Source organism: Brevibacillus aydinogluensis, assembly GCF_961514395.1.
In the GTDB taxonomy this organism is placed as follows: domain Bacteria; phylum Bacillota; class Bacilli; order Brevibacillales; family Brevibacillaceae; genus Brevibacillus; species Brevibacillus aydinogluensis.
Map to the genome: position 1 here is coordinate 2,994,620 of NZ_OY569118.1, position 229,566 is coordinate 3,224,185.

General features: G+C 58.1%; 214 protein-coding genes, 1 tRNA gene, 1 pseudogene, 2 riboswitches and 1 other annotated feature (1 of these 219 running past the window's edge). Of the genes and pseudogenes, 37 read left to right on the plus strand and 179 right to left on the minus strand.

The window, feature by feature from the left end; translation table 11 throughout:
- The 12 genes from ilvB to Q7F15_RS14760 all read right to left on the minus strand — a co-directional run.
- A protein-coding gene (ilvB, locus tag Q7F15_RS14705) for a biosynthetic-type acetolactate synthase large subunit (RefSeq protein WP_171566660.1) crosses the window boundary here: on the minus strand, window positions 1–1,023 show its 5' portion. 714 nt of this gene lie to the left of the window's left edge; only the first 1,023 of its 1,737 coding nucleotides appear in the window; the start codon lies at window positions 1,021–1,023; its stop codon lies off the left edge, out of view.
- Between the two features lie 632 nt (window positions 1,024–1,655).
- On the minus strand, window positions 1,656–2,822 hold the full coding sequence (gene sat / locus Q7F15_RS14710) for a sulfate adenylyltransferase (protein ID WP_171566661.1): 1,167 nt from the start codon (window positions 2,820–2,822) through the stop codon (window positions 1,656–1,658).
- Window positions 2,823–2,842: 20 nt separating this feature from the next.
- Complete coding sequence (locus Q7F15_RS14715; RefSeq protein ID WP_230076647.1) at window positions 2,843–3,544, minus strand: phosphoadenylyl-sulfate reductase; 702 nt, start codon at window positions 3,542–3,544, stop codon at window positions 2,843–2,845.
- Between the two features lie 380 nt (window positions 3,545–3,924).
- The gene (gene rplT, locus Q7F15_RS14720; RefSeq protein ID WP_171566663.1) at window positions 3,925–4,284 is read right to left on the minus strand and encodes a 50S ribosomal protein L20; all 360 of its coding nucleotides are present in this window, start codon (window positions 4,282–4,284) and stop codon (window positions 3,925–3,927) included.
- A 97-nt stretch (window positions 4,285–4,381) separates the two neighbouring features.
- Complete coding sequence (rpmI, locus tag Q7F15_RS14725) at window positions 4,382–4,579, minus strand: 50S ribosomal protein L35 (protein WP_171566664.1); 198 nt, start codon at window positions 4,577–4,579, stop codon at window positions 4,382–4,384.
- 29 nt (window positions 4,580–4,608) lie between these two features.
- Window positions 4,609–5,136 (minus strand): translation initiation factor IF-3, encoded by a 528-nt coding sequence (gene infC / locus Q7F15_RS14730; RefSeq protein ID WP_171566665.1) that lies wholly within the window; start codon window positions 5,134–5,136, stop codon window positions 4,609–4,611.
- Between the two features lie 252 nt (window positions 5,137–5,388).
- Window positions 5,389–6,408, minus strand: coding sequence for a GTP 3',8-cyclase MoaA (gene moaA / locus Q7F15_RS14735; protein WP_171566666.1), 1,020 nt, complete (start codon window positions 6,406–6,408; stop codon window positions 5,389–5,391).
- Window positions 6,409–6,680: 272 nt separating this feature from the next.
- Complete coding sequence (gene thrS, locus Q7F15_RS14740; protein ID WP_171566667.1) at window positions 6,681–8,594, minus strand: threonine--tRNA ligase; 1,914 nt, start codon at window positions 8,592–8,594, stop codon at window positions 6,681–6,683.
- 365 nt (window positions 8,595–8,959) lie between these two features.
- The gene (ytxC, locus tag Q7F15_RS14745; RefSeq protein WP_171566668.1) at window positions 8,960–9,880 is read right to left on the minus strand and encodes a putative sporulation protein YtxC; all 921 of its coding nucleotides are present in this window, start codon (window positions 9,878–9,880) and stop codon (window positions 8,960–8,962) included.
- A 144-nt stretch (window positions 9,881–10,024) separates the two neighbouring features.
- A complete protein-coding gene (mqnC, locus tag Q7F15_RS14750) occupies window positions 10,025–11,131 on the minus strand; it encodes a cyclic dehypoxanthinyl futalosine synthase (protein WP_304414542.1) in 1,107 nt (368 codons plus the stop codon).
- 83 nt (window positions 11,132–11,214) lie between these two features.
- Window positions 11,215–11,433 carry a hypothetical protein gene (locus Q7F15_RS14755; RefSeq protein ID WP_230076646.1) on the minus strand — a complete coding sequence of 73 codons (219 nt, stop codon included), beginning with the start codon at window positions 11,431–11,433 and terminating at the stop codon, window positions 11,215–11,217.
- Window positions 11,434–11,510: 77 nt separating this feature from the next.
- Window positions 11,511–12,464: a spore coat protein gene (locus Q7F15_RS14760; protein ID WP_212132695.1), complete on the minus strand. Its 954-nt coding sequence runs from the start codon at window positions 12,462–12,464 to the stop codon at window positions 11,511–11,513.
- Window positions 12,465–12,784: 320 nt separating this feature from the next.
- Between Q7F15_RS14760 and Q7F15_RS14765 the strand changes: the two genes are divergently transcribed.
- The 3 genes from Q7F15_RS14765 (at window position 12,785) to gerQ (ending at window position 14,385) form a co-directional block, all read left to right on the plus strand.
- Window positions 12,785–13,348 carry a YqaA family protein gene (locus Q7F15_RS14765; RefSeq protein WP_171566672.1) on the plus strand — a complete coding sequence of 188 codons (564 nt, stop codon included), beginning with the start codon at window positions 12,785–12,787 and terminating at the stop codon, window positions 13,346–13,348.
- A 164-nt stretch (window positions 13,349–13,512) separates the two neighbouring features.
- Entirely contained in the window at window positions 13,513–13,935 is a 423-nt protein-coding gene (locus Q7F15_RS14770) for a cell wall hydrolase (RefSeq protein ID WP_171566673.1), read from the plus strand.
- A 15-nt stretch (window positions 13,936–13,950) separates the two neighbouring features.
- A complete protein-coding gene (gerQ, locus tag Q7F15_RS14775; protein WP_171566674.1) occupies window positions 13,951–14,385 on the plus strand; it encodes a spore coat protein GerQ in 435 nt (144 codons plus the stop codon).
- Window positions 14,386–14,441: 56 nt separating this feature from the next.
- Here gerQ and Q7F15_RS14780 read toward each other — a convergent pair whose 3' ends face one another.
- From Q7F15_RS14780 to Q7F15_RS14835, 12 genes are all read right to left on the minus strand, one after another.
- Window positions 14,442–14,903: a PilZ domain-containing protein gene (locus Q7F15_RS14780; RefSeq protein ID WP_230076645.1), complete on the minus strand. Its 462-nt coding sequence runs from the start codon at window positions 14,901–14,903 to the stop codon at window positions 14,442–14,444.
- 451 nt (window positions 14,904–15,354) lie between these two features.
- Window positions 15,355–15,525 (minus strand): hypothetical protein, encoded by a 171-nt coding sequence (locus Q7F15_RS14785; protein WP_171566675.1) that lies wholly within the window; start codon window positions 15,523–15,525, stop codon window positions 15,355–15,357.
- 122 nt (window positions 15,526–15,647) lie between these two features.
- Window positions 15,648–16,916: a glutamate/aspartate:proton symporter GltP gene (gltP, locus tag Q7F15_RS14790; protein ID WP_171566676.1), complete on the minus strand. Its 1,269-nt coding sequence runs from the start codon at window positions 16,914–16,916 to the stop codon at window positions 15,648–15,650.
- 417 nt (window positions 16,917–17,333) lie between these two features.
- Window positions 17,334–18,641, minus strand: coding sequence for a (Fe-S)-binding protein (locus Q7F15_RS14795; RefSeq protein WP_212132694.1), 1,308 nt, complete (start codon window positions 18,639–18,641; stop codon window positions 17,334–17,336).
- Complete coding sequence (locus tag Q7F15_RS14800) at window positions 18,628–20,049, minus strand: FAD-linked oxidase C-terminal domain-containing protein (RefSeq protein WP_171566678.1); 1,422 nt, start codon at window positions 20,047–20,049, stop codon at window positions 18,628–18,630. The genes Q7F15_RS14795 and Q7F15_RS14800 overlap by 14 nt, the downstream gene beginning before the upstream one ends.
- Before the next feature lie 216 nt (window positions 20,050–20,265).
- Window positions 20,266–21,228 carry an ABC transporter ATP-binding protein gene (locus Q7F15_RS14805; protein WP_304414543.1) on the minus strand — a complete coding sequence of 321 codons (963 nt, stop codon included), beginning with the start codon at window positions 21,226–21,228 and terminating at the stop codon, window positions 20,266–20,268.
- On the minus strand, window positions 21,225–22,199 hold the full coding sequence (locus tag Q7F15_RS14810) for an ABC transporter ATP-binding protein (RefSeq protein WP_171566681.1): 975 nt from the start codon (window positions 22,197–22,199) through the stop codon (window positions 21,225–21,227). Before Q7F15_RS14810 ends, Q7F15_RS14805 begins: the two co-directional genes overlap by 4 nt.
- A 19-nt stretch (window positions 22,200–22,218) precedes the next feature.
- Window positions 22,219–23,436 carry a serine hydrolase domain-containing protein gene (locus Q7F15_RS14815; RefSeq protein ID WP_304414544.1) on the minus strand — a complete coding sequence of 406 codons (1,218 nt, stop codon included), beginning with the start codon at window positions 23,434–23,436 and terminating at the stop codon, window positions 22,219–22,221.
- A gap of 13 nt (window positions 23,437–23,449) precedes the next feature.
- Window positions 23,450–24,283 (minus strand): ABC transporter permease, encoded by an 834-nt coding sequence (locus tag Q7F15_RS14820; RefSeq protein WP_212132692.1) that lies wholly within the window; start codon window positions 24,281–24,283, stop codon window positions 23,450–23,452.
- A gap of 16 nt (window positions 24,284–24,299) precedes the next feature.
- The gene (locus tag Q7F15_RS14825; RefSeq protein WP_171566684.1) at window positions 24,300–25,241 is read right to left on the minus strand and encodes an ABC transporter permease; all 942 of its coding nucleotides are present in this window, start codon (window positions 25,239–25,241) and stop codon (window positions 24,300–24,302) included.
- Between the two features lie 71 nt (window positions 25,242–25,312).
- Window positions 25,313–26,860 (minus strand): ABC transporter substrate-binding protein, encoded by a 1,548-nt coding sequence (locus tag Q7F15_RS14830; RefSeq protein ID WP_171566685.1) that lies wholly within the window; start codon window positions 26,858–26,860, stop codon window positions 25,313–25,315.
- 22 nt (window positions 26,861–26,882) lie between these two features.
- Entirely contained in the window at window positions 26,883–28,100 is a 1,218-nt protein-coding gene (locus tag Q7F15_RS14835; protein WP_256379895.1) for an anhydro-N-acetylmuramic acid kinase, read from the minus strand.
- A gap of 543 nt (window positions 28,101–28,643) precedes the next feature.
- Between Q7F15_RS14835 and Q7F15_RS14840 the strand changes: the two genes are divergently transcribed.
- Complete coding sequence (locus tag Q7F15_RS14840; protein ID WP_171566686.1) at window positions 28,644–29,000, plus strand: hypothetical protein; 357 nt, start codon at window positions 28,644–28,646, stop codon at window positions 28,998–29,000.
- Between the two features lie 551 nt (window positions 29,001–29,551).
- A complete protein-coding gene (gene bluB, locus Q7F15_RS14845; RefSeq protein ID WP_171566687.1) occupies window positions 29,552–30,229 on the plus strand; it encodes a 5,6-dimethylbenzimidazole synthase in 678 nt (225 codons plus the stop codon).
- Window positions 30,230–30,339: 110 nt separating this feature from the next.
- On the opposite strand, the pseudogene hrpB reads toward bluB, so the two are convergent.
- The 3 genes and pseudogenes from hrpB to Q7F15_RS14860 form a co-directional block, all read right to left on the minus strand.
- Window positions 30,340–32,852: pseudogene (gene hrpB, locus Q7F15_RS14850) on the minus strand (ATP-dependent helicase HrpB).
- A gap of 130 nt (window positions 32,853–32,982) precedes the next feature.
- Window positions 32,983–35,334, minus strand: coding sequence for an RNA polymerase recycling motor HelD (gene helD, locus Q7F15_RS14855; RefSeq protein WP_304414545.1), 2,352 nt, complete (start codon window positions 35,332–35,334; stop codon window positions 32,983–32,985).
- A gap of 369 nt (window positions 35,335–35,703) precedes the next feature.
- The gene (locus Q7F15_RS14860; protein ID WP_171566690.1) at window positions 35,704–36,357 is read right to left on the minus strand and encodes a glycoside hydrolase domain-containing protein; all 654 of its coding nucleotides are present in this window, start codon (window positions 36,355–36,357) and stop codon (window positions 35,704–35,706) included.
- 319 nt (window positions 36,358–36,676) lie between these two features.
- Between Q7F15_RS14860 and Q7F15_RS14865 the strand changes: the two genes are divergently transcribed.
- Both Q7F15_RS14865 and Q7F15_RS14870 read left to right on the plus strand, forming a co-directional pair.
- A complete protein-coding gene (locus Q7F15_RS14865; protein ID WP_171566691.1) occupies window positions 36,677–37,135 on the plus strand; it encodes a hypothetical protein in 459 nt (152 codons plus the stop codon).
- 227 nt (window positions 37,136–37,362) lie between these two features.
- Window positions 37,363–38,046 carry a hypothetical protein gene (locus Q7F15_RS14870; protein WP_171566692.1) on the plus strand — a complete coding sequence of 228 codons (684 nt, stop codon included), beginning with the start codon at window positions 37,363–37,365 and terminating at the stop codon, window positions 38,044–38,046.
- Between the two features lie 138 nt (window positions 38,047–38,184).
- Here the strand turns inward: Q7F15_RS14870 and Q7F15_RS20595 are convergent, their stop codons facing one another.
- From Q7F15_RS20595 to Q7F15_RS14880, 3 genes are all read right to left on the minus strand, one after another.
- Entirely contained in the window at window positions 38,185–38,445 is a 261-nt protein-coding gene (locus tag Q7F15_RS20595; protein ID WP_368509240.1) for a VanZ family protein, read from the minus strand.
- Between the two features lie 175 nt (window positions 38,446–38,620).
- A complete protein-coding gene (locus Q7F15_RS14875; RefSeq protein WP_304414546.1) occupies window positions 38,621–39,253 on the minus strand; it encodes a hypothetical protein in 633 nt (210 codons plus the stop codon).
- Window positions 39,254–39,606: 353 nt separating this feature from the next.
- Window positions 39,607–39,682 (minus strand) — tRNA-Ala (locus Q7F15_RS14880).
- A 295-nt stretch (window positions 39,683–39,977) separates the two neighbouring features.
- On the opposite strand from Q7F15_RS14880, the gene Q7F15_RS14885 reads away from it, so the two are divergent.
- Window positions 39,978–40,610, plus strand: a complete 633-nt coding sequence (locus Q7F15_RS14885) for a YdcF family protein (RefSeq protein WP_304414547.1) — start codon at window positions 39,978–39,980, stop codon at window positions 40,608–40,610.
- Here Q7F15_RS14885 and dnaI read toward each other — a convergent pair.
- From dnaI to nrdR, 3 genes are all read right to left on the minus strand, one after another.
- Window positions 40,592–41,530 (minus strand): primosomal protein DnaI, encoded by a 939-nt coding sequence (dnaI, locus tag Q7F15_RS14890; protein WP_171566696.1) that lies wholly within the window; start codon window positions 41,528–41,530, stop codon window positions 40,592–40,594. The two genes, Q7F15_RS14885 and dnaI, sit on opposite strands and share 19 nt — an antisense overlap.
- A gap of 6 nt (window positions 41,531–41,536) precedes the next feature.
- Window positions 41,537–42,988 carry a replication initiation and membrane attachment family protein gene (locus tag Q7F15_RS14895; RefSeq protein WP_029097706.1) on the minus strand — a complete coding sequence of 484 codons (1,452 nt, stop codon included), beginning with the start codon at window positions 42,986–42,988 and terminating at the stop codon, window positions 41,537–41,539.
- Between the two features lie 480 nt (window positions 42,989–43,468).
- Entirely contained in the window at window positions 43,469–43,945 is a 477-nt protein-coding gene (gene nrdR / locus Q7F15_RS14900; protein ID WP_029097707.1) for a transcriptional regulator NrdR, read from the minus strand.
- 138 nt (window positions 43,946–44,083) lie between these two features.
- Here nrdR and Q7F15_RS14905 point away from each other — a divergent pair, with 138 nt between their 5' ends.
- The 3 genes from Q7F15_RS14905 (at window position 44,084) to Q7F15_RS14915 (ending at window position 46,477) form a co-directional block, all read left to right on the plus strand.
- On the plus strand, window positions 44,084–45,214 hold the full coding sequence (locus Q7F15_RS14905; RefSeq protein WP_304414548.1) for an HD-GYP domain-containing protein: 1,131 nt from the start codon (window positions 44,084–44,086) through the stop codon (window positions 45,212–45,214).
- A gap of 103 nt (window positions 45,215–45,317) precedes the next feature.
- Entirely contained in the window at window positions 45,318–45,614 is a 297-nt protein-coding gene (locus Q7F15_RS14910; RefSeq protein WP_171566349.1) for a helix-turn-helix domain-containing protein, read from the plus strand.
- 17 nt (window positions 45,615–45,631) lie between these two features.
- Window positions 45,632–46,477 (plus strand): IS3 family transposase, encoded by an 846-nt coding sequence (locus Q7F15_RS14915; RefSeq protein ID WP_230077258.1) that lies wholly within the window; start codon window positions 45,632–45,634, stop codon window positions 46,475–46,477.
- Window positions 46,478–46,609: 132 nt separating this feature from the next.
- On the opposite strand, the gene Q7F15_RS14920 is transcribed toward Q7F15_RS14915, so the two are convergent.
- From Q7F15_RS14920 to ltrA (Q7F15_RS14930), 3 genes are all read right to left on the minus strand, one after another.
- On the minus strand, window positions 46,610–47,497 hold the full coding sequence (locus Q7F15_RS14920) for a sigma-E factor regulatory protein RseB domain-containing protein (protein ID WP_304414549.1): 888 nt from the start codon (window positions 47,495–47,497) through the stop codon (window positions 46,610–46,612).
- Window positions 47,498–47,798: 301 nt separating this feature from the next.
- Window positions 47,799–48,845, minus strand: a complete 1,047-nt coding sequence (locus Q7F15_RS14925) for a glyceraldehyde-3-phosphate dehydrogenase (protein WP_212133732.1) — start codon at window positions 48,843–48,845, stop codon at window positions 47,799–47,801.
- Window positions 48,846–49,083: 238 nt separating this feature from the next.
- Window positions 49,084–50,343 (minus strand): group II intron reverse transcriptase/maturase, encoded by a 1,260-nt coding sequence (gene ltrA / locus Q7F15_RS14930; RefSeq protein ID WP_230077222.1) that lies wholly within the window; start codon window positions 50,341–50,343, stop codon window positions 49,084–49,086.
- A 612-nt stretch (window positions 50,344–50,955) separates the two neighbouring features.
- Here ltrA (Q7F15_RS14930) and Q7F15_RS14935 point away from each other — a divergent pair.
- Window positions 50,956–51,762, plus strand: a complete 807-nt coding sequence (locus tag Q7F15_RS14935) for a hypothetical protein (RefSeq protein ID WP_304414550.1) — start codon at window positions 50,956–50,958, stop codon at window positions 51,760–51,762.
- Here the strand turns inward: Q7F15_RS14935 and Q7F15_RS14940 are convergent.
- Genes Q7F15_RS14940 through polA form a run of 4 tightly spaced genes read right to left on the minus strand, consistent with a single transcriptional unit; the run spans window position 51,680 to window position 56,390 of the window.
- A complete protein-coding gene (locus Q7F15_RS14940; RefSeq protein WP_212132262.1) occupies window positions 51,680–52,243 on the minus strand; it encodes a lytic transglycosylase domain-containing protein in 564 nt (187 codons plus the stop codon). The genes Q7F15_RS14935 and Q7F15_RS14940 overlap by 83 nt on opposite strands.
- Window positions 52,240–52,842, minus strand: coding sequence for a dephospho-CoA kinase (gene coaE, locus Q7F15_RS14945; protein ID WP_171565720.1), 603 nt, complete (start codon window positions 52,840–52,842; stop codon window positions 52,240–52,242). Before coaE ends, Q7F15_RS14940 begins: the two co-directional genes overlap by 4 nt.
- A complete protein-coding gene (mutM, locus tag Q7F15_RS14950; protein ID WP_171565721.1) occupies window positions 52,839–53,699 on the minus strand; it encodes a DNA-formamidopyrimidine glycosylase in 861 nt (286 codons plus the stop codon). Before mutM ends, coaE begins: the two co-directional genes overlap by 4 nt.
- Before the next feature lie 39 nt (window positions 53,700–53,738).
- Window positions 53,739–56,390 carry a DNA polymerase I gene (gene polA / locus Q7F15_RS14955; RefSeq protein ID WP_304415540.1) on the minus strand — a complete coding sequence of 884 codons (2,652 nt, stop codon included), beginning with the start codon at window positions 56,388–56,390 and terminating at the stop codon, window positions 53,739–53,741.
- Between the two features lie 153 nt (window positions 56,391–56,543).
- Between polA and Q7F15_RS14960 the strand changes: the two genes are divergently transcribed.
- A complete protein-coding gene (locus Q7F15_RS14960) occupies window positions 56,544–57,329 on the plus strand; it encodes a divergent polysaccharide deacetylase family protein (protein WP_304414551.1) in 786 nt (261 codons plus the stop codon).
- Here the strand turns inward: Q7F15_RS14960 and Q7F15_RS14965 are convergent.
- Window positions 57,319–57,474 carry a hypothetical protein gene (locus Q7F15_RS14965; protein WP_171565723.1) on the minus strand — a complete coding sequence of 52 codons (156 nt, stop codon included), beginning with the start codon at window positions 57,472–57,474 and terminating at the stop codon, window positions 57,319–57,321. The two genes, Q7F15_RS14960 and Q7F15_RS14965, sit on opposite strands and share 11 nt — an antisense overlap.
- Before the next feature lie 99 nt (window positions 57,475–57,573).
- Between Q7F15_RS14965 and Q7F15_RS14970 the strand changes: the two genes are divergently transcribed.
- Window positions 57,574–58,515 carry a DMT family transporter gene (locus Q7F15_RS14970; RefSeq protein WP_230076637.1) on the plus strand — a complete coding sequence of 314 codons (942 nt, stop codon included), beginning with the start codon at window positions 57,574–57,576 and terminating at the stop codon, window positions 58,513–58,515.
- Window positions 58,478–58,615 carry a hypothetical protein gene (locus tag Q7F15_RS14975; protein ID WP_171565712.1) on the plus strand — a complete coding sequence of 46 codons (138 nt, stop codon included), beginning with the start codon at window positions 58,478–58,480 and terminating at the stop codon, window positions 58,613–58,615. The genes Q7F15_RS14970 and Q7F15_RS14975 overlap by 38 nt, the downstream gene beginning before the upstream one ends.
- A gap of 34 nt (window positions 58,616–58,649) precedes the next feature.
- Here Q7F15_RS14975 and Q7F15_RS14980 read toward each other — a convergent pair whose 3' ends face one another.
- The 12 genes from Q7F15_RS14980 to citZ all read right to left on the minus strand — a co-directional run bounded on the left by Q7F15_RS14980 (window position 58,650) and on the right by citZ (window position 72,413).
- A complete protein-coding gene (locus tag Q7F15_RS14980) occupies window positions 58,650–60,227 on the minus strand; it encodes a DHA2 family efflux MFS transporter permease subunit (RefSeq protein WP_171565725.1) in 1,578 nt (525 codons plus the stop codon).
- 14 nt (window positions 60,228–60,241) lie between these two features.
- Window positions 60,242–61,459 (minus strand): efflux RND transporter periplasmic adaptor subunit, encoded by a 1,218-nt coding sequence (locus Q7F15_RS14985; protein WP_230076635.1) that lies wholly within the window; start codon window positions 61,457–61,459, stop codon window positions 60,242–60,244.
- A complete protein-coding gene (locus Q7F15_RS14990) occupies window positions 61,460–62,119 on the minus strand; it encodes an HlyD family secretion protein (protein WP_171565727.1) in 660 nt (219 codons plus the stop codon).
- Window positions 62,120–62,128: 9 nt separating this feature from the next.
- The gene (locus Q7F15_RS14995; protein WP_212132270.1) at window positions 62,129–62,554 is read right to left on the minus strand and encodes a MarR family winged helix-turn-helix transcriptional regulator; all 426 of its coding nucleotides are present in this window, start codon (window positions 62,552–62,554) and stop codon (window positions 62,129–62,131) included.
- 527 nt (window positions 62,555–63,081) lie between these two features.
- Window positions 63,082–64,005, minus strand: coding sequence for a VanW family protein (locus tag Q7F15_RS15000; protein WP_171565729.1), 924 nt, complete (start codon window positions 64,003–64,005; stop codon window positions 63,082–63,084).
- Window positions 64,006–64,077: 72 nt separating this feature from the next.
- Window positions 64,078–65,169 (minus strand): PRK06851 family protein, encoded by a 1,092-nt coding sequence (locus Q7F15_RS15005; protein ID WP_304414552.1) that lies wholly within the window; start codon window positions 65,167–65,169, stop codon window positions 64,078–64,080.
- 150 nt (window positions 65,170–65,319) lie between these two features.
- Window positions 65,320–65,976 carry a phosphate signaling complex protein PhoU gene (gene phoU / locus Q7F15_RS15010; RefSeq protein ID WP_212132274.1) on the minus strand — a complete coding sequence of 219 codons (657 nt, stop codon included), beginning with the start codon at window positions 65,974–65,976 and terminating at the stop codon, window positions 65,320–65,322.
- Between the two features lie 145 nt (window positions 65,977–66,121).
- Window positions 66,122–67,891: a two-component system histidine kinase PnpS gene (gene pnpS, locus Q7F15_RS15015; protein WP_171565731.1), complete on the minus strand. Its 1,770-nt coding sequence runs from the start codon at window positions 67,889–67,891 to the stop codon at window positions 66,122–66,124.
- 15 nt (window positions 67,892–67,906) lie between these two features.
- On the minus strand, window positions 67,907–68,602 hold the full coding sequence (locus Q7F15_RS15020; RefSeq protein WP_171565732.1) for a response regulator transcription factor: 696 nt from the start codon (window positions 68,600–68,602) through the stop codon (window positions 67,907–67,909).
- 258 nt (window positions 68,603–68,860) lie between these two features.
- Window positions 68,861–69,799, minus strand: a complete 939-nt coding sequence (mdh, locus tag Q7F15_RS15025) for a malate dehydrogenase (RefSeq protein ID WP_171565733.1) — start codon at window positions 69,797–69,799, stop codon at window positions 68,861–68,863.
- 71 nt (window positions 69,800–69,870) lie between these two features.
- The gene (gene icd / locus Q7F15_RS15030; protein ID WP_171565734.1) at window positions 69,871–71,154 is read right to left on the minus strand and encodes an NADP-dependent isocitrate dehydrogenase; all 1,284 of its coding nucleotides are present in this window, start codon (window positions 71,152–71,154) and stop codon (window positions 69,871–69,873) included.
- Between the two features lie 146 nt (window positions 71,155–71,300).
- Window positions 71,301–72,413, minus strand: coding sequence for a citrate synthase (gene citZ / locus Q7F15_RS15035; RefSeq protein WP_212132276.1), 1,113 nt, complete (start codon window positions 72,411–72,413; stop codon window positions 71,301–71,303).
- Window positions 72,414–72,766: 353 nt separating this feature from the next.
- On the opposite strand from citZ, the gene ytvI reads away from it, so the two are divergent.
- Window positions 72,767–73,891 (plus strand): sporulation integral membrane protein YtvI, encoded by a 1,125-nt coding sequence (gene ytvI / locus Q7F15_RS15040; protein ID WP_171565736.1) that lies wholly within the window; start codon window positions 72,767–72,769, stop codon window positions 73,889–73,891.
- A gap of 44 nt (window positions 73,892–73,935) precedes the next feature.
- Here the strand turns inward: ytvI and Q7F15_RS15045 are convergent, their stop codons facing one another.
- From Q7F15_RS15045 to Q7F15_RS15100, 12 genes are all read right to left on the minus strand, one after another.
- Complete coding sequence (locus Q7F15_RS15045) at window positions 73,936–74,334, minus strand: FxsA family protein (RefSeq protein WP_371808889.1); 399 nt, start codon at window positions 74,332–74,334, stop codon at window positions 73,936–73,938.
- Between the two features lies 1 nt (window position 74,335).
- A complete protein-coding gene (locus Q7F15_RS15050) occupies window positions 74,336–74,767 on the minus strand; it encodes an acyl-CoA thioesterase (RefSeq protein WP_171565737.1) in 432 nt (143 codons plus the stop codon).
- A gap of 152 nt (window positions 74,768–74,919) precedes the next feature.
- Complete coding sequence (gene nrdJ / locus Q7F15_RS15055) at window positions 74,920–77,175, minus strand: ribonucleoside-triphosphate reductase, adenosylcobalamin-dependent (protein ID WP_171565738.1); 2,256 nt, start codon at window positions 77,173–77,175, stop codon at window positions 74,920–74,922.
- A 368-nt stretch (window positions 77,176–77,543) separates the two neighbouring features.
- Window positions 77,544–79,298, minus strand: a complete 1,755-nt coding sequence (pyk, locus tag Q7F15_RS15060; RefSeq protein ID WP_171565739.1) for a pyruvate kinase — start codon at window positions 79,296–79,298, stop codon at window positions 77,544–77,546.
- A gap of 42 nt (window positions 79,299–79,340) precedes the next feature.
- Window positions 79,341–80,300, minus strand: coding sequence for a 6-phosphofructokinase (gene pfkA / locus Q7F15_RS15065; RefSeq protein ID WP_171565740.1), 960 nt, complete (start codon window positions 80,298–80,300; stop codon window positions 79,341–79,343).
- Window positions 80,301–80,547: 247 nt separating this feature from the next.
- Entirely contained in the window at window positions 80,548–81,504 is a 957-nt protein-coding gene (accA, locus tag Q7F15_RS15070; RefSeq protein WP_212132279.1) for an acetyl-CoA carboxylase carboxyl transferase subunit alpha, read from the minus strand.
- A 2-nt stretch (window positions 81,505–81,506) separates the two neighbouring features.
- On the minus strand, window positions 81,507–82,415 hold the full coding sequence (accD, locus tag Q7F15_RS15075; RefSeq protein WP_171565742.1) for an acetyl-CoA carboxylase, carboxyltransferase subunit beta: 909 nt from the start codon (window positions 82,413–82,415) through the stop codon (window positions 81,507–81,509).
- 21 nt (window positions 82,416–82,436) lie between these two features.
- Window positions 82,437–82,619: a glutamate decarboxylase gene (locus Q7F15_RS15080; RefSeq protein WP_171565743.1), complete on the minus strand. Its 183-nt coding sequence runs from the start codon at window positions 82,617–82,619 to the stop codon at window positions 82,437–82,439.
- 104 nt (window positions 82,620–82,723) lie between these two features.
- Window positions 82,724–83,395: a FadR/GntR family transcriptional regulator gene (locus Q7F15_RS15085; RefSeq protein WP_171565744.1), complete on the minus strand. Its 672-nt coding sequence runs from the start codon at window positions 83,393–83,395 to the stop codon at window positions 82,724–82,726.
- Window positions 83,396–83,491: 96 nt separating this feature from the next.
- Window positions 83,492–84,736, minus strand: a complete 1,245-nt coding sequence (gene ystJ, locus Q7F15_RS15090; protein WP_171565745.1) for an NADP-dependent malic enzyme — start codon at window positions 84,734–84,736, stop codon at window positions 83,492–83,494.
- A 157-nt stretch (window positions 84,737–84,893) separates the two neighbouring features.
- Complete coding sequence (locus Q7F15_RS15095; protein WP_304414553.1) at window positions 84,894–88,322, minus strand: DNA polymerase III subunit alpha; 3,429 nt, start codon at window positions 88,320–88,322, stop codon at window positions 84,894–84,896.
- A 275-nt stretch (window positions 88,323–88,597) separates the two neighbouring features.
- Window positions 88,598–88,678, minus strand: a complete 81-nt coding sequence (locus Q7F15_RS15100) for a putative holin-like toxin (protein ID WP_256379878.1) — start codon at window positions 88,676–88,678, stop codon at window positions 88,598–88,600.
- Between the two features lie 176 nt (window positions 88,679–88,854).
- Here Q7F15_RS15100 and Q7F15_RS15105 point away from each other — a divergent pair, with 176 nt between their 5' ends.
- Window positions 88,855–89,166, plus strand: coding sequence for a YtpI family protein (locus tag Q7F15_RS15105; RefSeq protein ID WP_171565747.1), 312 nt, complete (start codon window positions 88,855–88,857; stop codon window positions 89,164–89,166).
- Between the two features lie 183 nt (window positions 89,167–89,349).
- On the opposite strand, the gene Q7F15_RS15110 is transcribed toward Q7F15_RS15105, so the two are convergent.
- The 3 genes from Q7F15_RS15110 to Q7F15_RS15120 form a co-directional block, all read right to left on the minus strand.
- Window positions 89,350–89,961 carry a DUF2087 domain-containing protein gene (locus Q7F15_RS15110; RefSeq protein WP_212132281.1) on the minus strand — a complete coding sequence of 204 codons (612 nt, stop codon included), beginning with the start codon at window positions 89,959–89,961 and terminating at the stop codon, window positions 89,350–89,352.
- A gap of 417 nt (window positions 89,962–90,378) precedes the next feature.
- The gene (locus Q7F15_RS15115) at window positions 90,379–91,689 is read right to left on the minus strand and encodes a DRTGG domain-containing protein (protein ID WP_171565749.1); all 1,311 of its coding nucleotides are present in this window, start codon (window positions 91,687–91,689) and stop codon (window positions 90,379–90,381) included.
- A 287-nt stretch (window positions 91,690–91,976) separates the two neighbouring features.
- Window positions 91,977–93,134, minus strand: a complete 1,158-nt coding sequence (locus Q7F15_RS15120; RefSeq protein ID WP_304414554.1) for a DUF445 domain-containing protein — start codon at window positions 93,132–93,134, stop codon at window positions 91,977–91,979.
- Window positions 93,135–93,228: 94 nt separating this feature from the next.
- On the opposite strand from Q7F15_RS15120, the gene Q7F15_RS15125 reads away from it, so the two are divergent.
- The 5 genes from Q7F15_RS15125 (at window position 93,229) to Q7F15_RS15145 (ending at window position 99,400) form a co-directional block, all read left to right on the plus strand.
- The gene (locus Q7F15_RS15125) at window positions 93,229–94,638 is read left to right on the plus strand and encodes a YheC/YheD family endospore coat-associated protein (protein ID WP_304414555.1); all 1,410 of its coding nucleotides are present in this window, start codon (window positions 93,229–93,231) and stop codon (window positions 94,636–94,638) included.
- A 6-nt stretch (window positions 94,639–94,644) separates the two neighbouring features.
- Window positions 94,645–95,724 carry a YheC/YheD family endospore coat-associated protein gene (locus Q7F15_RS15130; RefSeq protein WP_171565752.1) on the plus strand — a complete coding sequence of 360 codons (1,080 nt, stop codon included), beginning with the start codon at window positions 94,645–94,647 and terminating at the stop codon, window positions 95,722–95,724.
- Window positions 95,725–95,738: 14 nt separating this feature from the next.
- Window positions 95,739–97,115 (plus strand): YheC/YheD family endospore coat-associated protein, encoded by a 1,377-nt coding sequence (locus Q7F15_RS15135; protein WP_171565753.1) that lies wholly within the window; start codon window positions 95,739–95,741, stop codon window positions 97,113–97,115.
- A gap of 40 nt (window positions 97,116–97,155) precedes the next feature.
- Window positions 97,156–98,475 (plus strand): YheC/YheD family endospore coat-associated protein, encoded by a 1,320-nt coding sequence (locus Q7F15_RS15140; protein WP_304414556.1) that lies wholly within the window; start codon window positions 97,156–97,158, stop codon window positions 98,473–98,475.
- A gap of 160 nt (window positions 98,476–98,635) precedes the next feature.
- Complete coding sequence (locus tag Q7F15_RS15145; RefSeq protein WP_304414557.1) at window positions 98,636–99,400, plus strand: hypothetical protein; 765 nt, start codon at window positions 98,636–98,638, stop codon at window positions 99,398–99,400.
- Window positions 99,401–99,502: 102 nt separating this feature from the next.
- On the opposite strand, the gene Q7F15_RS15150 is transcribed toward Q7F15_RS15145, so the two are convergent.
- From Q7F15_RS15150 to Q7F15_RS15165, 4 genes are all read right to left on the minus strand, one after another.
- On the minus strand, window positions 99,503–100,051 hold the full coding sequence (locus Q7F15_RS15150; RefSeq protein WP_304415541.1) for a hypothetical protein: 549 nt from the start codon (window positions 100,049–100,051) through the stop codon (window positions 99,503–99,505).
- A gap of 88 nt (window positions 100,052–100,139) precedes the next feature.
- On the minus strand, window positions 100,140–100,703 hold the full coding sequence (locus tag Q7F15_RS15155) for a peroxiredoxin (RefSeq protein ID WP_171565756.1): 564 nt from the start codon (window positions 100,701–100,703) through the stop codon (window positions 100,140–100,142).
- A 35-nt stretch (window positions 100,704–100,738) separates the two neighbouring features.
- Window positions 100,739–100,987 (minus strand): glutaredoxin family protein, encoded by a 249-nt coding sequence (locus Q7F15_RS15160; protein WP_171565757.1) that lies wholly within the window; start codon window positions 100,985–100,987, stop codon window positions 100,739–100,741.
- A 31-nt stretch (window positions 100,988–101,018) separates the two neighbouring features.
- The gene (locus Q7F15_RS15165; protein WP_304414558.1) at window positions 101,019–101,942 is read right to left on the minus strand and encodes an NAD(P)/FAD-dependent oxidoreductase; all 924 of its coding nucleotides are present in this window, start codon (window positions 101,940–101,942) and stop codon (window positions 101,019–101,021) included.
- A 209-nt stretch (window positions 101,943–102,151) separates the two neighbouring features.
- Here Q7F15_RS15165 and Q7F15_RS15170 point away from each other — a divergent pair, with 209 nt between their 5' ends.
- A complete protein-coding gene (locus Q7F15_RS15170) occupies window positions 102,152–102,340 on the plus strand; it encodes a helix-turn-helix transcriptional regulator (RefSeq protein ID WP_171565759.1) in 189 nt (62 codons plus the stop codon).
- Between the two features lie 14 nt (window positions 102,341–102,354).
- Window positions 102,355–102,750: a hypothetical protein gene (locus tag Q7F15_RS15175; RefSeq protein ID WP_304414559.1), complete on the plus strand. Its 396-nt coding sequence runs from the start codon at window positions 102,355–102,357 to the stop codon at window positions 102,748–102,750.
- A 71-nt stretch (window positions 102,751–102,821) separates the two neighbouring features.
- On the opposite strand, the gene Q7F15_RS15180 is transcribed toward Q7F15_RS15175, so the two are convergent.
- From Q7F15_RS15180 to Q7F15_RS15225, 10 genes are all read right to left on the minus strand, one after another.
- Window positions 102,822–104,726: a beta-N-acetylhexosaminidase gene (locus Q7F15_RS15180; protein ID WP_171565761.1), complete on the minus strand. Its 1,905-nt coding sequence runs from the start codon at window positions 104,724–104,726 to the stop codon at window positions 102,822–102,824.
- Window positions 104,727–104,757: 31 nt separating this feature from the next.
- Window positions 104,758–106,800 (minus strand): alginate lyase family protein, encoded by a 2,043-nt coding sequence (locus Q7F15_RS15185; RefSeq protein ID WP_171565762.1) that lies wholly within the window; start codon window positions 106,798–106,800, stop codon window positions 104,758–104,760.
- Between the two features lie 57 nt (window positions 106,801–106,857).
- A complete protein-coding gene (locus Q7F15_RS15190) occupies window positions 106,858–107,649 on the minus strand; it encodes a sugar phosphate isomerase/epimerase family protein (RefSeq protein WP_171565763.1) in 792 nt (263 codons plus the stop codon).
- Complete coding sequence (locus Q7F15_RS15195) at window positions 107,646–108,644, minus strand: Gfo/Idh/MocA family protein (protein ID WP_171565764.1); 999 nt, start codon at window positions 108,642–108,644, stop codon at window positions 107,646–107,648. Before Q7F15_RS15195 ends, Q7F15_RS15190 begins: the two co-directional genes overlap by 4 nt.
- Before the next feature lie 40 nt (window positions 108,645–108,684).
- Window positions 108,685–109,509 (minus strand): carbohydrate ABC transporter permease, encoded by an 825-nt coding sequence (locus tag Q7F15_RS15200; protein ID WP_171565765.1) that lies wholly within the window; start codon window positions 109,507–109,509, stop codon window positions 108,685–108,687.
- 31 nt (window positions 109,510–109,540) lie between these two features.
- The gene (locus Q7F15_RS15205; RefSeq protein WP_171565766.1) at window positions 109,541–110,461 is read right to left on the minus strand and encodes a carbohydrate ABC transporter permease; all 921 of its coding nucleotides are present in this window, start codon (window positions 110,459–110,461) and stop codon (window positions 109,541–109,543) included.
- 12 nt (window positions 110,462–110,473) lie between these two features.
- Window positions 110,474–111,808 carry an ABC transporter substrate-binding protein gene (locus tag Q7F15_RS15210; protein ID WP_171565767.1) on the minus strand — a complete coding sequence of 445 codons (1,335 nt, stop codon included), beginning with the start codon at window positions 111,806–111,808 and terminating at the stop codon, window positions 110,474–110,476.
- 195 nt (window positions 111,809–112,003) lie between these two features.
- Window positions 112,004–113,353, minus strand: a complete 1,350-nt coding sequence (locus Q7F15_RS15215; RefSeq protein ID WP_171565768.1) for a helix-turn-helix domain-containing protein — start codon at window positions 113,351–113,353, stop codon at window positions 112,004–112,006.
- A gap of 32 nt (window positions 113,354–113,385) precedes the next feature.
- Window positions 113,386–114,447: a dihydrodipicolinate synthase family protein gene (locus Q7F15_RS15220; protein ID WP_212132291.1), complete on the minus strand. Its 1,062-nt coding sequence runs from the start codon at window positions 114,445–114,447 to the stop codon at window positions 113,386–113,388.
- 1 nt (window position 114,448) lies between these two features.
- Window positions 114,449–115,465: an NAD-dependent epimerase/dehydratase family protein gene (locus Q7F15_RS15225; RefSeq protein ID WP_212132292.1), complete on the minus strand. Its 1,017-nt coding sequence runs from the start codon at window positions 115,463–115,465 to the stop codon at window positions 114,449–114,451.
- 319 nt (window positions 115,466–115,784) lie between these two features.
- Between Q7F15_RS15225 and nhaC the strand changes: the two genes are divergently transcribed.
- A complete protein-coding gene (gene nhaC, locus Q7F15_RS15230; protein WP_212132293.1) occupies window positions 115,785–117,131 on the plus strand; it encodes a Na+/H+ antiporter NhaC in 1,347 nt (448 codons plus the stop codon).
- A gap of 4 nt (window positions 117,132–117,135) precedes the next feature.
- On the opposite strand, the gene Q7F15_RS15235 is transcribed toward nhaC, so the two are convergent.
- From Q7F15_RS15235 to Q7F15_RS15280, 10 genes are all read right to left on the minus strand, one after another.
- Window positions 117,136–118,347 (minus strand): sensor domain-containing diguanylate cyclase, encoded by a 1,212-nt coding sequence (locus Q7F15_RS15235; RefSeq protein ID WP_212132294.1) that lies wholly within the window; start codon window positions 118,345–118,347, stop codon window positions 117,136–117,138.
- A 64-nt stretch (window positions 118,348–118,411) separates the two neighbouring features.
- On the minus strand, window positions 118,412–118,738 hold the full coding sequence (locus Q7F15_RS15240; protein WP_171565773.1) for a DUF3870 domain-containing protein: 327 nt from the start codon (window positions 118,736–118,738) through the stop codon (window positions 118,412–118,414).
- A gap of 266 nt (window positions 118,739–119,004) precedes the next feature.
- Window positions 119,005–119,913 carry an N-acetylmuramic acid 6-phosphate etherase gene (murQ, locus tag Q7F15_RS15245; protein WP_171565774.1) on the minus strand — a complete coding sequence of 303 codons (909 nt, stop codon included), beginning with the start codon at window positions 119,911–119,913 and terminating at the stop codon, window positions 119,005–119,007.
- Window positions 119,894–120,883, minus strand: coding sequence for an N-acetylglucosamine kinase (locus Q7F15_RS15250; RefSeq protein ID WP_171565775.1), 990 nt, complete (start codon window positions 120,881–120,883; stop codon window positions 119,894–119,896). Before Q7F15_RS15250 ends, murQ begins: the two co-directional genes overlap by 20 nt.
- On the minus strand, window positions 120,870–121,694 hold the full coding sequence (locus Q7F15_RS15255) for a carbohydrate ABC transporter permease (RefSeq protein ID WP_304414560.1): 825 nt from the start codon (window positions 121,692–121,694) through the stop codon (window positions 120,870–120,872). Before Q7F15_RS15255 ends, Q7F15_RS15250 begins: the two co-directional genes overlap by 14 nt.
- A 25-nt stretch (window positions 121,695–121,719) precedes the next feature.
- Window positions 121,720–122,661 (minus strand): carbohydrate ABC transporter permease, encoded by a 942-nt coding sequence (locus tag Q7F15_RS15260; RefSeq protein WP_171565777.1) that lies wholly within the window; start codon window positions 122,659–122,661, stop codon window positions 121,720–121,722.
- A gap of 76 nt (window positions 122,662–122,737) precedes the next feature.
- The gene (locus Q7F15_RS15265) at window positions 122,738–124,030 is read right to left on the minus strand and encodes an ABC transporter substrate-binding protein (protein ID WP_212132297.1); all 1,293 of its coding nucleotides are present in this window, start codon (window positions 124,028–124,030) and stop codon (window positions 122,738–122,740) included.
- 36 nt (window positions 124,031–124,066) lie between these two features.
- Window positions 124,067–125,110 carry a serine hydrolase domain-containing protein gene (locus tag Q7F15_RS15270; RefSeq protein ID WP_304414561.1) on the minus strand — a complete coding sequence of 348 codons (1,044 nt, stop codon included), beginning with the start codon at window positions 125,108–125,110 and terminating at the stop codon, window positions 124,067–124,069.
- 14 nt (window positions 125,111–125,124) lie between these two features.
- Entirely contained in the window at window positions 125,125–125,976 is an 852-nt protein-coding gene (locus tag Q7F15_RS15275) for a MurR/RpiR family transcriptional regulator (protein ID WP_230076619.1), read from the minus strand.
- 714 nt (window positions 125,977–126,690) lie between these two features.
- Complete coding sequence (locus tag Q7F15_RS15280; RefSeq protein ID WP_230076618.1) at window positions 126,691–127,911, minus strand: IS256 family transposase; 1,221 nt, start codon at window positions 127,909–127,911, stop codon at window positions 126,691–126,693.
- 414 nt (window positions 127,912–128,325) lie between these two features.
- On the opposite strand from Q7F15_RS15280, the gene Q7F15_RS15285 reads away from it, so the two are divergent.
- Window positions 128,326–129,618: an amidohydrolase gene (locus Q7F15_RS15285; protein ID WP_304414562.1), complete on the plus strand. Its 1,293-nt coding sequence runs from the start codon at window positions 128,326–128,328 to the stop codon at window positions 129,616–129,618.
- A gap of 124 nt (window positions 129,619–129,742) precedes the next feature.
- Here Q7F15_RS15285 and Q7F15_RS15290 read toward each other — a convergent pair whose 3' ends face one another.
- The 7 genes from Q7F15_RS15290 to Q7F15_RS15320 form a co-directional block, all read right to left on the minus strand.
- A complete protein-coding gene (locus tag Q7F15_RS15290; RefSeq protein WP_171565782.1) occupies window positions 129,743–129,943 on the minus strand; it encodes a type II toxin-antitoxin system antitoxin in 201 nt (66 codons plus the stop codon).
- Window positions 129,944–129,964: 21 nt separating this feature from the next.
- Window positions 129,965–130,807 carry an SPFH domain-containing protein gene (locus tag Q7F15_RS15295; protein WP_304414563.1) on the minus strand — a complete coding sequence of 281 codons (843 nt, stop codon included), beginning with the start codon at window positions 130,805–130,807 and terminating at the stop codon, window positions 129,965–129,967.
- Window positions 130,808–131,047: 240 nt separating this feature from the next.
- Window positions 131,048–131,740: a metal-dependent hydrolase gene (locus Q7F15_RS15300; protein ID WP_171565784.1), complete on the minus strand. Its 693-nt coding sequence runs from the start codon at window positions 131,738–131,740 to the stop codon at window positions 131,048–131,050.
- 79 nt (window positions 131,741–131,819) lie between these two features.
- Window positions 131,820–133,295: a sodium:solute symporter family protein gene (locus tag Q7F15_RS15305; protein WP_171565785.1), complete on the minus strand. Its 1,476-nt coding sequence runs from the start codon at window positions 133,293–133,295 to the stop codon at window positions 131,820–131,822.
- The gene (locus tag Q7F15_RS15310; RefSeq protein ID WP_171565786.1) at window positions 133,292–133,492 is read right to left on the minus strand and encodes a DUF3311 domain-containing protein; all 201 of its coding nucleotides are present in this window, start codon (window positions 133,490–133,492) and stop codon (window positions 133,292–133,294) included. The genes Q7F15_RS15305 and Q7F15_RS15310 overlap by 4 nt, the downstream gene beginning before the upstream one ends.
- Before the next feature lie 140 nt (window positions 133,493–133,632).
- On the minus strand, window positions 133,633–134,811 hold the full coding sequence (locus Q7F15_RS15315; RefSeq protein ID WP_171565787.1) for a M20 family metallopeptidase: 1,179 nt from the start codon (window positions 134,809–134,811) through the stop codon (window positions 133,633–133,635).
- Between the two features lie 247 nt (window positions 134,812–135,058).
- A complete protein-coding gene (locus tag Q7F15_RS15320; RefSeq protein ID WP_304414564.1) occupies window positions 135,059–135,352 on the minus strand; it encodes a DUF3139 domain-containing protein in 294 nt (97 codons plus the stop codon).
- A 145-nt stretch (window positions 135,353–135,497) separates the two neighbouring features.
- Window positions 135,498–135,775 (plus strand) — a binding site (T-box leader).
- 69 nt (window positions 135,776–135,844) lie between these two features.
- Here Q7F15_RS15320 and trpS point away from each other — a divergent pair.
- Together trpS and Q7F15_RS15330 are read left to right on the plus strand one after the other, a co-directional pair.
- Window positions 135,845–136,831 (plus strand): tryptophan--tRNA ligase, encoded by a 987-nt coding sequence (trpS, locus tag Q7F15_RS15325; protein ID WP_304414565.1) that lies wholly within the window; start codon window positions 135,845–135,847, stop codon window positions 136,829–136,831.
- 224 nt (window positions 136,832–137,055) lie between these two features.
- Entirely contained in the window at window positions 137,056–138,747 is a 1,692-nt protein-coding gene (locus Q7F15_RS15330) for a hypothetical protein (protein ID WP_304414566.1), read from the plus strand.
- A 208-nt stretch (window positions 138,748–138,955) separates the two neighbouring features.
- On the opposite strand, the gene Q7F15_RS15335 is transcribed toward Q7F15_RS15330, so the two are convergent.
- The 4 genes from Q7F15_RS15335 to Q7F15_RS15350 form a co-directional block, all read right to left on the minus strand.
- Window positions 138,956–139,465, minus strand: a complete 510-nt coding sequence (locus Q7F15_RS15335) for a Gmad2 immunoglobulin-like domain-containing protein (RefSeq protein WP_304414567.1) — start codon at window positions 139,463–139,465, stop codon at window positions 138,956–138,958.
- Window positions 139,466–139,629: 164 nt separating this feature from the next.
- Window positions 139,630–140,439: a (2Fe-2S)-binding protein gene (locus tag Q7F15_RS15340; protein ID WP_304414568.1), complete on the minus strand. Its 810-nt coding sequence runs from the start codon at window positions 140,437–140,439 to the stop codon at window positions 139,630–139,632.
- 297 nt (window positions 140,440–140,736) lie between these two features.
- Window positions 140,737–141,225 carry a ferritin-like domain-containing protein gene (locus Q7F15_RS15345; protein ID WP_304414569.1) on the minus strand — a complete coding sequence of 163 codons (489 nt, stop codon included), beginning with the start codon at window positions 141,223–141,225 and terminating at the stop codon, window positions 140,737–140,739.
- 202 nt (window positions 141,226–141,427) lie between these two features.
- On the minus strand, window positions 141,428–142,726 hold the full coding sequence (locus Q7F15_RS15350) for an NCS2 family permease (protein ID WP_304414570.1): 1,299 nt from the start codon (window positions 142,724–142,726) through the stop codon (window positions 141,428–141,430).
- 142 nt (window positions 142,727–142,868) lie between these two features.
- On the opposite strand from Q7F15_RS15350, the gene Q7F15_RS15355 reads away from it, so the two are divergent.
- Window positions 142,869–143,753 carry a LysR family transcriptional regulator gene (locus tag Q7F15_RS15355; RefSeq protein WP_171565794.1) on the plus strand — a complete coding sequence of 295 codons (885 nt, stop codon included), beginning with the start codon at window positions 142,869–142,871 and terminating at the stop codon, window positions 143,751–143,753.
- 90 nt (window positions 143,754–143,843) lie between these two features.
- Here Q7F15_RS15355 and ltrA (Q7F15_RS15360) read toward each other — a convergent pair whose 3' ends face one another.
- The 4 genes from ltrA (Q7F15_RS15360) to Q7F15_RS15375 form a co-directional block, all read right to left on the minus strand.
- Entirely contained in the window at window positions 143,844–145,103 is a 1,260-nt protein-coding gene (ltrA, locus tag Q7F15_RS15360) for a group II intron reverse transcriptase/maturase (RefSeq protein WP_304414571.1), read from the minus strand.
- Window positions 145,104–145,740: 637 nt separating this feature from the next.
- On the minus strand, window positions 145,741–147,069 hold the full coding sequence (locus Q7F15_RS15365) for a GntP family permease (RefSeq protein WP_212132302.1): 1,329 nt from the start codon (window positions 147,067–147,069) through the stop codon (window positions 145,741–145,743).
- Window positions 147,070–147,084: 15 nt separating this feature from the next.
- The gene (gene gntK, locus Q7F15_RS15370) at window positions 147,085–148,641 is read right to left on the minus strand and encodes a gluconokinase (RefSeq protein WP_304414572.1); all 1,557 of its coding nucleotides are present in this window, start codon (window positions 148,639–148,641) and stop codon (window positions 147,085–147,087) included.
- A 159-nt stretch (window positions 148,642–148,800) separates the two neighbouring features.
- A complete protein-coding gene (locus Q7F15_RS15375; RefSeq protein WP_249178935.1) occupies window positions 148,801–149,670 on the minus strand; it encodes a MurR/RpiR family transcriptional regulator in 870 nt (289 codons plus the stop codon).
- A 210-nt stretch (window positions 149,671–149,880) separates the two neighbouring features.
- Between Q7F15_RS15375 and gnd the strand changes: the two genes are divergently transcribed.
- Window positions 149,881–150,777: a phosphogluconate dehydrogenase (NAD(+)-dependent, decarboxylating) gene (gene gnd / locus Q7F15_RS15380; protein WP_171565798.1), complete on the plus strand. Its 897-nt coding sequence runs from the start codon at window positions 149,881–149,883 to the stop codon at window positions 150,775–150,777.
- A gap of 160 nt (window positions 150,778–150,937) precedes the next feature.
- Here the strand turns inward: gnd and Q7F15_RS15385 are convergent, their stop codons facing one another.
- The 8 genes from Q7F15_RS15385 to Q7F15_RS15420 all read right to left on the minus strand — a co-directional run bounded on the left by Q7F15_RS15385 (window position 150,938) and on the right by Q7F15_RS15420 (window position 157,804).
- Window positions 150,938–151,381 (minus strand): 2-thiouracil desulfurase family protein, encoded by a 444-nt coding sequence (locus Q7F15_RS15385; RefSeq protein WP_304415542.1) that lies wholly within the window; start codon window positions 151,379–151,381, stop codon window positions 150,938–150,940.
- A gap of 104 nt (window positions 151,382–151,485) precedes the next feature.
- Window positions 151,486–152,421 (minus strand): type I pantothenate kinase, encoded by a 936-nt coding sequence (gene coaA / locus Q7F15_RS15390; protein WP_171565799.1) that lies wholly within the window; start codon window positions 152,419–152,421, stop codon window positions 151,486–151,488.
- 230 nt (window positions 152,422–152,651) lie between these two features.
- Window positions 152,652–153,497 (minus strand): IS3 family transposase, encoded by an 846-nt coding sequence (locus Q7F15_RS15395; RefSeq protein ID WP_230076700.1) that lies wholly within the window; start codon window positions 153,495–153,497, stop codon window positions 152,652–152,654.
- A gap of 17 nt (window positions 153,498–153,514) precedes the next feature.
- Window positions 153,515–153,811, minus strand: a complete 297-nt coding sequence (locus Q7F15_RS15400; protein ID WP_230076701.1) for a helix-turn-helix domain-containing protein — start codon at window positions 153,809–153,811, stop codon at window positions 153,515–153,517.
- A gap of 100 nt (window positions 153,812–153,911) precedes the next feature.
- Complete coding sequence (locus Q7F15_RS15405; RefSeq protein WP_304414573.1) at window positions 153,912–154,382, minus strand: Dps family protein; 471 nt, start codon at window positions 154,380–154,382, stop codon at window positions 153,912–153,914.
- Between the two features lie 167 nt (window positions 154,383–154,549).
- On the minus strand, window positions 154,550–155,482 hold the full coding sequence (locus Q7F15_RS15410; protein WP_212132304.1) for a S66 peptidase family protein: 933 nt from the start codon (window positions 155,480–155,482) through the stop codon (window positions 154,550–154,552).
- A gap of 75 nt (window positions 155,483–155,557) precedes the next feature.
- On the minus strand, window positions 155,558–156,244 hold the full coding sequence (locus Q7F15_RS15415) for a response regulator (protein WP_304414574.1): 687 nt from the start codon (window positions 156,242–156,244) through the stop codon (window positions 155,558–155,560).
- On the minus strand, window positions 156,245–157,804 hold the full coding sequence (locus Q7F15_RS15420; RefSeq protein ID WP_304414575.1) for an ATP-binding protein: 1,560 nt from the start codon (window positions 157,802–157,804) through the stop codon (window positions 156,245–156,247).
- 127 nt (window positions 157,805–157,931) lie between these two features.
- On the opposite strand from Q7F15_RS15420, the gene Q7F15_RS15425 reads away from it, so the two are divergent.
- A complete protein-coding gene (locus tag Q7F15_RS15425; RefSeq protein WP_304414576.1) occupies window positions 157,932–158,981 on the plus strand; it encodes a DctP family TRAP transporter solute-binding subunit in 1,050 nt (349 codons plus the stop codon).
- Window positions 158,982–159,124: 143 nt separating this feature from the next.
- Here the strand turns inward: Q7F15_RS15425 and Q7F15_RS15430 are convergent, their stop codons facing one another.
- Together Q7F15_RS15430 and Q7F15_RS15435 are read right to left on the minus strand one after the other, a co-directional pair.
- Window positions 159,125–159,505: an ArsR/SmtB family transcription factor gene (locus Q7F15_RS15430; protein WP_171565805.1), complete on the minus strand. Its 381-nt coding sequence runs from the start codon at window positions 159,503–159,505 to the stop codon at window positions 159,125–159,127.
- 1 nt (window position 159,506) lies between these two features.
- Complete coding sequence (locus Q7F15_RS15435; protein WP_171565806.1) at window positions 159,507–159,932, minus strand: SRPBCC family protein; 426 nt, start codon at window positions 159,930–159,932, stop codon at window positions 159,507–159,509.
- A gap of 394 nt (window positions 159,933–160,326) precedes the next feature.
- Here Q7F15_RS15435 and Q7F15_RS15440 point away from each other — a divergent pair, with 394 nt between their 5' ends.
- Window positions 160,327–161,394 (plus strand): anthranilate phosphoribosyltransferase, encoded by a 1,068-nt coding sequence (locus tag Q7F15_RS15440; protein WP_230076613.1) that lies wholly within the window; start codon window positions 160,327–160,329, stop codon window positions 161,392–161,394.
- A 213-nt stretch (window positions 161,395–161,607) separates the two neighbouring features.
- Window positions 161,608–162,864 carry a dicarboxylate/amino acid:cation symporter gene (locus Q7F15_RS15445; RefSeq protein ID WP_171565808.1) on the plus strand — a complete coding sequence of 419 codons (1,257 nt, stop codon included), beginning with the start codon at window positions 161,608–161,610 and terminating at the stop codon, window positions 162,862–162,864.
- Window positions 162,865–163,250: 386 nt separating this feature from the next.
- Here the strand turns inward: Q7F15_RS15445 and lplA are convergent, their stop codons facing one another.
- The 51 genes from lplA to Q7F15_RS15700 form a co-directional block, all read right to left on the minus strand.
- The gene (gene lplA, locus Q7F15_RS15450; protein ID WP_230076612.1) at window positions 163,251–164,237 is read right to left on the minus strand and encodes a lipoate--protein ligase; all 987 of its coding nucleotides are present in this window, start codon (window positions 164,235–164,237) and stop codon (window positions 163,251–163,253) included.
- A gap of 245 nt (window positions 164,238–164,482) precedes the next feature.
- On the minus strand, window positions 164,483–164,797 hold the full coding sequence (locus Q7F15_RS15455; RefSeq protein ID WP_304414577.1) for a DMT family transporter: 315 nt from the start codon (window positions 164,795–164,797) through the stop codon (window positions 164,483–164,485).
- Window positions 164,797–165,147, minus strand: a complete 351-nt coding sequence (locus Q7F15_RS15460; RefSeq protein ID WP_304414578.1) for a DMT family transporter — start codon at window positions 165,145–165,147, stop codon at window positions 164,797–164,799. The genes Q7F15_RS15455 and Q7F15_RS15460 overlap by 1 nt, the downstream gene beginning before the upstream one ends.
- Before the next feature lie 71 nt (window positions 165,148–165,218).
- Window positions 165,219–165,318: riboswitch (guanidine-I (ykkC/yxkD leader) on the minus strand.
- 41 nt (window positions 165,319–165,359) lie between these two features.
- Window positions 165,360–166,235: an HpcH/HpaI aldolase/citrate lyase family protein gene (locus Q7F15_RS15465; protein WP_171565811.1), complete on the minus strand. Its 876-nt coding sequence runs from the start codon at window positions 166,233–166,235 to the stop codon at window positions 165,360–165,362.
- Complete coding sequence (locus tag Q7F15_RS15470) at window positions 166,232–166,804, minus strand: Fe-S-containing hydro-lyase (protein WP_171565812.1); 573 nt, start codon at window positions 166,802–166,804, stop codon at window positions 166,232–166,234. Before Q7F15_RS15470 ends, Q7F15_RS15465 begins: the two co-directional genes overlap by 4 nt.
- Before the next feature lie 39 nt (window positions 166,805–166,843).
- Window positions 166,844–167,686 carry a fumarate hydratase gene (locus tag Q7F15_RS15475; protein ID WP_171565813.1) on the minus strand — a complete coding sequence of 281 codons (843 nt, stop codon included), beginning with the start codon at window positions 167,684–167,686 and terminating at the stop codon, window positions 166,844–166,846.
- The gene (gene sdhB / locus Q7F15_RS15480) at window positions 167,683–168,426 is read right to left on the minus strand and encodes a succinate dehydrogenase iron-sulfur subunit (RefSeq protein ID WP_171565814.1); all 744 of its coding nucleotides are present in this window, start codon (window positions 168,424–168,426) and stop codon (window positions 167,683–167,685) included. Before sdhB ends, Q7F15_RS15475 begins: the two co-directional genes overlap by 4 nt.
- A 16-nt stretch (window positions 168,427–168,442) precedes the next feature.
- Window positions 168,443–170,239 carry a succinate dehydrogenase flavoprotein subunit gene (gene sdhA / locus Q7F15_RS15485; RefSeq protein ID WP_171565815.1) on the minus strand — a complete coding sequence of 599 codons (1,797 nt, stop codon included), beginning with the start codon at window positions 170,237–170,239 and terminating at the stop codon, window positions 168,443–168,445.
- Window positions 170,240–170,255: 16 nt separating this feature from the next.
- Window positions 170,256–170,873, minus strand: coding sequence for a succinate dehydrogenase cytochrome b558 subunit (locus Q7F15_RS15490; protein WP_171565816.1), 618 nt, complete (start codon window positions 170,871–170,873; stop codon window positions 170,256–170,258).
- Window positions 170,870–172,222, minus strand: a complete 1,353-nt coding sequence (locus Q7F15_RS15495) for an MmgE/PrpD family protein (RefSeq protein WP_230076610.1) — start codon at window positions 172,220–172,222, stop codon at window positions 170,870–170,872. Before Q7F15_RS15495 ends, Q7F15_RS15490 begins: the two co-directional genes overlap by 4 nt.
- A complete protein-coding gene (locus Q7F15_RS15500; protein WP_304414579.1) occupies window positions 172,223–173,134 on the minus strand; it encodes a succinate--CoA ligase subunit alpha in 912 nt (303 codons plus the stop codon).
- Between the two features lie 25 nt (window positions 173,135–173,159).
- Window positions 173,160–174,380, minus strand: a complete 1,221-nt coding sequence (locus Q7F15_RS15505; RefSeq protein WP_171565819.1) for a succinate--CoA ligase subunit beta — start codon at window positions 174,378–174,380, stop codon at window positions 173,160–173,162.
- Window positions 174,381–174,484: 104 nt separating this feature from the next.
- Window positions 174,485–175,150 carry a GntR family transcriptional regulator gene (locus Q7F15_RS15510; RefSeq protein WP_171565820.1) on the minus strand — a complete coding sequence of 222 codons (666 nt, stop codon included), beginning with the start codon at window positions 175,148–175,150 and terminating at the stop codon, window positions 174,485–174,487.
- Between the two features lie 96 nt (window positions 175,151–175,246).
- Window positions 175,247–176,521, minus strand: coding sequence for a TRAP transporter large permease (locus tag Q7F15_RS15515; RefSeq protein WP_171565821.1), 1,275 nt, complete (start codon window positions 176,519–176,521; stop codon window positions 175,247–175,249).
- Window positions 176,509–177,000 (minus strand): TRAP transporter small permease, encoded by a 492-nt coding sequence (locus Q7F15_RS15520; RefSeq protein ID WP_171565822.1) that lies wholly within the window; start codon window positions 176,998–177,000, stop codon window positions 176,509–176,511. Before Q7F15_RS15520 ends, Q7F15_RS15515 begins: the two co-directional genes overlap by 13 nt.
- 95 nt (window positions 177,001–177,095) lie before the next feature.
- Window positions 177,096–178,118 carry a TRAP transporter substrate-binding protein gene (locus Q7F15_RS15525; RefSeq protein WP_212132314.1) on the minus strand — a complete coding sequence of 341 codons (1,023 nt, stop codon included), beginning with the start codon at window positions 178,116–178,118 and terminating at the stop codon, window positions 177,096–177,098.
- A gap of 141 nt (window positions 178,119–178,259) precedes the next feature.
- The gene (locus tag Q7F15_RS15530; RefSeq protein ID WP_171565824.1) at window positions 178,260–178,787 is read right to left on the minus strand and encodes a MaoC family dehydratase; all 528 of its coding nucleotides are present in this window, start codon (window positions 178,785–178,787) and stop codon (window positions 178,260–178,262) included.
- Window positions 178,788–178,901: 114 nt separating this feature from the next.
- Complete coding sequence (locus tag Q7F15_RS15535) at window positions 178,902–180,371, minus strand: SLC13 family permease (protein ID WP_212132315.1); 1,470 nt, start codon at window positions 180,369–180,371, stop codon at window positions 178,902–178,904.
- A gap of 212 nt (window positions 180,372–180,583) precedes the next feature.
- On the minus strand, window positions 180,584–181,579 hold the full coding sequence (gene pdxA / locus Q7F15_RS15540) for a 4-hydroxythreonine-4-phosphate dehydrogenase PdxA (RefSeq protein WP_304414580.1): 996 nt from the start codon (window positions 181,577–181,579) through the stop codon (window positions 180,584–180,586).
- A complete protein-coding gene (locus Q7F15_RS15545) occupies window positions 181,572–182,882 on the minus strand; it encodes a four-carbon acid sugar kinase family protein (RefSeq protein WP_304414581.1) in 1,311 nt (436 codons plus the stop codon). The genes pdxA and Q7F15_RS15545 overlap by 8 nt, the downstream gene beginning before the upstream one ends.
- A 187-nt stretch (window positions 182,883–183,069) precedes the next feature.
- A complete protein-coding gene (locus Q7F15_RS15550) occupies window positions 183,070–184,032 on the minus strand; it encodes a 2-keto-3-deoxygluconate permease (protein WP_212132317.1) in 963 nt (320 codons plus the stop codon).
- 113 nt (window positions 184,033–184,145) lie between these two features.
- Window positions 184,146–185,954 carry a sigma-54-dependent Fis family transcriptional regulator gene (locus tag Q7F15_RS15555; RefSeq protein WP_304414582.1) on the minus strand — a complete coding sequence of 603 codons (1,809 nt, stop codon included), beginning with the start codon at window positions 185,952–185,954 and terminating at the stop codon, window positions 184,146–184,148.
- 121 nt (window positions 185,955–186,075) lie between these two features.
- Complete coding sequence (locus Q7F15_RS15560; protein WP_212132319.1) at window positions 186,076–186,714, minus strand: precorrin-2 dehydrogenase/sirohydrochlorin ferrochelatase family protein; 639 nt, start codon at window positions 186,712–186,714, stop codon at window positions 186,076–186,078.
- 6 nt (window positions 186,715–186,720) lie between these two features.
- Window positions 186,721–187,479, minus strand: coding sequence for a uroporphyrinogen-III C-methyltransferase (gene cobA / locus Q7F15_RS15565; protein ID WP_304414583.1), 759 nt, complete (start codon window positions 187,477–187,479; stop codon window positions 186,721–186,723).
- Complete coding sequence (gene cobT, locus Q7F15_RS15570) at window positions 187,476–188,528, minus strand: nicotinate-nucleotide--dimethylbenzimidazole phosphoribosyltransferase (protein WP_304414584.1); 1,053 nt, start codon at window positions 188,526–188,528, stop codon at window positions 187,476–187,478. Before cobT ends, cobA begins: the two co-directional genes overlap by 4 nt.
- Window positions 188,525–190,042, minus strand: coding sequence for a cobyric acid synthase (locus Q7F15_RS15575; RefSeq protein WP_304414585.1), 1,518 nt, complete (start codon window positions 190,040–190,042; stop codon window positions 188,525–188,527). Before Q7F15_RS15575 ends, cobT begins: the two co-directional genes overlap by 4 nt.
- The gene (locus Q7F15_RS15580) at window positions 190,035–191,423 is read right to left on the minus strand and encodes a cobyrinic acid a,c-diamide synthase CobB (protein ID WP_304414586.1); all 1,389 of its coding nucleotides are present in this window, start codon (window positions 191,421–191,423) and stop codon (window positions 190,035–190,037) included. The genes Q7F15_RS15575 and Q7F15_RS15580 overlap by 8 nt, the downstream gene beginning before the upstream one ends.
- The gene (locus Q7F15_RS15585) at window positions 191,396–192,562 is read right to left on the minus strand and encodes a cobalt-precorrin 5A hydrolase (protein WP_171565834.1); all 1,167 of its coding nucleotides are present in this window, start codon (window positions 192,560–192,562) and stop codon (window positions 191,396–191,398) included. The genes Q7F15_RS15580 and Q7F15_RS15585 overlap by 28 nt, the downstream gene beginning before the upstream one ends.
- The gene (gene cobM / locus Q7F15_RS15590; RefSeq protein ID WP_230076600.1) at window positions 192,559–193,341 is read right to left on the minus strand and encodes a precorrin-4 C(11)-methyltransferase; all 783 of its coding nucleotides are present in this window, start codon (window positions 193,339–193,341) and stop codon (window positions 192,559–192,561) included. The genes Q7F15_RS15585 and cobM overlap by 4 nt, the downstream gene beginning before the upstream one ends.
- Window positions 193,338–194,054, minus strand: a complete 717-nt coding sequence (gene cobI / locus Q7F15_RS15595; protein ID WP_212132322.1) for a precorrin-2 C(20)-methyltransferase — start codon at window positions 194,052–194,054, stop codon at window positions 193,338–193,340. Before cobI ends, cobM begins: the two co-directional genes overlap by 4 nt.
- A complete protein-coding gene (cbiE, locus tag Q7F15_RS15600) occupies window positions 194,051–195,283 on the minus strand; it encodes a precorrin-6y C5,15-methyltransferase (decarboxylating) subunit CbiE (RefSeq protein WP_230076598.1) in 1,233 nt (410 codons plus the stop codon). The genes cobI and cbiE overlap by 4 nt, the downstream gene beginning before the upstream one ends.
- The gene (locus Q7F15_RS15605; protein ID WP_212132324.1) at window positions 195,267–196,382 is read right to left on the minus strand and encodes a cobalt-precorrin-5B (C(1))-methyltransferase; all 1,116 of its coding nucleotides are present in this window, start codon (window positions 196,380–196,382) and stop codon (window positions 195,267–195,269) included. Before Q7F15_RS15605 ends, cbiE begins: the two co-directional genes overlap by 17 nt.
- 3 nt (window positions 196,383–196,385) lie before the next feature.
- The gene (locus Q7F15_RS15610) at window positions 196,386–197,036 is read right to left on the minus strand and encodes a precorrin-8X methylmutase (RefSeq protein WP_171565839.1); all 651 of its coding nucleotides are present in this window, start codon (window positions 197,034–197,036) and stop codon (window positions 196,386–196,388) included.
- Window positions 197,037–197,129: 93 nt separating this feature from the next.
- The gene (gene cobK, locus Q7F15_RS15615) at window positions 197,130–197,909 is read right to left on the minus strand and encodes a precorrin-6A reductase (RefSeq protein WP_212132326.1); all 780 of its coding nucleotides are present in this window, start codon (window positions 197,907–197,909) and stop codon (window positions 197,130–197,132) included.
- A 12-nt stretch (window positions 197,910–197,921) separates the two neighbouring features.
- Window positions 197,922–198,881 (minus strand): sirohydrochlorin chelatase, encoded by a 960-nt coding sequence (locus Q7F15_RS15620; protein ID WP_304414587.1) that lies wholly within the window; start codon window positions 198,879–198,881, stop codon window positions 197,922–197,924.
- 51 nt (window positions 198,882–198,932) lie between these two features.
- Window positions 198,933–200,624 (minus strand): precorrin-3B C(17)-methyltransferase, encoded by a 1,692-nt coding sequence (gene cobJ / locus Q7F15_RS15625; RefSeq protein ID WP_304414588.1) that lies wholly within the window; start codon window positions 200,622–200,624, stop codon window positions 198,933–198,935.
- A 26-nt stretch (window positions 200,625–200,650) separates the two neighbouring features.
- Window positions 200,651–201,619 (minus strand): adenosylcobinamide-phosphate synthase CbiB, encoded by a 969-nt coding sequence (gene cbiB / locus Q7F15_RS15630; protein WP_304414589.1) that lies wholly within the window; start codon window positions 201,617–201,619, stop codon window positions 200,651–200,653.
- Window positions 201,620–201,723: 104 nt separating this feature from the next.
- Window positions 201,724–202,350 carry a histidine phosphatase family protein gene (locus Q7F15_RS15635; RefSeq protein WP_304414590.1) on the minus strand — a complete coding sequence of 209 codons (627 nt, stop codon included), beginning with the start codon at window positions 202,348–202,350 and terminating at the stop codon, window positions 201,724–201,726.
- A gap of 11 nt (window positions 202,351–202,361) precedes the next feature.
- Window positions 202,362–203,102, minus strand: a complete 741-nt coding sequence (gene cobS, locus Q7F15_RS15640; RefSeq protein WP_230076596.1) for an adenosylcobinamide-GDP ribazoletransferase — start codon at window positions 203,100–203,102, stop codon at window positions 202,362–202,364.
- Window positions 203,099–203,638, minus strand: a complete 540-nt coding sequence (gene cobU, locus Q7F15_RS15645; protein ID WP_171565871.1) for a bifunctional adenosylcobinamide kinase/adenosylcobinamide-phosphate guanylyltransferase — start codon at window positions 203,636–203,638, stop codon at window positions 203,099–203,101. The genes cobS and cobU overlap by 4 nt, the downstream gene beginning before the upstream one ends.
- The gene (gene cobD, locus Q7F15_RS15650; protein WP_304414591.1) at window positions 203,635–204,744 is read right to left on the minus strand and encodes a threonine-phosphate decarboxylase CobD; all 1,110 of its coding nucleotides are present in this window, start codon (window positions 204,742–204,744) and stop codon (window positions 203,635–203,637) included. Before cobD ends, cobU begins: the two co-directional genes overlap by 4 nt.
- The gene (cobO, locus tag Q7F15_RS15655) at window positions 204,744–205,292 is read right to left on the minus strand and encodes a cob(I)yrinic acid a,c-diamide adenosyltransferase (protein ID WP_171565847.1); all 549 of its coding nucleotides are present in this window, start codon (window positions 205,290–205,292) and stop codon (window positions 204,744–204,746) included. Before cobO ends, cobD begins: the two co-directional genes overlap by 1 nt.
- A gap of 201 nt (window positions 205,293–205,493) precedes the next feature.
- A riboswitch (cobalamin riboswitch) is annotated at window positions 205,494–205,706 on the minus strand.
- 91 nt (window positions 205,707–205,797) lie between these two features.
- Window positions 205,798–206,316 (minus strand): hypothetical protein, encoded by a 519-nt coding sequence (locus tag Q7F15_RS15660; RefSeq protein WP_304414592.1) that lies wholly within the window; start codon window positions 206,314–206,316, stop codon window positions 205,798–205,800.
- Between the two features lie 217 nt (window positions 206,317–206,533).
- Entirely contained in the window at window positions 206,534–208,069 is a 1,536-nt protein-coding gene (locus Q7F15_RS15665; protein WP_212132336.1) for an MDR family MFS transporter, read from the minus strand.
- Window positions 208,070–208,188: 119 nt separating this feature from the next.
- Entirely contained in the window at window positions 208,189–208,755 is a 567-nt protein-coding gene (locus Q7F15_RS15670) for an FAD-dependent oxidoreductase (RefSeq protein WP_304414593.1), read from the minus strand.
- 162 nt (window positions 208,756–208,917) lie between these two features.
- Window positions 208,918–209,241, minus strand: a complete 324-nt coding sequence (cyoD, locus tag Q7F15_RS15675) for a cytochrome o ubiquinol oxidase subunit IV (protein ID WP_171565851.1) — start codon at window positions 209,239–209,241, stop codon at window positions 208,918–208,920.
- A 1-nt stretch (window position 209,242) separates the two neighbouring features.
- Entirely contained in the window at window positions 209,243–209,845 is a 603-nt protein-coding gene (cyoC, locus tag Q7F15_RS15680) for a cytochrome o ubiquinol oxidase subunit III (RefSeq protein ID WP_230076591.1), read from the minus strand.
- Entirely contained in the window at window positions 209,845–211,815 is a 1,971-nt protein-coding gene (locus tag Q7F15_RS15685) for a cbb3-type cytochrome c oxidase subunit I (protein ID WP_304414594.1), read from the minus strand. Before Q7F15_RS15685 ends, cyoC begins: the two co-directional genes overlap by 1 nt.
- A gap of 31 nt (window positions 211,816–211,846) precedes the next feature.
- Window positions 211,847–212,854: a cytochrome c oxidase subunit II gene (gene coxB, locus Q7F15_RS15690; RefSeq protein ID WP_171565853.1), complete on the minus strand. Its 1,008-nt coding sequence runs from the start codon at window positions 212,852–212,854 to the stop codon at window positions 211,847–211,849.
- A gap of 346 nt (window positions 212,855–213,200) precedes the next feature.
- The gene (locus tag Q7F15_RS15695; protein ID WP_230076590.1) at window positions 213,201–213,413 is read right to left on the minus strand and encodes a hypothetical protein; all 213 of its coding nucleotides are present in this window, start codon (window positions 213,411–213,413) and stop codon (window positions 213,201–213,203) included.
- A gap of 307 nt (window positions 213,414–213,720) precedes the next feature.
- Entirely contained in the window at window positions 213,721–214,614 is an 894-nt protein-coding gene (locus Q7F15_RS15700) for a LysR family transcriptional regulator (RefSeq protein WP_304414595.1), read from the minus strand.
- 144 nt (window positions 214,615–214,758) lie between these two features.
- Between Q7F15_RS15700 and Q7F15_RS15705 the strand changes: the two genes are divergently transcribed.
- The gene (locus tag Q7F15_RS15705) at window positions 214,759–215,979 is read left to right on the plus strand and encodes an MFS transporter (protein ID WP_171565855.1); all 1,221 of its coding nucleotides are present in this window, start codon (window positions 214,759–214,761) and stop codon (window positions 215,977–215,979) included.
- 210 nt (window positions 215,980–216,189) lie between these two features.
- Here the strand turns inward: Q7F15_RS15705 and Q7F15_RS15710 are convergent, their stop codons facing one another.
- On the minus strand, window positions 216,190–216,789 hold the full coding sequence (locus tag Q7F15_RS15710; RefSeq protein ID WP_171565856.1) for a TetR/AcrR family transcriptional regulator: 600 nt from the start codon (window positions 216,787–216,789) through the stop codon (window positions 216,190–216,192).
- Window positions 216,790–216,922: 133 nt separating this feature from the next.
- Here Q7F15_RS15710 and Q7F15_RS15715 point away from each other — a divergent pair, with 133 nt between their 5' ends.
- Window positions 216,923–218,335 (plus strand): MDR family MFS transporter, encoded by a 1,413-nt coding sequence (locus Q7F15_RS15715; RefSeq protein WP_304414596.1) that lies wholly within the window; start codon window positions 216,923–216,925, stop codon window positions 218,333–218,335.
- Window positions 218,336–218,510: 175 nt separating this feature from the next.
- Here Q7F15_RS15715 and Q7F15_RS15720 read toward each other — a convergent pair whose 3' ends face one another.
- Both Q7F15_RS15720 and Q7F15_RS15725 read right to left on the minus strand, forming a co-directional pair.
- Window positions 218,511–219,935, minus strand: a complete 1,425-nt coding sequence (locus Q7F15_RS15720) for a SpoVR family protein (RefSeq protein ID WP_171565857.1) — start codon at window positions 219,933–219,935, stop codon at window positions 218,511–218,513.
- Between the two features lie 163 nt (window positions 219,936–220,098).
- Window positions 220,099–220,281 (minus strand): hypothetical protein, encoded by a 183-nt coding sequence (locus Q7F15_RS15725; protein WP_171565858.1) that lies wholly within the window; start codon window positions 220,279–220,281, stop codon window positions 220,099–220,101.
- Between the two features lie 189 nt (window positions 220,282–220,470).
- On the opposite strand from Q7F15_RS15725, the gene Q7F15_RS15730 reads away from it, so the two are divergent.
- A complete protein-coding gene (locus Q7F15_RS15730; protein WP_304414597.1) occupies window positions 220,471–220,845 on the plus strand; it encodes a DUF423 domain-containing protein in 375 nt (124 codons plus the stop codon).
- Window positions 220,846–220,856: 11 nt separating this feature from the next.
- Window positions 220,857–221,702 carry an arylamine N-acetyltransferase gene (locus Q7F15_RS15735; protein WP_304414598.1) on the plus strand — a complete coding sequence of 282 codons (846 nt, stop codon included), beginning with the start codon at window positions 220,857–220,859 and terminating at the stop codon, window positions 221,700–221,702.
- Between the two features lie 65 nt (window positions 221,703–221,767).
- Here the strand turns inward: Q7F15_RS15735 and Q7F15_RS15740 are convergent, their stop codons facing one another.
- The 8 genes from Q7F15_RS15740 to Q7F15_RS15775 form a co-directional block, all read right to left on the minus strand.
- A complete protein-coding gene (locus Q7F15_RS15740) occupies window positions 221,768–222,175 on the minus strand; it encodes a DoxX family protein (RefSeq protein WP_304414599.1) in 408 nt (135 codons plus the stop codon).
- 167 nt (window positions 222,176–222,342) lie between these two features.
- Entirely contained in the window at window positions 222,343–223,173 is an 831-nt protein-coding gene (locus tag Q7F15_RS15745; protein WP_212133514.1) for an undecaprenyl-diphosphate phosphatase, read from the minus strand.
- A 296-nt stretch (window positions 223,174–223,469) separates the two neighbouring features.
- Window positions 223,470–225,254, minus strand: a complete 1,785-nt coding sequence (locus tag Q7F15_RS15750; RefSeq protein ID WP_171565863.1) for a M3 family oligoendopeptidase — start codon at window positions 225,252–225,254, stop codon at window positions 223,470–223,472.
- Between the two features lie 333 nt (window positions 225,255–225,587).
- Window positions 225,588–226,097 (minus strand): molybdopterin-guanine dinucleotide biosynthesis protein B, encoded by a 510-nt coding sequence (mobB, locus tag Q7F15_RS15755; protein ID WP_304414600.1) that lies wholly within the window; start codon window positions 226,095–226,097, stop codon window positions 225,588–225,590.
- Between the two features lie 3 nt (window positions 226,098–226,100).
- On the minus strand, window positions 226,101–226,853 hold the full coding sequence (locus tag Q7F15_RS15760) for a molybdopterin molybdotransferase MoeA (protein WP_304414601.1): 753 nt from the start codon (window positions 226,851–226,853) through the stop codon (window positions 226,101–226,103).
- Entirely contained in the window at window positions 226,793–227,359 is a 567-nt protein-coding gene (locus tag Q7F15_RS15765; RefSeq protein ID WP_304414602.1) for a MoeA family protein, read from the minus strand. Before Q7F15_RS15765 ends, Q7F15_RS15760 begins: the two co-directional genes overlap by 61 nt.
- 230 nt (window positions 227,360–227,589) lie before the next feature.
- A complete protein-coding gene (locus Q7F15_RS15770; protein ID WP_171566619.1) occupies window positions 227,590–227,955 on the minus strand; it encodes a Na-translocating system protein MpsC family protein in 366 nt (121 codons plus the stop codon).
- Window positions 227,956–228,003: 48 nt separating this feature from the next.
- Window positions 228,004–229,275, minus strand: a complete 1,272-nt coding sequence (locus Q7F15_RS15775; RefSeq protein ID WP_171566618.1) for an L-lactate MFS transporter — start codon at window positions 229,273–229,275, stop codon at window positions 228,004–228,006.
- Window positions 229,276–229,566 lie beyond the last annotated feature (291 nt).

Genomic DNA, 229,566 nt, shown 5'->3' on the forward strand with positions numbered 1-229,566 from the left:
CACGTCGCCTGCCACCTTGACGGCGGTGGCTACGTTTTTGCCCAATTCCGCCGGGTCGATGTCGACGTGGACGATCCGGGCCTTGGGGGCAAACTCTCTGGTGCGTCCCATCGTGATCCGGTCGTCAAAGCGGGCGCCGAGGCCAATCACACAGTCTGCGTTGAGCAGCGCCTGGTTGGCGGTGTAACTGCCGTGCATCCCCGGCATGCCCAGCGCCAATTCGTGTACGCCAGGGAAACCGCCCAGTCCCATGAAGGTGTTGATCACCGGAATCCGCGTCTTTTCCGCGAAAGCGAGCAGTTCCCGGTCGGCCCCCGCCGATATGATCCCGCCGCCGGCGAGAATGACCGGACGCTTCGCTTCCCGGATCGCCGCGACGAACGCCTGCACGTCCTCATCGCTCGGCACCTGAGATGCCTGGTAGCCGCGAATTTCCACAGTTTCCGGATAGCTGAACGGCGCCTTGGCGTTGCTCACATCCTTGGGGATGTCGATCAGGACCGGTCCGGGCCGCCCCGTCGTGGCGATGTGGAACGCCTCTTTGACGATGCGCGGCAGGTCGCGGACGTCGCGAACGAAGTAGCTGTGCTTGGTAATCGGAATCGTGATCCCCGTGATGTTGGCCTCCTGGAAGGCGTCGGTGCCGATCAGGTTCTGGGCCACGTTGCCGGTGATGCAGACCAGCGGCACGGAATCCATCTGCGCGGTGGCGATGCCGGTCACCAGGTTGGTCGCCCCCGGGCCAGAGGTGGCGATGACGACGCCCGGCTTTCCGGTCGCCCGCGCATACCCGTCGGCGGCGTGAATCGCGCCCTGCTCGTGACGGGTCAGGATGTGCTTAAAGTAGCTGCCGTACAGGGAGTCGTAAATCGGCAGCACCGCACCGCCCGGATAGCCAAAGATGTACTCCACCTGCTCCAGGATGAGACATCGCAGAAGCGTCTCCGCTCCCGTCAACTCCTCACCGAACCGGACCGGCGGCATGCCGCTTTTTCCCTGCAATTCGGCGATCTGAACACTCATTTTCTCTCCTCCTCCACTCCCATATTGAAAAAACCTATTGGCTAATAGAAAAACCCTTTCGCCCCGACACGGTTCTGGTTCCATGTCTGCTTGGGGCGAAAGGGTTCGCGGTACCACCCAACTTCATCGGCGCCTCACGGTCAGCCGATCTCAGCCAGTCATTTCGTCGACTGCAACACGCTAACGGGTGTCATCCGGTCTTGCCTACTGATTGACGGACAGGAGCAACGTTCGGCAAGACGGCTCGGAGGTGAGCAGTGCGATCGCATTCTTTACCCATTCTCAGCTCCCTGGGCTCTCTGTAAAAGAAGAGGCGGGCACCATCCTCGTCACAGCCTGTGATTATACCAATATTGCCAATTTTGAAGTTGTCAGAAAATAAAGTGTTATGTCTGATTATAGTCACGCGCCCAAGGGGTGTCAACGAGATCAAAAACATTTTTCCAGACTTTTGTCCGAACGAATGTTCAGTCAAAAACCGCGAAACGGCGCGGTTTTTACGTGTAAGCGGATACATGAAAATCGCTTTCTGTCCCCGCTTTTCTGCCCGGCATAGACCTAAAGCAGGACGAAGAAAAAAGCCCGGGAAAATCCCCGGACCCGCTGCCTCAGAAGATTGGTTTTCTCCTCCGTCACGATTTGGCGCAGCCTGCTTCAGCCAGCCCGGCGATCAGCACCTGGGCCACCTCGGGCCGGGTAATCTCGGGCGGCGGCGTCTGCCCGCTCTTCAGCATTTGCCGCACCTTGGTCCCGGACAGCGCCACGTGCCATTCCGCTCCGTGCGGGCAGGTCTTGGCTGTGGCCATCCCCTGGCAGGCCGTGCAGTAAAAGCTGTGTTCAAAAAAGAGCGGCTGGATGCCCAACTCACCCGGCGAAAATGCGGAGAAAATGCGCTGGGCGTCGTAGGTTCCGTAAAAGTTGCCCACGCCGGCATGATCGCGGCCGACGATAAAATGGGTGCAGCCGTAATTTTTGCGCACGAGCGCGTGGAACACCGCTTCCCGCGGACCGGCGTAGCGCATCGCGGCGGGAAAGGCAGCGAGGAAGACGCGTTCCGGGGGGTAATAATGGCGGAGCAGCACCAGATAACTTTCCATGCGTACGGCGGCCGGCACGTCGTCCGCCTTCGTTTCGCCCATGAGCGGATTGAGGAACAACCCGTCGACGATTTCCAGCGCCGTTTTCTGAATGTACTCATGCGCCCGGTGGATCGGATTGCGCGTCTGAAACCCAACGACCGTCTTCCAGCCCCTTTCCTTGAACGCAGCCCGCGTCTCTGCCGGCGTGCAGTAATAGGCGGCAAACTGCCGGGGGATCGGCCGCTGCATTAGCTCGATGGGACCGCCCAGATAGAGGGCGGGCTTGGCAAAGAGCTTGCTCACGCCGGGATGGGACGGGTCTTCGGTGCCAAAGACGAGCCTCGCCTCCCGCCGTTTGTCTGGACGATACCGGCTTTCGACGGTGAGCACGGCGTATGCCTTTCCGTCTTCTCCGCGCAAGAGCAGGCGCTCACCCTCCCGCACATCCGCGTATTCCTTCTCATCAACGGCAAGCGTAACCGGCAGCGGCCAAACCGTCCCGTCGGCCAATCTCATCGTCTCCACGACGGCGTCGTAATCGCGCTCCCCCAGAAACCCGGTCAGCGGAGAAAACGCCCCGATCGCCAGACAATCGAGATCGGACAACGTCCAGCGGTCGACCGTCACGCTTCGCAGCCGCTCGTCAACGCCATCCTGACAGGCATTTTCCGCGAGCCGATTGACCAGCGTACCGCCGTGCGGCAGGATCGTATGGCTCATGCTCATTCCTCCCTTGACATTCATTTGTGCAGCCCGCACTCAGTCTTGGCGAAGCCCGACCAGCGGCCGGCACGCAGGTCTTCTCCCGGACGAACAGGCCGCGTGCAGACACGGCAGCCGATGCTGGGATAATTCCGGTCGTGCAGCGGGTTGTACGGCACGTCGTGCTCCCGGATGTACTGCCAAACCTGTTCGTGGCTCCAATCGGCGAGGGGATTGACCTTGACCAACTGAAACTTTTCGTCCCACTCTGCCTTTTTCGCACCGGCCCGCGTCGGCGCCTGCTGCCGGCGAATCCCGGTGATCCAGGCGTCATACCCGGCGAGAAACTCACCCAGCGGTTCCACCTTGCGCAGTTGGCAGCAGAGATTGGGCTCCCTCTCCCACAGGTTGTCGCCGTATTGTTCCGCCTGTTCAGCCAGCGTCAGCTTGGGCAGCACGCGGATAAACTCGATCCCGTACCGTTCCCGGAGACGGTCGCGGACACCGTAGGTTTCTGCAAAGTGAAGTCCGGTATCCAGGTAAAACACGGGAGTGGCGGGTGCCAGCTTGTGCAGCATGTCGATCAACACCACGTCCTCCGCGCCGAAGCTGGAAGCCAGCGCCAAGCGGTCGCCAAACTGTTCGACCGCCCACGCCAGTGCGTCCTCAGGCCGCATGTTCTCCAACCTGCTGGCTGTCAGATTCAACTCGTCATCCGTTATCCTGCGGCGATGGTTCATGCTGATTCTCCCTTCTTGCTAGGCGTTACCCCAACATCATATGAGCCGCCGAGGCAAGTGGAGATTCGTCCACGGTGGCGATTGTCGTTACTTTGACGCAAAAAAGAAGTAGACCTCCCTTGAGCCTGCCAGCCAGGAGGTTCACTGGTTGTACTGAGCCGTCCCTCTGCAGCGATCAAGTCCGTATTTGTGTGTAAAATTCCCTTGATCCCCACCGTTGGCTGAAAAAATCGCTTGTATGGTTTTTGGGAATATAGGCCCAATCACGACCAATGCCCCCAGACTCCGGGCCCCAGGTCGCAGGCCGCATCTCCAGCGCGATCAGCGCATAAAAAAAGCACCCGATTGCTCGGATGCTTTGTCGTGCGCAGCAAAACAGCTTACGCGTTCAGTTTGCTTTTAGCCAGTGCTGCCAGGTCGTTGAATGCAGCCTTGTCGTTAACCGCCAGGTCAGCCAGCATTTTGCGGTTTACTTCCACGCCGGCTACCTTCAGCCCGTGCATCAGACGGCTGTAGGACAGACCGTTCAGGCGAGCTTGCGCGTTGATACGGGTGATCCACAGTTTGCGGAAGTCGCGCTTTTTCTGACGGCGGTCACGATATGCATACAGCAGGGATTTCATTACCTGCGCATTTGCAGTCTTAAACAGGCGGTGTTTGGAACCGAAGTATCCTTTCGCCAGTTTCAGGATTTTCTTGTGACGACGGCGTGTAACAATGCCACCTTTTACTCTTGGCATACGTAATTCCTCCTGGTCATTCCAGCATGGCGGCCCCGCTTACGAGGCGCTTAGGGAGCGCATGCTGCGTAATAGTGTATGGTAGTGCGAAACAATCTTACAGGTACGTAACGAGTTGTTCGATACGTTTTTGGTCGCCTTTGGACACCAGAGAGCTTTTGCGCAGATGGCGTTTTGCCTTGGTGGATTTGTTGGCGAACAAGTGGCTGGTGTAGGCGTGGTCACGCTTCAGTTTTCCGCTACCGGTTTTTTTGAAGCGCTTCGCTGCGCCTTTATGGGTTTTCATTTTCGGCATGGTAGAAATCCTCCTGTCCTAAACGCTGATTACTTATCCGATTTCGGCGCCAGAATCATGATCATGCTGCGTCCTTCGATCTTCGGCTTACGCTCTGCGACAGCGATGTCCTCGCAAAGGGATGCGACACGCTCCAGGACCTGTTGACCGATTTCGGCGTGGGTGATTTCACGTCCGCGGAAACGAATGGAGCACTTCACCTTGTGATGGTCCTCCAAAAACTTGCGGACGTTGCGAAGCTTCGTCTGAAAATCGTGTTCCTCAATGTTGGAAGAGAAGCGCACTTCCTTCAGTTCGATGATCTTCTGGTTGCGGCGCGCTTCCTTTTCCTTTTTCGCCTGTTCGTACTTGTACTTGCCGTAGTCCATGATCCGGCAAACAGGCGGCTTGGCTGTAGGAGCGACGTTCACCAGATCCAAATCAGCTTCTTGCGCAATGCGCAGCGCTTCCCTGAGGGGCACGACACCCAACTGGTTTCCGTCCGGTCCGATCAAGCGGACTTCACGGGCACGAATCGCTTCGTTGACTAACAGTTGATCCTTGCTAATACTTGCCACCTCCGTCAATTTCGAGAAGGAACAAAAATGTGCGAACGCTGACGCGCCCGCACATATCTCACCTAGCAAATTCAACAGATCCACAGTTTGCTATTGCGTAAGAGTGACCTGTCAACAGTCAGGATGACGTCGAACCAGGTGAGAAGCTGGGCGCTTCTGCTTGTTTCTCGAAGAATGAAGTTTTGCACTGAACATTATGATACCGTGCAGATTTTGTCCTGTCAAGGATTTCATGACTTTGGGCCTCCAAAGTCACCCGCCGATGTGCGACATCTCCACCTTGGACCGATGGGACAGGCCCGGCGTCTGCTTCAGCCGCTGCTCCGAGTAACGGTCGTCGCGGCGGACCCAGATCGATTGAATGAGCTCCCGAATCTCTTCGTCGCTTTTTCCCTCCCGCAGCGGGCCGCGCAAATCTTCCCCGGACGAGGCGAACAGGCAGTTGTACATTTTCCCTTCCGCCGACAGCCGGGCACGCGTGCAGGTGGAACAGAAGGCCTGCGTAACGGAGGAGATGAAGCCGATCTCTTGATTCGTCCCTGCATACCGGTAGCGCGAAGCCACTTCTCCAAAGTAATTGGGCTCAATTGGCATAAGCGGCATCTCCTTGTGGATCATCTGCACAATTTCGCTGGAGGGTACTACCTGATCTAGTTTCCAGCCGTTGCTGTTGCCCACATCCATGAACTCAATGAAGCGCAGGATGTGCCCTTTTTCGCGGAAATAACGAGCCATCGGCAGGATGTCCTGGTCGTTGACGCCGCGCTGCACGACCATGTTGATCTTGACCAGCATGCCGGTTTCAGCCGCCGCATCAATGCCGCGCAGGATGTCCTGCACCCGATATCCTCTGTCGTTGATCCGGCCGAACCGCTCGTCATCCAGGCTGTCCAGGCTGACGGTCACTCTGTCCAATCCCGCCTGCTTCAGCGCCTTGGCATGTTTGGCCAAAAGCGAACCATTGGTGGTCATGGCGATGTCGCGCACGCCTTCCACCTGGCGAATCATCCGTATCAGTTCGGGCAGGTCTCTTCGCATCAGCGGTTCCCCGCCGGTGATGCGGATTTTTTCCACTCCAAGCGATGTGAAAATTCCGACGAGGCGCGTAATTTCTTCGAACGTCAACAGCTTGTGCCGCGGCAAAAACGGGTAATCCGTGCCGAAAATTTCGGCTGGCATGCAGTATCGACAGCGAAAATTGCACCTGTCCGTCACAGAAATTCGCAAGTCTCGGAGAGGACGTTTGCGTGCATCCAATACTTGTTCAGGCATATCGGATCACTCTCCTGATTCCATACTAGACCTGCAGCCTGCCAAGATCAAGCCGGAACAATGGCAGAAGTGTGACGCGGATATTGAGTGTCCGCAAAGAAACGGTCTTTCATCGTTTCCAGGCAAAAAGGCCTGCGCATTGATCAACCGAAGGTGGAGAAAACGTACGAGGCATGGATCAAGAGAGCGAGCGGGTGCTATCACCCATGCGCAACGGACTTTATCTACACGCTGAGGGCCGTCCCAATCGGGAACGGCCCTTTTGCAGCAGCTTACTTCATCTCGCTGATTTCCTGTTTGATTTTGGCGATGAACTCATCCACCGGAAGCGCCCCTTCGTCGCCTACGCCGCGTTTGCGGACGGACAGGGTGCCCTCCGCCACTTCTTTTTCCCCGATGACCAGCATGTACGGAATCTTTTGCACCTGGGCCTCGCGGATTTTGTAGCCGATTTTTTCGTTGCGGGCGTCCAGTTCCACGCGGATGCCGGCCTGTTCCATTTTCGCGAGCACCTCTTCGGCGTACGGCACGTGCGCGTCACTGATCGTCATCAACCGCACCTGTACCGGCGACAGCCAGGTCGGGAACGCACCCGCGTAGTGCTCGATCAGGATGCCGATGAAGCGCTCCATGGAACCGTACATGGCGCGGTGCAGCACGACCGGACGGTGCTTCTCGTTGTCCTGGCCGATGTAAGACAGGTCAAACTTCTCCGGCATCTGGAAGTCAAGCTGGATGGTGCCGCACTGATGGCGACGTTTCAGCGCGTCGGTGATCTGGAAGTCGATCTTCGGTCCGTAGAACGCGCCGTCCCCTTCCTTGATCTCGTACGGCATGCCGGACTCCTCCAGCACTTTTTTCAGCGAGCTTTCCGCGATCTCCCACAGTTCGTCGGAGCCCATCGAATCCTCCGGACGGGTGGAGAGCGCCACGCTGTACTCGAAGCCGAACACCTTGTAGATGCGGTCGATCAGCTGGATCATGCTTTTGATCTCGCTCTCGATCTGATCCGGACGAACGAAGACGTGCGCGTCGTCCTGGCAGAACGTCCGCACCCGCAGCATCCCGTTCAGCGCACCGGAAAACTCGTGGCGATGCACCTGACCGAATTCGGAGTAGCGGATCGGCAGATCGCGGTAGGAGTGAATCTTGTTTTTGTAAATCAGCATGTGGCCTGGACAGTTCATCGGCTTCAGGGCGTAGGTGGTGTTGTCCACCTCAGAGAAGTACATGTTCTCGTGGTAGTGGTCCCAGTGGCCGGATTGCAGCCAGAGGCGCTGGTTCATGATAAACGGCGTGCGCACCTCGGTGTAATGGGCCAACTGCTGCAAACGACGGGAGAACTGTTCCAGCTCGTTGCGGACAGTAAAGCCCTTCGGCAGGTAGAACGGCATGCCCGGCGCCTCTTCGGAGAACATGAACAGCTCAAGCTCTTTGCCCAGTTTGCGGTGGTCGCGCTTTTTCGCCTCTTCGATGAAATGCAGGTATTCGTCCAGCTCCGCCTTTTTCGGCCACGCGGTACCGTAGACGCGCTGCAGCACCTGGTTTTCCGCTTTGCCGCGCCAGTACGCGCCAGCCACGCTCATCAGTTTGAACGCCTTGATGTAGCCGGTGGACGGCAGGTGCGGCCCGCGGCACAGGTCGAAGAACTCGCCCTGCTCGTAGATGGTGATCACAGCGTCTTCCGGCAGGTCGCGGATCAGCTCCAGTTTCAGATGGTCGTTGATTCCCTGAAAGATCTGAATCGCTTCTTCGCGGCTGACCACCTTGCGGCGAATCGGCAGGTCTTCCTTGATGATCTTTTCCATCTCGGCTTCAATTTTGCCCAGATCGTCAGGGGTGAGCGTTACCGGAATGTCCATGTCGTAATAGAAGCCGTCTTCAATGACGGGACCGATCCCCAGCTTCACCTCTTTTCCGTAGAGGCGCTTGACGGCCTGTGCCAGCAGGTGGGCGGTGCTGTGGCGGTACACTTCCAAACCTTCCGGGCTGTCCAGCGTCACGATCTCGATCGCCGCGTCGTCTTGCACCGGCGTGTACAAATCCACCACCTTGCCGTTCAGCTTGCCGGCGACGGCCTTTTTCTTCAGGCTCGTGCTAATGGAGCCCGCGATGTCCTCGATGGTGATGCCGGATTCGTATTGGCGTACGGCCCCATCCGGGAACGTAATGTTGACTTGTGCCACGATCCATACGTCCTTTCTGCGTAAAATAATAAATAATGGATTTGGAAAAAATAAAAACACCCATCCCAAAGGGACGAGTGTTTCTTACCCGTGGTACCACCCTCATTTGATTCGGCTTGACAATTGCCGTCGGGACATCCTCCCGACCAATCGGACGAAAGCCGAATCCTTCCTTGCCATAACGGTATGCCCGGCGTGCCGATACTGAAAGCGCGTAGCTTTGTTCCCGGCCGCTACTCGAAGGGGGTAGAGCGATACGCGTTCGCAGCGGGCTTCCAGCCAGCGGCCCGCCTCTCTGCAGCGACGTGGATATCGTCCATGTCCTTCTCATCGTATTTCAACACATCTGCAGTTGTTGTCTGTCATTATAGAGGAGTCGGCTTGTGTCCGTCAAGTGCACGTCTGCCCGCCAGGCAGAGCGGACAGGAATGGCACGACATCACCTTGCCGTCAAAGATGCTGCGGACGGTCTGGAGCAGTGCGGGCCTGTCCTGCGCCAGATGCATCACGATGCGCTCTGGAGCGAGCGTTACCAGCGCGCTCACCAGGTAGTCTTCTTCGCGGCTGTTCTGCTCGCCAATGCTGAATATGGCATCGAGCTGGTCCAGCCGCAGCCGTGTGCCGTGTTTGTCATAGAGCAGGAACGGTTTGTCTACACTAGGAACGACGTGAACCACTTCCTGTTTGGTCTCCTGCGCGGCGATATAGTACCGCAGCAGCTCGACAAATTCCTGGTACTGCTTGTCTTCCAGATAATCGTCCAGGCCGGTTTCCACCAGTTCAAACAGTTCGTTCCAATGATCTTGCAGACGGAAACGGACGAAGCCGAGTACATTCAGCTCCCGCTCCTCTTCCAAATAAGCGAATACTTTGCGGTAGACGGCTGCCTTGCGGGCGGTGGCATGGAGCAGGTCCGTGTCGCCTTCTTGCTGGTCTTGACAAATCCGCTGCACATACGGAAGGATCAACGGCCACTCCTCTTCCAGAGCTTCCGCTGCGAGCAAGTCGGCGGCGATTTCCTCCAGCACTTCCGGTTCCTTGACCCGGAGAATCCATTCAGCCACTGCCAGGGAAACAAACGCACGGGCCCACTCAATCGTCTCCGCGTTGTACTCCTCGGTAGACGTGCTCTGAAAGAGGAACAAACGGTAGTCGCCCTGCTCCTGTTCCCTGTATGTAATGCGCACCGGCTCCATGTTGACCCGCTTCTTCAGCTCGGACACGATGGAGCGAAACGCGTCACAATGTGCAGGGACATTTTCCAGCCAGACGGCAAAACGCTGCATATCCATCCCCCCCATCCGCAGTGTAGTTACAGTATATGTCCCACCTGGGGCGATATACTTTTAAACGGTTGGAAACAGGGGAAGCCGCTTGCATAAAACAAACACGAAGCCGTCACGGCTCCGTGTTTGTTTGTGTCGGATCGGTCAATTCTGCATGACAAAGTCGTGTTCCGCCATCTCGCCTTCGCGGAAGATGCGCAGGATTTCATAGCGGGTATTGCGCTGCGCGGGGATTTTGCCCGCTTCGCGGATGAGTTTCAGGATCAGGTTGGTGTTCACCTTGTAGGTGCATGCGGCAGCGGAGACGACGTTCTCCTCCATCATCGTCGAGCCGAAGTCGTTGCAGCCGTAAGAGAGCGACAGCTTGCCGATCTCCGGTCCCATTGTCACCCAGGACGACTGAAAGTTTGCGATGTTGTCCAGCATCAGGCGGCTGATCGCCAGTGTTTTCAGGTATTCCTCCGGGGTGTTGTTGACCGCCTTCATGTTGGTGTTCTCCGGCTGGAACGTCCAGACGATAAAGGCCGTGAAGCCCTTGGTCTCGTCCTGCGCCTCGCGGATGCGCATCAGCGACAGCACGCGTTCTTCCATCTCCTCGCCAAAGCCGATCACCATCGTCGCCGTCCCCGGCAGGCCGACGCGGTGAGCCGCCTTTTGCGTCTCGATCCAGTCTTTCCAGGAACCCTTGAGGCGGGAAATCTTGCGCCGCGTGCGGTCGTCCAGGATCTCCCCGCCCGCGCCCGGCAGCGAATCGAGCCCGGCTTCCTTCAACTGCTTCAGCACTTCCTCCACAGGCAGACCGGACACCTGCGCCATTTTTTGCACTTCCGCAGTGGAAAACGAGTGCATCGTGATTTGCGGGAAGCGCTGCTTGATGTTTCGCAGCAGATCCAGGTAGTACTCAAACGGCAGGTCCGGGTTGGTGCCGCCCTGCATCAGGATTTCCGTGCCGCCTACATCCACCGTCTCCTGAATTTTTTGGTAGATGACTTCGTTGGGCAGCACGTATCCTTCCGGGGAACCCGGAGGGCGGTAAAAGGCGCAGAACCGGCAGTAGGTGTCGCACACATTGCTGTAGTTGATATTGCGCCCGATGACAAACGTGGTGATCGGCTCCGGATGCCACTTCTTCATGACCAGGTCGGCGTAGTGGCCCATTTTCTCGATCTCGTCACTCGCAAACAGGGTGAGGCCGTCTTCCAGACCGAGGCGTTCACCGGCGAGCGCCCGCTCCAAAATCTTATCGATCAAAAGGATCACTCCTTCTATACTGCGTCCACGATTCATCGTAACACAAAAAAACAACCCTGCCTATTGGCAAGGTTGCGCCAACACTATTCAAAACCGATTTCCTCGTACACTTCCGGCTCCCAGTAAATGACAGTCTGGACGAGCGGCAGATTCGTTTCCCGCGCGCCGTTTGGCCTTCCGTTGAAATAGATAATCTCCGTGACGGCCACACGGTCCCCGCGAACGTCGATTTCCCCTTTCAGCTCCAGGGTTGTCCCGTCCGGTGCATAGAAGATGACTTTCCCCGATCCCAGCGTTTTCATCCGGTACCTCCCGTTGTATGGACTGCACCTCTATAGTAGTGGACAATCTTTCCTACCGTCAACGCCCAAATTGGAACTTAATGACCAATTGTCGGATCGGATGGTGCATCCTTTTTGCGCCTTTTTACCTGGCGACCCTCCGTATCACGGGACATTTCTCCCATCAGATCTGCCGTCATCGAAGCGTCCTGACCGGCGATCATCGTCGTTTCTCCTGCCGGTACGCCGGCATGTGCCTGTCGATAGGCGGGGGAGGAAAAAATCTGGCTGGCATTGACCGGCTGGCCCGCTGCTCCGCCTGCTTGCAGGGACGACGACAGCGGCGTCTGCTGGACCGCCCCTCCGGGATTGACCGCATTCGTCAGCGTGCTGTCATTGGACGGCGGCGTCTGCAGTTGACCGGACGCGGCGGGCGGGACCTGTGCGGACATGGCCGTCTGTCCGTTCACGGCAATCGGCTGATAGCCGCGCAGCAGTTGAGCGCTCGTCTCCTGCGGCAGCGTCGCCAGCGGATAGTAGCCTTTCCGCTGCATGTAGCTCCACATGTCGTAGGCCTGTTGGGCACAGTTGACCGCCCCTTGCAGGAGCATGCCGCGCAGATGAGGATGGGCCGACTCCAGCGCTGCGGCCATTTTTGCTTTGGCCCCCGCCTTGTGCAGGCCGAGCACCGCTGACGCTACGTCGTGATCGTCCATCTGATCCGGGCGAGCATTGGGCTGGTGAGATGCAGCCTGCTGTGGAGCTGCCGGCGGTTGGGCAGCGGCGGTAGTAGGCAGGGCGCGCGTCTGCCACACCTGCGTGCTGGGCCGGTACGGCAGGCATTCCCCCACTCCCAGCCCGTGCACGGTATGTACCATGCTGTTGTATTCGTTTTGCATAAACTGCATCTGGTAACCGACCAGCTGGACCAGTTCCGGGTCGCGGATATAGGGGGTGTACAACTGCATCGTATTCAGCGCGTCAATCGTGCAGGTGAGCGCCTCGTGCAGTTCCATCACTTCATGAGCTGTGTACGAATGAGCTTGCAACATGATGGTTTCCTCCTTTTTTCCAAATCCCTAACAGTATGTCCGAAACGGCCGACAGATAGAAGCGCACAGGAAAAAACCCTTGCTTCGTACAAAAAATGGGGGAGAAACCTTTTGACATGTGACGCGTATTACCTTGTCAGAAAAACATCGCTCCACTCCACCAATAATCATTCTGTTTGGCAAGAGCCTGTCATAGGATATCACTACAGAAACCTTTTTGTTTCCGGTATAATGAAGAAAAACGCCGGATGAAGTCCTTTCGCAGAAGCTGGCTCTGCTCAAAGCGACAGACGAGGAAAACCCTCCTGAAGGAGACGCTCATGTTCGATCAAATTACACAAATCTTTATGCAGTACGGTATATGGGGATTGTTTGGCCTCGCCTTTCTGGACTCATTTATTGTCCCTGTCCCGCCCTTTTTTCTGCAAATCGGGATGAGCCTGATCGATCCCACGTCCGCCATGCGGTACGCCACCGTCGCGTTTACCGGTTCCATCCTCGGTGCACCGGTGGGCTACATGCTGGGCAAATGGCTGGGCAAACCGCTCTTGCAAAAGCTGCTTCCTGAGAAGTGGACGGCGATGGCGACAGAGCAATTTGCCAAAAATGGCGATGCCGCCGTACTGATTGGTTCATTTACCCCCATTCCGTTCAAAGTCTTTACCATTTTGAGCGGCGTGTTCAACTACTCGCTGACCAAGCTGATGCTGTTTGCCATCCTGGGACGCGGCATCAAGTTTTACCTCATCGGGTTGTTGTTCCACCTCTACGGCAAACACGCCAAGGAGCTACTGGACAGCTACCTGGAAGTGACCGTACTCGGAATTGGCGCCCTAGTCGCCATCGTCTGGCTGATCTGGAAAAAGCGAAAAAAATCGGCGTAACGCCGCTATTTCTCATGTAATGAAAGACGCGCCTCGCAGAGCTGCTGCGAGGCGTGTTTTTTTGCTGCCGGAGATGACGGCGCCGACAAAAAATTGGCGGGACATTCACCTACCGGCGTGCCGTCCGTATATTGTAAGTGTGAGTTTTCGGAGGAGGTGAAGCAATGGCCGTTATAAAAGCGAACAGCAGGGATGTAGACATGCTGGCGAGACTGATGCGTGCCGAAGCGGAAGGCGAAGGGGACTTGGGCATGCTGATGGTCGGCAACGTCGGCGTCAACCGCATCCTCGCCAACTGCCTGGACTTTCGCGGCATTCGCACGATGAGACAAATGGTCTTCCAATCGCCGGGCGGCTTTGAAGCGGTGCAAAAGCCGTATTTCTATCAACGCGCCCGCGACAAGGAAAGGCGCTTGGCCAGACGCGTCGTTAACGGCGAACGCCAACACCCTGCTTCAAACGCGCTGTGGTTCTTTCGGCCAGCCGGAAACTGTCCGCCTCAGTGGTATAACCAACGAAATGTAGGTCGCTATAAAGCGCACTGCTTTTTTGTACCCAACCCACAAGATTGTCCACGAGTTTACTAAAGGAGAGAGTTCATCATGAGCCAGCAATTTCCTTATCCGCCTTATGTGAATCCGTACGTCGATCCGTATGCGTCGTCGTCTTATCCGTATCCGGCGGCACAGCAGCCGACGATGCCAATGCCAACGCAAATGCCGATGCCGCCCAGCGGGTCCTTCATCCCCGGAACGCCGTTGGCACCGGGGCAAATAGTGGAGGAGTCCTACATCGAAAACATCCTCCGCTTAAATCTGGGCAAAGTGATCACCGTCTACCAAACGTTTGAGAACAACACCCAATGGAACGCCAAAATCTTCCGGGGCCGCCTGGAAGCAGCGGGACGGGATCACATCATCCTCAGCGATCCGCAAACGGGCCGACGCTATCTGCTGCTGATGGTCAACACGGACTACATCACCACTGACGAAGAGCTGAACTACGTGCCGCCGGCGCTTCCGCCCATGCCTCGGTGACAGCACGACTGCTCCACCGCACAACCTCATCCGCCAGGGATGAGGTTGTGTTCTGTTTACAACTGCTCCTCCCTTAAGCGGACCGCAGCCAAAAACTCTCTTCTGTCCCCCTGCAAAAACGAGCCGGCGGGCAATGCCCCTTTCTGCCTCAGGCGAATGGCCAGGCGATTGACCACCCGGTTGATCTCCCGGTGCATCGCCTCTTCCATCGTCAATTTGACCGCGTACTCGTTGATCCCGACGTCCCACTGCGCACTGCGCACGATATGTCCGTACATTTTCAGGGATTGGGAAAATACGTTCGTCTCAAACTGCAGGACGAGCTGATCGTGGACAGGCAGCTTCAAGTGGGTCAGAAAGCGAAGTCCGCCTCCGCTGATGTCTTCAATCAGCACACTGGTGCTGCCCACTTCCATCGTCTTTCCCTTGATCATGACGATAGTCATGTCCGCGCACAAAGGCGGGGCCAGTTTCAGGCGAAAATATTCCCGTTGGTGCATAGTGACCAAACGATCCACGAAGTTCACTCCTGTATAACGGTATGAAAGCGATCATGTGAGACTTCCTTTGCCGACGTGCAGGAAAAGAGCGCCGCAAAACCGGCGCTTCAGCGTGTAGACAAAGTCCGTGGCGCATGGGTGATCGGGCCCGCTCGCTCTCTTGACGACCAGCAAAGAAGTTGGCGGCCTCCGCTTCAAAACGCGACGCGGGCAGGGGGCAAACATCTGGGTATTTCAATGAAGTGAGACTTGTGCCCCCTGTATACCCCGCGTCTAGCGTTTTTCCGCTGAGCAGGTCGTCAAAGGAGCTCGCTTGGCCCATCACTCCATGCCATGTCCTTTTTCTCCACCTTCGTTGATCAATGTGCAGGCCTTTCGGCCTGGAAACGATGAAAGATCGTTTCCATGTGGACACTCGATAAACAAACAGTTTGTCTTCAGTCTGGAGGGCCGAAAAACCGGCGCTTCCTTATTTTTTCTTTGTCGGATAGTGCATGTCCTGCAATGTAACCGAAAACTTATCCCACAGCTGGTCTGTGTCATAGCTGATCGAATCGCTGCGGATAAACCAAAAGAGGAGCTCCACCACACCCCACACGATGAGCATGAAAAAGAAAAACACGTACAACGAAGCCCACACGCTACATTCCCCCTCCCATTTTGTACCACTATATGGGAGAGCGGCAGTAATGATGCCCGGCAGCGCGTGTGCACCAAAAAAGCCTCCCGCAGCATCGATTCCTGCGGGAGGCTTGTAAGGTGTTACGCCACTTTTGTCGTAGCTTCACGGATATACGCTTTTGCTTTGTTTTGGTCAAACTGCCCTTCCCAGCGAGAGATGACGACAGCCGCCAGCGAGTTGCCGATGACATTGACCACCGTGCGGGCCATGTCGAGCAGACGGTCAATACCGGCGATAAAGGCGAGCCCTTCAAGCGGGATGCCCACCGAACCGAGGGTGGCGAGCAGGACCACGAAGGAGACCCCGGGAACACCGGCAATGCCTTTGGAGGTAACCATCAAGACTAGCACCAGGGTAATCTGCGCGCTGATCGGCATGTCGATCCCGTACATCTGGGCGATGAACAGGGCCGCCAGCGCCTGGTACAGCGTGGAGCCGTCCAGGTTGAACGAGTACCCCGTCGGAATCACGAAAGAGGTGATAGCCTTCGGACAGCCGAGGCGCTCCATTTTTTCCATGATTTTCGGGAGAACCGTCTCGGAGCTGGCCGTGGAGTATGCCAGCAGCAGCTCGTCCTTCAAGATTTTGATCAGGTTGAAGATGGAGATGCCGCTCATGCGGGCGATTACGCCCAGCACCACGATCACGAAGAAGAGCATCGTGAAGTGTACGAGAATCATCAGTTTCCCCAGCGGAACAAGCGACGAGAGACCGAATTTGGAAACGGTTACGCCAATCAGGGCAAATACACCAAACGGTGCAAATTTCATAATCGCGTTAACCACCCAGAACATGGCGTCGGCCACACCCTGGAAGAAATTCAGCACCGGTTTGCCTCTCTCTCCGGCTGCCGCTACCCCGAGCCCAAACAGGACGGAGAAGAAGATAATGGCCAGCATGTCCCCTTTGACGATAGCCTCGAAGACGTTTTTCGGCACGATGTTGACAAAGGTCTCAATAAATCCGTGGCTTTGGGAGGTTTCAGCCGTTTCCACGTACTTGTTGATATCGGTCTTGGTCAATTGCGTCATGTCCACCCCGACACCGGGCTGGAACAGGTTTGCCGAGAGCAGACCGACAATAATGGCAATCGTGGTAACGATTTCAAAATACAGAATTGTTTTCCCGCCGATTTTCCCCAACTTCTTCACATCGCCCACACCGGCTACACCCACAATCAGGGTGGCAATAACAATGGGCACGACGATCATTTTGATCAGGCGGATAAACACGTCACCAATCGGCTGCAGGAAAGTCTCCACTGCAGGATTCCCGTAGAACAGAGCACCCACGAGAATACCGAGTACAAGACCAATCACAATTTGAATGGCCAGTCCAAAACGTTTCATCCTGACACCTCGCTATCCTTTCTTCATAATCTATCTGGCACAAAAATTCGACTAAATGTCGAGTTTTGCCGATTAACCATTCCTGATCGTAAGGCACATCTCGACTGCGCAGTGAAATTGGAGCGCTTCATTAAAGCGGTTACGTAGCGCAGTAAGATGTGAACCGTGGATTTTATAGTAACATGAAATTTTTTAAGTGCCCCAAATTTCTATTCTTTTTTATTTTGATACTATTTTTGATTTTGGGGATTGTGTTGAACATTGTCGAATGATCGTGTGTGGACTGACCGTTAGACCCGCCTTGCCGGACATGCAAAAGCGGTCTGTTCGGCGCGTGCCGATCAGACCGCTTTGTTCTGGTTTTCTGCCGTGTCCGGCTGTCTATCATTGTAGCCTCACAGCCTCGATGGAAGGGGGCTACCCTTCCGTTTCCGCGTCACGCCGAACGCGCGACAACAAATCGACGAGATGGACTGCCTCCATCCGGTCCTCCAGTCCCGCCTGCTTGATGCCCGCTTTCATCTGCAGGAGGCAGCCGGGATTGGACGTGACCAAAATGTCCGCTCGCGTCTCAGCCACGTGGCCCATTTTTTCCTCCAGAATCCGTCCTGCCATGTCCGGCTGCACCAGGTTGTAGATGCCGGCAGATCCGCAGCAGCGATCCGCTTCAAACAGCGGAACAAACGTTGCCTCCGGTATGGATTGCAGCAGCTTCACCGGCTCTTCGGTCACCTTCATGCCATTGCGCAGATGACAGGAGGACTGGTAAGTAATGCGTTTGGGCAGCGGCTGCAAAGGGAGTGTCTCCGAAAGCCCGGCCAGCACTTCGCTGATGTCCCGCACGCGCCGGACAAACCACTCCGCATCTGCCTGCCAATGGGGATCATCCTGCAGCAAATGGTGGTACTCCTGCAGCATGGCTCCGCACCCGCCCGCGTTGGAGACAATCAGCTCCACGTCTGCCTGTTTGAATGCAGCGATGTTTTGCCTGGCGAGCTGACGCGCCTGCTCCCGCTCCCCGCTGTGGGCGTGAAGGGCACCGCAGCACGCCTGGCCGGGCGGAATCACCACTTCACATCCGGCGTCCGCCAGCAGAGCGACCGTGTTCACATTGGTCTCGTGAAACAATACGTCCATGATGCAGCCGCGAAACATGCCGACCCGCAGCTTCTTCTCCCCTCTGGCGGGCACGACAGTTCCCACTGCCTCTGTCAATCCCTTTCCTGCCGCTTTGGGGAGAACTGCTTCCATCGTCCGCATCTGCTCGGGCAGGAGGCGAAGCAGGCCCAGCCTGCGAGCCAGCCGCTGCAGGCCTGATCGCTGGTAGAAGCGGAGCAGCCTGCCGGCAAGGTAGAGGCGTTCCTGCCGCGGAAGGAGCTGGCGAAACGCCAGCCAGCGAAGCAGCCGCACCGGCCACGGATGGACGCGCTTCCGCTCGATCGCTTCCCGCGCCTGCTCGATCAGCCTCCCGTACTTCACCCCGGCCGGACAGACCGGCTCACAGGCGCGGCAGCCCAGGCAGAGACTCATCTGGTCGACGACGTCTTGATCCGGCTCCAGGATGCCGTCGGCCACCGCCTTCATCAAGGCGATCCGGCCGCGCGGCGAGGCTGCTTCGTAGCCGGTCTGCCGAAACGTGGGACAGGCCGGCTGGCAAAAGCCGCAGCGCATGCAGTTGGACAGTTCCTCGTAATCAAGTGCCGCTTTCCAGTCAGCGCTGTGCATGGTTGACCACCACTCTGTTCCGGCGCTCCCGGGCAAACATTTTGCCCGGATTCAGCAGGTTGTTCGGATCAAACGCCCGTTTGATCGCCTTCATCACCTCGACGCCCGCTTCCCCCAACTTCCATTCCAGATAAGGAGCCTTGACAATGCCTACGCCGTGCTCTCCCGTGATGGTGCCGCCCAGTTCAATGGCGACGGCGAAAATCTCTTCAAACGCCCGTTCCACCCGTTCGATCTCGTCGGGATTGCGGGCGTCCGTCATGCAGGTGGGATGCAGGTTGCCGTCCCCGGCATGGCCAAACGTGCAGATGTGTACATTGTGTGCGGCGGCAATCCGCTGAATCGCTTCCACCATCGGCGTGATAGCGGCGCGGGGGACAGTAGCGTCTTCGAGAATCGTCGTCGGCCTGAGCCGGGAGAGTGCGGCCAGCGCACTGCGCCGCGCTGTCATCACCTCGTCCGCCTCCTCGGCATTCGTCGCCACTTTTACCTGAACCGCCCCGTTTTGCCGGCAGATGGAGGCAATCCGCTCCACGTCCCGGTGCACCGTTTCCGGATCTCCGTCCTGGCCGATCAGCAGCATGGCGGCCGCGTCCGTGGGCAGGCCAATCTGCTTGAAGTCCTCCACTACCCGCAGCGTCCCCTGATCCATAAACTCCAGCGTCGCCGGAATGATCCGGCTGGCGATGATGTCGGAGACCGTTCGGGCTGCGTCCGTCAGGTTGGCAAACGTCGCCAGCATGACGCGCTGCATGGCCGGTTTGGGAATCAGCTTGAGAATGGCTTCGGTAATCACTGCCAGCGTGCCCTCGCTGCCGACCAGCAGCTTGGTCAGGTCGTATCCGGCCACGTCTTTCATCAGTTTCCCGCCGGTGCGGATCACCTCGCCGTTTGGCAGCACCGCCTCCAGGCCGAGCACGTAATCCTTGGTCGTCCCGTACTTGAGTCCCCGCAATCCTCCGGAGTTGAGCGCGATGTTCCCCCCGATGGTGGAGACGACCATGCTCCCCGGGTCCGGAGGGTAAAACAGACCGCGTGCTTCCACCGCCTGATGGATGTCGGACGTGCGCACGCCCGGCTGCACGGTTATCGTCAGGTTTTGTTCGTCAATCTCCAAAATGCGGTTCATCCGGTTGAGCACCAGCACGATTCCTCCACCGACCGGAACCGTCGCCGCGCACAAATTGGAACCGGCTCCCCGCGTGACAACGGGGATGCCCGCTTCCGCCGCCAACTTGATCACCTGCTGCACTTCTGCCGTGTCTTTGGGCATCACGACCGCGTCCGGCAGTGCCTGGTGCATCGGCGTGGCGTCATAGGAATAGGCGACGAGCGCTTCCGGTCTGTCGAGGCAGTAGGCCTCCCCGACGATCGCCCGCAGCCGCTCGCGCACATGTTGAGGCAGCATGGCCATCCTCCCTCCCGCTTTTCATCATTGTGAAATCATTGTGCCAACCCGCCGGGAATGGCCCAGCCCATCCAGCACATCCCTGGGCACAATTTCCCGCACCGAGAGTCGATCCAACTACTGCGTTTCTTCATTCGGCAATTGAGTGGTCAATCCCTCCAGTTCTTCCATCATCTTCTCTGTTCCTCATCAAACGGCTTCCTCTCCTGCTGTCATTTACCCCAGATGGCAGGCGACCAAATGCCCGGGCTCTGCTTCCTTGAGCGGCGGCACGGTCGTCCGGCACACCTCCATGCAGTGGCGGCAGCGCGGATGAAACTGGCAGCCTGCGGGAGGATTGGCCGGACTGGGCAGGTCCCCTTCCAGGAGAATCCGCTTTACCTCCCGGGTGGGATCGGGAACGGGGACGGCGGAGAGCAGCGCCTGCGTGTAGGGATGGATCGGCCGTTCGTACAGAACCGTCTTGTCCGCCACCTCCACCACTTTTCCCAGGTACATGACGGCCACCCGGTCGGAGATGTGGCGCACCACGCTCAGGTCGTGGGAGATAAACAGATAGGTCAGCTGAAACTCCCGCTGCAGGTCTTTCAGCAGATTGAGAATCTGCGCCTGGATGGAAACGTCCAGTGCGGAAACGGGCTCGTCGGCGACGACCAGCTTGGGCCGCAGAATCAGCGCCCGGGCGATGCCGATTCGCTGTCGCTGTCCGCCGGAAAACTCGTGCGGAAAGCGGTGCAGATGCTGTCTGGTCAGCCCGACAATCTCGATCATCTCCTCCACCCGCTTGCGCCGCTCGGCTGGCGTGCCGATGCCGTGAACGATCAGCGGGTCCAGCAGGATTTGGCCGACGGTCTTGCGCGGATTCAACGAGGCGAACGGGTCCTGAAAGACGAGCTGCATGTCGCGCCGGGCTGCGCGCAGCTCGGCGGCGTTCAGCGCGCGGATGTCCCGACCCTGAAACAGAATCTCCCCTTCCGTCGGTTCAATCAGCCGCAGAATGCAGCGGCCGGTCGTCGACTTGCCGCAGCCGGACTCGCCGACGATGCTGAGCGTCTCTCCCGGATAGACGGTCAGATGCACGCCGTCTACGGCACGCACGACCTTTTCCTTGCCCCAGAAACCTGATTTTACCGAAAAATACTTTTTCAGCCCCTTCACTTCCAGCAGCGGCTGACTCACGCTTCTCCCCCCTCCCGGTACAGCCAGCAGCGGCATTTCTGCGTCGCGGAGACGGGGAACAGCTCCGGCACCTGCTCACGGCAGATCGCCATCGCCTTGGGACAGCGCGGCGCAAACCGACAGCCGGCGGGCATTTCGTGCAGCTGCGGCACTGCTCCCGGTATCGCCTGCAGACGTTCCTGTCCGCCGCTGATGCTCGGCATGGAGGCCAACAGGCCAATCGTGTAAGGGTGCCGGGGGTCGGCAAACAGCCGCCGTACGTCCGCTTCCTCCACGATCTGACCGGCGTACATGACGACGACGCGGTGGCACATCTCGGCGACCACCCCCAGGTCGTGGGTAATCAGCAGGATGGCGGTACCGTGCTCGCGGCGCAGCTTTTTCATCAGCTCCAAAATCTGCGCCTGAATCGTCACGTCCAGCGCCGTGGTCGGCTCGTCAGCGATCAGCAGTTGAGGCTGACAGGCCATCGCCATCGCGATCATCACCCGCTGCCGCATGCCGCCCGAGAGCTGGTGCGGATACTCTGCGGCGATCTCCTCCGCCCGCGGGATGCCCACTTCCTTTAACAGATGGACGGCCCGCATTGCCCCCTCCCGCCGCGACAATCCGAGGTGGCGGCGCAGCGGCTCGGCGATTTGTCTGCCGATCGGATGCAGCGGATTAAGCGCGGTCATCGGCTCCTGAAAAATCATCGCAATCCGGTTGCCGCGGATCGACTGCATCTCCTTTTCCGACAGCCGCAGCACGTCCGTTCCGGCAAACCGGACGCTGCCGTCCAGCTTGGCGTTTTTGCCCAACAGGCGCATGATGGACAGGCTGGTGACGCTTTTGCCGCAGCCGGATTCGCCGACGATGCCCAGCGTCTCCCCTGCTTCAACGGAAAAGCTGACATCCTCGACAACCGTCAGCGTGCGGCCGGATTGGGCAAACGTGGTGCGCAGGTGTTCCACTTCCAATATAGGTGGCATGGCGTCTCCCCCTTTCTCCTCAGGATGTTCGGGCCGGTCCGCTGACGAGCGACATGACCCGGTTGTGAAACGTTTTTCGCCAGCGCGGCATCAGCGGACTGACTGCGGGATGAACGCGGTTGGTGAGCACGATCAGCGTGGCTCCCCGGATTGGATCACACCAGATCGACGTGCCGGTAAACCCGGTGTGGCCAAAGGCGTCGGGAGACAGCAGATCCCCTCCCGTGCAGCCGGCGGACGCCGCCTCCAAGGGCCCCGCCGCGGCGGACGCCTCCCAGCCCAGTGCGCGCGCCGGAGCCAGCCGGCCGGTCCGGCAGCCAGCCGCAAACGTGCGCAATACCGGGTCCAGGCGCACCGGGGTGTCAGCAGACGTCCACATCCGCATGTAGCGCTCTACGTCGCGCGCGGTGGAAAAGAGGCCGGCGTGGCCGCTCACGCCGTCCAGGCCGTAGTGGCAGTTGCCGTCATGGACCGTTCCGCGGATCATCCCCTCCCGCCAGGCGAAAGAGTCCAGACGCTCCTGCAGCTGCCCGGCGTGCGGATGGCCGGCCGCCATCATCTGCTCCGCCTGCTGGCGGGACTGTTCCCGCTCGTACGCGTTGCCGTCCTCCGTCGGGGCGATCTTCCGGATGTCGACCCCGCGCGCCAGCGGACGGTACCCTGTCGCCGTCATGCCCATCGGCTGAAAGATCAGCCGCTCGGCCAACAATTCCAGCGGTTCGTCCCAGACGCGCTCCAGGAGAAAGCCCAGCAGCATGAAGCCCGGATCGCTGTAGATCACCTGTTTACCCGGCTCGCCGATCAGCGGTTCGGCGGCGATCAGGGAGAGGTAGTCATCCCTCCCGTGCCCCAACAGATAGTACGGACGCCATGCCGGCAGGCCGGAGGTGTGGGTCAGCAGGTGCAGGAGGGTGATCCGCCGTTTGCGGGCGTCTGCTGTCCGCTCCCACTCCGGCAGGTGAATCTCCAGCGGATCGCTGAGCGACAGCTTCCCCGTCTGCATGCTCAACAGCACGAGCGGCAGAGTGACGATCACCTTGGTCAGCGAAGCCAGATCGTAGATGGTATCCGCTGACGGGAGCGACGTATGTTCTCCTCTCCCGATACTTCCGCGCGCGACCACCACCGGCGGCTCGCCTCCGATCGTCAAGCTGGCGACGCCTCCGGGGAAAATCCCCCGGTCAATGCCTTCGTCCAAACTTTCCGTCAACTCACACCGGATGCGTTCCGCGTCCATCCGCGCTCCCTCCTTATCTGTTGCGATGCTTCGGATCGAGTATGTCGCGCACCGCGTCGCCAAACATGTTGAAGGCGAGAATCGTAACCGTCATGGTGACGCACGGCCAGACGATCATTCCTGGCGCCAGCTCCATGTAGCGGCGCGCTTCGGAAATCATCCCGCCCCATGACGGGTCGGGCGGCTGAATGCCCAATCCGAGAAAGCTGAGAGCCGATTCCGTCAGGATGGCGCCGGAGATGGCCAAGGTCGCCTGCACCAACAGCGGCGCTGTGACGTTCGGAAAAATCTCCAGAAACAGGATGCGCGGCGTTCCTGCCCCGATCGCCCGGGCGCTTTCCACAAACTCCAGGTTTTTCACGGACAGGACGGCGCTGCGCACCGTCCGGGTAAACACCGGAATGTTGACGATTCCGATCGCCAAAATCGTATTGCTCGTGCCCGGTCCCAGCGCCGCCACGATCGCCAGCGCCAGCAGGATTTCCGGAAAAGCGAACAACACATCCATCACCCGCATGATCAGTCCGTCCATCCAGCGGCCAAAATACCCCGCGATCAGCCCGAACAAGGTGCCAAACCCGGCGCTGAGCAGCACGGACAGCAAGCCCACCGTCAGCGATACCCGCGCGCCGTAAATGATTCGGCTGAACAGGTCGCGGCCAAACTGATCCGTCCCCAGCCAGAACTGCCCGGAGCTGCCCTCCATGCGGTGGTCCGGAAACATCTGCGTCGGATCGTGCGGGGCGATGACCGGCGCCAGCACTGCCGCGGCAGTCAACACGGCAAGAACGGCGAGACAGACGACAGCCGTTTTGTTTTCCCAAAAGCGTCGGCGGTATGTGCTCATGAACGATTTCTCCTCGCTAGTACTTGATGCGCGGGTCAATCCAGGTGTAGATGATGTCGATCAGCAGGTTGACCAGGACAAACACCAGCGCCACAAACAGCACGCCTCCCTGCACCACCGGATAGTCGCGCTGATAAATGCCCTCCAGCACGTACTGCCCCAGGCCGGGTATGGAAAACAACTGCTCCACGATCACGGAACCGCCGAGCAGGTAGCCGATCTGCATGCCGGCGATCGTCACGATCGGAATGGACGAGTTGCGCAAGGCGTGGCCGAAGACGACCGTCCAGATGCTGTTTCCCTTGGCCCACGCGGTGCGAATGAAATCCTTTTCCATCGTCTCCAGAAAGGCAGAGCGCGTCATCCTGAGCACTCCGGCGGCAATGACGATGCCCATTGTGATCGCCGGCAGCAAAAACACCTGCAGCGCCTCCCCCGGGTCTTCCCAAAAGCTGACGACGTCAATCGGCGGAAACCAGCCGAAATACAGCGACAGCACGAGCAGCAACAGCGTCCCGACAGCGAAGTTGGGAACGGAGATGCCAAGCAGGGCGGCGATGCGCACGACGATGTCCGTTTTCGAGTGGACGCGGATCGCTGACAGAATGCCCAGCGGGATCGCGATCGACCAGCCGATCAGCACGGCGAACAGCGTGAGCTGCAACGTGATCGAAAAACGCTTCAAGATCTGCGGCAGAATCGCCTCGCCGGTGTGGACGGAAACGCCAAAATCCCCTTTTACCAGGCCGCCCAGCCAGGACAGGTACTGGGTGATCAGCGGCTGATCCAGCCCCATGCTTGCGCGCAGGGCGGCAATCGCTTCCGGCGTGGCATTGGTCCCCAGCATGATGGAAGCAGGGTCGCCCGGCACGAGATGCAAAATGGTAAAGACGAGCACGGAGATGCCGAACAGGATGGGAACAAGGCCGACGAGGCGTTTGATGACATAGCTTCCCACGTATTACTCCTCCTTAAGAGACGAAGAAGCGGGGAGACGGCTGCTCCCCGGCTTCCCAGGCGTTTCCTGTGCTATTGGACGGTCGCTTGCAGCAGCGCGATGGATTCGCCCGCCGCCGTCGGCTGGAACGACACGTTGTCGCGGACCGCGTAAAAGTTTTTCGGGGAAGCGAGGAACAGATTGGGCGCGTCCTCCACCAGCAGCTTCTGCGCCTCGTCGTACAGCTTTTTCCGCTCGGTCTGGTCGACAGTCTGCAGCGCTGTGACGACCAGCTCATCAAACCGCGGATTGGAGTAGTTCCAGACGTTGGCGGAGCCCTCCGTATGGAAAAAGAAGCGCAGGGAGCGGTCGGAATCTGTCCCGGACGTGTTGCGGCCGACCAGAAGCGACATCTCCTTGGACTTCCAGGTCTCGATGTAGTTGCCCCACTCCAGTTGGTTGATCCGCGCATTGATGCCGATGGCCTTTAACTGCTGCTGCAGCACCTGCGCCGTCTCCACCATGTCCGGATAGGTGGAAGCCGTCTCGATCACAGTGTCAAAACCGTTGGGGTAGCCGGCTTCCGCCAGCAGCTGCTTTGCTTTGTCCAGGTTTTGCTTGTAGCTGTCGTAGGCGGCAGGATCAAGCGCCCAGTTTGCTGCGGCCGGCGAGATAGGACCGGTCAGCGACGCCTGTCCCTTCCACACCGTCTGCACGATCTGGTTGCGGTCCACCGCATAGCTGATCGCCTGACGCACGCGCGGGTCGTCAAACGGCTTTTTCTTTACGTTGATGCCGAGGTAGCTGTACTCCAGCGACTGGTAGCTTTTCACCTGCACGCCCGGCTTGCCTTCCAACAGCGTGGCCGAGTCGGCGGAGATGCTCGCGATGTCCACCTTGCCGGAGCGGATCGCGGCCAGCCGCTCCGCTTCGTCCTTCATGATCTGGAACTTGATCGCGTCCACTTTCGGCAGCCCGGTTTTGAAATAGTCGGGATTTTTCTTCAACAGCACGTACTGCCCCGGTTCGTTTTTCTCCAGGATGAACGGTCCTGTCCCCACCGCTTCCTTGTTGAGGTCGGCCACTTCCTTCGGCACGATCGCGGCAAACGAGCTGGCCATGTTCGTCAGCAAAGCGGCGTCCGGGTGTTTTAGCTTGAACACGACCGTGTGCGGATCTTTCGCTTCGATCACGTCCACGCTGGCGAAGTACGACTTGGCGATGGAACCCGTCTCGGGATTGAGAATCCGCTCAAAGCTGTACTTGACATCGTCCGCCGTCATCTCCCGCCCGTTGTGAAACGTCACGCCCTTGTGCAGCGTGAAGGTAACCGTCTTGCCGTCCGGGGAAATCTCCCATTTCTCGGCCAGGCTGGGGGTGACGTTCAGGTTCTCGTCCAGCCGGGTCAAGCCATCATACACCAGTGCGTAGATGCGGGCGCTGGACGCCGCCGGCACCTTGTGCGGATCCAAGCCGACAGGGTCCTGATCCGCCGCGACGACCAGTTCGGTTTTGCCGCTTCCGCCCTGCTGCCCCGGTTGTGGATTCGCCGTATCGCTTGCAGAACCACCTCCGCCGCTGCAGGCGGAAAGCAGCAAGGAAAATGACAGGAAAATCGCTGCCCATGCCCGTTTTTTCACATTGATTCCCCCCTGTATCTGTTTAATAACAAATGGTCCCCAAGACGACCGCCCGTTTGGCCCCGGTGACAGACGGCACGTTGCTCGGCCGTCCCATCAGTGTTTCGTGGCCCAGAATGGCAAAGGCGATCGCCTCCTTGGCTTCGTCCGGGATGCCGTACGCGTCCGTCGTCATCAGCTGGATGCCTGCCGGCAGACGGTCCCGGAGCATCTGTAGCAGCGTCTTGTTGCGGGCGCCGCCGCCGGAGACGATCACTTCATGCACCGGCGTGGACGGCAGCACAAACGATTCGTACGCTTCCACAATCGTGGCCGCCGTCAGCGCCGTCGCCGTCGCCACCAGGTCGGCAGCGGAGAGGCCGCGCACATCCTTTTCGGCCCACAGCTTCTCGGCAAACGCCCGGCCGAACATCTCCCGCCCCGTGCTTTTCGGCGGCACCAGCCGGTAGTACGGATCAGCCAGCAGCTCCTGCAGCAGTTCGGCGCAGACCGTCCCTTCGGCTGCCATCCGGCCGCCCTCGTCAAAGCGCTGCCGGCCGTTCGTCGCCATCTGCACGATCTGGTCGATCACCATGTTGCCCGGACCCGTGTCAAAGGCAACCAGATCGTCGATGGAGGCGCCCGGCGGCAGTACCGTCACATTGGCAATCCCGCCGATGTTTTGCAGCAGCCGCCCTTTTTCGCCGTGCCGAAACAGGACGTAATCGGCGTACGGAACGAGCGGCGCCCCTTCGCCGTCCGCCGCCAGGTCGCGCGAGCGGAAATTGCCGACGACGGGAATCCCGGTCCGCTCCGCCAGCGTCGACAGCTCGCCGATCTGCAGGGAAGCCCGGATATTTGCCGTGCCCGCCGGACAGGGAAACGGCGCCCGGCCGGCGACATGCCAGACAGTCTGCCCATGCGTGCAGATCGCATCTACTTCGCCGGGAGCGACAGCGGCCGCTTCCAGCAGTTCGCCGACCGCGTGGGCGTACCATTCCGCCAGTCCAAAATGGGCCAGGGTCAGCCGGTCAATTCGGGCCGTTTGCGGACTGCACAGCTCGGCCAACCACTCCCGCAACTCATCCGAGTACGGCAGATAGTAAAAATGTTGGAGACGGACGGCGGCAATGTCGCCCGCCTGGTCCGTTTCAATCGCCACCAGTGCGGCATCCACTCCGTCGAGCGACGTCCCCGACATCAACCCGATGACCAAATGTTCCCGTTTCTCCCGGTAGCGCCGCTGTACCTGAACGTTCAAGGGGCCACCTCCTTGCAAGCATTCTTCAATCAGAATGTTGAAAAGATACTGACGATAATCGTTACCACCATTATATGTAACAAAATTTCTTGGGTCAATTAATGATTACTAAATTTTATTACTACAATGTAAACAAAAAAGGGCCGCCAGTCAGGCATGTCCGCCGCCGCCCTTGGGCATCACAGGACACGTGTATGAAATGAGCTCCGACAGCAGTTGGGTGTACAGCGGATTGCTCGCAGGCCGACAGGTGATGGAAGACGTGTCGAACGTTCTCGTGAAATAAACGCGCAAAAAAAGCCGGACACCCACCATAAGGTATCCGGCTTTTTTCGTTGGGCACACTGCAGCTTGGACGACCTTTGGAACAGCCGTGAACGCCCGCAGAGCTGAGGATGCGCCTTTTTTGTACACGCTTGCGTCCCTGTCAATCGTGACTTACACTGATGCGTAGAAGTGATTGGCCGGCAATGCCGACAGCAGGACATTGCCCGCCGGGGACGCCTGTCCCCAAGCGCACCGACAAAGGAGTGGCAGCCCTTTATGCTAATCGTGGAAGACCAAAACCGGGAGCTGCTGGACAGCCTGCGTGTCCATCTCGTAGATGCGCTTAGGCGGCACAAGCGCAAACCGTATCTGCCCGTCTGGGGTGAACTGTTTTGGGCGTTGCGGGAGATTGCCAAAACCGGACAACGGCTTGGCCAAGACATCCTCATCTACCCGATCCAGCCGATCGGAACCCTTCTGTACCGCTATCAATCCGACAAGTTCCAGGTCGACATCCCCGATCCCGGCATCACGATTTCGCTGACCGCCGAGCAGTTGATTGACGCACTGATCAACGGCAGCTTTGCGCCGATCGAATCCTTTCCCGTTCACAAACCGCCCTCCCTCGGCTAGACACCTGTCTGCCAGCTTTTGGAGGGGTTTTGACAACGAAACATAAAAAAGAGGCGGTCCCTCCTGCACAGTTTTGGACCGCCGTCACGAACTCCCCAAGTTCGTACATACTAGGAATTGTACTATGCTTTTCGCTTATCGAAAAGTGTCGTCTTTTGTTTTCTTCGTAATTTGTAAAAAACTGCACCATGGCAGGACGCGATTTTCAGGCGCGTGCTAACGTTTATCTTGCTTCTGCTCTGCTCCCGGCAGGATGTACAGGGTTTGATTTCCATTTATTTACTTTTTCTGTATACTATTTTTTCCTATCTGTCCGTACACCGCGGATGGGAAGACTGCCCTCTCCGCCAGCATGAAGATAAAAAAAAGCTGCCTGTATGGTACAGGCAGTCCCTAGAAAGGGAGGGGTAATACGTGATGAATCAACTTTACAGACGGCAATACGGTCAAAAGGTTGCTGGAACTGGCTTTTTTACGAGCCTGGACCTATGCAAATGGTACAATCATCACAGCACAGTTTGTCCACAATATCAACAAGGGGGAAGTCATTCGTGAATCGTTTGTCGGAGGAAGAAAAACGTGGCGTGTACAAGGCCATCGTAAATCGCAGGGACATCCGCACTTTTCTGGACAAACCGGTTCCAGACGAAAAGCTGTTTGCCATCCTGCAGGCCGGCCACCACGCTCCGTCTGTCGGCTTCATGCAGCCGTGGAATTTTGTCATCATCCGCGACGCGGCGACGAAACAGCAGCTGGCAGAGATCGTGCAAAAAGAGCGGCGGGCGCTGGCCATCCACTACGAGGGGACGGACAGGGAACTCGCCTTTTTGGACCTAAAAATCGAGGGGATCAAGGAAGCGCCGATTACTCTCTGCGTCACCTGCGATCCCACCCGAGGCGGGGACCACGTGCTGGGGCGCAACTCCATACCGGAAACGGACATCATGTCCGTAAGCTGCGCCATCCAAAACATGTGGCTGGCCGCTTATGCGGAAGGCCTGGCCATGGGCTGGGTCAGTTTCTACAAAAAGCCGGATGTGCGCCGCATCCTCGGCATCCCGCCGCATGTGGAACCAGTTGCCCTGCTGTCCATCGGCTACACCGACCACTATCCGGAACGGCCGCTGCTGGAAATCTTCCAATGGGAGCGCAGGCTTGACCTGGAGAAGCTCATTTTCGAGGAAAAATGGGGTCAGGTGCCGGACAGCGTGAAGATTGGTCAGAAGTAAGTACCGCACAAACACAAAAGACAGGGCTGTCCCGTCCAGCAGCATCTGCCACCGACGGGTACAGCCCTGTTTTTCGTAGATACACATTTGTCATACGCGATGCTTTGGCTTCACGAACGAGGCCGTGTCCGGTTCGTCGGGAGCGCCTCCAGCGGATTGTCAGGCCAGTAGTGTTTGGGGTAACGCCCTTTCAGATCCTTCTTCACTTCAAAATAGGCGCTGCGCCAAAAGCTGGCCAGATCGCGCGTCACCTGCACGGGGCGATGTGCCGGCGACAGCAGGTGGAGCGTCAGCGGCACCCTCCCCCGGGCAATCCGGGGGTTTCCTTCAACCCGAACAGCTCCTGCAGCCGCACAGCCAGCACCGGAGCCTCGTGATCGCTATAGTCGACGGGGATGCGCGAGCCGCTGGGCACGACGATATGCGTCGGGGCGTATTCATCCAGTTCGCGCCGCTGCTCCCAGGAGAGCATCCCGGCGAAGATGTCGGTCAAGGAAAGGCGCTGCAAATCGTCGCGGCTTTTCAAACCGTACAGGTGCGGCCCGAGCCAGTCAGGCAGCGAAGCCGACAGCGCCTCCTCCGACACGTCCGGCCAGCCCTCCTCGTGCCGGCTCATGAACAACAGCCGCTGCCAAAACTGGCGGGCCTGCTTGGTCCACGGCAGGATGTCCAGCCCTTCTTCGGCGATCCCGCGAAGCAGCGCAGCCGCGGTCGCTTCCGGATCGGGGTCGGCCAGCGGTACGTCTTTCAGCACCAGGGCCCCCAGCCGTTTCCGTTGTCTCGCCCGCACGGCCTGCGCCTCGCGATCCCAGTATACGGCCGTCTCCGCCTCGATCTGGTCGGCGAAGTGCCGCTCCAGATCGGATATGTCGACCGGAGCAGCAAGATGCACACGTCCTTCCGTTCCCAGATCGTCCAGTTCGGCTGCCACCAGCCAGGGAGCCTGGGCCAACGTCTGCTGCCCGGCCAGTGCTGCCCCGCGGCCGTTGCGCAACAGAAACCGCCCGCTGTCGCGCCTCCGCGCGATTCGATCGGGGTAGGCGAAAGCGAGCAAAAGTCCGCACGCGTCTACGTCGTCGCCGCTGTTTTCAGCAATTCCCGCCTCACGCTTCCAGTGGTTCGCCTCAGCGAGAATCCGTCGGCAGGCAGCCGCATCCACCGTGTACCCTGGCGGTGCGGCATCGCCGGGCCGCCCTCCCGCCGCTGCCTGTCGCAGCGTCTCCACCCGCAGGCGCAGATCGGCGTCGGCCGGATGATGACCGCTGCGCAAAATATCCCGTTCGCTCAGAAGTGCCGCCAGTTCGCAGGCCAATCCGCCCAGACCGAGGGGAATGGCCTTTAGGATCATGTGCGCAAGACGGGGATGCAGACCAAGCTCTGCCATTCGCCGTCCGTGCGTGGTAATCGCCCCGCTTTTCTCCAGCGCGCCGAGCTGCACGAGCAGGTCACGCGCCTGCGCAAGGGCGGCAGCCGGAGGCGAGTCGAGCCAGCGCAGCTCAGCCGGGTCCGCGACGCCCCAGGCAGCCAGTTCGAGCGCCAGCGGAGCCAGATCCGATTCCAGAATCTCGGGCGTGTTTCGCAATGCCAGGTGCCGATGCTCCTGCTCTGTCCACAGCCGGTAGCATACGCCGGGGCCGAGACGGCCTGCCCGGCCCCGCCGCTGCTCGGCCGACGCCTGCGACACCCGGATCGTTTCCAGCCGGGCCATGCCTGTGCGCGGCGAAAAGCGCGGCACCCGCGCCAGGCCGCTGTCAATCACCACCCGGACCCCTTCCACCGTCAGGCTGGTCTCGGCGATGGAAGTGGCGAGGACAATTTTGCGCTCACCCGGCCGCCCCGGAGCAATCGCCCGGTCCTGTACCTCCTGCGGCAGATTTCCGTAGAGGGGGGCCACCCGGACGGAGGCGCCCAACTCCAGCTCGGCGAGCCTTTCTTCCACCCTGCGAATCTCTCCCGCTCCCGGCAAAAAGACCAGGATATCTCCCGGTTCCGACGCGAGCGCTTCCTGAATCCGGCGGACGACGACCGGCTCGATCGCCCCCTCCACCCGGCGATCCAGATAGCGCGTCTCCACCGGATAGGCTCGTCCTTCGCTCGTCAGCACCGGCGCATCGCCCAACAGCGCAGCCACCGGCTCGGCATCCAACGTGGCCGACATGACCAGGATGCGCAGATCGTCGCGCAGTACGGACTGAGCCTCCAGGCACAGGGCCAATCCCAGGTCGGCATGAAGGCTGCGCTCGTGAAATTCGTCAAAAATGACCAATCCCGTGTCCTCAAGTGCCGGGTCGGCCTGCAGCATCCGCGTCAGCACGCCCTCGGTAACCACTTCGATGCGCGTGGCAGGCCCGACCCGGGTATCCAGGCGCACCCGGTATCCCACGGTGTCTCCCACCTGTTCCCCCAGCGAGGCGGCCATGTAGCGCGCCGCCGCTCGCGCAGCCAGACGGCGCGGTTCCAACATCAAAATGCGTCGTCCGGACAGCCACGGCTCGTCGAGCAGGGCAAGCGGCACCCGGGTCGTTTTCCCCGCCCCGGGCGCAGCCACCAGCACCGCGCTGCTGCGGGTGCGAAGCGCCTCTTTCAACGCCGGGATGATCGAATCGACGGGCAATGTATTCATGCGATCACCTCATGTTTGTTTCAGCCGCGAACATCCTGTTCCACCTCTGCTATTATAGCCGCTTCGCCGGCGGTCGGCACGCGTTTTGACGCACACTGGGGATGCGGGTGGGCCAGGCGGCCTTATGCTGTCAGCGCTCCGTAACGTAAGTATCGGAAGACAGCGCGGTCACAAACGGGCTCACCTCGCCGACAGCATACAGGTGCAGTTCATGCATCGCCCGCGTACAGGCAGTGTAAAACAGCCTGCGTTCCGCCTCCCGCCCGTACGTCACCCGAGACGCATCGTAGATGATGACCGCGTCGAATTCGACGCCTTTGGCCAGATAGGACGGGATGACGAGCACGCCCGGCTCAAAGGAGACCGTCTCCTTGCTGATCAGGCGCACCGGCAGCCGGCTGCTGAGTGCTGCGTACGCGTCCCGACTTTCCCGGGCGGTTTTGCAGATGACCGCAATCGTCCGGTGTCCCGCGTCTTGAAGCGCGCGGATGCGGGCGACAATCTTTTCCGCCAGATCGCTCGGATCGGCAGCTTGTGTCAAGGTTGGCTTTACGCCGTCCCGGTTAAACGGCTGAATCACTTCGCCCCCGGCGATCAGCCCGCGGGTAAACTCGACGATCTGCCGCGTGGACCGGTAGCTCCGCGTCAGCACGATCATCTCGGTCTGTCCGTCTTCGTACAGCGATGCGAGCGGGGAAAAGTCGGTTTGCGCATCGACGTGGGCGTAAATCGCCTGGTTCAGGTCGCCGAGCACGGTCATGCTGCTGTGCGGAAACAGCCGCCGGAGAAAAGCAAACTGAAACGGCGAGTAGTCCTGTGCCTCATCGATGAACACGTGCCGGACCGACGTGTTGGTGTGAAAGCCTTCGATCAACTCTTTTGCATACAAATACGGCGTGGCGTCCTCCCAGAACAGCTCGGACCGATCCAGCATCTCCACGGTCCTGGCGCATATCTCCGCCCACTGCTGCGGCCAGGGGAGATCGTTTGCTAAACGCATCGCGTACTGCGGATCGGCAAACAACTGCCGGTACACGGCCTTCATGTTGACAAATCCAAACTGCTTCACCCACCGGCGCAGCGGCTCGAAGTGCTCGTTGACGACCGTGGCGGCAAGCAATTCCCGTTCGCGCTCAAAGTCGTCAAACGACTCGGCGGTAAAGCGCTTTTCCCGCCGAAGCTGTTGATAGGCGCGGTAATACTCCTCCCGATCAAGCAGGTCGATCTCGTCTTCCACCCACGGCTGCGTCCGCTCCTGGCGCTCCTGCTTTCGCAGTTCTTCCAGCAGCCACTCTGCCGTCAGCCTCAAGCGGTTGGGGAGGCGCAGCGAGGGATCGAGCGAGTAAAAATGCTCCCGGATTTGCTCGGCGTCAATCAGGGTCCTGCCGCGGAAGGTCACATCCGCAAAGAGCAACCCCGCTTGCCGGAGCGATTCCACGTAGCGCTCGATCACCTGCTTGAAGGCGGCAGACGCCTTGAAGCGAATGCCTTCCATGCGGGCGTCATACCCCGGCTCGTCCATGGCGGTGTAGGCGTATTCCATCTGCGCAAACGGATCTTCGATGCGAAACGTCTCCCCCAGCCTGTGCTCCACGTACTCCTGAAACGTCGTCTGCTGCATGTTTTCCTCACCCAATTCGGGCAGGACGGTGGACACGTAGCTGTTAAACAGCGGATTGGGGGAAAACAGCACGATCTGCTCCGCCCGCAGCGTGTTCCGGTACCGGTAGAGAAGATAGGCCACCCGCTGCAGAGCGGCAGACGTCTTGCCGCTTCCCGCTGCTCCCTGTACGACGAGCAGCCGGCTTCGCTCGTTGCGGATAATGCGGTTTTGTTCTTTTTGAATCGTGGCCACGATGCTTTTCATCTGCCCGTCCGCCTGTCTGCCGAGCACTTCCTGCAGCAGTTCGTCGCCGATGGTGACCCCCGTGTCAAACATGCTCTGAATCCGGCCGTCACGGATGATGTACTGCCGCTTCAACTCCATCGTGCCGGTAATCGTACCGCCAGGAGTCTCGTACTGCGCTGGTCCGGGCGGGTAGTCGTAATACAGGCTGGACACCGGCGCGCGCCAATCGTAGATCAGAAACTGTTCGTCCTGTTCGTCGAGCAGGGAGGCGATTCCCAGGTAGATGCGCTCCGGAGTTTGCTCCCCGTCTTCGACAAAGTCGATTCGCCCGAAATACGGCGACTGTTTCAGTTTCTTCAGCGTGGCAAGCTGCCTGCTCGCATGGCGGTGGCTGCGTTCCCGCTCCGACAACACCTCAGCCTGCTGCTTGATGCTCGCGTACGTCTCTATCGCTTCCATCATATCGTCAACGTTGACCGTCACATCGTCCCAAAATTTTTTTCGTATCTCCACGATGTCCGCCCGCACGTTGCTGACATGCTCCTCAAGACTGTTGATTTTCCGGTCAATCACGCCGATGACACGTTCAACACGTTCATTTTCTTCCCGCCACTCTCTCTCCGTCACGCTCATCGTATCGCTCCTCTTCAGCAAAATTTTGGACCACAGTGTTTGACAATCCACATCATTTGTGATAAGATTATATTGGGATATATTATTCAGTTTTTGCTGGTAGGTAGTGGCCACTCCTCATTCTAACACAGACGGATGCAAAACACAATGCGGGCGGCGCCAGAGGAACTTGTCCCATTCCCACGGCGATGAAATGAACGGAATATCAGATAGAAAGCGATAGAGCAAACGGAGACGCGTGAATCGTCTCCGTTTTTCGTAGATGCTGCCAATACTAATACCATAAATTTCCATGATAGAGCAAGCAACTTTCTCGTGAACTTTTGGAGGATGGACGAGGATCATACAAAATCGGTGAACGCATCCAATTTACCAGAGCAATTGAAACAGCCGGCGGTCCATGAGATTGGTGTCGATCGGACATTCCCTCGCGTTTTCGCCGTACTGCCATGCCCACACCTGTGCCGGGCAGGGGGGACGGACGGGTGCATACGCCGGTGCTTGACGCGAAGATGACGGGCCCGGCGTAGGCTCCTGGCTCCACAGTACGGTTCGCGTTCGCACCCTTTCGCTCCTTTCCTGCGCGAGACAATACGCTCGGGAAAAGGCGGGTTGACTCGGATCACAGTAAATCCCCGGACGATATCCTCCCTGATCGATTGCATCCACCCACCCGCGAATCCACGCTTCATCGACCTGAAACCGTTTCTCGATGTTGGCAAACAGGATGGTTCCCTTGGGAATCCCGAGCAGTTGAGCGTAGTACATGCTGTTTCTCGCAATGATTCGCCCCTGGTCATAGCCGACCGCTCGGGTGAATTTACTGTAAATCGGCAGGATTTTCACGCCGTTGCGATGCAGAAAAGACGCTTCCGCCTTCGTCAGTCCGTCGGCTGCATTGGGAACCGTTGCCAAATACCTTCCCCAGTAGGCAGGTTTGCCGAAGTTGCGCACTACACATTGATACAACTCATTTCCCACTCGGGAAGCTGAATCTACTCCCCACAGCATTGGTTCCGGCATGTGCGCTGTCCTCCCTCACACGTTGTTACCTTCATGTATATGGAGACAGCAGGAGAAACGCCAGCCCTGCAATCATTGCAAGCCCTCTGCCCACGTTGCATTTTGAGCGGACGCGATCCGCTGCTTTACCGGTCGTCAAAAGAGCGAGCGGGAACCAACACCCATTCCACCACGGACTTTGTCTGCACACTGAAAAATATCACTGACTTTCCCCTCGAGCAGTTTACAATATATGTAACAGACTGCCTGGTTTTCCTGTTCGTTTTATAGGAGTGCGCTCCCTACATAAACAACATCATGCAAGGGGGGGAGAGAAATCTTGCGAAAACCGATCCTTCTAACCTTTCTGTTCATTTTGGTTGTATGCGGCGTTTATTTGATCGTTGACAGAATGACATACACGTCGTTTGCAGACATCGTAGAGGATCAAATACAACCAAATGACGAGGTTACAATCAGAATGGAGAGATATTCGGACGACGCAACCACAAAGATCGTTGATCAGGACAAGGTCAAAAACATACTTGCAGCGCTCTCAACCTTGAGGTTGCAAAAGGTTAACGACTTCACGTCTCGTGGGGCTTATGCCATAAGGTTATATGTGAACGGTTCATATCGGTTTGGCATGGAACTTCTTGAAGATCACAACTACATACGGATCAGTCATGACAAGCGTGTAAATGTTTATAAAATCGTCAACGATGTCGATCCATTGACCGTACTTAAAATGCATCAGCTTGAGTTTCATACACTCGATCAAAAAACAAGTCAGCCATAAGCACGTGCGCCTGTCAGAAGCGTACTTTTGGCTGACTGCAAATGTCGTGGGCACAGCCCGTAAAAGAGTTGTGCTTGTTTATTGGCCCAAAAAAGTTATCTAACGGCGTAATGACTTTCACCTGACATAATGATTTTCCCCCGAAGCCATTTACAATTTTTTGAAACAAAACGTGTTTTCTGCCGTCTCCTATATGTGAGTAGCGAATCGTATTGGCGGTGAATTGGGTGTTTAATAAAATCGCAGTTGTGTCTTGTGCAGCAGTCAGTCTTGTAATCGGCATTTCCGTTTTCACATCTCAAACATTGTTTTCGTCAGATGTGGCACATAGTCAAAGTAATTCTTCAATTGGAAAAGACCAGATAAAGCAATGGATACAAGCGCAAAGCAAAGAGAAGAATCACTACTTTGAGCATCTTGCTTTCCAAGAAGTGAACATCGACCATGACGTTGATGTGGAAATTGCAGCAACCTTGACTGGCGGCACCAACATTGGCTCGTTTTTCATTTTTGACAAACAGAAAAATGAGGAATACAAGCTGATTACCGAACGGAAATGGAAAATTGATAATCTTACGGTACAGGAACCTGTTACGGTGATGCAAGATAAGAAGATATACCAAACTGTCTATCGTTCTGGCGGGACAGGTGCTCATACCGAAACCGTTGTGCTCTGGCATTTGGATGATAACGGGAATTTTGTTGAAGCTTGGGAACATCCGATGAAAGAGATATCTACTTTTCAAGATGAATACTACGCCAAAATAAGCACCTTTCACATCGATGGCGATTATCTCTATGACTTTTCCACCGAATATAAGCGCCCGCTTGACAGCACAATTACACCTCAGTTTAAACACACAACCACAATGTATAAATTTAATGGCACATTGTTTGAGTCTGCTGAATAAAGAAACAATGAAAAAAGCCCAAGAATGCGGAAATACCAACATTCTTGGGTTTATTAAATTCAACTTTTTCTCGGAAATTCGCAGTTTTCGGGGATGGCCACGTGTAATCGCACTCTTTTGTACGTTTTCATAGAGTTGTTAATTTCGAAATTCAAGTTTGCTATGATTCCTGGTTAAGATTCTAAGCCCACCATATATAAGATATCCAATTATATAACCTGTCATATTCAACATGATATCATCAACATCAAAAAAACCCAACATTGTAACAAATTGAAAAACCTCAATTCCAATTACACTGATGAAACAGATCAACAACGTCTTGGAAACTTTCCGGAACTTTGTAAAAATAGCAGGGATTAAGAACCCTAATGGACAGAACGCAATAATATTCCCCAAAATATTTCTGTAGGCAAAGTGTTCCCTCCGGTGTCATTTTTGCTTTCCATGCTTGCGAGACTTGGAGCGACATTGATCTTTTTCCTGTTTCCTAATACCAAAAACAATAAGGAAAGGTAAACATGGTATCCACCTTTCCTTATTTATTAAATAATCAAATACATTTTGTAAATTATCAGCTAACCCCACCAGTCGCACTGCAATAAAATTCTACAGTTATATTGTGATTTGAAGTAATGCCATTCAGGGTTAATTTTCCCCCAACAGTAATCTCATAAGTACGACCGCCATCGATTAGTCTCGGCACATACCCTGTTTGTGTCCAAGTTCCTTTTGATGCTTTCGAGGTGATAGAATTAATTCCAGCAAACACTTGTCTATTCGCATAAGGATTATATTCTGTTTCAAACGAACCCGTAATGCTTATCGTTACAGCCGTACCGTTAGCATCAATCGTTGCTGATTTCGTTTTTGAAACAACTTGAACACCAAGGGATGGTCCTTCAGCGGGCACAGATTCAGTTATCGTTACAGTTGGATTTGCCCTCGCAATTGCTAATTTTCGAAATTCATCGGGTTCAACCCAATCTTCCTCAGAAAACTTATGCAAAGGTACAACTTCCAAATTTGCATTAGGATACTCCGCATTTACCTCTTTGACGATTTCAACATATTGCTTGTGATACGCTTCTTTTTGTTTTTGTGTCAATTCTGAAGAATAAGCGGATACCCCTCCGCCTGCCCCAAATACGAGTATTAATGCAAGTAGAGATGATACGAAGTTTGACACCTTACCAAACGATTTCATATTATCCCTCCTTTGTTAACACACTTCCAAATCATAGCGGAAATTGTAATATACTTCAAGTGCTTACAGAAAATTATTTGCATATTTCTATTCATGCACGCTGAAAGGTGTCTGTTGATGCCAGAAAGATATTGCCATTCGACTAGGGATTGCAAAGAATTTTGAGCAAATATGCATTCAAAGGGGTGCTTCCTGGTCCATTGCAGCTTCGTAACTGCTTGACATTCCTTTGAGGACTGTCTGTTTCGCTTCTTTTGCTCGATCTAATACGAATTATTGACATCCTCAATCCCCCAACTCCCGCGGAAATAACAAAAACCCTTGATTTCTCAAGGGTTCTGGCGTTCGTTGTATGGTGGAGCATAGCGGGTTCGAACCGCTGACCTCTACACTGCCAGTGTAGCGCTCTCCCAGCTGAGCTAATGCCCCGTATCTCGTTGTTTTCTTTGGAACATCTCGTTCCTTACCACGAGATTGATTATAGCACATGCTGTCTTCAAAGATCAATAGGATTTTAAAAAATTTTTCACCCTGACGAAACGCACTGCCCTGCATGCACCCACCAAGCGTAACGGACGGGCCATCTCTTCCGTATATGTACATAGGAACACACTCGGCTGACTGCTGCACGGCATACGCACACCGACCGAGAACACGATGGACAAGCGGATTGCGAACAGATCATCCGAAACGCTCACAAATCCTTGGCAACCGGAGGATACTCATGATACCGACATCATCCATCCCAATCGTACACCCCTGGAAAAAACACCTGCGCATCTGGGCAGCCGTCTGCCTGGCGGCGGCCGCGCTGTGGGCGGGTTACGTTTTGTGGCGGATCGATCAGACGAGCCGCAGCGCTGCACCGCAAAAAGCGGACGTGGCCATCGTGCTGGGAGCGGCCGTGTGGGGAGACCAGCCCAGTCCGGGGCTGCGGGAGCGGCTGGATTTGGCACTGCAGTTATACCGGGAAGGATACGTGCCCACCCTGATCGTCTCGGGCGGACTGGGTGACGGCAAAGGCGTGACAGAGGCTCAGGTCATGCGCAATTACCTGGTGGAGCAGGGCGTGCCGGCCGACCGCATCCTGATGGAGTCCGAGGCGACCAACACGTATGAAAACCTGCTGTTCAGCCGGCAGATCATGCAGCAAAACGGCCTGCACAGCGCGCTCGTCGTCAGCCACGACTATCACCTCGCCCGGGCGATGGACATGACGCGAGCGCTGGGCATATCCGCCCACCCCGTCGGGACGAAGTCCAACGTGATGTACAGGCCGTATCACTTGGTGCGAGAGGTGCTGGCGTACACCAAATGGCGGCTTACGTATCTGGGGAGTCAGCTTTCGATGCGCTGATTCTTGCGCATGATCAAATACACGTCCACGTAATGGCGGATCCGCTCCATGATGCGGGCCGCCTTTGTTCGTTCAATCCGGTTGCCGTTGGAGATGGAAAGATGCTCCTCCAATTCCTCCAGCGAGTAGTTGGAGGTGAACAGCGTCGGCAGGTGGTTGTTGACACGCTGGTTGAGGATGACGCCCAGCACTTCATCGCGCACCCAGGGGGTGAGGTTTTCGGCGCCGATGTCGTCCAGGATGAGCACGGGCACCTCCTTTAAAAGCTCCAGCTTGCCGGCGTATGACTGATCGGACAGCGAATCCTTCATCTCACGGACAAAATCGGGCACGTACACCATGAGCGAAGCGATGTTGCGCTCCGACAGCTCGCGGGCGATCGCCCCCATGATGTAGCTTTTGCCCACGCCAAACGGCCCGTGCAGATACAGTCCCTTTACCCGTTCGCCGCTGCCGACCGTCTGGCAAAACCGGATGGCCGCTGCCACAGCCGCCCTGTTTGCCTGGTCCAGTTCCAGCCGGTCAAAGCTGGCGGCCATCGTCTCCTCGGAGACGTAGTAGCTGCGCATCAAGCGGCGGCGGCGCATGTCTTCCTCATACGCCTGCTGCTTGTCGCAGGGAGAGATGGCGCTGACGATGGCCCCGTTTCTCACGCTGAGCTGGCTCCGGTGGCCCTTGACCAGGTTGGGGCACTGTTCCAGTCCCGGACAGTGCTCACACCAGTACTGCTCCTTTACCGCCGTGTAGACGCCGGACAGGGCCCGCAGGTAGTCGTCGCGGGACAAGTCTGGGTGTGCCTGTTGAAACGACTGCAAATAGGCGGAGGAGCGAAACATCTTGTCCAACTGCTGCTCCGGCGTCAGCAGGTGGCGCGGCGTCCGCTTGGCCAGTTCCTGCATGAATTGGCTGATCGATTCCATCCCTCATCACACTCCTCTCTGCCGTCTGCGCAGCGATTCCAACATGGTTTTCAACTCGGGATCGTCCTGGATGGACTGTCCTTTGACCGTCTCCTGGGGCTCGCGCTCCTGCGAAAGCTGCCATTCCACCGAAGCAGGCAGCTTGTCCTGCAGGATGGGGCGGCCGCCACGGCGAACGGCGGTGTCCGTTTCCCGCTTCGGCCGCTTCGCCTTCTCCGCGTGCTGCGCCCGCTGGTCGGCGCGCTCCAGGATCTGCCGCACGGCTTCGTCCACGGTCGTGATCCGCTTCGCCTTCCAACTGTCGCGGATCGTCTCCATGTAGGCTTTGGGCAGTTCCATCTGCATGCTCTGCAGCGTGTGAAGCAGCAGCGCATTGGCCACCTCGACGGTCAGGCCGTCGCCAAACACCAGGTTTTCCGCCCGTTCCAAAAAGACCCGGCTCACCCGGCCGCCAACCACCCGCTCCAGCAGGGAGAGGGGCGAGAGCTGCCGGCAGGCGCGGGCAAACGCTTCGCTGCCCGGTTCCGGCAGGCGGCCCGGCCCCCACTCGTCGTCGCCTGGGGCAGGGGCCGCCGGCGTGCGGTGCAGCTTGTCGTCCGTGTAGCGCTGCACCAGCCGCTTGCGCAGGACGTCCATGTCCAGGCTGCCGTCCGGCTTGTACAGGGTCCAGTCGCGCAGTTCCTGCCCCAATCCCCAACTGTCCAGTTGGTAGAAGTGGTGCAGCTTGTACAAAAACTCCACGCTTTCCCCGGAGAAGACCTTGTCCGGGGAGGCGTTGTCCGGCAGGTAGTGGCGCAGGGACGAAGCCCCGAGCGGGTGATGGACCGCCGCTTCAAAGCCCGACTGCATCGGAGACGCCGGATAGCGGGTCTCCATCTGCGCGAGAAACTGTTCCCGCTCCGATCCTTTGTGCACTTCCAACTCGGACGGTTTCAACGATTGGAACACTTCGTAAAAATCCTTGGTCACCGTCTCCGCCACCGGGTACTCCTGTTCCAAAGCTGCCCCCAGCGGGTCGGCGTACCGCTGCCGCAACTGCTGGTAGCGGACGTTTTCGATTTTGTTCAGCAGCATCACGGACAGCACGTAGTCGGCAAAAAACTCGTTTGGCGTCAGCGGCGGTTTTACCAGGTATTCGTAAAAGTAGTCCCGCTGCCGATTCTCCCGTCTGCGGACGGCCAAAAGGCCCAGTGCCTCCAGCCGCTCCCGCGCCGCCAGCAGGCGGTCCAGCGAGAGATCGGTCATCAGCATCAGGCTGCGGTGCGTGCTTTCCACCGCCGCTCCGTTCGCCTCCTGCACCTCGTGCACCAGCAGTTGGTAGAGGGAAAACGACTCCACACCGATGATCGGCAGGTAGAGCTGGGTGACGAAGCCCATTTCGGCAAAGCTGAGCGGACGCGCCAGCCGCACCAGATATCGATCTTTCGGCAGTAATTCGTTCCACACGAGACGAGGCATTGATCCTTTTCCTTCCTGACTAGTCTGGTTTCCCTATTATATCATGTCCGGCCGGCGATAGATACGACAGTGGCTGGAAGAGCACGCGCCGCCGCCGTACCCGAAACGGCGGGACGCGCGTAGGGGGGTGAAGCAGTTCGTCCCCGCTCCAGAAGAACGGAGCGCGTTGGCCGGACACGACGACCTCCGGCTCGCCAACGCGGAGCCAAAAAAGATCGCCTCCTCCGCCGTCCGGCCCTCCGCGGATGAAAGCAGGACGTGCTCGCGGCTATCGGGAAAGGGGCTCTCTGAAACCCGAACGAATGGGGTTTGAAGACAGCAGGAAAGACGCTCTTGCACATCGCAAGGGCGTCTTCTTGGCCTGATGACAACCCAATTGTATCAAAGGAGAAGCATGTTTCCAGACAGAGCGACTGGCGAATCCCTACCAAGCGACGCAGCGATTTGCGGGAAAGGCTTGTCCTCCCCTTCCCCGCTGCCTTACTCCGCCTGACCCGAGCCGCGCGCCTGGGCCAGCAGTTCTTCCAGTTCCTTCATGAACACGTTGATGTCCTTGAACTGGCGGTAGACGGAAGCGAACCGGACATAGGCCACTTCGTCGACGTGGTACAGCCGCTCCATCACTTTTTCCCCGACGTCCTTGCTGGGGATTTCTGACTGGCCGCTGCTGCGCAGTTCCTTCTCAATCTCGTTGACGACGTTCTCCAGCACCTCCAGCGGCACCGGCCGCTTTTCACAGGCCCGCACCAGGCCGCGGAGCACCTTTTCCCGACTGAATTCTTCGCGGGTTCCGTCTTTTTTAATGATCAAGAGCGGTGTCTCCTCCACCACCTCAAACGTGGTAAAGCGGCGTTCGCACTTTTCGCATTCGCGCCGGCGGCGAATCGACTTGTTATTGTTAAAGGGGCGGGAATCTAGTACCCTGGTCCCATTGTAATCGCAAAACGGACAGCGCATCGCGGAATCAACTCCAATTATGACGGTACTTTCATTCAGTGTCCCTCAATTTCCCGCCGGAAGTCAAGTCAATCCTTGTACCTATTTCACGTCTAAGCCAAATGGAGTACAATTTGGGTACAGGTTGGAGGGATTCCTATGCGGTTAGTTTCAATAAAACAAGCCCGCCCCGGGATGAAGGTGGGCCGCACGATCTTTACCGAAGACGGGAAAACGTTACTGGGGGTAGGCGTCACCCTTACCGAACGGCTGATTCAGGGGTTGACCCGCTCCGGCATCGACTCGCTCTACATTGAAGACGAGCGTACGGAAGACATCGTCGTGGAGGACGTCATCCGGCCGGAAACCCGCCAGACAGCCGTCGAAGCGATTGTCAAAACAGTCAAGCAGATCACCAACTCGAACAAGCTGGCCCGGAAGGTTTCGCTCAACGAAATGGGGCTTCTCTTTCAGCAGGCCTGTAATTCCATCTTGGACGACATGATGGGCAACCAGCAGCTCTTGCTCCATCTGACCAGCATCTCCACCCATTCGCCCTCGCTCTACCATCACTCGGTCAACGTGGCGGTACTGGCGGCCGCGGTCGGCATGTCGCTCGGCTACAGCCGCAGCCAACTGATGGAGTTGAGCATCGGGGCGATGCTGCACGACATCGGCAAGGTGCAGCTTCCGCCGGAGCTGTTGCAAAAGCAGGAGCGCTGGAACGAGGAAGAGCAGGAGATCGCCAAGCAGCACACGATGCTGGGCTTCAACCTCCTGCGCAAGCAGCACGACATCTCGCTGTTGTCCGCCCACGTCTGCCTGCAGCACCACGAGCGGCTGGACGGCAGCGGTTACCCGCAGGGGTTGAAAGGAAAGAACATTCACGAGTACGCGCAGATCGTCGGCATCTGCGACGTCTACGATTCGCTCACGTCTCCCCGCCCCTGGCGAAAGCGGTACATGCCGCAGGACGCGCTGGAATACCTGTTCGGGGCGGGCGGACACCTGTTTGAGCACCATCTGATCAAAGCCTTCAGCAAACACATCGCCGTCTTCCCGATCGGCAGCAGCGTCGTGCTGAACACCGGCGAGGTGGGCGTCGTCTGCCGGGTCGACCCGGACTACTGCCACCGCCCCACCGTCCGTGTCTTGAAGGACGGCCGCGGCAACGACGTGCGCGTGCCGTACGAACTGGATCTGAAGTCGCAGATCAACCTGTTCATCGTCGGCTTTGAAGACGAAGAATTGTTCTCGCTGGAAGGGCTTGTGCAGCCCAGTGCGAATTGAGTCACATAATAACCCCGCCTGGCTGTGTAGAGTGCACCCCTTAAAGTAGACATTGGAAAAACCCCTTGGGATAACCGATGTTACTTTAAGGGGTGAATTTTTTATGGCTATCAAAGGTCAAAAGTTCAAGCATTATCCTTTGTCGTTGAAAATGGAGGCAATACGATTGCATGTAGAGGAGAAGTGGACATACAGACGTATCACTGAGCATTTAGGAATCCAGGATAAGGATCGAGTAAAAAAATGGATGCGGAAATACAAACAACTTGGGGAGTTCGGTCTTTTGGATCAGCGTGGACGACGTCCAGAGTACATCGATCAAGATCGACATGTGAAAAAATTGAAACGGGAGAACGAAATTCTAAAAAAGTGTTTGGAAATCTGGATGCGGGAGGTGTAAGAAAAAAGTATCGTGTGATGGAGAATGTGGCAGCATTGTACCCGATTACCGAACTCTCCAAACTTCTTGGTGTATCGAGGAGTGGGTATTATCGATATCTTGCACAGAAGGAGTGGGATAGAGACGGAGAACTGAAACAGCAGATTCAAACCATCTATGATGAACGAAAAGGAATATATGGGTATCGAAGAATTCAAGCGGAACTCCTTCGTCAATACGGCAAGGTTGTGAATCATAAGAAGGTGTTACGGCTCATGCAAATTCTTGGGCTGAAAGCCATTATTCGTGGCAAACGAGCGTATCGGAGCACGTATCGAGCGGCTGAATCAGATGGTCGTGTTGCCGAAAATTTGTTGAAGCGTGACTTCACAGCCGAGAAACCGAACCAGAAGTGGGTCACCGATGTTACCCAGTTTCGTGTAGGAGATCAACGTATCTTCTTATCTACGATTAAAGACTTGTTTCACAACGAAATCGTGGCGCACCATGTGAGCTTACACAATGACAATGTCCTTGTCCTAGAGACGTTTCGGAAAGCATTTGAAAAGCATAAGGACGTGACTGGACTGATCGTACACAGCGATCAAGGCTTCCAGTACACGTCCCATGCATACCACGACATGCTGCAAAAGGTTGGCGCCCGAATCAGCATGTCCCGAAGGGGCAATTGTTTAGACAATTCCCCTATGGAGAGTTTCTTCTCGCACTTAAAGGCAGAAGCTCTCTATCCTTATGATATTCGAAGTTTGGATGAGGCGCAAAGACGAATTGAGGAGTACATTCGTTTTTACAATGAGGAGCGTTTGCAAATCAAATTAAATAAGCTGACGCCAGTCGAGTACAGGCGTCAGCATGCGGCCTAACGGCCGGGGGTTTTTTAAGTGTCTACAAAATGGGGTCTTGACCAGTGCCTGACACTGCGCCGGGCGGGGTCTTCTTCTTTCTTCCGACTTCGAAAGACAGGGCGTTTCACGCTACTTGGCTTCCTTGTCACTCTAATCCGCTCGTACCTCCCTCTTCTTGCTCAAATCAGGACTGATATCCTTCCATCCCTTCGGCTCAATGATCTGAAACTTGGAAGTGTCAATCTCTTTGTCAATGGCCAGCCGAAGCACTTCGATCTGATTTGAGACGGTACCTTTATCATCGGTCTCAAGCAGTTTCAACAACACGCCCGTTTCCTGATCAACCCACATCTTGAATCTGCTGGCCTGGTGTTTTTCGGCCAGTATACCGGATAACGTACCTACCAGGACGACTGCCGTTCGATCCAGATAAGGTTCCGTTCCCACCACTTTGTGCGGATGCCGATAAAGCCAAAAGCCGTAAGCCTGCGGAAAAATGACATCGTGAGCCTCATGTGCATAGGAGGGATCTTTTCTGTATTCATAGACAGGGATTCCCTCTTCATCGATATAGTAACGGGGGCCTTTCTGGATTTTGCTTTCCTTCGTCACCGTTTTTATTTTCTGCTGTTTGACAAATGCCTTTTCCTGTTCGTATAAATGGATCATGGTCTCGCCGTTTGAGATGTGCTCACTTTGCTTCCCTGTCACGTTGCTTTTTACCTTTACATAGCTTCCAGGTGTATCGCCCACAGATACGTCAAATTCCACCACATCATCGACGCCAAGCGGCTTTTGCATGATCCGGTACGTCCCTTGAATGGTCGTGTAATAATCAATGGCATTGAGCATTTTATCCCGAATCGCTTCAGCAGTGATCTGTTGGCGTGCCGATTGCATTTCTGCATGTTGCTGAACTGCCGCTTCATTTGAAGTCTGCGGCAAAACCTTTCCTGCATCTCCACCAGCGCCATGGGCGACTGACGTGAGGAGTAAACAAATACCTGTGCAGCCTGCTATCATCATTTTTTTTGACATGATCTGCCCTCCTTGTCCCATACCTTCCACCTTTCACTCGCGGTGTATTGATTGACAGTCTCCACATATTCAGACGTGTATGGAGCCGCAGCGCTTCACTTTCATCCATAATTTTTGCTTATTATGGCAAAAATTTCTTACACACAGGATGTCAGTTCCCATTTGTTGTTCACCAGCGGCGGTTTGCATCCGGCCTGCGAATGCTTGCTGGTTGGCCGATATGCGCGGCACGCGAAATCGCAAAAAACCCCCTGGACCACCGCAAGGGTCCCAGGGGGGTTGTTGTCTGTTTACGGGTAGGTTAGTTTGCGGCTACGGCTGCCGCCTCTTTTGTCCGGGCGCGGTTGGCATCCTCGGACACGTGACGCACCAGATCGACCACGCGGCAGGAGTAGCCCCACTCGTTGTCGTACCAGGCGATCACTTTTACCTGGTTGGTGCCCATTACCATCGTGGAGAGGCCGTCGATGATGGACGAGTGATCGTTGCCATTGAAGTCGCTGGAGACCAGCGGTTCATCGCAAAATTCGATGTAGCCCTTCATGCTGCCCTCGCTCGCTTCACGCAGCACGCGGTTTACCTCTTCCACGGTTACCGGCTTCTTGGTGTTGATGACCAGGTCGACGACGGAGACGTTCGGCGTCGGGACGCGCAGGGCGAAACCGTTCAACTTGCCGTTCAGCTCCGGCAGCACCTTGCCCACGGCACGGGCGGCACCGGTCGTGGTCGGAATGATCGACTCACCAGCAGCGCGTGCGCGGCGCAGGTCCTTGTGCGGGTTGTCGATGTTTACCTGGTCGTTGGTGATGGAGTGAACCGTCGTCATCAGGCCCTGTTCGATGCCAAACGCTTCATGCAGCACCTTGGCCACCGGCGCCAGGCAGTTGGTGGTGCAGGAGGCGTTGGAGATGATGTGATGCTTCTCGTGGTCGTAAATGTCTTCGTTGACGCCCATGACAATGGTCACATCTTCTTCCTTCGCCGGTGCAGTGATGACCACCTTTTTCGCGCCGCTTTTCAGGTGCTTGCCGGCGCCTTCGCGGTCCTTGAACTTGCCGGTGGCCTCCACGACGATCTCCACGCCCAGTTCGCCCCACGGCAGATTGAGCGGATCGCGGTCGGACAGCACGACAGTCGGCTTGCCGTCTACGATAATCTTGTTGTCCTGTACTTCTACTTTATGAGGAAAACGCCCGTGAATGGTGTCGTATTTCAACAGATGAGCGAGTGTTTCAGGGGGATAACTGGCATTGATCGCAACGATCTCAATGTTGGGGTCTTGAACGGCGCGGCGAAAAACCATTCGTCCGATACGTCCGAAACCATTAATACCGATTTTGATTGTCATAATAAGAAACCCCTTCCTGCATTAAGTTACGCTATTCCTTACTTTCATTATAATAAGTATGACACAATTATCAATGTGTTTTACTCAAAAAATAAATATTTGGACGATTTGTCATCCTGTTTTTGGCTCGGTTATGGAGGACGAGCAGCGGCGTGATCGCTGCAAGCAATCGAGTAGGAGGGGGTGGTTAACCCCCGTCCTCTCACACCACCGTACGTACCGACCGGTATACGGCGGTTCACCAAGCTTGACGAAGTGTGAAATATCGCTGTATCAAACTCATCAGCCCTTGTTGTTGCCAGTAGGCAATACCAAGGGCTTTGTGCATGTGCGGGGATTTTGTTGTCCGCCACGCCCCCTTTCGGGTGTTTGCGATTTCCAGTGCTCTGTTGTGAGAAAATCCAAGCGAACGAAGTTCGCGGTACCTCGTACGAACTCGTTTCCACTGCGTCCATAGACAGAGCCGGAGCCTTCGGCGAATCCATTCCTCTATTCGCAGAAGATGGGTTTTCGCCTCGGCCAGCGCAAAATACCCGATCCATCCCATGAGGTATTGGTTGAGTTTTTGAATCCTCTCCTGCATGGCCATGCTTCGATGTGGGTTGGTTAATTGGCGAATTCGTCCTTTTAACCGGGTGATCGATTTGGGATGCAGACGTATCCGCGCTTCCTTTCCCGGAATAAAGCTAAAGCCGAGGAACTTCCGGTTGCACGGGCGGTCCACCGCACTTTTCTGTTGATTTACCTTGAGTTTGAGAACCCTGGTCAAGTATCGCTCCACACTTGCCTTTACACGTTCACCCGCACGTTTGGAGCGGACGTAGATGTTGCAGTCGTCCGCATAGCGGCAGAAACGGTGTCCCCTTTTCTCCAACTCCTTGTCCAGGTCGTCTAGCAGAATGTTGGCCAACAGCGGACTTAAGGGGCCACCTTGCGGCGTGCCCTCTTCCGTCGTGACACACACTCCGTTGACCATGACTCCGGATTGCAGATAAGCGCGAATTAGTTTAAGAAGGCGCTTGTCCTTCACCTTGCGGGCAACCCGGCTCATTAGGATATCATGGTTGACCCGGTCGAAGAACTTCTCCAAGTCGATGTCGACCACATACCGGAATCCTTCGTTGATGTACTGTTGTGCTTTCCGCACAGCACTGTGAGCACGGCGGCCTGGACGGAACCCGAAGCTGGAGTCGGAGAACTCTGGGTCGAATATGGGAGTCAATACCTGCAGGATGGCCTGCTGGATGAAGCGATCTACCACGGTAGGGATGCCTAGCAATCGTATTCCCCCGTCAGGTTTCGGGATTTCGACCCTGCGGACAGGAGACGGCTTGTAGGTTCCCTTCTCGATTTGCGACCGGATGGTCGCCCAGTGCTGACGAAGGTAGTCGCGCAGTTGTTCGGTTGAAACACCGTCGATTCCCGCAGCACCTCTGTTGGCCTCCACTCGTTTGAGAGCGGCCATGAGGTTGTCCCGTGACAGCACTTTCTCCAGCATGCCCCTGACGATACTCCTCTCTTCGCACACATGTTGCTAAGCTTGCCGTACGATGCTCAGCCCTTCTCTGTACCCTCGGGGCTTCACCCCTACTATTCAGAGGAAGTTCCATTTCGGAATTCTGCTTCGACGCACCGTATCGAAAGGGATTAGAACATGTGTTGACTTGATGTTCGGCCCTTCCTCCTTCGAGCGTCCTCTATCGGAGTACTATGGCCTCTGCTGACTTCTGCATGTTCAGCGCCCCCTCGCGGAGACGGTTGCCAACGGTAGTAGGCGTATCATGCAGACCTCCCCGGGTAAGGGCGGTAACTTTCGTCCCATGTACCTGCCCAATTTACTGCTGCACTCCTTGGCTGTATGGGGCTTCACCTTGTTCGGCAGGCTCGCCCGAGTACAACAGCCTCAAATTGGGTTCGTGTACCTCAGGTCAGGACTTTGCCGCCGACTTCCTTCAGATTCCGCCTCACGGCGGACACCCTTGCCTTAAGCTAACGGTTGGTACAGCCAACCCCCGTTCGGGACTTTCACCCTATAGCTACCGCCCATGCCGGGCGCACCGACAAAAGCCGCTTTCCCCCAAAGGAGAAAGCGGCTCTGACTGAAGACAATATGTACTTCGTGATCAATGAGATTCCGCAAGGAAACCTTTCCATCATTGTCAGGCCGAAAGGCCTGCATATTAATCAACCGAAGGTGGAGATAAAGTTCGGGCATGGAGTGATGGGCCAAGCGAGCTCCTTTGACGACCGGCTCAGCGGAAAAGCGCAGACGCGGGGAAAAACAGGGGGCACAAGTCTCACTTCATTGAAATACCCAGATGTTTGCCCCCTGCCCGCGTCTCGTTTTGGAGCGGAAGCAATCAGCTTCTTTGCTGGTCGTCAAGAGAGCGAGCGGGCCGATCACCCATGCGCCATGGGCTTTGTCTACACGCTGAGCCGCTTTCCCCCAAAGGAGAAAGCAGCTCTGACTGAAGACAATATGTACTTCGTGATCAATGAGATTCCGCAAGGAAACCTTTCCATCATTGTCAGGCCGAAAGGCCTGCATATTAATCAACCGAAGGTGGAGATAAAGTTCGGGCATGGAGTGATGGGCCAAGCGAGCTCCTTTGACGACCTGCTCAGCGGAAAAGCGCAGACGCGGGGAAAAACAGGGGGCACAAGTCTCACTTCATTGAAATACCCAGATGTTTGCCCCCTGCCCGCGTCGCGTTTTGGAGCGGAAGCAATCAGCTTCTTTGCTGGTCGTCAAGAGAGCGAGCGGGCCCGATCACCCATGCGCCACGGACTTTGTCTACACGCTGAGCCGCTTTCCCCCAAAGGAGAAAGCGGCTTTACTGCATTTCTTTGGAATAGATGTTGCGGTATCGGTCGTGGTAGTAGAGCACCCGCTGTACGTACAGGCGCGTTTCGCTGAACGGGATGTCTCCGAGCGTATCTCGCTCTCCGTTCCACTGCTCGCGCGTGAGCCATGCGTTTACCTTGCCGGGACCGGCGTTATAGGCGGCAATGGTTTTGACCACGTCGCCCTGAAACCTCTGCTGCAAGTAGGACAGGTACCAGGTCCCGATGTGGATATTCATCTTGGGATCGTACAGGTAATCCTTTTGCTTTGGCTGAAAGCCCGCCTGTTCCACAATCCATTTGGCCGTGTCGGGCATGATCTGCATCAGCCCGATCGCTCCCTTTTTCGAGACGTTGTCCGGCTTGAAGCCGCTCTCCGAACGGATGATGGCCAAAATCAGGAAGGGGTCTACCTGGTAGCGACGGGACGCCTCCAGAATCTCGTTTTGATACTTGATCGGATACATCCACTTCCAGACCAAGGGGGAGTTGATCAGCAAAAAGACGCCCATCAGCACGATCAGGACGCCTGCGGCTCGCCTGCCTCGCTTCATCCCGACAGCTCCGTCTTCAATTCTGCCAGCAGGCGCTCCACCTGCCGTTCCGTCTCTTCCCGCGTCCCGGTGTTGTCGATCAGAAAATCGGCGAGCTGTTTTTTCTGCTCAATGGGCCACTGCGCCCTCAGCCGCTTGTGCGCCTGTTCCTCATCCAGCTCGTCCCGCTCCAACATCCGCGCCAACTGTACAGAGGCCGGCGCGTACACCACGACAATTTTATCCACCAGATGCTGCAACTTGCTCTCAAACAACAAGGGAATATCCATAAACACGATGTCAGCGCCGTTCCGTTCCGCTGCTTCCGCCTCTTCCCGCATCACCCGGCGGACTTCCGGGTGGACGATGGCGTTCAGCTTCTGCCGCTCCGCTTCGTCGGAAAAGACGATTTCCCCCAGCTTCTTGCGGTTGATCTGGCCGTCAGCCAGCAGGATGTCCCTGCCGAAGTGACGAACGATCGCCTCGTAGGCAGGTTTGCCTTTCTCCACAACTTCGCGGGCGATCTGGTCAGCGTCAATGACAGGAATGCCGCGCTCCCGCAGCATGGCCGTCACCGTACTTTTTCCCGTGGCGATGCCTCCTGTCAACCCTAGAATCATGCCCGTTTTCCTCCTCGTCTGATGGGCTTGCCAACTTTTTGACAGGCGGGACAGATGTGCGTCCCCCTGCCGCCGACCACGAACCGGACGATCTCCGTTCCACAGCGGGTACACGGCTGCCCTTTGCGTCCGTATACCAACAGCGACTGCTGAAACATGCCCATCTCGCCCTGGCCGTTGACGTACGACTTGATCGAACTGCCGCCCTGTGCCACCGCCTCTTTCAGCGTGGTAACGATGCTTTCGTGCAGCTTGGCCACCTGTTTGGCGGTCAGGCTGCCTGCCGGCAGTTCCGGGTGGATGCCTGCCCGAAAGAGGGATTCGTCCACATAAATATTCCCCAACCCGACAATACATTCCTGATTCAACAGCAGCGGCTTGATCTTGGTCGTCCGCCCCTTGAGCAGACGGCCCAGCACGTCCGGCGTAAAGCTGTCCTCCAGCGGTTCGACGCCCAGTTTGGCCAGCGGCCCTTCACTCGTTTCCATCCCAATCGGAAACAGATCCATCGTCCCGAACTGGCGAACATCCCGGTAGCGCAGTTCGGTGCCGTCGGTAAAATGGAAAATCACGTGCGTGTGCTTCTCCACCGGGTCCTCAGCCTGGTACAGGCCGTAGCGCCCCTCCATGCGCAGATGGGAGACAAGCACGTCCTTGTCCAGAAAAAACTGGATGAACTTGGCCCGCCGCTTGATCTCACGAATGGTCTGGCCGGCCAGCTGCGCCTTGAACGCTTCCACGTCGTCCGGGCGGCGCACAATCCGCGGCAGCGTCACGCTGACGCGTTCGATCGTCTTGCCCAACACGAGGGTGCGCAGGGTGCGGACGACCGTTTCCACCTCTGGCAGTTCCGGCATGGGTCTCCTCCTCTCGTTTCTCTCTTGATGCTGTTCCGGTTACTTCGCGTCGTACCAGGTGCGTCCGTAATGCACGTCCACTTTCAGCGGCACGTCCAACTTGAGCGCGTTTTCCATCACGTCCGGCACCAGCTTCTGCATGACGGCCAATTCCGCTTCCGGCACTTCGAAGACCAGTTCGTCGTGCACCTGCAGAAGCATCCGGCTCTTCAGGCCTTTTTCGCGGATGCTCTCTTGCATCCGGATCATCGCCAGTTTGATGATGTCGGCGGCCGTTCCCTGGATCGGGGTGTTCATGGCCGTCCGCTCCGCAAACGAGCGCAAATTGAAATTGCTGCTCTTGATGTCCGGCAGGTAGCGGCGTCGGTGCAGGAGCGTGGTGACGTAGCCGTCCTGCTTCGCTTGCTTCACGATCTCTTCCATGTACCGTTTCACGCCGGAAAAGACGGCGAAGTAGCGTTCGATGAAGTCCGCTGCTTCCTTGCGCGTGATGTTCAGGTTTTGCGACAAGCCGTAGTCGCTGATCCCGTAGACGATGCCGAAGTTGACCGCCTTGGCCTGACGGCGCATCAGCGGCGTGACCTCCGCCTCGCTCACCCCAAACACGTCCATCGCCGTCCGCGTGTGAATGTCCATCCCCTTGCGGAAGGCGTCAATCAGGTTTTCATCCCCGGAGATGTGGGCGAGAACGCGCAGTTCGATCTGCGAGTAGTCGGCAGCCAGCATGTACCAGCCTGCTTCGGAAGGAATGAACGCCTCGCGGATTTTCCGGCCTTCCTCCAGACGGATGGGAATGTTTTGCAGGTTGGGCTCGGTGCTGGACAGGCGGCCGGTCGCCGTGGTGGCCTGGTTGAACCGCGTGTGAATCTTGCCCGTCTTGGCGTGAATCTCCTTGGTCAGCCCCTCGATGTACGTGGAGCGCAACTTGCCCAACTGGCGGAAGTGGAGAATTTCCCCGATGATCGGATGATACGGCGCCAGCTTTTCCAATACGTCGGCACTGGTGGACGGGCCGGTCTTCGTCTTCTTCAGCACCGGCAGATCCAGTTTGTCGTACAGGATCTCCCCCAACTGCTTTGGCGAATTGATGTTGAACGGCGTCCCGGCCAGCTCGTGAATCTTTGCCGTCAACGTCTCCAACTGGCTGTCCAGCTCTTCGCCCATCTCCAACAGCCGCTCGCGGTTGATTTTGACTCCCTGCTTTTCCATCGCGGCCAGGACCAGACTGAGCGGCGCTTCCAGATCGGTGAGCAGTTCGTTCAGCTTGTGCTGCGCCAGCTCATCCCGCAGTTTTGGCACGCTCTGCCAGATCGCAGCCGCTTTGCGCGCCACGTGTTCGCTGAGGACGCTCGTCTCCGGCACCTGCCGCTTGGCTCCTTTGCCAAACACCTCATCGTCCGGCAGCACGCCTACCTCGGCGTACTGGGCCGCGACACCGTCGAGGGTGGGATTGCTCTCCGTCGCATTCAGCAGGTAGGAGGCCAGGTAGACGTCAAAGCCGATGCCGGCTGCCTCCATGCCGTGCCAGGACAGTCCCACCGTGTCCCGCTTGCCGTCAAACACCCATTTTTCCTTGGTGTCGTCGGCCAGCCATTCGCGAAATGCCTGCCATTCCACGGCCACGTCGTACGGCACGTAGAACGAGATGCCGTCTGCGGCCAGACCGAAGCCGAGGATCGGCGCATGGTGGTAGTTGTCTCCGTCCATCTCCACGTACAGCGCCATGGGCGACGTCAGTTTTTCGGCATAGCTGTCTGTTCTGCCGCCCTCCACTACCTCGAAGGAAAACGGCGCGCGCTCTTGTCCCGACTGGCCCCCATCTTTCGGGGCGGCCGTCTTTACCTTGGACAGCAGCGACTTGAACTCCATTTTTTTGAAAAACTCGGTGACAGCCGCCGCATCGTAGCCGGAATACACCGTCTGTTCCACGTCCAGATCGACGGGGGCGTCCCGCATGATGGTCGCCAGCGCCTTGCTCATCCTGGCCTGCTCCACGTTTTCACGCAGGTTTTCCTGCAGCTTTTTGCCGGAGATCCGGTCGATGTTCTCCAGCACCGCTTCCACCGATCCGTATTCGCGCAAAAGCTTCAGCGCAGTCTTTTCCCCCACGCCGGGCACGCCCGGGATGTTGTCCGAGGCATCGCCCATCAGCCCCTTCAGGTCGATGATCTGAAGCGGCTGCAACCCGTACTTGTCCGCGATCTCCTTGGGCGTATACAGCTCCATCTCACTTACGCCCTTGCGCGTCAACGCTACGGATACATTGTCGGAGACCAGCTGGAGCATGTCCTTGTCCCCGGTAATCACCGTCGTCTTCCAGCCCGATTCGTCCGCCTGCCGGGTGAGCGTCCCGATGATGTCATCTGCTTCGTATCCTTCCAGTTCAAAGCGCCGGATGGAAAATGCGTCCAGCAGCTCGCGAATCAGCGGAAACTGCTCCGACAGCTCCGGCGGCGTCTTGGCCCTGCCGCCCTTGTATTCGGCAAACTCGCTGTGGCGAAACACGACTTTGCCCGCGTCAAACGCGACCAGCATGTGCGTCGGCTGCATCTCTTCCAGCACCTTGAGCAGCATGGTGGTGAAGCCAAGCACAGCGTTGGTATGCAGTCCCGCCGACGTGGACAGCAGCGGGAGCGCGTAAAACGCCCGGTTGGCGATGCTGTTCCCGTCAATCAACACAAAGTGGCTCAACTCGTACGACTCCTCTCGTTCCATCACTATTCCTTCAGTTTACCACAGGGGCACACCCCTGGCAAAACAAGTCTCCATCAGCGGCAGGGCCTGCGGGTAAGCATTCCTCTGCTTGAACAAACTAGGAAAAAACAGCGGAAAGAAGGCGATCACATGCGCAAACGAACCTGGGGGGCAGCCCTGCTCGCCGCTTGTCTGTTCTCCTGCACGGCAGGGGCGCACGCCCTCGCTCCCGGTGCTACCCCGGCGAAAACGGCCGCCAAGAAAGTGGCAGTAGTCATTGACGACTTGGGAAACAACATGGCGGGCACGGACGACATTCTCAACCTGCCCGTTCCCCTGACGGTCGCGGTGATGCCGTTTTTGCCCAGCACCAAACGGGACGCGGAGCTGGCCCATCGAAAGGGACACGACGTGTTTGTCCACCTGCCGATGGAGCCGGTAAACGGAAAGCGTTCCTGGCTGGGACCCGGAGCGATCACCACTGACCTGAGCGACGAGGAGATTCGCGACCGCGTCCGCAAGGCGATTGACGATGTTCCGCACGCGATCGGTTTGAACAACCACATGGGCTCCAAGGCAACAGCCGACGAGCGCGTCATGCGGGCGGTGCTGAGCGTGTGCAAGGAACGCGGCATGATCTACCTGGACAGCAAAACGACCCATCGCAGTGTCGCAGCCAAAATTGCCAAGGAGCTGGGCGTGCCGTTTTTGGAAAACGAACTGTTTCTGGACTCCGTCTACACCGTCTCGCACATTACCCGCCAAATGGAAACGCTGTGCCAGCGCATGAAAGACCGCCCCGTCAATATCGCCATCGGCCATGTCGGGCCGCCCGGCAAGAAAACGGCCTCTGTTCTGCGCCAGTACATTCCGCGCATACAACAGGAGGCCTCGATTGTCACCGTCTCTGGGCTGTTGAACAGCGTTACGCCTTAGCCGTTTCCAACCGGCTGATCTCGTCGCTTGCGGCTGTTGGCCTCCGCTCATCGCCTTGCACCTCGCCGGTGAGCGGACGGTCTTCATCGCTTCCGGCGTTCTCCCAGGAGTTTGTTGGAGCGGCCAGGCGATCGGCAGGCCCCACGCTTTGTTCGTGGCCTCCCAATGTCTAGCGATTGTGAATGTTTCGATAGACCTGTAAAATAGAGAGCATGCGATCTCCTTAGGACAAGAAGGTGTAGGCATGAACACTCCAAACGAAAAACCCTGGATACCGCCCTATCTCGCCCTCTTTTTCGGCGTGGCGGCCGTCTCCACCTCGGCCATCTTCGTCAAGCTGGCCAGTGCGCCGGCGCCTGTAATCGCCACGTACCGGCTGGTATTTTCCGTGCTGCTGACGCTGCCGCTGCTGTTCTGGAACCGCGGTGCCATCGGCGAAATGGTGCGGATGCCGAGAAGGCAGTGGCTGCTCTGTCTCCTGTCGGGGGCCTTTTTGGCCAGCCACTTCCTGCTCTGGTTTGAATCGCTCAACTTTACGTCCGTCGCCAGCTCTACCGTGCTGGTCACGTTGCAGCCGCTGTTTGCCTTCGTCGGCGGGTATTTCTTCTTTGGCGAGCGAATCCGCCCCCTGGCCCTGACGGGAGGGTTGCTGGCCATCGCCGGCAGCTTCGTCATCGGCTGGGGAGACTTTCGCGTCGGCGGCATGGCGCTGTGGGGAGACTTTCTGGCGCTGATGGGCGCCGCCACCGTCACCGGCTACTGGCTGGTTGGCCAGTACGTGCGGCAGCACCTGTCCTCGTTTTCCTACACACTCGTCGTCTACACGATCACCAGCGTGCTGCTGGTGGCGTACGATCTGGTGCTGGGGTACCCGCTGGCCGGTTACCGGGCCGAGGACTGGGGCTGGTTTTTCTGCCTCGCCTTGTTTCCGACGCTGCTCGGCCACTCGATTTTCAACTGGGTGATCAAATGGCTGAACACCACGACGATCTCCATGGGGATTTTGGGGGAACCGGTCGGAACGGCGATTCTGGCGTACCTCATCCTGGGGGAAGGGGTTACCCTTTCGCAATGGGTCGGCGGCCTGATCATTCTCACCGGCATCTACCTGTTCATCCGCTGCAATACAGCCAAAGGAGTGGAGTCTGATGAAGCAACCGCCGCATCGTCGGAAAAGCTTGCGTGAATTCGTGAGCGGTCTTGGCATCTGGGCCAAAATCGGCTGGACCATCCTGCTCGGCTACATCGTCGGCCGGATCATCTACTGGCTCAGCAAACTGTTCTAAAGTGCGTCGAAAATCCAGCAAAAACAGCAGCCGCTCAGGCTGCTGCTTTTTGCTGCTCTTGTGCCGCCTCTTTCTTGGGCGGCTTTTTGTGCATAAAGAAAATAAACGGGATGGACAAAAAGATTGGAATGGCCGACACGAGCAGGGCGTCGGCAATCCCCCGAACGACTGCCTCCTTGGCAATCATCCCGGCCAAAACGGATGCGGCTCCTCCCTGGGCGGTCGCGGCGTCCACCCCCGCCTGCATGAACAGCCCGGTCAGACCCTGGAGCGCCTCGCTCGCCGTGGTGGACGTCACAGACACGCTGTCCGAAATCGCCGCGGCGTGAAAGGACTGGCGCGAGCTCATGATCGTCGTCAGGATGGCAATGCCAAACGAGCTCATCACCTGCCGGATCACGTTGGACAGGGAGGATGCCTTCCCGACGCTGGCGCGGGGAATGGCGTTCATCCCCGCCGTGGACAGCGTCTGCATGCACAGCCCGATGCCGATCCCGCGAATCGTCAGCACCGTATTCAACCAACCGTGCGGCGTGTCGGCGGTCAAGGTGTGCAGTTCATAAGTGGTCACCCCCATGACCAGCATGCCCACCAGGCCGACGGGACCGATCCCGTACTTGTCAAACAGCTTGCCGCTGATCGGCATCATCAACGCCATGGCAATCGACTGCGGCATCAGCAGAAGCCCGGAGTCCACCGCCGACATGCCCTGAATGTTTTGCAGAAAGATCGGCATCAGGAATATCCCGCCCATCATCCCCATCATGACAAAACTGGAGCTGATGACGCTTAACGTAAACACCGGGATTTTCAGCAGGCTGAAGTCTAGCAGGGGAGACTCCCTGCCCGTCTCCACCCAAACGAACAGCACCAGGCTGCTAATTGCGACAAACAGCAAGCTGACGATGAAAAATGAGTCCCATCCTTCCGACTGGCCCTTGCTCAGCGCGAGCAGCAGCGTCCCGAAGCCGATGATGGAAAGAATCGCTCCTGGAAAGTCAAACTTCAACTCCGGCTTTTTCGGCGTTTCCTTCAACAGGGCACTGCTCATCACCACGGCGAACACGCCAAAGGGAACGCCCAGCAGGAACAGGAACTGCCAGTTGAGGTATTCGACAATGTACCCGCCCAGCGTCGGCCCGACCGCCGGCGCCACCATCGCGGCGATGCCAAACAGCCCCAGAGCCAGTCCCATCTTCTCCCGCGGGACAATCATGTAGATCATCGACATCCCGATCGGCATAATCATCCCGCCGCTCAAACCCTGGATGACGCGGAAGGCGATCAGGCTGGTGTCGTTCCATGCCAGCGCGCAGAGGACGGACGAAGCTGTAAATGCGATCAGTGAGAGCAAAAAGATCCGCTTGTACCCGTATTTGTCGCCCAGCAGGCCGCTCATCGGGATCATGACGGCGTTGGCCAGCATGTAACCGGTCAACACCCATTGGATCGTGTCCGTCGTGGAGCCAAACACGTTTACCAGCGTAGGCAGGGCGACGTTGATCAAACTGTTGTTCAAAATGGCGACGAAGGTGCCCATGAGAATGGCCAAAAGCGAAATCCACATCTCGCTTCCGCTGTTCCCATGGCGCTGTGCCGCTGCTTCCGCCATGATTCTCCCTCCCGTCAGTTGACGATCACTTTGCTGCCCTCGGCCAAATCGTCACCAGGATTCAGCACGAGCTGGTCGCCAGCGGCTACCCCTTTGGTCACTGCAACCCAATCGCCCTTGATTTCCCCGACAGTTACCTCTACCTGATGCACGATGTCGCGGTCCACTTTGTACACGAATTGCTTGTTCTCCTTGGTCACGACGGCCGAGGAGGGGATTTTCACTTCGCTGTCGGTCGCCTGGTTTGGCAGGTACACCTCCGCCAGCATCCCTGCCCGCAGCGCGCCATCCTTGTTGTCCAAACGCACCTTGATCGGGAAAGAGCTGCTGTTGGTATCGGAGATCGGGCTGACGAACTCCACCGTACCCTTGAGCGTACGATTGTCCACTTTCACATCAACTGCCGAACCGACTTTCACCTGGTTGATCTGCTCCTGGGGCACGCTGGCCTCTACTTTGACCTGATCCATCTGGACCAGCACCAGCAGCGGAACGCCCGGCTGGGCCATCTCGCCGGGATCGATGCTGCGGCGAGCCACGATGCCGGAGATCGGGGCGACAATCTTGGTATTTTCATAAGTGCTTTTGGCCAGTTGCAAACCGGATTGCAGACGTTTCACTTCTGCCTCCAGCGCGGCCACGGAATTGGCTGTCGGTCCCGCCTTGGCCAAATCGTATTGAGCCTTGGCCTGATCGTACCCCGTCCGCGCTTTTTCCAGCTCCAGCGTCACCTTTTCCAGATCGGCCTGGGAGATCGCGCCGGAATCGTACAACGCCTTCATCCGATTGTAGCTGCTCTCGGCTACCTCCAGCGCCGCTTTTGCCTGCTCCACGCCGCTCTCCAGACGCTGCAGCTCCTGGCTGCGCGCGCCGGCCTGGGTGTCGAGCAGACGCGCCTGGGCGCTGGCGATGGCGGCTTCCGCCTGTCTGATTTGCTCCAGGTAATCGTTCGCTTCCAACGAGACGAGCACGTCGCCCTTCTTCACGACCGAGCCTTCCTTCACATGCACCTGCTCCACTTTCCCTGCCAGTTTGGAGACCACCTGAATTTCTTCTGCCGGTGCGATCTTTCCGCTTGCGATCGAGCCGGCCTGATTCGATTCCAGCTTCCACACTTTCACGACCGGCTGGCTTTCTTCCGGCCCGGCTGTCGTTTCACTGCAACCTGCGGCGAGCAGCGAACAGGCCGCCACGATTATCCCCACTTGTTTCCATTTCATTGTCTTCATCACTTACATCCCCTTTACGTGCACTTTGATTTCCGCATTCAGACCAGGGGTCAGTTGGATTCCGGCGGCATTGTCAATCGCCACCTTTATCGGAATCCGCTGCGTCACTTTGGTAAAGTTGCCGCTGGTGTTAACAGACGGCAGCAGCGCAAAGGTGGAGTTGGTGGCTTGGCCGATTTCGGACAGGTGACCGGTCAGCTGTTTGCCCGGGTAAGCGTCCAGCGTGATGTCCACTTTCTGCCCCAGCTTGAGGCGGCCAAGCTCCGTCTCTTCCACATTGGCGGAAATGTACAGGTTATTCTCGTCCACCACCATGGCTACTGCCTGACCGGGAGAGACAACCTCTCCTTCCTTTGCCAGCGTCTTGATCACCGTGCCGGTAATGGGTGCCCGCAGCACCGCGTTTTCCAACAGGTTGGTCGTCAGATTGGTCGTATCCTGCTGTCCGACGATCTGATCCGCCACGACGACATCCCCCTCGTGAACCTTCAGCGACGTCAGCTTGCCGGAAATCCGCGGCATCACGCGGTAAATGTCACCGGCGACGCGGGCGTCCTGTGTGGTGACGTAGTGGCTCCCCTGATACCAGTAGTAGTAACCGATGCCGCCCCCTCCTGCTACCATCAGGAGCAGGATGATGTACAAGACAAGTTTTCGCTTCATGGTTTCTCCTCAACTTTCTCTTTCCAGTTTTTCGATCAGCGTCTCGAGTACATGGACGATTTGATCCATCTCCTCATCGGAAATGTCTTTGAACAACTTGTTGAAATACTCTTCGGAAAAGATCGGGATCTGATCGACCTTTTCCTTCACCTTGCCCGTGCCGCGAATCCAGACTACCCGCCTGTCCTTTTTGTCGCGGACGCGTTCAACCATTTGTTCCCGCTCCAGCCGGTCGATAATGCCCGAGACCGTGCTGTAGGACAGGTCGACCGCCTTGCTGATCTGACCGATCGTCTTGGGCTCGCATTGGATTTGCTTGAGCACCATCAATTGCGGCACAGTCAATCCGAATTTCGCCAATTCTTTGGTCGCGATAGTAGTCAGCGTTTTGTTAAGCCGCTTTAACAGATCTCTCACCAAGATCGGCTTGCTCATCATGCGCCTCCTTTCGTTCAGAATTATTTCGTACCCGAAATTTTAAACACGAAATATATATTACGCCTTTTTCAAATCCTTGACAATACGTTTTTCGTGCGCACAGCACATCCGACAAGCCGCCTCGGGCGCAGCGGCCCAAACAAAAACAGCACCTCGCAACGGGTGCTGTCCGGACTGAAGCCAATCGTTGAAGTTCCGCGAGGAAACGCTCCTCCATCGTTTCCAGGCCGGAAGGCCTGCACATTGATCAACCGAAGGTGCAGAAAAAGGACATGGCATGGAGTGATGGGCCAAGCGAGCTCCTTTGACGACCTGCCCAGCTTTGAAAAACGAAAGACGTGGGGGATACAGGGGGCACAAGTCTCACTTCCTCGAACTACCCAGATGTTTGCCCCCTGCCCGCGTCGCGTTTTGAAGCGGACGCTGCCAACTTCTCTGCTGGTCGTCAAGAGAGCGAGCGGGCCCGATCACCCATGCGCCACGGACTTGTCTACACGCTGACAGCATCTCACAACGGGTGCTGTCTAGTCCGGAAGCTGCGGATCTGCCGGCGTTTCTTCCGGCATGTGATTGCGCACACTGGGCACATGCCTGGGTTCGTATTCGATTTCCGGGAATGAATGGATGGTAACCGTGATCTGTCCGTTTCCGGAATAGGCGCGAATCAGGATGGGATACGCGTACTTGTTCTGAAACACAAAATCAGGCCCGTTCCAGCTCACTGTGGCGTCCCGCCCGGGCGGGACGTACGCGACGTGGCGGCTGTGGGAGTATCGCTGCAAAATGTGCATGCCGGCGCGATCGACAGCGTTGTACAGGGTAGACGACACCTGACAGATGCCCCCGCCGATCCCCTCGGACAGTTCTCCCCTGACAATGATCGGCGCTTCCAGATACCCCTTTTGCCGAGTGCGTGGGCCAACCACCTTGTTAAAGGAAAAGATTTCTCCGGGCAGGACGACGTAATTGTTAATCGCCTTGGCAGCCAGCATGATGTTATGAGAACGGTTTTTGTTCCGGGGATTGTAATAGGTGGAGTAGCCTCCGATGAACTTTTGCCGCACCTGGTTCAGCAGTTCGCGGTCCACCTTGGGCATCACCTCGCGGATGGCGGGCGTGATGCTTTTCGAACCGCTTCCGTAAAAGTAGTCGTAGACCTGTTCGGTAAACGCTTTTTCATGCAGCGCCCGTCCCCGCTTTTCGGGAACGATCCTGCCTGCTCCGTCAATCGTGGCGTTCACCGGTGCCTGGTACACCTGTTCCGCCACGCTTTTGATAACCCTCTCCAGCTTTGCTTCGTCCACCAGGGGAACTCCTGAAAACGGCAGCGTATAGTCGGCGCGGTCGAGTATGGCAATCGTCTCTTCTCCCCATTCGACCCGCAAAAAATCAGTCGCATCCAGCGGATTGGCCATCAAGAGCAGTGCCAACACAACAGGGAAACCCATCCGGACTGCTCACCTCCTCCGCATAGTATGAGCAGCCGAACGGGTTTCATGCGCACGGGCGGCAGCCGAACGTCAGGCCAGCCGCGCGGTCAGTTCACGCACAATGGACTGATGAACAGCCTCCACTTTATAACGGTCGGCCGCCTGTCCGTAGATGTCAGCCAGGCGATGGCGGCATATCTGCGCTTCGGCCAGGCTGGCGGTTCCCTTTTTCATCGCGGCGGCGTAGCGCCCCCTGATCTCGGCAAGTTGGTCGGCAAACACCTCGTCAGTGCCCGGCTCGATGGCCCGGGCGTACATGTCGATCACTTCGTCACTGCTTCGGTCGGGGAAGTACTCATGCGGCGCCGTGCTGTCAAAAATGGCGATGCTTTTTTCGGGCAGGATCACCATGTCCAGGCTGTTCGGGTCCAGTCCGCAGTGGTACACTTCGGCGTCGAAACCGCGCCGCTTTGCTTCCGCCACCAGTTTGTTCAGCATCGTCGACTTGCCGGAACCGGGTCGCCCTTTGATAAAGTAGCGTTTGCCGATGTCGGCGGTCAGATTGGCGATGTGATCAACCGGTCCGGACGGTGTGGCTGCGCCCAGATACATGTGCCGGATGCGGGCGTTCTTTGGCAGGGTTTCCTCTCCAAAAAACAGCTCCGTCACTTCTTCTGCGACGCGGTTGGCTTTTTCCCGATTCAGGCGAGAGATGTAGATTTCCTCCCACTCGTCGTGGATGGCAAGCGCCTGGGCAAAGGCTTCGTACGCTTCCTGCGTCTTTTGGTACAGCGCTTCGAACCAGGTCGCAATCAGATTCCTGCGGGGAGCCAGGCGATTTGTGTCAATCACAGCCTGCAAGTTGACATAGGACTCAATCAGCCCCGGCGCCCTCGGCTGAAGCACACGCGGATAGCTCCCATCCACCACGGCGGCCCGCAGATCAGAAAAAATCACTCCGTCAAAGGCGCCGTTGACAAACGGGGAATGAATCCACTCCACGCTGCCGGCGCGGGGGGCAAGTTCGTCACCAATCTGTTTGATCAATGTTGAAGCCAGGCCTTCCACTCCGCCAGTCAGGACAAACAGGCAGTCCATCTCCGCCAGGACGGAATCAAAAAAACAACGGTATCCTCTGGCCGTATTGCCGCCCGCGAATATATGTCGCTCCTTTGTATTCATTGACAACCCCTCCTGGATGTTGTGTGTCATGTCGGATCGGTTTATCCTATGCGATCATGAACCGATAGGCTTCTGCCCACGGCAAGAAAATGTGCGCCTTGCAGCCGTAAAAAAACCGGACAGCCCGCGGACTGCCCGGTATGATGGGCGTTACTTGTTCAGATCGGTCATCTTGCCGGTGTTGAGGTAAAAGATCCACTCGCAGATGTTGGTGACGTGGTCGGCGATCCGCTCCAGGTACTGGGCCACAAACAGCAGGTGAGTGCCCTGGTTGATGGACTGCTTGTTGCTGCTCATCACGTCGATCAGATCGCGGAAAATCGTCGAAAACAGCTTGTCGACGGCGTCGTCGCGAAGGGCAACTTCTCTGGCCGCTTCCTTGTCGCGGGTGATGTAGGCGTTCAGGCAGTCTCGCACCATGGCCTTGACGTGGTCTGCCATCAGCGGAATGTCGATCAGCGGCTTGACGTACGGCTCCACCATCAGCCGGCGCGTCGTCCTGGCGATGGCAACAGCGTGGTCGCCCATCCGCTCCAAATCGGTCACCAGCTTCAGCATCGTGCCCAAACGGCGCAGGTCGCTGCCCACCGGCTGCTGCAGCGCGATCAGGCGAAAGCAGCCGATTTCGATCTGATGCTCCAGTTCGTTGATCATCGTGTCATGCTCAATAACCTGTTGGGCCAAATCCGCGTCCCGTTCGACCAGACTTTTGATCGCCTTGTGGATGGCTTCCTCCACCAGCGTGCCCATGGACATCAGGCTGCGGTGCAGGACATCCAGTTGTTCCTCAAATGCGTGCCGTGCCATACCTTCCCCTCCATTCTGTACACCCAATGCTACAAGGGGATTGTATACAGGGAGTGAAGAGATTGTTAGCGTAGTGTAAAGTTGTAAAATATCAGCAAACAGCATGGCGGCCAAAAGAAAAAGCGAGAGCCCTTCGACTCTCGCGTTACGTTGATCCTTCTGACGGCAGCGTCACCGTAAACGTGGTTCCCTTTCCTTCCACGCTTTCCACGCTGATCTGGCCATGCAGGTTTTCCACCAGGTGCTTGACGATGGCAAGCCCCAGGCCGGTGCCGCCGGAATCCCGGCTGCGCGCCTTGTCCACGCGATAAAACCGTTCAAAGATGCGCGGGATGTCCTGCTCCGGGATGCCGATGCCGGTGTCCTCCACCTGAATCTGCACCTGCGCCCCCAGCTGTTTGACGCGCAGCGTGATAGAGCCGCCTTCCGGAGTATAGGCCAAGGCGTTGGACATGAGGTTGAGCACGATCTGCTGCAGGCAGTCCTTGTCCGTCGTCAGCCAGACCGCCGGCTCCGGGTCCGGCAGGGTGAGCGACAACCGCTTGCGGTTCACCTGCTCCTGCACGATTGCGGCCGTCGAGGCGATCAGCTCCTGCACATGGACCGGGGTCATCTGCAGTTGGATGCGCTTCTGCTCGATCTTGGAGAGGTCGAGAACATCGCGGATCATGCGGTACAGCCGCTCACTTTCGTCGTAGATGATTTGCAGGAAATTGCGGCAGGTTTCCTTATCCTGCATCGCGCCATCCAGGAGCGTCTCGGTAAACCCCTTGATGGACGTGATCGGCGTCCTGAGCTCGTGCGAGACATTGGCGACAAATTCACTGCGCATCTTCTCCAGGCGGCGAATCTCGGTGATGTCGTGCAGGACGACAACCACACCTTTTGCCTCTCCCTTGAAGTTGATGTACGGCGCAAAGCTCACGTCCAGGATGCGTTCCTGCGGGTAGTAGATGTGCACCTCCTGGCGGAACTTTTCCCCCGTGTCCAGGCAGCGGTCGATGTACTGGCTAAGCCCAAAACTTTTGCTCGCCTCAATGTGCAGCCGGCCGACGAGATCGTGTCCGGACGTGCCGAGCAGCTTCTCAACGGCCGGATTGACCAGCATGATCCGCCGCTCTTCGGAGATGAAGATCACCCCGCTGGTCATGTTGGTAAGCACGCCGGTGAGGCGTTGCTGATTTTCGGAGATTTCGTACATCTGCTGTTCCAGGCTGGAGGCCATGAAGTTGATGGCACCCGCCAATTGGCCGATCTCGTCATTGGACTTGATCCGCACCCGGCTTTCGTAGTGGCGCTGGGTAATATTGCGGGCCACCCGGGTAATTTCCTCAATCGGGCGAATGATGCTGTAGGAGATGCGCGAGACGACAATCGCCCCGACTACCAGCGTCACCAGTAGTCCCGTAAGCAGGCTGTACCACATGTTGTGGACGGTGTCGGTGATGTCTTTCATCGACATGGAGGAACGGACGGCCCCGATGGTCTTGTCTCCCTCTTTGACAGGCACGGCCACGTACATCATGTCGTAGCCCATCGTTTCGCTGTAGCGGCGGGAAATGCCAATGTCCCCGTTCAGCGCCGCGACATATTCCGGCCGGTCGGCGTGATTTTCCATCTCCTCCTTATGTGTGCTGTTGTCATAGAGCACCCTCCCCGTCCGGTCGATAATCGTAAGGCGCACCTCTTCCGGGGCTACCTGGCTCACACGGTCAGCCAGCATCTTCACGTCGGAAAAGACCTCGGGAGAGCGAACTACCTGGGCCACCAGTTTGGACTCCCGGGAAAGCAGTTCATGCAGCGTCTGCAGGTAGGATTGCTCCAACACCTTCGCAAAATAGGTTCCCATCAGCACAAGGACCAGCGAGATGAGTCCGAGAATGGTCATGGTCAGTTTGATGCGAAAGCGCGTCAAGGAAATGGCCTCCCGTCATCCTTCCAGTTTGTAACCCAACCCGCGCACCGTTTTGATGTAGCGGGGATTTTTCGTGTCGTCCTCCAACTTCTCGCGCAGATGGCTGACATGGACGTCGACAATGCGCGAGTCCCCGATGAAATCGTAGTTCCAGACCGCGTTCAGCAGTTGATCGCGGGTCAGCACGCGGCCGGGATGGCTGGCCAGGTAGTGGAGCAGTTCAAACTCCTTGGGCGTCAACTCCACCTTGTCGTCCCGCCGGTACACCTCGAATTTTTCCGGATAGATGCGGATCTCGCCAAACTGCAGCATCACTTCGTCCAGCGCCGCCGCCGATTCGTTCCCCGTCTGGACGCGTCGCATGATCGCCTTGACGCGGGCGATCACTTCCCGCGGGCTGAACGGCTTGGTCAGGTAATCGTCCGCTCCCAGTTCCAGGCCGAGAATTTTGTCCAGTTCGTCGTCCTTGGCGGTCAGCATCAGAATCGGCGTGTTGTTCCGCTCCTGCCTAAGCGTCTTGCACACATCCATGCCGTCCATTTTCGGCAGCATCAAGTCCAGTATGATAAAATCGGGCTGTTCACTTCTGATCACGTCCAACGCCTGTTTGCCGTCGTACGCGGTCACTACCTGAAACCCCGCTTTTTCCAGATTAAACTGCAGCAGCTTCACAATCGACACTTCGTCGTCTACAACCAAAATTTTGGTCACAAGCCAGTACCCCCCAGGTTTTTGCGTCCTTCTCTCGCTAGCTAGCTTTACCAAAACAACGAAAAAACTCAATTTTAGTCTGCCAGATGCCCAAACAGCTTTACAAGTTAATTTTCAGTAAAGAATAACCGCCTGGAGTTTGTCTGCAAAAAATAACCTGAGCCCGGTACAATACCGAGCTCAGGCATCTTGAGGGCTTGTTTACCTTCTGTCACTTGACAGGGGAATACCGGTTTGCCGGACGTACTGCTCACTTAGTTAGTTGAGCACGTTCATCACGTTGCGAACCGATTGGACAGATTTGTCGAGCGCCGCTTTTTCTTCTGGCGTCAGATCCAGCTCGATCACTTTTTCCAGGCCGTTTCCGCCCAGCAGGGTCGGTACGCCCAGATAGAGGTCGCTGTATCCGTATTCGCCTTCCAGGTAGGCGATCGCCGGCAGAATGCGCTTCTTGTCTTTCAGGATCGCTTCCGCCATTTGCACCAGGGAAGCGGCCGGCGCATAGTAAGCGGAGCCATTACCCAGCAGATTGACGATCTCGCCGCCGCCTTTGCGGGTGCGTTCCACGATGGCATCCAGACGATCTTTCGGGATCAGTTTTTCCAACGGTATGCCGCCTGCGTAGGAGTAGCGCACCAGCGGCACCATGTCATCCCCGTGACCGCCCAGCACAAATCCGGTTACGTCTTCTACGGAGACGTTCAGTTCCATCGCCACGAAAGTGCGGAAACGGGCGGTGTCCAGCACTCCGGATTGGCCGATGACCCGCTCCTTCGGGAACCCGGACGTTTTGAAGAAGGTGTAGGTCATCGCGTCTACCGGGTTGGACAGCACGATCACGATGGAGTTGGGCGCATAGGTTTTCACCTGTTCAGCCACGGAGCGCATGATGCCCGCGTTGGTGTTCACCAGGTCGTCGCGGGACATGCCCGGTTTACGCGCAATGCCTGCAGTGATGATCACGAGGTCGGCATCTTTGATGTCAGCGTAGTTGGCCGTACCGGTGATGTTGGCGTCAAAGCCCAGCACCGGCGAGGATTCCATCATGTCCAGCGCTTTCCCCTTGGTCGGGTTTTCCAGTTGCGGAATGTCAACCAGCACGATGTCTCCCAGTTCTTTTTGCGCCAGGATGAATGCCGTGGTAGCACCGGTAAAGCCGCTGCCGATGACAGCGATTTTTTTGCGTTGGAATGCCATATTGGTTCGCCTCCAATTATTTTGAAGTGCAAAAGCCGGTGATCGTCTCGCTTACATCTCTGTTGGATTGATTACATGTTTTTGATCAGGGCATCGGCAAACTCGGAGCATTTCAGCTCAGTTGCGCCTTCCATCAGACGAGCGAAGTCGTAGGTTACGGTCTTCGCGGAGATGGTTTTTTCCATGGAGGAAATGATCAGGTCTGCCGCTTCGTTCCAGCCCAGGTGACGCAGCATCATTTCGCCGGACAGGATGACGGAAGACGGGTTTACCTTGTCCAGACCTGCGTATTTCGGAGCAGTACCGTGGGTTGCCTCAAATACGGCATGGCCGGTCAGGTAGTTGATGTTGGCGCCAGGTGCGATACCGATGCCGCCCACTTGCGCTGCCAGTGCGTCGGAGATGTAGTCGCCGTTCAGGTTGAGTGTAGCCACGACATCGTACTCAGCCGGACGGGTCAGGATTTGCTGCAGGAACGCGTCGGCAATCACGTCTTTTACGATGATTTTGCCTGCTGCTTCTGCTTCTTTTTGCGCCTTGTCAGCGTCGCCGCCTTCCGCTTTGATGCGGTCGTATTGTGCCCAGGTGAACACTTTGTCGCCAAATTCGCGCTCAGCCAGTTCGTAGCCCCAGTTTTTGAACGCGCCTTCGGTGAACTTCATGATGTTGCCTTTGTGCACCAGCGTGACGGATTTGCGCTTGTTGGCCAGCGCGTAGTTGATTGCCGCGCGCACCAGACGTTCGGTCCCCTCTTTGGAAACCGGCTTGATGCCGATACCGGAGGTTTCCGGGAAGCGGATTTTTTTCACGCCCATTTCCTTTTGCAGGAATTCGATAACCTTTTTCACTTCCGGGGTGCCTTCCGCCCACTCGACACCGGCATAGATATCCTCGGTGTTTTCGCGGAAAATGACCATATCAGTCAATTCAGGATGTTTCACCGGAGACGGAACGCCTTGGAAGTAGCGAACCGGACGCACGCACGCGTACAGGTCCAGCTCCTGGCGCAGTGCCACGTTGATGGAGCGGATGCCGCCGCCGACCGGCGTGGTGAGCGGACCCTTGATTGCGATCAGGTATTCGCGAACAGCAGTCAGGGTATCCTCCGGCAACCACTCGCCGAATTGGTTGAACGCTTTTTCTCCTGCATATACCTCAAACCAGGCGATTTTCTTTTCGCCTTTGTACGCCTTTTCCACGGCCGCATCCAGTACGCGGACAGCCGCTTTCCAGATGTCGGGACCGGTACCGTCACCTTCGATGAACGGGATGATCGGGTTGTTGGGAACCACCAGTTTTCCGTTGTCTACCGTGATTTTTTCACCGGCAGCAGGCTGCGACAGGGTTTTAAACACAAGAATCCCTCCAGTGTGAAAAAGTAGTGAAAGATATTTCCAGACGTAGGAGAACTACCACGCGACGTGGTAGTTCTCAAGCTTGCGCTCAGGAGTGTCGCACCGCTTTGGCGGCCGCCTCCTCCACGCTCGGAAAAGCAAAGGTCTTAGCGCTGGTCGATCGGCACGTAATGCCGGTTGACCGGTCCGGTGTAGTCAGCGCGCGGACGGATCAGGCGGTTGTTTTCATACTGCTCCATGATGTGCGCGGTCCAACCGGACATGCGGCTGATGGCAAAGATCGGCGTGAACAGGTCGCTTTCCAGTCCGAGCGAGGTGTAAACAGACGCGGAGTAGAAATCGACGTTCGGCTTCAGGCCTTTTTCGCCGGTTACCATTTCTTCGATTTTGACGGACATCTCGTAGAGGTCGGAACGGCCCACTTGTGCCGTCAGCTCTTTGGACATTTGTTTCAGCCACTTGGCACGCGGGTCGCCGTCCTTGTACACGCGGTGTCCGAAGCCCATGATCTTTTCCTTGTTGTCCAGTTTTTTGCGGATGTAGGATTCCACGTTGTCGATGGTGCCAATTTCCGCCAGCATGGCTGCCACCGCTTCGTTTGCGCCGCCGTGGAGCGGCCCTTTCAGCGTGCCGATGGCAGAGACGATGCCGGAGTAGATGTCAGTCAGAGTTGCGACAGTGACGCGCGCGGAGAACGTAGACGCGTTGAACTCGTGATCTGCGTGCAGAATCAGCGCAACGTCAAATGCCTTCACGGCCGTCTCCGACGGTTCTTCCCCCGTCAACATGTACAGGAAGTTTTTCGCGATGCTGTAAGACGGATTGGGGGCAACCGGCTCCAGTCCCTTGCGGATTCGCGCAAACGCTGCCACCAGGGTAGGAGTTTGTGCCACCAGTCGAATCGACTTGCGGTAGTTGGCCTCCGGAGACATGTCCTGCGCCTCTTGGTCGTAGAGCGCTAGCGAAGAGACAGCTGTGCGCAACGCCGCCATGGGGTGTACGCCTTTCGGATAAGTGCGGATGCTGTCGATGACTTCTTTCGGCACCGCAGCATTTTCACCCAACTGCTTTTTCAAAGCCTCCAGCTGATCGCGCTTCGGTAGGGCTCCATGCCAGAGCAGGTATACGACTTCTTCAAAGGTAGCGTTTTCAGCGAGTTCGTCGATGTTGATGCCTCCGTAGCTGAGCACACCGTCGACGATGGAACAGATCGAAGATTGAGCGGCAACAACGCCTTCCAGTCCACGAGTAGCTGTCATGTAACTCTCTCCTTTTCCACTCTAAGCTATTATGAAGTTGTCAGGATGAAGTAGGGGCGGTTCTTTTTACTACCCCCTCCGCTGTGAATGAAGTGCTGAGGTTCATCATTCGCTTTCTCGTCGGGCCGAAAGAGGAGGAGAGACCGGATGGCCTTGCAACTGCATGGCAATAAAAAGAATCCAACCGTAATTCGACACAATTATAAAAGATTATAGCGATTTTGTGAATGAAAAAAGTACAACTTGCCCGGAAAGCGCAAGGTCCAGCCAAAACTTGTCAGCCCCGGAAAGCATGCTGCATAATAGGTACATGGAAGTTCGCCGTCCCCTTGGGGCCAGAAAGGAGAACGCGTTTGAATCGGGAAAACTGGGTGGAACGCCTCTTTCAACTGCTTCGATTAATCTGGGTCTGTCTGCTCGTGTACGCGGGCTTCAAGCTGACCCAATTTGCATTACCCTTACTTTACCCATTTCTCATCTCGTTAGTCATCGCGCTGATCATCCACCGACCGGTCACCTATCTGACGAAAAAGGCTCGGATCCCCCGTTGGCTGTCGGTGACCGTCGCGCTGCTTCTGCTGATGGTGCTTACCGCCGGCGTCGTCACCCTGGTCGTCACCGAGACGGTCGTCGAGATCGGGGAACTGGCCAGACAGCTGCCCGGGTTTGCCAACGAGCTGGGCACGTACCTGCAGCGGACGATCTCCCAAGACTTCCTGATGGGGTTGTACAACCAGGTGCAATGGTTCTACGAGCAGCTAGACCCCAGTTACAAGGAAAAGATCGACAGCACCGTGGGCAAAGGGATCACCTCGATCACCCAGGCCGGTCAGCACCTGATCGTGCAGTTCCTGGAAGGGCTGAAAAACCTGCTCCTCTCGCTGCCGAACCTGGCGACTGTGCTGGTGATTTCGATCTTGGGCGCCTTCTTCATTGCCAAGGACTTCTTCCTCTGGGAAGCGCGCTTCCGCCGCCTTATGCCAAAGGGCGTAAACAAACGGCTGAATCAGATTTTCAAAGACCTGAAAGCCGCGCTGTTCGGCTTTGGCAAGGCGCAGCTGACGCTGATTTCGCTCACCGCCGCGATCGTGATTGTCGGCCTGTTGATCCTGCGCGTCGAATACGCCATCACCATCGGGCTGATCACCGGTCTGGTGGATCTGCTTCCGTATCTGGGCACAGGGACGGTCTTTATCCCCTGGATTGTCTATCTCTTTTTCAAAGGCAACTACAGCCTGGTGATCGGCTTGTCGATCCTCTACGCGATTGTGTTGATTTTCCGTCAGATCATCGAACCCAAGGTGGTGGCGGAAAACGTCGGTCTCGACCCACTGCTGACGCTGGTCGCCCTGTTCGTGGGCCTGAAACTGTTCGGCTTTCTCGGGCTGATCATCGGTCCCGTCTCACTTGTGCTGATCAATGCACTGGTGAAGGCGGACGTCTTTTCCGACATCTGGCGATACATCAAGGGCACGTAAAAAGGAGGCGCCATTCCTCCTTTTTTTCGTGTCTTGGCGCCGATTTACCTGCGGAAAAGGATGTGCACGCGGCCGCTGGAGATGAGCGACCAGAGCCAGCGCTTCAAGAGATGGCGCACGATTAACCGCGTGTAGGGGATGAGAAACAACAGCCCGAACAGGTCGGTGAAAAAGCCCGGCGCCAACAGCAGCACTCCACCCGCGAGAATGAGCGCGCCGTCGATCAGCGCTTCCGTCGGCATCTGGCCGCGCGAGAGCTGGAGCTGCAGCAGCCGAAGCACCTGCATGCCCTGCCGTTTGGCCAGCCAGGCGCCAACCAGTCCGGTCAGGATCACCAGCGCCACCGTGTTCCAGCCGCCAATCACTTTGCCTACCGCGATCAGACCCCACAGCTCAATCGCCGGCACGACGACAAACAAGACCACAAGGATGCGAAACAGCATGCTACGCTCCTCCTTCGTACTGAGCCAGGAGCCAGGCATAGACGTCCGGTTCCGCACGGGAGAGACGAATCGGTTTCATCGTCGGCGTCGTGAAGGCGTGCATCGTTTTGCCGGACACCAGCAGCGTCTCGTCCGGGATGCGGTACACCTCGTAGGCAAATGTCAGCCGCACCGGCGTCAGCTCTTCGATCCGCGTGCGTATTTCCACCCAGTCATCGTACCGCGCCGGCAGCTTGTACCGAAGCGTCGCCTCCGCGACCGGCAGCAGCACCCCTTTTTCCTCCAACTCGCGATAGGTTAGCCCCGAGTGGCGAAGAAACTCCGTCCGCCCCACTTCAAACCAGGTCAGATAGTTGGCGTGATAGACCACGCCCATCTGATCCGTTTCGCCGTACCTCACCTGCAGTCGGTGAGTATGTACAACCGCACTCAATGCAACCGCCCCTTTCTCCTGTTATTGTACCACAGTCCTGCGATAAAACCTGCTTTCCGCCGCCTCCTTTCCCTTGCGGACGGACAAAAAAACCGGCGAAGAACGAAGCAGTTCGTTTCTTCTCCGGTTTTGGTTGCTGTAATACGGGGGCGTTAGCGGATCGGGCACGCGCCGCCTTCGCACGATTCCGCCGTCACCAGGTCGGAATCGCCGCCGTTCTCAAACTGCTGCAGGATGGCCGGGTCAAACGGCTTCATCGACGCTTTCAGCGCTTCGTACTCCTCTTTGGTGCAGGCTTCGTACGGAGCAAGCTGGTACGTGCCCCCGTCGAGCTGCAGGAACGACACACCGACGAAGTTGTCCCAGTTGGAGTAGACGATCTCTTCCACCTCGCCCCACTCTTCCGGCCGAACCGTAATCGTGTTGGAGGAGTTGTGCTCCGTATACTCTTTCTGGAAGCGGAAATAGGTCTCAAACTGCCGTCTGGCGCTGACCTGTTCCTTGGTCTCCTTGGCTCCGGAAGCCACCGGAAAGTCGATCACCAGCGTACGGGCGTTGGCCATGCGCTCCTCGTGGGTGTCGCCCGGCGTGCCCACTTCCGGATGGACTCTCCAGCCCAACGCCTGAACCGCTTTTGCCAGCGGATCTTCGGCGTTGATCCGAATGCGGCGGATGTAGTACGGCGAGTGGGACCAGTGCAGACCGCTGGATACACCGCCGGCCACCTGGGAGAGCGTGCCCTCCGGCTTCACCGTGGTCACCAACAGCGGCGCGTTGACGCGCAGCTCGTATGCGTAGCGATTTGCTTCCTCACGCGCAGCTTTACCGAGCAGACGAAGCAGTTCCACCTCCTGCTCCTCGGTGTATCCGAGCGAAGCGATGGCGTCCTTTACTCCGGTCAGCGACGTGCCGAGCAGACGGTCACGCTGCTGCACCCTGTCCCAGTGAGGCAGTTCCAGCGTCACCAGCGTCATGCGCAGTCCGGCGCGGGCCGATCTGCGCTGCGCGTCCAACAGGCCGTCCAGATCCAGGTATTTGGAGCCATCCGGGCTTTCCTTGACGAACTGCACCAGATTGACGGTGGTCAGGTTGCACACGCCGTAGGAGTCGAGCAGAATTTCCGCACACGGGTTGAGCCCCTCCGCGTTGGGACGGCGCCGGTTGGCCTCTTCCAGGTTGATGAAGCCCGGCTCGCCTTCCATCTGCATCATCGTAAAGACGAGGTGCAAAAATTCCCGGCTCGGCTGTTTCGTGAAGGCAATGGAGTTGTTGGACATGCGGCGATGATCCAGTCCAAAGCGGCCGTCTCCCACCTTTTGAATCGTGTCAAACCAGGACGGCTTCCGATCGCCCAACAGTTCGCCCACCATGCGGTGATGAGCGAGCTGCTCTTCTGTCCAAAATCCGTTGATGCCGTATTTGGCAAACAGGCACTCATAGTCGTCATGGTCAAACAGGAAGATCTCCGCCGTACGGCGTACGCCCCCCACCACGACGTTGGCTCCGATCAAGTTGCCGATGTCGAGAATGTGGATCGGACGCACCTTTCCGTAGCCCTTCTCGTCGCTTTCAATTGGCTCCAGATACGGATCGATTTTGTTTTTCAGCACCTTGTCGATGCCCTCAAACATTTCGCGAAGCGGTTCGTGGCCGCTGGCCGTACCGCCGAAGCGCTTCAGCCGCTCCCCTTTGGGGCGGACGCTGTTGTAGGAGATTTTCACAGTATGGATGTGCTCATATTCCTTTTTCGTCAGGATGTCCAGGTAGAGGCGCAGCGACTCGACCCAGCCTTCCTTGCTGTCACCGACGTAGATTTTGGCAAAGCCGTTTTCCAGCACTTTCAGTTCGGAGCGCTCCAGCCGCTGGTGTTTGGGCAGGGGCTTGTACTCCGAGGAAAGCAGGGTAACATTGGTGCGGATCGGCGAGAGTCCTGCCGCCATCTCCTTCGTGCACTTGAAGCCGACGCCTGTTCCCACCAACAGCAGGTAGAACAGGTCGCACAGATCCTCCCAGGATTTGATGTTCAGGAATGAACAGTTGAAATTGGCCAGCGGATACAAATCAGCTACGCCGTTTTCCGCTCCGCCCACCCAGAGGGTGCGGCCGGACAGGAACTGTCTGAGATTGAACATGTTGTCAAACAGTCCTTCCGCTTCCTTCTCCAGTTCCTGCAGATCAGGGGTCAGCCCGATCTTTTGCAGATGCTGATAGGCCAGCTTGATATTGTAATCCACCGAACGGCGACAGGTTTCTTTCCAAGTCTCCCGTCTGCCTTTTTCCGGAAGAAAACGGGAATACGTCCGATAATAAACGAATTGTCCCAGTGCATTCATGTGCGGCGGGAAATCGGGGTAACGGTCCAGAAATTCATCCCGCAAAAAACGGGTTCTCGTCTCTGTAGCCAACATGTCGGTTCCTCCTTCAATACTATCATCTCTAGTTAACCCCTTTTCCCGCAAAAACTCAATAGTTTTTTCTATATGTTGTGTGCAATATTTTTCGACAACACAATATGTAGTGTTTTTGTGAAAAAAGGGACTTGACAAGGCTGTTCGCCTGCCGGGAGAAAACACGCTCACGAAGTCCTCATTTTAGCAGATTTTTTGTCGTTTTTCAGCCCCCCTCCTGCACTTAGCGTGCCCGAAAAGAAAACCGCCCTGTCCACCGTGCAGTATGGACAGGGCAGAACGATAAGGCATATCGAAAAAGCGGCATGACAAAACGAGGGGGACGCGTTCCATCCCCCTCCCAGATTCAGGGTATTTATAGCAATTCTTTACAGCACCCTGGCATGTCCAGTGTAAATGTGGCCGCGTTCGGAGTCGACTGTGACGATTTGACCGTCTTTCAGCAGTTCCGTAGCACGCGTGACGCCGACGATGACCGGGACGTTGAGGTTGAGCCCGACAATGGCGGCGTGAGAGGTGAGTCCGCCCTCTTCGGTAATGACCGCGCCCGCCTTTTCAAATGCGCCGATCATGTCCGATTCCGTTCCAATCGTCACGAGGATGCTGCCTTCCTGCATCTTCTCCAGCGCTTCCTTCGCCGAGCGTGCAACCACGACCCGGCCGGTCACCACCTTGCGCCCGATGCCTTGTCCCTTCGCCACAATGTCGCCGATGACGTGAATTTTCATCAGGTTGGTGGTGCCTACTTCACGCACCGGCACGCCCGCCGTGATGACCACGAGATCACCGTGGCGGACATACCCCGCCTCCAGCGACTGCTGCACGGACAGCTCCAGCATTTCGTCAGTCGTATTGGCCATTGGTCCAAGCACCGGGTAGACCCCGTTGACGAGCGCGAGACGGCGCACCACTTCAGCGTGCGGCGTAACTGCGACGATCGGCGCTTTGGGACGGTACTTGGAGACCATGCGCGCGGTATGACCGCTCTCCGTCGCCGTGATGATGGCCGCCGCATCCAGGTCGAGCGCGGCGTTGGCCACGGCCTGGCTGATCGCGTCTGTAATGGTCATCTGCTTTTGCACAGCCTGGTTGTACAAAATCTCCCGGTAATTCAGTTCCTGCTCCGCTCTGAGCGCAATCCGGTTCATCGTCTCCACCGACTCTACCGGATATTTGCCGGCTGCCGTTTCGCCGGAGAGCATGATCGCGTCCGTGCCGTCAAAGATGGCGTTGGCCACGTCGCTTGCCTCCGCCCGGGTGGGGCGAGGATTGCGCTGCATCGAGTCGAGCATCTGCGTCGCGGTGATGACCGGTTTGCCTAATTCGTTGCACTTCTTGATCAGTTTTTTCTGCACCAGCGGCACTTCCTCCGCCGGAATTTCCACGCCCAGGTCGCCGCGGGCCACCATCAGTCCGTCGGAAACGGCGAGAATTTCGTCTACGTTGTCCACGCCTTCCTCGTTCTCAATCTTGGCGATGATGTCAATGTGAACGCCGTGGCGTTCCAGAATTTCGCGAATCTCCAGGATGTCGGCGGCCTTGCGCACAAACGAGGCGGCGATAAAATCGACGCCCTGCCGGATGCCGAATTCGATATCCTGTGCATCCTTTTCCGTAATCCCCGGCAGGTTGATCTTGACGCCCGGCACGTTGACGCCCTTTTTGCTTTTCAGCGTGCCGCCGTTCTTGATGCGGCAGATGATCTCATGCCCCTCTACCGCTTCCACGGTCAGACCGATCAGCCCGTCGTCGATCAGGATCGTGTCGCCCTTCTTCACGTCGCGCGGCAGATCGGCATAGGTGATCGAGATGCGTTCCGCCGTGCCGGGCACGTCCTCTGTGGTCAGCACGATCGTCTGGCCCTCCTGCAGTTCCACTGCATCCACGGCCAGCGTGCCGGTGCGGATTTCCGGTCCCTTGGTATCCAGCAGGATGGCCACCTGCTTGCCCGTCTCCCGGGCCGCCTGCCGGATGTTGGCGATCCGGGCGGCATGCTCCTCGTGGGAACCGTGGGAAAAGTTGAGCCGGGCCACGTTCATGCCGGCGTGGATCAGTTTTTTCAGAGTCTCGACCGACTCGCTCGCCGGTCCGATGGTACATACGATTTTCGCCTTACGCAGCACTGTGCGTCCCTCCTATGAAACAAGCTGTCAATATACGCCGTACTAAATGGACAGCGTGCGCGCCAACTGATAGATGGACAAGTCGAGCTGGTGCTTTTGCGCCAACGCATCCTTGAAATCGACGTCGACGATCTGGTTGTTGCGGATGCCGACCATTCGGTCCCGCTTTCCTTCCAACAGCAGGTCAACGGCCGCCGCCCCCATGCGGCTGGCCAGCATGCGGTCAAACGCAGTCGGCGAACCGCCCCGCTGGATGTGGCCGAGCACGGTCACCCTGGTCTCCCAGCCGGTCCGCTGCTTGATTTCCTCTGCGTAGGTGGCAGCGCTGCCGACGCCTTCCGCCACGATGATGATCGAGTGCTTCTTGCCGCGGCGGTTTCCGGCGTGCAGCCGTTCGATGATGTCGTTCATGTCATGGTCTGCTTCCGGAATGATAATCGATTCCGCACCTGCCGCCAGACCGGCCCACAGCGCCAAATCTCCGGCGTCGCGCCCCATTACTTCGATGATGTAGGTGCGCTCGTGCGAAGTGGCGGTGTCGCGGATTTTGTCGATCGCTTCCACAATCGTATTGAGCGCGGTGTCAAATCCGATGGTGAAATCGGTACACGGAATGTCGTTGTCGATGGTGCCGGGCACGCCGATGGTGGGAATGCCTTTCTCCGTCAGCTTCTGCGCGCCGCGGAAGGAACCGTCGCCACCGATCACGATCAAACCTTCGATGCCGTGCTCGTGCAGTTGGCGTACCGCCTTCTCCTGTCCTGCCTCTGTTTTAAACTCTTCACTGCGGGCCGAAAAGAGGATGGTTCCTCCCCGATGGATAATGTCCCCGACTGACCCCAGCGTCATCTCCTGGATATGGCCGCGCATCAGCCCTTCGTACCCGTGGTACACTCCGTACATCTGCACGCCGTGATAGGCGGCACGTCGAACGGCGGCGCGAATCGCCGCGTTCATCCCCGGAGAATCTCCGCCACTGGTCAATACTGCGATTTTCTGCATGGAAACCACCTCTCCTGTCCTAAACAAAGGCCCAACGACCCTTCTTATCGTCATTAGCATGTCTTGAAACAGAAACAGTATGTGCCAAAGAGCCTTTGATACATGCTGTATCAGTTCCGGATTTATATCTGTTACACTCATTGCGGAATATGTGCCATACTTTTTGAATGATCTGACAAATTCCGCGTCCGAATACGATTTTAGCAGATTTTTCGCGCAGAAAAAAGCAAAAAACGCCTCCTCTGGATCAGAAGGAGGCGTAGGCACCAATCTGTTTAAACTTCTCGTAGCGATCCTGTATCAGTTGTTCCGGACTCAACCGGTCGAGCTGTTCCAGTCCTTCCAGCAGCTTCGCCTTGACCCGGCTGGCCTGCTGGACCACATCGCGGTGTGCCCCACCAAACGGCTCCTCGATGATCCCGTCGATCACACTCAGCTCCAGCAGGTCGGGCGCGGTAATCTTCATCGTTTCCGCCGCACGCATCGCCAGGCTGGCGTCCTTCCAGAGAATGGCCGCCGCCCCTTCTGGCGAAATGACCGAGTAGGTGGAGTTTTCCAGCATGTAGACGCGGTTGCCGACGCCGATCGCCAAGGCGCCGCCGCTGCCGCCCTCGCCGATCACGACGCAGATGATCGGTACGCGGAAGCCGGCCATCTCCCGCAGGTTGCGGGCAATCGCTTCACTCTGGCCGCGCTCCTCAGCCGCTTTGCCGGGATATGCCCCCGAGGTGTTGATAAAGCAGATGATCGGGCGGCCGAATTTGTCCGCCTGCTGCATGATCCGCAGCGCCTTGCGGTAGCCTTCGGGATGGGCCATGCCAAAGTTTCGGCTGATGTTTTCCTTGGTGTCTTTTCCTTTCTGGTGGCCGACCACTGTGACCGGACGGCCGTCCAGTTTGGCAATGCCGCCGACAATCGCCAGATCGTCGCCAAAACAGCGGTCACCGTGCACTTCCAGAAAATCTGTGAAAATATGATGAATGTAGTCCAAAGTCGTGGGCCGCTCGGGGTGGCGGGCGATCTGCACGCGCTGCCAAGGCGTCAGATTGCCGTAAATCTGCTCGGCCAGGTCCTTGGCCTTTTTCTCCAAACGAACAACTTCATCGGAAAAATCAATTCCTTTTTCCTCGGTAAACCTGCGCAGTTCCTTGATCTTTTCCTGCAGTTCCACCAGCGGCTTCTCAAAGGGAAGTTCGCCTGCCATTTCTACACTCCCTCCCGAATCGTGTGCAGCTCGACGATTTTTGCCAGCGTGGTCCGCATGTCCTTGCGATGCACCACCATGTCGAGCTGTCCGTGCTTCAGCAGGAATTCCGCCGTCTGAAAATCTTTCGGCAACTCCTGGCGAACCGTCTGCTCAATCACGCGACGGCCGGCAAACCCGATCATTGCGCCCGGTTCGGCGATGTTGTAGTCGCCGAGCGAGGCGAAGCTGGCGGTCACCCCGCCGTATGTCGGGTTGGTGAGCACGGAGATGAACAACAGCCGCTCCCGGTCCAGCCGGGCCAGCGCCGCGCTCGTCTTGGCCATCTGCATCAGGCTGAGCACGCCCTCCTGCATCCGCGCACCGCCGGACGCGGAGAAAAGGAGAAACGGCAGTCGCCGCTCCACGGCCCGCTCGATCGCCCGGGTGATCTTCTCGCCGACGACCGAGCCCATGCTGGCCATCCGAAAGCGGGAGTCCATCACGCCGATGACGATGCGGTTGCCTCCCAGCACGCCCTCGCCGGTGATGACCGCCTCGTTGAGATTGGTGTTTTTCATGTCTTGTTCCAGCTTCTCCAGATAACCGGGAAAGCCGAGCGGATTGGCGGTGATCAGGTCCGCGTCGAACTCCTCGGTCAGCTTCCCGTCATCCAGGAGCGACTGGATCCGCTCGGGAGCGGACATGGGGAAATGGTACTGGCAGCCTTTGCAGACGCGCAAATTTTTCTCCAGGTCCTTGGAGTAGTGGATGCTCCCGCAGTGCGGGCATTTATTCATCAGTCCCTCGGGAACTTCCTTTTCCTTGGGTCCCGTCACAGTGGCGCCGTCCGCGCCGGCGGGAACGCGCGCAATCGTCTCCGCAGGGACAGTCGCGAACTTTCGCTTCTTCCCGAACAGGTCTTTAAGCACAGTTACACCTCACCTTTCTGGTCAGTGAAGGATCGTGCCGAGTATTTCCTGGACTTCGTGAACTTCGCTTTCGGGCACGAGAATTTCGTACTGCTTGGAAACCTTCGCCTCGCGTACCTTGACCAGGAATCCTTCATCTGTCAATCGTTGCTGTATCCGTTCCGCTATTTTTGCGCTAGGAGCGATGTAGATGACCGTCCACATGCTGGCAACCTCCTTCAGCGTCCAAAACAGGTCTGCCTCATCATATCACAGCGCCAGCGCTCGTCGCAAATCAGCAGAGGGAACGGACTAGGCGGGACGCACGACTAGAGCTTGCTGTTTTCCAGGTGCTCGCGCATTCTCTCCACCGCCAGTGCTTCGTCTCCCTCGCGAATGGCTTCCATGATCCGACGGTGCTCCGCCAGCGCGGTGCGGGCCCGACCTTCGCGTCCCAGCGATTCGCTGCGGACGCTGTCGCTGTACTCGACGAGCGGTGCCCAGATGCGATGCAGAATGGAGTTGCGGCTGGAGCGGCAGATCACGCGGTGAAACTGGTAGTCTTCCTCGGTGGGAACCTCGCCGCGCTCCACGCGCTCCTCCGCCGCCGCCAAGATCCGCTCCATCTCGTCAAAGTGCTTGTCTGTGGCACGCCGGCAGGCCAACCGCACCGCTTCCAGCTCCAGAATTCGGCGCATTTCGATCAGGTCTTTTTTCGTCTTGTAGTCCCGCAGGATAAAGTAGCCGAGAATGTCAATCAGGCGGTTGTGTCGGTAGTGCTTCAAAAAGGTGCCTTCTCCCCGGCGGGTTTCAATCAGTCCCAGCAGTTCCAGGGCTCGAAGCGCCTCCCGGACGGAAGAACGGCCCGCTCCCAGTTGTTCGGACAGCTCCCGTTCGGACGGCAGCTTGTCGCCGGGGCGCAGGTTTTTTTCCCGAACAATTTCATGGATCTGCAGCAGAATGCCTTCGTACACTTTTCGTTCTTGCGCAGAACCGAGCACTTTTCACCCTCCTCATTGACTGTCTACGGCGAAGCACCCTCCTGACCGCGCACACGGTTGGGAGGGTGTTCTTCGTTGTTTCCCGTACGGCCGGGATTACGCCTTTTGCAGCGAGATGGCGGCCAGTTTTGCCGTTCTTTCCTTGACCTCTTCGGGATCGACGGTAATGCGGGCCACGCCGCTTTCCATCGCCGCCTTCGCCACCGCCGCTGCCACGTGGGGAGCGACGCGCGGGTCGAACGGTGCCGGAATCACCTTGTCAGCAGACAGCTCTTCCGGCGAGATCAGATTGGCGATGGCGTAAACCGCCGCTCGTTTCATCTCTTCGTTGATGTTGGTGGCGCGGGTATCCAGCGCACCGCGGAAGATGCCCGGGAACGCCAGGACGTTGTTCACCTGGTTGGGGAAGTCGGAACGGCCCGTGCCCACCACGGCAGCACCCGCCGCTTTTGCTTCGTCCGGCATGATTTCCGGAACCGGGTTGGCCATCGCAAAAATGATCGGATCGCGGTTCATCGACCGGACCATCTCCTGGGTAACGGCACCGGCCACGGATACGCCGATGAACACGTCGGCGCCCTTCATCGCTTCAGCCAGATCCCCTTGCTTTTTGCTGCGGTTCGTAATTTTCGCCATTTCTTCCTTGACCGGGTTCATGCCAAAGGTGCGGCCTTCGTACACGATCCCCTTGGTGTCGCACATGATCACGTCTTTGACGCCCATGGACAGGAGCAGTTTGATGATGGCGATGCCTGCCGCTCCCGCCCCGTTGGTGACCACGCGGACATCCTCCAGCTTTTTGTTCACCACGCGCAGAGCGTTGATCAGACCGGCGGCGGTCACGATAGCCGTACCGTGCTGGTCGTCGTGGAAAATCGGGATGTTGGTTTCCTTTTTCAGGCGTTCCTCAATCTCAAAGCACGCAGGCGCGGCGATGTCCTCCAGGTTGACGCCGCCAAACGTCGGCTCCAGCAGTTTCACCGTCTCCACGATCTTGTCGACGTCAGTGGTGTTCAGGCAGATCGGGAAGGCGTCGACGCCGGCAAACGACTTGAACAGAACGGCTTTGCCTTCCATGACCGGCATGGCCGCTTCCGGACCGATGTTGCCCAGTCCGAGCACGGCGGTACCGTCACTGACCACGGCCACCAGGTTGGCTTTCATCGTGTAGTCGTATACTTTGGACACGTCGTCAAAGATTTCCTTGCACGGCTCTGCCACACCCGGCGAATACGCCAGGCTCAGGTCGCGGGCATTGCGCACCGGCACCTTGGTAACCGCTTCCAGTTTCCCTCTGTGCTTCCGGTGAAGTTCCAGTGCATCCTCTCGCAAATTGGACACAAGTACCACTCCATTTCATGTCTATCTGGTATCGCTCTGATTCACTTATCTATATCGAACCTAAGTGGTCAGACCACTTTTTTGGGTATGTCCCCATTATAACAAAACCCATTCTCCTGTAAAGCCGCCGAAAACGGCGAAAAAGGGAGGACTTGGTTCATCCTCCCCAGTTTACTGGCAATTCTTTTTGAATTACGCTGTCACTTCCCACAATTTCTCGCGCTTGCTCCAAAAAGGCAGCATCCACCTCTACGCGAATCGCGTCCGGCAGGCGGATTGTCTGCTTTTTTCCTTCGTAGTACAGGACGACGGGAATCGTTCCTTTTTTTTCGACAAACAAGCGCTGCAGCCGGTGCAGTGTCGAATCGCGCTCCTGTTCCGGCGTAATTTTGACAAACAGCACGGGCTCTGTCGACGGCCTGGGCAGTGCTTCAACATCCCACATGCGGGAGACCAGCAGCTTCACCGCATCGTCCTGATGATCCACCCGCGCTTCCACGACGACGATCCGCTCCCGCTTCAGCAGGTCGATGTATTTGGCGTACACCTTTGGAAAGACGACCATCTCCACCTGGGCGGTTTTGTCCTCCAGCGTGACGAAGGCCATCGGTTCCCCTTTCTTGGTCTGAATCCGCCGCTCTTCGACGATCATGCCCACCACTTTCACCGTCTGGTCCCGGGCGCACTCCGCCAGCGCAGAGACGGCGTGCACCTCCGGCCGGTTGAGCAGGTGGGCGAACTGGTCCAGCGGATGTCCGGACAGGTAGACACCAAGCAGTTCCCGCTCTTCTTTCAACTGCTGGCTGCGCGAAAACGGTGGCACATCGGGGTACTCGGACGGCAGGCGCACAGGCTCTGCTCCGTCTTCGCCGGCAAACAGGTTGAGCTGGTCGGCGTCCCGCTCCTGCCGCCTGCCCGTCGCTTTACCCATCGCCTCGTCCAGCAGCACCATGAGCTGGCTGCGGTGACCGGGCAGCGAATCCAGCGCGCCGCACAGAATCAGCGATTCGACCACCCGCCGGTTGACCAGCCTGCCGTCAACCCGGGCGCAGAAGTCAAACAGGTCGCGGTACGGACGTTTGGCCCGCTCCTGCACGATCGACTCGATGGCGCCGTAGCCGACGTTTTTGACCGCCGCCAGTCCGAAGCGGATCGCCTCCTTTTCCACGGTAAAAAAGGCCTGACTCTCGTTTACGTCCGGGGGCAGCACGGTCAGCCGCAGCCGCCGCGCCTCTTCGGTGTACTCGGCGATGCGCGTCTGGCTGCCGATGGAAAGCGACAGCAGCGCGGCCATGAAGGCGAGCGGGTAGTTGGCCTTCAGGTAGGCCATCTGGTAGGCGATGATCGCGTAGGCGACCGAGTGCGCCTTGTTGAAACCGTAGTCGGCGAAGCGGACGATCAGGTCGTAGATTTCGTTGCCGAGCCGCTCCCCGTAGCCCTGTCTGACGCAGCCGGCGACGAACTTCTCCCGCTGCTCGGCCAACAGTTCCCGTTTCTTCTTGCCCACCGCCCGCCGCAATATGTCCGCCTCGCCCAGGCTGAACCCGGCCAGCTTGGAAGAGATCTGCATGATCTGCTCCTGGTAGATCATGAAGCCGTGCGTTTCTTTCAGGATCGGCTCCAGATCGGGGTGGGCGTAGTGCGCCTGGGTTTCGCCGTGCTTGGCCCGGATGTACTGCGGGATAATCTCCATCGGCCCCGGCCGGTAAAGGGCGAGCACGGCGACAATGTCGGCCAGGCTGGTCGGCTTCAGCTCGCGCAGCACGCTGCGGAACCCCGCCGATTCCAGTTGAAAGATCCCCGTCGTCTCGCCGCGGCTGAGCATCCGGAAGGTCTTGGCGTCGTCGGGGGGAATCCGCTCCAGGTCGAGGTCGATCCCCTGTTCTCGCAGATGGCGCAGCGTTTCCTGAATGATCGTCAGGTTGCGCAGGCCGAGAAAATCCATCTTTAACAGACCGATCTCTTCCAGCGCTTCCATCGGATACTGGGTCAAAGCCAAGCCTTCGCTGCCGGTCTGCAGCGGCACGTACTCGGTCAGCGGCTCCGGTGCGATCACTACGCCGGCCGCGTGCGTGGAAGCGTGGCGGGGCAGCCCCTCGACGCCCCTGGCCGCTTCGATCAACTGCTTCGCCTGGCCGTTCGTCTCGCACAGCTTGCCCAACTCTGGATTGAGCTGGAACGCCTTGTCGATGGTCATGCCGGGAGACTGCGGGATCATTTTGGCCACCCGGTCCACCAGGCCAAGCGACAGCCCCAGTGCCCGCCCCGCATCGCGGACAGCAGCCCGTGCCGCCATCGTGCCAAACGTGATGATCTGCGCCACCCGGTCATGACCGTACTTGTCGGCCACGTAACGGATCACCTCGTCCCGCCGCTCAACGGAAAAATCAATGTCGATGTCCGGCATCGTCACCCGCTCCGGGTTGAGAAACCGTTCAAACAGCAGGCTGAAGCGAAGCGGATCAACATTGGTGATCTTCAGCGCATAGGCCACCAGGCTGCCCGCCGCCGAACCGCGTCCCGGCCCGGTCGGAATGCCCTGCTCATGGGCGTGGCGCATGAAGTCCCAGACGATCAGAAAGTAATCGGTAAAACCGGTCCGCGTAATGATCGCCAGTTCGTGTTCCAACCGCTCGCGCACCTCGGGCGTGATCTCGCCGTAGCGCTCGCGGCAGCCTTGTTCGCACAGTTCGCGCAGGAAAGTTGTCGGTTCCTGTCCGGCAGGCAGGGGAAACCTGGGCAAAATGTGCTGGCCAAACGACAATTCCCACTGACAGCGTTCGGCGATGGCGGCCGTGTTGGACAGCGCTTGCGGCGCATAGGCAAACAGGCGGGCCATCTCGTCGCCGCTTTTCAGGTAGTACTCGTCGGTCTCGTAGCGGAATCGGTTCTCCTCGTCCACCGTCTTGCCCTCGCCAATTGCCAGCAAAATGTCATGCTGCCGGTGCTGTTCCCGGTAGACGTAGTGCACGTTGTTGGTGGCGACGAGCGGAATGCCCGTCTCCCGCCCCAGATGGAGCAGCCGCTGATTCAGCCTGCGCTCGATCTCCAACCCGTGATCCTGCAGTTCCAGGTAAAACCGGTCAGCGCCGAACACCTGCTGATACCAGAGCGCCGCCTGTCGGGCTCCCTCGCTGTCGCCGGCGAGCAGCAGCCGGGCCACCTCCCCCTCCCGGCAGGCGCTCAAAGCGATCAGCCCCTCGCTGTAGTGGGCCAGCGCCTCCTTGTTCAGCCGGGGGAGGATGAAGTGGCCCTCCGTGTTGGCCAGCGTTGCCAGCTTGAGCAGGTTGCGGTAGCCGCGATCGTTCTCCGCCAGCAGCACGAGATGGTACGGTGCGGGGGCATTGCGCACGCGATCCTGCAGGTTTCCTTCGATGACGTACGCCTCCATGCCGATAATCGGCTTGATGCCTACGTCCCGGCAGGCCTTGTAAAACGGCACGGCGCCGTACAGGTTGGCGTGATCGGTCATCGCCAGGGCCGGCATGCCCAGCTCCGCCGCCCGGCGCACCAGTTCCTCGATGCGGGCCGCGCCGTCGAGCAAACTGTATTCCGTGTGCACATGCAGATGGACAAAGGGGGTCATCGCGTTCCTTCCTCTCTTGTTCCGTCCCGTTGTCGTTTTCTTTCATTATACTTCATCCCGCCCCTGTCAGGGCAGGCGTGGGCTTTACAATCCCTTGCCGCATGGGTATAGTGAAGATAGGGATTCCCTTGCCAGCAACGGCCGTCGAACGGGAATCAAATGAAAGAGACCGAAGCGTTGCCGCGCTCCGGTCATCGCACAATAGACGTTGCCGCAAAGGGAACGGCCCGTTGGGAAGAGGAGTAGGTCGCGGAGCTGTCGGACTCACGCGCGGCCTACTTCTTTTTGTTCGTCAGGAGCATGACAACCAGGCTTCCAAACGCCAGCATCAGACTCAACGCTTGGTATACGGTCATCGCGTCACCCCCTTTCTTGCAGGGATGGAAGTGCCCCCTTTGCGAACTGATGTGCTATTGTACAAGAAAATTATACCACAAAACCATATGAGAACAAACATTCCCCTGTCCAGATTGCCCGCTTTCGCAAACTTTGGTAGGATAGTACCAGATCGCAGGAGAGGATGAATCCATGCATGTGGTTTGCGACCTATGTAACCGGAGTGCTGGCTTCCCTGGTGGCCAGCGTGTACTACAGCATTACCGCTCGTCAGCGTGGGATGCACCCGTTGGCGTCGCGCATGACCCTGGGCAAGATGAACATGTCGCTCGGCGTGTTGGTCACGCTGCTGGGACTCAATCAGTTGACGTTTGACCAGCTGGACGTGATCCGCGTCGTGATCGCCCTGGTGCTCCTGTTTGTCGGCGGTGTCAACCTGATTCTCGGCACACGCAACTTCCTCCGCTACCGCGCTGCGTGGCAGGCGGAACTGAAAAAAGGCTCGTAGCCGTCAGGGGCCGAGCCTGCCATGGGAACGTTTTTCCTCCGTTCCCATTCGTTTTTTCTGGCCAAAATCGCTGTTCCTGCGTATAATGAGCCTGTGTGACATTCTTGCTTCAGACAACCGAAGCGGCAGGTGCCGACGGTTGTCCTTTTTTTGTTTATGCTGCTTTTGCAGCCGCTCCGCTCTTCAGCGCAGGTCTTCCGCCTTGGCCCACATCTCCGGGGGATTCAACTCGTAGATGCCGTTCTCCCGGTACATATAGTGGTTCATCACAAATTCGCGCCGGATCGTGGCGTAATCGTCGTGGAAGCGGCGGATGTACTCGTTGATTTCCCGCTCCTCGTACTTTCGTCCCCGCTCCAGTCCCCGCACCATGTGTTCGAAGACGATCAGCTTTTTCTTTCGCTGCGTCGGGATGTGCTTCAGCCTGCCGTCCGCCGTGAAGAAATGGCGGATCACCTGCATTTTCTCCGCCGCCCACTTCTCGTCCGTTTCCTCCATCTCTGCCGCTCCTTCCGTTCCTTTCGCCTTGTCCAGCAGGGTCAGAAGCGCCTGCGATTTGCGCGTCAGATTGGTCTCGTGCAGGGTAAAGTAAATCGTGTTTTTTTCCCGCCGCTCATAGACGATCCCGGCCTCGCGCAGCTTTGCCATGTGGTGCGTGATGGTGGGCGGGGTGACGCCCAGCTTGCCGGCCAGCGCTTGGCCGTGCAGCGGACCGTTCGCCAGGAGCGCGACGATGCGCAGACGGGTCGGGTCTCCCAGCGCTTTGTAAAAGGTGACCAGCTTTTCCAGCTGCATGGAAACCCCCTCCTTCCGTTTCAATCGTGTATATCGTGTCCATTACATTAGATGATTGTCTAATCCTAAACATAAGCCGCTTTTTCTCCGCTGTCAATGCGGACCGCGAAACGTCCGGGCCGGTCAGCACGTATATACCAGTAAGAACTGGAAAGGTTCAATCGGCAAAGAAAGAAAAAAGGGAGGACAACCATGCGCGATCAATCCCCCTACCGAATCATTCTGTATATCGGTTATTTCCTGATTGGGATGCTCGGTTTTTTCGTTGCAGTCGGACTGCTCAACTTTTTTCTGTCTTCGTACAGATAACCTCACCAATTGACATTGTACAGGTCAGCAAGCCAAAAAGGCCGTCCGCGGCACTGCCGTCCGGACGACCTTTTTTGTGTGTAATTCCGTTTGCGTGATACCGATTGATTAGCGATCGATGATCTGCGCCGTTACCATCGCCTGTCCCACCTGCTGGTCGCCGTGGTACACGCAGACTTCCACCTTTCCGAAGCGGCGGCTGATGTCCATGAGGCGCGGCCGCACCTCGATCTGGCTCTCCATCTGCACCGGCTTCAAAAAGTAGACGGTGATGTTCTCCGGCACCATGTCCCCGCGCCGCTGCAGCCGCAGCAGGTTGCACGCCGCTTCCACCATGACGGTGGTCATGATGCCGCTGGCAATCGTCCCCAGGTGATTGGTCATCTGGGGTGTCACTTCCCCCTTGTAGACGAGCTGGTCTCCCTGCCGCTCCTCACGGAAGTGGGACATGATCAGGTTGGGGAACGTCTCGCTCATCTGCGGCTGCTTGGCCGTATACTGCAGCGCCTTCAGCACGTCGTTGCGGCTGAGCACGCCGACCAGTTTGCGGTAGTTGTCCACCACCGGCAGCAGTTCGATCCCCTCCCACACCATCAGATGCGCGGAGGAGGCCACGGAGACGCGCGGCGACGTGGTGATCGGATTTTTCGTCATCACCTTGTCGATCGTCGCTGTCTCCTCGTGGCCGATGATGTCTTTCGACGTGACGATCCCAATCAGCCGCATCTGCTCGTCGACGACGGGAAAACGGGTGTCCTGATACAATTCCGTATACTGGTGCCACTTGGCGACCGTGTCCGTCGGGAGCAGCACGGGCGTCTCCGCCAGCGGTTTGAGGATGTCTTCCACCATGACGATCTCTTTTTTGATCAGCCGATCGTAAATGGCCCGGTTGATCATGGAAGCGACGGTAAACGTGTCATAGCTGGACGAGATGATCGGCAAGGCCAGCTGGTCGGCCAACCGCTTTACCTCTTCACTGGTGTCAAAGCCGCCGGTAATCAGGACGGCCGCTCCCTGCTGCAGGGCGATTTTGTGCGCCTGATAGCGGTTCCCCACGATCAGCAGGCTGCCCGCGTCGATGTAGCGCATCATCGCCTCCAACTGCATGGCGCCGATGACGAACTTGTTCAATGTCTTGTGCAGCCCCTCGCGGCCGCCCACGACGTGACCGTCGACGATGTTGACCACTTCGGCGAACGTCAGCCGTTCAATGTTTTCCTTTTGCTTTTTCTCGATCCGCACCGTTCCGACGCGCTCGATCGTGCTGACGTAGCCCTGCGTTTCCGCTTCCTTGATCGCCCGGTAGGCGGTGCCTTCGCTTACATCCAGATCCTTGGCGATCTGGCGCACGGAGATCTTCGTACCGATCGGAAGACGGTCAATATATTGTAGAATTTGTTCGTGTTTGGTTGCCATCTGCTTGTACCCACCCTCCATCCTATGCTTCCACAGCGGTATCGTTGCCCCCGGCTCGCGCTGCAGCCGGGACCGGCCAACCCGGGATGTTCAGGTACTCTCCTGGGTTCACTATACCCGATGGCCGGGTAAAAAAAAGAGTAGCTTTGCGGCTACTCCGGCAGAAAGTATATCATTAAGGGGGTTTTCATCGTGTCTTTATCTTACCCCGGGAATATTACAGAAAGATTACAACGGCTTTACAGTTTCGTTTCAGAGTACCATGGCCCAAAAAACAGGCCGCATCGCTATCTCCACAAGGCGGCCAACAGCCCCTGCACCAGTCCGATGACACCTCCCAGGATAAACCCGAGAATGGTGATCATGCGAAACTCCCGTCCGGAAATCCCCACGATCATCTCCTCGATCCGTTCGATCGGGAAGCCCTCCACCTGCCTGGTGACGATGTCGCGGACGGAGAGTTTGTGAAACAGCCGTTCCACATTGTGCTCCACTGTCTCCACCATCCAGCGCGCCAGCCGGGGAATCACCTGGTCCGCCACCGTCTGTCGCAGCGGGGAGAGCAGTTGGCCCAGCGGCTTGTCCAGAAGCCGGACGCCCTGCTCCTCCAGCTTGGCAAACAGGGCAGACGACCACGCTTCCACCTGCTGCGCTCCGATCCAGTCATACACGTCCCGCACGGTTTTGTCCAGCCATCTGTCTGCTTCCTGACGCAAAAAGCGGTTCAGCCGATTCACCAGTTCCGGATGGGCCAGCAGGTCGTCCAGGTAGGGAAGCAGTTTGCCGACGATTTTTTCCTCCGTCAGAAACATGCCGACCAAGCCGCCAAACATGCCTCCTCCGCCGAGCATTCCGCGCATCATCTGCTGCACTGTCTGCTGACCGTCGGGTGAGTGCAGATAGGCGCGAAAACGCTCCAGCAGGAGACGGCTGGCATCCTCCAGCGCCGTGTCGATCCGGGCCATGCCCTCTGCGGGGATCAGTTCGCGCAGCCGCTTCTGTTCATGATGATGAATCAGTTCGTTGACAAACGCCTGCCACCGTTGCTGAAGCGGACGGCGCACGCTCTCGCTTATCCCGCCTTCTTCGGCCAACAGTTCGGGAGCGGCAGCGTGCAGAAACTGGCGCAGGGTGCGGCCGTCCGCACACCATCTGTCGACCACGCCGGTCAGCCAGGTGTTCAACGTTTTCTCCATTCCGCTTTGAGCCAGCGCCCGTTTGATGCCCTCGGCGGTCAGCAGGTACTCTTCCACCAGCCGACCCATGTGGACGGCGATCTCATCCCGCCGGCGGGGAATCAATCCGGGTGTAAACGGCACCCGCCAGCCGCCGATCTGCCACGGTTTGTGCGGGCGAAACAGCATGCGGATCGCCAGCTCGTTTGTCATGCCGCCAATGGCGGAACCGACCGCCACGTTCATCAGCAACACTAACCACGCATTCATCTGGCCAAACGCCCTCTCTTCTCCTCAATGGAACCAAAGTTTATGCCTGCTCATAAAATAGACTAACTTCATGTCTGATGGGAAGGGGATTGCCATGTCTTACGTTCCAACGGTTCTGCAATCGTACGATCCCAAGACGGACAACGATTTGTATCTGCCCCAAGCGTGTCTTCGCAAGTGGAAGCTGGACACGTCGACGCTTACTGTCCAGTTTGGCAGCAAGACTGCTTGCGCCCGCGTAACGGGCATGGAACGAAGCGGCCTCACCCTGATTCGCCCCTCACTGGCCCACACGCTGCATCTGCCTATGGGAGTTCCCCTGCTGGCACGTTATTACGCGAGCCAGCAGCGTCTTGTTTTTGGCCCCTATCTGGGCGTTCTGGTCTCCCGCTACAACCCCCAGTCCCCAGCCGCCCCGTTTGGTCCGTTCACCTCGTTCTTCGACGAGATAGCGGACGTCTGCCTCCGCCGCGGCGGAATCGTCTGTGTATTTCGCATGCAGGACGTCAACTGGAAACAACAGATCGTCCACGGCATGGTTCGCCACAACGAAAAGTGGCGGCAAACGGTGCTGCCGTTGCCTCAATGCATCTACAACCGGCTTTCCCGAAAGCGGGAGCAAAGCGAGGCCATGGGTGAATGGATCGAGCGGTGCAAGGAATTCAACATCCCGTTTTTCAATGAACAATTTCTCAATAAGTGGCACGTTCACACAGCGCTGGAAAACGAGCCGGCGGCTGCCGAACACCTGCCGCAGACGGTATGCTATTCCGGTCTGACGGATCTGAAACAGATGCTGGAGCAGCACAAAACCGTCTACGCCAAGCCGGCAAACGGCAGCATGGGCCGCGGCATCATCCGCCTGCGGCGCACCGCCGGCGGGTATCAGACAGCCCGGCTCGGCAGCGCGACCCGATCATTTTCCAGTATTTCCGGCCTGCATCGATACCTGCAGAACCGGACAAACGGAAAGCCGTACCTGCTGCAGCAGGGGCTACCGTTGATCGGCATCCAGCAGCGCCCCGCCGACTTTCGCGTACTGGTGCAAAAAAACCGCAAAGGCGAATGGGCCGTCACGTCGATGGTCGCCCGTCTCGGCCAAAACAGCATCGTCTCCAACGTCTCCCGCGGCGGCGTGATGATCGGTGCCGCCCAGGCTCTGCGCGTCTGCGGCCCCTGGGCAACGGGTACACGTCCGACCGTCGCGACACTGCGAAGCGTTGCGCTGAAGCTCTCCCGGCTGCTGGAGCAGTCGCTCTCCGGCCGGTACGCGGAATTTGGCGTGGATCTCGGCGTCGACATTCGCGGCCGGGTCTGGCTCCTGGAAGTGAACAGCAAGCCCTCCAAAACGGCCAGCGCGATACCTGAGGCGGCCAGGGAAGACAGCTCTGTCCGGCGCGTACGTCCATCCGTTCTGCGCATGCTGGATTACGCCGCCTATTTGTGCGGGTTTCCCCGGACAGCCAAACGGAAACAAACCGGCAAGAAAATCAGACGAAGGTGACCCTCCATGACGGCAAAGCAAAAAAGCCTGGGCATTATGACCCGATGCCACGGCCCGCATTTTCAGGAAAAATCGTACTACAAAAAACTGACGCTGATCGGACGCAAGGCAGGCATTCACGTCTTTGTCTTTTCACCGCGCCAGGTTGATTTTGAGTCCCGTACCGTCGCCGGGTTCGAATATCGTAACGGCGCCTGGCGCAGCGGAATCTTTCCGCTGCCGGACGTCATCTACGACCGCTGTTTTGTCGGTCCGTCATACCGCCACTATAAACCATTCGTGAAGAAGTTGCAAAACGACCCGCAGATTACGTTTTTGGGCCACGGTCTCTCCGGCAAGTGGCAGGTGCACCAGATGTTGAGCAAGTCGCCGGAGTTGGCGGCGTGGATTCCTCCGACCGAGATACTGACCATTGCCGCGCTGCGGGAGATGCTGGTAACGTACGGTGCTGCCGTAATCAAACCGTCTGCCGGCACGCACGGTGCCGGCGTGGTGCGGATCGTTCCCACTCTCAACGGCTTCGAGATTGTCGGGCGGGATCGGAAAAACGAGCCGTTTTCCCGCATGATTCGCACAGCGCAAGGGCTGAAGAGCTTCATCGCCAGCTTTACCGCCGGGCGGACGTTTCTGGTCCAGCCGTATCTGTCGCTGCACGCACCGGACGGAACGCCTTTTGACGTGCGCGTTCTGGTGCAAAAGAACGGCCTCGGTACGTGGGAAATCACCGGAAAAGCCGTCCGGCTGGGCGACAAGCGCAGCATCACGTCCAATCTCCACGGCGGCGGCAAGGCTGTGCCGCTGGGTCCTTTTCTCGCCCAGCATTATCAGCCGGAAGTGCAAGCCCGCATCGAACAGGAAATCGACCGCCTGGCGACTGAGCTTCCTCCCTATCTCGAGAAGGTGCACGGCCGGCTGGTTGAGCTGGGGATTGACGTCGGCATCGACACGGCGGGCAACGTCTGGATCATCGAGGTAAACAGCAGACCGGGACGGACCGTGTTCCGCCTGATTGACGATCCAAAGGCCCGGCTCCGCTCCATCGCGCATCCGGTTCGCTACGCCCGCTATCTCATGAAAAGTATGTAGGAGGTACACAACGCATGGAATCGATCATAGTGCGGCTCCGCTTCCTGTCCTACCCGCATGTCTCCGGCATTATCCTGCCGTCCCACCTGTTCCAAAAGCTGCAGCTGCGTCCCCGCCAAAAGATCAAGGTCTCGCTGGGAAAACGGGAAGTGGTCACGACCGTCTTTCAGGACCGGCGAAATCCGGACAGCAGTATCGTCAAGGTCACGAGCCTGTTGAAAGCCGATCTGGGCATTCCGCACGGCGGGCTGATCCACATCAAATGGGAAGATGACACCCTGCGCATCGGCCCCTCCATCGGTATTGTCACCACTGGGCTGCGCAGCAATTCCCGCCAGCCGATCGGAGCGCGCACCTCGTTTTTTTACAACCTGCTGCAGGCTCAAGAGGGGAAAGGCGTCTTTTACTTTATCTTCTCTCCGCACGACGTAAACTGGAACGATCACCGCGTGGACGCCTGGTTTTTGCGCCCGTCGAAGCGAGGCGGATACGTCTGGCGGAAAATGAACACCGCCCTGCCCGACGTCGTCTACGACCGCATTCCTTCCCGGATGATGGAGCGTCAGGAAGCGGTTCAGGAATTTAAATTCAGGCTGGCTCACTACGTAAATCTGCCGATGTTTAACCAGGGGTTTTTCGACAAATGGACTGTGCATCAGATCCTCTACCCCAACCCCGAAGTGAATGAACACATCCCGGAAACCTATTCCTCGCCGTCGCTGCAGACGCTCCGCACGCTTTTGCGGAAATACCCGCTCGTCTATCTGAAGCCGAAAAACGGCAGTCTGGGGTACGGGATCGTCAAGATCGTCCGCCATCCGGGCCGCGGCTTTGACGTCACCTACCACTCCGGCAGCAAAATCGTCAAGCGGCGCTTTGCCAAGCTCTCCTCGCTGTACCAGCACGTGTTTCGCACCCGCCGTGTCGGCTCCTATCTGGCTCAACAGGGCATCTCGCTCATGACGTTTGACGGCCGGCCGTTTGACTTCCGCGTCCACCTGCACAAGAACCAGCAAAACAAATGGGTCGTCTCCTGCATGGCAGCCAAAGTGGCCGGCTCCGGCAGTGTCACCACCCACGTCCGCACCGGCGGAACCGTCATTCCAGGCGATGAACTTCTGACATACCTGTTCGGCAGAAAGAAAGACCTGATGGTTGAACGCATCACCCGAGCCGCCATCCTCATCGCCACTGCGCTCGAACAGGCGAGAGGGACAGACATGGGCGAACTGGGGCTGGACATGGGGATTGACACCCACGGCCACGTCTGGATGTTTGAAGCCAATTCCAAGCCGGGGCGGTCCATCTTCAAACACGCCAGGTTGAAACAGGCGGACCAGGAATCCAGCCGCCTGCTTGTCGACTACAGTTGCTATCTGGCCAACTTTTAAGCAGCGAGGCGAACCACCGTACAGGAAGGAGGAAACACCCATGCTCCAACAGCGCTCCGGGTGGCTGACCATCCTCCCCAGCGGCCGATGGTTTTTGCACGTCCCGCGACAAGCGCTCACGCCGAACAACCCCCGGCAGTTGATTGCCCACCTGGGGCCGTTTGACTGCAAAAAACGGCTGCACCTGGGCAAACCAAAGCCGAAGCCGGGCCGCATCCGCACCCGCATCAACTGCAAGACCGTCGACAACACTTTGAAGATCGGACCGTTGATCGGCATTCTGACTGTCGGGGACGGACCGACCTTTCTCGGCAATCGTGACCATTTCAAGGACCTCTCCCTCTCCGGCAAAAAGTTGGGCGCGTTGGTCTACGTATTTACTCCACAGGGGATCAACTGGGAAAAGAAACACGTCCGCGGCTATCTGTACGACGATCAGCAAAATCAGTGGCTGGAAACCGTGCTGCCGTTTCCGCACGTCGTCTACAACCGCGTCCCGTCGCGCCAGGCGGAAAGACGCTCGGACGTGAAGCGAGCCCTGGATCAGATCGAGGACTTGCAGAACGTCACGCTTTTCAACCGCTGCTTTTTTGACAAGCACACGCTGTTTCGCATGCTCAGCAGCCACGCAGAGGTAGCCCCCTTTTTGCCGGAGACGAAGAAGCTGGATACGTTTGCCCATTTTCGGACCTTCTGCAACAAACACCGGTTTGTATACCTGAAGCCCGTTCGGGGCAGGGCCGGTCAGGGCATCATGCGGGTGGAGCTAAACAAGAACGGCTGGTTCCTGCAGCGACTGCAGGAAAAACGCGCGATTTCCCGCCGCTTCTCCTCGCTGTACGCCGTCTGGAAACACGTCAAATTGCACATGCGGAAACAGGGGTACATCATGCAGCAGGGAATTCATCGGGCGCTGTATCTGGGAAAGCCGTTTGACGTGCGCGTCCTGGTACAGAAAAACGGCAAGGGCGAGTGGTGTGTCACCGGAATCGGCATCCGTCGCGCCGGATCGCAAAACATCACCACCCATGTGCCGCGCGGCGGCTCGATTCACCCCCTGTCCACCGTGCTGAACGCCCTGTTCCAGGAAGATGCTGCGGCTGTTGAAACGAAGATCAAGGAGACCTCGCTGACCATCGCCCGCGCCCTGAACGAAGAGATCAAAGCCTTGGCGGAAATGTCGATGGATCTGGGACTGACCGCGGAAGGACAGCTTTGGTTTTTCGAGGCCAATGCCAAGCCGGAAAAGTTTGACGAACCGTCCATCCGCCGTTCCTCCCTGTCCAACCTGATCCGTTACGCACAATACGTCTCCCGCCTTCCCGGCGGCAAGGGAAAGGCGGCGGGATCGAGGAGCTAAATCGCCGGCTGATTGAGGCCGGCATGTTTTTTACCCATGTGCAATTGTAGGCATAGGACCGAGCATCCGTTTTCTTCCAAATGAGAATTCTCTTGAATTGACGTTGCGTGCATGAGCTTCTAATCCTTGGAAATGATAATGGCAGGAGGTGTAAACACACATGAATCACTTCACACAAAACCAACAATATCAGCAGTTTCCGTCCATCGGTGCCCCTGCCAGCGCCATGTTTCAACCTGGTTTTGCCGGGACCAACGTGCAGGAGGTGCGCCAACTGAACCAAGGCGGTTATTCCGCATCCCTGAGCGGCGGGTACGCGCAGCAAACTCAACCTCAGCAGCCGATCAGCCATTCGTTCGGCAGCGCTCAAGCCATTTTCCAACCCGGTTTCGCCGGGACTAACGCACAGGAAGTCCGCCAGCAAAACCAAGGCGGCTATTCCGCATTCCTGGGCGGCGGGTACGCGCAGCAAGCTCAGCCGCAGCAGTCGATCAGCCCGTCGTTTGGCGGCGGTGTGCAGGCCGTGTTTCAACCCGGCTTTGCCGGCACCAATGTACAGGAAGTGCGCCAACTGAACCAAGGCGGCTATTCCGCATCCCTGAGCAGCGGGTACGCGCAGCAGGCTCAGCCGCAGCAGTCGATCAGCCCGTCGTTTGGCGGCGCCCAAGCCATTTTCCAACCTGGCTTCGCCGGCACCAACGTGCAGGAAGTGCGCCAGCAAAACCAAGTTGGCTATTCCGCATCCCTGGGCGGCGGGTACATGCAGCAGGCTCAGCCGCAACAGTCGATCAGCCCGTCGTTTGGCGGCGCCCAAGCCATTTTCCAACCCGGCTTTGCCGGCACCAATGTGCAGGAAGTGCGCGCCCTCAATGCAGGCCAGCCCGCTCCGCAGCAAACTGGCTCCATCTTCCCGAGCAGTTTCTGATGTCGGCACAACCGGCTTACATGAAAAACGTGACCGTCCCAAAACGGGCGGTCACGTTTTTTCGTGTTGATTGCAAGCATGTCCTGCGCCGGGCAGATTGCCTCAGCCGGAGACGGTCGGCGCAGCGGAGGGTTGGGCTTCTCTTGCGGCCATGATCGCCGCATACAGGTCATGCAGGTCTTTCAGGCTCTGCTCGTCCACGGTAAACGTCACGTCTCCAAACGTGTATCCGTCCCTCTCGACGCACGCCAGACCAGGGCCGTCATGCTGCCACTGCGCCTGGACGCAGGCCTCTGTCTCATCCAGCAGCTCCCGCACCTTTACGTGCTTTTCCAACGTTTCGCGGAAGCGCTCCATTACCTCCGCCTGACGCTCGTCCTGCCGCGCCAGCCGATAGAGAGCCATCTCTATTTGCAGCCAGCAGGTGACGTAGAAGTGAAACTCCAGAAACAGCGTGGTCATCGCCTGCCGCAGTGCCGCGTCGCTGTCGCTCTCCCCTCTTTGCAGCCAGGCTGCCCTGACGTCCGCCTTTTTCTCCTGGATTAGATCGTAGTGGCTGACCGCTCCCCGGTAAAACTTGCGCACGATGTTGTACAGCATCTCCGGCGTGCGGGGCGGCAGTCCCCGGTAGCGATGTTTGACATCCCGCATCGTCACGTCGCCTCTTCCTGTGGTTTCTCGTGCTTTCATTGTACCGCAGAACCGGCGATCGTGCGCACCAAAAACCTCTGATTACAATTTACAATGTCTTCATGCCGGGCTTCCAGTTGGCCGGGCAGAGACCGCCCGCCTGCAGTGCCTGCAGCACGCGGAGCGTTTCGTCGACGCTGCGGCCGACATTCATGTCCGTCACGACCTGGTAGCGCAGCACACCTTCCGGGTCGATGATGAACAGACCGCGATGGGCCGCGCCGGTTTCTTCGTCAAGCACGCCGTAAGCCCGGGCCGTCTCCTTGGTAAAGTCGCTGGCCAGCGGGAACTTCACGGGCCCGATGCCGTTTTGGTCGCGCGGCGTTTGAATCCAGGCGCGGTGCGTATAGACGCTGTCCGTCGACACGCCCAACACTTCGCAATCCAGGTCGTGGAATTCGTCCAGGTGATCGCTGAACGCGGTCACTTCCGTCGGGCAGACAAAGGTAAAGTCAAACGGCCAGAAGAACAGGACGAGCCACTTTCCTTTGTAATCGGCCAGGGTGACGCGCTCTTCCAGCGTCTCCAGGTTTTTCGTCGTCAGCATGTTAAAATCGGGGGCCGGTTTGCCTACTTTCAGTTCCACTTGCGGTGCTGTCACGTTCGTTGTCATGATGATGTCTCTCCTCTCCGGGTATGGGTATTGGGTTACTGGGCCTGTTCTTCTAGGCTGGCCAGCGCTTTTTTGATGCGGTTGGGGTTAAATCCGAGAATCTGCTTGTCGCCGATCAGCGTCAGCGGCACGGACATCACGCCCAGACGTCCCAGCTCCTCGCGATATGCCTCGTTTTCGTCAATGTTGCGCTCTTCGTACGCGATGTTTTGCTCCTCCAGATAGGATTTCAACTGCTTGCAGAAGCCGCAGTTGGTGCTGGAATACACGATTGCTTGTGCCATGAAATGATCGCTCCTCTTCTCTTTGGAATGCTTATTTGTACTGTGGTACGATTTTGGACCGCTTGTTGATGTACTTGTCGGCAGCCATCGCCGCGATGGCGCCGTCAGCGGCTGCAACGACCGCCTGCTTGACCGGTGTTTTCCGCACTTCGCCGGCGCCAAACACACCCGGTACGGCAGACTGCATGTACTCGTCGAGAATCATGTACCCTTCTTCATCCAGCGGGACCTGATCCTCGAGAAAATCGGTGCCTGGTTTGCTGCCCGACAGGAAGATGAACACGCCGTCGACAGACAGCAGCTCCTCTGCGCCGTTCGGCCGCCGGATGCGGACGCCTTCCACCTTCTGTTCGCCGACGATCTCCAGCGGACGTGTGCGGAACATTACCTCCGTATTGGGCAGCTCCGGCATCTCGTCTACGCCCTGCAGGTCGCCGCGCGGGATGATGAAGGTGATCTTGCCGGCAAATTTGGTCAGCGCCATGGCTTCTTCCAGCGCCTCTTCCGTGTCGCCGATGACCGCGACGTGCTTCCCTTGGTAAAACGCGCCGTCGCAGGTGGCGCAGGTGCTGACACCTCTGCCCAACAGGCGTTCCTCGCCGGGCAGCATGCGGTTGCGTCCCTTGGAGCCGGTGGCGACAATCACCGCTTTGGCTTCAAACGTACCGTGCGCGGTGTAGATGCGTTTCACCTCGTCCTCCACATCCACGGCCGTAATCGTCGTCTGCAGGAACTCGGCGCCAAAGCTCTTGGCCTGCCGATTCATTTTGTCCAGCAGTTCTTTACCCGTCAGCTCACCTTCCACGCCAGGGTAGTTGGCGATCTTATGGGTCAGGGCAAGTGCGCCGGTGCCGGGCGCTTTGTCGATCACCAGTGTCTTCAGGTTGCCCCTCGCCGTATAGATGGCTGCGGATGTGCCTGCCGGACCTGCGCCGATCACAATCACATCGTACATTCCAGCTCCCCCCTCTTTCCCAAATCAAATTAAAATAATTATCAACTAGGAACAGTTATCATTATACTTGATACAAAATGAAAGTCAATATCTATTTATAATTATTTTAAATAAAAACACGTATGTAAAACATGTTTGATATTTTTCCATATGATTGGTACGCTGTATATGTAAAACATCTTTTACATTTCCCCAATGGAGAGACCGCCATGGAAAACAAGATCAAGCAGCTGCGCAAGCTGAATAACATCTCCCAGGAAGAACTGGCCAAGATGTGCGGCGTCTCCCGGCAGACCATCAACGCCATTGAAAACAACAAGTACGATCCCAGCCTCAAGTTGGCGTTTCAGCTTGCCCGCGCGCTTGGAGTGACCGTCGACGAATTGTTTCACGCGTAAGGAGGAGATGTAAGATGAAGATGACGGCACGGATATGGGGTGCCGCAATAATCGGAACGGCCACTGTCATCATTGCGGGGTTTACCGCATATAAGTTGCTGATGGGCCAGCCCGTCGGCTTCAATGAGTTGATGCCCACGGCTGTTCTGCTCGGTTCGTTTTTTACCGCAATCACCTGGGGATCGCCTGAAGAGGGCGACGGCCCAGCCCAGGATGAAGAACTGGGTCGGTATATCACGATGAAAAGCGCCAAAATTAGTTACTTTATCCTCATCGGCCTGCTGTTCGCTGCGCTCGCCGTGGAAAAATGGGCGTTCGACCGGGAAAACATGGCGCTGATCGTGGTCACCTGCTTCGCGATGATCGTTTTACCCTTTACGGAATGGATCGTGTCCAGGCAGTACCGCTGAAAGGAAATCTCCCCAACGCCCACAAGCCCGAGCTGTCCCGCCCGGGCTTGTGTTTTTTCTCTCCTATAAACCTATAACACGTTGGCTGTGCAGATGTGCCGGTAGCGATTGCAGCGGCCCATCCCCTCCGCGTCCGCTCTCTTTCGGCCGTCAAAGAACAGTCGCTCCGCTTCCAGTTCCTCGATGCGTTCGATCGTTCCCTGCAGATAGTCCGTGACGCGCCGGATCGCGGTGTCAATCCGCGCAAGCAGTCCGCCGTAGCGGATATCGAGCACCTCCCAGCCAAACGGCTTGTAGATGCGATGCCACTGATCGCGATGCACCCGCCGCAGTTCATCGACGCGCCGGTGCAGTTCGGGCAGATCGCGGGTGCACAGCCGCTCCAGCTGATCCCGCCTGTTTTCCTCGTACGAGCGCTTCAGCCTGATGCCGATCTCGCTTTTCACGCTCAAGACTTCACACAGCCTGACCGGCACCTCAAATACGTGCCGCCACGCCTCGTTTTGCCGCGCCGCCTCTGCCAGCGCACCGGCCAGCCAGCGATAATGGGAAGCGACGTCCCGCCCCTCCACGTGCCGGTCAAACAGACCAAGCAAGACGTCCTGCCAGAGCAGGTACCGGCCGGGATTGTCCGGCTCCAGCGGCTGCCGCCACTCGGCACCGGGGGGCGTGTCAATCGAGCCGAGCAGCCTGAACGCATCGGGATCGGCGCCCGTGCAAAAGCGAAATCGCCTGTTCAGCTTGCCCTCGTCCAACTGCCGGGCGTAGCCGTGTTCGGCAAACAGCTGCAGGCCGAGCAGGCTGGAAAACAGGTGATTCTCCCCTCCGTCGTCCATCCAGATCGTGGCAAACACATCCCTGATCCCCTCCCGCTTGCACGCCTCAAGCGCTGCGTTGGTGGCGAGGAACGTTTTCTCGTAATGGGTCCCGATCCCGGAAAACGTCCAGATTCCCCCGGCAAAGACGGGCGGGGAGCCGAACTGCTTGTGCAGGCGAATGTACTTCTCGTAAAAGGCCGGGTCGGTGTGGTAGTAGTCCCAGTAGACATACCTGACGTCCTGCGGCATGCCGGTGATCACGTCTTCAGGGATGACGGCGGCCTCATCGTAATAGTCACCTGTCTTTGACCCGATCCGGATGTACATGTCGCTCCAGATCATCGGCGTAAGGCCCAGTCTGCGCGTAATCGCCAGCACGCTGTTCAAGTGCTGCGTCATGATGTCAAACCGGGACCGGTACCCGTGCAGATCTAGATACCTCCCTCTCCCCAGCCCGTGCGCTTCGTCCATCCCGATGTGAATGTTCTTGCTGCGAAACGGCCTGGAGGCTGCCGTGATCATCTCTTCGACAAATTGATAGGTTCGCTCGTCCCCCGCCAACAGCACGTCCGACGTGTCCCGCAGTCCGTCAGCCGCCTTCCACTTTAAAAACGTCTCCAGGTGAGCCAGGGTCTGGATGCACGGGATGACCTCTATGCCAAACTGATGGGCGTAATCGTCGATCTCCCGTAGTTCCCAAGGCGAGTATCGGCCGCGCATGTAGCCGAAGTAGGGTTGGCTGTCGACAGTGTACGTGTCTTCCGTGTACAGCATCAGCACATTCAGGCCCATGACTGCCATGTGCCGCAGCAGCGTTTTCACGCTGTCCACGGTCGGCACGGCATTGCGCGACGCGTCCACCATCACGCCATTCATGGCAAACTGGGGTTCCTCCCGTATCCGGACCGGCCTGGTTGGCCCCTCCCGCAAAGCCTCTGCGAGCAGGCCAAGACCGCGGAAGAAGTGAATCGGCTGATCGTAGCGAATCTCGCCCCGTCCGTTTTCCCACGATACCGTCAAGTCACCCGGCGTGCGGATTGCGCGAACGGGTATGCCGTCCGGCGCGAGATACACGCCCAGCTGCCCGCCAAGCGCTTCCACACCCGCCGCCAACTCCGCCAGTTCTCCGTCCAGGCAAATGCCAAGCCGTGTGCTCATCCGTTTCTTTTCCTCCCCTTCGCATAAGCACTCACACCTTCACCACATACGCCTGCCCGCCCTGCCCCGCATCGCGGCGAATCAGTATTACCTCACCGCTCATGTGCGTTCCGGCGAATTGATAGCTGTCCGGTCCTTGATGAGAGAAGAGCGCCACCGCCGACCGCCCCTCCCGCCGGATCTCCAGCGCCGTTACCTGCTTTGCATCCAACAGGCGGTCCCGCGTATCCCTCACCTCCAGTTCCCGCACGAAAAGGCCGGCTTCCTCCCGCCCCAGATGGGTGGTCAGGACAGTTACAAAGGCGTGAAACCCGTGTGCCGCCTGCCGATAGACCAGCTTCTTCGCCGCCCGCTTCTGGTTGTAGTGGCGGGAAATCCAGCAGGGCTGCATCGTCCATTCGCCTTGGCCGAGCTGTATCAGGGTCAGATTGGCGCCCTCGGAAAAGGCGGTACGGGCCGTATTTGTCTCCCGATCGATCTGCAGCGGGACGTCCTCGGCAAAGTGAAAGTGCTGCGCGTATCCGTGAGCGCCTTCGGATCGGAAGGTATCCACCACGATCCAGCAGTCCGGCGGCACGTACAAAATCCGCCGCAACACCTGCACCGGCTGGCTGAGCGACAGGTACCCGTCGTGCCCCGCCTGCGCGTACGCATACGCCTCGTGAATGCGACAGTACCTGTCAACGGGCAGCGCCGTCCTGCCCCACAGCCACGAGTCGATGTAAGCGGACATCGGCAGGCCGTCCACGGTGACGACGTTGTGCTGAAACGTTTCCTTAAAATATTTGCGCTCGTCGTTTTCCATGTAGGTATAGCGGCCGGCATCGACGAGAAACTCGCGACCGTAGGCAGACAGCTCGATGTGCAGCAGATCGTCGTGACCGTGCGCTTTTCCCGTCAGGGCCATGTGTCCGGCGTCAAACAGCAGATAATGGGCGTCCGGCGACCACTCGCTGCGCATGGCGACATACCCCGCCTGTTCGAGATGAACCGAAACAAACGCAGGCGGTTCGGCCGGGAGCCGCTCGTACGCCTCCACCCCCTCGCGGCCAAAGTACCAGATGCCCTGATAGTCCAGCACGGGATAGGCCTGCGATTTCAAGTCTCCCCGGGAAAACAACACGGCGCCCTGGCAGAGGATGTCGCGAATGTCGGTATCGTCGCTGTCGCTGGCCATCGGCTGGTGACCGTTTGGTTTCATGAGCGCGAGCGAAGCAGTGTACATGTTATGGAGCGTCCGCTTCAGCTCGTCGGGATACGCCACTCCGTTTTTCTCCGCCAACCAGACGCATTCAAACAGACACTGCAGCACTTCGTGGTGATACATCGGAGACTGTTCGTTGTGCATGCCGTCTTCAAACACCTGCAGGCGGACCATCGCGGACAGTCGCTCGATGGCCGCGCGCAGCCACGTCTGCGCCTCAGCCAGGTCAGGAAACAACAACCCGATTTGAAACAATCCGTTTGTTTCCAAAAATCCCCAGTTGCTCTGCCGATCGTGCGGCACGTAGGCGATGTGCAGATACATGCCGTGCAGCCGCAGCGCCTCCCAAAACAGCCGCTCTTCGTCCCTTCCCCATGCGGGAGAGCTGCGGACACAGTGATAGCCCTTGATCCAGTTGACGATCCGGATGCCGCTGTCCAGTTTGCGCCACGTATCCTTTACGTTGTAATAACGTTCTCGGCTGGCGTGCACCTCTTCTTCCGTCAGCGGGTTTTGCTCCAACCAGTCCTTCATCAGCCGAACAAAGCCGGCCGCGTACTTTTCGTCGCCGGTCAGCCAGTACGCCTGCCCCAGTTCCGCCATGTACCGCGCCCGATTGAGCATGACTGTCCACTCAAAATCACCGTTGTGCCGGTACGTCCAATCGATGCGTCCGGGAAAGGTGACCGGCGTGTCGCAGCGCTCCATGTCCCAGCGGTGGGTAAAGATAAAGGTGTTTTCGCAGGCGAGGTCCGCCCGTTTCAACACCTCGTCCACCTCCTGCGGCCAATGGGATCGGCAGGCGGCAACCACATAGTCCCGGTCCTGCTCAGACCAAAAATACGCAGGCGTTGTCCTGTGTTCAGCCATGATTTCTCCTCCTCGCGAAGCGGGACGTCCTTTACGCGTGACTCGTCCCCGCTCCGTTCATTCTGTACGCGCGATCATCTTTACCTCGTCGAGCGATTGCCTGACGCACGACTCCGCCTGCTCGCCGAAGTATTCGAACGAGACAAAGCCCCGGTAGCCGCGCCTGACCAGCTCAGCCAACAGCTTCCGATTGTCCACGTCCCCCGTAAAGACGGAGACGGGAACGCTGTCGGCCCACCGCTGCGGCTGCCAGCGGTAGTTTTTGAGATGGACGTGATCGATCCAGCGGTACAGGCGATCCAGCGCGACCAACTGGTCCCGTCCGTCCACGTACAGGTTGAAGCCGTCAAAAATCAGGCGCAGGCGCGGATGATCGGCCGCAGCCAGCAGCGTTTCCACTCCCTCGATGCTGTCGGCGTAGGTGTTGTTGTGCAGCTCCACGGCCACGGTTACACCGTATTGCTCCCCTCGCTTCGCCGCCTGCTGCAGGGCGGCAATCATCCGCTCCCGCTCTTCTGCCGTCGACTGAGCAAACGGCTTCGTGCCGGCAAAGACGCGCACGGCCGGACAGCCCAGCGCGACCGCCTGCCGCATCGCTGCCTCCGTCTCCGCCAGACTCTCCGCTTCCCTGCCGGGAGAAAAATTGGCATACGTGCTGAGCATCGGCACGGCCATCCCCAAGCGGTGCAGCAGGTCGCGCACCTGCGTCAGCGTCCTGTTACGTCCTTTTTCTTCGGCCAGATGTCCCGTCCAGATTTCGAGCCCGTCCAATCCCAAGCGTCTGGCGACAGCGACTGCCTCTTCCAGCGAGTGTTCCTTCCATCCCGTCGTGCACATGCTCCATTTCACCGCGCTGACCTCCCCTGTGCGACTTCCACTTCCGCGCCGAGGTGATGCGAGCGATACATCGCCTCCACCACGCCGACGACACTTTTCCCATACGCCCCGGAGCACTCCGGTTCGGAGCCGGTGCGGATTGCCGCAAGCAGCGCCGCAAACTGCAGGGCGAACGGATCAGCTTCCTCTTCCACCTCGACGCGCCGGTACTCCCCGCCGTCGCTCATCCACAGCCCTTTGCCGCTGACCAGTTTCAGCATCCCGCCGGTAAAGATCAGCTCGGTTTCGTCTTTCGCCGCTCCCTTGTATCCGGACTGTGAAATCGTCGCCACCACGCCGCTGTCCGTCTCCAAATAGGCCAGGCCGCTCCCCTCGACGTCTCCCCTCGGGCCGAAGTGGCTGACAGATGCCTTCACCCGGACCACCCTGCTGTCCGTCAGCCACTGCAGCTTGTCGACGGAATGGACGCCCAGATTCATCAGTATGCCGCCGCCCGCCTTGGCCTTATCCAAAAACCAGGCAGGCCGCTCTTCACGGAAGTAGTGGAGGTGGCGCGTGTCGTTGACCATCACCAGCCGGCCCAGCGCCCCGGTTTTCATCAGCGCTTTGGCTTTGCGGTTCTCCGGCTTGAAGTGCTGGGTATGCCCCACCATCAGCGTCACGCGGTGCTGCTGCGCCGCCCGGATGATCGCATCGCACTCCGCTTCGTTCCTCGCCATGGGCTTTTCCAACAAGATGTGGCAGCCGTGCTCCGCAGCGAGGACGGCGGCCTCCCGGTGCAGGTGGTGCGGCAGGGCCACAACCGCGATATCAGGCTGTTCCCGTTCCACCATCTCCCTGTAGGACGTGTAGGGAGTGACGCCGAAGCGTCTGCCAACCGCCTGTGCCCGCCCGGCGTCGATGTCGGCGACCGCGACCGCCTTTAGCTCGCTGCTCGTTTTGATCGCCTCCAAATGGCTGTTGGCGATTTCGCCCGCCCCGATGACGACGACCCGGTACATGTCCATCACCCTTTCCGCTTGCCGCAGGGAGCTGTCCCGCGGCCGTTTACTTCAAACCGGAACTGCCTGCTCCGTGGACAAAGTACTTTTCTCCGATGAGAAAGACGATGAGAATGGGCAGGAGACTCAACAGCGCGGCCGCCACCAGGTACTGTTCGTTTCCGAACCACTGCCCCTGCAGCGCCAGGATGCCGATCGGCAGCGTGTACTTTTCTTTGGACGTCAGGTACAGCACCGGCATCAGAATTTCGTTCCACTTGGTCATGAAGGTAAAGATGGCCAGCGTGGCGAGAGCCGGCTTGCACATGGGCAAAAATATCCGCCAGTAGATTTGGAACGGATTGCAGCCGTCCAGCTTGGCCGCGTCTTCATATGCCGTCGGGACGCTTAAAAACGCCTGCCGCATCAGGAAGATCCCGAACGGCTGCCCGAGCCACTCGATAATCCACAGCGGCATCAGGGTATCCAGCATCTTTAGCTCCTTGAAGATGATAAACTGCGGAATCATCGTCACAACAGCGGGAATCATCATCGTTCCCAGCACGATCAGAAACAGCGTGTTTTTGAAGGGAAAATCCAGTCGGGCAAACGCGTAGGCGATCATGGAGTTGGACAGAATGGCCCCGATGACAGACAGGATCGCGACGATCAGGCTGTTCAGCGTGTAGGTGCCAAAATCAGCCATGTTCCAGACTTCGGCGTAGTTGCTCCACTGCACGGGATCGGGCAGCCACGTGGACGGTACGGCCGTGTACTGCTGATACGTCTTCAGCGAGTTGAATACGGCGGTGACAAAGGGCACAAGCATCACGAGCGAACTGAACAGAATCACAGCGTAGCCGGCTGCTTTTTTCAATCGGAAGTAGTTCATGGAACGCCTCCTTTCACTCCGGGACCCATCCTTATTTCTCGTAATACACCCAGCGCTTTTGCAGTTTGACCTGGATCAGCGTAAGCACGAACAAAATGATGAACAGCACCCAGGCGATTGCCGAGGCATAGCCCATATGGAGGAAGGAAAAGCCTTCGCGATACAGGTACACCATCAGCAGCAGGCTGGCGTTGTTGGGGCCGCCGGCCGCCGTGGCGTCCACCGATCCGCCGGTCATCACGTAGATTTGCTCAAACGCCTGAAACGTGGAGATGGTGCTGAGGATGAGGACCAAAAAGGTCGTCCCGGAGATCATCGGCATGGTGATCTTGAAAAACTTTTTGACTGTTCCCGCTCCGTCGATGTCGGCCGCCTCGTACATCTCCTGCGGAACGTTTTGCAGACCCGCCAGAAAGATCACCATGATGTAGCCGACCCCCTTCCAGACAGCCACCAGCACAAGGATGGGGATGACCAGCAACTCGTCCTGCAGCCATTTCTGCGGCTCCAGCCCCAGCCGCATGAGCAGGGAGTTGGCCATGCCGAAACGCGGGTTGAAGATCGCGTCGGCCACGTAGTAGATCACCGTCCAGGAGGAGATGACCGGCAGAAAATGGGCCAGCCGGATCAGCTTCAACCCCCTCAGCTTCTGGTTCAGCGCGACCGCCAGCACCAGTGCCAGAAAGGTCTGGGCCGGCACGAACAAGACGGCGAAATAAACGGTGTTCCACAGCGCTTTCCAAAACACCGGGTCCTGCACCAGCTTCTCGTAATTGGCCAGACCCACCCACTTTGGCGGATTCAGGATGTCATAGTCCGAAAAACTGAAATAGAGCGAGGCGAGAAACGTCACCGCCACAAACACGACGAAGTGGACGATGTAAGGGGAGACCATTAAAAGTCCCCATCTCCCCTCGCTCTTCTTTAGGGCATTTTTCTTCACCGTTTCCATCTCGACGCGCCCTCACTTTTTGTAAAATGCGTCCAGCACCTGCTGCACTTCTTGATCCGCCTTGGCCATCGCTTCCTCTACCGACATCTCGCCCAAGAAGGCACGGTTCATGTTGTCGTTAAACTTGCTCAGCCACTCTTCCCACACCGCGTTGTCGTCCAGCCGGCCGGCGAAGGCGAAGCTGTCCAAAAACGCCTGCTTGTTTTGCGGCGGAGTGCCGGTATCGAGGAACAGCGGGGAGTTCGCCACCGATTTTTTCACCGGCACCGCTTCGCCCAGACGGGCCCATTCCTGCTGCACCTCGTCGTCCGTCACCCAGTACTTGATCCACTCCCAGGCAGCCTGTGCCTTCGCGTCGCTCGTCTTGCTGTTGATCACCCAGGAATTGGCGATGATCGGGGCAAACCGCTTGCCGTCCGGCCCTTTGGGCAGCAGGGTAACGTCGTAGTTCAGGCCCGCTTCGTTGGCCGCCAGCACCCTGGCGTAAATGCCGATCCGCATCGCTGCCTGCCTGCTGGGGAACGGGGCGACCGGGCTTTTAAAGCTTTTCAGATCGCTCGGATCGGTAAACAAGTTGCGCTTCATCCCGTCCACGATCCACTCCAGCGCCTGCTTGTTTTCCGGCGATTGGATGATCGATTTTTGCATCGTCTCGTCCAATACGCCACCGCCGTAGGACTTGAGCACGCTCATCCAGCCCTCGGTGATGCTGAAAAAGGCCAGGCCGAATTGATTGACAGCCTTTCCGTCAAAGGCCGGGTCGCGGGCATTGCGTCCGCTGCTGTCAAGCGTAAGCACTTCAGCCGCTTGTTTCAGATCGTCCCAGGTCCAGTTTTCGTTCGGGTACGGCACTCCCGCTTTGTCAAACATCTCCTTGTTGTAAAACAGCACCGCGATCTGCAGCCCCTGCGGCACTCCCCAGTAGCGTCCGTCGGCGTCCTTGTTGAACTCCAGGCCGTAGTAGTCGTCCGTGTTCAAGTCCCTCATGACCCAGTCGGTCAGATCCCTGGCAGCCCCCCGCTCGGCAAACTTGGCCACGTAGACACCGTCGGAGAGCCAGACGTCAGGCGCGCTGCCGGCGGCAATCTGGGTGTCCAGCTTTTGAAAGAACTTGCCGTATGGCGCCGATTCTGTCGTCACTTCGATGTTGCGGTGCTTTTCCATGAATCGCTTCACCAGCTCCTGCATTTTTGCATCCGAGGAGCCGGACGAGTAGTAGCCGAGTTTTATGGACACCTTTTCGCCGGTCTCTCCAGCGGCGTCCTGGCTGCCCGAGCAGCCGCTGATGAGCAGCGTTCCGCTAAGGCCAACGGCTGCCAGCCATTTGATGATGCGGTGTTTACGCATGCGAATCCCCCGTTTTTTTCCGTTACCAATCGGATGAGCCGGGTCTGCCGTCAGGACGGTGGACCGCTCATCCAGGTCCAAGCCCCATTCGGCAATAATATTGAAAACATTCAGATAAATGCTGCTGTACTTCAACTGTACGCAATCCCCAGATAATGGGTCAATGTCGAAAACCCGTCTGAAATTCCTTCCCGCTCACTCGGCCGAGGCCCGCTCATGCTCGCTGTGGTTGATCGGAGAGGCGGCAAAAGAGAGGCGGTACACCTGCCGCGGCCTGCCCCGCGACGTGATTTTTTCCACCCCGACGATCTCCACCAGCCCGGCGTCGAGCCACTGCAGCAAGATGCGGTGGGCGCTGCGGACGGTCACCCCGAGAATCGAGGCCAGCTCTTGCGCGGTGTACTCCGTTTTCCCCAGACGCGTCACCTGTGCCATCAGTTTGCTCATGTAGGCAGCGGTCATGCCCGCCTTTTCCGCCTTTTGCAGCAGGTCCTTGTCGGTGATGGACAGCCCGTACACCATCGGATGCGCCATTTCGACCGGTCCGATGACGCTCCTGTCTTCCAGCACGATGAAGCAGATGTCCCCTCCGAACTCTTTGGACTGGCGGAGCGCCAGCCGGGCGTGGGTTCCCGCTTCGTTGGCCGACTTGCCAAAGCCGACGCCAATACTGAGCGAAACGCCCAGGGCGGATTTCGCGTCCGTCAAGAGCGGAATGAATTTGTACCCTCTCGTCTCCCGTTCGAAAATTCCCCGGGTGGTGACAAACTGGTACTCTCCCCCGCCCAGGCTGGTCAAATAGCCGTCCAGGCAGCCCACGTAATCGAGAAACATCCGGTGAATCTCCAGTTTTCGCTTCTGCACGTCGTACTCGGACGAGCTCCGCTCTACCCACTGCGTGTAGCCGTCGATCTGAATCAGTCCAAAGACAATTTGCGACTCCTTGTTGCGCCGCTTCTCCGTGGACAGCAGCGCCCGCTCCAGGGATACGGTGATGTCCTGGATGGTGGGCGTCACCCACTCGTTGGGAATGCCAAGACTGGTCAGCGCGTCGGACACGGCCTTCACGCCGGTCAGCGCCCCGTCGCTTATCCCCTGCTCAAACGCTTCCCGGTGAAAGCGGATCATCTCCTCCACCTGATAGGAGCCCCCGCTGTAGTAGTGCATCTCGGCAAACGGCTCTCCCAGTTCGTTCAGCACTTTTTCCACCGCCTGCGGGGCAATCGTGTCAATGGAGAAGCAGCCCCTCTTCCTGTACGGATACAGGCGAAACAGCGCGCGGTACAGTCCCGTTCCCGTTAGCGGCACGTAGTGGACCGGGACGGTAAAGGACACGGATTCCTTGGCGATTTTGTACGGATAGTAGCCGGAAAACAGCAGCACCTCCACTTCGTCCATCAACTCTCGGGCAAAGACGGGCGCGTCCGTAATCTGATCGGAAGCGCGAAATACGGGGATGAAATTGGGAAACGATTTGATCGCCTCCCGGATGTTTTCCACAATCGCGACTGGTCCGATAACCCCGATCTTGATTTTGATCTGCATCGCCACGCCCTCCTCCCTGCGCCTGTTGGGACTTATGACAGCCACTCATCCAAATGTTTTTGGACAAACCAATCGTCATTCAGCTCCGGGTACTCCCGGTACACGCGGTCAATCTCCTCCATCTGGCCTTCCGACAGTTCTTCATCCGGCCGCAGGCACCATCGCCCCGCCAGCAGCCCCTGCCGCCGCAGCACTTCGTGGATGCCGGGGATGCACCCGGCAAAGTGATGTGCGGGGTCGAAAAAGGCGGCATTGGCGTCCGTAACGGCGATGCCGCGGACCAGCAGCTCTGCCGGAATCATCCCGCTCTCCCTCGCCCGCTTGATCTCGTCGAGCAGCCTCACAGCCGCATGCGTCCAGACCGCCCAGTGGCCGAGCAGCCCCCCGACGATCCGTTTTTCCACCGGCTTTCCGTCCACCCAAACCCGATAGATCGTCAGCAGATCGGCGACGATGTTGTCGTCGTTGCCCGTGTACAGGGCAATGTCGTCACGGCGGCTGGATTGGCAGACGGCCCGCACGACATCGAGCGTCTGGTACCGGTTGAACGGGGCGATCTTCACCGCCATGACGCCGGGAATCTCGGCAAACTCCCGCCAAAACGCGGCGCTCAGCACCCGTCCCCCGACTGCGGGCTGCAGGTAAAAGCCAAACACCGGGATTACTTTGGCGATCTCCTCGGTTCGCCGCAGCAGGTCCGCTTCACTCCAGTCGTGAAGCCCTCCCATGCTGACCAGCCCCAGATCGTAGCCCAGTTTGGCCGCCAATTCCGCTTCGTGCAGCGCCTGTGCGGTGGGGCCGCAAATGCCTGCTACCTTGATGAACGAGTCGGTTTTTCCCGCCCGCTCCACTTCCTCGGCAGCGAGACGCAGCACCGGTTCCAGCAGATTGATCTCCCGGTCCCTGATCTCAAACTGGGTCGTGTGGACTCCCACGGCCACTCCACCGGCTCCGGCAGCCAGATAGTATCGCGTCAGCCCGCGCTGCCGCCGTTCGTCCAGCTTGCGTGAGGCATCGAGCGCGAGCGGGTGGGCCGGAATCACCACCCCTTCGTACAGGTTTTTGGCGACAGCCGGACGAAGCCCTTGGACCACCTCAAAATTCCCCCTTTCGCTCCTGGAAGCGCGTCGCTTTGTTCAAAATCTCGCCGCCCGCTTCGATCCACTCCACCGTCCAGTCGATCATCTGCTGAAGCGAGACCCGCGGGTACCCGAACAGCCGATGGGCTTCAGACGCATTGCTCAGGAGGGCGGTATCCTGCTCCTCGTTCACGAAGATGGGATCGACCCCAAAGCGCTTGGCGAACTGTTCAGCCAGCCAGCGTACGGAAATCGTTTCCGGACCGGTTACGTTCAGGATGCGAGGAGGCGTGTCGCACAGGGCGAGCGAGCGGATCGCCATTTCGTTGGCGTCCCCCTGCCAGATGACGTTGACGTGCCCCATGCTCAAATCAATCGGCTGCCGCTCGCGGACGGCTGAGGCTACTTCCAGCAGGACCCCGTATCTCATGTCTATCGCATAATTGAGCCGAAAATGCAGCATGGGGATGTTGTAAACGGTTGAAAAATAGGAGAAAATCCGCTCCCGGCCCAGGCACGACTGCGCGTATTCGCCCACCGGCGCAACCGGCGTCTCCTCGGTGGCTCCTCCCCCTTTGACCGGCATGAGCGGATACACGTTCCCCGTCGAATAGGAGACGATCCGCGAGTGGCGAAACGCTTCCGCTACCCGGCCCGGCAGGTAGGCATTCATCGCCCAGGTATACGGCTCTCGGCCAGTCGTGCCAAACTTTTGGCCGGCCATGTAGATGACATTCTCCGCCTTGGGCAGCTGCTGAAGCTGTTGGTCGTCCAGCAAATCGGCCGATATCGTTTCAATCCCGGCTGCCTCCAGCTTGGATCGGAGCGTCCCGGAGGAAAAACGGGAAACGCCAATCACCCGCTGCTTCCCTCCTGCCGCCCTGATCGCGTTTTTCGCCAACATGGCCAAACTGGGTCCCATCTTGCCGCCGACGCCGAGGATGATCAGATCCCCGTCCAGTTGGGATACCGCTCGAACCAAATCGTCTGAAGGTTCTGTCATTTTCCGTTCCAATTCTTCCACTGTCTTCATGCGTTCACCCCGATTTACGTGTTCTTCCTGCGAATGTTCTACTACACAGCGCTGTAGGTTTATTGTAAGAAGGGGGACGTAGAACAGACAAGGACGAAAACGCGTCTGAAATTCGGGGTGGACAGCGGCAGGAAAATCCCTATGACGTAATTGCCCACTATTTTTTTACCATTCTGAATACGACAAAAATCATTGACGAATCAAGCAAATCAGGCTACAGTACCCCTATCTCACTTAAACGCACAAAAGCACAAAAGCCGTAAAGCCAAAAAGCGGAAACGTGCATACATTCCACTTTGTACAAGGAGTATGACTATTGATGAACAAATCGTTGTCGTTTGCGCAAAGCGCATCGGTGCTGGCTGCCGTCGTTGCCGTGCTGTTTCCCGCCATGTTCTGGGGAAAAGCCGAGCCGCACATGCCGCTGTTGGCCGCGACCGTGGCCTCCACGGTTCTGCTGCGCCTGTACGGCATCAGGTGGAGCCGTATGGAGGAAGGCCTGGTGAAAGGGGTGCAGTCAGCCGTCGCGCCGATGCTGCTTCTCGCGCTGATCGGCATCCTGATCGGGGTATGGATGATGAGCGGAACGATTCCGACCATCCTGTACTACGGGATCGCCATCATCCAGCCGCAGTATTTTGCGCTGAGCGCCCTGTTCCTGACGCTCGTCATCTCTACCGTAACCGCAAGCTCGTTCACCACGGTCAGCACGGTCGGCGTCGCGATGATGGGTGTCTCCACCGCCCTGGGGATGGACCCGCTCGTAACGGCAGGTGCCGTCATCTGCGGCGCTTGTTTTGGGGACAAAATGTCGCCATTGTCCGACACGACCAACATTGCCGCCGGAGTGACGGACGTGCCATTGACGACGCATATTCGCTTCATGACGCGGACGACCGTCCCCGCATTTGCCATTACCGTGCTGTTCTTTGCTCTGCAGGGACAGACAGCGCCTGTCGACCTGCAGGGAATTTACGCCATCCGGCAGGAACTGGAGCAGCACTTTACCATCTCGGCCCTGACCCTGCTGCCGGCGTTGGCTGTGCTCTTCTGCTCCGCCATGCGCATACCGATCATGCCGACGCTGGTTACGGGCATTGCCGGCGGGATCGCGGTCGCTGCGCTGCTGCAGGGCGTGACCTCGCCGGCCGAGTGGCTGAATGTGATGCAAAATGGGTTTCACGCCTCGTTTTCCAATGACATTGTCGCCTCGATCGTCAACCGCGGCGGCCTGATGTCGATGACCTGGTCGCTCTCTCTGATCCTGATCGCTCTCTCGCTGGGCGGTCTGCTGCACCACAGCGGCGTGTTTGATGGCCTGTTTCGCTCGCTGATGCAACGGATCAAGCGAGACAGCGGGCTGGTCGGGCTGGCCGGAACCTCCTCCATTCTGGTCAACGCGCTGACCGGTGAGCAGTACCTCTCCATCCTGCTGCCTGGCCAGATGTTTCGGGAGACCTTTGCCCGCAGGGGGATGGAGCTCAAGCGTCTCTCTCGCACCCTGGAGGACTGCGGCACGCTGGTCAATCCCCTCATTCCCTGGGGCGTGAGCGGCGCGTTTTTCACCAACATGCTGCACGTATCAACGGTTGAATACCTTCCGTACGCCCTGTTTTTGTGGCTGTCGCCGCTGTTTACCTTTATCTACGCCTGGTTCCGCCGCTAAAGCACTACGCCGAACCGTACACCGTGGTACAGTTTTTCCCGTTGTGCTTGGAGCGGTAGAGCGCTTCGTCTGCCGCCCGCTTCAACCCGTCTGCCGTGTCGGCGTGCTGGGGATAACATGCGATTCCCACGCTGACCGATACCGGAATGACCTGCTCTTCGCAAACCAGCGGGTGCAGGCGCAGGTACTCCCGGACAGCGCCCACTTTGGCCATCGCTTCGTCCAGCGTCGCCCGCGGGGACAGCAGCATGAACTCGTCTCCGGCGTAGCGGTAGACGCTGTCTTCCAGTGCGGCGCTCTGTTTTAACGCCTCGGCGATGCGCCGAATCAGCGCGTCGCCCAGGTGATGGCCGTACTGGTCGTTCACCGCTTTCAGATGGTCGGAGTCGAACATGATCAGCGCGACGGAGGGCGGCTGGCTCTCTAGAAGCTGCTCCAGATCGCGGTGAAAGGCGCGGTAGTTCAGAATGCCGCTCAGCTCGTCCCGGAACGACATCTGGTACATCCGATCGTACAGCCTGGCGTTTTCGATCGCGCTGGCCACCTGAAAGCCGATGATGGCGAGCAGCTCCTCGTGCTCCTTTTTGTAGGCAAATTCGCGGTACGACTGGGCGGAGATCACCCCTTTGATCTGGTTGTCCAGCATCAGCGGCACAAAAATGCAGGCATTGGTGTCGTTGTCGGGGTTGCCCCACCGCACGGACGCCCCTTCCGCCTCATCATCCGACGTCTGCAGATGGACGGTTTGCCGGGTGGCGAGCACTTTGGAAATCAAACCTTTTCCGTAGGGGAGGGTGATCGGACCGTAGTTCACCCCGCTGTCGATGCAAAGCGGAATGCGGATCTCGTTGTCCCCTTCATCGTAAAAGGCGATCAGGAAGGCGTCTGTGGGCATGACCCGGGAGACCAGTTCAAAGGCCTTCCACAGAATCTTTTCTTCCTCAAAGGTCTTGGCAAAGATGTGGCTGAGGTCGTGGATAATTTTTAAATGTTCTGACAACCACAGCAGATGTGTCACTTTTTCATGCAGGGTGACAATTCCCTCCAGCAGTTGTTTGTGACCGATGTATTCAGGCTCCGGGAGATCCCCGGCAAGTTGGCGGGAGAGCGCATCCACTTCCTCGCGGTCCACCTGTTCGATCCGGTGCAGCCACTGGCTGTACCGTTTCAGCAGGTGCAGCGTGTACTCTTCCCTGGTCGATGGTTCTTCACGCATGTACAACCCTCCAGCACCTTCGAGCGTTGATCCTGTTGGCGCTTCGCCGCCGACTGCGCTTTCCCTATCGCTTTCTCTCGTGATAACGGTCGACTGCGGCGCGAATCGCCTGCAGCACCGCTCCCTGACCAGGCGCCAGGAAACGTTCCTGCACCTCCTGCACAATCTCCGCCATCCCGTTCGCGACTGATTTTCCTCTCAACAGCGAGGCGAGAAAGTCGCTCGTTTTCTCCATGACAAACGTAAAGCTGGCATCGCAGATGACATCGTCTTCCACGTCGATGATCAGCACACATCCCACCATCGTGGACAATTCGTACAAGGTCGTCCCCTTGGGTATTTGGGCAAAGCCTGCCGTCAACACGGTCCGCCTGTCCGTCCAGTCCGCCATCCGATTCATCCTCCCTGCTCATTGTTGGAATAGAACCCTTCGTCCGATCCGCTCCCTTGTTTGACGGACGAGAAAACGGCTACCCCTTCAAGGCAATAGCCTGTGCCGAATTTTATTGTTATGTACAACCAATTTTACCCTATTCCATCTGTTGTTTCCATCCTCTGGTCGATGGGTCAGATACATATACCGACGCCTCCCCCACAACAAAGCAAGGCGCAGGCGATCCGTGTCACCGGACCGGCCTGCGCCGCTGTCTCGTGTGTCTATTTCTTCGCTTGATCAATGGCGTTCCGCACCTTGCCGCCTGCCTGGCGCAGCCGCTCCGCCGCTTCCGCCGCCGACAGGCCGGCGAGCTTCATCACGATCGCCACGCGGGCGTCTCCGCCGGCTTCGGCGATCAACTGCTCCGCTTCGGCGTAGCTGACGCCGGCTGCCTGCATGACAATGTGCTTGGCCCGCTCCCGCAGCTTGTGGTTGGTCGCCTGTACGTTGACCATCAGGTTGCCGTACACTTTGCCCAGGTGGACCATGCTGGCCGTCGTCAGCATGTTCAGCACCATCTTGGTGGCGCTCCCCGCCTTCAGCCGCGTCGATCCGGTCACCACTTCCGGGCCGACGACGATGTTGATCGAGACGTCCACGCCCTGGCTGATGTCGGGATCGGGATTGCAGGAGAGGGAGACGGTGGCCGCCCCCCGCGCCTTGGCTTCTTCCAGCGCGCCGATCACGTACGGCGTTCGACCGCTGGCGGCTATGCCCACCACTACGTCACCGGCGCGGACGCCGCACCGGCGGACGTCTTCTTTTCCCAACTCCGGCGAGTCTTCCGCCCCTTCGATCGCTTCCTTCAACGCTGCTTCCCCGCCGGCGATGATTCCCTGCACCATTTGCGGATCAGTGCCAAAGGTGGGCGGACACTCCGCAGCATCCAGCACCCCCAGCCGGCCGCTTGTGCCGGCGCCGAAGTAAAAGAGGCGCCCTCCTGCTTCCAGGGCGGCGGCGATCATGTCCACAGCCCGTGCCACCTCGGGCAGAACACACTGTACGGCGTGCGCCACCTTTTTGTCCTCTTCGTTCATCAGCGTCACGATTTCCAGGCTGGACATCTGATCCAGCGACTCGCTCGCCTGGTTGCGCATCTCCGTTGTGAGCTCAAACAAGTTCTCCCCCATTGGCTTCCCCCTCTGGATGGTATCGGCACAGATTTTTCCTGACTGCTGCATTGACTGACAGGCCTGCCCGCCTCAGCGCCTCGGCCAGACAACCGGTCACCGGCGGCGCATCCGGCAGGACCGCCTCAAACCGGGCCATCTGCAGCACGGCGCGGCGCAGCATCGTATCAGATGCCAACAACCCGCCCGCCAGCACTACGGGCAGCCGCTCTCCAGCCTTGGCCCGACACGCCTCCGCCAGCTCCACGAGCGAAGCGGCTGCCTGCCGCACCAGCCGTCCGGCCACCTCGTCTCCTGCGGCAGCCGCCCGGTCCACCAGGATGGCCGCCCCGGCCAATTCCCTGCGCGGATTGGGCGATCCGTACAATCGAGCGATCAGTTGGTCGGGCGCCTCCACCCCGTAGTGCGACACCAGCATCCCGGTCAGCGCCGTCGGGTCGCCGCGGCCGTCAAACGCCCGGAGCACAGCCGCCACCGCCTGCCGGCCCAGGTCATAGCCGCTTCCCTCGTCGCCGACCAGATATCCCCAGCCTCCGACGCGATGCCGGCTCCCATCCGCCGTCAGCGCGTAGGCGATGGAACCGGTGCCGGCAATCAGCACGATGCCCGGTTCGCCCCAGGTGCCGGAGTAGAGTGCGGCCACGGCATCGTTGTCGATCTGCAGCCGCTCTCCCCACTCCGCTCGAAACGCGTTGGCAATCTGCGTCTGCACCTGCGGCCGGTCGGCACCGGCCAATCCGAAAAACAGCCCTTCCACCTCGTGTGCCGCCGCACCCGCCTGTTGGAAACAGTCGCGCAGCAACGCGCGCAGCGTCTCCTCCACCTCCGGCCAGGGGCGCGACAGCGGATTGCTTCCCTCTCCCATCGCCAGGGCGACGATCTGCCCGTCCGCACCGCAGACAGCCGCCGTAGTCTTGCTCCCGCCGCCGTCGATGCCGACAAACCAGCGCCGCTGTTCACTTGACCGCACCGGCTGTCAACCCCTCCATGAACTGCCTGGACGCCAGGAGAAACACGACGATCATCGGCAGGGCGGAGAGCGTCAGGCCGGCAAACAGCAGGCTCCAGTCCGTCTCGTACTCGCCGAACAGCACCATCATCCCCACCGGGATCGTCTTCAGCGTCTCTTCCTGGATGAAGATCAGCGGAAAAAAGAAATCGTTCCAGGCGCTGATAAAATTGATGATCACCACGGTCCCGAGCGCGGGCCGAATCAGCGGCAGCAGCACCCGCCACAGGATTTGAAAGTGGCTGCAGCCGTCGATTCGGGCGGCCTCCTCCAGTTCCACCGGCAGCGTGCGGAAAAAGCCGGTGAGGATGAACACGGAGATCGGGATGCCGCTCGCCGTGTATATCACAATCAGCGACCAGAGGGAGTTTAACAGCCCCAGCTTTTTCATCAGCATGAACAGCGGCACAATCCCCAGCTTGATCGGGATCATCAAGCCGATCAGAAAGAAGAAGTACAGCACCCCTGTCCAGCGGAACGAGAACCGGGCCAGATAATAGGCGGCCATTGCCGAAACGAGGGCGATCAGCACGACCGAGGCGACGCTGACAACGATGCTGTTCCAAAAAAAGTGGCCAAACGGCACTGCCTCCCACAGCTTGCGGTACGTCTCCAGGCTGAACGAGCGGGGCAGCGAGAGCGGATTAGAAAAAATCTCCACATTGGTTTTAAACGACGAGACGATCATCAGCACAATCGGGTACGTCGCCACCAGCGCAAACAGATAGGCGAACACATACTGCAGCGACCGGACGCCCACGCCAGTTTTCACAAGACTGCTCCTCCTTTCCGCTCCGTCAGTGCTGCACTTCCCGTTTCCGCATCAGGTAGAGAGAGAGGGCTGAGACGGATGCGACGATGAAAAAGATGACGATGGCTAGCGCCGAGCCCAGACCAATGGAGATGTCTCCGGCGCCTCCCGCCCCGCTGAACGCCAACCGGTAAAAGTAGACGGCCAGCGTGTCGGTGGAATAATACGGTTCGCCCATCGACCCCTGCATGGCGTACACCAGTTCAAACGCTTCGAACGCCTGGATGAAGGTAAAGATCGTCATGATCGTGATCGAAGGCATGCAGAGCGGAAGAATGATCTTCACCAGCATGCGAAGGCCGCTCGCCCCGTCCAAGCGGGCCGCCTCGATCAGCTCCTCGGGAATGGACTGCAGCCCGGCGAGGAAGATCAGCACCGCAAACCCGATGCCAAACCAGCAGTTGACGAGAATGATCGCCAACAAGGCGGTATCCGGGTCTCCCAGCCAGGGCCTGGCCCACTCCGAAAGGCCCAGCTTGTGCAACAAGGTATTGAGCGCCCCGTAGTTGGGGTTGAGAATCAGTTTCCACAAAAAGCCGACCACGATGACGGACAAGAGACGAGGGAGGAAATAGGCCACCTTGAGGAAGCCGGCTCCCCTGAGCTTGCGGTAGATGAGAAAGGCGAGCACAAAGGCGATGCCGTTTTGCACAATCATCTCGACCACGAAGTAGATGACGTTGTGGCCAAACGCATTCCAGAACATTTCCTGAAACGGCTCCACCCGAAACAGCGTGATGAAGTTTTTCAGGCCGACGTAGGCGCCTCTGGAAATGCCCTCCCACTCGTACAAGCTGTAGGTGAAGGCAGACACGATCGGGTAGACGACAAACAATGTGTAAATCACGAGTGCCGGAAGGGGAAACAGGTGGACGAGCCACCGCGCTTTTCCCTTTGAACGGGCAGCCCGTGTCTTTGCTATGCTCATGTTCACCCACCCCCTGATGAGGGCGGCGGAGCGGAAACAAGCACGCTCTCACCCCGCCGCCATTTTCCACAAATGTCTACTTCTTGAAAGCGGGGAACCATTTTTCCGCTGAATTCTGCACCTCTTGCGCCACCTGCTCCGGCGTCAATTTGCCGAGGTACATGCCCTGCAGGGCGTTCTCCAGCGTCTTTTTCGTCGACGGATTCCCTTCCGCAAAATGGACCACCATCAGATACGGCGTGGCGATGCTCTGCGACATCTCCGCCATCTTGTTCACCAGCGGGTCGTCGGTGCTCACTCCGGGCACGGCGCTGATCCGTTTGAACTCGCTTGCAAACAGCTCGCCGAATTTTTTCGTCGTCATAAACTCCAAAAACTTCAGCGCCTCCTGTTTGTGTTTGGACTTGGCGTTGACTGCGTACGAGCCGTCCACCCAGGTGGTCAAAACGTTGCTGCCGTCATCCGTCGGCATCGGGAAGAAATCGATCGGCAGATCCGGGTTCATCTTTTTCAGCCCTTCCAGCTCAAAGCTGCCATTGATGAACATGGCCGCCTTTTCCGTGAAAAACATCGTGCGGATGTCGTTCAGTTCCAGGCCGACGAAATTTTCCGGGAAATAAGGGACCAGCTCCTGCATCCGCTGCAGCGATTTGACAAACTCAGGGCTGGTGAAGGTACTCTCCCCTTTCAGCAGCTTGTCAACAAACGCGTTGCCGTTGTAGGTTCCCGGTGCAATCACGCCGTGGCTGAGTGAGAGCAGCCATCCTTCCTTGGCGCCAAACGCGAATGGCACCACGCCGTTTTCCTTCAGTGTTTTGGCTGTGGCGATCAGTTCGTCCCAGCTTTTCGGCTCCTTTAACCCGTACTGGTCGAAGATTTTTTTGTTGTAGTAAATCTGCGTCGAGTTGAGCGAGAGCGGGACGCCGTATATCTTGCCGTCTTTGCCTGTGGCAGCGGCCAGGACGTCCTGGGGAAACTCGCGTATGCCGGGCAGATTGTCAAGCGGCTCCAAATGGCCCGCCTCCGCCAGCGAGATGCCGGGCGCGTAGGGCCGAAGCTGCAGGATGTCGGGGCCGCTGTCACTCTGCAGGGCCGTGTTCAGGATCGTGTCGTACTCCGTGGCCTTGAGCGGCTTGAAGTCGATCTTGATGCCGGGGTTCTCTGCTTCAAATGCCTGGATGATCTTCTTGTACCCCTCCGTGTCCTCAACGCGCCAACTGTTCATGGTGAGCGTCACCTGCGCGGAGCCGCCCTGCCCTCCCTGCTCGCCCGACGGTTTGGTCGTCTCTGCTCCGCCGCTGCATCCGGCCAGGGCCATCGTGGCGGCCAGCACAACCGAAGCGGCTGTGTGCAAACAGAACCTCTTCATGCTCCAACTTCCCCCTTTTGTACACTTGACTGCAATTTATGTCAGGTCCGGCATGAGCCGGGCCGTGACGGCATCGTGCAGGATCGGCCGCAAACGCCTGAGCGCGTGATCGCGGCCAAGATGGACGGCATTGGTGAGGAAAATGACGGCCCATCCGCGCTCCGGATCGATCCACATGCTGGTCCCGGTAAACCCGGTGTGGCCGAAGCTGTTCCGGCTGAATCCACTGCCGCAGCTCAGCCTCTCACCGGCGCAGTTCACCTCCCAGCCCAAGCCCCTCGCTCCTCCCTTGCCCTCCGTGCGGCAGCGTACGGCCTGCTCCCTCCATTTGGGGGTGATCGGCGCCGGATCGCTGCCCAGCCACATCATGGCATAGCGGCACAGGTCGTCGGCGGTGGCAAACAAGCCGGCATGACCGGCTACTCCTCCCATCGCGTACGCTTTTTCGTCGTGCACCTCACCGGTGAGGAAGCCGTTGGTCAAGCGGCACCACTCTGTAGACGCAATATTGCGAAAAATTTTCCGATCCGGACGGAAGCAGGTGTGCCGCATGCCCAGCGGATCAAACAGGCGCCGCTTGACATAACGGTCCAGCGGCTCTCCGGTCAGCTTCTCCACGAGCAGCCCCAGCCAGATCATCCCCAGGTCGCTGTACACCACGCGTTCGCCGGGCGGATGCAGCAGCGGCAGCGCGTACAACGTCTCCGGCAGCGGAATGTGAGCGTCCCTGCGCCGTTTTTCCGTGTCGGCAGCCAATCCCGCCGTATGCGTCAGGAGCTGCTCGATGGTGATATCCCGCTTGTCGGCCGGACAGTCGGGAAAGAAGCAGCCTACGGGATCGTCCAGGGCGAGCCGCCCCTCCTGCAGCAGCAGCAGAACGGCAGGCAAGGTGGCTGTCACTTTCGTCAGCGAAGCGAGGTCGAACAGCGTATCCGGCGTCACCGGCTGTCCGTCCGGCAGACTGGTCCGGCCCACGTCACAGGCGAAGAGGAGGCCGCGCCTGTTGACGACCCGCAAGGCGGCCCCTGGTATCAACCCCTGCTCCACCCATTCCTCCAGCAGCCGCTTGACGCTTTCCATCTTCGCTTCCTCCTCTACGACCGCTTGGTCCGGCTCACGGCCAGGCGCGTTTTTTCCAGCAGCGGGATCACTTCCTGATGCCTTCTGGAGACCATGGCGATAAACACAATGTCGATCACGTTCAACTGGGCGATCCGGGAGGCCATGGCGCCGCTGCGGATACTCTTTTCGACCGAACTGGTGAACAGTCGGATGTCGGCCAGCTCGGCGACGGGAGACGGCCCAAATTTGGTCAGGGTGATGATGGTCGCCCCCTGCTGTTTCGCCTCCGTCAGCGACTGAATGATGTCTTCCGTCTGTCCCGAGTAGGAGATGCCGATTGCCACGTCCCGCTCCGTCAGGTTGACGGCCGACGTGAGCTGGGCGTGAAAGTCGGAATACGCTTCGCACCAGAGGTTGATCCGGGAAAACTTTTGCTTGATGTCCTCCGCGATCACGGCAGAAGCGCCTACTCCGTACACGTCGATCTTGCGGGCCCGGGACAGCGCTTCGGCCGCCCGCTCCACCTCTTCGGCTGATAGGACGGAAAGCGTGTCCTTGATCGACTGGATGTTGTTCCAACTGATCGCCTGCATGATCGAGTCCACGCTGCCCTCCATCATGATTTCCTGGTAGCTGTCCGACTCCGACTGCTTGTTCAGATCCCCGGCGATTCTCAGCTTTAATTCCTGGTATCCCTTCATGTTCAGCGTCCGCGCCAGGCGAATGATCGTCGCTTCCGAAACGCCGCTCAACTCCGCCAGCTTCTGGACCGACAGCTTTACCACCTCATGCGGATGGGCGAGAATAAAATCGGCCACTTTTCGTTCGGACGGCTTCAATTCTTCCAACATTGCTTGCAGACTGACAAGACCTCCGCTCAGCATCCCGACACCACTTCCTACCAAAACTTCCCTTTTATTTTATGTAATTTTATTTCTAGAGTCAATCGCTGTTTATTAAACAATATTACAACAACGGCAAAAAAATGTCCGTTGGAAAGGGGCAACACTCGAAGACGTTGTCGTTTTGGACTTCCTAAAAAACTTGATGAAGGCATGCGTCTACATCCAAAAGGGGATAAGCAGGCTGACCTATATTATGACAAAGGGGCAAAGCATTTGTTTGGAATGGATGAAATTACTGCACATGCGAGCAGGTTTACTTTTTTGTTATATCAATTGTAATATATAGGTGGAAATTTACATAATGAGGAAGATAGAAAAAACACTAAGGGAGGTATTAATGTGGAATTTTATTACTTAGGAATACTGATGATCCTATTCGTTCTTGCCATATACAATTTCTTAGAAGCTATTAAATGGATTGTCGAGAAAAATGAGAAGGAATATAATAAACGAAGAATAGTTTCTATAGTAAGTTTCGTTATTTTTATGATTATCTATATTCTTTCATTCAAATTAAAATAAACCTGAAACTATCGCTAAAAAACAAAAATCATGGTTGTCGAGAAATTCTCGACAACCTGTTACAAATGAAATCGGTCATATAAGCTAATAGTATAAAAAATATGTTCAGCATAAACGTAAATATAGCCGGGTCTGTCAATGATTTTGTGTAAACTCCAATAGCCGTTAGGCTCAGCGGAGATATGGTTGAACTCGCTCCGGAAACTGAACGGACAGTTGTAACAGAATTTGGCCCCAGTTCTGAACTCTCCCCGTCCACTTTCGTAACACATCCATGGTTGCCAGGTAGAGCATTTTGAGCAGGGCTTCGTCTGTAGGGAAAATGGCTTTTCCTTTGGTGACTTTTCTCAGTTGGCGATGGTAGCTCTCAATGACATTGGTTGTGTAGATCAGTTTGCGAATTTCGGGTGAGTACTTGAAGAAGGTGGAGATTTCCGCCCAGTTCGTACGCCAGGAACGGACAATAAGGGGGTACTTTTGTCCCCACGTCTGCTCGAATTGATTCAGTTCTTCCAAGGCGGCCTCTTCCGTGGCCGCTTTATAAATCGGCTGCAGGGCCGACGTGATCTTCTTGATGTCTTTGTAGGAAACGTATTTGATCGAGTTGCGAATCTGGTGGATGATGCACTTCTGGATTTCCGTGATGGGATAGCAAGCGGAAATGGCCTCGGAGAAGCCGCGAAGATTGTCCACACAGGTAATGAGGATGTCTTGCACGCCCCGGTTTTTCAACTCGTTTACGACATGAAGCCAGAACTTTGCCGATTCATTTTCCCCGATCCAGATGCCAAGTACATCTTTGTGGCCTTCCAAGTCAATGCCAATGGCCATGTAGGCGGCTTTGTTGACGATGGCACCGTCTTGTTTCACCTTGAAGTGAATGGCATCCAGGAACACGACCGCATATACCGCCTGCAAAGGACGGTTTTGCCATTCTTTGATCAGCGGGACGATCTTGTTGGTCACGTTGGAGATGAGGGTAGGAGAAACCTCGATGCCGTAGAGCTGCTGCAGGTGATCCTGAATGTCGCGGGTAGAAACACCCTTGGCATACATGGCAATGATTTGGTCTTCGATACCCGTCACGTTCGTTTGGTTCTTTTTGACGATGGTCGGCTCAAACTCACCGGCCCGGTCACGCGGAACCTGAATGTCCACATCGCCGTACTCGGAACGCACCTTTTTCTTGCTGTAGCCGTTCCGGCTGTTGGTGGTTTTCTTGTTTTTCGTGTCGTGCTTGGCGTAGCCAAGAGATGTCTCCAGTTCGGCTTCCAGCATCTCTTGAAGGGTGTCGGCAAACAACTCCTTCAGGGCCGATTGGACGTCTTCCACCGATTGCATGTTCTTTTCCTTGATCCACTGCTTGAGTTGCTCTTTGGTCATCAGGCTCATGGGCTCTCCCAACCTTTCTTAGAATTCATTGTACTCTATTTTGAAGGTTAGGAGTTTACACAAAATAGTTTATAGACTCATATAGCCCGTGATGCCGTGAATCTACCGTTCCTCAAGTCCCCTATGCGTTGCATCATTTCCAACCTGCCTCAAATGAAGCTTTTCTATCACCCCAGCACTGAAATGCCTATCTCGCGAATCCGCATCAGTCATGTTTGTAAAACATCGGGAAATCATTCCATGTATTGCATTTTTAGCAGGGTACATAGAACATAGACAATCCTCCATGAAAATTTTCGGGACAGTAACAAAAGGGATATCATACGATGAGTTTTCTCCGCCTCTTGACCTTTCCGCAACGGCAACCCTTACGCTCAAAGCGACACCATCATCATTACGTGGAGGGGAGTCCAGATGAAGACGACACTGCTCAAAGGCTGCACGATTCTGACGATGCGGGAGGGAGAGCAACCGTTTGCGGGGGACATCCTGATCGAGGGCGAGCGGATCGCCGGCGTCGCCCCCGTCATCGACCGTGAGGCAGACGAGGTGATTGACGCCAGGGGAATGGCGGCGATGCCCGGCCTGATCAACGCCCACAACCACGCCGCCATGTGCCTGATGCGCGGCTTTTCCGACGACCTGAAGCTGATGGACTGGCTGGAGAAAAAGATGCTGCCCGCTGAAGCGCGGATGACGGAAGAGGACATCTACTGGGGCACGCTGCTCGCCGCAGCGGAGATGATCCGCTCCGGCACGACCGCGTTTGCCGACATGTATGTCTGCATGGACGCGGTGGGACAGGCGGTGCTGGACAGCGGGATGCGGGCCTCGCTCACCCGGGGTCTGGTCTTTCTCCAGGATGACGGAGGCAAGCGGATGCAGGAAGGGATCGACCTGGTGGAAAAGTGGTCTGGTGCTGGCGATGGACGCATCACCACGATGTTTGGCCCGCACGCCCCCTATACCTGCCCGCCCGAACCGCTGCGGGAGGTGATCGCACTGGCTCGGGAGCGGCGCGTGCCCATCCACATCCACCTGGCCGAAACGATCGAGGAGACGGTCAAGCTCCGCGACAAGTACGGACAGACCCCGACCGAATACCTGTACCAGCTCGGCCTGTTCGACCACCATCATGTCCTCTTGGCCCACGCCGTCCACCTGACACGCCGAGACATCGGCTACCTGCGCGGCATGCGCGGCGGCGTCGCCCACAATCCCGTCAGCAACCTAAAGCTGGGCTGCGGAATTGCGCCGGTGACCGATCTGCTGGCGCAAGGCATCACCGTCGGCCTTGGTACGGACGGCGCCGGCAGCGCCACCACGCTGGACATGTTTGCGGAGATCAAAGCGGCCACCTGGCTGCAGAAGCTGGATTACGGCGACCCGACCCGGCTGCCGGCCGAACAGGTGCTGCGCATGGCGACGATCGAAAGCGCCAAACTGCTGGGCATCGACCACGAGGTAGGGACGCTGGAAACGGGCAAAAAGGCAGACCTCATTCTGATCGACCTCGACAAGCCTCACCTGCAGCCTGTCCACAACATCGCCTCGCTGATCGCCTACGGCGCCCAGGGCGGAGACGTCGACACCGTATTCGTCAACGGCCGCATGCTGATGCGGCGGCGTGAACTCCTTACCCTCTCCTGGGAAGAGATCAAAAAACAGGCGGCCAAGCGGGCGGCGAGACTGGTCCAGGGGTTGTGACGAAACGCACGGACGCAAAAATACAAGCCGTGTCCCCCATTGGGAGCACGGCTTGTGTTTCGTATGTGCCACACACTTCTTGGCGGATACAGGTACGCCCGCCGTGATCGCGTGGCAGGAAGCATCAGTCATGTTCCTGGTCGTTCTCATCCGGATGTTTCTGTTCCTTGCCGCCAGAAGAGAGGCGGCCGGCGCGTCTGGCGGACTCACGAAGCAGAAATTCAATATGGGCATTGACGCTGCGGAATTCATCGGCCGCCCACCGTTCCAGCACCTCGTACAGATGCATGTCAATTCGCAAGGGAAACTGCTTCTTTTTGGCCATATCCCTGTACCAGCATCTGCTCTAGTAGATCGTGCCCGTATTGATGACCGGATGAGCTTCCCGTTCGGATACAATGGCTACCATCAGATTGTTGACCATGGCTGCCTTTCGTTCTTCGTCCAGGTCGATCACGCCGTCTTCCTTGAGCTTGTTGACGGCCATTTGAACCATGCCGACAGCCCCTTCCACGATCTTCTGCCGAGCGGCAATGATCGCGGCTGCCTGCTGCCGCTGCAGCATCGCTCCCGCAATCTCCGTCGCATAGGCCAGATGGGTCAGGCGCGCCTCCAACACCTCAACCCCGGCAACCTGCAGCCGCTGCTGCAGTTCGCGGGCCAGTTCCGCCGCGACCTCATCCGCATTGCCGCGCAGTGAGCTGGCATTGATGTCTTCAAACGTATCGTAGGGATAGCTGCTGGCAATGTGTCGGAGTGCCGTTTCGCTTTGGATTTCCACAAATGTCTCGTAATTGTCTACGTCAAACAAGGCTTTGGCGGAATCAACCACGCGAAACACGACGACGGCCGCAATCTCGATCGGATTTCCTTCCACATCGTTGACCTTCAGCTTAGAGCTGTTGAAGTTGCGAACGCGCAGCGACACCTTTTTACGAATCGTAAACGGCGTTCCCCACCAAAAGCCGCTCCGGCGCACGCTGCCCAAGTATTGGCCAAAGAAGATGAGCACCTTTGCTTCATTGGGCTGTACGATGAAGAACCCCGAGATACCCACAGCGACAAGCAGCAGAAAGAGGACGCCGATCAGACTGCCCTCGCTGAGGAAATACAGTCCCAATGCAAAAAGAACGACTTCCAGCAGCAAACCGATAAACCCATTCAGCGCCCACGTCCGTTTTTCCGTCATTTCCGCACGCCCCTTTTTATAATGATTTTAAAGTGATATCATAAGTATATCATTTAGATATGAGAGATGTAAAGCAGCACATGTCATGAAAATAACGCCACATATGCCGCTGCGCCTGCTATTGGTACAAACAAAAAAGCCGCCCTCCCGGTTTGAAAGGGAGGAACGGCTGTGTCTGCCTGTTTGACTGGACGTGCTTCACATTCGTTCGCACTGCCCGCTTTTGTCTGCACAAAGCGTTTACAATTGGATGCTTTCTCCCGGCTTCAGCGCCTGTCCATCGATCCGTTTTTCCTTCAGCCGGGCGATGAACGCCTCTCCGTCCTGCTGGATCGGCGGGAACGTATTGTAGTGAATGGGCACGACGAACTTGGCCTTGAGCCACTCGGCGGCCGTTTCCGCGTCTTCCGGTCCCATCGTGAAGACATCCCCGATCGGCAGGAAGGCAACGTCGATGTCGTGGCGCTCCCCAAGCAGCTTCATGTCGCCGAACAGGCCGGTATCTCCGGCGTGGTACACGGTCTTGCCGCCGATGTTCACGATGAACCCGCCGGGCATGCCCAGGTAGACGATCCGCTGCTCCTCGTCGTAGACCATGCCGGAGCTGTGGAACGCCTGGGTCATTTTTACGCGGCCAAACGGGAACGCTGCCGACCCGCCCAGATTGAGCGCCATCGTCTTCGCGCCCTGCCAGGCCAGGTAGTTGGCCAGTTCAAAAGTGGCGATAATCGTCGCATCGTTCTGCTTGGCCAGCTCCACGGCGTCGAGGATGTGATCCTGGTGGCCGTGCGTCAGCAGGATGTACTGCACGCGAATGTCGGACAGCGCGGTCGTCGCCAGCGGATTGCCGGAGATGAACGGGTCCACGATGATCGAATGTTCCCCACTCGTCAACTGTACGCAGGAGTGGCCGTGATACCGGATATCCAACATGTGATCTCCCTACCTTCCCTCAACAATGATCTTGCTTTCCCTCTGATGATAGAAGGGAATGAAAGCCATGTCAAATCGCTTACGCGGCATGCGCGTTTTTGTCGCCGATCGCGCTCCTGCTTCGCATCACCAGGCTGACTGCCACCATCACCACGACGTTGACGATCAGCGCGACGATGCCGACGTTCAGATCCTGAATCGCCTGCGGCAAAAAGGGAAACAGGCTGCCGACCGTGGTCTCGCTCAGCGTAATGGCAGCCACCGTGGCCACCCCGGCGATAATGCCGGCCGCTGCCCCGTGTTTGGTCACCACATTGCGCTTCATCAGACTGAACAAGAGAGCGGGAAACAGCTGCGTCACCAGGCTGTACCCCATCAAGAGCAGCGCGACAATTGCACTGCCGCCTTCAAACGTAAAGTAGAGGGAGATGAGCGCCACCACCGGCACCAGGTACTTGGCCAGCTTGGAAATCTGCGCGTCGCTCGCCTGCGGGGCGAACACCTTGTACACGTTTTTCGCCAGCAGCGTGGAGGCGGCCATCAGGATCATCGACCCTGGCACGATGGCGGTCAGCAGGCCCGCTGCCCCGATCACGCCGACAAACCACGGGTCAAACGTCTGGATGGACAGGCGCAGGAGCGACAGGTCGCCGTCCGCCCCCTTCAGACCGGGCACCTGCAGAATGGCGGCAAACCCTACAAAAAACACAAACAGCAGCACCAGCGAGTAGAGCGGCATGATGATCGCATTTTTTCGGAACACCCGCTCGTTTTCCGCCGAGTAGGAGGAACCGAACGTGTGCGGCCACATGTAGAAGCCCAGCACGGTCAGAAGCACCGTGGAGATAAACCAGGAGGGGCTCATGCCGCTCTCCGGCAGGGCGAGAAATCCGGGCATCGCCGCTTCCACCGCTTCAAACATCGGCTGAATGCCGCCGTAGTAGTGGAATGGCAGATAGAGACCGAGAAAGACGACGACAAACAGAATCATGATGTCCTTGAGCATCGCTGTCCAGGCGGAGCCGTGAATGCCCGAGACCATGACGTACAAGGTGACGGCGATGGTCCCGATCCAGATGGCCGCCTGACGGGAGATACTGCCGTACGACGCTTCCGACACGATGATCCCCAGGCCCTGGAGCTGCAGCACCAGATAGGGAATCATCGCCGCCACGCCGACGAGCGAGACCAGGATGCCCAGATACGGGCTGTTGTACTTGCTGACGAAAAAGTCCGACTGGGAGACCAGCTTGTGCTCCTTGGCATAGCGCCAGATGGCGGGGAGCAGCCAGTAGGAGAGAACGTAGGCCAGCGCGCCGTACGCGATGATGTAGAACGTCGGGCCGCCCTTGCTGTAGGCCCAGCCGCTGCCGCCGAGGAATGTAAACGTGGTGTAGATTTCCCCCGCCATCAGGAGAAAGACCAAAATGGTGCCGAAGCCGCGCCCCCCCACTGTCCACTGCTCCAGATTCATGTCCTTGCCTTTGCGCGCCCGGATGCCGAGGTAGAGAGAAAGCGCCAGAAAGGCGAAAATGACCAGCAGCGCGGCGTTCATTTTGCATCCTCCTCCCTGTTCGCCGGGTCCAGTTTGTACACGACTGCCATGATCACCGATGTGAGCACGACCCACATGACGACCCAAAAGAGGAGAAACGGCAGACCGAACACGTATGGGGTGACGCGGTTAACCAGCGGGATGCAGGCGAGAATGCCGATAAACGGCAGCAACGCCAATACATGAATCACCTTCATGGGACCCTTACCTCTCCCTTCCGTTTCTGTTCGAACCTGTGCGATTCAGACTGTGTCAATCTGCGCATGGGTGTTCCCGCCAAGAGGTGCTGCCGCCGCCTGGCGGAGCGGCGGACAAGCAAGCCATCCCCAGGGAACGGTCACATCACGATTTTGCGGGCAGCGTTGACAAACAACTTCACGCCCACCTGCAGCGCATCCTCGTCCACGGTAAAGCGCGGATGGTGATGCGGGTAGATAATGCCTTTCTCCTTGTTGCCGGCACCCACGTAGAAGAAGCAGCCCGGCGCTTTTTGCTGGAAGGCGGAGAAATCCTCGCCGCCCATGTTTGGCTTGATATGCTCCACCCATTGGGGACCCAGCGTCTCCACCACCACTTCCTCCATCAGCCTGGTCACGTCGGCGTCGTTGATGACCGGACGGTAGCCAAACTCGTACTTGAACTCGTACGAGGCGCCGTGCGCTTCCGTAATCCCTTTAACCACCCGCTCCATCAGGGCCGGGACAGACTCGCGCAGTTTCTGGTCGAAGCTGCGCACCGTACCGCAGATGCTGACCGATCCCGGAATTACGTTGTGCATGGTGCCGCCGACAAACTGGGTGACGGAAACGACCAGGTTGTCCAGCGGATCGGTATTGCGGGAGACGATGTGCTGCAGGTTGGTCACCACCTGTGCGGCAATCGCGATGCTGTCGACGGTCTGGTGGGGCAGAGCAGCGTGGCCCCCTTTACCCAGGACCGTGATCCAGAACGTGTCCGGTGCAGCCATCATCGGCCCGGGACAAATGCCGACTTTGCCATACTCCAGCGGCGACCACAAGTGCGTGCCGATCACTACGTCGACGCCGTCCATCACGCCCGCCTGCACCATTTCTTCCGCTCCGCCGGGGTACAGTTCTTCTGCGTGCTGGAACAGAAAACGCACCTCGCCTTTGATCCGGTCTTTCATCCCCGACAAAATCTTGGCTGTCCCAAGCAGCATCGCCGTGTGGCCGTCGTGTCCGCAGGCGTGCATGACGCCCGGATTTTTCGAGGCAAAATCAAACGTGTTTTCTTCGGTAATCGGCAGGGCATCCATGTCCGCCCGCATCGCCAGGACCCGCCCCGGCTGGGAGCCGATCAGCCGTGCCATGACGCTGGTCTTCGTCGGACGATGCACCTCCAGGTTGCCAAACGACAGGAGTGTATCGTATACGAATTGGGCCGTCTGTTCCTCGTGGAAAGACAGCTCCGGATACTGGTGCAGATAGCGCCTCCACGCGATCACCTGCTCCTTGATTTGTTCCACCGCGTCGTTTAACGTCGCTGTTGTCGTCATCATTCATGCCTCCTTGTGATGTGCGCCCCCCTTGCAGACGGCTTGCGCTGGTCAAGGGAGCTCACATTCCGTATTTTTCAATAATTATGTCAATTCACTCGGTGACAGTACGGTTCGGTACAGCGCGTTGGCGCCGTATCCGCATTCCTCTTTGCTGGTATACAGCTGCATGCAGTCGTGGTGTCAGGGCGAGGCCGTCTAGAACCATTGAGCGAAGATGGGATAGTACCAGCCAGCGCCTGGGGACTTATTTGTGTTTGTATTTATATCCTCTGTGTTTAAACGATGGCTGTAAAGGGATTATTTTCCCGTTTCTTTCCGTGTAATAGTATCTTACATCAGGTTCATCTGCAAAAACCACCCCTGCACCGAAGACCGGAAGCTTCCCGAATACGCCATCGATGCGAACGATCAGCTTCTCATCGATATTTTTCTCGGTAATGAGATAGTGGCGTACCTTTTTCTCCAAACTTACCAACGTTCCTTTTACATATATAAATGGAGAAGACAAGAGGAACAGGCCGAGCAATGCGAAAATCACCGTTTTTTGTTCATTTCGTCAGCCCCCAAGAGCAATTCCCGGCCAACCGAACCGAACCAACCCAACCGCCCTTTTCGTCGATCCAAAAGGGATCTCCCTTGATTTTTTGCCGGGCAATCGGTAAAATGTTAGCTCAAAGAGGAAGTACATGGCGATGAGGAAGAAGAGTAGGCATCACAGGAGACTGAAGAGAGCTGATGGCTGGTGCGAATCAGCGTCAACTGGATGTTGAATGGGCTTCCGAGCTCCGGACCGAACCCGCCCGGCGGCAGTAGGCTTCGGCGTGAACGTCCGCACGTTACAACGGACACCGTATCACTGGTACGGAACAAAGCGATTTCAACCACGAGCACGCACACACATATATGGCACGGTCGTGGATTGAAATAAGAAGGGTGGCACCGCGGTTCATCCGTCCCTGTTATGGGCGGATGGACCTTTTTTATTGATCTTCAACTTCATCGTCACATTTGGAAAGGAGCGAATCCAATAATGAAAACCATCTTTTCCGGCATCCAGCCCAGCGGCATCCTCACCCTGGGCAACTACCTGGGCGCGATGAAGCACTTCGTCCCGCTGCAGGATGAATTCAACTGCTACTTCTGTATCGTCGACCAGCACGCCATCACCGTTCCGCAGGACCCGGCCGCGCTCCGCGAAAACATTCGCCGCCTGGCCGCCCTCTACCTGGCTGTCGGCCTGGACCCTGAGAAAGTGACCCTGTTTATCCAATCGGAGGTACCGGCCCACGCCAAGCTCGGCTGGATCATGCTCTGCACCTCCTACGTGGGCGAACTGGAGCGAATGACCCAATACAAGGACAAATCCCAAGGGCGCGGCGAGTCCATCCCGGCGGGCCTCCTGGCCTATCCGCCGCTGATGGCGGCCGACATTCTCCTGTACGGCACGCATTACGTCCCAGTCGGTGAGGACCAGAAACAACACCTGGAACTGACCCGTGACCTGGCCATCCGCTTCAACAAACGCTACGGCGAGATCTTCACCATCCCGGAAATCCGCGTGGCGGAAGTGGGCGCGCGAATCATGTCGCTGCAGGACGGGACCAAGAAAATGAGCAAATCCGATCCCAACCAGGGCGCGTACATCTCCATGCTTGACGAGCCGGACACAATCGCGAAAAAAATCAAGCGGGCGCAGACTGATTCCGACAACGCCGTCCGCTACGACAAGCAGAACAAGCCGGCCATCTCCAACTTGCTGACCATCTACTCGCTCTGCTCCGGCAAATCTCTGGAGGAGCTGGAAGAGATGTACGCCGGCAAAGGCTACGGCGTCTTTAAAACCGATCTGGCCGAGGTGGTCATCGAGACGCTGAGACCGATCCAGGATCGCTACCACCAGCTGATCGACTCGCCGGAACTGGACGCCATTCTCACTGCCGGCGCCGAGAAGGCGAACCGCGTTGCCAACCAGATGCTGCACAAAGTGGAAAAGGCCATGGGCATGGCCCGGTTGTAAACAAATTGGATGCGGGGAACACTCCCCTGCCAAAAGGCTGTCTTTCGGGACAGCCTGTTTTTTTATGTTCGTTTTTTCATACCCGAAAGTAGGCTAATGTTCACTTGTAGCTGCTTTTTCCCTTGTAATAAGATGGGAAAAGTGTAAATCCCCCCCGAGCGATAGCAGTTCTTTCGCTTGACAAGTGGCCTGTACGCACCAACTACTCAACGGAGGATCTTGCCATGCAACCAGCTCGTTTTCTCTACCTGTTACTCTGTCTGGCTGCCGGTTTTCTGGTCGGCTTTTCGTCGCCCGACAAGGAGAAAAAAGCAACCTGGATCTGGCAGGCAGAGCTGATCGACACCCAACGCCAAAAAATTCTTGATTTTGCCAAAAACCAAGGGATCAATCTGATCTATCTGCGCATCGACAGGGACAAGCCCTTTGACTACTACCGTCCGTTCATCCGGGAGGCTCAGTTGGCCGGTATCGACGTGCACGCCTTGGGCGGACATCCGCGCTGGGCGCTTACTGTCGACCGGGAGCGAATGCTCGGCCTCGTGGACTGGGTAAAACGATACAACCGCACAGTGGACCAGGTGGAACGCATCCGGGGGGTGCACCTGGACATCGAGCCGTACCTGCTTGACGAGTGGTACGACGATCAACCCGCCGTACTGAAACAATGGATGGAAAACATCGAAGCGTTTGTGACCGCAGCCCGAGAGGAGGACGGTCTGGAAGTGGGCACCGACATGGCCGCCTGGTTCGATCAATTTCCGGTGCCGGGAACAGCCGATATGCCGTTCAGCACATGGATGATCGACATATTTGACCACGTCACCCTGATGGCGTACCGCAACAAGGTGGACGGCTCCAATGGCATCGAAGCGATCGTCAAGAACGAGATGGAGGCGGCGGACGCCCTCGGCAAACAGGTGATCATCGCCGTCAACACAAAAGAGATGCCGCACGAGCCGCACACGACGTTTTTTGGGGTGGGCGCGGAAGAGATGGACGCTCAGCTCGCCGAAGTGACATCGCGGCTGGGCAGACATTCGTCTTTCATCGGCGTCGCGGTTCACGATTACCGCTACTGGCGAAACATGATCAAGCATACGGACTCGACGACGAAGCCGCTGCTCGGCACGTACATATGGCACGCCGAGCACGCGATTACCGAAGGGGACGAGATTCTCGCCTTTTCCAAAGAGAAGGGAATCAATCTGCTGTACGTGCGGCTGGACCTGGAGCAGCCCTATGAGGCGTACGCCGATTTTGTGGAAAAGGCAACGGAAGCCGGAATCGAGGTGCACGCGATGGGCGGACACCCGATCTGGGCCCTGGAGCAGTACCGGGAGCGGATGCTGAAGTTGGTCCGCTACGTGAAAGGCTACAATCAAAATGTCGCTCCCAATCAGAAGTTCCGCGGCATCCATCTGGACATTGAGCCCTACGTCATGCCCGTCTGGCGGGAGGACAGAGACGAGGTGCTGCGGCAGTGGATGAGCAATCTCGACGCGTTCGTGGAAGAGACGAAACGGGATTCCAACCTGGAGACAAGCTGCGACCTGGCCGTCTGGCTGGATCAGTTTGACGTCCCGGACGACCCCGGAACCCCTTTCAGCAAATGGGTAATCGCCCGGCTGGACCATGTGACGCTGATGGCTTTTCGCGACTACGCCGAAGGACCGGGTGGCATCGCCGCCGTGTCCAAGGATGAATTGAGATTTGCCGACGAGTTGAACAAGAAGCTGATCATCGCCGTGGAAATGAAGGAAAGCGGAGAAGGAGAACACATCACGTTCCACGAGGAAGGGAAAGCGGAAATGATGCGTCAGCTCGAAAAACTGCCCAATCTCTTGGCAGAGCACCCGTCGTACAAGGGGAATGCCGTCCACGCATACGAATACTGGAAGACAGCCAAGGACTAAGCGGCTGTCCGCTAACACAGCCACCCCCATCGGAGCTTCCCGGTGGGGGTGACGTTTCTGGCATCCGAAAGGCCCGTATCGCTGTGAACCGGGCTTTGCATCGACCTGCTGACACGAGGATGACGGAAACGTGTTCTCCTCGAAACCGGCCACTTGGTCTGCACACTGAGACCCGTGCGGTGCGCACGTGTCATCTGCCACATAGACATCAGGGCAATGGAATGGGAAGTTCCATCACTCTGCTGCCGTCTTTTGCACTTTCTTCAAACAAAATCAGCGTGAGCGACGTATTGGGATTCTCCTTCTTCACGGAAAGCGTAAAGTGAAACTCTCCCCACTCCGGCGCCCCGGCGGACGCCTGAGTCACCCCCGCCGCCAGTTCATTGTGACCGTCCTCGACGACGTAGTGAACGACGCCCTCAAATACACGCGCTTTTCCTTTTACTTCATACGTATGTTCGTTTGTCGTTTTCACCGTTACGCCTTGAAACCGGTCATTTTCGTATTGTGTTTGTCCGTCATCTTGCGTTAGTCCGTCATCCGGCTGTGCAGGAACGGCATCGTTTGGCTGGTCTGACGGAGCCGTGGCGGGCGGTTGATCCGATGGTGCCGTAATGGGCTCCTTGACGGGTTGGGCCTGGTCGTTCGGCTTCTCTTTCGACGCCGTGCAGCCAAGGAGCAGCCCGACCAGCAGGCAGAGCACAAGCAACGCGCGCATGGTATCCCCTCGATTCATGGTGGGCTGTTTTCATTTTCTTTATAAGGTTAGACGGCGTCCGCAGCGCATCGTTTCAGGAAAAAATACCCATATTGCACCAGCAAGGAAAAGACGGCCGATGCAGTGGCAGCTCTTTCGCGGATGACAGCCGTCTGTCAATGGCGTTAGGCCTTCGTCTGAGCCGCCTCCGCTCTCATGCTGGCTCTCATCTCCGCCCGCTTTGCTTCTTTCAGACGCGGACAGGTGTAGCAGTAACGGCCACCCTCCGTGCGGTAGTAGAGACAGCAGGCGCTTCTTATGCTGACGTGCCGCTCGGAATCGTACAGGTCTTCGATCAGCCGCAGCTTCACCCCCAACGGATTTTTCGCTTGGCCGAACACATGCGGGTCAAGCTGCTCGGTCAAAAAACGGAAGTCGTCAGCGATCCGGCGGCGCAACAGCTCATGCTCCGCCGCCTTGAGCCATTCGTTCCGTTCGTAATGATATCGGGCCGGAAGCTGTCCCCATAATTGGCCGACATTCACCCCGGATGCAGCAGCAACGGCCTCCAAAAGCGGTCTGAGCGTGTTTCCATACACATCTTGAAGCACACTGCTGCGCCACTCTGTTCTCGCTGCCTCATCGGCCGGCCCGTCCTGCTCCGCCCAGCGGTTGAGCATGAACGAGAACCGGTAATAGCCGTCCTGGTTGTACAACTGCACGCTGAGGTTGTTCAGCGACAGGTCAAACGTCTTGTTCCAGACGGACATCGCGTACTGGACGGCCAGGGCCGGTCCGCTCAGCCACCCGCTAAAAAAGGTGGCGGCAGGAGCCAGATCCGCTGCTTTGAGCAGTCGGGCGTACACACTGATCAGGCTGGACATTTGTGCTGTTTCCAACAGTTCGGACGCGGGGCCGGACCAGACAGCATTGTCCATCTCGCGTCTGCTGACAAAAAAGTGCCGTTCCAGTTTGTCACAGTCACTTTGCTGCATGCTCATCATCTCCGGTTCAGGCATATTTTCAGCTCAATAATTGATAGTGATAATTGTTATCATATTCATGGGTATTGTACTACATGCTGCTGGGCCCTACAACAGTCGAATATGCACGATGGGCAGACGCACTTTGACCGATGCTATTCGGAAAAACCGGTCTTGCTGTGCGGCGGGTACGTCGTGCCATCACCGGAAGCAAAAAAACCGCTCCGTTTTCGGGCGGTTTTGCTTGCTATTTCGCATCAGTATGGATTGTCAGCCGCTCCCAACCAACAGAGGCGGCCATCGGCTGTGTCACCTGTTTCTGGCGTACAGCCAGTTGTAATAGCTGGCATGCTTCAGCTCATCGGTCATGATTTCAAACACGGTATCCCGATACTGCAGCAGCATGTATTTATAGATCGTGCGGTAACGTTCGAACGTTTTCAATTCGTCAAACAGGGCCTGCTCAATCCCGTCCAGATAGCTCACCGGAGGCTGCAGCGCCTCGATCTCATAGTGTGCCGCAGGACGCTGTCCGGTCAACTGGCCGTAGATCTGGAGAAACAGCCGGCGGTGTCTCCGCTCGTCTTCGCGGATGCCGGCAATCACCTGTTTTTCCTGCTCGGTCGGTGCTTGCTCGATCAGAAAGTCGTATAACAGTTCATCCCGCCGCTCTCCCGCAATGCCTTCCTGCAACATCCGGAGGACGACCTTCATCCGCTCATCGTACCCCTCCAGCGCGGCGAGCCGCACGGGCAAGTAAGAAGTGTACTGAAAAGGTCCATACCAGTATCCGCTCATCTCGATCTGGTCTCCTTTGTCGTGATTCACCTACAGGATATGCGCCCGCCTGGCAAGAGGAGCATGGAAATTGCCGAACACGGCAAAAGCAGGTTGTCACGACGAACAGCCGCCCCGCGCACAGCTGGCGCAAGACGGCTGTCGACGAAAAGAGACGTGCGGATCGGCCTGTCACACGATTCGCCGCGGCTGGCGGATTGCACTACGCTACAAAGGGCAGCACCATGTTCAGCAGGAACAGCCCGGCGATCACGTAGAGCAGCGCCGGCACCTCCCGGCGTTTGCCAAGGGCGAGCTTCAGCAGCGGATAGGCGACGAAGCCAAAGGCGATCCCGTCCACGATGCTGTAGGACAGCGGAATCAGGGCGATGATCAGGAAGGATGGAAAACCTTCCGTGAAATCACGCAGGTTGATGTTCTGCACGTGTTGCAGCATCAGCCCGCCGATGATGATCAACACCGGCGCGATCGCGCTGTCGGGAATCAGCTTGACCAGCGGCAGGAACACCAGCGTCAGCAGGAAGAGCACGCCGGTGACCAGCGAGGTAAGGCCGGTTCTCCCTCCGGCGGCAATACTGGCGGCCGATTCCACCGAAGCCACCGTGGGGCTGGTGCCCAGCACGCCGCTCAGGGCGGTGGACACGGCAGTCGCCTGCAGGGAGCGTTGAAACTTCTGCGGCTGGCCCAGCATGCCGGTATGGCCGTGCAGCAGGCCGATATTTTCAAAGACGATCACCATCGCCATCGAAAACACAGCGGCCCAGAACGTCAGCGTCCACACCCCGGAGAAGGACAAGCCGGCGAACACCCGGCCGTATTCGTGCAGCGACAAGGAGGCCAGTCCGCCTGTTTCCGGCTGTACCAACCCCGCCAGCATCCCCATCACCGTCCCGGCAGCAATCCCGATCAGAAAGTTTCCCGGCACGTTTCGGATGAACAAAATCAGCGTCAGGACAAGTGTCGCCAGCGTGACGATCACCTGCGGGCTGGCCAAATTGCCCAAGGCGACAAACGTGGAGGGATTGGTGACGATCAAGCCCCCTTTCTGCAGCCCGATAAAGGTGAGAAACAAGCCGATCCCCACCGTGATCGCCTCTTTGAGAGAGACGGGGATCGCCTCCGACAGCAGAGTCGCCGCCCGTGTGAAAGCGATGATGGAAAACAGCAGCCCGGCGAGGAAGACGGCGGCCAGCGCCTGCTGCCAGGGCAGTCCCATCGTCTGGCACAGCGTATAGGTAAACAGCGCGTTGATGCCCATTCCCGGCACCAGAATCATCGGTGCGTTGGCCCAGAACGCCATCAGCAGCGAACCGGCAAACGCAGTCAGCACCGTCGCCAGGATACCGGCTTCCAGAGGAATCCCGGCGTCCTGCAAGATCGAAGCGTTGACGGCGACGATATAGACGATTGTGACAAAGCCGATGCATCCGGCCGTGATTTCCCGTTGAACGGTCGTGTCAAAAGCACGCAAACGAAAGATGTGATCCAACCATGTACGCATTTTACATGTCCCTTCTTTTTTTCGCTTGCTTCTCATGTTTTGTTGCCGAGACATATGCTATCATAGCTCGTATGATATGAAAAATATTGATTCAATCTCATATCCATATGAAAACAATATGGAAGAAACGGAGGCTTGCGCGGTGGACATTCGTCAGTTGCGCTATTTTATCGCCATTGCCGAAGAAGGGCAGATTACCGGGGCCGCCAAGCGATTGCGCATGGCCCAGCCGCCCCTCAGCCAGCAGTTGAAGCAAATGGAAGAAGAACTGGGCGTCGCGCTGGTGGAACGTGTGGGAAAACGAATCGAGCTGACGGAGGCGGGCGTCACACTCTACCGGCAGGCGCTCAACATCGTGCACCAGATGGAGGAAGCGATCGCAGAGGTACAGGAAACCGGGGCCGGCATCCGCGGCACGCTGTCAATCGGCGTAAGCGCTCTCTCCTCCTACGGGCTGCCGGAACAAATCCGCCGGTTTCAGCAGCAGTATCCGCTGATCATCTACAAGGTGTGGAAAGGAGATACGCAGTTGCTGAGCCAGTGGCTGGAGCGGCGGACGATCGAAGTCGCCATCGTCCGCCTGCCTCATTCGCTGTCCGGCTGCACCACCATCCCGCTGGACGAGGAGCCGTTCGTGCTGATCGTTCCCGACTCCTCCCCGCTGGCCGGCACCGGCCGGATCCACATGCGGGACATCGCCGATCATCCGCTGATCATGCCCAGCGCGCCGGGGCTGGGTATCTACGAGATGCTGGTCCGGGAGTTTTCCCGACTGGGCGTAAATCCACACGTCATCTGTGAATGTCCTGACATCTCGCTGATCGTCAGCATGGTGAGAGCCGGAGTGGCAGCGTCGATCGTGCCCCGCTCCGCCTGGGAGACCCAGGCCAGCGATACGCTTGACTGTCTGGAGATTACCGGCACCTCCATTTCCTCCTCCGCTGCCGTCGTCTGGCAGACCGGCCGCCATCTGTCCAAGGCAGCCCGCCGATTCATCCGGATGTTTGCCCCCACAGCCGACGTGTAGGCCGCGTCATGCACAGACCAATCGAGTAGGAGGGGGTGGTTAACCCCCGTCCTCTCACACCACCGTACGTACCGACCGGTATACGGCGGTTCACCAAGCTTGACGAAGTGTGAAATATCGCTGTATCAAACTCATCAGCCCTTGTTGTTGCCAGTAGGCAATACCAAGGGGTTTGTGCATGTGCGGGGATTTTGTTGTCCGCCACGCCCCCTTTCGGGTGTTTGCGATTTCCAGTGCTCTGTTGTGAGAAAATCCAAGCGAACGAAGTTCGCGGTACCTCGTACGAACTCGTTTCCACTGCGTCCATAGACAGAGCCGGAGCCTTCGGCGAATCCATTCCTCTATTCGCAGAAGATGGGTTTTCGCCTCGGCCAGCGCAAAATACCCGATCCATCCCATGAGGTATTGGTTGAGTTTTTGAATCCTCTCCTGCATGGTCATGCTTCGATGTGGGTTGGTTAATTGGCGAATTCGTCCTTTTAACCGGGTGATCGATTTGGGATGCAGACGTATCCGCGCTTCCTTTCCCGGAATAAAGCTAAAGCCGAGGAACTTCCGGTTGCACGGGCGGTCCACCGCACTTTTCTGTTGATTTACCTTGAGTTTGAGAACCCTGGTCAAGTATCGCTCCACACTTGCCTTTACACGTTCACCCGCACGTTTGGAGCGGACGTAGATGTTGCAGTCGTCCGCATAGCGGCAGAAACGGTGTCCCCTTTTCTCCAACTCCTTGTCCAGGTCGTCTAGCAGAATGTTGGCCAACAGCGGACTTAAGGGGCCACCTTGCGGCGTGCCCTCTTCCGTCGTGACACACACTCCGTTGACCATGACTCCGGATTGCAGATAAGCGCGAATTAGTTTAAGAAGGCGCTTGTCCTTCACCTTGCGGGCAACCCGGCTCATTAGGATATCATGGTTGACCCGGTCGAAGAACTTCTCCAAGTCGATGTCGACCACATACCGGAATCCTTCGTTGATGTACTGTTGTGCTTTCCGCACAGCACTGTGAGCACGGCGGCCTGGACGGAACCCGAAGCTGGAGTCGGAGAACTCTGGGTCGAATATGGGAGTCAATACCTGCAGGATGGCCTGCTGGATGAAGCGATCTACCACGGTAGGGATGCCTAGCAATCGTATTCCCCCGTCAGGTTTCGGGATTTCGACCCTGCGGACAGGAGACGGCTTGTAGGTTCCCTTCTCGATTTGCGACCGGATGGTCGCCCAGTGCTGACGAAGGTAGTCGCGCAGTTGTTCGGTTGAAACACCGTCGATTCCCGCAGCACCTCTGTTGGCCTCCACTCGTTTGAGAGCGGCCATGAGGTTGTCCCGTGACAGCACTTTCTCCAGCATGCCCCTGACGATACTCCTCTCTTCGCACACATGTTGCTAAGCTTGCCGTACGATGCTCAGCCCTTCTCTGTACCCTCGGGGCTTCACCCCTACTATTCAGAGGAAGTTCCATTTCGGAATTCTGCTTCGACGCACCGTATCGAAAGGGATTAGAACATGTGTTGACTTGATGTTCGGCCCTTCCTCCTTCGAGCGTCCTCTATCGGAGTACTATGGCCTCTGCTGACTTCTGCATGTTCAGCGCCCCCTCGCGGAGACGGTTGCCAACGGTAGTAGGCGTATCATGCAGACCTCCCCGGGTAAGGACGGTAACTTTCGTCCCATGTACCTGCCCAATTTACTGCTGCACTCCTTGGCTGTATGGGGCTTCACCTTGTTCGGCAGGCTCGCCCGAGTACAACAGCCTCAAATTGGGTTCGTGTACCTCAGGTCAGGACTTTGCCGCCGGCTTCCTTCAGATTCCGCCTCACGGCGGACACCCTTGCCTTAAGCTAACGGTTGGTACAGCCAACCCCCGTTCGGGACTTTCACCCTATAGCTACCGCCCATGCCGGGCGCACCAAAAAAAACATCCCCCACGCGCAGTGGGGGATGGCGCACGGTGCTTCCTGTTTCCAGAATAGCACCGCCTGATATCTCAGATAATCAGGGACAAGCCCATAATAAGGATGATGGCCGTGACAGACAGGATGGTTTCCATGACTGTCCAGGACTTCAACGTATCCTGAACGCTCATGTTGAAGTATTCCTTGATCAGCCAGAAACCGGAATCGTTTACGTGAGACAGGATGAGCGATCCCGCGCCGGTGGCCAGCACCAGCAGCTCCGGACTGACTCCGGGCATTTGCTGCGCAATCGGGGCGACAATGCCCGCAGCGGTCATCATGGACACCGTCGCCGAACCGGTGGCAACGCGGATCAGCGCCGCGATCAGCCATCCGAGGAAGATCGGGGAGATGGCCGACGCCGTGGCCAGATCGGCAATGTAATCGCCCACTCCGCTGTTGAGCAGCACTTTGTTGAACGCGCCGCCTGCCCCGATCACCAGCAGAATGGTGGCCGTCGGTGCCAGGCAGTCGTTGGTGAACTTCAGTATGTCATCCTTGTTAAATCCGCGGGCAAAGCCCAGCGTCCAGAACGAGATCACGGTTGCAATCAGCAGGGACGTGATCGGGTTGCCGATGAAGTCAGCCCACACGCGCACCGCGTGTTCCTTCGGCAGCGTAACGTCTGCGATGGTCGCCCCCAGCATCAGGATGACCGGAAGCAAAATCGTAAAAACGGTAATGCCAAACCCGGGAAGTTCGCGGTCCTGCTTCGGTTCCGCCAACTGTGCCGCCAGCTCCGAGGAGATGCTGGTCTTGATCCGTTTGCTGATCCAGCTTCCGTAGAGAGGCCCGGCGACGATCGCCGACGGGAGGCCAACCAGAATGGAGTACACAATCGTTTTGCCCACGTCCGCTTGAAAAATATCGACGGCCGCCATCGCCGCCGGATGGGGCGGAACAATCCCGTGCACGATGGACAGCCCGGCAATCAGCGGGATGCCAATCTTCAGCAGGGACATGCCCGTTTGACGGGCGATGGTGAAGACAAGCGGAATCAGCAGCACAAAGCCTACCTGGAAGAAAACAGGAATCCCAACGATGAACGCCACGAACATCATCGCCCAGTGGACGTTCTTTTCGCCAAACAGGTTGATCAGCGTACGGGCGATCCGCTCTGCACCGCCGGACTCCGCCATCATTTTCCCCAGCATGGTTCCCAGTGCGAGTACGATAGCGATAAATCCAAGCGTGCCGCCCATCCCTTCCTTGATGGAATCGACGATTTTGTCGAGCGGCATCCCCGAAGCGATCCCGACAAAGCCGGAAACGATCAACAGGGTAATGAACGGGTTTACCTTGAATCGAGTGATCAGAATAAGCAGGATGAGAATAGCCAGCAAGGTGATGACCAACGGCATCATGACCCCTCCTTTTTATCGAGTGTTAAGCGATGCTCTCGACCGTTGTTGAAAGTCGGCGATGAGCTTGTATTCCTCAAGCAGGTTGAGATAAACCCGCTCGTAAATGTAAAACAACTCCAGATAGGTGCCGGAGCGCTCCAGATCCGGCTCGTGGCGGTGAACAATGCGCAGCAGATCGTTTACCTCGGACAGGTCGCGGATGGCACCGACAGCATGCATCGCCAGCACGGCCGCCCCCAGACTGGAACTTTCGTGGGTTCCCGGAATCAATACCTCATACCCAAACATGTCCGCCATGATTTGCCGCCACTCCTTGGAGCGGGCAAAGCCGCCGGACGCGCGAATCTCCCGCGCACCTCCGGCCAAGTCGCGAAGGGCAATCCCCACGCTGTACACGCTGAACAAAATCCCTTCCAGCACGGCGCGGATAAAGTGCTGCCGCTTGTGGTGCAGGCCGATGCCGAAAAACGACCCGCGCGCCTGCGGATTCCACCAGGGCGCTCGCTCCCCGGACAAAAACGGCAGGAACAGCAGGCCTTCCGCTCCGGCCGGTACGTCCTTGGCCGCCTGAATCATCACGTCGTACGGATCGACGCCCAATTCCTTGGCCTTTTCCACTTCGGGCCAGCTAAACTCATCGCGGAACCAGCGCAGCATCAATCCCCCGTTGTTGGTCGGACCGCCGATTACCCAGTGCTTGTCCGTCAAGACGTAACAAAACGTTCGTCCCTTCTGATCTGTAATCGGCTCCGGCACAACGGTCCGCACAGCGCCGCTCGTGCCGATGGTGATCGCCACCTGACCCGGCTCGATCGCGCCGACGCCCAGGTTGGCCAGCACCCCGTCACTTGCCCCTACCACAAACGGCGTATCGGGATCGATGCCGATTTCGTCCGCGTAGCGCTTGTCCAGGCCGCGCAGCACGTGTGTGGTCGGAACAGGCTCGCTCAACTGCTGCGCAGAGATGCCGGCGACATGCAGCGCCTCCTCGTCCCAGTCAAGCCGCTTCAGATTGAACAGCCCCGTGGCCGACGCGATGGAATAATCGACCACGTATTGGCCAAAGAGCCGATAAATCACGTACTCCTTGATCGAGAGAAACTTGGCCGCCTTGCGGAACGTATCGGGGTCCTTCTCCCTCATCCAGATCAGTTTGGTCAGCGGAGACATCGGATGGATCGGCGTCCCGGTGGCCAGGTATATCCGGTGACCGGTGCCGTCCTGTTTCAAGCGCTCCGTCTGCTCCACACTGCGGTTGTCCGCCCAGATGATGACATTGGTCAGCGGATTGCCGCTGTCGTCTACGGCGATCAGGCTGTGCATGGCCGTGCTGAACCCGATGCCGGCGATGTCCGACTGTTTTGCCCCGGCCTGGGCAATCGCCTGGCGGAGTGCGTGAATGACCGCGTTAAAAATCGCGTCCGGCTCCTGTTCCGCCCAAGAAGGCTGCGGAACGAGCAGGGGATAATCGACATTCCCCGTTCCCTTGATCGAACCGGAGCGTGTGAACACAATCGCCTTTGTGCTGGTGGTGCCGATGTCCAGTCCGATAAAATACGTCTCGTTCATTATCGTCTCACCCTTCATGTGTATCCGCTTTCAAGATGTCAAGGTGATTATATCGAAATTTTTTTCTTTTGTTAATACATGAGAAAAAAATTTGTTTCAAAAAGTGCTCGTGATGTGCTCCGCAACCAGTATTATTTCCAATAAAAAAAACGCCCGCGGTCAAAGGCGTTTTAAGGAAATGGCTTCCCGTATATGCTGGATGTTCTCGATCGTTTGCGCTTCCCGGCGAAGCGAGACCGCCACGTACAACAGGTCGATCAGGAAAAGCTGGGCCAGGCGGGCGGAGAGCGCTTCCGTGCGGAACAACGTTTCCCGCGAAGTTGTATACAGACAGCAGTCCGCCAGTTTTACCAACGGCGATTTTCCGTAACTGGTGATGCCGATCGTTTTCGCTCCCGCGTCCTTGGCCACGTGCAGCGCTTTCAAAATGTCCTTGTTCGAACCGGAGTGGGAAATCCCCACCGCCACATCCCCTTCCCGCAGGAGGGAAGCCGACATCACCTGGTAGTGTGCATCGGAGTGATGAATACAGGGAATCCCGGTGCGCATGAACTTGTGATAGGCGTCCTGGGCGATGGCAGCCGATCCGCCAGATCCGTAGAATTCAATGCGTTTGGCACCCGCCAGCCAGTCAATAATAGTGGACAGTACGTCGCGGTTGAGTATGTGCAGCGTATCGCGCAGCGTCTCCATGTTTGCGGCAAAAATGTTGCCGGCAATCGACAGCACGTCTTCATCGTCCAGGTTGATTTCCTGGTAAATCACCTGCTTGGGGTTGGTTACTTCGCTAGCCAGCGCAATCTTGAACGCCTGGAATCCGCGAAAGCCCAATCGCCGGCAGAGGCGAAAAACAGTCGCATCAGCGCATTCGCACAGCTCGGACAACTCGGTAATGGACAAATGGACAATGTCGCTCGCATGCTCCAGGATGTAGCGGGCCACCTGCTGTTCTTTGCTGCTGAGCTGCGAATAAACGGCACGCAGTTTGGCGAGCACGCTTTCAGAAACACGCGGTGTGGAATCAGGCAACGACATGCACCTCCCAATCGTGCCTTTCTGGTTCACTAACATTCTCGTTCACATTATAGGCAATGTCCGGGTCGAAGTCATTTTGAAAAAAATTTTCTTCATTTATGATGAAACGCGAATATTTTTGTCATATAATACAGCTAGGTTAGATTCTGCAAGTTTGACAACCTGGACACCTGGAGAACCTGGATAAGGAGTGTTTCGATCACAATGCAATTAGCGATGATTGGATTAGGCAAAATGGGATACAATCTCACCCTGAACTTGCTCTCGCACGGGCATGAGGTCGTCGCCTATGACGTCGACCCCGCACCTGCCGCTGAACTGAGCAAGCACGGAGCGATTCCGGCCGCTTCGGTCGAAGAGGCGGTCGCGAAACTGTCTGCGCCGCGTGTCGTGTGGCTGATGGTGCCCGCAGGAGACATCGTGGACAAGCTGATTGACCAACTGTCCGGCCTGCTGTCCCCCGGCGACATCGTGATTGACGGCGGAAATTCCAACTACAAGCAGTCGGTTGAGCGTTATCACAAGCTTAAGCAAAAGGACATCCACTTCCTCGACGTCGGCACAAGCGGCGGCATGGAAGGGGCGCGGCACGGCGCCTGCATGATGATCGGCGGGGACAAGGAGGCGTTTGCCCATATCGAACCGATGGTAAAGGATATCACTGTTGAAAACGGCTACCTGTACGCAGGGGAAGCAGGCAGCGGACACTTCCTGAAAATGGTGCACAACGGCATCGAGTACGGCATGATGCAGGCGATCGGCGAAGGCTTTGAGGTGCTGGAGAAGAGCGGCTACACGTTTGACTACGCCGAAGTGGCGCGCGTCTGGGCCAACGGCTCCGTCATCCGCGGCTGGCTGATGGATCTGACCGAGCGGGCCTTCCGCAAAGACGCGAAGCTGGACAGCATTCGCGGCGTCATGCACTCCTCCGGCGAAGGCAAATGGACGCTGGAGACGGCACTGGACCTGCAAGTGGCAACGCCAGTGATCGCGATGTCCCTTTTGATGCGCTACCGCTCGCTGGAGGAAGACACCTTCCACGGCAAAGTGGTGGCTGCCCTGCGAAACGAATTTGGCGGACACGCCGTAGAAACGAAATAGAAAACAGCCAGGCCCGAGGCAGCACCTCGGGCCTGTTTGCATGGTTTCGCCGGCTGGCCTTATGTTCTCTTTTCCCCGCCCTTTTTTTTCGTTCGCGCATTGGGCGGCTTGATCAGGTCAGCCAGCGCATCAGGGAGAGAACGCTCGCCGTTTTTTCCGTTTAATTCTTCTGCTCCGATTGGACCGCGATGCCGTTGCGGATCAGCAGCGCGGCCGTCACGCCCACTCCGGCCTTTTTATTGCCGGAGAACGTCCCGTCATAGACAAACGAACTGCCGCAGGAGGGACTGTTTTCCTTCAGCACGGCGGACGTGGCCCCCACCGCCTGCGCCAGTTTGAGCGCCTGCCTGGCCCCGGCGAGAAACGCGTCCGTCACGTCGCGGCCGTTCCGGTCGATTACCCGGGCCTTCCCGTCCAGGACGTCAAAACCGTCGCCGCCGACGATCTCCGCCGGCGTGCGCGGCGTCGGCAGACCGCCCATCTGCTCGGGACAGACGGGAATGGCCTTTCCTTCCTTGAACAGCGTCTCGGTTTCCGCGTCCAGACAGGCGCGCTGGTCATATCGGCACTGACAGCCAATCAGACAGGCACTGACGATTTTCACTGTCACCAGTTCCTTTCCTCATTTCGGTACCAGGGACCAGGGTTGTCCACACCGCAAACATCCTCCAGGCCGAATCGGCCTTTTGCGATTGGGGATTCACCGGATTACAGCCGGCGCAGCTTGACGCTCTGGACCATGTGATCCGCCCCTTTTTCCAAGATCAGTCGGGCGCGTCCCCGCGTCGGCAGGATGTTTTTCCGCAGGTTGATGCCGTTGATCTCCATCCAGATGCTCGTGGCCACCTCTGTCGCCTCTTCGTCGGTCAGGCTGGCATAGCGGCGGAAGTAAGAGGCCGGGTTGGAGAAGGCCGTCTCGCGCAGCAGCTTGAACCGCTCCACGTACCACTTCATGATGTCCTCTTCACGCGCGTCGACGTAAATGGAGAAGTCGAAAAAGTCGGAGACGAAGACTTCCGTGACGCGGCGCTGTTTTTCGTCGATCGGCGTCTGCAGGACATTTAGCCCCTCCACGATCAAGATATCCGGTTCGCGGACCACTTGCCACTCGCCGGGCACGATGTCGTACACCAGATGGGAGTAGACAGGGGCAGCCACTTCCGGCACGCCGGACTTGACGTCGGACAGAAACGACACCAGCCGCTTCGTGTTGTAGCTTTCCGGAAACCCTTTGCGTTTCATCAGGCCGCGCTCTTCGAGGACGCGGTTGGGGTAGAGAAAACCGTCCGTGGTCACCAGGTCCACTTTGGGATGATTGGGCCAACGGGATAAAAGCGTTTGCAAAATGCGGGCGGTTGTGCTCTTGCCGACTGCGACGCTGCCGGCGATGCCGATGATAAACGGAACCTTTTTGTCCTGATTGCCGAGGAATGTATGCGTTGCATGATACAGTTCCTGGGTGGCCCCCACATACAGGTTCAACAGCCGGGAGAGCGGCAGGTAGATGTCCGCCACTTCCGACAGGGAGAGCTTTTCGTTCAACCCCTGCAGACAGGCCAATTCTTCGTCTGATATGGTAAGCGGCGTGGAAGCCCGCAGTCCTCTCCACTGCTCGCGACTGAATGTGATGTAAGGAGATGCCATGGGAACCGTACATCCTTTCTCGTTCTTGTCCATTAGATGTTCCACAATAGTGTACCACCTGCGGCCGCTTTTTGGGAACACGTGAGGTGCGTCTCTCGGCAAGAAAGGTGCATACCATTCCTGGCCTGATGGAGAACATGGGCGTCACCATTTGTTTGGCGAAAAAAATCCCCCCTTTGGCCTTAATGGTCAAGACCCCATTTTGTAGACACTTAAAAAACCCCCGGCCGTTAGGCCGCATGCTGACGCCTGTACTCGACTGGCGTCAGCTTATTTAATTTGATTTGCAAACGCTCTTCATTATAAAAACGAATGTACTCCTCAATTCGTCTTTGCGCTTCATCCAGACTTCGAATATCATAAGGATAGAGAGCTTCTGCCTTTAAGTGCGAGAAGAAACTCTCCATAGGGGAATTGTCTAAACAATTGCCCCTTCGCGACATGCTGATTCGGGCGTCAACCTTTTGCAGCATGTCGTGGTATGCGTGGGACGTGTACTGGGAGCCTTGATCGCTGTGTACGATCAGTCCAGTCACGTCCTTATGCTTTTCAAATGCTTTCCGAAACGTCTCCAGGACAAGGGCATTGTCATTGTGTAAGCTCACATGGTGCGCCACGATTTCGTTGTGAAACAAGTCTTTAATCGCTGATAAGAAGATACGTTGATCTCCTACACGAAACTGGGTAACATCGGTGACCCACTTCTGGTTTGGTTTCTCGGCTGTGAAGTCACGCTTCAACAGATTTTCGGCAACACGACCATCAGATTCAGCCGCTCGATACGTGCTCCGATACGCTCGCTTGCCACGAATAATGGCTTTCAGCCCAAGAATTTGCATGAGTCGTAACACCTTCTTATGATTCACAACCTTGCCGTATTGACGAAAGAGTTCCGCTTGAATTCTTCGATACCCATATATTCCTTTTCGTTCATCATAGATGGTTTGAATCTGCTGTTTCAGTTCTCCGTCTCTATCCCACTCCTTCTGTGCAAGATACCGATAATACCCACTCCTCGATACACCAAGAAGTTTGGAGAGTTCGGTAATCGGGTACAACGCTGCGACATTCTCCATCACACGATACTTTTTTCTTACACCTCCCGCATCCAGATTTCCAAACACTTTTTTAGAATTTCGTTCTCCCGTTTCAATTTTTTCACATGTCGATCTTGATCGATGTACGCTGTACGTCGTCCACGCTGATCCAAAAGACCGAACTCCCCAAGTTGTTTGTATTTCCGCATCCACTTTTTTACTCGATCCTTATCCTGGATTTCTAAATGCTCAGTGATCTGTCTGTATGTCCACTTCTCCTCTACATGCAATCGTATTGCCTCCATTTTCAACGACAAAGGATAATGCTTGAACTTTTGACCTTTGATAGCCATAAAAAATTCACCCCTTAAAGTAACATCGGTTTTCCCAAGGGGTTTTTCCAATGTCTACTTTAAGGGGTGCACTCTACTTATCGCAGCCCAGGGGGATTTTTCACGGCCGCCTGCCGAGATACGCCTGCAGCATCCAGACGTGTTTTTGCAGGCTGGTGCTGATCTCAAGGAACATGTCGCTGGTCGCCTGGTCATTTGCCTGTTCGGCGATGGACATTCCCTCCTCCAACTCGCGGATGAGCTGCCGGAAGTCGGCGACTACCGCCTGAACCATTTGTTCCGCAGTCTCCCCTCCCGCCACTTCGCGCAGGGTCGACTGCTCCAGACAGGCTTTCATCGTCGAGACCGGCTGTCCGCCGATTGCCAGCAGCCGTTCCGCCAGTTCATCCACGTAGCCGGCCGCCTCGTTGTACAGTTCTTCAAACTTTTGGTGGAGCGTGTAAAAGTGGGGTCCTGTCACATACCAGTGGTAGTGGTGCAATTTTATGTACAGGACGCTCCAGTTGGCAACCTGTTTGTTCAACACGTCTGTCAGGGAAGGGCTTTTCACTCCTGTCACAGCAGTGCTCATTCGGCGTCACTTCATCCTTTCCTCGCATGAAGATGCTACAGAACGATGTTAGTATTACGCTGGGAACTGCTGTTTATTCCGCCGGTGATGCTGCGGCCTGACGCCGCCAACATCTCCCCGTCCCTGACAGCAATCCGGCCTTCCGCGAGTACGCCTGATTGGCCCCTTTACCGGACGACCGCCTCTTCGACGATCAGCCGGCAGCCTGTCGCGTCAAGATACGCCTGCACGCCAAACGGCAGGGCGGCGTTGTTTTCGCCGTGGCCTGCCTGCAGATTCCAGATCATCGGCTTTTGATACGGCGCGATCATGTTGGAAATGACGTCGAGGACGGTGAAGCTGTCCTGTTTTTTCGACGTGCAGTTGTTCCACGTGCCGAGGATGATCCCGGCGCACTCCGCAAACGTGCCGGCCAGCGCCAACTGGGTCAGCATGCGGTCCACCCGGTACGGCTCCTCGTCCACATCCTCCAGGAAGAGCAGCTTGCCTTTTGCATCCACCTGATAGGGCGTGCCCGCCAGCGCCGCCACCAGCGAGAGATTGCCGCCGACGATCTCGCCGCACGCTTCTCCTTCCACCAGGCAGACGATCTCCTCCCCCGGCGGGTTGACGATCTCGCCCAGCGGCTCGGTGCTGGTCATGGCGCGCAGCAGACATTCCCGCGTATACGCGTTGGTCCCGCTGAGCAGTCCGGGCGATGCGTTGGGACCGTGCAGGGTCGCCAATCCCGCCTCCTGCCGGAGCGCCGTGTGCAGCGCGGTGATGTCGCTGTACCCGATGAACAGTTTCGGGTTTTGCGCAATCATGTCGTAATCGAGAAGATGCAGGATTTGCGGCGAACCGTAGCCACCGCGCAAAGCCATCACGGCGTCGACGTCGGGATCGGCAAACATCTCGTTCAGTTCGGCTGCCCGTTGTTCGGGCGTTCCCGCCAGATAGCCGCCATAGCTGTCATAGCAGGTTCTTCCCAGTACCACCTTGAATCCCAACGCTTCCAGCTCAGCTTTGGCCTTGTGTACGCTGTCGATTGTTTTCGGAGGACTTGCCGGGGCGATGATCCCGATCGTATCCCCTGGTTTCAGTGCGTGTCCCTTGTTCATCCGGAATTCTCCTCACTGATTGATACTTTTGGTCCGCCCTGCCGTACCCCTGACCGCCATTTTTTGAAAAGTGCGTCACACCAGCACGTACCGGTTGGTCGGCCGGCCGACGCCGCCGTATGCCACGTCCCGTTTCACCCGTCCGCTCTTTTCCAGGTATTCAAGGTAGCGGCGCGCCGTCACGCGGGCGATACCGACCCGCTCTGCCACCTCTTCCGCCGACAGCGGCTGCTTTTCCTGGCGCAGATGGCGGACAATCTGCTCCAGCGTGTGCATGTGCAGCCCTTTCGGCGGCGTCTCCAGCTCCCGGGGGCTTTTCGCGGCGGAGCGGAACAACAGCTGGTCCACCTCCGCCTGGGAGACGGTGCCCTCCTGCTCCAACTGCTGGCGAAACGCCCGGTAGTTTTCCAACGCCTGCTGAATGCGCTCAAACTTGAACGGCTTGATGATGTAATCCATCACGCCGTTGCGGAGCATTGCCTGGATCGTCGGTTTGTCCTTGGCCGCCGTGATCACGATCACGTCCACCGCCTGATTGGCTGTGCGCAGTTTCTGCAGGGTGCGCACGCCGTCCAGCACGGGCATGAAAATGTCCATGATCACCAGGTCAGGCTTCAATTGTTCCACCAAGGCGAGTCCTTCCGCTCCGTTGGAGGCCGCGCCGACCACGCGGAAAGACGACACCCGTTCGATAAACTGCCTGTTCACTTCCTGCACCATCGGGTCGTCCTCGATGACGACCACGCGAAATGGGTCGCCCATCTACGCTTCCGCCTCCTTCATCGGAAAGGTAATCAAAAAGCTCGTGCCTTCGCCCGGCTGCGACTGGCAGCTCAGTTCGCCTCGCCCCTTCGCCACCAGCTGCTGCACCAGGTAGAGGCCCAGGCCGCGGTTCTTCCCCGCCTTGGTGGAGAAGCCGCGCTCCAGCATCCGCCGCCGTGTCTCGTTATCCATGCCGATGCCGTTGTCTTCCACCAGGATGGAGCAGATGTCATCATCCTGTTCGATGCTGACGTAGACTTCCTTGTCGTGTTTGTCCGTCTGCTCCAGAGCGTCAAACGCGTTTTCGATCAGATTGCCGAGGATCAGCACGAAATTGTGGTGATCCATGTACGGCGGGAAGCGCTCCAGATTGCTGCGCCGGTCGATGACGAGGCGAATGCCCAGTTCCTTGCCCCTGCTCACCTTGCCCAAAAGCAGGCCGGAAACGCTTTCATCCGTGATTTTGGCCGAGAGAAATGCAGTCAGCTCTTCCTGCTGTTCGCTGATTTCAAACAGGTACTGCAGCGCCTTCTCTTTCTGATTCAACTGCAAAAGTCCTGCGATTGTGTGCAGCTTGTTCATGTACTCGTGGTTTTGCACGCGGAGCGCGTCGACGAATGCCTTTACGCCGGTCAGCTCTTCCGCCATCCGCGCCACTTCGGTCCGGTCCTGGAAAATGGCCAGCGCCCCGACGACTTTCCCGTCGGTCCTGATCAGAAAGCGGTTGGACCAGATCAGCGCCCCTCCGACGTGCAGTTCGTGGTCGTAAAAGTTTTGCTGCTTCTCCAGCACTTCCGGCAGCGCGGTATCGGGAATCACCTCGCGGATCGGTCTGCCCAGCACGTCGTCTTCGATGTTGAAAATCTGTTTGGCCTTGTCGTTGACGATGGTGATCCGCTCCTGCGTGTCGATCGCGATCACGCCCTCGCGCATGGCGTGAAACGTGGCGGTGCGCTCCACCAGCATGCGGGCCAGTTCTTCCGGCTCCAGGTTGAGCATCTGCCGTTTCATGTGGCGGGCGAGCCGGTACGAACCCCAGATGCCAAACAGCAGGGAGAGAAAAAACGTGATCGCGATGTTTTCCCGCTGGTCGTAGAGGATCTGCGGGATGCTCGGCAGCAGATGGCCCACCATGACCACGCCCACCTGCTGGTGATCGGTGTTCATGATCGGCACGTAGGCCCGCAGCGCCGTTCCCAGCTCCCCCCGCACCTTGCGGATGTAGGTGTGCTCGGCAAACGCCTCCTCCGCGTCTTTGCCGAGAAAGACGGTGCCGATGCGCTCGTCCAGCGGATCGGAATAGCGGACCCTGTTCATGTCCATGACCACCACGTACGTCACGTCGTTGACAATGCGAATCCGCCGTGCCGTCGGAGCGATGGTCCGCCAGCCGTCCGGTTCCTGGATGCTTTTCTGGATGAGCGGGATTTCCGCCACTGTCCGCGCCGTGGTCATCAGCCGCTGTCCCAACTCCGCCTCGGTCAGGCGAATGATGCTGCCCACGATGATGATGCCGCCGATCAAGAGGGAAAAAAGCACGATGCCGACTGACAGCAGCATGATTTTCCACTTAATTTTCAGACGCTTGAACAGGAGTGTTCTTCCTTTCCGGTAGGTTTGCCTGCTACCATATATTTTGGTACAGTACGTGAAGCAAATCAACCGATGGTAAAGCAGGTGTCGGCCCGTGAGATCAATCGCAAGCATTGTCGCGTTCGTCCTGTTGGGCCTGCTCAGCGCCGTGATTATCGGCTTTCGCAGCGACCTGCCGTTTGCATCGCTGGGATACGACGAGGAGCAGGAAGGGCTGAGCGAGCGCATTATCATCAAGTTCAGCCATGTGGTGGCGGAAAATACGCCGAAGGGTCTGGCCGTGGATCGTTTTTCCCAACTGGTCAAGGAAAAGTCCAATGGCCGGGTGGAAGTGCAGGTATTTCCCAACGGTATCCTCCACTCCGACCAGACGGAGATGGATGCGCTGCGGCGCGGCGACATCCAGATGATTGCTCCCGCCTTTTCCAATCTGGCCAACCGGATTCCGGCGTGGTCGGTGCTGGACCTGCCCTACGTGTTTCGCGATCAGCAGGATGTTGAGCAGGCGTTTCACGGGAAGATCGGCGGGATGCTGTTTGAGACGCTGGAGCCGCTGAACATGAAGGGACTGGCCTTTTGGAGCAACGGCTTCAAGCAGATGACCAGCAACAAACCGATCCGCACGCCGCAGGACTTCGCCGGCCAGCGCTTCCGGATCATTCAAAGCCCCGTGCTGGAAGCGCAGTTTCGCACGCTGGGGGCGACAGCCCAGGGGGCTCCGTTCAATGACGTCTACCGCAAGCTGGCGAACAACGAGGTGGACGGCCAGGAAAACACCATCTCCAACATCTACAGCAAGCGTCTCTACCAGGTGCAGAAATACATGACGGTCAGCAACCACGGCTATCTGGGATATGCCGTGATCATCAACAAATCGTTCTGGGAGAAGCTTCCCCCCGACGTACAGCGCGTGCTGACCGAGGCGTTGGAGGAGGCGACGGCCTACAGCGACCAAATCGCCGTCTCCATGAACGAGCAGCAGTGGAAGCAGTTGACCAAAGAGAGCAGCATGGAAATCCACGTGCTGACACCACAGGAGCAGGCCGTCTGGAGGGAGGCGCTGCAGCCGGTGTACAAATCATTTGCCCCGATGATCGGTTCGGCGTTAATGGACGAGATCAGCAAACTGCACAGGCAGCAGTAAACACGTTCGTTCCATCTCCCTGGCCCCGAGGAAATGCGTCTTCCCCGACAAAAAAGACAGGCCAAAACGGGGAAAGCACCGTCTTGGACTGTCTTCATGCACTCTCTTCACAGCGTCAGGCCAGGCGGCAGCTGGCTGCGTGGTTATTCCTGTTTCGTCGGCTGGACCGCTGTTCGCGTGGCGACAGGCTCGGCGCCGTCCGTTTCGCCGGACTCCACGTAGTGTTTGAGCATCGCCAGCTTGTTCTCCCAAAACCGCTCGTAATACGCAAGCCACTGCTTCACTGCGAGCAGCGGTTCCGGATCAAGCCGGTAGCGCGTCTCCCTGCCGACTTTCCTCCCTTTGACCAGGCCGGCTTCGGCCAAAATGCGCAGGTGTTTGGAAACGGCCGTCCGGCTCATCGGAAAGTGTCCGCTGATCACGGTGACCGGCAATTCCTGATCCCCCAGCAATTTCAGCAGCTGGCGGCGCGTGGGATCGGCAATTGCCTGAAAGACGTCATGTCTGGACGGCGCCGCAGCCATGTCAGCCCTCGACATACTTACCCAGTTTTTGGATAATGCCGGTCCAGCCCTGATTCATGCGGTCGCGCACGATCGTGTGCGGTTCGCCGAATTCCGTGACAGTATCGGGATTCCAGCCGGAGTGGATCAGCGTAAACTCCGTTTTCCCGCCGAGGTCTTTCAGTTCAAACGTAATGATCCAGTCTTTCCCCCAGTGAAACGACAGACGGTTGGGAGGGTCCACTTCCGTCACCTTGCAGGGGGACATGCCGAACGGACCGGCATTTATGTGAAACTCGTGACCGACCACTGGTTGAAAGTCGTTTGGCATGAACCATGCGGCCAGACCTTCCGCCGTGGCAACGGCTTCCCACACTTTCTGGATCGGTGCATGGAACACCTGGGTGTGTCGAATGTCCGGAATGGTTTGCGGGGTTTTGTTCTCCATCGTCGTACCTCCTGATATGTGTGCTTCCCTTTTTCCTGGGGCAAACCCGAGCGGAACTCTTGTACGCAATACGAAACCAAATGGTTTCCTTTTTTGATTTTATGACACCTTTTGGTTTCATGTCAATCATAGGACCGAGATGGCTCCGATTGGTTGTTTCGCCCCGTTCACTTATATCTTGCTCGTTCCCCCGCTTTTACAGTCCCCGATTCGACAGCGCAGCGGCCCGGAGTTCAGTAGAGCAAAAGAGACGCTCTGCAGCGACCAGTCCACCTAGTTGTACGACTTCTCAAAAATCATAGTATTCCTGTATACTTAATCGTATATATGTTGGACGCGGCCCGATTGTTAATGGTCGGTGAATGACGCAATTTTGAGAGAGGTGACAGCCACGATGTATGAACTGTTAAAAGAAGTGGGACGCGGCAAACGCGGCGCAAAAGACCTGACGTACGAACAGGCAACGATAGCGGCAGAGATGTTTCTCAACGGCAGCGCGACACCCGCACAGATGGGCGCGTTTCTGATGGCGGAGCGGATCAAATCGGAGTCGCTGGACGAATTGGCGGCGTTTGTGGAGGTGTTACGCCGGACCATGTCGCCCGTCTCGTTTCCGGACAGTCTCGATTGCGCCGGCCCCTACGACGGGCGGCGAAAATCGTTTATGGCCACGCTGCCTGCCGCCTTTGTACTGGCCGCTTGCGGGCAGCGGGTCACTCTGCACGGCAGTCCATCGCTGCCGCCCAAGTGGGGCATCACGCTGACGGACGTGTTAAAGACCGCAGGCGTATCCGTGGATGCCGCCGACAGGCAGGCGCTTTTGTCGGCTGCCGAGCGCAGCGGCGTCCTGATTGTCCCCACGGAAACGTGGTGTCCCGCGCTGCACAAGCTGCGCCCCCTGCGGCTGGAGCTCGGCGTCCGCACCCTGTTCAACACGGTGGAAAAGCTGCTGCGGCCAGCCGACTCTCCGTCCATGGCCATCGGCATCTTCCACGGCACGGTATTTGAAAAAGTGGCGGAACTGCTGCTCCGTCTCGGAGTGGAACGGGGAATCGTCGTGCAGGGCATGGAAGGCTCCGAAGACGTGTCCGCCGCCAAACCGAGCCGCGCCTTGATCGTGGAAAACGGCAGCTGTCGTCCCTTCGTCGTCGATCCGGCCTCGCTCGGCTTGCAGGCGGAAGCGCCGGATACCGACTGGACGCCGGAACTGCAGCGGCAGACGGCGGAAGCGGTGCTGAACGGAACAGCCGAACCTGCCTACCGCAACATGGTGCTCCTAAACAGTGCCCTGCGGCTGTGGATCACCGGGCGCGTCCCGAACTTGGATGAAGGTGTGGCCGCGGCCCGCCAGGCGCTAGATTCCCGAGAGGCTTGGGACCGGTACAGACAGTGGCTGGATGCAGCCGCACCATCCGCAGCACCCGCCGCTTCCGCTCGCGATGCAGGCCATATCGGCACCTGATGTCGAAAAAATTCCCCGCACCCATACAGCCCTTGGCTTGCCGGATTGGCGGGTCAAGGGTATTTTGCTTGTCTCCGCTCCCCGCAAGCTCTGTGACCAAAAAGACCAAAACAACCAATATGACCGTATCATTTCCAATATTCCAGCAATTCTTTAGAATGCAAGTACAGAGAATGTAAAGCGCTTTCATTGTGCGTAAAGGGGAGGGGACTTATGCGTATTTTTAAAAACCTGACCGTGCAGGTCGTGATCGCCATTATCCTCGGTATTCTCGTCGGCCAGTTTGCGCCCAAGTTCGGTGCTGAACTGAAAGTGTTGGCGGACGTATTCGTCAAGTTGATCAAAATGGTCATCCCGCCGATCGTCTTCTTCACCGTCGTCAACGGCATCGCCGGCATGGGCGACATGAAGAAGGTGGGAAAAATCGGCGGCAAGGCGCTGATTTATTTTGAAATCGTTACCACAATCGCGCTGGCCATCGGCCTGGTCGTGGTCAACATCATCAAGCCGGGCGTCGGCTTTGACAAGACCGGCCTTAGCGGCGCTGACATCTCCAAGTACACGAAAGCGGCTGAGGAGACCAGTCACGGCTTTATCGACTTCCTCGTCGGAATCATTCCGGACAACGTGGTCAACGCCATGGCCAAAGGCGAACTGCTGCCCATCCTGTTCTTCGCCGTCCTGTTCGGCCTGTCGCTCGCAGCCATGGGCTCCGCCGCCCAACCGGTGATCAACCTGTTTGACAAGCTGGCGCACGGATTCTTCGGCGTCGTCAACATGATCATGAGAGTCTCCCCGCTCGCGGCATTCGGAGCGATGGCCTACACCATCGGCACCTTTGGCCTCGACTCCCTGAAACGACTGGGCCTCTTGATGGGGTCGGTCTACATCACGATGTTTTTGTTCATCGTCGTGGTGCTGGGGCTGATTGCCCGCTTCTTCAACTTTAACATTTTCTCGTTTATCAAATACATTCGCGAAGAAATCCTGCTGGTGTTGGGCACTTCGTCGTCCGAATCGGCGCTGCCCCGCATGATGGAGCGTCTGGAAAAATACGGCTGTTCCAAATCGGTTGTCGGTCTGGTCGTGCCCACCGGATATTCGTTCAACCTGGACGGCACGTCCATTTACCTCTCCATGGCCGCTCTGTTCATCGCGCAGGCATACGGCGTCGACCTGTCCGTCTGGCAGCAGCTGACCCTGCTCGGCATTTTGATGCTCACGTCCAAAGGGGCAGCCGGCGTCACCGGCTCCGGTTTCATCACCCTGGCGGCAACGCTGGCCGCGTTCCCGATGATCCCGGTCGAGGGCATCGCGCTCCTGCTCGGTGTCGACCGCTTTATGTCGGAAGCCCGTGCCATCACCAACCTGATCGGCAACGGCGTGGCTGCGGTGGTCATCGCCAAGCACGAGAACGAGTTTCATCCGCCTGCCCTGTCGGACGAAAAATCGCCGGCCATTTCGGCATAACGGGCGCCACTGCGTTCAATCAGCACTGAAACCTCCCGTTTTCGGGAGGTTTCAGACTGAAGACAAACGGTTCATTGAGTTAGCGTCCACAAAAAATGATTTCCAGGCCGAAAGGCGTGCCTATTCATCAACCAAAGCGAAAAGACAATGGGCATCGCATGGCGGGATGGGCCAAGCGAGCTCCTTTGACGACCGACTCAGTGAAAAAACGAAGACGCGGGAATCAACAGGGGACACAAGTCTCACTTCCTCGAAATACCCAGATGTTTGTCCCCTGCCCGCGTCTCGTTTTGGAGCCGACTTCATCCGCTTCTGTGCTGGGCGTCAAGCGAGCGAGCGGGCCCGATCTCTCATGCGCTGCGGACGAGTGGTCAAAGGCGTATTCGTCAGAACAGCAGCGACAGCAGTTCCTCACGCGACCATTTTCCGAAAAACGGCTCGATGTCGATGCCAGCAAGCACATCCGCCACCGCTTGCTTGTCGTATGGCACGCCGCGAAGCACGGCCTCGATTTCCGACACGTCCCTCATTCCGAAGAAGTCCCCGTAGATTTTGGCTTCCTTGATGCGCCCCTTCTCGATCTCCAACCGCACCTCCACCGTCCCGATGTCAAACCGGCGGGACTGCCGGAAGTTGCTTTTCGGCGATTTTCCGTAATTCCACTCCCAGCTCTGGTAGCGGGAACGGGACAGCTCGTGGATGTTCGCCCAATCCTCGTCGGTGAGCGGATATTCCTCCACCGGTTTGCCGTCGAAGATAAAGACGAGCAGCTCCTTCTTGAACTCTTCGATCGTCATCGGGCTGGGCAGAAATTCCGAAATGTTGGCGACCCGGCTGCGAATCGACTTGATCCCTTTTGACTGGATTTTTAGGGGATTCACGTTCAGCGCGGAGACGACACGCTCCAGGTCGGAGTCAAACAGCAGCGTGCCGTGGCTGAACATGCGTCCTTTGGCGGCGTACTGGGCGTTGCCGGAAATTTTCCGCTCGCCCACCTGGATGTCGTTGCGGCCCGTCAGCTCCGCGTCGACGCCCATCTGGCGCAGAGCGCGAACGACCGGATCGGTAAACTTGCGGAAGTTGTGAAAGGACTCCCCGTCGTCATTGGTAATAAAACTGAAGTTGAGGTTGCCGAGGTCGTGATAGACGGCGCCGCCTCCCGACAGCCGGCGCACCACGTGAATCCCGTGTTCGTTGACGTAGTCGGCATTGATCTCTTCGATCGTATTCTGGTTTTTCCCAATGATGATGGACGGTTCGTTGATGTAAAACAACAGGTAATCTTCATCGGCAGGCAGGTGCTTTAAGGCGTATTCCTCGATTGCCAGGTTGATGCGGGGATCGGTGATTCCTCGATTGTCGATGAATTTCATGTGCGTTCCTCCTTTGCGGACTGATGACTGTCAGCTTGTCCGAGCAACAGTATGACAAACGTCCACTTGCCGCACAACACATCCCCCCAGCCCCCTTTTGGTTGTGGGTTGTCGTGCTGGCGGCATCAATCTGGTGGTGGACGTCGCAGTTACAGCGATGACGGCAGCCATAATGCAGGCACCCGGTGTGTCGGACGCCATTATCACCGGCGCCATGTTGAATGTCAACAGACAGATGGGGGCGGTCAGGAGATCAGCTTCAATCCGACCGCAGCGGCAAGGATGACGCCAATACACAGCACCCGACGCCAATCGGCAGACTCGCCGTACAGGACCATGCCCAAAATGGCGCCGCCTGCCGTGCCGATGCCGGTCCAGACCGCATAGGCCGTCCCCATCGGCAGGGTTTTCATCGCGAGGGAAAGGAACAAAAAGCTGGCTCCGAAACTGGCGAGCAGCAGGATCAGCGTCAGCCAGGTCCGATCGCGGTTCCATTTGTTGATCATCGCGACACCCGTCATCTCGAAAATGCCAGCGGCGATTAGACAGAACCAGGCCATTATGTCTCCCCTCCTTTCACGTTCTCTGCCGGTTTCTCATGGGTCACCAGCTTCAATCCGACGACGCCCCCCAGCAGCAGCATGATCAGGAGCACTTTCAACCACTGAAACGGCTCGCCGAAAAAGACGATGTCGGCCAATACCGTGCCGGCCGTGCCCATGCCGACAAAGACGGCGTATACGGTGCCCACCGGCAGCGTCTGACCAGCCCTGATCATCAGGAAAAAGCTGACGCCAATGGCCACAGCTGTTCCCAGCCACGTCCAAAGATCGTACGCGTGTTTCAGCCCGATCACCCACAGCACTTCGAACACAGCCGCGATAAACACCATGGCCCATTCTCTGTTCACGTCTCTCTCCTCCTATCCTCTCATTTTTTCCAGCGCAGCAAAAAACCCGGGGGTATCGCCAGCACAACGATATCTCCCGGGCTTTTATCCCTCCGTGTCACAGCCAATGCCGCTGTGTGTTTTCTCTCGGACCAGACCAGCCAATGCTGCGGAACCCTAGAAAACAAGTGCTATTCCATTTGGTCGTACTGTATCACATCGGGACCGTGGGGTCAAGTGCGGAGGTGCTGGAGCGCTTCCGCCTGCCGGAGGATCCGCTTGGCCCGCTCCGCCACGGGGTAGTCGACCAGTTTTCCGTTGACAGAAATGGCGGCGCTGCCGGAAGCGAGCGCTTCGTCAAAGGCGGCGGCGACCGCTTTCGCCTCCGCTATTTCCTCCGCCGTCGGGGAAAACGCGTCATGGACAATCGGGATCTGGTCGGGATGGATCACCAGCTTGCCCTGAAAACCGAGCTGTCTCGCAAGGCGGGCATCATTTTGCAGTCCCTCCGCATCTTTGACGTCCACGAAAACGGCGTCAATCGGCGGTTCGATGCCGGCTGCCCGGGAGATCACCACCAACTGGGAGCGGGCAAACAAAAGTTCCGTTCCTTCCCGCGTCAACCGGGCGCCGATATCGAGGGCAAAGTCGACCGAACCGAACGCCAGCCGCTTCACCCTGGCGCTAGCCGAGGCGATGTCATAGGCGTGGTAGAGACCAGACGCCGTTTCAATCAGGGGGACGATCTCCATCGAGCCGCACGGCAGATTCCCGTGATTCTCCAGCTGCGTCAGGTGGGCTTCCACAGCCAGAATCTGCTGACGGTTTGCCGCTTTTGGCAAAACGATTCCCGTCAGTCCGTGCCCGATCATGCCGTATAGGTCGTCCAGGTAAAACGGCGTGGTCGGGTCATTCACCCGCACGTATTGGGGACGGCTGCCGTTTTCTTGTACCGCCTGGCGCACCATGTCCCGTGCGCTCGCTTTTTCCTGAAGCGGCACGGCGTCTTCCAAATCGTAAATGATCACGTCAGCCGCCAGCTCCCTCACCTTTTCCAGCCGCCGCCGGTTGTTGCCCGGCACAAACATCCACGAACGAACCAGCATCATCTTCCGCCCCCTCCCCACTCTTCCCGGTACTGTTCCACGCCCTGCCGGTACAGGTCATTGCCGTACATATCGTTGATCACCACGGCCGGAAACTGCTCGATCACCAGCTTGCGCACCGCTTCCGGGCCGAGGTCTTCGTAGGCCACCAGCTCCTGCACCTTTATTGCTTTCGCCAGCAGCGCGCCCGCGCCGCCTACCGCCGCAAAGTAAACCGCCTTGTGTTTCGCCATCGCCTCTTTTACTTCCTGATTGCGATAGCCTTTGCCGATCATCCCTTTTAACCCCAGCGCGAGCAGCCTGGGCGCGTATTTGTCCATGCGGCCGCTCGTCGTCGGGCCGGCCGAGCCGACCACCTGCCCCGGTTTGGCCGGAGTTGGACCGACGTAGTAGATCACCTGCCCGCTGACGTCAAACGGGAGCGGCTCTCCGCGATCCAACGCTTCGATCATGCGCTTGTGGGCGGCGTCCCGCGCCGCGTAGACCACGCCGCTGATCAGCACCCGGTCGCCCGCCCGCAGGCTGGCCACCGCCTCATCCGTCAACGGGGCAGTAATGTGTTTGACTGCCATCGTGTTGCTCCTCCTCCCGGTTGGCTATCTTGCTCCGTTTCACAGTACGGCTTCCTTGTGCCGGCTGGCGTGGCAGTTGATGTTGACGGCAACGGGCAGGGAGGCGATGTGACAGGGGTAAATCTCGATCTTGACGTCCAGTACCGTCGTCCGGCCGCCCATTCCCTGCGGGCCGATTCCCAGTTTGTTGCACATCTCCACCAGTTCCTCCTCCAGTACGGCGATTTCCGGCCGGGGGCTGCGCTCGCCGATGGGCCGAAACAGAGACTTCTTCGCCAGGTAGGCCGCCTTTTCAAATGTTCCGCCGATGCCCACGCCGACGACCATCGGCGGGCAGGCGTTGGGACCCGCGTTCCGCGCCGTCTCCAGTACAAACGCTTTGACCCCCTCCACCCCATCGGACGGCTTCAGCATTTTGAGCGCGCTCATGTTTTCGCTGCCGCCGCCCTTGGCGGAGAAGTGGATGGTCAGTTTGTCGCCCGGCACCAGTTCCACGTGCGTGACGGCGGGAGCGTTGTCTCCTGTATTGACCCGTTCCAGTGGGTGACCGACGATGGAACTGCGCAGATACCCCTCTCTGTATCCCTTGCGCACCCCGTCGTTGATCGCGTCGTACAGGCTGCCGCCGACGATCCGGCAGTCCTGCCCCACTTCCACGAGAAAGACGGCAACGCCGGTATCCTGGCACATCGGCACCCGTTCCCGGGCGGCGATCTGTGCGTTTTCCATCAACTGTGACAGCACGTCCCGGCCTGTCTCCGACACTTCCGAACGAAGCGCCTGCCGGAACGCCTGGACGACATCCGCGCCGAGGTCGTAGTTGGCCCGCTGGCACATGTCAGCCACTGCCTCCACAATGGCGTCATACTTGATTTCTCTCATGAGAAAAACCACCTCTTCCAGGCATGCCGGTTGGCATCCCGATTTACTTCAGCCAGGGCCGTGGTCAGCGGAATCCCTTTGGGGCAGACCTGGACGCAGTTTTGCGATTGGCCGCAGTTGGCGATCCCCCCGTCGCTGATCGCTGCGTCCAGGCGCTGTTCCTTCATCATCGCCCCGGTGGGATGGGCGTTGAAATAGCGGATCTGCGCCATCGCCTGCGGCCCGAGATAGGGGGAGCGGTCGTTGACGTTCGGACAAGCCTCCAGACAGCAGCCGCAGGTCATGCAGGTGGCATACGCGTACAGCTCCTGCTGTTGCTCCTGCGAGACACGCGGTCCCGGGCCCAGGGCGTGGGTGCCGTCGATTGCGATCCAGCCCTTGATGCTCTGCAGCGCGTCAAACATTCGCTTGCGGTTCACCGCCAGGTCTTTTTCGACGGGAAACGTGGCCATCGGCTCCAGGCAGATCGGCTGTTCCAGCTTGTCGACCAAAGCGGAGCACGCCTGCCTGACCCTGCCGTTGATCACCATGCTGCACGCTCCGCACACCTCTTCCAGACAGTTGGACTCCCAGACGACGGCCCTCACTTGTCGGCCCGCCGCATTCACCGGGTTCTTTTGAATCTCCATCAACGCGGCGATCACGTTCATGTTCGGCCGGTACGGGACGACAAACTCCTCCCAGTACGGTTCGCCGTCCGGCTGGTCCTGCCGCTTTACCTTCATCTGCACCGTGTTCATCCCGGCACCCTCCTCTCTAAGCCTGTTGACGGGCGGCCGCGGAGCCCCGGTCGGATGCCCGGTCCGCCGCTTCCTTCACGATGTCATAGCGCCGGGGGCGCGGCTGGATGTAGGCGAGATCGACCGGTTCGTAGCGGAAAAGCGGCCCCTCCGGCGTGTAGATGGCGAGCGTTGTCTTCAGCCAGTTGGCGTCGTCGCGCTCGGGAAACTCCGGCTTGTAATGAGCGCCCCTGCTCTCGTTGCGGTGGAGCGCTCCCAGCGTGATCACCCGGGCCAACTGCAGCATGTTCCACAACTGGCGGACAAACGTCACCGTCCGGTTGTACCAGTCGGAGGTATCGTCCACGCCGATCTTCTGCCAGCGCTCCAGCAGCTCCTGCAGCTTCTCGTCCGTTTTTTGCAGGCGGTCGTTGTAGCGGACCACGGTTACGTTGTCCACCATCCAGTCGCTCATCTCCACATAGAGCTGGTACGGGTTCTCGTAGCCGTCCATCCGGCAGATGCGCTCCATGTACGCTTCCTGTCGCCTGCGCTCGGCGGCGAACAGGTTGGGCGACAGGTCCTGGGCCGACTTCTTCAGGCCACGGACGTACTCGACCGCTTTCGGCCCCGCCACCATCCCGCCGTAGATCGCCGACACCAGCGAATTGGCACCCAGCCGGTTGGCGCCGTGGTATTGAAATTCGCACTCGCCGCAGGCGAACAGGCCGGGGATGTTGGTCATCTGGTTGTAATCCACCCACAGACCGCCCATGGAGTAGTGCATCGCGGGGAAAATCTTCATCGGCACCTTGCGCGGATCGTCGCCGACAAACTTCTCGTAGATGCTGAGAATGCCGCCCAGCTTCTGCTCCAACTGCCGCTTCGGCAGGTGGGACACGTCGAGGTAGACCATGTTCTCTCCGTTGATGCCCAGTTTCAGGTCGACGCAGACGTGGAAAATCTCCCGCGTGGCGATGTCCCGCGGCACCAGGTTGCCGTATGCCGGGTACTTTTCCTCCAGAAAGTACCACGGCTTGCCGTCCTTGTAGACCCAGATGCGCCCTCCCTCCCCGCGCGCCGATTCCGACATCAGCCGCAGCTTGTCGTCGCCGGGGATGGCGGTCGGATGAATCTGGATGAACTCGCCGTTGGCGTAATGCACCCCCTGCTGGTAGGCGATGCTGTGGGCACTGCCGGTGTTGATCAGCGAGTTGGTGCTCTTCCGGAAAATCATCCCGATGCCGCCGGTCGCCAGGATTACCGCATCGGCGGGGAACTCCTTGATCTCCATCGACTTGAGATCCTGAGCGACGATACCTCGACAGACCCCTTCGTCATCGAGGATGAGGGAAAGCATTTCCCAATATTCAAATTTTTCCACCCGCCCTTCCGATTCGAAGCGGCGCACCTGCTCATCCAGGGCGTAGAGAATCTGCTGGCCGGTGGTGGCGCCGGCAAAGGCGGTGCGGGAATACTTGGCCCCGCCGAGCCGGCGGAAGTCGATCAGCCCTTCCGGCGTGCGGTTGAATGGCACACCCATCCGGTCCAAGAGGTAGATGATCTCCGGTGCCGCCTCGCACATCGCTTTAACCGGCGGCTGATGGGCCAAAAAGTCTCCCCCGTAAATCGTGTCGTCAAAGTGTTCCCAGGCGGAGTCGCCTTCCCCTTTCGTATTCACCGCGCCGTTGATGCCCCCCTGCGCGCAGACGGAGTGGGAGCGGCGGACCGGCACGACAGAAAAGAGCTTGACCGTTCCTCCCGCTTCCGCAATCTTGATCACGCTCATCAGGCCGGCCAGTCCGCCGCCGACGACGATGATGCTTTCGTTCATGACACATCCTCCCTTCTTACCAAAATGCGATCAGCGCCCCCACCCCGACGCCGCACAGGCCGGCGAACAAGAGCGTACGCAGGACCGAGGAAATCCGCTGCCCCCGCGGGCCGACGGTGATTCCCCAGGTAATCAAACCGGTCCACAATCCGTTGGAAAAGTGAAACGTGGTGGCGATTACACCCAGCACGTAAAAGGCAAAAATGAACGGGTTTTGCAGATGGGCCTGGACAGCCTCGTAGTTGACGGGCGCATCAAACAGCAGGCTGGAGAGGCGAAACGCCCAAATGTGGTAGAGCACAAACACCAGCGTGATCCCCCCGCTCACCCGCTGCGCGACGAACAGCCAGTTCTGCCGGTAGGCATAGCGGTACGGATTGACTTTCGCCATCATCCCGATGTAGATGCCGTACACCGCGTGATACAAGAGCGGCAGCGCGATGAACAGCACCTCGACGACCGGCAGAAAGGGGATGCCCGACAACGTCTGGACATGCCGGTCGTACGCCTCCTGTCCCATCAAGGCGATGGCGTTGGAGTAGAGGTGTTCCAGCAAAAACAGGCCGAGCGGCACAAGTCCGGTCAGGGAGTGCAGCCGGGCGAGAAAGAAGCGGCGGGTGGACAGTTCGTTCACGACACGCGGCTCCTTTCGTCCCAAAATCGGCCGACGTCCGCGATCGTTTCCAGGTGCAGGATCGTCTCCAGGTAGCTTCGCCTTGTGTCCTCGGGCAAATGGGCGGCCAGGTCGTGGAACTTATCCGTCAATTCCGCAGCCGTCACCGGGTTTTCCGGGTCCCCCTTCGGGTAATCAGCCACGAGGCGCAGCACTTCTCCCGCCACTGTCTCCGCTTCCATGCTGGATCCCCACCGCTCCGGATAAGCGGCATCCACGTCGGGGTCAAGCGTCAGCTCCACCCGCTCCATCAGTGAGCGGACTGCCGGATCGTGCAGCGTCTCCCCGCTGAAGTCGGCCAGTCCCGCCCTGCCCTTGACGAGGGCGAGCGCGACGCAGAACTGCAGGCTGAACTTGGCCGCGTACACGGTCTGCGGGTCGGGATTGTCGGTGATCGCCAGCACCGACCGATAGCCGCCCACCCGGATTCGGCGCAACTCCTCCGTACGGATGCCGGACTGTTGACGCAGCTTGAGGGCGAGATCGACGGCGGGATGGGTGTGGCGGCAGGAAGCGTGAATCTTGAATGAATTTTCTGTAATTTTGAAATGCTCCCCCAGCCGGTCGGTAATCCGCGACTCGTCAACGGTTTCCGCCATCGCCCGGAAAAAGCCGCGCTCCCCTTCGAGGATGCGGGAGGGGCCGGTAAACCCTTTTTGCGCCAACAGGGCGGCCAAAAGCCCGTTCATCGCCGCTTTGCCGGTGTGAAGCTGTTTGGACATCGCACCGTCGACGATAAACTCCCACAGTCCCGCCGCCTGCGTCCCCGCATTGCCCAGCGCGTGGACGATCTGCTCCTCGTCCAGTCGAAGCAGGGAGGCCGCTGCCGCTGCTGCGCCAAACGTGCCGCAGGTGGCGGTGTTGTGCCAGAAACGGTAGTGGGACGGGCTGACCGCCTCGCCGACGCGGAAACAGACGTCGTAGCCGACCGCGACCGCCGCGATCAGTTCTTTGCCGCTTCTGTTCAGCCACTCGGCAACGGCCAGCGCCGCCGGGATGACGACGGTGGCGGCGTGAATGATCGACTGCTTGTGGATGTCGTCCAGTTCAACGACGTGAGAGGCGGCTCCGTTGACCAGTGCCGCGTTGGCGACCGACGACCTGCCGCCGGTGACCAGCGTCGCCTGTCCGCTCCCCCCCAACTCCCTCGCCAGCTCGTCAATCATCCGCACCGGCGGTTTGGCCGCGCCGGCCAGCGCGGAGCCGAGCCAGTCCAGGATGCACAGTTTGGTGAACGCCACCGTCTCCGCCGGCAGGTCTTCATAGCGGGTCCAGGCGATAAAACCGGCCAGTTGTCTGCTCAGTGACATTTACTTCGCCTCCTTTGCCGCCAATACGGATTGCAGGACCTCGATCAAATCATCGTATCGCTCCACCACGTGGGCCCCCGCCTCCCGCAACTTTTGCGCCTTGCCGGACGGGCGTCCCACTTTGCCGGAGATCAGTGCCCCGGCATGGCCGAACACCGTTCCCTCCGGCATCCGCTCTGTAAACCGCCCGGCGATGAAGGAAATCAGCGGTTTGCGAAAGCCGCCGCTTTTGACGAACTCGGCCGCCTCTTCCTCAAACGTCGTGCCCGGTTCGGAAAACGTCACGACCGCATGCGTATCCGGGTCTCGTTCGAACAATTCCAGCAGGTCGCGGATCGTCGTGCCGATCAGCGCGTCGCCGCCGATGCCCACGCTGGTGCTGACGCCAAATCCGGCCCGCTTTACCATCCACGACGTTTCCGCCGTCATCCCGCCGCTGCGGGAGATCACGCCGACATGCCCCGGCACGAAGCAGCGGTCGGGGTTGTCGCCGCCGATCGAGCCCAGCTTCACCCGGTCTTTCGGGTTGATCATGCCCACCGTGTTGGGGCCGATGATCCGGACGCCGTTCTGCCTGGCGAGGTGAAGCATCTTGACCGTGTCCAGCTGCGGAATGTTCTCCGTCGTCACCACGATCACCTTGATGCCGTTGTCGATCGCTTCCCGCACGGCATCCAGCGCAAAGGCGGGCGGCACGACAACCAGGCTGGTGTCCGCCTGATGGGCGTCAACCGCTTCCCGCACCGTGTTGTACACGGGAACCCCGTGCACGTGCTGCCCCTTTTTCCCCGGCGTCACCCCGGCCACAACGTTGGTGCCGTAATCGAGCGTGTGGCGGGTCACCATCGTCGCTTCCCGCCCGGTGATTCCCTGGATGACAATGCGCGAGCGCTTGTCTATCAAAATGGCCATACTCTCTCCTCCTCGTTTTCCCGTTTTACGCGTACAAGTCCGGATAGGCAGACTGCATACGCGCGATCATCGCAGCTGCCGCTTCGCAAATCGTCACCTCTTCGCCGTAGTACTCCACGCCCGCCTCGGTAAATATCTGTCTGCCCAGCGCGTCGTTGACGCCCGCTTCCCGCACGACGACGGGAAACGTCCGGGGATCGATGCCCATGTCGGCCAACGCGCGTACGATCCCCCGGGCCATTACGTCGATCTGCGTGTTGTTGGTGATGTTGTGGGCGACAAACAGCCCTTTGACGCCGGGCTTGGAGAGGATTCCTCTGGTCAGGCCGTACACTTTTTCTTCCGGGGGATTGCCACCCGTTTCCGAGTAGTTGGCCGGCCGGCCGCCCAGGTCGACCAGCGCGTCAAAGCTGAGCAGGCTGCCCCCGCCGCCACCGCACATGAAGCCGATATCCCCGCCGTCCATCTCCGTGTAGCGGGCGGTCCCCCGGTAATCGGCGTCATTCACGGCGATCATTCGCTTTTCCAGCTCCGTCAGCGGACGCCACGCCCGTTCGCCGCCCACTTCGACCAGCCCCTCCAGCCCCTTCTGCCGAAACATCGCGGCGTCGTCGACGGCCATCACCGATGCGGCGGCCACCAGCGAGCCCTGTGCGGTGACGGCGAGCGGATTGATCTCCAGCAGTTGGCAGTCGTAGCGGAGAAAAGCGGCGTACAGCCTGGCGAGGACGTCGCTCGCCTGCAGCAGTTCCCTGCCGTTTAAGCCGAGGCGGCTCCACACCTCTCTCGTCTTGTAGTCGGCCAGCCCCGTCAGCGGATCGACGTGCTCGATCACCACCTTGTCGGGATGCTCGGCCACCAGCTCTTCCACCTCCACGCCCCCTTCGGTCGAGGCGATGATCACCGGCAGTTGTTTCTGCTTGTCAATGGTGATGGAGACGTACAGTTCCTTGGCAATCTCCAGCATTTCCTCGACCAGGATCTTGTCGACCGGAAAGTGGCTGACCGTCATGCCCAAAAGTTCCCGGGCCCGCTCTCTCGCTTCTTCCGGCGTCTTTGCAAAGGTGACGGCCCCCGCCTTGCCCCGCTTCCCGACCGGGACCAGCGCTTTCAGCACCACCGGCTTGCCGAATCGTTTGGCGATTGCTTCCGCCTCCGCGGCGGTGTCCGCCACCCAGTGTTCCGGCGTCGGGACGCCAACCTGACGAATCAACCGTTTGCTGTGATGTTCCAAAACCTTTCCCATTACAAGCTCCTCCTCTGGCTCAACTCGGATATTGGATATTGGATCCAATGCAAAGAAAAATTGTGAAGGATTGAAAAAACAATCCCCACACATGTATCGCTCGGTTACTCGTCCTGCGCCAGGTGTTCCTTAAACGCTTCCCCCGTACGCAAGATGTGTTTGCGGATCACTTCGGACAGCCGCTTGGCATCACCTGATTCGATCAGCTCCAGCATCTCCTTGTGCTCGGCCTGCGACCGCTCCATCTGCCCCGGCAGCATGCCGGGCGTGTGCGGCGGAAAGCCGTGCCACAGCATCTCCAGGATCATGTGCGCCCTGCGCCAGCGACATCCCTTGCGGATCAAACGGTGAAATTCGGCGTTTTTCGCGATGAACTGCTCCGCGTCCTCCCGTTTGACGGCCTGCTCCATCTCTTCGACCAACTGCCCAAGCATCCGTTTGTCGTCATCGGTCAGATGGGGCAGGGAGCGTTCCACCGCGATCGCTTCCAGCACCGAGCGCAGATAGTAAATCTCTTCGATGTCATCGGATGTCACCGGTGTCACGATGGCTCCCTTGTGCGGCTCCAGCGTGACCAGCCCCTCTTTTTCCAGTTGGCGCAGCGCCTCCCGGACCGGCATCCGGCTGACGCCCATGGCTTCGGCCAGCTCCTCCTGCACGAGCCGTTCCCCCGGCTGAAACTCCCGCCTGAGAATCGCTTCCCTTAGACGGGAGACGACCCGCTCAAGCAGCGTGGAACGGTCATGTAATCGCAAGTGGCTTCGCTTCATGGGTGTATCCTCCTGACAATCGTGTGCTTTTCCCGTACGCCTGTTGGCAACTATCTCCCATTTTTACAGAATCGGCCGCTTCCAGTCAATTCCCGCTCAGTTGGCCATCTGCACCGGCAGCCAGAGTGAGAGCTGCGGCCAGACGACAATGACGACCAGGACGAGGATCATCAGGGCGATAAACGGCATGATCCCCCTGACCACCTCTTCCAGCTTGGCCCTGGCGATGCCGCTGACCACAAACAGGTTCAGGCCGACAGGAGGCGTCACCATCCCCAATTCCATGTTTACGGTCATGATGATTGCAAAGTGAATGACGTCGATCCCCAGCAGCTTTAAAATCGGCAGGAAGATCGGCAGGGTGATCAGGATGATGGAGGTCGGCTCCAGGAACATGCCCATGATGAAGAACAGGATGTTGCACGCGATCAAAAACGTCCATTTGTTGATGTCGCCTTCCATGATCCAGGCGGCGATGTTTTGCGGAACCTGCTCATTGGTCAGGTACAGGCCGAAGACGGTGGCGCCGGCGATGATGAAGAACACCATCGAACTGGTGTTGACCGTCTCCCGCAGGATCGTCCGCGCGTCCTTCCACGTGATCTGGCGGTAGACGAACACGGCGACGAGCAGGGAGTAGACGCAGGCGACCACGGAGGCTTCCGTCGGCGTCGCGATCCCCTTGTAGATGGAGCCGAGGATCAAGAGCGGCAGCAGTGCGGCGGGAAGCGCCCTGACACTCAAGACGAAGCGGTCGTGCCAGCTCGCTTTCGGCAGGCGGCCGAAGTTTTTCCAGCGGGCGTACACGATGGCCACCACCACGAGGACGGCAGTCAGAAACAGTCCCGGCAAAAACCCGGCCATAAACAGCTTGCCGATCGACTCCTCGGCCACCGTTCCGTACACGATCAGCGGAATGGACGGCGGGATGAGAATCCCCAGCGTGCCGGAGGCGGCCACGAGGCCCATCGCGTATCGCTTGCTGTACCCGGCCTCCACCATTCCCGGGATCATGATCGCTCCGATGGCGGCGGCGGTCGCCGGACTGGAACCGGAGATGGCGGCAAAGACCGCACAGGCGAGAACGGTGACGACGGACAGCCCGCCGGAAAAATGGCCCACCCACGCCCTGAGCGCGTCGATCAGCGCTTTGGAGATGCCGCCGCGCGCCATCAGGACGCCGGCGAGAATAAAGCCGGGGATGGCCATCAGCGTGGAAACGTTGAGCGACGAAAAGATTTTTTGCGGCAGCACGTCCAGGTTGAACCCGCTGTCCATGAGCGCGAGCGCGGCCGACACCACCAGCGAGACCGCCACCGGAACCCGCAGGAGCAGCAGCAGAAAAAAGACGAGAAACACTATCCATTCCACTCGATCTTCACCTCTTGTTTCAGGCTGGCCAGCAGGTTGTCAAGGAATCGGTAGCCCAGCATCAGTCCGCTGAGCGGGATCACCAGATAGACGATCCAGAGGAAAATCCCCACATCGGTGGACTGCTGCTGCGTCTTCCAGTAGAGCGCCAGCAGTTTGCCGCCGAAAAAGATGAAACAGAGGCAGAAGAGAACGCCAAGCGCATTGGCAAACACGTTGCACGCCTTCTGGAGGGAGGAAGGCAGGCGGTCGTACAGGACGTCCACCTGGATGTGATGCCCTTCCCTCAAGGCAACCGCCGAGCCGATCAGCGTTCCCCAGACGACGAAGTAGGTGGAAATTTCGTCGACCCACGCTTTCGGGCTGTTAAACAAGTAGCGGCACACCACTCCATAGAAAATCAAGGCAACGCCGATCACGATCAGCGAGCCGGCGAGACAATCTTCAAAAGCAGCATACCGTTCCCGCCATTTGGACATCACTTTCAACCTCCCCGGTTTGGTTGGTTCCCCCAAGGCACCGGTCCCCGGCGGAAACGGTGCCCCGTCTGTTTCTTGAAAGCCGCCCGCGGTCGTTACAGCTGACGGGCGCCGTCGATAAACTCCTTGCCGATCGTCTTTTCAAACTCGCTGTAGAGCGCTTCCATTGCTTTGACGAAATTTTCCCGTTCCGCTTCGCTGAGATCGATCACCTGCATTTTACCGGAGCCGCGCAGCTTCTCTTCGGAGCCTTTGTCCAACTGGACGGCCAGCTCCCGCTCGTATGCGGTCGCTTCCGCCATCGATTCGTCGAAGGCCTTGCGGATGTCTTCGGGCAGGGCGCTGTACCACTGCTTGTTGGTCAGGACGATGTAGTCGATCCGCCCGTGGTTGGACACCAGCAGGTACTTTTGCACTTCCTCGTACTTCTGCGTGTCGATGTTGTTCCAGGTGTTTTCCTGGCCGTCCACCGTTCCCTGCTGCAGGGCGGTGTAGGTTTCCCCGAACGGAATGGTTGCGGCCCCCGCTCCCAGCGCCTTGAACTGCGCTTCCAGCACCTTGCCCGCCTGCGTGCGGAATTTTTGCCCTTTGAAATCTTCCGGCTTGGCAATCGGTTTGGTGGAGGTGAACACTTTAAACCCGTTTTCCCACATGGCCAGCCCCTGCAGATTTTTGCTTTCCAGGGAATTCATCAGCTTTTTGCCCAGCTCCCCGTCCCAGAATTTGATGACCGCCTCGTGGTTTTTAAAGAGGAACGGCATGTCGACAATCTGGAAGGAAGGGTTGAAGCCGACCAGCTTCGTCGCCGAAGGAGCGATGACATGGACGTTCCCCGCCTGCAGCGCTTCCAGTTCGTCCTTGTCGCCGTACAGTTGGGAAGACGGATATACTTCCACCTTTACCCTGCCGCCGGTCTTTTCCGCCAGCAGTTCGGCGAACCTGTTCGCGGCCTTGCCCTTTGGACTATCAGCCGTGGTGACGTGAGAGAACTTGACGATCAGCGGATTCTCTTTCGTGTAGGCGTTACTGTCCTGCGGCTTGGAACCGCCGCATCCCGCCGCTGTCAGCAGCAGTGCAGCGAGACAGCCTGCCATCCATGCGTGCCAACCTCTTTTCATGCGAAGACCCCCTTTTTTGGTATGGATCGCTTTCCAACCTGACGTTCGTTAATACTGAAAATTCCGAAAAATTTTCGCAGACGACCTGCTTTCCCCGATGTATCCGCTGTCTCCTGCGAACCATCACGATTTGCGCCAAGGCTACTCCTGCTTCAACACCTGATTCCGCACGCGCCGGACCCGTTCGCTGACCGATTCGGGACCGTGACCGCGCTTGTACACCATGAAGGTGCGGGTAAACTGGATGACCACCTCGTCGCGCTGGTTGTAGCCAACCGTTTTCACCTTGACGATGCCGACGTGGGGGCGGGACTTGGACTCCCGCTTCTCCAACACCTCGCTGTACGAGTAGATGGTGTCACCTTCAAAGACGGGGGCGGGAAGCCGCACGTCGTCCCAGCCGAGATTGGCCATCACGTTCTGCGAGACGTCCGCCACCGATTGGCCGGTGACCAGCGCCAGCGTAAACGTGGAGTCCACCAGCGGCCGCCCAAAATCGGTCCTGGCCGCGTACTCGGCGTCAAAGTGGATGGGATTGGTGTTCTGTGTCAGCAGGGTGAACCAGATGTTGTCCGTCTGCGTCACGGTCCGGCCGAGCGGATGGGGATACACGTCCCCCACCTCGAAATCCTCGTAAAACCGCCCTGTCCATCCTTCCTGTATGCTCATGGCTCCTCCTCTCTCCAGACTTAATGGATATTGGATCCAATTCTTATGATCATGATAGTATTCCCATCAAATCCTTGTCAATCCTTTTATTAAAGCGCTTTCATTAAAAAACGGCTACATGTAGCCAAGCCAGGACCACCAGGTTACGGCCATCAGATAGGTGATCGCCGTCGTCGCCAGCGTCAGCCAGAAACCGGGCTTGAAGAAATCCTGCTGCGTCACCCAGCCGGTCCCGTGCACCATCACGCCCGGGATCGTCTCCACCACCAGGATGAAGCCGAACAGACACGTTAGCCCCGCGACAAACGCCAGCAGCAGGGCGGGCGCACTCTGCGCCTGGGCGGACAGCGCCATCACCACCGGAACCGTCGCGATGACAGCCGTGGACACGTTGGACGTCACCTTGTGAATCAGCTGGGTCAGAATCGTCACCGTCAGGACCGCCAACGCCGGATTAGAAAAGAGGTACAGCGTGAGGTCGTTCTCCATCCATCTGGACAAGTAGTCCGTCACCCCCGTCTCGTAGAGCGCCCTGCCCAGCGAAAGCGTAACTCCCAGCATGATCAAGGGGGCAAATTGGATGTCGAGAATTTTGTCCCAGTCGGCCACCTTGATGCCGGGCCAGGCCATCAGCACGGCACCGATCAGTGCCGGAATCACAGGAGGCCAACCGTGGATGCCTTCCAGCGCCCACATTGCGCAGACGGCGCAGAGAATGGCCAGGAGCCGTTTTTCCCGCGCAGTCATCGGCCCGAGCTCCGCGATCATCTCCTTCATTTTTGCCTTGAGCCCTGTGGGGATTCCGTCTTTCTCGGGAAAACAGCGGTACAGCACCCACCAGGAGACGGGAACCAGGATCAGCCACATCGGCAGCGCCAGCAGCAGCCAGTCCAGGTAGGTGACGCGCTGCTGCAGGTAGGTGTTGATCAAATCAACGGTGATGACGTTGCCGATCGCCGCCGGCAGCACGGCGGTTCCGCTGATGCCGCAGCCGACCACCACGCCCATCATCCATGTTTTCCCCTGCACATCGCCCGCCTTCACGCCCAGGATGGAAGTGATTGAAAACACGATCGGCAGCAGCATGGCGGTGCGAACCGCAGCCGCCGGGATGAAGAAGGCCATCACCTGCGGGATGAGGATGATGCCGGCGAGGACACCGCCCTTCTTTTCCCCGAACCAATACAGCAGCTGGAACGCCAACCGCTTGCCAAGCGGGGTCTGCTCCACCGCGCTGGCGATCATCATGCCCGCCACGATGAGGAATATGGCCGGCGAGGCGAAGCCGGACAGGATCAAATCGGTGGAAACCGCCCCCGCCATGGGCAAAGCAAATAAGACGAGCACGGCCGTCATGGAAAACGGAATCGGCTCCAGCACCCACAAGACGATGACCGCGAGCGTAATCGCCAGCGTCACCCGCGGCGCGTACTCCATGTAGTCCCATAGGCCAACGTACACGAGGAGGAAGGCCAGTGCCGAAAGTGCGAACCAGAGCGGCTTTTTCAGCACGAGCCACATCCCTTTTTTCTTCTGCTGAACCGCGACACGTTCCTTTTCTGTTTGTGGATTAATGGTGGACATAGGTTTTCCCTCGTACGAAAAGGATTTTTCTTTTAGGATATTGTATCCATTTTTAATTGTCTATCTATTTTGATTATTTTCAAAAACGTCCGGGAGATATCAAATCTCCCGGACGTTTCCCTCCGTTCCGTAGCCTGATGACAGTCTGCGAGTGTTGCCTCGGTTCAGGCCAGACCATGCTTCTACAGCAGAGCCGACACCGCGAACGGGCGTTACGCCCGTTTCGGCGCCAGTTCGACCGCCTGACGGATCGCCTCTTTCATGCTCAGCTCGTCAGCCACGCCTTTTCCGGCAATATCGAACGCTGTGCCGTGATCGACACTGGTGCGGATAATCGGAAGTCCGACGGTAATGTTCACCCCGGCTTCCAGGCCGAGCACCTTGACAGGGCCGTGTCCCTGATCGTGATACATCGCGACGACAATGTCGAAGTCTCCCCGCGTCGCGCGGAAAAAGAGGGTGTCTGCCGGGAGCGGTCCCACCGCGTCAATGCCCTCCTGCTGCGCCTGCCGCACCGCGGGCACCACTTTTTCCTCTTCTTCACCGTATCCGAACAACCCGTTTTCGCCCGCGTGCGGGTTGATTCCGCAAACGGCTATCTTCGGGGAGGAGATCCCCGCCTTCTTCAAGGTCTCATGAGCCATGACGATGACTTTGTAGACCCGCTCCGGCGTGATCATGTTCACCGCATCGATCAACCCCACGTGGGTGGTCACATGGATCACTCTCAGTTTGGGAGCGGACAGCATCATGGACACATCCTTGGTATTGGTCAGCTCCGCAAGTATTTCCGTGTGACCCGGGTAGATGTGCCCGCCCTTGTGCAGCGCTTCCTTGTTGAGCGGCGCCGTGCAGATGGCGTCGATCTCCCCGGATTTCGCCAGGTCGATCGCCTTTTCCAGGAAGCGAAACGCGGCGTCCCCGGCCTGGGCGGATACCTGTCCAAACGGCAGGTCTTCCGGCAGCAGGTCAAGGTCGAGGCAGTCGATCACGCCGTGTTCGTACTTCGCCGTGCCCGCATCACTGACCCGGCTCACGGACAACCCGGCTCGCGTGATGCGGTTGGCGCGTTCCAACATTTTCGCGTCGCCGATGACAAGCGGCCGGCACATCTGATAGACAGCCGGATCTGCCAGCGCCTTTACAATAATTTCCGGACCGATCCCGGCGGCATCGCCCATCGTAATGCCTACAATCGGTTTACTCATGTTGCCGATCTCCTTTCAAAACATGTAACGCATGAAGCAGCGTGTGCCTGGTGCCAAAAGCTCCCGCCTTCGTAACGACAAACAGCGGATGTGCACCAACGATGCGGCTGAGCGGAATCCCCGGCTCAATCTCGTCCAGGAGCTGAATGCCGCTGACACCCAAGTGGCGGCATACGGCTTTTGCCGTGTCTCCTCCGGTGAGAATCAACCCCTGCAGGTCATGCCGGGCGGCAATGGCTGCGGCGGCGGTGCCCAGCGCATCCGCGATCCGGTTGGAGATGTCCGTGTCCGTCATCCCCCGAGCCTCTCCCAACGCCTTGGCCCCTTTTACATGGGCGGAGGTGGCAAGGGAATAGAACGCCGCATTCCGTCCGCTCTGGACCGCTTCCTCCAGCTCATGGACACACCGCTTTAGTTCCCGCTGCTGCTCGTCCTCCCCTGCCAGCAGGGCGAGGGGATTCAGTTCCACGCAAGCCACGTGCGGCTCTTCGCAAACGCGCCTCACCTGATCCTGTGTCGTTTGCGAGATGCTTCCCGCAACCAGCAGCACCGGTTTTCCGGACGGAGCAATCATCACCTTCGGCCGGAGGCGTCCCGCAAGCCCAAGCGTCACGGGAAGAGCATCGGCCAATCCCGCAGAGCCGGTCCACAAGATTCGTGCCCTGTACCCCGACATGATTGACGCAATCCGCTGCATGTCGCTGTCCGACTCGGCGTCGAAGACCATCACGTCCACGCCGTCCTGCCGCAGTCTGTCCACCTGTGCCCGAACGGCTTCCTCTCCCTCCCGCAGCACTGCCAGCGGGACCAGTCCCGTTTTCCGTTTGGATTGAGAGGCGATCAGCTTGAGGATGTCCGATTCGCTTACCGGGCATTTGGGATCGCGGGCCATCTCCGTCTGGTCGATCGGCGTCCCGTTGAGAAAGTGTCTCCCGCCTCTCGTCACACGGCCGATTTTGGGATATGCCGGGGCGACGACGGCGAAATCAAACGAAATCGTGTCCATCACCGCGTCAATTTCCGCCCCAAGATTGCCGCGCAGCGTCGAATCCAGTTTTTTGTAAACATGCTGGAACTCCAGTTCACGCAAATACTGCGCCGCTTGCCTCACCCTGGCGTACGCGTCTGACATCGGGAGGGAGCGGCTGTCCGTATCCATGACCGCGACGTCCGCATCGACGCACTCCGCAGCTGCGTTTTTCCAATCAAAAAGAACGCGTGTCTCCAAGCCCATCCGCGCAAACTGAACGCCTGAATCCGAGGCGCCTGTCAGATCGTCTGCGATGATGCCTATTTTTCTCATGACTGTTGCCTCGCCTTCTGTCCATGTTTCTCCCCTCCCGGGCTGTCTGGCCAAACCGTCCGCACATCATCGTCCGAGCCGCAGCGAAATAGCAGGACAGCCAGCCGGGAGCCTTTTTCTTCTGACGATCGAAGCGGAGCGTCCCGAGCCGCCTGCCGCGGGACCCTCCCTTCTTCTCGATGGCTCATCATTGAGCCGTGTTGCTGTTGACGCCGATCCGCTTCGCCCACCAAGCCGTTACGATCGGTGCCAGAATGGCGGTCACGATCACGCAGGAAGCAATCAGCGCCGTTGCCGACGGCACCAATGGTTCGTACACGGGATTGGCGGCAGCTACTGCGGCCGGCACACCCACGGCGTTACCCGCGGTGGTGGCTGCAGCCAAACCGGCAATGCCGTTGCCGCCGGTCAATTTGTCTGCGGCAAAAAGCACGATGCCGGTGATGGCGACCACCGCCACTCCCAACAATACCCCCAGCAGGCCGGCTTTCCACACATTCTGAAGATTCAGACCTGCGCCGAGCGCAAAGGCGAAGAACGGCACCAGTACCGGCACGGCTTTGCCCAGATAGTCGCGCATGTCTTTGTCGAGGTTGCCGAGGATCATGCCGACGACGAGCGGCAAAATGGCGCCGACCAGCGTTTCCCAGGGAAAGGCGGAAAGACCTGCCACACCCAGCGTCACCATCGTCAGGAACGGCCCCGACTCCAGACTCATGATCGAGTACGCCCCGACGTCTTCCTTTTTCCCGAACTGTCCCATCAGGGCCATGTACATGCCGCCATTCGTGTCGTTCATCGCGGCCACGATCGCCAATACGGACACTCCGGCAAAGAATCCACTTTCAATCATGCCTTCGCCGAGAAATTTCGCTGCGATAAAGCCAAGCACGACAGCCGTCCCCACTTTGGCAGCCAGCAGGGCACCGCCCTTTTTCGCGATATACGGCGTCGCCTTGAAGTCGATGGTCGCGCCCATGCACACATAGAAAACAGCCAGAATCGGGAGTGAGCCGGTCAAAAGCGCGCCTGTAAACGAACCAAACGTCTTCGCCGCCTCGGGAAACACGGTATTGATCACCGCACCGAGCAGCAGCGGAATGATCATCATCCCGCCCGGAATCCGTTCAATGGATGCTTTAATTTTCATGCGCAAGTGCCCCCTTTGATGTCATTGTTTAAAAATGAAACAATAACTATTTGAAATCGTTTTCAGTAGTCATTGTAAGACGAATCAAAGGGGAGATTCAATATTCAAACTGTTTATTTTTTCAACACATCTCCTAATTTTCTCCACAGCGTTGTTCGATTGATGCCCAATCGTTTGGCCGTGCGTGATTGATTCATGCCTTCTTCTTTCAGCACGTGCAGCAAAATTTGCCGTTCAATTTCTTCCCAAGTTCCCTCCAAATTCAATTCGCCCAGGGGCAGCCCCGCGTTTCCGGCCCGTGTTTCCGCACTGTACCGCTGCCACGCTTCCTGCCATTCTTCCAGGCCCACATAGTGGCCCTCCGTCAGCAGCAGCATTTCTTCCACGACGTTTTGGAATTCTTTCAGGTTGCCGGGCCAGTCGTATTCGGCGAGCCGTTCAATTACCTCTTCCCTGATGCCGACGATGTGCTTGCCGTACGCCGAATTGTGATGGGCGATGAGCACACGCACCAATTCTCCTATGTCCTCTACGCGTTCCCGCAGCGGAGGAATGCGCAGTTGGCACTCGGCGAGCTGGTGGAGCAGATGAGAGGAAAAGCCGCCTCGTTTCGCGACCTGTCCGGGCGACAGGGGGGAGGAGGCAATCAGCCGCAGCCGCCCCCCTTTTTGCAGCTCGGCCGCCAACTGATCCTGCAGGCGAACAGGCAGCTTGTCCACTTCCTCCAGGTACAGGGTTCCTCCAGATGCGGTTGCAAGCAAACCTGGTTTTCCTTCCGTTCCGAACAATTCTTCCGCCAGCCTCTCTTCCTCTGCGGATGAACAGCAGACGGAATAGAATCGGTGCCGGCCTTGTCTGCTCGCTGCGTGGATAGCCTGGGCAAAATGCATGCGGCCGCTGCCCATCTCCCCGGTGAGCCAGACGCTTTTGTTCGTCTGCGCGTATGTCTGGGCCCGCTTTACCGTTTTCGCAATCTCCCGGCTGGACCCGATCACCTGCGCAAACGCAGCCAGCCGCTCCGGCGTCTGTATCTCCCGGAATGGCTGGGGCGGCACGCCCTTGCTATCCTGCAGGTAGAGCATGAAAGCGGACGGCTCCTCCTTTGTGCGGGCAGCAATCCGGATATCGCACAAACGGCCTTGTATCGCCACGTGTTCCGCTGTGACCGTTGTGCCGTCCGGCTGGTCGGCGGAAAGCAGGGACGCAACTGCCGGCGGAATCGCGTCGGCATTGCCCAGCCACGCCTGCGCCGCCGGATTCGCGTACAGGATGTCGCCGTTCGCACGCACCGCCAGCACGCCTGTCGTGTCGTGCTGCAGGAGTTCCTCGTAAAAGCGCGCCTTTTCCAGCCCCTTCATGTAGATATCGTGGACGTACACCAGCTCCGTCAACATCTCCTGGACGGACTCGCGGCCAGACGTGATGAGGATGCCGTGATAACCCATTTCCTGTGCGGCCCTCACCGTGACGACATCGCCCAGTACGATTTGCGCGCCCTGATTGGTCGCACGCTCCAGCGCGCCTCTGACTTCCGACTCATGGTGAACAGGGTAAACGGGTATTTCAAGGTTGAGCAGGCTGGAGACCGTCGCCGCCCCCTGGCAGATTCCCGGGAAGCCGATGATGGCCGGCTTGCTGTTGGAATCCTTGATCAATGTGAGCACACGCAGGATGTCGTATCCGGAGACGGGAATGTCCACGACCGGAATGGACACGTGCTTGCGGATGAGCTGAGCCGTTCCGCCGCGGCTGACAATCGCGTCATACCTTTGCTTCTCGGCCTGCAGCACAATGGGCAGAGCCTCTTCCAGATCGGCGATTTCCACATCCATCTCGATCCGGTCGTCTTCTTTTGCAATGTCCAGCAGCAAATCACGCAAGCCCGGGTACGGCGCGATGCCTTTTACCTTGATTTTCGCCATGTTCTTGCCCCCAATATGTTGCGAAATGAAACAGATATCGCTAAAATTATACAACTTTGGCCGGAAAAAGCAAAAGAACCGGAACACCCGTTGTCCGGGCTTCCGGTTCACGAGATTTCGTTCAAGGTTTCCCCAGGGTTCGGAACACCTGCTCCGCTTCCTGATCGCGCCGCTTTGTCTCTCCCGCCGCAGTCAACCGCAGGAAGCGGTCGTCCAGCAGTTCGGCCAGAACGGCCCGGCGCTGTGTCTCGTCCAGTCCGAGCGCGAGCACCCTGTCCCGCATCGCGCCCAAAAAGGCTGTGTATTCTGCGTACTCCGGACCGAACTGCTCCTCCAACTGCCGGCGCAGTTTTTTTGCCAGACCGGGGTTGTGTCCGCCCGTGGATATGGCGATCTGCAAGTCGCCCCGCTCCACCACGGACGGGACGGTAAACGTGCACAAGTCGGGGCGGTCCACTATGTTGACCCACTGGTGCGAGCCGCACGCCCGGTGAACGGCCAGATTGACGCCGGGATCGTCCGTGGCTGCGATCACCACGACCGCGTCCCGCACGTCGTCAGGGTCAAACCGGCGGCGGTGCAGCGTAATGCGCCCCGCTTCCGCCCACGACTGGACTGTCGGCGTGCAGGCGGGACTGACGACCGTGACGACGGCTCCTGTGTTCAGCAGGCCGCCAATCTTTCGCTCCGCCACACGTCCTCCACCGACGACAAGACACTGTTTGTCCCGCAGATTCGCCATCATCGGGTAGAGCCGCACCCTGCCTCACTCCTCGAACCACTTGATCTTCTCCCGCAATTGTACCACGTCTCCGACCAGAATGATCGCGGGGTTGGAGATGCCAGGGTGGCGCTGGACTGTTTCCACGATGGTGGCCAGACTCCCGGTCACTGTCGCCTGCTCCGGCAGCGTCCCCCTGGCGATCACGGCGACGGGCGTGTCCGGCCGGCGTCCATGTTCCAGGAGCCGGGCACAAATCAGCGGCAGATTGGCAATCCCCATGTAAAAGGCGACTGTGTCCACGCCGCGTGCCAGCGCCCGCCACCTTTCCTCCTCCTCTGCCGATTTGCCGCCGCTCAAGTGCCCGGTCACCACGGCAAAGGAAGAGCCGTGCTCCCGATGCGTGACCGGGATGCCGGCGTAGGCGGGAGCGGCGATGCCGGCCGTAACGCCGGGAACGATTTCAAACGGAACGCCCCTTTGCGCCAAATGCTCCGCTTCTTCACCAACCCGGCCAAACACGCACGGATCACCGCCCTTGAGCCGGACGACCGTTTTGCCCTCCAACGCCTTTTCCGCCAGCAGCTCGTTGATCGCCTCCTGCCGCATGGTGTGGTTGTGCGGCAGTTTGCCGCAGTAGATGCGCTCGGCGTCTTCCCGGACGTGCTCCAACAGCGCCGGATTGGCCAAGCGGTCGTAGATGACGACATCCGCCGCACGCAAACACTCCAGCCCTTTGACGGTGATCAGCTTGGGATCGCCCGGGCCCGCACCGACAAGGTACACCTTGCCGCGCTGCGTCATCGATTGCTCACCCCTGCCGACTCAAATGTCGCCATCTCCCGAATCATTCGGGTGGCCGCCTCCACGATCGGAAACGCCACCGCCGCCCCGCTTCCTTCGCCCAGCCTGAGGCCCAGGTCGATCAGCGGCTCCATGCCCAGTGCCCGGAGCGCGTGGAGATGACCCGGTTCCTGGGAGCGGTGGCCCGCAATCAGGTAGTCAGCCGCTCCCGGATTGAGACGGACGGCCAGCAGTGCCGCCACCGTGGAGATGAAGCCGTCCACCAGCACGGGGATGCGGCGTGCCGCGGCTCCGAGCACGGCTCCTGCCATGGCGCCGATTTCCAGACCGCCTACTTTGGCCAGCGCCTCCAGCGGCCGATCCGGGTCGGGGCGATGCCGGTCGAGGGCCTGTTTGACGACTGCTTTTTTCCGCTCCCACGCTGCGTCGTCGACACCTGTCCCACGGCCCACCAATTCGTCCGGCTGCGCACCGGTAAGCGCCGCCAGCAGGGCGCTGCTGGCCGTAGTGTTTCCGATTCCCATCTCACCGATGATCAACAGCTTTGCTCCCTCGTCGATGATCGCTTCGGCGCTCTCCAGGCCGACTCGGATGGCACGCTCCGCCTCATCCAGGGTCATGGCCTCCTCCCGCAGCATGTTGCCGGTGCCGGGCCTGATTTTTTTTCGCCACACACCAGGCACTTCCACATCGGCAGCCACCCCCACGTCCACCACGTGCAGCAGAGCTCCGATCTGGCGGGAAAAGACGTTGATCGCCGCTCCCCCGGCCGCGAAGTTGGCGACCATCTGGACAGTCACTTCCTGCGGATAAGCGGAGACTCCTTCGGCGGCCACGCCGTGGTCGGCGGCAAAGACCAGCACGCCGGGCGGCGTAACGGAAGGAAGCGCGTTACCCGTCATCGCCGCCAGCCGGACAGCCAACTCTTCCAGCCGGCCCAGGCTGCCCAGCGGTTTTGTCAGCTGATCCACGCGGCGTCTGGCCTCGATCGCAGCCGCTTCGTTCAGCGGTTCTATTTTTCCATACGGTTGTGTCCTGTTTGTGTTCATTTTCCCACCCCATTTTCCTGAAACGCTCTCATCTGCTCCTCGATCAGATCCAGCCGCACGTGTCTCCTGACGCAGTCGGCCAGCAGGTCGAAGCCGCGCTCCCGCAGCGCGACAAATGACGGCCGTTCGCCAAGCGGCGCCAGTCCCTTCCGTGCGCGCAGCTCATCGAGCAGCATCCAGCGGAATTCATCGTTGTGAAACAATCCGTGCAGATACGTGCCGAGCACCCGCCGCTTGGGATCATAAAACCCCTCGGCGCGATCGGCAAGCCGGATGAACGGAGCCGCCCCGTCGGCAAATACGGAACGGCCCATGTGGATTTCGTATCCCTCCAGCCGAATCCGCCGGCCTGCAAATGACGCTTCGCCGCTGCTCTGAACGGTGATCTTGCGCCGCTCCAGCGTGGTCGTCATCGGGATCAAGCCCATGCCTTCCACCGATTGACGCGGGGATTCCACCCCGTCCGGGTCGTTGATCGTCCGGCCCAGCATCTGATAGCCGCCGCACAGGCCGACCAGATACGAGCGTCCTGCCTCATGCAGCGCGAGAATTGCCCGCTCCAAACCCGTCTTACGCAGGAACAAGAGGTCTTCCAGCGTGTTTTTGCTGCCGGGGAGCAGAATCAGATCGGGCTGCCCCAGCTCTTCCGGCCGGGAGACATAGTGCACGGTGCAGTCCGGCTCGACGAAAAACGGATCGGCGTCGGTAAAGTTGGAAATGCGCGGATAGCGGATCACGGCGACATCAATCTCCCGGGCCGTTTCCGTTTGCCCCTGGTAGCGGTGCAGGATGAGCGAATCCTCCGCGTCGATCCACAGGTCGGGAATGAACGGAACGACGCCCAGCACCGGTTTGCCCGTATACTGTTCAAACCAGTCCAGCCCCGGCTTGAGCAGGGACAAATCGCCGCGAAACCGGTTGATGATCACGCCGATCACCCGCTCCCGATCCTGCGGCTCCAGCAATTGCAGCGTACCTACCAGGCTGGCGAAGACGCCGCCCCGTTCGATGTCGGCCACCAGGATGACCGGCGCGTTGGCGAGGCGAGCCACCCGCATGTTGACCAATTCCCGATCGTTCAGGTTGACCTCGGCCGGACTGCCCGCTCCCTCGATCACGATCCGCTCGTACGCAGCAGCCAGCCGGCCGTACGCTTCCCGGATCACGCGCAGTCCCTCCTCAAAAAAATCGCTGCGGTAGGCGAGCGCCTTCATGTTGGCGTACGGTTCGCCATTGACCACAATCTGCGATTCCGCGTCCCTGGTCGGCTTGATCAGGATTGGATTCATGTCGGTGGTGGCGACGATGCCGGCCGCCTCCGCCTGCACGCCCTGCGCCCGTCCGATCTCCTTGCCGTCCAGGGTGACGTAGGAGTTGAGCGCCATGTTTTGCGATTTGAAAGGAGCTGTCTTGTAGCCGTCCTGGGCAAAGATGCGGCAAAAGGCCGTCGCCAGCACGCTCTTCCCGGCGTCAGAACTGGTTCCCTGAATCATTAGCGGCAATGCCTTAGCCACGCGCCTTCACCTCCCGACACCGCTCCACCCAGCGCTTGGGCAGGGCAGGGTTGGAAGCGAAGTGCAGATGGGTGTAGCCGGCCACCAGATTGCCGCGGGCGTACCCCTCCGGTTTCGTGCCGCGCAGTCCCTTTGTCTGATACGCGTACGGCATCGTGTGTTCAGGCGCAAACGTGGAGTAGTGAAACTCGTGCCCATGGACGAGTTCGTCCGGGCCGATCAGGAAGTTTTCCGCTGTCCCCCGCACCTCCCGGTAGCCGAGCGCGGCCAGCCGTTTCTGCATCGTCACCGCGCCGGGGATGATTCCGGCCATCGGGTAGGTGTGTCCGTCCGTCGTCACGATCGCATCGGTCAGGTACATGAATCCGCCGCACTCCGCCAGCGTCGGCAGTCCATCGCGCACAGCCCGGCGGATCGACTCCAACACCGTCCGGCTGCGCGACAGCTCGGCGGCAAACTCCTCGGGAAACCCGCCGCCGATATAGAGGCCGTCCGCCTCCTGCGGCACGGGCTCGCCAGCCAGCGGGGAGAAAAAGAGCAGTTCCGCTCCGTTTGCCTCCAGCAGCTCCAGGTTTTCCGGATAGTAAAAGTGGAATGCCGCGTCCCTGGCGACGGCGATCTTCACCCGCTTCTCTTTGGGAACAGCGGGGACGGGAGCAAACAGCTTCCGCTCCGCAGAAAACGGTTCTGCCTGCGCCAGCTCCCAGACGCGGTCTACATCCACAGACTCCGCCACCCGTTCGGCCAGACGGTCAAACAGCGGCTGCAGTTCGCCCCGTTCCACCGACGGCACCAGGCCGAGATGGCGTTCGGGGATTTCCAGGCCGTCCTCCCGCCTGAGGTAGCCCACGACCGGCACGCCGCACTCCTGCTCGACGGCAGCCTTGATGATCTGAAAGTGCCCCTCGCTGCCCGCTTTGTTTGCGATCACGCCGACGATCTTCACCTGCGGGTTGAGCATTTGAAAGCCCTTGACGATGGCTGCCGCGCTGCGGGCCATGCTCTGGCAGTTGACCACCAGCAGCACGGGCGATGCCGTCAGCAGGCTGATTTCCGCCGTGCTGCCCCGGTCGCTGGTCGGCTCCTTGCCGTCGTACATGCCCATCACGCCCTCGATCACGGCGATGTCCGCCCCTTCCGAACCACGGGCAAAAATCTCCCGGACGGTGTCGTGCGGCAGCATCCAACTGTCCAGGTTTCGCGACACCCTTCCTGTCACTGCCGTGTGGTAGGTCGGGTCGATGTAATCCGGGCCGCACTTGAATCCCTGGACGACGTACCCTTTTTTCTTCAAGGCCGCCATCAGGCCGATGGTGACGGTCGTCTTGCCGGCACCGCTGCCCGTTCCGGCGATCACGATCCGGCGGTGGTTGGCACGCATGGACGTCCCTCCTCGCCGTACGGCATCAGTCCCACAGATATGGTGACGTTGCCCGATTTTTTCTTGGTCAGCACCAGTTTCTCCACGCCCGCGTACAGCTTGGCCGCCGGTTCGCTCACCCCGTACGCGCCGGTGTACTTGAACACCGTGTCCGACGGCTCCTCCATCGGCACGCGGTTCAGCTCATCCGGCGCATACCAGACAAACGGCCAGCCGTATTTTTCACACACGGCGATCAGACCTGCTTCATCCTTTTTCAAGTCGATCGTGGCCACCGCCTTGACGCTCTTCACGGAGAATTGCAGCTCCTCCAGCGTTTCCTTGATCACCGCCTCGATCTCTTCCGCCGACGTGCCGCGGTTGCAGCCGATGCCGAGCACAATCACCTTGGGCCGGTACAGGACCCCGTTGTCCAAAATGGCTTGTTCCTCGCGGGTAAGCAGACGGTGCGTCACCACCAGCGCCGCTTGCGGCCGGTCAGCCAGCGCATCCGGTATGGTCTCGTACACCCGAATGTTGGGGGGCATCGGCGTGTCGTGCATCCACCAGTTCCGCTCCCCCGACTCCTGCACTACGGCGACGCGTTCCTCATTGACCACGGAGGCGCTGACCGGGGTTAGCTTATCTGCGGACTCCCACTCCCAGCCAAAACGGCGGCCAAACAGGTCGACAGGGATCGTCTTCTGCACGTCGGAGGCGGTCGTGATCACCGGCCGCGCTCCCATCACCGCAGCCACTTCCCGCGCCAGTTCGTTAGCGCCGCCGAGGTGTCCGGACAGCACGCTGATCACATGTTCTCCCTTGTCGTCGATCACCACCACACCGGGATCGGTCTTTTTGTCCGTCAATAGCGGTGCGATCATTCGCACGACGGCACCGAGCGAGATAATCACGATCAGTCCCTTGTAGGCCGGCCAAAGCGCGGGAAACAGCAGGCGAACGCTGCCGGAAAACAGCTGGATGCCCTTTGCTTCCTCGTCGCCCTTGGCAAACTTGCTCATGTAGTAGAGATCCGTCCCCGGAAACGACGCGTAGAGCCGGCGCGCCATCTCCACACCGTGCTTGGTGATGGCGATGATCGCGTACTCCCCTTTCTGCCGGATGGCGGGAATCTCTCCTTCCGTCAATTCGATGATCATCCCTCTGTCACACCTTTTCTGTACCCATGGGTAAAGGATTTGTCGTACAGCCTGGAGCGGTGCTGCCTGCTCTTTTCGTGTAGCGACGGGTCAAGCGCCCAGCCGGCCAGAATCATCGCGTGCGAGCGGATGCCGTGCTTGGCCATCTCTTCGTCCAGATCTTTCAGCGTGGTGCGGACGATCACCTGGTCCGGCCAGCTTGCCCGCTGCACCACCGCCACCGGCGTGTCTTCGCTCCAGCCAGCTTCCGTCAGCTCGCGGACCACTTTTTTCGTCAGGGTGGCGCTCAAAAACAGGGCGATCGTGCAGTGATGCTCCGCCAGCGCACGCAGCTTTTCCCGTTCCGGCACCGGAGTGCGCCCCTCCGCCCGGGTGAGGATCAGCGTCTGCGTCAGCTCGGGGATGGTCAATTCCGCCCCCAGCGCCGCCGCCGCGGCAAAGACGGAGCTGACGCCCGGCACGATCTCCACGTCTATGCCCGCCTGTTTCAGGAGAGCGATCTGCTCCATCGTCGCGCCGTAGACGGACGGGTCGCCGGTGTGCAGCCGGACCACTGTTTTCCCCTGGCGGACGCGGTCGACCATCAAGTCCACCATTTCTTCCAGTGCCATGCCGGAGCTTTGCAGGATTTCCGCGCCCGGCTTGGCCTTAGCCGCCAGTTCGCCGCTGACGAGCGAGTCGGTGTAGAGGACGACATCCGCCTGCTGCAGCAGTTTCAGCCCTTTTACGGTAATCAGATCGGGATCGCCAGGACCCGCTCCCACGATGTACAGTTTCATGTCCTTTTCACCACCATCAGTGTAAGGTAACCAAGCTCTGCCCGCTCCAGCTCGCGGACGTCCGTCCACACCATTTCTTCGGCGGAGGTCACTTTCGTGGCGACGGCCGCCTTGTCGACGAGATCCAGCTCGCGCAACAGCTCGATGATCATCGGCAGCACCTTGGCCACCTTCAAAAAGACGACGCAGTCGTGCGAAAGCAGCGCCTGTCGCATCGCCTCCCGGTCGTCCGTGGCCGGAATGATGCCGATCTGCTCATCGCCGTCCGCAAGCGGCAGGCCGAGCCGGGAAGCGGCGCCGAGAAACGAGGAGACGCCCGGCACGGAGACGATCCGCACCTCGGGATGTGCCGCCTGCATCACCCGCATCATGTGAATAAACGTGCTGTAAAACAGCGGATCGCCCTCGGTGACAAAGGCGACGTCCTTGCCTTGGCGCAGCCGCTCCCAGACAATCTTCACTGTGTTGGCCCACTCCCGCTCCAGCACGTCCTTGTCCTTGGTCATCGGAAAGACCAGTCCGAGCATCTCCTTGCCGTCCGAAGGCTTGACGTACAACTCGGCAATCTGGTGGGCGTAGCTTTTGCTGCCCATCCGCTTTTTCGGGTAGGCGACCACCGGCGCCTGCTGCAGCAGGCGAAATGCCTTGACCGTAATCAACTCCGGATCGCCGGGGCCGACACCGATGCCGTACAGGGTTCCAATCCCGCTCATGCGCTGTCTCCTCCTCTCTGTCTCCCCTCCTGTTTGGCCCAGGCAGTGATGATGTAGACGGGGTTGAGCCCCTCGAACCGGGTCATGTTCAGGATTGGCTTGCTGCGCGACAGCTGCGTCAGCGTCACCGCCGTCTCAAAGTGTTCCTCCGCAAACGCCTGCAGCGCCGCGTACAGCGTCTCGATCGTGGCCGCATTGACGACGATCCGGCCGTTTGGCCTCAAGCGGCTGCAGCATACGCGCAAAAGCTCCCGCAGTTCGCCGCCGCTGCCGCCGATAAAAACCGCGTCCGGATCGGGAAACTGCTCCAGGCCCTCCGGCGCTCTGGCGTGCACGACGGTGAAATCGGTGCGGAACCTGGCCATGTTCTGGCGGCAGTTTTCCAAATCGTCCGCGTTTTTTTCCACCGCGTACACCTCGCCTTCCCGGGCGATCCGCGCCGCTTCAATCGCCACCGAACCGGTGCAGGTGCCGATGTCCCAGACGACGCTTTTGACGTGAAGCTGCATCTGCGCCAGGCTGAGTATGCGCACTTCCTTTTTTGTAATCAGCCCTTTGTCCGGCTTGCGCTGGGCAAACGCTTCGTCGGCGATGCCGAGCGGCCAGACAGGACTCTCCCGCCGCCTGCGCAGGATCACCACGTTCAGGTCGGAAAAGGTGCCCTCCGCCATCTCCTCCAGCGTGTACCAGCCGCTCCGCTCTTCCTGGCTGCCCAGGTTTTCGCCTACAAACGCGTCGTACTCGGTCATGCCAAACGAAAGCAGGTAGCGGGCGATGGCGGCGGGATTGTTCTGGCGATCGGTCAAAAGGGCCACCTTGTCCCTGCCGTCGATCCGCTGCGCCAGTCCCTTCATGCTGCGCCCGTGCACGCTGGCAAAGTAGGCATCCTGCCACGATTCGCCCATTCTGGCAAAGGCGAGCTGAATCGAGCTGAGATGCGGGTAAATTTCCACGTGCAGCTTTTTGGCCAGCAGGCTGCCAACGCCGTAAAACAGCGGATCGCCCGAGGCGAGGATTACCGTTTTCCGCTTCTCCTCGCGCAACCGGTCCGCCAGCGCCATGAGGCCTCCCTTCAGCACCAGCTTTTCGCCCGTGTACTCGGGAAAAAAGGAGAGGTGCCGTTCTCCCCCGACCAAAAGTTCGCTCTCCATGATCCATGTGCGGTACAACGGCAGCAAGCTCTGCTGTCCGTCGTCCCCGATTCCGATCACCTTAATCGCCTGTGTCATTCACTGTCACCCTTCCCAACAGGGACCCTTTCATCGTAATCAACACAGTCTCAATCTCCATGCCGCCGCCCACTTCCTTCAGGCCGGCGCGGCAGCAGCTTTCGCACAGCTTGTCAAAAAAAGCGGGGCAATCCGCCATCAAGTCGCCCACCTGTGCTGCTGTATTGGCTTCTTTCGCCTGCCGCACCAGCTCGTCGGGCGCCCCCGCCTCGGCCGCAAGCCCGGCGAGAAAATCAAAATTGACCGGCGCGCTCTTGGAATGAACCATCATCACCCCTTGGGCCACTTTGGAGAACTTCCCCATCATCCCGACCAGGGTTACCTTTTTCACCTGCTTACGCTTGCACTGCTGCAGGGAAAACCCGACAAAATCCCCCATCTCGATGAATGCTTCCTCCGGCAGTTCGGGGTACAGCTGCATGCCGAACTGCTCGCTTTTGCCGCCGGTGGACAGCACGAGGTGCGCGCATCCCGCCTCGCGGGCCACGTTGATCGCCTGAGCGATGCTGGCCTTGTAGGCGGCAGTGGAAAAGGGGACGACAATGCCGCGCGTGCCGAGAATGGAAATGCCGCCGACGATGCCGAGCCGCCCGTTCATCGTCTTTTTCGCGATCTCCTCTCCGGCGGGCACGGAAATAACCACGCGCACGCCCCGCTCCACGCCGTACTCTCCCAGCACGGACTGAACCGCCTCTCGAATCATTTTCCGGGGGACAGGGTTGATCGCCGCCTCGCCGACCGGCACCGGCAGTCCCGGCTTGGTCACCCGGCCCACGCCGACGCCGCCGTCCAGCTCCATGCCCGGCTCGTCCCGCCAGGTGACCGTGCTGAGGATCAAGGCGCCGTGAGTCGCATCGGGGTCGTCTCCGCCATCCTTGATGATGCCCGCTGTCGCCTCGTCGGCAGTCCACTCGCAGCTCTCCAGTTGAAACGTCACATCCATGCCGGCCGGCAGGGGAATGGTGGCCTGCGTCTGCCGCTTTTGGGTGATCAGGGCGGTGAGAGCCGCCTTGGTCGCCGCAGCCGCGCACGCGCCCGTGGTGTAGCCGTGGCGGAGCGGTTTGGCTTCCTTTTCTTCCGTCGCCGCTTTTGCCGCCATGACCTATCCCAACCGTTCCGCCATCAGCGAGAGTGCGTTGACCGCCGCCACGGTGACCGGACTGCCGCCCTTGCGCCCGATGTTGGTGATAAACGGCACGTCCAGTTTGGCCAGCTCTTCCTTTGATTCGGCGGCGGAGACGAATCCGACCGGCATACCGATGATGAGGCCCGGTTTGGCCTCTCCTTCCTTCACCAGGCGGATCAGCTCCAACAATGCGGTCGGCGCGTTGCCGATGGCGAAAATGCCGCCCTCCGCCTCCTTGACTGCCTTGCGCATGGAGATGATCGCCCGCGTCGTGTTGAGCCGCTTCGCCTCTTCCATGACGTCCTTGTCGGAGATGTACACTTTCACCTGACCGCCGAACTTTTCGATCCGTTGTTTGCTGATCCCCACCTGCACCATCTGCACGTCGGCCACGACGATTTTGCCGCTGCGGATGGCTTCAATGCCCGCGCGGACGGCGTCCGGGTGAAAGACCAGGCTGCGTCCCAGCTCAAAGTCGGCAGAAGCGTGAATCACGCGCTGCACCACCGGGAACTGCTCCTCGGTAAACGGATGCTCTCCCAGCTCCTCCGTAATGATCTGAAAACTCTTGTCCTCGATCTCCTGCGGCTGCACCGTCAGCGGTCTAAACTCCGTGCGAAAGTCCATGTCGCGCTCCTCCCTTTCTTTGCAGGCAACTTTCGATCTCGTCAGCGGGCCCGTCCCGCGAAAGCGGCCCCGGATCCCGGGTCCCGGGGCTGTTTATCCCACGGCAGGGACAGCCAATTCCCGCAGCTGCCCGATGACGCCGTCAAAATCGGTATACGCAGTGCCGTACTCAATCTGCGGCCGGGCGATCACAATCGTCTCGATGCCCATTTCCAGGGCCGCTTCCACTTTTTCGTCAAACGCGCCTGCGCGGCCGCTCTCCTTGGTGATCATCAGCGTCACGCCGTAATGGTTGTAGAGCGCCTTGTTCAGTTCCTTGGAAAACGGCCCCTGCATGGCGACGATGTTCTTTTGCTCGATGCCCAGTTCCTCGCACTTCTGCATGTTGTCCACGCGCGGCAGCATCCGGGCGACCAGCGTCGTGTCCGGCAGGCCGAGCAGCCGGTCGGTGAAAATCTTCAGCGTCTTGCTGCCGGTCGTCAGCATGATCACGCCGCGTTTCTGCGCCGCCACTTCGGCCGCCTCGACGTAATCCTTCACCACGGTGATGTTGTCATGCCCGGGTGAGGCGACGCTTTCCCGCTCGTAGCGAATGTAGGGGACACCCGCCTCCCTGGCGCCGGCCATGGCGTTTTTCGACGCTTCTTCCGCGTAGGGGTGGCTTGCGTCCACCACGGCCTGCACGCCTTTGGCTGTAATCAACCGGCAAATGTCCTCCGCGTTCAGACGGCCCACCTGCACCGGCAAACCGGCTTCGGCCATGCTTTTGGCAGCGTTCTCCGTCACGACGGTGGTCAACAGGTCGTATCCCGCCGCCATGATCCGCAGGGCCAACTCCCGTGCGTCGCTGGTTCCGGCCAATACGAGAATCATCGCTCGTCCCTCCTACTTCGCCCCCTGCGGCATGTGCTCGTGATGGTGGTCATGGCTGCCGCCGCGGCTGTGGTGGTCATGATCGTGGCTGTGGTCATGATCGTGACTGTGGCCGTGATGATGCCCGTGGCCATGATCGTGGTCGTGATGATGGTGGTGATGATGGCCGATGTGCTCCATCGCCGCCAGCCTGTACTGGCAGGTGTCACAGTTCAGCCTTACTTCGCCGTGCAGCGCCTCTTCCACCCGCTCTTTCAGCACCGCCTTGAGCAGCGGGTGGTAGCCGAAATATTCCGCCAGGGTAAAGCGGACTTCGGGATAACGCGCGCGAAAGTGCCCCAATTGATCCGCCATCCGCTTGATCAGCACGCCGGTAAACAGAAAGTACGGCAGTACCACCACGTGGCGCGCCCCCAGCTTGACACAGCGCTCCACCCCTTCTTCGTACAGGGGAAAGGTGACGCCCATGAAGGCCGTCTCCACCCATTTCGCCCGCCATCGCTCCCAGAACAGGCGGGACATCTTGTAGATGTCACTGTTGGCGTCCGGATCGCTGCTGCCCCGGCCGATGACCAGCACGGCCAGCTCCTCGTCATCCGCCCCGGAGGCGAATCCGGCTTCCGCCATGCGCGCCGCCAATATGTCCAGCACCTGCTCGTGGACGCCAATCGGCCGCCCGTAGATAAATTGCACGTGCGGATGCTTTTCCTTCGCCTCGTCGATGGCCGCCGGAATGTGAATCTTGGCGTGGCCGGCGGAAAACAGGATGATCGGGATGACCGCCACCCGGGTCGCCCCTCGCTTCACACAGGTGTCCAGTCCTTGCAGCACGTCCGGCTGTTCAAACTCCAGAAAACACGTTTCGATGATGGGTATGTCCAACTCCGGGGCCAACGCGGCCACAAACTGCCTGACTTCTTCGTTTCCCTCGGGGTCCTTGCTCCCGTGGCCGACAAACAACACCGCGTCCATGTCTCGTCCTCCTTATTCGCCCGCGGGCACGCTCCAGACCGGCGAGCAGACTCAATCCCCGCAGACGGCGTTTTCAATCTTTGGCGCAGGCATCTCCTGCCAGACAAATCCCTCAATCTCACCGACGCGCTGAAAAAACTTGTGAAACCGTTCGTTCGGGAAGGCATCCCGCTTGTACCGCGCCACAATCCGCTCAATCAGCGGCACGATCTCCTCAGGCTCAATGCCCTCTGTCACCGGTATGCCGGCGTGAGCGCTGCGCCCCACCGTTTTGGCGCCGAGGAACAGGTCAACCTTTCCCTTGCGAAAGACGATGCCGATGTCTTCCTTGACTGCGCCGTAGCAGGCCATGCCGCAGCCGTTTACCCCGATCTTCAGTTCCTTGGGCATCGTCTGGCCGCCCAGCTTTTGCTGAAGCTCCTCTGCGTAGGGAATCCCGTCCTTTTTCTCCCCGTCGCAGAAGTCGCACGCCTTCACTTGCACCACGTCACCGGTCGGCATCAGCAGCAGCCCCAGCTGGCGCAGGCGTTCTGTCACCGTATTGGGATCGGCGGTCGGGACGCGCAGGATGATCTGGTGATGCGGCGTGTATTCGATTTCCCCTTTTTCTCCTGCCAGTTCGGCCAGCGCGAGCATCTGCCGAGGCGTAAACTTCTTGTTTGCCACCCCCGGGCTGACTGCGCACTCGAAAATCATTTCGGGCACAAACCCGCTGGGGGGCCTGCCAGCTGGCGGAGCAGCGGTTGCCGCTCCCTCGTCCCCATGAAGCGCAGCAAGTGCCTGCATCGCCCAGTCGTACGGCGTCCGGACGGCGTCAGGCTGCTCTCGCTGACCGGCCGACATGTCCGCGACAGCCGCGGCGGACTCCTCCGCGGCAGGAGATGGCGCCGCCTGAACCAGGCCGCTGCCTGCCTGTGCTTCCAGCGACCACGGCTCGTTTTCCACCCGCAGTCGCTGGTGCGGCTTCAGCGCCTGTTCGTCTGACGACAGCGTATACTTGCGCTGATAGCCGCGCGGGGTAATCATCAGCCCGTCGTAGACAAAGGTGGAGGAATTGCCGATGATGACCGTCGTCAGCATGCCGATGTCGTGCTCCAGCATCTTGCCCAGCGTGGTCAGCTCGATCCGCTGCCGCTCTCGATAGGCGCTTTTGACGATGCCGACCGGAGTGTCGGGCGAGCGGTACTTGAGCAGGATGCGCTGCGCCTCCACGATTTGGCGCGTCCGCCGTCCGCTGCGCGGGTTGTACAAGGCGATGACGAAATCTGCCTGTCCCGCCGCGTCGATACGCTTGGCGATCCGTTCCCACGGCGTCAGGTGGTCGCTCAGGCTGATGGTGCAGGCGTCGTGCATGATCGGTGCCCCAAGCAGAGCCCCGCAGGAGTTGATTGCAGAGATGCCCGGGATCACCTCCACCTCCACACCGCCCTCCCGCGACCAGCCCTGCTCCACCAGCACTTCGTAGATCAGCCCGGCCATGCCGTACACGCCCGCGTCGCCGCTGGAGATCACCGCCACTGTTTTGCCTGCTTCCGCCTGCCGGACGGCTTCCCGCGCCCGGCTCACTTCTTCGGTCATGCCGGTGCTGACGATCTCCTGATCGGTCAAGAGGCCGCGGATCAAGTCCACATAGGTGGTGTACCCGATGATCACGTCACTTTCCTCGATCGCTTCCCGGGCCCGCTTGGTAATGTGGTCGAAACTGCCCGGCCCGAAGCCGATGACAAACAATTTTCCGCTCATGAGGAGCCTCCTTTCCATAACGGTCCCTATGGGCCCGTGCTCACCGAAATCGCGAAGGCCGCCGCCATGCAGAAGACAAGCCCCAGGACCGACACCAGCTTCATCAGCCGGACCGCCGCAGCGATGTCGTCCGGGCGGAGCTGTCGGAGAGGATTGCCCAGCTTGGCCCGGTTGGACGGCACGCCCTGGTAGTAGTTGAGTCCGCCAAGCTGCACGCCGAGCGCGCCCGCCACGCCCGCTTCCGGCAGCCCGCTGTTGGGGCTGGGGTGCAGCCTGGCGTCGCGCCGGATCACCGCCCAGCACTGGCGCCAGTCCAGCCGCATCAGCCAACTGGCGGCGACGAGCAAAAAGGCGGTCAGGCGGGCGGGCAGGTAATTGAGCAAATCGTCAAACCGCGCCGACGCCCAGCCGAGATTGCGGTACTTCTCGTTCTTGTAGCCGACCATCGAGTCCAGGGTATTGGCCGCCCGATAGGCCATCGCCAGCGGCGCGCCGCCCAGCGCGGCGTACACCAGCGGAGAGATGATCGCGTCGACGATGTTCTCCGCCACGGTCTCCACCGCCCCCCGGCAAATTTCCGATTCATCCAGCTGCTCCGTGTCCCGGCCGACGACCATGGAGAGCGACTGGCGGGCCGCCGCCCAATCACCTCTTTGCAGGTGGTGAAAAATCTCCATGCCGGCGTCGGCCAAGCCTTTGGTGGCAATGGTGGTGGAAATCAGCCAGACTTCCAGAGCGATGGCCAGCCAGGGATGGACCCATCCCGCCGCGTACAGCAGTGCCCAGGTGACGACAAGGCTGCCGCCTGCAATCAACAGCGGGAACAAAATACCGGCCGCTTTCAGGTGCTCTTCCCGCTTGACCAGCGCGCGCAGCAGCCGCTCCAGCCCCATGATGCACCAGCCTATTCCGACCACCGGATGCGGCAGACTGCGCGGATCGCCCACCACCCGGTCTATCCCGTACGCTGCCAGCAATATCAATGCCTCGTTCATCTCGTCCCTCTCTTTGTTTCCACACGCGGTGGTTCCGTTCTATTACCCATGCGGGAGGCAGGAATGGGCTTTTTTTCCCGCAAATCGCCGCTCTGCGGCAGGGCTCACAAGCTGCTCTGCATGGAAACATGCTTCTCGCCCGATGCAGAAGGATTGTCTTCCATCCGTGCCGCCGTCCAGCGGCGTCCGTCCCACTTAGCGACGAGAACGCCGCCGTGGCCCACGCCGTCCACCTGCCAGTAGCGGCGGGGATCGTTTTCCACCCAGGCCGCCTGAAACCAGCGGATAACACCGCCGTGGGTCACCAGACAGACGGTATCGTCCATGGAAACAGACCTCATCAGCTGCATCAGCCAGCGATCCACCCGCTCCCCCAACTGGGTCAGGGTTTCCCCGCCCGGCGGCGCACAGTCAAACGGATTGTCGTACCAGCGGCGGGCGAGTTCGCCGTCCCGTGCCATCAGCTCGTCATAGGTGAGCCGCTCCCACGCGCCAAACGACAGCTCGCGCAGGGCGGGCACGGCGCGGGGCCCCAGTCCCCAGACAGCTGCCAGCCGTTCCGCCGTTTGCCGGCAGCGGAGCAAATCGCTGGTGTAAAGCGCCGCCGGGCGTTCCGAAGCGAGCATCCGGGCTGCCTGCTCCGCCTGGGCGCAGCCGTGTTCGTTCAGCGGCACATCGCTGTGTCCCAGGTAGCGGCCGGTGCGGTTCTCCTCCGTCTGTCCGTGTCTCACCCAGATCCACCTCACGGCCACCAGCTCCCGATCAGGATGAGCAGCATCACGGCTTCGGCAATCTCGATCAGGGCGCCGTAGCAGTCGCCGGTCAGGCCGCCCAGCTTGCCGGCGACCGAGCGGGCAAACAGCAGGCTGATGACGAGCGACAGCACGACAGCCGTCACCGCCCGGATGTCGGCAAGCCACCAGCCCAACGCCAGCACAAAAAGATAACCGGCGCCGATGTGGAAAGGACGGAGCGCCTCGCCGATGCTTTTGCCGACGCCCTTTTCTCCGGTGACGTACGGCCAGCAGCGGATCGCCAGCAGCACATGCGTGCGTGCGGCGGCGGGCACCAGCAGCAGACAGGCGGCAAGCTGCCGATGGTCGAGCTCGGCCAGCGCCGCCGTCTTGACCAGAAGCAGCACAATCGCCGCCAGCACCCCCATCGCTCCGGTCCGGCTGTCTTTCATGATCGCCAGCATCTGTTCCCGCGGCCGGCTGCTGCCCAGACCGTCGGCCAGGTCCATCCAGCCGTCCAGATGCAGTCCGCCGGTGATGTAGACCCAGCAGGCCATCGTCAACACGGCAGCAGTCAGCGGCGCAAACGCCCACAAGGCCGCCTGATGCACCCCACACAGCACGAGGCCGATCACCAGTCCGACAGCCGGGTACCAGACGACGCTCTTCTTCCAGGCCTCTTCCGACGGGCGCAGCCAGGGAACAGGGATGCGGGTAAAAAACGACAGTGCATGAAAAAACGCGTTCATCCTTTTATCCTCCAGGGAATGCCTGCCAAAACGGCATAGACAGTATCAGCCCGGCTGGCGGCCAGCTGGTTGACGTCGCCCAGCACGTCGGCAAACCAGCGGCCCAGCTTGGTCATCGCGACGCCGCCCAGACCCACCTCGCTGGTCACGGCGATGACGGTACGGCCATCGCTGCAGGCTTCATCCAGCCACTGCTCCGCTTCCTCCAGGAGCGCCCGCCCGATTGCTTCGTCCCGCCAGGACGCTTCCGGCACACTCATCAGCCGTGTGCTGACCCACGTCGACAGGCAGTCCAACAGCACCACCGGATACCTCTTCAGTTGCGGCAGGGTCACAGCCAGGGTGCCATCTGTTTCGGCCAGTCCCCAATTGCGGGGCCGCCGCGCCCGATGCCGCTCAATCCGTTGCTTCATTTCCTCGTCCCATGCCTGGCCGGTGGCCACGTACAAGACGGGGCCTCCCGCCTGTGCAGCCAGTTTTTCGGCGAAGCGGCTCTTCCCCGAGCGGACGCCTCCGGTAACGACGATCAGGCTCAGCGCCGCTCCCTCCTTTCACGCCAGACGTCCCGCAAGGCCGTCAACAGGCGGTCGTTTTCCGGCCGGGTGCGGACTGCGATGCGAAAATCACCGGGCGTCAAGCCGGGGTACATGGCACAACTGCGAATCAAGATGCCCCGTCTGCCCAGCAGCTCCTGCAGTTCCGCCGCCGTTATCTGAGCCGGACAGCGCACGAGCAGAAAGTTGGCTTCGCCCGGCCAGACGCGCCAGCCCAGTTCCTGCGCGATGGCACCGGACAGATAGGAACGCTCTTTGGCAATCAGCCGTCTGGTTTTCGCTTCGTAGTCCGCTTCCTCCAGGCAAAGCTCCCCGGCCGCAAGCGCCAGACTGTTGACACTCCAGCTGACCTGCTTTTCCCGCAGCCGCTCAATCAGCGCGGGCACGGCGACGGCGTAGCCGAGGCGCAGCCCGGGAATGGCGAACATCTTCGTCAGCGAGCGCATCACCAGCACGCGCGGAAACCGGGAAAGCTGGTCTGCCAGCGTAAACTGACGCTCCTCCGCGACAAAGTCGAGAAACGCCTCGTCGATCACCAGATGCGTGTCTGTCCTGTCGGTCCAGCCGGCCATCCGCAGCAGTTCTTCCGGTTCATACAAGAGGCCGGTCGGGTTATTGGGAGAACCGACAAAGACAAGGTCTGCCTGTTCAAACAGCCGGTACAGCTCCGCCTCGTCCGGCTTGAAGCCGCGATCTTCCCGCCCCGGGCAGGTCAGCACGCGGGCGCCGAACTGCCTGGAAAGTTGGGCATATTCGGAAAAACAAGGCGTGACGATGCCGACCGTCTGCGGCTTCAGTGCGAGGATCGCCAGGGCCATCGCCTCGGCCGCCCCGTTGGTCGGCAGAAGCCACGATGCCGGCAGGTTCAGCTTTGCCGCCAATGCGCTGCGAAACGACCGGTGCCCCGGATCGGGATAGTGAACCACCCGAGGCAGCACCTCCCGCAGTCCTTCCAGCACGCGGGCAGGCGGGCCCAGCGGGTTGATGTTGGCGCTGAAATCGACAAATTGCCCGACTTCCACACCGAAGCGCTCCGCCGCCGTAACCAGATCGCCGCCGTGACCGAACACCTCCAACACGGCGGTCATCAATACTCCACCCCCAGCACGGCGGGGATGCCTTCGTCATAGTAGTGCTTGACCGCTTTCATCTCCGTTACCAGATCGGCAATCGCGATGATTTCCGGCCGCGCGTCCCGTCCCGTAATCACCAGATGCACGTGGCTCGGCCTGTTTTTGATCGTGTCCACTACATCGTCCAGCGGCAGCACGTCCGCTACGGGAAAACGATCAATCGCCAGCGCGTTGTTCAATTCGTCGAGAATCACCATGTCGTATTCGCCGCCCAATACCTGCTCCTTGGCGTATCGCCACGCTTCCCGCAGAGCGGCGCGGTGCTCCTCGGGCGTTTTCGTCCAGGTAAAGCCGATGCCTTTTTGCACCATCTCGATGCCCAACCGGTCAAAGACGATTTTTTCCCCGTAGGTGCGTTCCGGCGACTTGATAAACTGTACCACCAACACACGCTTGCCGCGGCCGGTCGCCCGTACGGCCAGCCCCAGCGCCGCCGTTGTCTTCCCTTTTCCGTCCCCGGTGTACACCAGGACCAGTCCTCGCTTGTTGTCGGATTTGTTCATCGACCATTTCCTCCCCCTCTGGCCGGCCAACCAGGGACGCGATGCCAAACGGTCCGCCCCTTGTGCCAGCTCATCTACCGTTCACGGTGTCTTTTCAGATACAATAAAAAACGCTTTGCTTTCCTCGAAACCCAAAGGAAGCAAAGCGTCGACACGACGTCCACGACAATCCTCACCTTTTCCTTTGACCCGAAGGAAATCAGTGCTCACGCAAAACAGGCAGGTCTCCTGGCTTGAGGATCGCCGCTTTCCTTCTCCTTCCCACTCCCGCTGGAGCAGTGGATGGCTGTCGCCGCGAAGGAAAACTCCCCTCTTACAGTGGCGGGACCGCGTTGGATTTTCACCAAACTTCCCTTTAACTTCACCCGCCCGGAAGCGTCCGCGCAGGTGAAGACCTGTTTGCCGTATGCAGTTGTCGGTGCCGCACATGACCGGCACTTGTCTCCATCATAACAAAAGTGGCCGTGGATAGGAAGGAAAAAGCGAGCGGGCAATGGGCTGACTCTTAATCGACGGGCGCCATCGAGCCATCTGGATTCAAGATTTCTTCTGCTCTGGTTCCATTCACATTGGAGTAAACATGCAGATTGCGATTGGGGCCTTGAAGGTAAGCGATGGTGTACAGGTAGACTCGTTCATCTTTCCAGCCGATGAAGAAGGCGGCTCCTACTTTTCCGCTGCGAATCCCCTCTTGATCAATGACATGGTCGGGCACAGAGGACTGGTAATCCTCCTCGGTGAAAAAGCGGTACAGCCAGAATTCATCACAGCCGTTTTCGAGATCCCCCTGGTCATCCACGAGAACGTACCTGTCACCGAACAGTGCGGCGACTTCTTGTTTGGTTGAGCCGATTGTTACGTTGTCTTTTATCCTGGCAACGGTTTGCAGCACTTCTTCTTCACGGACCGTCTGTCTTTCGGGTGGGAGTACGAAGATTCTGTTAAATAAATCAAAGGGATAACAGGCGACCAGGATCGCGGCCATGACTGCGGGAATCAGATATAGGTACGTTTTTCCTTGCAAAATGGTTTGTCCCCCTTCGTTCTTTGAACAGCAGCGAAAACACGTCACGCTTGCATTTACCTTCTACCAATATTTACTATAATATTATATTGCTGGAATTTATTGAACCCGCCCGAACCAATCAGGCCTGATCTGATAATGCTCCACGCACAAAAAAGCAGCCCTGCATGCAGCCGGAGATCATTCCGGTGCACGAGGGCTGTGTTCGCCTTTTAGTTTATCTTCTTCCCCGCTCCGCTGTTTTGGGCCGTACCTGTGCAGCGGGTATGCTTATCCGCTCTTTGCCCATCAGCAGGATCCCTACGACCGCCAGACAGGCCGGAATCAGCGCCCACATGAACGTCTGCGCAATCGACGAGGAGAGGACTGCGGTAATCTGCTCCAGGACAGGTGCCGGAATGGACGCCCGGGTTTCCGGAGTCAGCACCGCCCGCGGGTCAACCAGCCCCCCTGCCGGAATGCCGCTTCCACCGGCAAATACCTCTTCCAAGCCGCTCTGGAACAGGTTGCGCTGTACGATTCCAAACACGCTCACGCCCAGCGTCATGCCCAGCGAGCGGAAAAACGAGTTGGTCGAGCTGGCCGAACCGCGCTGACGCATGTCAAAGTTGTGGATCGCAGCCATGCCCAGGACGGAGAAGGAAAAGCCGACGCCAAACCCGGTAAGGACCATGTAGACGGTCACCAGACTGCGCGAGACCTCCGGTGTCAGCGTCCCCAACAAAAACAAGCCGGACAGGAAAAAGGCGGCGGACAGCAGCATGATGTTGCGGTAGCTGGTCTTCGTCGTCAGCATCCCGCCCGTTTGGCTGCCGAGTACCGATCCGAGCATCATCGGAGTGAGCAGCAGCCCCGAGTTGGACGCCGAGCCGCCAAACACTCCCTGGATAAAGATCGGAATGTAGACGGTCGTGATGATGAAGGACGCGCCGTACAGAAGAGACACCATATTGCTCGCGGCAAACAGCCGCTGTCTGAACATGGAAAACGAAATGATCGGCTCGGCCGCCCGTCTCTCCACGTACAAAAACACGGCAAACAGCACGGCAAACGCGGCAAACAGACCGAGAATCACCGCAGAGTCCCAGGCGTATTGATTGCCGCCCAGCTCCAGTGCAAACATCAGGCTGACCACCGCTCCCACCAGCGTGATCGCACCCCACCAGTCAATGCTCTGCTTGCTGTGTTCCAGCGACTCCTTGTAGTACGCGGAGATGAACCAGAGCGACAGAAGACCGATCGGCACGTTGATGTAAAAGACCCAGTGCCAGCCAAAGTAATCGGTGATGTAGGCGCCGAGCAGGGGACCGACAACGCTGGACGTACCGAACACCGCTCCGAACAGGCCAGTCATTTTCCCTCGCTTCTCCGGTGGGAACACGTCAAAAATGATCGTAAAGGCAATCGGCATCAGCGCTCCGCCGCCAATCCCCTGGATGGCCCGGTAGATGCTGAGCTGAACAATGCTGCCTGCCGTCCCGCAGAGGATCGATCCGAGCAAAAACACGATCAATCCAAACACGTAAAACCGTTTGCGGCCGTACATGTCGGACAGTTTGCCGAAGATGGGCATCCCCGCCATCGTCGCCACCATGTACGCCGACGTGACCCAGACAAACTTGTCCAGACCGCCCAACTGGCCGACGATCGTTCCCATCGCGGTGGCGACGATCGTGTTGTCCATGGACGCCATCAACAGACCGAGCAGGAGCCCGGCAACCACAAATTTCACATTCGACTTCTTGGCAATCACGCCGATCTCCTCCTCTTTCAACTTCTCTATGAACTTGATTATTGCCAATGTGGCCCGGAAAAAATAAACCTTCCCTCCTGGTCTATACGGAGAGAAGGATATGGAAATTTCAACAAGTATCAGCTTTTTAGCACGTCGTGGTCGACGTAGCGCTCGCCGTTCAGCTCGCTGATGACGTTGATCGCCACCCTGGCCCCGTCACCGGCGGTGATGATCGTATGCACACTGACGCCGGCGCACGTTCCGGCCGCCCAAATGCCCTCCACACTGGTCTTGCCGTCCCGGTAGACGTCAATCACCGTTTTGATCCGCGGCTCGGTGCCGGGCTTGGTCGCCACGCCGATCTTTTCCGCCAGATCGACCAGGATGCCGGTAGCGAGAATCACGTGTTTCGCTTCAAACGTCCCTGCGCTGTCTGTCTCCAGCGTAAAGCCCTGTTCCGTTTTAACGATGTTGGTCACCTGGCCGGACACCAATTCCGCGCCAAATTTCTCCGCCTGCTTTTTCCCGATATCCACCAGGTCAGGCCCGGTGATCTCCATTACGCCGTAGTGATTTTCCACCCAGGCTCGTTTGGTGATGCTCTTGTCACTGTCGATCAGCAGCGTTTTTTTGCCTGCTTTCGCCGTAAACAGCGCCGCGCTGGCTCCTGCCGGTCCTGCCCCAATAATCGCAATCTCGTACATTCTGACATGCCCCCTTCCAGTTTTTATGATACCCAACTTAATCATATACCAAGTATGGAAAAAAGAAAATCCACCGGGCACATCGGGGCCAGTCTCAACAAAAAAACCTCTTGAGCTTGATAGCCCAAGAGGTTTCGCCTCGTTTCGCCTTGTCTTTCGACCTTACTGCACCATGGTGTTGAAGCTCATGACCCAAATGGAGCCGGCGACGATCGTCAGCACGATTACTCCGCCCAGGATCAGTGCCTGCACATTGTAGCGGGGTTTCTCCCCTTCGCGGATGTGCATGAAGAAGAACAACTGTACGAACAGCTGCAGAACGGCCATCGCCATGATTGCAACAACCAGTGCAGTACCGGTCAGCACCTTGTTCATGACCAGCACCAGCGGGATGATGGTCAGCACGATCGACAGAACAAACCCGATGACGTACGACTTGAGGGAGCCGTGCCCCTCTCCGTGACCATGACTGTCGTGTTGCATCATCTTACATCACCCCCATGAGATAGACGACCGTAAAGAGGAAGATCCAGACGACGTCAAGGAAGTGCCAGTACAGGCCCAGATTGGTGACTTTCCGCTTGGTGACCGCCGTGATGCCGTGTTTGCCCAACTGAATCATCAGCGCAGCCATCCAGAACAGACCGAGCGTCACGTGCAGACCGTGCGTACCCACCAGCACGTAGAACGCGGACCAGAATGCACTGGTGGAAATGGCGGCGCCTTCCGAGACCAGATGTGCAAACTCGGTCACTTCCAGCACGACGAACGACAGACCCAGGATGGCAGTGATCGCCAGCCAGCCAATCACCTGTTTCACTTTTCCCTTGTGCATGGCCAGCATCGCCACCCCGCTGGTGAAGCTGCTGGTCAGCAGGATAAACGTAGAAGCAATCACGCCCGGGAGTTGGAACAGCTCTTTACCGGTCGGCCCACCCGCGTAGCTGTGCATCAATACGGCATAGGTGGCAAACAACGTGCCAAACAGAACGCAGTCCGTAACCAGGAAGATCCAGAACCCGACGACCTTGAGAGATTCGTGGTCCTCGTGTCCGTGGTCGTGGTCATGATGTGCCATCGCTTGTTGCATTATACAGCCCTCCCCAGAGAAGCCTCGGTGCGTCTCACTTCGTCCACAGGGATGTAGTAGTCCGTGTCATACTGGAACGAACGCACCAGCATCGAGATGCCGACACCTGCCAGACCAATCACGATCCACCAGGTCCAGCCCCATACGAAACCAAATCCGGCAATGAACCAGAAGAACGACATGATAAACGGAATGCCCGAGTTTTTCGGCATGTGAATCGGCTCCAGCTTGGCCGGCGTTTCGTCTGCCGTGCCGTTTGCTCTCGCCTGCTTGGTCGCCCACCAGTCATCCCGCTCTTTGACCTGCGGAATGACAGCGAAGTTGTACAGCGGCGCCGGAGACGGAATCGACCATTCCAGCGTGCGTGCGTTCCACGGGTCGCCCGTGGTGTCGCGCTCGCCGTGTTTAATGCTGTAGGCGATCTGCCATACCTGGAAGATGAAGCCGAATCCCATCAAGAACGCGCCGACGGTAGAAACCATGTTGAGCGGTGCCCAGCCGAGGTCCCATCCGTACGTGTAAAGGCGTCGGGTCATGCCCATGAAGCCAAGTGCGTACTGCGGCATGAAGCAGACGTAGAAACCGATGTTCCAGAGCCAGAAGCCCCATTTGCCCAAGCGTTCATCCAGCTTGAAGCCAAACATTTTCGGCCACCAGTAGTAAATCCCTGCGAGGTATCCGAACACGACCCCGCCGATCAGCACTTGGTGGAAGTGCGCGATCAGGAAGTAACTGTTGTGGTATTGGTAGTCCGCCGGAGCGACAGCCAGCATCACACCGGTCGCACCCCCGACCAGGAAGCACGGGATAAATGCGATCGTCCACAGCATCGGCTGTTTCAACTGAATCCGTCCGCGGTACATCGTGAACAGCCAGTTGAACACCTTCACCCCGGTCGGAATGGCGATTGCCATCGTCGTGATCGCAAAGAACGCGTTGACGTTTGCCCCCGCACCCATGGTGAAGAAGTGGTGCACCCAGGTGAAGAAGGACAGCACGCTGATGATCACCATTGCGAAGACCATCGACTTGTAACCGAAAACCTGTTTCTTGGCGAACGTTGCCACGATCTCAGAGAAGATACCAAAGGCCGGCAGCACCACGATGTATACTTCCGGGTGGCCCCACATCCAGATCAGGTTGACGTACATCATCGGGTTCCCGCCGCCGTCCATCGTGAAGAAGTGAGCGCCGAGGAAACGGTCGATGAAGAGCAGTGCCAGCGTCACCGTCAGGATCGGGAACGCGTAGATAATCGTGATACAGCTCGACAGAACCGACCAGGAGAACAGCGGCATCTTCATCAGCGACATGCCCGGTGCACGCATTTTCAGGATGGTCACCAGGAAGTTGATCCCGGTGGCCAAACTACCGATACCGGAAATCTGAATCCCCCAGATGTAGAAGTCCTGTCCGACACCCGGGCTGAACATTTTCTCCGACAGCGGCGGATACGCGAGCCAGCCGGACTCTGCAGAACCCCCGATCACAAAGGAGAGGTTGAACAGCATTGCACCAAAGAAGAACAGCCAGAAGCTGAGTGCGTTCAAAAACGGATACGCGACGTCGCGCGCGCCGATCTGCAGCGGCACGACGATGTTGAACAGCGCGAACATCATCGGCATCGCCATGAACAGAATCATGATCGTGCCGTGCGTCGTAAAGATCGCGTTGTAGTGCTCGGAGTGAAGAAACTCCACATTGGGCATGGTGAGCTGCATCCGCATCAGAAGCGCATCCACGCCGCCGCGGAACAGCATCAAGAGCGAGCAGATCAGGTACATGATCCCGATCTTCTTGTGATCGACGGTTGTCAACCATTCGCGCCACAGCCAGCCCCATTTTTTGTACTTGGTCAGGACAAACACGATGGCCAGGGTGGTCAGCACAATAGCCACATCCGCCCCGTAAATCAACGGGTCACCGGTGACAAAAAACGTGGATGCAAAAGACTTGATGTCCTCCCACATACGGTGATCCTCCTCCCTTTCCGTTTATGTGTTACTGGTTCGATACGGACATTTCATGCTGGTGTGAAGCCTGGGCGTCATTCGCGCCGTGGCTGCTGTGCGCTCCACCGCCTTGATGTCCTTCGTGTTGATTGTCGTTGTTTTTCAGATTGTTCTTGTAGTGGTTCATGCCGTTTGGATGATTGCCGTGTACGTGGCCGTATTTCATCACGATTTCCTCGAACAGCCCTTTCGGGAAAGCCGAATACGTCAAGCGGTCGGACAGACCCGGTTTCACCAGGTTTTCGTAATCCTGTTTGGTCATGCCCGGCGCAGTGTTTTTCACCTGCTGCACCCACTGGTCAAACTTCTCCTGCGGTTCGGCAATTACCTTGAACTGCATGTGGGCAAAGCCTTTCCCCGTGAAGTTGGCCCCGGTGCCGTAGTACTCACCCGGCTCATCCGCCTGCATCCACAAGCCCATCGCCATGCCCGGCATCGTATAGATCTGGCCAGCCAACTGCGGTACCCAGAACGAGTTCATCGGCGCCTCGGCGGTCAGCTCAAATTGAACGGGAACGTCCGTCGGAATATGCACGTAGTTGACAGTAGCGATGTTTTGTTCAGGATAAGTAAACAACCATTTCCAGTCGAGCGACGTAACCTGTACCGTGATCGGCTTTACGTCTTTTTTGGGAGGCTCAACCAGCGCATAGGTATCGCGCACCGTAAAATAACCAAGAATGGCAATAATGACGACAGGAATCCCCCACCAGATCAGCTCCAGCGTGGTGTTGTGCGCCCATTCCGGTTGGTACGGAGCCTTGTTCCCCGGTTTGTCCCGATAGCGCCATACGATGTAGAAGGTGATCGCAAACACCGGCAGGATCACGATCGAGACGAGAATAATGGAAGTAATAATCAGATTGTACTGCGTTTCAGCAACGGGCCCCTTCGGATTGAGGACCAGGTATTCGCTCCCGCATCCGCTCAACAGGACGCAGGCCAATACCGCCATGATCCAAAACTGGACCCGTCCGAGCCACTTTCTAGCTGCCATTTCTTCCTACCCCTCCTAACGTTCCAACAGAAAGGAAACGACCGTTCACATTCAGTTTTAATAAACTTGCTTTTTGCCTTCATATCGTATCAAAAGCGCATTTGTTTTGTACCTTCGTTTGCACACCGTTCAAGAATTCGCCGCTTTTTCGTGACAAAGTGTTCACATATACTTCACTTTTTGCTCAAAACTTTGTTACCAATATCCTGTTTTTCTAACCACCACCTAATAATGGTTGATTTTTCAAGAAAAAAAGCCCCCTCAAGATCGCTCGTCTTGAGAGGGCTTTCACCCAAATTCTTCATTATTACTATATTTGATCAGTTCATGAATTGCCGTATATTTCCTACGATTCGGTGTGAAGTAACTGGAACACCGTGCTCAGCAAAAAGATGTTCATGCCGCCGATCAGCAATCCAATCGCCGCCATCAGTCCAAAATTATCCGCACGGAAATCGCTTACATTCATCATAAGCAAAACAGCACCAAGTATTGTAGCTGCCCACGCGAGCCATTTCAAGGTTGTCGCAGCTTTGATACCATTGCTCAATTGGTCCATCGCATCCAACCCCTGTCCGTTTTCTTTGATTGATGGCTCTATTGTAACACATTTTTCACACTTTGTTCACGTTTTGTTCAATTTTTTCTCAAAAAAATGTCGTTTTTTTCGAGAGGATGGGGGACGTTTCCAATCTCGTGGACGGAACAGCTGTTACACGCAGAGCAGAGATCGCCATTTCCATGTTACATACTATGCGGACAGGTTTGACGAGCCGGGGCGGGTTGGAAAAGTTCGCGAGCGACGGCATGTGTATACCCGGAGAGGCCTTGGGACGTGCAAGCCGGAGACTACACCGGATATGCTTTCAACGATTGGCCCAGTTTCCCCCTTGTAACTCATCCTGTAATCTCTTGATAAATGTTTTCGCCGCATGGCTAAGAAACCTGTCAACGCGATAAATAATACCGATATCCCGAGTTGGGCCTCCCTCGATCTTGATGGCACGCAAGTCGGGATCATTCATGGATAAAATTAGTGGCAGTGGTTGAATTGTCGCACCGATATTCGCTTTGACTAATCGAATAAGCGAAAAAGGTGTTGTCGTTTCAATAATAGGATCTAAGCTGAAGCCACGCTTTCTGCAACAATCATCGACTATCTCGCGTCCAAGCGTGCCTTTCGGGTACATCACGGTTCTAATATGTCGAAGTTCCTCCAACTCGATGGAGCTTCGATCCGCCAATTCGTGGTTCACCGATACGACCAGCACATACTCTTCGCGGGATAAGGGAATTCTCACAATCCGCTCATCTGGGAGAGGCAGGATTGCAATTCCAATATCCACCTCCATATCCAATACTTGCTTCAAGATTTCGATTGATGTCAATACGGTTAGTCGTATTTGAGGAAATTCATGGTGAAAATCGATTAATAGTTGTGTAATTCTGTAATCGAGATCAGATGGGATCGCGCCAATGACCAGTGTTCCACGCTGTTGATTGCGCAGTTCATCAATGGCGTCGATTGCATTTTTACGGGTTCTGAACATCTGGATACTGTATTCTAGCAGCAGTCTGCCTGCTTCGGTTAGTGCGATTCGTTTGCCAATCCGATCAAACAACGGCATCCCAATTTCATCTTCCAACGATCGAATCTGGTGACTGAGCGTCGGTTGCGATATGCCCAATTTGTCCGCTGCTTTGGTAAAGTGCAGTTCCTCGCATACAGCGACAAAGTATTCTAGTTGTCTAAGATCCATAATGGCCCCATCCCATTTCAATCATTCTTTTTTTCTATCATTTTAATAGAAATCATAATATTGATCAATTAACTTGTGTATTTTAAACTTAACCTCATTCACAAGAAAGTATTCACGCCAGTGATGTTTTAAGGAGTGAGTGTAATGAAACCTCGTTCAACGCTTTTGGTAATCGCCCTATTTTTGGCATCTCTAAACTTGCGGCCGGTTATTTCTTCAATTTCGCCGCTATTAGAGACGATTCGGAGCGATCTCGGAATGAGCGCATCCTCTGCCAGTCTTCTCACCTCTATACCGGTTCTATGTATGGGAATCTTCTCTCCGATAGCTGTCAAGTTGGGAATTCGTCATGGAATCGAACGGATGATAGCGTTAGCTCTAGTGCTCGTGGGCGGAGCTACTGTTCTCCGATGGTTTACGCCTTCTTATACATTCCTGCTACTGACCTCACTGATCGCTGGCATCGGTATTGCGACTGCGGGTCCGCTTCTATCTGGTTTCATTAAACGTTATTTTCCCAGCCAGGTGGCTGCCATGATCGGTGTCTATTCCGTAGCAATGGTGGCTGGAGCAGCCCTAAGCGCAGGTCTATCCGTTCCCTTCCAAAATGCCTTAAATGGCTCCTGGCGATCAGCATTAGGCTTATGGGCAATACTTGCCGTTATCGCTTTGCCTGCCTGGTGGTTATTTGTACCAAGACGTGTAGAGCCGAATCTTGATCAATCATCTTCTCTGAAAAACGCGGGGCAGTTGCCCTGGAGAAATCATAGGGCATGGCTTTTGACAGTATTTTTCGGAATGATGGCGTTTTTGTTCTACTCCATTACAGCATGGCTTGCACCAGCCGTCTCAAACATGGGGTACAGTAAGATTTACGCTGGCAACATGCTTACACTTTTCACATTGGTTCAAATTCCGGCAACCTTCTTGATTCCGATGCTGGTTAATCGTTATCCAAATCGACTTCTATGGATGGTTGCATGCTCTTTGCTTGAATTGGCAGGGTTACTGCTTGTCATCCTTTCTGGTTCACCATGGATTTCTGCGATTCTTCTCGGTATTGGCTGTGGTGGTCTCTTCCCTCTAGGGTTGATGCTGCCGATTGACGAAACATCGAACGCACAAGATGCCAGCTCATGGTCCGCCATGACACAATCGGTGGGATATGCGATTGGAGCACTTGGACCGTTTTTGGTTGGATGGATACAAGACATGACAAACAGCATTGTGTTCGCCTTCGTCGGACTAGCCGTGATCTGCACAGCGATGATTTTCTTGCAACTTTTCATCGGTTCCAAAAAGGAGCCAGACAGAGAACTGCCCGCATTCCCGAAATCCTCAAACTCTCTTGGCAATACCAACTAATTTAAACGATATTGACCTTCCGATCGCGTTCTAGCATAACTGGGGCTTGGCCCCTCCTGTGACCGGACTCTCACCGGCAGGAAAATAAGCTGAGCAACACCGCGCATAAAAAAGAGAAGGCATCCTTGAGAATGCCTTCTCTTTTTTTATGTGCTTTTGCAGACCCCATTATGCTCTTTAAGATGCTTCTCATCCGTCAACGCGGGCAGCTTAATGTTTCTGATCTTTGGAGAACACCGGCAGCAGCACCTCATCCACCAGACGGGTCAAATACGCGGCAGTGATCCTCTCGTGGCGGATAACATTTTCGACACGCAGAAGATCGAAGGGGAGACGCATTTGCAACTCGGTAAAATCATGGGTGATTTCTCCGCGCCGCTTGGCGTTTTCTTCCACCGTCTTCATAATCCTCACATTGCTGTCGAGCGCCTGTTCGAACCAGTCCCGGAACCGTTCATAATCTCTGCTGAATTCGGTCATCACGGCGCTCATCAGCTTCTGCCCGATGGCATCGAAAAACCGCTGGTAGATGCGGACGACCTCAAGCAAATCGGCGCGCAGACTTCCCTGGTCCCTGAGCAAATCGATCATTCTGCCGCCCATCGCCCGGGTGGACCTGTACTGGACCAGGGCATGCAGCAAATCAACGGGCGTTTCGTACCGGCGGTAAATGACCGTTCGGCTGGTTTGCGCCTGTCGGGCAACGCGTTGAAAGGTCATTTCCTCGTACCCCGATGTTTCGATGATTTCGTACGCAGCGTCCAGAATCGCCTTTTCCAGTTCTTCTCCCCGTCTTCGTTCCGCTTTCAATGACTTTTCCTCCCGAAAGATGCTGCAATCATTATACAACAAATAAGATACATGTTGCACCTTATTCAAAAAGCATGTATACTTATTTCGAAAATAAGATACATCATGTACCTTAACTAAGGAGTGGACGCACGTGAATCAAACCGACGGAACACTGCCGAAAGATCTTGTCCGCGTCGCACTGGTGCTGGTGTTCGGAGCGGTCGCCCCCATGCTGGACACCACCATGGTGAACATCGCGGTGAATCATTTCAGCCGGGATTTTCAAACTTCGCTGGAAACGGTGCAGTGGGTCATGACCGGCTATGTGCTGGCCCTGGCCATCGCCGTCCCTTTCTCCGGCTGGCTGGTTCAGCGGTTTGAGGGTAAATCCGTATATTTCATCGCGGAGCTGCTGTTCCTGCTCAGTTCCCTGCTGGCGGGGTTGTCCTGGAACATCGAAAGCCTGATTGCGTTCCGCATTGTGCAAGGGTTCGCCGCCGGGCTGATCATTCCCCTGCTGACCACGCTGCTTGTACAAGCCGCGGGACAGGATCAAATGGGGCGCTTGATGGCCATCGTGGGCTTGCCCATCATTCTCGGCCCCATCCTCGGCCCGGTCGCCGGTGGACTGCTCGTGGAGTATGCCTCTTGGCGCTGGATTTTCTACATCAATGTCCCGATCGGAATCATCGCCCTGGCTTTGATTTCCATGAAAATGCCGAGATTTCCCGCCACCAACAGACGCGCTGCGCTGGATTGGACCGGCATTCTGCTGCTGGGCGGACTTTCCGCAAGTTTCATCTACGGGATCTCGCGGGGGGCGGAAGGCGGCAGTTTTGGCGGCGGGGCTTCGATCGGCTTTATCGCGCTGGGCGTTATCTTGACGATCGCCTATATCGTTTACGCCCTTGTCCGCTCCTCGGCCGTCATCGTGCCCCTCAGCCTGTTCCGATACAAAAGCTTCACCGGGTCCGTCATCGCCTTGTTCCTGGCCGGTTTCGGGACGAACGGCGCCATGCTGCTGCTGCCTTTGTACTTTCAAAATGTTCGGCACGACTCCGTCATCTCCGCCGCGCTCGCGCTCATTCCGCAAGGTGCGGGCATGCTGCTCGCCAGACCCGTTATTGGGACGCTCACCGACCGGATCGGAGCCCGGCTTATTGTCCTGGCCGCTACGGCGATTACGGTCGCGGGAACCGTTCCGTTCATCCTTTTCCCGCCGGACGTTCCTTATTGGCAGATCGGCCTTGCACTGTTTATTCGGGGAATCGGTGTCGGCGGCATCACGATTCCGGTGATGACGGATTCCTATACGGGGCTCTCCGGCCATCAAGTTCCGCAAGCGAGCGTCGCCACGCGCATCATCCAGAACATCGGCGGTGCCTTCGGTTCGAGCGTACTGGCAACGGTCGTGGCCCTGCAATTGCGACAAGCCGTTCCCGCTCTCCCGCATGAAGCCGCCGCCTATCACACCGGCTTTCTTGTCGCTACCGTGATGACCGCGGCAATGGCCATACCCGCCTTCCTCTTGACAAGCAAGACGAAGGCAAAGGCCCGAGCGTGACCAAGTGCTATTGAAAATACTTGAGTCCGCTTGGAAAACAAAGGGAAATTGTGGCAAAGCAAAGCCCCAAACTTCCCTGCTGATCAGGGGGTTTGGGGCTTTGCTTTTGTAAGCCGCGGTGAGGGGGGAGTCTGGGCTGTGCCTTTTTTTGTCTTCTATCTATATCTTTACTCATTTACAAAAACCGTTTGTGCACCTTTTTTCCATCGTAGGTAAACTGCACCGCACGCTCCTCGATCACCGTCTCCAGATGGACGTTTTTGCCCCAAAGCTGGTAGATGTACGGCAGCGTCTTTTCCAGGTACTTGACATCCAGCTCCAATCCTTCGTAGTAATGCTTCAGGTACAGCTCGCCGGCCCGCAGGTAATCGCCGTCTTCGACCATGACGTACGGAAAGCCGCCGTTGACACGCGTCGCGGCCAGGCCGTCCCGCACCTGTTCCCAGGATTTTTCCGTCACCACCCAGTCGTTTCCCTGCTTGCCGAACAGGTACAAGTCCAGCTTTTCGACCAGCTCCTTGGTCAGGTAATTGCGCAGAAAGCTGATGTCCGACTCCAACTCGCGCACCTCGAAAATCTTTGCCCTTCCCTGTCCCGGCTTGCGTCCATAGCGCTCCTGCTCTTCCTTGGTCGGGTTATCCCAGCGCTCCTCGATATCCTCAAAAATTTTCAGCCCGAGATGATACGGATTGATGCTGGTCGGCGACGGTTGGATCACCGAGGCGTGCAGCTTGGCAAAGTCGATCGTCTCCGCTTCCGTCAGGTCCAACTCCCGCAGGATGCGCAAGTGCCAGTAGGTGGCCCAGCCTTCATTCATGATCTTCGTCTCCAACTGCGGCCAGAAATAGAGCATCTCTTCGCGGATGATTGTCATGATGTCCCGCTGCCAGTCCTCCAGAACAGTGCTGTACTCCATGATGAACAACAGCAGGTCTTTCTCCGGTTCGGGCGGGAACTTGCGGGTCGGCTTCCCTTGATCGGCTGGCTGTTCGTCTGTGCGATCCAGCCGCCACAGGTCGTCGTACGGCGTGGTCCGCTCTGTTTTGCCCGGTTTGCCGGTCGTCTCCTCCACCTCCCGCTTCCAGCGCAGTTTCGGCCGCAGCAGACTGGGATCGATGTGCTCCTGAATGGACAGGCAGGCGTCCAAAAACGACTCCACTGCCTCCTTGCCGTGCTTGATCTCGTACTGCCGAATCCGCTCCGAGCTGGCCGCCATGCTCTCCACCATGTCGCGGTTGGTGTTGGAGAACCGCACGTTGTTTTTGAAAAAGTCGCAGTGGGCCAAGACGTGGGCGACGATCAGCTTGTTCTGGATCAGCGTGTTGCCGTCCAACAGAAAGGCGTAGCACGGGTTGGAGTTGATCACCAACTCGTAGATTTTGCTCAAATTGAGGTCGTACTGCAGCTTCATCCGGTAAAAGGATTTGCCAAAGCTCCAATGCGAGAACCGCGTCGGCATGCCGTACGCGCCAAACGTGTAGATGATGTCCGCCGGACATATCTCGTAGCGCATCGGGTAAAAGTCAAGGCCGAAGCCTTTGGCGATTTCCGTGATTTCTTCAATCGAGCGCTCCAGTTCCTTGCGTTCGTCGTTGGTCATGTCGCTTCCCCCCATTTCTTCTCTCCACTATGTATATGGGAGCAGCTTGCATGAGAGCACTCGACAAGACGACGATGTAAAGCCGACCACCTTTGAGCTGGCCAATGACAAAGACGCCCCTTTTGCCGGGACGTCTTTGCCGCTGTCTGCACTAATCCGGTTGTTAACCTTGGATCCAGTCGCGTACGCCATAATAAATGAGTGCACCCGAGAACACGACTGCCGCCACGATACCAACGCCATCGACGACAGGATCGATAAAGGAGAGGAACGTGCCTTCCAGCGGAATTTTCAAGAAGGACCAACCGCCTACGAGGCCGCCCACCAGCGTTGTCCATTTGCCCATGCTGCTCACCTCCTGCGGCGGCGACATCAGAAAGCTGCCGCCTTACTGCATCCTATGTCGCAAGTTGTGAGACGGTCTGGACGAAAGGCCAAAGTGCGCGTTCAACAATTTGCAATTGGGCATGAACGCCGTGATTGCGGTACAATAACGCTATATATGCATATCGTTACACAAAGGAGCGAATGTTTCGTGCGTATCTTTTTATTGCTTGGCGCTATCAGCGGTTTTCTCTCCGTCGCCTTGGGCGCATTTGGTTCCCATGTGCTGAAAGGCAAACTGAACGACTACCTGCTCAGCGTCTACCACACCGGGGTTACCTACCAGACGACACATGCGCTGGCGCTGGTGCTGGTCTCCCTGCTGTGCAAATGGTACCCTGAATCGTCTGTCCTGACCTGGGCGGGCTGGTGCTTCACTGTCGGCACCCTGCTCTTTTCCGGCAGCCTGTACGCCCTCAGCTTCACCAACATCAAAGCGCTCGGGGCAATCACGCCATTTGGCGGCGTCCTGTTCCTGGCCGGCTGGGCGCTTATCGCCGTGCACGCCTGGAAATCTGTCTCGTAAGGAGGTTTTCCATGTCGCGGTTACCCGCTTGGGCATCTGCCTATCTCCATCATCTGGGATTAGCGCCGCGCCCGGCCGATTACGCCTTTCTCAGCGAACTGTGCCGCGCTCATCTGCAGGCGTTTCCGTTTGAAAACGTCGGCAAACTGCTGCAGGCCCGGCGACCGGGGAACAAGAGCCTCCCCTCGCCTGAACGGTTTGTTGCCGACGCCGTCCGCTGCGGGTTTGGCGGCACCTGCTACGCCATCCACGCCAATCTCCTCTGGCTGCTGCGCGATCTGGGCTTTTCTGCACATCTCGTGCCGGTGGGAACCTCCCATACGGCGGTCATCGTCCGGCTGCCGGAATGGGGCGGAGAGCCGGTCTACGTCGATCTGGGCTCCACCGCCCCCGTGTATCAGCCGGTCCGCTTTCGCCGCGATCCCGACAACTGCATCCGCTTTGGCCCGGAGACGGTGCGAATCACACCGGATGCGGAGCGGCCGGGCCGCTACCAATACCTGCATTACCGGGGGGAGAAGCTGGTGAACGAAGACTGGCACTTTGACCCGGAGGAGCGGCGGGAGCCGGACGATTTCGCCAAAGCGCTCGCCCGCTCGTTTGCCCCCGGCGCCTTCTTTCTCAACTGCCTGCGCATCCATGTGTATCAATGGGACAGCGAACGCAGCCTCTCATTGAAAAACAACACACTGCTGATCACGCACGCTGACGGCGGCGAGCGCCGGCTGACGCTCGGTTCCATCCGGGAGCTGGAAGAGACGGTGGCGGACGAATTCCGCCTGCCCCGCTTGCCGGTCAGGGAGGCGGTGGAGATCCTGCAGTCGCGGGGCGTTGATCTATTTGCAAATGAAACGTAGACACGTCTAGCTGGCTGCTGCTGCTGGAACAGCCGGTGTACGGATGCACGAAAAAAACCGCTGAATCAGCGGTTTTTTAAGCGAAATCGAGGGTCACAAGGCTTGCCTCCCTGATCCTCTCTTTGCGTGACGGCCAGATACATGGTCACCGCCAGCAGGATGAGATCCAGCTCGTACCCTCCTGCGCCGTTCGCACCGATCAGGCCGTTTGACCATTTGACGGTAACGATGGCACCGACCATGATCACAGCCAGAAGCAGCGACGCAGGCCGTACCGCCAGCCCGATCACAAGCGCCATCCCACCCAGCACTTCCGCCAGCGTCACCAGATAGGCCAACCATGTCGGAAGTCCGACACTCCCGAACCACTCGGCCACCACTCCCAATCCTTTTTGCAGCTTCTGCAGGCCGTGGGCAAAGAAAATCAAGCCCGTCACCATCCTTAGGACGACGAACGCCGCTTTCTCCCGCATCCGACTCCCTCCTCACCACCAGCATATGCCGATGCCCGGACAAACAGCATCACGATATCCGTCCCCGCCAACAAAAAAAGCAGTCGGAAAACCCAATCGTTCCCGACTGCTATTTACGTTTGTCCGGCGAAGGTCCGCTTTCGCCGATACCTCCAAAGCCGTTTTTCTTACATCAGGACCAGATACAGCACCGCTGCCAGCACGATGCGATAAAGGGCAAACGGAACCAGTTTGATCCGGTTGATCAGCTTCAAGAAGAAGCGGATGAAGAGCAGCGCAAAAACGAATGCGCTGATGAAGCCGACCGCAAAAAACGGCAGGGCATCAAGGGTGAAGGAATCCCAGTGCTTCAAGAGCGACAGGCAGCTTGCCCCCAACATGACAGGGACAGCCATGATAAAGGTAAAATCGGACGCAGCGCGGTGGCTCAATCCCAACAGCACCCCGCCTGAAATCGTCGAACCGGAACGGGAGAAGCCCGGCCACAGCGCAATGCATTGAAACAACCCGATCAAGAAGGCCTGCTTGTACGTAAGCTGGTCAACCGTCTCCACTTTCGGCCTGCCCGGGCGGAACCAATCAGCGGCCAGCATCAGGAAAGCGCCCGCCACCAATCCGATCAGCACGGTGTTCACCGAAAACAGGTATTGGTCGATGTAGTCCTCAAACAGGAGGCCCAATACGGCAGCCGGCAGCAGCCCGACGATCACCTGACCCAGCTTCAGTTTGCGGCCGGAGGCTTGTCCGCCTGTCGCGCGTCTCCGCAGCCCGAGCAGATCGAAAAAGCGCTCTTGAAAGACGATTACCACAGCCAGGATCGATCCGAGCTGTATCACCACCTTGAAGGTGTTGGCCACCTCGGGGGAAAACATCTCCTTGGATTTCAGCCACATATCGTCAACGATGATCATATGCCCGGTCGAGGAGACGGGCGCAAATTCCGTCAGTCCTTCCACAAGCCCTAACACGAATGCTACGAACATTGACCACAGATCCATTGTACTCACCTTTCTGGCAAAAGAGGCAGTTTGACGACGCCGTTTGCCTCCTCGCTTGTCTCGCGCATGATCGCTTGCGCCACGCCCTTCATTTTAACGTACTTTCCCATTCACCCCAAGCCTAAATTTTTTTGCTCCGTTCGTCCCATAAAAACCCCCGCCGGAGCTTGAGACACCGGCGAGGGTTACCCTCACGCCGCCGGCAGACGCCTGGCGGATGTGCTGATGTGCAGGGCGCGGGATCAATTCCCATCCGATCGTCGGGATGACGTCCGCTCGCGCTGATATTCCACGTTTTATTTCGTCAGGTGGAGAAACTCGTCGATGTCGGCGACGGCCCGATCCACGGCCTTCTGCCAAAACCGGACGTCGGTAATGTCCTCATCCAGATGCCGTTTTGCCAGCTCTTCCACGGTCATCCGTCCCGTATCGCGCAGCAGGGCGTCGTACTTGTCGGCAAAGGCCGGTCCCTCCTGCAGGGCGCGCGCGTACACGCTCAGGCTGAACAAATAGCCGAAGGTGTACGGGAAGTTGTAGAAGGGATACGTCGTGATGTAAAAATGCAGCTTGGACGCCCAGAAAAGCGGCTCGTATTCGGCCAGCGCGTCGCTGTACGCCTTTTTCTGCGCTTCCAGCATCATGCGACTCAGCTCCTCTGCGCTGACCAGCCCGTTTCTCCGCTTGGCGTAAAAGTTTTTTTCAAACAGGAAGCGGGCCTGGATGTTCATGAGAAAGGCGATGGTCTGCTGCACTTTGTCTTCCAGGAGAGCCACCCGCTCCTCCGTACTGGCGGCGTTCTTCACCGCCGCGTCCGCCACGATCATCTCGGCAAATGTAGAAGCCGTCTCCGCCACGTTCATCGCGTAGTTTTGCGCCAGCGGGGGCAGATCGTTCATGACGTGCTGGTGATAGGCGTGCCCCAGTTCATGCGCCAGGGTGGACACGTTTTGCATGCTGCCCGCGTAGGTCATAAACACGCGAGACTGGCCCTTGGCCGGAAAGCTGGTGCAGAAGCCGCCTGGCCGTTTGCCTGGCCGGTCCTCTGCCTCGATCCATCCATTCTCGAAGGCGTTTTGAGCAAAGGCGGCCAATTTCGGGCTGAACCGGCCAAACTGTTCGAGGATGAACGCAGCGCCTTCCTCATAAGACAACTTCTTGTGCTGACGGCCGATCGGAGCGGACAAATCGTACCAGCTCAATTTGTCCACGCCCAGCAGCTTGGCCTTGCGCTCCAGGTACGCGACGAGCCGATCCTTGCGGTTGTCGATCGCCTGCCACATCGCGTCCAGCGTCTTTTCCTGCATCCGCCCGATGTCCAGCGGCTCTCGCAGCACGGAGTCCCATCCCCGATGCCGGTACAGCGCCAGACGAAAACCGCCCAGGTGATTGAGCGCCTGTGCGCACAGTTCCGCCTCCTGCGCCCAGGCCTCCTTCCATTTGGCAAAAACGCGAGCGCGGACGCTGCGGTCCGGATGGTGCATCAAATTGGCGGCCTGGCCGACGGAGAGACGCTTCGTCTCGCCATCCACCTCCACTTCGATGGTCATGCGGCCAACGACGGTATTGTAGAGGTCCTGCCAGGCGTGGTATCCGTCCACGGCCAGGTCGTTGGCCAGCACCTCCTGAGCGGGCGGAAGCTTTTCCTTTGCCCGTCTGCGTCGTTCATTGAGATTGAACGCGACCGGCTTCACCTCCGGAGCGGCGAGCAGCTTGTTCCAGGCCGGCTCGTCGATCGCGAGCAGGTGTTCCTCCCATTTGGACAGCGCCGCAGCGAATGACGCGGATACGGTTTTCACCCGTCCGCTCAGGAGTTTGGCCTGTTCGTCTTTTACATCTTGGGCGGTCAGGCAGGAGACAAACGCTCCCGCCTCCTTCAGCCGAACAGCAATGCTCTGCACTTGGGTGAGCAGGGAAACAAATGCATCCTTGTCGTCGATCCGCACGCGATCGGCGCTCACCTGCGCCTGCAGTGCGGCAATATCTCCTTCCAGCATGCTGAGAAATGCGCGAAAGGACTCGGACTCGCTTCCGCCGGAAAACAGCACCTCCAGATTCCAGCGCATCGGCAATGGCGTTTTCATGTATATCCCTCCCTGATTATGTATACGCACAAGTACTCTCTTTCACAGCACTCAGCAAAAACCTCTTTTTCAGTCAAAATTTTTGTATATGATCCTGCTGTAGTTACCACATGCTTCACTTACAAGGAGATTTCTTACATGAATTACCTCTTTCAACGAAAAAAGCAACCTGCAATGTCAGGTTGCTCAGCATGCAGACAAAGTCCGTGGCGCATGGGTGATCGGGCCCGCTCGCTCTCTTGACGACCAAGCAAAGAAGTGGATGATGTCCGCTCCAAAACGCGACGCGGGCAGGGGGCACAAATCTCACCCGCCACATATTGCCCGCTCCCACTACTGTTCTTTCATTATATATCTGTTCAGGATAAACCTGGCCACACCCGCTGCGTCGTCAATGGCGTACACCGGCAGTGTCGGGTGCGCAAACGGCTCCCAGCTAGCCACAGCCACGGGCCGGGTGACTGCCTCCACCAATTCACGGTGCGCCGGGTCGCGGAGCACGACCAGTTTCTCGTAGTCCTCTTGCTTGAATCCCTCGACCAGCACAAGATCGGCACCGGCTTCCGCCATTCGTTCCACCAAAACAGGCAGCGGGACAGGCTTCAGCTCCAGCATCGCCGTCTTGCTCCGCGAGACGATTGCCACCAGTGACGCTCCCGCATCGCGGTATCGCCATGTGTCCTTGCCCGGCCGGTCCCACTCAAAATCGTGACCGCCGTCGTGTTTGATCACGCCAACGCGTAGCCCCTCCCGCTCCAGCAGCGTAATCAGTTTGGTCAACAGCGTTGTCTTGCCCGAATTGGAATAGCCCACCACCTGCAGCACGCTCGGCTTGTTTGCCATGCACTACGCCTCCTCTCTCCACTCCGGCGCGGCGTGGGGAATCACGTCGACGGTCTCCCCCGCCTGTTTGCCCCGGCCACCTGCCGGGATGATCAGGAAGCATTCGCTTTTGCCCAGCGTGGACAGGTTGCCCGCCTTGTCGTTGTGGTCGGGAACGACGTACAGTTTTCCCTCCCGCTCCGTCAGCCGACCGCGCAAATAGCGCGGGAAGGGACACGGTTTCGTGTAGGACTCCGCCAGCGTGGCCCGGATGCGTCGCAGGCCAGTCTCTCTGTCGCCCTGCAGCCGGCGCAGCACGGGACGGACGAACAGCTGGGCGCCGAGAAAACAAGCCCCCGGATTGCCCGACAGCGCACAGACCAGTTTGTCTCGAAACAAAAGGCCGGTTGTCGGTCCGCCCGGCCGCATCGCGACACGGTTGAACAGCAGGGTGACCTCCGGATCGTTGGCCAACGCGGCCATTACGTCGAAGTCTCCGACCGACACACCGCCGCTCGTCACCAGCAGGTCGACCTCCTCCAGACAGTTGGCCAGCTGCCGCTTGGCCAGAGCCAGATCGTCCGGCAATCGTCCGAACCACACCGGGATGCCGCCCGCCTCGGCGATCAAGGCGGACAGCATTACCGCGTTGCTGTTGCGAATTTTGCCCGGCTCAAGCGGCTGGTCCACATCCAGCAGTTCCGTGCCGGTGGAAATCAATCCGACGCGTGGTCTGCGGACGACCGGAACCTGCGCGTAGCCAAACGCCGCCAACACGGCCAAGATCCCCGCGTTGATCCGCGTTCCCGCCCGGGCCACGCACGCGCCGGCAGCGATTTCTTCCCCCTGCGGGAGATGTTTTCTCCAGTGCGAAGCGCCCGTTTTACCCCGACCCACTCCAGCTGCCGGCCGGGCTGCTCCGTCTGTTCGAACATGATCACGGCATCAGCTCCCGGCGGGATCATCGCGCCAGTCATGATCCGGACGGCTGTTCCGGCGGTTACCGTCTGCCGGGGGACTTGTCCGGCCCCGACCGTTTCCAGCACCCGCAAGCGAACCGGCTGATCCGGTGTGGCTCCGGCCGTATCCGCTGCTCGCACGGCAAACCCATCCAGCGGCGAGCGGTCAAACGGCGGCATGTCACATGTGGCGGCAAGGTTCTGGGCCAACGTCCGCCCATACGCTTCTCCAATGCCTACCTGTTCTTCCGGCAGCGGCGTCAGGTCCGCCAACAGCCTGCGCAGCGCTTCCTCCACGCTGATGGTTTGTCGCTGAACGTGCATCGTCTGTTCCTCCTTTTGCTGCAAGACCCGTCCCCTGAAGTCGGCCGGTGAACCTGCGTAACGCGCAGGACGACAAAAAGACAACCACCCATGAACCAGTCCCTTCTCATCGGACAGAGAATGTCCACGGTGGTTGTCTCAGGCAGGGGCGCTGCCAAGTCCCAACTACGCGCGCGTTTCCCATGCTCTCTTGTCTGCCCGACAAACAGGGTCGCTGCTTCGGCGCAGACTCACGACTCGTTTTTAAACTTCTTCTCGATATCTTGATCAAAGACGAAAATGGACATGCCAAAATCGCGTTCAATGTCAATATCGACGAATAAATCGACGAAGTTTGCGCCCAGAAATGCCTCCATTTCGACCGGCCGGTTTTTGCGGTACATTTCTTTTACCATTTCCGTGCGGGCCGCGCGAAGCATCTGTTTGCCTTCATCAGCCGTCGCAATGAACTTTTCCACCGGGGAAAGATTCCCCTCCATTTCGCAAATTGCCCAGTTCTTGCAAAACGTGGTCACAATCTTGCTGGGGCCTTTGCCCATGTGACGCTTGCGGAAAGCTCTGACTAAATTGCTGAACTCAGCTTCGTATTTATTCATCGAAATGTCACCTTTACAAAATTCTCTTACCTAAAAATTTACCATCTATCAGCAAGCCAATTCAACAGAGTTTTCATTCTGTTTCGCCTGCTCCCGCAATTTCTTGATGTCCAGTCGGATGATCAGCGAGATGACCAAGGCGACGGCGAACATGGCAGCAAAGACGGTCATCGTACCGATGTAGCTGCCGGTGCTCTCGCGCACCCAGGCGGCGAAAATCGGCCCGGCCAGCCCTGCCGCTGCCCATGCCGTCAGGATGTAACCGTGAATCGCGCCCATCTGCCTGGTGCCGAACAGGTCGGCAATATAGGCCGGAATGGAGGCAAAACCGCCGCCGTAACAGGTCATGATGATAAACATGGCCGCCATAAACAGTGCCGGCATAGTCAGGTTGGGCAGCAGGAAGAACAGGACGAGCTGGATCAGGAAAAACGCCGTGTAGGTGTTGGGCCGACCGATGTAGTCGGACAGCGTCGCCCAGCCAATCCGGCCGCCCCCGTTGAACAGGCCGTTCAGGCCAACCATCGTCGATGCCATTGCCGCAGACATGCCCACGATCTCCTGTGCCATCGGCGAGGCGACGGAAATGACCGCGATGCCGCAGGTCACGTTGATGAACAGCATCAGCCACAGCAGGTAGAATCGGCGGGTTTTTACCGCTTCGTTGGCCGTCAGCTGACACAGGTCCTTCTTGATTTGCTTGCCGCTTCCTTCTTCAGCCGAATAGCCCTCCGGCACCCATCCCTGAGGCGGCGGGGAGAGGTATTGAGCGGAAGCAAACATGACGACAAAATAGACGGCTCCCAGAATGAAGAAGGTATTGGCGATCCCTACGCTTTCGATCAGCGCCTGCATGATCTGGCTTGCCACCAGTGAAGCGAAGCCGAAGCCCATGATGGCCAACCCGGTGGCCAGCCCGCGGCGGTCCGGGAACCATTTCACCAGCGTGGAAACGGGCGTTATGTAGCCGACCCCGAGACCGATGCCGCCGAACACGCCGTAGCAGAGGTACAGCAGCGGGAGGCTTTCCAATTGAATGGCCAGACCGGACCCGGCGATCCCCAAACCGAAAAAGATAGACGAAAGAGTGCCTGATTTACGGGGACCGTGTTTTTCCACGTAGTGGCCGAGAAACGCAGCCGACAGGCCCAGGAACAGGATCGCGATGCTGAACGTGAACTGCACCTTCGACAGCTCCCAGCCAAATTGGTTGATGATCGGCTTGGTGAAGACGCTCCAGGCGTACACCGAACCGATGGACAGGTGGATTCCCACCGCAGCCGCAGCAATCAGCCAGCGGTTCTTCAATTTTTCCTGCATGTGATTCATCTCCTTTTAAGCGGGGTAAAGAGCGTCCACTTTCGCGAACAGGCTCTCGCAGAAAGAAAAACTGCCGCATCCATCAGTTCTCCTCGTCGTCCGCGCGTTGGCCCCGAGGAGGGAACAGATGAAACACGGCAGTTAATCATCAGCAGGGTCGCTACTTCAGCATCAACAGCAAGTGTTTGCTATTCACTTTCGGCAGTTCACAAATAAACCGGCGACAGGTGCGCTATCCCGTGTCTATATGTGAACTGTTGCAAGAAAAGTTGAATGTTTTGTGACAAGTAA

What these genes read in the sequence shown, in the direction of transcription:
- sat (WP_171566661.1), bottom strand. Translation starts at nt 2,822, where the DNA reads ATGAGCCATACGATCCTGCCGCACGGCGGTACGCTGGTCAATCGGCTC.
- Q7F15_RS14715 (WP_230076647.1), bottom strand. Translation starts at nt 3,544, where the DNA reads ATGAACCATCGCCGCAGGATAACGGATGACGAGTTGAATCTGACAGCC.
- rplT (WP_171566663.1), bottom strand. Translation starts at nt 4,284, where the DNA reads ATGCCAAGAGTAAAAGGTGGCATTGTTACACGCCGTCGTCACAAGAAA.
- rpmI (WP_171566664.1), bottom strand. Translation starts at nt 4,579, where the DNA reads ATGCCGAAAATGAAAACCCATAAAGGCGCAGCGAAGCGCTTCAAAAAA.
- moaA (WP_171566666.1), bottom strand. Translation starts at nt 6,408, where the DNA reads ATGCCTGAACAAGTATTGGATGCACGCAAACGTCCTCTCCGAGACTTG.
- ytxC (WP_171566668.1), bottom strand. Translation starts at nt 9,880, where the DNA reads ATGCAGCGTTTTGCCGTCTGGCTGGAAAATGTCCCTGCACATTGTGAC.
- Q7F15_RS14755 (WP_230076646.1), bottom strand. Translation starts at nt 11,433, where the DNA reads ATGAAAACGCTGGGATCGGGGAAAGTCATCTTCTATGCACCGGACGGG.
- Q7F15_RS14760 (WP_212132695.1), bottom strand. Translation starts at nt 12,464, where the DNA reads ATGTTGCAAGCTCATTCGTACACAGCTCATGAAGTGATGGAACTGCAC.
- Q7F15_RS14765 (WP_171566672.1), top strand. Translation starts at nt 12,785, where the DNA reads ATGTTCGATCAAATTACACAAATCTTTATGCAGTACGGTATATGGGGA.
- Q7F15_RS14770 (WP_171566673.1), top strand. Translation starts at nt 13,513, where the DNA reads ATGGCCGTTATAAAAGCGAACAGCAGGGATGTAGACATGCTGGCGAGA.
- gerQ (WP_171566674.1), top strand. Translation starts at nt 13,951, where the DNA reads ATGAGCCAGCAATTTCCTTATCCGCCTTATGTGAATCCGTACGTCGAT.
- gltP (WP_171566676.1), bottom strand. Translation starts at nt 16,916, where the DNA reads ATGAAACGTTTTGGACTGGCCATTCAAATTGTGATTGGTCTTGTACTC.
- Q7F15_RS14795 (WP_212132694.1), bottom strand. Translation starts at nt 18,641, where the DNA reads ATGCACAGCGCTGACTGGAAAGCGGCACTTGATTACGAGGAACTGTCC.
- Q7F15_RS14800 (WP_171566678.1), bottom strand. Translation starts at nt 20,049, where the DNA reads ATGCTGCCTCAACATGTGCGCGAGCGGCTGCGGGCGATCGTCGGGGAG.
- Q7F15_RS14810 (WP_171566681.1), bottom strand. Translation starts at nt 22,199, where the DNA reads ATGCCACCTATATTGGAAGTGGAACACCTGCGCACCACGTTTGCCCAA.
- Q7F15_RS14815 (WP_304414544.1), bottom strand. Translation starts at nt 23,436, where the DNA reads ATGGACGCGGAACGCATCCGGTGTGAGTTGACGGAAAGTTTGGACGAA.
- Q7F15_RS14820 (WP_212132692.1), bottom strand. Translation starts at nt 24,283, where the DNA reads ATGAGCACATACCGCCGACGCTTTTGGGAAAACAAAACGGCTGTCGTC.
- Q7F15_RS14840 (WP_171566686.1), top strand. Translation starts at nt 28,644, where the DNA reads ATGCTAATCGTGGAAGACCAAAACCGGGAGCTGCTGGACAGCCTGCGT.
- helD (WP_304414545.1), bottom strand. Translation starts at nt 35,334, where the DNA reads ATGAGCGTGACGGAGAGAGAGTGGCGGGAAGAAAATGAACGTGTTGAA.
- Q7F15_RS14860 (WP_171566690.1), bottom strand. Translation starts at nt 36,357, where the DNA reads ATGCCGGAACCAATGCTGTGGGGAGTAGATTCAGCTTCCCGAGTGGGA.
- Q7F15_RS14875 (WP_304414546.1), bottom strand. Translation starts at nt 39,253, where the DNA reads ATGAAATCGTTTGGTAAGGTGTCAAACTTCGTATCATCTCTACTTGCA.
- Q7F15_RS14885 (WP_304414547.1), top strand. Translation starts at nt 39,978, where the DNA reads ATGATACCGACATCATCCATCCCAATCGTACACCCCTGGAAAAAACAC.
- dnaI (WP_171566696.1), bottom strand. Translation starts at nt 41,530, where the DNA reads ATGGAATCGATCAGCCAATTCATGCAGGAACTGGCCAAGCGGACGCCG.
- Q7F15_RS14895 (WP_029097706.1), bottom strand. Translation starts at nt 42,988, where the DNA reads ATGCCTCGTCTCGTGTGGAACGAATTACTGCCGAAAGATCGATATCTG.
- nrdR (WP_029097707.1), bottom strand. Translation starts at nt 43,945, where the DNA reads ATGCGCTGTCCGTTTTGCGATTACAATGGGACCAGGGTACTAGATTCC.
- Q7F15_RS14905 (WP_304414548.1), top strand. Translation starts at nt 44,084, where the DNA reads ATGCGGTTAGTTTCAATAAAACAAGCCCGCCCCGGGATGAAGGTGGGC.
- Q7F15_RS14910 (WP_171566349.1), top strand. Translation starts at nt 45,318, where the DNA reads ATGGCTATCAAAGGTCAAAAGTTCAAGCATTATCCTTTGTCGTTGAAA.
- Q7F15_RS14915 (WP_230077258.1), top strand. Translation starts at nt 45,632, where the DNA reads ATGGAGAATGTGGCAGCATTGTACCCGATTACCGAACTCTCCAAACTT.
- Q7F15_RS14920 (WP_304414549.1), bottom strand. Translation starts at nt 47,497, where the DNA reads ATGTCAAAAAAAATGATGATAGCAGGCTGCACAGGTATTTGTTTACTC.
- Q7F15_RS14925 (WP_212133732.1), bottom strand. Translation starts at nt 48,845, where the DNA reads ATGACAATCAAAATCGGTATTAATGGTTTCGGACGTATCGGACGAATG.
- ltrA (WP_230077222.1), bottom strand. Translation starts at nt 50,343, where the DNA reads ATGCTGGAGAAAGTGCTGTCACGGGACAACCTCATGGCCGCTCTCAAA.
- Q7F15_RS14935 (WP_304414550.1), top strand. Translation starts at nt 50,956, where the DNA reads ATGTACTTCGTGATCAATGAGATTCCGCAAGGAAACCTTTCCATCATT.
- Q7F15_RS14940 (WP_212132262.1), bottom strand. Translation starts at nt 52,243, where the DNA reads ATGAAGCGAGGCAGGCGAGCCGCAGGCGTCCTGATCGTGCTGATGGGC.
- coaE (WP_171565720.1), bottom strand. Translation starts at nt 52,842, where the DNA reads ATGATTCTAGGGTTGACAGGAGGCATCGCCACGGGAAAAAGTACGGTG.
- mutM (WP_171565721.1), bottom strand. Translation starts at nt 53,699, where the DNA reads ATGCCGGAACTGCCAGAGGTGGAAACGGTCGTCCGCACCCTGCGCACC.
- Q7F15_RS14960 (WP_304414551.1), top strand. Translation starts at nt 56,544, where the DNA reads ATGCGCAAACGAACCTGGGGGGCAGCCCTGCTCGCCGCTTGTCTGTTC.
- Q7F15_RS14970 (WP_230076637.1), top strand. Translation starts at nt 57,574, where the DNA reads ATGAACACTCCAAACGAAAAACCCTGGATACCGCCCTATCTCGCCCTC.
- Q7F15_RS14975 (WP_171565712.1), top strand. Translation starts at nt 58,478, where the DNA reads ATGAAGCAACCGCCGCATCGTCGGAAAAGCTTGCGTGAATTCGTGAGC.
- Q7F15_RS14980 (WP_171565725.1), bottom strand. Translation starts at nt 60,227, where the DNA reads ATGGCGGAAGCAGCGGCACAGCGCCATGGGAACAGCGGAAGCGAGATG.
- Q7F15_RS14990 (WP_171565727.1), bottom strand. Translation starts at nt 62,119, where the DNA reads ATGAAGCGAAAACTTGTCTTGTACATCATCCTGCTCCTGATGGTAGCA.
- Q7F15_RS14995 (WP_212132270.1), bottom strand. Translation starts at nt 62,554, where the DNA reads ATGAGCAAGCCGATCTTGGTGAGAGATCTGTTAAAGCGGCTTAACAAA.
- Q7F15_RS15000 (WP_171565729.1), bottom strand. Translation starts at nt 64,005, where the DNA reads ATGGGTTTCCCTGTTGTGTTGGCACTGCTCTTGATGGCCAATCCGCTG.
- Q7F15_RS15005 (WP_304414552.1), bottom strand. Translation starts at nt 65,169, where the DNA reads ATGAATACAAAGGAGCGACATATATTCGCGGGCGGCAATACGGCCAGA.
- phoU (WP_212132274.1), bottom strand. Translation starts at nt 65,976, where the DNA reads ATGGCACGGCACGCATTTGAGGAACAACTGGATGTCCTGCACCGCAGC.
- mdh (WP_171565733.1), bottom strand. Translation starts at nt 69,799, where the DNA reads ATGGCATTCCAACGCAAAAAAATCGCTGTCATCGGCAGCGGCTTTACC.
- citZ (WP_212132276.1), bottom strand. Translation starts at nt 72,413, where the DNA reads ATGACAGCTACTCGTGGACTGGAAGGCGTTGTTGCCGCTCAATCTTCG.
- Q7F15_RS15045 (WP_371808889.1), bottom strand. Translation starts at nt 74,334, where the DNA reads ATGCTGTTTCGCATCCTTGTGGTCTTGTTTGTCGTCGTGCCGGCGATT.
- nrdJ (WP_171565738.1), bottom strand. Translation starts at nt 77,175, where the DNA reads ATGTTGGCTACAGAGACGAGAACCCGTTTTTTGCGGGATGAATTTCTG.
- pfkA (WP_171565740.1), bottom strand. Translation starts at nt 80,300, where the DNA reads ATGCAGAAAATCGCAGTATTGACCAGTGGCGGAGATTCTCCGGGGATG.
- accA (WP_212132279.1), bottom strand. Translation starts at nt 81,504, where the DNA reads ATGGCAGGCGAACTTCCCTTTGAGAAGCCGCTGGTGGAACTGCAGGAA.
- Q7F15_RS15080 (WP_171565743.1), bottom strand. Translation starts at nt 82,619, where the DNA reads ATGTGGACGGTCATCTACATCGCTCCTAGCGCAAAAATAGCGGAACGG.
- Q7F15_RS15095 (WP_304414553.1), bottom strand. Translation starts at nt 88,322, where the DNA reads ATGACCCCCTTTGTCCATCTGCATGTGCACACGGAATACAGTTTGCTC.
- Q7F15_RS15100 (WP_256379878.1), bottom strand. Translation starts at nt 88,678, where the DNA reads ATGACCGTATACCAAGCGTTGAGTCTGATGCTGGCGTTTGGAAGCCTG.
- Q7F15_RS15105 (WP_171565747.1), top strand. Translation starts at nt 88,855, where the DNA reads ATGTGGTTTGCGACCTATGTAACCGGAGTGCTGGCTTCCCTGGTGGCC.
- Q7F15_RS15110 (WP_212132281.1), bottom strand. Translation starts at nt 89,961, where the DNA reads ATGCAGCTGGAAAAGCTGGTCACCTTTTACAAAGCGCTGGGAGACCCG.
- Q7F15_RS15115 (WP_171565749.1), bottom strand. Translation starts at nt 91,689, where the DNA reads ATGGCAACCAAACACGAACAAATTCTACAATATATTGACCGTCTTCCG.
- Q7F15_RS15120 (WP_304414554.1), bottom strand. Translation starts at nt 93,134, where the DNA reads ATGAATGCGTGGTTAGTGTTGCTGATGAACGTGGCGGTCGGTTCCGCC.
- Q7F15_RS15125 (WP_304414555.1), top strand. Translation starts at nt 93,229, where the DNA reads ATGTCTTACGTTCCAACGGTTCTGCAATCGTACGATCCCAAGACGGAC.
- Q7F15_RS15130 (WP_171565752.1), top strand. Translation starts at nt 94,645, where the DNA reads ATGACGGCAAAGCAAAAAAGCCTGGGCATTATGACCCGATGCCACGGC.
- Q7F15_RS15135 (WP_171565753.1), top strand. Translation starts at nt 95,739, where the DNA reads ATGGAATCGATCATAGTGCGGCTCCGCTTCCTGTCCTACCCGCATGTC.
- Q7F15_RS15140 (WP_304414556.1), top strand. Translation starts at nt 97,156, where the DNA reads ATGCTCCAACAGCGCTCCGGGTGGCTGACCATCCTCCCCAGCGGCCGA.
- Q7F15_RS15145 (WP_304414557.1), top strand. Translation starts at nt 98,636, where the DNA reads ATGAATCACTTCACACAAAACCAACAATATCAGCAGTTTCCGTCCATC.
- Q7F15_RS15150 (WP_304415541.1), bottom strand. Translation starts at nt 100,051, where the DNA reads ATGCGGGATGTCAAACATCGCTACCGGGGACTGCCGCCCCGCACGCCG.
- Q7F15_RS15155 (WP_171565756.1), bottom strand. Translation starts at nt 100,703, where the DNA reads ATGACAACGAACGTGACAGCACCGCAAGTGGAACTGAAAGTAGGCAAA.
- Q7F15_RS15160 (WP_171565757.1), bottom strand. Translation starts at nt 100,987, where the DNA reads ATGGCACAAGCAATCGTGTATTCCAGCACCAACTGCGGCTTCTGCAAG.
- Q7F15_RS15165 (WP_304414558.1), bottom strand. Translation starts at nt 101,942, where the DNA reads ATGTACGATGTGATTGTGATCGGCGCAGGTCCGGCAGGCACATCCGCA.
- Q7F15_RS15170 (WP_171565759.1), top strand. Translation starts at nt 102,152, where the DNA reads ATGGAAAACAAGATCAAGCAGCTGCGCAAGCTGAATAACATCTCCCAG.
- Q7F15_RS15175 (WP_304414559.1), top strand. Translation starts at nt 102,355, where the DNA reads ATGAAGATGACGGCACGGATATGGGGTGCCGCAATAATCGGAACGGCC.
- Q7F15_RS15180 (WP_171565761.1), bottom strand. Translation starts at nt 104,726, where the DNA reads ATGAGCACACGGCTTGGCATTTGCCTGGACGGAGAACTGGCGGAGTTG.
- Q7F15_RS15185 (WP_171565762.1), bottom strand. Translation starts at nt 106,800, where the DNA reads ATGGCTGAACACAGGACAACGCCTGCGTATTTTTGGTCTGAGCAGGAC.
- Q7F15_RS15195 (WP_171565764.1), bottom strand. Translation starts at nt 108,644, where the DNA reads ATGGACATGTACCGGGTCGTCGTCATCGGGGCGGGCGAAATCGCCAAC.
- Q7F15_RS15200 (WP_171565765.1), bottom strand. Translation starts at nt 109,509, where the DNA reads ATGAACTACTTCCGATTGAAAAAAGCAGCCGGCTACGCTGTGATTCTG.
- Q7F15_RS15205 (WP_171565766.1), bottom strand. Translation starts at nt 110,461, where the DNA reads ATGGAAACGGTGAAGAAAAATGCCCTAAAGAAGAGCGAGGGGAGATGG.
- Q7F15_RS15210 (WP_171565767.1), bottom strand. Translation starts at nt 111,808, where the DNA reads ATGCGTAAACACCGCATCATCAAATGGCTGGCAGCCGTTGGCCTTAGC.
- Q7F15_RS15215 (WP_171565768.1), bottom strand. Translation starts at nt 113,353, where the DNA reads ATGCAGATCAAAATCAAGATCGGGGTTATCGGACCAGTCGCGATTGTG.
- Q7F15_RS15225 (WP_212132292.1), bottom strand. Translation starts at nt 115,465, where the DNA reads ATGAAGACAGTGGAAGAATTGGAACGGAAAATGACAGAACCTTCAGAC.
- nhaC (WP_212132293.1), top strand. Translation starts at nt 115,785, where the DNA reads ATGAACAAATCGTTGTCGTTTGCGCAAAGCGCATCGGTGCTGGCTGCC.
- Q7F15_RS15235 (WP_212132294.1), bottom strand. Translation starts at nt 118,347, where the DNA reads ATGCGTGAAGAACCATCGACCAGGGAAGAGTACACGCTGCACCTGCTG.
- Q7F15_RS15240 (WP_171565773.1), bottom strand. Translation starts at nt 118,738, where the DNA reads ATGGCGGACTGGACGGACAGGCGGACCGTGTTGACGGCAGGCTTTGCC.
- murQ (WP_171565774.1), bottom strand. Translation starts at nt 119,913, where the DNA reads ATGGGGGAGAACTTGTTTGAGCTCACAACGGAGATGCGCAACCAGGCG.
- Q7F15_RS15260 (WP_171565777.1), bottom strand. Translation starts at nt 122,661, where the DNA reads ATGAGCATAGCAAAGACACGGGCTGCCCGTTCAAAGGGAAAAGCGCGG.
- Q7F15_RS15265 (WP_212132297.1), bottom strand. Translation starts at nt 124,030, where the DNA reads ATGAAGAGGTTCTGTTTGCACACAGCCGCTTCGGTTGTGCTGGCCGCC.
- Q7F15_RS15270 (WP_304414561.1), bottom strand. Translation starts at nt 125,110, where the DNA reads ATGGAAAGCGTCAAGCGGCTGCTGGAGGAATGGGTGGAGCAGGGGTTG.
- Q7F15_RS15275 (WP_230076619.1), bottom strand. Translation starts at nt 125,976, where the DNA reads ATGCTGAGCGGAGGTCTTGTCAGTCTGCAAGCAATGTTGGAAGAATTG.
- Q7F15_RS15280 (WP_230076618.1), bottom strand. Translation starts at nt 127,911, where the DNA reads ATGAGCCTGATGACCAAAGAGCAACTCAAGCAGTGGATCAAGGAAAAG.
- Q7F15_RS15285 (WP_304414562.1), top strand. Translation starts at nt 128,326, where the DNA reads ATGAAGACGACACTGCTCAAAGGCTGCACGATTCTGACGATGCGGGAG.
- Q7F15_RS15290 (WP_171565782.1), bottom strand. Translation starts at nt 129,943, where the DNA reads ATGGCCAAAAAGAAGCAGTTTCCCTTGCGAATTGACATGCATCTGTAC.
- Q7F15_RS15295 (WP_304414563.1), bottom strand. Translation starts at nt 130,807, where the DNA reads ATGACGGAAAAACGGACGTGGGCGCTGAATGGGTTTATCGGTTTGCTG.
- Q7F15_RS15300 (WP_171565784.1), bottom strand. Translation starts at nt 131,740, where the DNA reads ATGTTGGATATCCGGTATCACGGCCACTCCTGCGTACAGTTGACGAGT.
- Q7F15_RS15305 (WP_171565785.1), bottom strand. Translation starts at nt 133,295, where the DNA reads ATGAACGCCGCGCTGCTGGTCATTTTCGCCTTTCTGGCGCTTTCTCTC.
- Q7F15_RS15310 (WP_171565786.1), bottom strand. Translation starts at nt 133,492, where the DNA reads ATGAAGGTGATTCATGTATTGGCGTTGCTGCCGTTTATCGGCATTCTC.
- Q7F15_RS15315 (WP_171565787.1), bottom strand. Translation starts at nt 134,811, where the DNA reads ATGACGACAACAGCGACGTTAAACGACGCGGTGGAACAAATCAAGGAG.
- trpS (WP_304414565.1), top strand. Translation starts at nt 135,845, where the DNA reads ATGAAAACCATCTTTTCCGGCATCCAGCCCAGCGGCATCCTCACCCTG.
- Q7F15_RS15330 (WP_304414566.1), top strand. Translation starts at nt 137,056, where the DNA reads ATGCAACCAGCTCGTTTTCTCTACCTGTTACTCTGTCTGGCTGCCGGT.
- Q7F15_RS15335 (WP_304414567.1), bottom strand. Translation starts at nt 139,465, where the DNA reads ATGCGCGCGTTGCTTGTGCTCTGCCTGCTGGTCGGGCTGCTCCTTGGC.
- Q7F15_RS15340 (WP_304414568.1), bottom strand. Translation starts at nt 140,439, where the DNA reads ATGCAGCAAAGTGACTGTGACAAACTGGAACGGCACTTTTTTGTCAGC.
- Q7F15_RS15345 (WP_304414569.1), bottom strand. Translation starts at nt 141,225, where the DNA reads ATGAGCGGATACTGGTATGGACCTTTTCAGTACACTTCTTACTTGCCC.
- Q7F15_RS15350 (WP_304414570.1), bottom strand. Translation starts at nt 142,726, where the DNA reads ATGCGTACATGGTTGGATCACATCTTTCGTTTGCGTGCTTTTGACACG.
- ltrA (WP_304414571.1), bottom strand. Translation starts at nt 145,103, where the DNA reads ATGCTGGAGAAAGTGCTGTCACGGGACAACCTCATGGCCGCTCTCAAA.
- Q7F15_RS15365 (WP_212132302.1), bottom strand. Translation starts at nt 147,069, where the DNA reads ATGCCGTTGGTCATCACCTTGCTGGCTATTCTCATCCTGCTTATTCTG.
- gntK (WP_304414572.1), bottom strand. Translation starts at nt 148,641, where the DNA reads ATGAACGAGACGTATTTTATCGGACTGGACATCGGCACCACCAGCACA.
- gnd (WP_171565798.1), top strand. Translation starts at nt 149,881, where the DNA reads ATGCAATTAGCGATGATTGGATTAGGCAAAATGGGATACAATCTCACC.
- coaA (WP_171565799.1), bottom strand. Translation starts at nt 152,421, where the DNA reads ATGGCATCTCCTTACATCACATTCAGTCGCGAGCAGTGGAGAGGACTG.
- Q7F15_RS15395 (WP_230076700.1), bottom strand. Translation starts at nt 153,497, where the DNA reads ATGGAGAATGTCGCAGCGTTGTACCCGATTACCGAACTCTCCAAACTT.
- Q7F15_RS15400 (WP_230076701.1), bottom strand. Translation starts at nt 153,811, where the DNA reads ATGGCTATCAAAGGTCAAAAGTTCAAGCATTATCCTTTGTCGTTGAAA.
- Q7F15_RS15405 (WP_304414573.1), bottom strand. Translation starts at nt 154,382, where the DNA reads ATGAGCACTGCTGTGACAGGAGTGAAAAGCCCTTCCCTGACAGACGTG.
- Q7F15_RS15410 (WP_212132304.1), bottom strand. Translation starts at nt 155,482, where the DNA reads ATGAACAAGGGACACGCACTGAAACCAGGGGATACGATCGGGATCATC.
- Q7F15_RS15415 (WP_304414574.1), bottom strand. Translation starts at nt 156,244, where the DNA reads ATGGGCGACCCATTTCGCGTGGTCGTCATCGAGGACGACCCGATGGTG.
- Q7F15_RS15420 (WP_304414575.1), bottom strand. Translation starts at nt 157,804, where the DNA reads ATGCTGCTGTCAGTCGGCATCGTGCTTTTTTCCCTCTTGATCGGCGGC.
- Q7F15_RS15430 (WP_171565805.1), bottom strand. Translation starts at nt 159,505, where the DNA reads ATGGCTGCGGCGCCGTCCAGACATGACGTCTTTCAGGCAATTGCCGAT.
- Q7F15_RS15435 (WP_171565806.1), bottom strand. Translation starts at nt 159,932, where the DNA reads ATGGAGAACAAAACCCCGCAAACCATTCCGGACATTCGACACACCCAG.
- Q7F15_RS15440 (WP_230076613.1), top strand. Translation starts at nt 160,327, where the DNA reads ATGTATGAACTGTTAAAAGAAGTGGGACGCGGCAAACGCGGCGCAAAA.
- Q7F15_RS15445 (WP_171565808.1), top strand. Translation starts at nt 161,608, where the DNA reads ATGCGTATTTTTAAAAACCTGACCGTGCAGGTCGTGATCGCCATTATC.
- lplA (WP_230076612.1), bottom strand. Translation starts at nt 164,237, where the DNA reads ATGAAATTCATCGACAATCGAGGAATCACCGATCCCCGCATCAACCTG.
- Q7F15_RS15455 (WP_304414577.1), bottom strand. Translation starts at nt 164,797, where the DNA reads ATGGCCTGGTTCTGTCTAATCGCCGCTGGCATTTTCGAGATGACGGGT.
- Q7F15_RS15465 (WP_171565811.1), bottom strand. Translation starts at nt 166,235, where the DNA reads ATGATGCTGGTTCGTTCGTGGATGTTTGTGCCGGGCAACAACCGGCGG.
- Q7F15_RS15470 (WP_171565812.1), bottom strand. Translation starts at nt 166,804, where the DNA reads ATGGCAGTCAAACACATTACTGCCCCGTTGACGGATGAGGCGGTGGCC.
- Q7F15_RS15475 (WP_171565813.1), bottom strand. Translation starts at nt 167,686, where the DNA reads ATGAGAGAAATCAAGTATGACGCCATTGTGGAGGCAGTGGCTGACATG.
- sdhB (WP_171565814.1), bottom strand. Translation starts at nt 168,426, where the DNA reads ATGAACACGGTGCAGATGAAGGTAAAGCGGCAGGACCAGCCGGACGGC.
- sdhA (WP_171565815.1), bottom strand. Translation starts at nt 170,239, where the DNA reads ATGAACGAAAGCATCATCGTCGTCGGCGGCGGACTGGCCGGCCTGATG.
- Q7F15_RS15495 (WP_230076610.1), bottom strand. Translation starts at nt 172,222, where the DNA reads ATGTCACTGAGCAGACAACTGGCCGGTTTTATCGCCTGGACCCGCTAT.
- Q7F15_RS15500 (WP_304414579.1), bottom strand. Translation starts at nt 173,134, where the DNA reads ATGGCCATTTTGATAGACAAGCGCTCGCGCATTGTCATCCAGGGAATC.
- Q7F15_RS15505 (WP_171565819.1), bottom strand. Translation starts at nt 174,380, where the DNA reads ATGGGAAAGGTTTTGGAACATCACAGCAAACGGTTGATTCGTCAGGTT.
- Q7F15_RS15510 (WP_171565820.1), bottom strand. Translation starts at nt 175,150, where the DNA reads ATGAAGCGAAGCCACTTGCGATTACATGACCGTTCCACGCTGCTTGAG.
- Q7F15_RS15520 (WP_171565822.1), bottom strand. Translation starts at nt 177,000, where the DNA reads ATGTCCAAATGGCGGGAACGGTATGCTGCTTTTGAAGATTGTCTCGCC.
- Q7F15_RS15525 (WP_212132314.1), bottom strand. Translation starts at nt 178,118, where the DNA reads ATGAAAAGAGGTTGGCACGCATGGATGGCAGGCTGTCTCGCTGCACTG.
- Q7F15_RS15530 (WP_171565824.1), bottom strand. Translation starts at nt 178,787, where the DNA reads ATGAGCATACAGGAAGGATGGACAGGGCGGTTTTACGAGGATTTCGAG.
- Q7F15_RS15535 (WP_212132315.1), bottom strand. Translation starts at nt 180,371, where the DNA reads ATGTCCACCATTAATCCACAAACAGAAAAGGAACGTGTCGCGGTTCAG.
- pdxA (WP_304414580.1), bottom strand. Translation starts at nt 181,579, where the DNA reads ATGAGTAAACCGATTGTAGGCATTACGATGGGCGATGCCGCCGGGATC.
- Q7F15_RS15545 (WP_304414581.1), bottom strand. Translation starts at nt 182,882, where the DNA reads ATGAGAAAAATAGGCATCATCGCAGACGATCTGACAGGCGCCTCGGAT.
- Q7F15_RS15550 (WP_212132317.1), bottom strand. Translation starts at nt 184,032, where the DNA reads ATGAAAATTAAAGCATCCATTGAACGGATTCCGGGCGGGATGATGATC.
- Q7F15_RS15555 (WP_304414582.1), bottom strand. Translation starts at nt 185,954, where the DNA reads ATGGCGAAAATCAAGGTAAAAGGCATCGCGCCGTACCCGGGCTTGCGT.
- cobA (WP_304414583.1), bottom strand. Translation starts at nt 187,479, where the DNA reads ATGACGCAGCGCGGCAAGGTGTACCTTGTCGGTGCGGGCCCGGGCGAT.
- cobT (WP_304414584.1), bottom strand. Translation starts at nt 188,528, where the DNA reads ATGAACACAAACAGGACACAACCGTATGGAAAAATAGAACCGCTGAAC.
- Q7F15_RS15580 (WP_304414586.1), bottom strand. Translation starts at nt 191,423, where the DNA reads ATGCGTGCCAACCACCGCCGGATCGTGATCGCCGGAACGGGCAGCGGT.
- Q7F15_RS15585 (WP_171565834.1), bottom strand. Translation starts at nt 192,562, where the DNA reads ATGATCATCGAATTGACGGAAGGAGAGATTCCCGCCATCCGGCAGAAA.
- cobM (WP_230076600.1), bottom strand. Translation starts at nt 193,341, where the DNA reads ATGAAACTGTACATCGTGGGAGCGGGTCCTGGCGATCCCGATCTGATT.
- cobI (WP_212132322.1), bottom strand. Translation starts at nt 194,054, where the DNA reads ATGAGCGGGATTGGAACCCTGTACGGCATCGGTGTCGGCCCCGGCGAT.
- cbiE (WP_230076598.1), bottom strand. Translation starts at nt 195,283, where the DNA reads ATGACACAGGCGATTAAGGTGATCGGAATCGGGGACGACGGACAGCAG.
- Q7F15_RS15605 (WP_212132324.1), bottom strand. Translation starts at nt 196,382, where the DNA reads ATGGCGGCAAAAGCGGCGACGGAAGAAAAGGAAGCCAAACCGCTCCGC.
- Q7F15_RS15610 (WP_171565839.1), bottom strand. Translation starts at nt 197,036, where the DNA reads ATGGACTTTCGCACGGAGTTTAGACCGCTGACGGTGCAGCCGCAGGAG.
- cobK (WP_212132326.1), bottom strand. Translation starts at nt 197,909, where the DNA reads ATGATTCTCGTATTGGCCGGAACCAGCGACGCACGGGAGTTGGCCCTG.
- Q7F15_RS15620 (WP_304414587.1), bottom strand. Translation starts at nt 198,881, where the DNA reads ATGGACGCGGTGTTGTTTGTCGGCCACGGGAGCAAGGACCCCGAGGGA.
- cobJ (WP_304414588.1), bottom strand. Translation starts at nt 200,624, where the DNA reads ATGAGCGGAAAATTGTTTGTCATCGGCTTCGGGCCGGGCAGTTTCGAC.
- cbiB (WP_304414589.1), bottom strand. Translation starts at nt 201,619, where the DNA reads ATGAACGAGGCATTGATATTGCTGGCAGCGTACGGGATAGACCGGGTG.
- cobS (WP_230076596.1), bottom strand. Translation starts at nt 203,102, where the DNA reads ATGAACGCGTTTTTTCATGCACTGTCGTTTTTTACCCGCATCCCTGTT.
- cobD (WP_304414591.1), bottom strand. Translation starts at nt 204,744, where the DNA reads ATGACCGCCGTGTTGGAGGTGTTCGGTCACGGCGGCGATCTGGTTACG.
- cobO (WP_171565847.1), bottom strand. Translation starts at nt 205,292, where the DNA reads ATGAACAAATCCGACAACAAGCGAGGACTGGTCCTGGTGTACACCGGG.
- Q7F15_RS15670 (WP_304414593.1), bottom strand. Translation starts at nt 208,755, where the DNA reads ATGTACGAGATTGCGATTATTGGGGCAGGACCGGCAGGAGCCAGCGCG.
- cyoD (WP_171565851.1), bottom strand. Translation starts at nt 209,241, where the DNA reads ATGATGCAACACGACAGTCATGGTCACGGAGAGGGGCACGGCTCCCTC.
- cyoC (WP_230076591.1), bottom strand. Translation starts at nt 209,845, where the DNA reads ATGCAACAAGCGATGGCACATCATGACCACGACCACGGACACGAGGAC.
- Q7F15_RS15685 (WP_304414594.1), bottom strand. Translation starts at nt 211,815, where the DNA reads ATGTGGGAGGACATCAAGTCTTTTGCATCCACGTTTTTTGTCACCGGT.
- coxB (WP_171565853.1), bottom strand. Translation starts at nt 212,854, where the DNA reads ATGGCAGCTAGAAAGTGGCTCGGACGGGTCCAGTTTTGGATCATGGCG.
- Q7F15_RS15695 (WP_230076590.1), bottom strand. Translation starts at nt 213,413, where the DNA reads ATGGACCAATTGAGCAATGGTATCAAAGCTGCGACAACCTTGAAATGG.
- Q7F15_RS15700 (WP_304414595.1), bottom strand. Translation starts at nt 214,614, where the DNA reads ATGGATCTTAGACAACTAGAATACTTTGTCGCTGTATGCGAGGAACTG.
- Q7F15_RS15705 (WP_171565855.1), top strand. Translation starts at nt 214,759, where the DNA reads ATGAAACCTCGTTCAACGCTTTTGGTAATCGCCCTATTTTTGGCATCT.
- Q7F15_RS15720 (WP_171565857.1), bottom strand. Translation starts at nt 219,935, where the DNA reads ATGACCAACGACGAACGCAAGGAACTGGAGCGCTCGATTGAAGAAATC.
- Q7F15_RS15725 (WP_171565858.1), bottom strand. Translation starts at nt 220,281, where the DNA reads ATGGGCAAATGGACAACGCTGGTGGGCGGCCTCGTAGGCGGTTGGTCC.
- Q7F15_RS15735 (WP_304414598.1), top strand. Translation starts at nt 220,857, where the DNA reads ATGTCGCGGTTACCCGCTTGGGCATCTGCCTATCTCCATCATCTGGGA.
- Q7F15_RS15740 (WP_304414599.1), bottom strand. Translation starts at nt 222,175, where the DNA reads ATGCGGGAGAAAGCGGCGTTCGTCGTCCTAAGGATGGTGACGGGCTTG.
- Q7F15_RS15745 (WP_212133514.1), bottom strand. Translation starts at nt 223,173, where the DNA reads ATGGATCTGTGGTCAATGTTCGTAGCATTCGTGTTAGGGCTTGTGGAA.
- Q7F15_RS15750 (WP_171565863.1), bottom strand. Translation starts at nt 225,254, where the DNA reads ATGAAAACGCCATTGCCGATGCGCTGGAATCTGGAGGTGCTGTTTTCC.
- mobB (WP_304414600.1), bottom strand. Translation starts at nt 226,097, where the DNA reads ATGGCAAACAAGCCGAGCGTGCTGCAGGTGGTGGGCTATTCCAATTCG.
- Q7F15_RS15765 (WP_304414602.1), bottom strand. Translation starts at nt 227,359, where the DNA reads ATGCACGTTCAGCGACAAACCATCAGCGTGGAGGAAGCGCTGCGCAGG.
- Q7F15_RS15770 (WP_171566619.1), bottom strand. Translation starts at nt 227,955, where the DNA reads ATGAATAAATACGAAGCTGAGTTCAGCAATTTAGTCAGAGCTTTCCGC.
- Q7F15_RS15775 (WP_171566618.1), bottom strand. Translation starts at nt 229,275, where the DNA reads ATGCAGGAAAAATTGAAGAACCGCTGGCTGATTGCTGCGGCTGCGGTG.